This is a genomic window from Pseudomonas sp. PME37.24/025 (assembly GCF_055556615.1).
Genome location: NZ_JBVHNK010000011.1, coordinates 57672 through 284603, shown reverse-complemented (window position 1 = coordinate 284603; position 226932 = coordinate 57672). Strand labels below are relative to the sequence as shown.

The following is a 226932-nucleotide window of genomic DNA, read 5'->3' as shown; positions in this document are numbered from 1 at the left end:
TGATTTCCGGTCACTATGAAACCGGCGAACCACTGCCTCAGGACTTGCTGGAGAAAATGCTCGCGGCGAAGAACTTCCAGTCCGGCCTGATGATGGTCCGCCAACTGGAGTTCTCGCTGTTCGACTTCGAATTGCACGCCACCCACGGCGACGGTCGCAGTGTGCTGCAAGTGCTCGAAGGCGTGCGCGATGAGGTCTCGGTCATGCGTCCGCCGGCCTACAACCGTTTCCCCAACAGCTTCGCTCACATCTTTGCCGGCGGTTACGCGGCGGGTTACTACAGCTATAAGTGGGCTGAAGTATTGTCGGCCGATGCCTTCTCGAAATTCGAAGAAGACGGCGTACTCAATGCCGAGACCGGTCGCGCCTTCCGTGAAGCGATCCTGGCGCGGGGCGGCTCCCAGGAACCAATGGTGCTGTTCGTCGACTTCCGTGGCCGTGCGCCATCGATTGACGCACTCTTGCGCCACAGCGGCCTGAGTGAGGACGCGGCAGCATGAGTGAGGGACCTGTGATTACCAAAAAACGCTTTATCGCCGGGGCAGTCTGCCCGGCCTGCAGCGAGCCGGACAAGTTGATGATGTGGAACGAAGACGAAGTCCCGCACCGCGAGTGCGTGGCCTGCGGTTATTCGGATACGCTGAATGAACAAGGTCTGTCCGTGCCCAAGGAATTGGGCACGCGGGTCAATACTTCGGCACTCAAGGTGCCGGACGCCAAGGTCCAGGCCGTGCAGTTTTTTCCGAACCCGAAGTTGAAGAAGAAGCCAGACGAGCAACACTAAGTGCTGGAAACAACCTTCCACTGCGCCATGCAGTGGGAGGTATTACTTACTCGACATGGGCCGATTTGAACCAGTTCTTCATCGAGCAACTGGCAAATGGGCTCGTGCTGCAATCACCATTGGCCAGTGCCGTACGAAGTTTGTCGACATCGGCCTGCATCATGTAACGCACACCATCCTTGAAATGAGTGCTGTCACCAAAGCCGCCTTGGGTCATTTCATTCAAGGCATCTTCCTTGCTCCAGCCCTGCACGACCACTCGGTACATCGCAGCCATCAGGCCAGTGCGATCAGAACCATGCTTGCAGTGCATCAGTACCGGGCCTTTGGCTTCGGCGGTCTGAATCGTGCGAAGAGCCTTGATCACATCACTGTCATCCACGTGATTGGTGCGGTAAGGCAACTGTATCCGGGTGATTCCGGGTGTGGACAACCAGGTCGAGTCCGACTCGGGCAGGAAATTGATGACAGTGCCGACCTTGAGTTTCTCCAGCAACGGTACCGCTGTGCGGTCGGGCAATGCACTGCGATACAGCGTCGGGGACATTTTAAAAAGGTTGTATTTGGCCTCTACCGGTTGAGCCCACTCCGAGGGCCGAGGTAAAGCCGAGTCGTCAGCGTAGGCCAGCGTCAGGTTGAAAAATGCGGCCAGCGACAAAAAGAGCATCGCGGGTAAAAGGCGCAGTAGGGGCATGCTCAGGTTGACCGTAAAGTGTGGAGAAGTAACCGACATCCTGAACCTGGGGCAGTCAAAGGCCTGTGAGGCCACTGTCAAAGAATCGTGAATAAATAGCTGATTTCCGACACAGAGGGTCATCCAGGGTGTTGCAGTCAAAGTACCGACTTCGCTGATTGACGTTATATACAGAAAAACTCTGACTTTCAGTGATGCATTAGTTTCGAGACTAACTCCGACACGGGACTGAATCAGTAAAGGGAGATAAAGCAAACCTGCACGTACACTCATGCAGGCTTGACAACAACTATAAATTTCAGGGATTTACAATGCTGGAATAAGCCTTGGCCAAAGCCAGAAGTTTGGCCCTGTCATCATTATCAATATCGCCGTCGCCGTCCACATCGCTGTTGATGGTCTTGATCGTGAAGGACCGGCCAGCATCGCTGGAAACCGCTGTCACATAGACGGAGTCGACCAGTGCTGTGGTCTCCACCTTATTTACCGCATCCCACTCCAACTCTTTACGTGCAAGTTGCATCGATACCTGGGCTTCATGGGGGCTGGTGATATTGGGCGCCAGCAGTTGTAAAAAAATACCGCGCTGATTAAAAAGCGACATGATTAGATCCTTCTAATTATTGATCCACGACAACTTCGTGTGGAATGGATAGTAATGACATTTATTGTAAGCGCACCACTTTATATCTGTTACTCGCGATGACTGCTGCGGAGGCACAATTCATCTTGTTAGTTAATTTGGTTATCTAAGGTATGAAGCTGCCGAACGGCACTAGTCTGTCACCTGACCTTCGGATACTGTATGCACATACAGCCATTGGACTTTTGTCGATGAATACGCCTCTGCCACCCCGCGGCCGCGGTACCGCCACCAACCCGCACAACCGCTTCGCGCCTAACTGTTCAGTGGCCGAGGATGACGGCTGGTATCAGGAAGCGCCGATCACCCAAGGCACCGAGGTGCGCATTGAGACGGCGAAAACCATCATCACCCGCAATCACTCGCCAGACCTGCCATTCGATCGTTCGATCAATCCCTATCGCGGCTGTGAGCACGGCTGCATCTATTGCTACGCACGGCCCAGCCACGCCTATTGGGATATGTCACCGGGGCTGGATTTCGAAACCAAACTGATCGCCAAAACCAACGCCGCCGATGTGCTGGAAGAACAACTGTCCAAGCGCGGCTATCAATGCGCGCCGATCAATCTGGGTTCCAATACCGATCCCTATCAGCCCATCGAACGTGAACACAGAATCACCCGCAAGACTCTTGAAGTGCTGCTGCGTTACCGCCATCCGGTGACCATCATCACCAAGGGCTCGCTGATTCTTCGCGATCTGGACTTGTTGGCCGAACTCGCCGAACAAAGGCTGGTGGCGGTGATGATCAGCCTGACCACGCTGGATGATGAACTCAAACGCATTCTCGAACCTCGCGCCGCGGCACCCAAGGCACGACTGCGGGCCATCCGGGTGATGCATGAGGCCGGGATTCCGGTGGGCGTTTTGTGCTCCCCGATGATTCCAATGATCAACGACAGCGAACTCGAAAGCCTGCTGACCGAAGCTCATGCGGCCGGCGCGCAAAGCGCGGCCTACATGATGTTGCGCCTGCCGCTGGAAGTGGCGCCACTGTTCGAAGAGTGGCTGGCTGCCCACTATCCTCAGCGCGCAGCTCATGTGTTGAGCCTGATCCGCCAAAGCCGTGGTGGTGAGCTCTACGACAGCCGGTTCGGTGCCAGAATGCGCGGTGAAGGACCGTTTGCGGATCTGTTGGCGCAGCGCTTCGCCAAAACCATCAAGCGCCTGGGGCTCAATCGTCGGGAAGGTTTCAATCTGGATTGCGAAGCCTTTTGTCCGCCGGGTCGCCAAATGTCGTTGATTTAAGGGCAATTGGCCCTATGGTTGAGTAGAGAAAACGATACGCCGCGTTTAGGCTGGTCACGTCTTTGGTGACCTGGAACACTCGTTCTAGAGCGTTTTATTCAGTTTGAGTTAAGTTTCAACCGCTACCTTGTTCATCGAGTGACTGACGGGTCTGGCCTTTCGACCTGGACGTTTTTTAAACAGCCACTGGCTTCATACCGGACAAAACGGGAAAATTCCCTGACTCCGCCAAAGAGGATGAATCATGAGTGACAAGGATAAACAGCCGTTGGCTGCGTCGGCTTCAGCCCAACCCGAGGCGGAAACCGCCGATGCAGCGCTGCAGCATATCGTTGATGGCTTTTTGCACTTTCATCACGAGATCTTTCCACAGCAGGAAGAACTCTTCAAAAAACTCGCCACGGCCCAGCGGCCTCGAGCGATGTTCATCGCGTGTGCCGATTCACGCATCGTTCCCGAACTGATTACCCAAAGCGCCCCTGGCGACTTGTTCGTGACCCGCAATGTCGGCAACGTCGTGCCGCCCTATGGGCAAATGAACGGCGGTGTTTCCACCGCCATCGAATACGCGGTGCTGGCTCTCGGCGTACAGCACATCATTATCTGCGGGCACTCTGACTGTGGCGCCATGCGTGCAGTGCTCAACCCGCAGAGCCTGGAAAAGATGCCGACGGTAAAGGCCTGGCTGCGTCATGCGGAAGTGGCGAAAACCATGGTTCAAGACAACTGCCATTGCACTGACGAAAACGAGAGCATGCATATCCTCACCGAGGAGAATGTGATCGCTCAGCTGCAGCATTTGCGCACACACCCGTCGGTGGCCTCGCGCATGGCCAATGGTCAGCTGTTTATCCATGGTTGGGTCTACAACATCGAAACCAGCGAAATCAAAGCTTACGACGCGGATCAGGGGTGTTTCCTGCCGCTCGATGGCAGTCATCCGATTCCGGTGGCGACGCCTAAAGCGCGCTTCTAAATCCTCCGTGTGGTTTAGCCGAGGCTGCTGATCTGGCAGCCTGCTTTGCCATGCCTGAAGAAAACTTCGGGAGAGTCACCATGCGTGCTGCTCAACTAAAAGCTGTTCTGCCACGGGAGCTACTGGCTTCGGTGGTTGTGTTTCTGGTCGCCCTGCCCTTGTGCATGGGTATCGCCATCGCCTCGGGGCTGCCGCCGGCCAAAGGTCTGATCACCGGCATCATCGGTGGTCTGGTGGTCGGCTGGCTTGCCGGATCGCCGCTGCAAGTCAGCGGCCCGGCGGCGGGTCTGGCGGTATTGGTGTTCGAACTGGTGCGCCAGCATGGTATCGCCATGCTCGGGCCGATCCTGCTGCTGGCGGGTTTTCTGCAATTGGTGGCCGGGCGCCTGAAACTGGGTTGCTGGTTTCGGGTCACCGCGCCGGCGGTGGTGTACGGCATGCTCGCCGGGATTGGGGTGCTGATCGTGCTGTCACAGGTGCATGTGATGCTCGACGCGGTGCCCAAACCCTCGGGGCTGGATAATCTGGCGGCCTTCCCCGCTGCAGTGATTCAGGCTTTGCCTTCGTTTGGCTGGCAAGCGGGTTTGCTCGGGCTGTCGACCATTGCCGTGATGTGGCTGTGGGAAAAATTCCGTCCGCACTCCCTGCGTTTCGTTCCTGGAGCATTGCTTGGGGTCGGCCTGGCAACGGTCGCCAGCCTCGTGCTCGCATTGCAGGTCAAACGCGTAGAGGTCCCGGCCAACCTGGCGGAAGCCATCGATTGGCTGCGCCCGGCGGACCTGCTCAACCTGGCAGACCCGACCCTGCTGATCGCTGCCTTCGCCGTGGCCTTTATCGCCAGCGCCGAAACCCTGCTCTCGGCCGCCGCCGTGGATCGCATGCACAGCGGCCAGCGCTCGGACTTCGACCGCGAATTGTCGGCGCAAGGTGTGGGCAACATGTTGTGTGGCCTGCTCGGTGCGCTGCCGATGACCGGGGTAATTGTGCGCAGCTCGGCCAACGTCCAGGCCGGCGCTACTACTCGACTGTCGGCGGTGTTCCATGGTCTGTGGTTGCTGGCCTTCGTGCTGCTGCTGTCGAGCGTGCTGCAAAGCATTCCGGTGGCAAGTCTGGCGGGGGTTCTGGTTTATACCGGTTTCAAACTGGTAGACCTCAAGGCCTTTCGCGGTCTGGGCCGTTATGGCCGGATGCCGATGTTCACCTATGCGGCGACCGCACTGGCAATCATCTTCACCGACCTGCTGACCGGCGTGCTGATCGGCTTCGGCCTGACACTGGCCAAACTGGCCTGGAAGGCTTCGCGCCTGAAAATCAGCCTGATCGATCTTCCGGCGGACGGCGAGATGGAGTTGCGACTGGTGGGGGCGGCGACCTTCCTCAAGGTACCGGCGCTGACCCAAGTGCTGGGGAGCATTCCGGCAGGCGCAACGGTGCATGTGCCGCTCAATAATCTGAGTTACATCGATCACTCGTGTCTGGAGTTGCTGGAGGAGTGGGGCCGGGCCAATGCGGCCAAGGGGTCGAAGCTGTTAATTGAAGCGCGGGGATTGAAGCGCAGGCTTGAAGGACGGTTACGTACCACGACCGGAGTAGGCTCAGCCGCTTAAAAACAATGTGGGAGCAACTGTGGCGAGGGGGCTTGCCCCCGTTCGGCTGCGAAGCAGTCGCAAAGCTTTTGGGGCCGCTTCGCGACCCAACGGGGGCAAGCCCCCTCGCCACAGAAGCCCGCTCCCACAGGTGTTCAATTGCTACCGATGAATCAAGCCGCTGGCTGATCCAGCTCAAGGCCCACGCCCAATTGGCGCGACAGGCACGGCCACCGCTTCCACGCGGCGCCGGTGTCCGGGCTGTTGAGTTTCTCGCGGTAGGTTTCTACCGACTCCAGCGCGAAACTTTCATCGTTAAGCATCTCATCCACAGCGTGATGCACCGCCTCATCCAGTTGATTGGCAAATTCCTCGCCGATCAGTTGGTGGGCAATCAGGTTGGCCACAGTCATGTCCAAGGGGATCAATGGCTGGCCAAAATGCTTGATGTACAGGTCGTTGACCTCTTCGACCAACCGATGCGCCAGATACGCTTCATCCAGCAGGCCATCCAGGCCGACGTGACCGGCCATGATCGCCGGCGGCTGGAGGAAAAACTGCTCGGCGATTGTCAGCACCGGTTTGATCTGCGATTCGATGCCCGCTTCCCGTGCGACTTCATTGGCTGCGTCCAGCAGGTCCGGTACTTGCTCTATGTAAGCGGCCACAAAACGGGTCATCACGCCCTTGGCGTCGACATCCGGTAGCTGGATGGCGGAATGCAGGTGTGGCAGTTGAGTTTCCAGTTGACGAGTTAACAGGCCGGTCTCGGCCTCGTGTTGTTGGGCTTTTTGGATCTGCTCGCGCAATGCGGCGGTGTTCATGAAAACTCCAGGAAACAAAGGCAATGAAATAGGGAAGACATAACTTAGCTGGCTTGCGAAAAATGCTAAGACGCATTTGTCATAATTATTTCATCCTTGAGACATCGAAGTTATATCGATTTGCCACCACTCGTCTGCATCCTTCTCCATTCGTGACCCGGAACGCAAGTGCTACCTGTTTCGATTGATTTACGCCATCGCGTTGCGAGGTGGCAGTCGCTGTCTATACTCGGTTCTGAATGGAGTTAGCTGATGACGCCCGACTGCATATGCAGCAAGGCTCGGCGATTCAAGTTCGTAGTCTGAAAAAGCCGCTCCCTTGCCGCAGGTGAAAGCCGGCGGGATAAAAAGAACTATAAGGGGAACCCGCAATGATGCGACATCCACATGTCTGGATGGGCCTCCTGTTGTGGTCGATTTTCAGTCAGGCGCAAGCGGCCTGGACTGTGAATATGGCGCCTGGAGCGACTGAAATCAGTCACGCAGTATTCGATCTGCACATGACCATTTTCTGGATCTGTGTAGTGATCGGCATCATCGTCTTCGGCGCCATGTTCTGGTCGATGATCCTCCACCGCCGCTCTACCGGGCAGGTGGCCGCAAAATTTCATGAAAGCACTACCGTCGAAATTCTCTGGACCATCGTACCGCTGCTTATTCTGGTGGCCATGGCGGTCCCCGCAACTGCCACCCTGATCAAGATGTACGACAACACTGAGCCGGATATCGATATCCAGGTCACCGGCTATCAGTGGAAGTGGCATTACAAATACCTGGGTCAGGACGTCGAGTTTTTCAGCAACCTGACCACTCCCGCCGATCAGATCCACAACAAGGAAGCCAAGGGCGAGCATTACCTGTTGGAGGTCGACAAGCCGCTGGTGCTGCCGATCGGTGCCAAGGTGCGCTTTCTGGTGACCTCCGCCGACGTCATCCACTCCTGGTGGGTGCCGGCCTTCGCGGTCAAGCGCGATGCGATTCCGGGCTTCGTCAATGAATCCTGGACCCGTGTCGAAAAGCCCGGCATCTACCGTGGCCAGTGCGCCGAGTTGTGCGGCAAGGATCACGGCTTCATGCCGATCGTGGTCGAGGTCAAGGAAAAGGCCGATTACGAAACCTGGCTGGGCGAACGCAAGGCGGAAGCTGCGCAGCTCAAAGAGTTGACCAGCAAGGAATGGACCCTCGACGAGCTCAAGGAGCGCGGCGACAAGGTCTATCACACCACCTGCGTGGCCTGTCACCAGGCCGAAGGTCAGGGCCTGCCGCCGATGTTCCCGGCACTCAAGGGCTCGAAAATCGCCACCGGACCGATCAAGGATCACCTGAGCATTGTCTTCCACGGCAAGCCCGGCACCGCCATGGCGGCGTTCGGCAAGCAGCTCTCGGAAGTCGATATCGCAGCGGTCGTGACCTACGAACGTAACGCCTGGGGCAACAACAAAGGCGACATGGTCACCCCTAAAGAAGTGCTGGAGCTGAAACAGGCGGAAAGCAAATGAGCCGGTCTATTGCGTACGTAAGGAACCGCTCGGGGCATGACGCCCCGGCCCGCCCAGCCCATCCGTTTGCAGGAGACAGGACATGACAGTTGTAGTCGATGAGCATGTTCATACCGGCACCGCCCACGCCCACGGCCCCGCCAAAGGCCTGATGCGCTGGGTGCTGACCACCAACCACAAGGATATCGGCACGCTGTACCTGTGGTTTGCGTTCACCATGTTCCTGCTGGGCGGCTCGTTCGCCATGGTGATTCGTGCCGAGCTGTTCCAGCCGGGACTGCAAATCGTCCAGCCGGAATTCTTCAACCAGATGACCACCATGCACGGCCTGGTGATGGTGTTCGGTGCGGTGATGCCGGCCTTCGTCGGCCTCGCCAACTGGATGATCCCGTTGATGATCGGCGCGCCGGACATGGCCTTGCCGCGGATGAACAACTTCAGTTTCTGGCTGCTGCCAGCAGCGTTCCTGCTGCTGGTATCGACCCTGTTCACCCCCGGTGGCGGGCCGAATTTCGGCTGGACCTTCTACGCACCGCTGTCGACGACCTACGCGCCGGAAAGCGTGACGTTTTTCATCTTCGCCATCCACTTGATGGGGATCAGTTCGATCATGGGGGCGATCAACGTGATCGCGACCATCCTCAACCTGCGCGCCCCCGGCATGACGTTGATGAAAATGCCGCTGTTCGTCTGGACCTGGCTGATCACCGCGTTCCTGCTGATCGCGGTGATGCCGGTATTGGCCGGCTGCGTGACCATGATGCTGATGGACATCCACTTCGGCACCAGCTTCTTCAGTGCCGCCGGTGGCGGAGACCCAGTGTTGTTCCAGCATGTGTTCTGGTTCTTTGGCCACCCCGAGGTGTACATCATGATCCTGCCGGCCTTCGGTGCCGTCAGCTCGATCATCCCGGCGTTTTCGCGCAAGCCATTGTTCGGCTACACCTCGATGGTCTACGCCACGGCGAGTATTGCGTTCCTGTCGTTCATCGTCTGGGCGCACCACATGTTCGTGGTCGGCATTCCGCTGGTGGGCGAGTTGTTCTTCATGTACGCCACGTTGCTGATCGCGGTGCCCACCGGGGTCAAAGTGTTCAACTGGGCCAGCACCATGTGGCAAGGCTCGCTGACCTTCGAGACGCCGATGCTGTTCGCCGTGGCGTTCGTCATCCTGTTCTCCATTGGCGGGTTCTCCGGATTGATGCTGGCCATCGCCCCGGCGGACTTCCAATACCAGGACACCTACTTCGTGGTCGCACACTTCCATTACGTGCTGGTGCCGGGGGCGATCTTCGGGATCTTCGCCTCGGCCTACTACTGGATGCCGAAATGGACCGGCCACATGTACGACGAAACCCTCGGCAAGCTGCACTTCTGGCTCTCGTTCATCGGCATGAACATGGCGTTCTTCCCAATGCACTTCGTGGGTCTGGCGGGCATGCCGCGGCGGATTCCGGACTACAACCTGCAATTCGCCGACTTCAACATGGTGTCGTCGATCGGCGCTTTCATGTTTGGGGCCACGCAGATCTTCTTCCTGTTCATCGTGATCAAGACCATTCGTGGTGGCGAGCCGGCACCGGCCAAACCGTGGGATGGGGCAGAAGGCCTGGAGTGGAGCATTCCGTCGCCGGCGCCGTATCACACCTTCACCACGCCGCCGGAAGTGAAATGAGACGCGTCGGTCCTGTGGGAGCTGGCTTGCCTGCGATAGGGCCAGCGCGGTGTGTCAGATACACCGCTATCGCGGGCAAGCCCGCTCCCACAGGGACGTCGATGGAGGTTAGAAATCATGGCTGATTCGATTTCGACGAAGAAACTGGTCACCCGCCTGTTACTGGTGGTGGTGGCGATGTTTGTCTTCGGCTTTGCCCTGGTGCCGATCTACGACGTGATGTGCCAGGCGTTCGGCATCAATGGCAAAACCGCCGGGCAGTATGAAGGCGAGCAAACGGTCGACGTCTCGCGGCAGGTTCGCGTGCAGTTTCTGTCAACCAACGCCGCCGACATGGCTTGGGACTTCTATCCCAAGGGCGATGAATTGGTCGCACACCCGGGGGCGGTGAACGAGATGATTTTTATCGCCCACAACCCGACCGATCGCCCGATGAGCGCCCAAGCGGTGCCGAGCATCGCGCCCAGCGCAGCCGCAGCGTACTTCCACAAGACCGAATGTTTCTGCTTTACCCAGCAAGTGCTGCAGCCCGGTCAACGCATCGAGATGCCGGTACGGTTCATTGTTGACCGCGACATGCCCAAGGATGTGAAGCACCTGACGCTGTCCTACACGCTGTTCGATATCACCGCACGTCATCCGCCCGTGGCTGTTGCAGTAAGCACCGGCGGCTAGGCGTTAAAGCGTGCCCGATAAGGAGAACAATAAATGGCAACTCACGAACATTATTACGTTCCAGCCCAGAGCAAATGGCCGATCATCGCCACGGGCGGCATGCTGGTCACGGTGTTCGGCCTGGGCACCTGGTTCAACGACCTTAAGGCTGCGCGGCCGGAATCCCACGGCCCGCTGATCTTTTTCGTCGGCGGCCTGCTGCTGGCCTATATGCTGTTCGGCTGGTTCGGTACGGTGATCAAGGAAAGTCGCCAAGGGTTGTACAGTGCACAGATGGACCGCTCGTTCCGCTGGGGCATGAGCTGGTTCATTTTCTCGGAGGTGATGTTCTTCATCGCCTTTTTCGGTGCGCTGTTTTATGTGCGCAACGTCGCAGGTCCGGCACTGGGCGGTGAAGGCACCAAAGGCATCGCCCACATGCTGTGGCCAGCGTTTGAATTCACCTGGCCGCTACTGAACAATCCGGACTCGAAACTCTTTCCTCCACCCAAGGAAGTCATCAGCCCCTGGGGTTTGCCGCTGCTCAATACCGTGCTGCTGGTGAGTTCCAGCGTCACCGTGACCATCGCTCACCATGCCTTGAAGAAAGGCCATCGCGGCGCACTGAAAATCTGGCTGGCACTGACCGTGTTGCTCGGTTGCGGGTTCCTCACCTTTCAGGCCGAAGAATACATGCACGCCTACCACGAGTTGGGCCTGACCCTGGGCTCCGGCATCTACGGCGCGACCTTCTTCATGCTCACCGGTTTCCACGGCGCCCACGTGACCATCGGCACGATCATTCTGTTCGTCATGCTGATGCGGATCATGCGCGGGCACTTCGATGCCGACCATCAATTCGCCTTCGAGGCGGCGAGCTGGTACTGGCACTTCGTGGACGTGGTGTGGATCGGTCTGTTCGTTTTCGTCTACGTGCTCTGAGCCTTGGCTTTCATGACTACCAAGGCACGTGAGACACCAACTGGCCGCTGAAAAAACCCCAGGCGATCAAGCCGACAGTGGTGGCGGCCAGCGCAACACGAACACTCAAGGCGATGACCAGACGATTCGAGTGGCTGTCGTCCTTGACCAGAAAAAACAGGCCGCTGAACAGGCTGACAACCGTGGCAATCAGCATCAGGACGATGGCTGTTTTGAGCATGGTGACACTCCGGGGGACAGGCGATGCATCTGAGTATAGCTATCGCGACTACCGACTTTCTGGCGACGCCATGAAGCGCTTCCGGCCGGGCCTCATGCCGACCCTGGTGGTCGCGATGCTGCTGCCTTTGCTGGTGTCGCTCGGGTTCTGGCAGTTGGGCCGGGGCGCGGAGAAAAGCGCGCTGCTGCAAAGCTACGCCGAGCGCCGGACGGCCGAACCGATGGCCAGCACCGAACTGCAACACACCGAAGATCCGGCCTTCCGCCGGGTTCGCCTGCACGGCCAGTTCGATGCCGAACACAGCCTGCTGCTGGACAACCGTCAGCGCGATGGCAAGGTCGGGGTCGAACTACTACAACCGTTTCATGACCGGGCAACCGGGCTCTGGCTGCTGGTCAATCGCGGCTGGTTGCCGTGGCCGGATCGGCGCACACCGCCGTCATTCACCACACCGACTCAGGCATTGAGCCTCGACGCCTGGGTCTACGTCTCCCCCGGCGCAACATTCCAGTTGCACGCCGACCCAGACGCCACGACCTGGCCACAACTGGTCACCGCCATTGAACCGGCCAGGCTCTGGGCAGCGCTTGACCGTGACGGCTTTGCCTACGAATTACGCGCGCAAAGCGGTCCCGCGACCTACCAGGCCGATTGGCCGGTGGTGGCCATGGGACCGGAAAAACACTTGGCTTATGCCGTGCAGTGGTTCGCCCTGTCGATCGCCCTGCTCGGCCTTTACCTCTATCTCGGATGGCACAACGCAAAGGAGAACAATAATGGGAGCGGCCATGAATCCACTCGGCATGTCTGAGGCGAAAACGCCGGTAAATCGTCGGCGCGGGCGCTTGCAGTTGTTACTGATCCTGTTGGGCGTGGTGGGCCCGATGATCCTCGCCACCGGCATGTACAAATTGCAGTTCTGGGTGCCAGAGGGCCGCAGTTATCACGGTGAACTGATCGGCAACGGCCAGACCCGTGCCGACATCGGCGTACCGGCGCAAGAAGACCGCTGGCAGTTGCTGGTGACAGCACCCAAGGACTGTTCGGTGGACTGCCAGCAGCTGGTGTATCTGGCGCGCCAGATACAGATCGGCCTCGGTCGCGATGCTGCCCGCGCCAGCCATGCGCTGGCCATCGCGCAGCCGCTGAACAGCGATTACGAGACTAAACTTCAACGAGAGTACCCACAGCTGCAACGTTATTCACTGGACTCGCCGACCTACATCAAAGGCGCTCAGAGCAATGACACGCCGCACCTGTGGATCATCGACCCTCACGGCAATCTGGTGCTGCGCTACGACCCGACGGTGAAGGGCAAGGACCTGCTCAACGACCTGCGCCATTTGCTGAAACTGTCGAACATCGGATAAGGGCATCGTCATGGCCAAACCTGGATTTCGCCTCGCGCTGTTTGCCACCTTGCTGGCACTGATTGTGGTGTTGCTCGGCGCCTACACGCGCCTGACCCACGCGGGCCTTGGCTGTCCGGACTGGCCCGGCTGCTACGGCTTTATCAGCGTGCCGAACAGCGAAGCCCAACTGGCCCATGCCGAACTGCATTTTCCCGATACGCCGGTAGAAGCCCACAAAGGCTGGAACGAGATGCTTCACCGCTACTTCGCCGGCACATTGGGGCTGTTGATCACGGTGCTGGCGGGCCGCGCCTGGACCCATCGTCATCACCCGGGGCAGCCGGTGAAATTACCGTTATTCTTGCTGGCGGTGGTGTTCGCCCAAGCGGCATTCGGCATGTGGACGGTGACGCTCAAGCTCTGGCCGCAAGTGGTCACCGGGCATTTACTCGGTGGCTTTGCGACGTTGAGTCTGTTGTTTCTGCTGACCTTGCGCCTGTCCGGCGTGTTGCCGGCGCTGACCGTACCACGGCGTTTGCAGCACTGGGCGACCGCCGGGTTGCTGCTGGTGATCCTGCAAATTGCCCTGGGTGGCTGGGTCAGTTCCAATTACGCGGCGGTGGCCTGCATTGACTTTCCGACCTGCCACGGACAATGGCTGCCACCGACTGATTTCGCCAACGGCTTTCACCTGACCCAACACATCGGCCCCAATTACCTGGGCGGGCAACTGGACAGCGATGCCCGCACCGCGATTCACCTGACTCACCGTATCGGCGCGCTACTGGTCACCCTCGTTCTGCTCGGTCTGGCCTGGCAACTGAAGGTCGTCGGCATGACGCGTCTGGCCGCCATGGTGCTGATCGCCCTTGCAGCACAAATCACCCTGGGCATCAGCAACGTGGTGTTTCACTTGCCGCTGCCGGTGGCCGTCGCCCACAACGCCGGTGGTGCAGCCCTGCTACTGACGATGGTGCTGGTCAATTATCACGCGCGAACCAGTCTGGTTCGGGTCAAGCATCAGCCCCCAGTGCGCTGGCATCTCAGCCCGCGTAAACACTCGGCCGGCCCCATAACAATAAAAGGAGAAATGCCATGGCGACCCTGATCGGCGAACGTCACAGTCAGGCAATCTGGCGCGATTATCTGGAGCTGACCAAGCCGAAAGTGGTGGTGCTGATGCTGATCACCTCGCTGGTCGGCATGTTTCTCGCGACGCGCGCCGGGGTGCCATGGACGGTGCTGGTGTTCGGCAATCTGGGGATCGCCTTGTGTGCCGGCGGTGCGGCGGCGGTCAACCATGTGGTGGACCGGCGCATCGACGCGGTCATGGCCCGGACCCACAAGCGGCCCTTGGCCGAAGGTCGGGTATCTCCGAGCGCTGCGCTGACGTTCGCCCTGGTGCTGGCGCTGCTCGGCCAGGCTTTGCTGCTGGCCTTCACCAACCCGTTGACCGCGTGGCTGACCCTCGCGTCCTTGCTCGGTTATGCCGTGGTTTACACCGGTTTCCTGAAACGTGCGACGCCGCAGAACATCGTCATCGGCGGCCTCGCCGGTGCGGCCCCGCCGCTGCTCGGCTGGACCGCCGCCACCGGTCATGTCAGTGCCGAACCGTTGCTGCTGGTGCTGATCATCTTCGCCTGGACCCCGCCGCACTTCTGGGCACTGGCGATTCATCGCAAAGAGGAATACGCCAAGGCTGACATTCCGATGCTGCCGGTGACCCATGGCGAGCACTACACCAAAGTCCACATTCTGCTTTATACCTTTGCGCTACTGGCCGTCAGCCTGATGCCTTATGTGATCCACATGAGCGGCGTGCTCTACCTGATGTGTGCCCTCGCACTGGGCGCGAGGTTTCTGCAATGGGCCGTGGTGCTGTACCGTGGCACTCGGCCGCACGCGGCGATCAACACGTTCAAGTACTCTATTTACTACTTGTTCCTGCTGTTTATCGCGCTGCTCGTAGACCACTACTTACTGTTGAACCTATGACTCGAACCCAGAAAACCGTCTTCATTCTCGTCGCCCTGATCGCGCTGATCCTGGGCCTGACCATCAATAAAGTACTGACCGGAAAAAACCAGGGCGACCCGACGGCACTGATCGATGCGGGGATCATCCTGTTGCCCCAGAGCCGTAACCTGCCAGACGTGAAAATGACCGATCAGGACGGTAAGCCAGTGGCGGTCAACGAGCTGAAAGGCAAATGGAGTGTATTGTTCTTCGGCTACACCTTCTGCCCGGACATCTGCCCGACCACCCTCGCCCAGCTGCGGCAGATCAAGAGCGAACTGCCGGCGGATGCTGTGGACAAGTTGCAGGTCGTTTTGGTCAGCGTCGACCCGAACCGCGACACGCCCAAGCAACTCAAGCAATACCTGGGCTACTTCGATCCCCAGTTCATCGGGCTGACTGCGTCCTCGGTCGAAGACCTTCAGAAGCTGGCCAATGCGGTGAGCATTCCGTTTATTCCGGCTGACACCAGCAAGCCGAACTACACCGTCGACCACAGCGGCAACCTCGCGGTGATCGGCCCGGACGGGACTCAACGCGGGTTCATTCGTGCACCGTTGAACAACCAGAAACTGGTGACGCAGTTGCCGGTAATGCTCAAGCGCGAATAAGCAACACAATACCCTGTGGGAGCGGGCTTGCCCGCGATGACTTAGCATCACTCAACATCGATGTCGCCTGTTTCACCGCCATCGCGGGCAAGCCCGCTCCCACAGGTACGGTGTCTCATGTCTAGTCCTGAAACAGGTGTAAACCTTATTCAGGACGGGACAAGGCACAAAAAAAGGGGCGCAGTGATTGCGCCCCTTCTTCGTTACATCAGCTGATCAGAACGCTGGCAATACCGCGCCTTTGTACTTCTCGAGAATGAAGGCTTTCGCTTCCGGGCTGTGCAGCGCAGCAACCAGTTTCTTCATTGCTTCACTGTCCTTGTCCTCCGGACGGGCAACGAGGATGTTCACGTACGGCGAGTCGTTGCCTTCGATGACCAGCGCATCCTTGGACGGATCGAGCTTGGCTTCCAGCGCGTAGTTGGTGTTGATCAGCGCCAGGTCGACCTGGGTCAGCACGCGCGGGATGGTCGCGGCTTCCAGTTCACGGAATTTCAGGTCCTTGGTGTTCTCGGTGATGTCCTTCACGGTCGACAGGATGTTGTTCGAATCCTTCAACTTGATCAGGCCAGCCTTCGCCAGCAGCAACAGCGCACGACCACCGTTGGTGGCGTCGTTCGGGATCACCACGTTGGCGCCGCCCGGCAGCTCGGTCAGGGCTTTGTACTTGCTGGAGTAAGCGCCCAGCGGTTCCAGGTGCACACCGGCAACGCTGACGAGGTTGGTGCCCTTGGCTTTATTGAACTCATCCAGGTACGGCTGGTGCTGGAAGAAGTTGGCGTCCAGACGTTTCTCGGCCACCTGCACGTTCGGCTGGATGTAGTCGGTGAAGACTTTGACCTTCAGGTCCACGCCTTCTTTGGCCAGGGCCGGTTTAACAAACTCGAGGATTTCCGCATGAGGCACCGGAGTGGCCGCGACGGTCAGGGTGTCGGCAGCGTGTGCGGAAAAGGCTGCAACGGCAGCGAACGCGACGAGTAGTTTTTTCATTCAGCTAACTCCTTGTGGGTACCCGCTTGCGGCGCCCGTTTGGCGCCTGCCAGCGAATGGCCGGCTCATGACTTATTTACGTGAGAAGTGGACAACCAATTTGTCGCCAACGGTTTGCAGCACTTGAACCAGCATCAACAGCAACACCACCGTCACAACCATCACATCCGTCTGGAAACGCTGGTAACCGAAACGAATCGCCAGGTCGCCCAGGCCACCAGCGCCGACCACACCGGCCATTGCCGTGTAGGACACCAGTGTAATCGCTGTCACCGTAATCGCCGCGAAGATGCCCGGGCGGGCTTCCGGCAGCAAGGCATTGATGATGATCTGACGTGTCGTCGCGCCCATGGCCTGGGTCGCCTCGATGATGCCGCGATCCACTTCACGCAAAGCGGTTTCCACCAGTCGCGCGAAGAACGGCGTGGCACCCACCACCAGCGGAGGAATCGCACCGGCGACACCCAGCGAGGTGCCCGTGATCAACACGGTGAACGGAATCATCACGATCAGCAAAATGATGAACGGCAGCGAACGCAGAATGTTCACCACCAGCGACAGCATCGCGTAGACGCCTTTGGCTTCCAGCAACTGACGCGGGCTGCACAGGAACAACAGCACGCCCAGCGGCAATCCCAAAAGCACGGTGAACAACAGCGAACCGCCGAGCATCAGCAGGGTGTCGCCGGTGGCCAGCCAGATTTCGTACCAGTCGATATTGGAAAAGAAACTCATCAGAACTTCCATCAGCGCAGCACCTCCATGTGGACGTCAGCTGCAGTGAAGTGAGCAAATGCCGCTTCCATATCGCCACCGGTGACGGCCAGGGTCAATTGCCCGTAAGGGACGTCTTTGATGCGATCGATACGACCGGCCAGGATGCTGTAGTCCACGCCCGTTTCCCGGGCGACGGTACCCAGCAACGGCGCGTAGGTTGCTTCGCCCTGGAAGGTCAGACGCACGATACGCCCCGGTACGTGAGCGAAGTCATCGCGCTGTTCGCTTTCGTCGATCTGCTCGTCTTCCTGCACGAAGCGCTTGGTGGTCGGGTGCTTGGGGTGCAGGAACACCTCGGCCACCGAACCTTGCTCGACGATCTTGCCGGCATCCATCACCGCCACCTGATCGCAGACCCGACGGATCACATCCATTTCGTGGGTGATCAGGACGATGGTCAGTTTCAGTTCGCGGTTGATCTCGGCCAGCAGTTGCAGGACCGACGCTGTGGTTTGCGGGTCCAGGGCACTGGTGGCTTCATCGCACAGCAGGATTTTCGGTTTGGTTGCCAGGGCGCGGGCGATGCCGACACGCTGCTTCTGACCACCAGACAGTTGCGCCGGGTACTTTTTCGCATGGTCAGACAGGCCGACCCGCGCCAGCAACTCCGCCACACGCCGGTCGATTTCGCTACGGGACAGTTCACCGGCGAGGGTCAGCGGCAGCGCGACATTGTCGGCCACGGTTTTGGACGCCAGCAGGTTGAAGTGCTGGAAAATCATCCCGACCTGCTGACGGAAACGCCGCAGGCTATTGGCGTCCAGCGCGGTGACTTCTTCGCCATCGACGATGATCTTGCCGCCACTGGAGTTTTCCAGGCGATTGATCAGACGCAGCAGGGTACTTTTTCCCGCGCCCGAATGGCCGATCAGGCCAAAGACCTGACCATTCTCAATCGTCAGACTGGTCGGATGCAGGGCGGGAATATCCTTACCGGCGACGCGGTAAGTTTTGTGGACGTTTTGAAACTCGATCACGTAGCGAACCTTGTGGGCGCGTTAGAAAAGGATCAGCGGTTAGCCGGGCGCGCATTTTAGCCTGTCCGTATAGAGGTTCTTAGCATTTATTTCGCATTCAACCTGTCATTTGGCAATAACGCGATCAAAGGTCAGAAATAAGACACAGCGCAAAAGCCAAGGTGATTTCGGCTTAAGGATTTTTATCGAATGGAAGGACGCCTTCGCGGGCAAGCCTCGCTCCTACAGCAGTGAGGCTTGCCCGCGAAGCTTTTAAGGCTTGCGCGGACTCAGAACCATCTGCGCCGGAATGTTGCGCAGAATCTGCTTCTCCAGCTTCAGATCAAACTCCGAATCCAGTTTCTTCACCCGCTTGGTCAGCAACGTGGCCAACCAAGGATAGTCCTGAGTGCGTGGAGCCTGAATACTCACGTCGCACTGATAGTTCACCACATCGGCGGCGATGGCATCCAGTTGACGACGGAGCTTGCTCATATCGGTGAGGTTCAATGCCACCGTGGTGCTTTCAGCCGTGGGGTCGATGACTTTGGCCTGAGGTTTGGCTTCGGCAGCCTTGAGGGCCGCTTCGGCTTTATCCAGTTCAGCCTTGCGCGCATGGACAATGGCGCTGTTGACGCCACCGGTCAGCGCCGGGGCCTTGGGCATCAACACCCGGGCACGGCTGAGGGCAGTGGCTGCGGCATTCACATCGCCTTTTTGCAACACGATCTGGCTACGCAGCAAATAAGCTTCGGCCAATTGCCGCTGGTATTGCTCGAGGGATTGATCGTTGGGCGACTCGGCCTGCAAGGCCGCCAATTGTCCTTCGGCGGTGGCCAGTTCGCTGCTGGCCAGGCTTTGTTCCAGTTGTGCAATAGCCGTGGCCCGCGCATCGGGGGCCTCGGTGGCCGCCGGTGGCGTGCTTTGGCAAGCGCCCAGCAGCAGCGAAAATGCGACAAGGAGCAGATAACGGGAGGCGAACAGCTTCATTCCTGCGACTCTCTATTTGCGCAAAAAACGAGCAAGTCTACACCCCTCGACGGGGCAGGACAAAACTCAGCAGAAACAGCGCGGCGGCCGTCACCACAATCGACGGGCCGGCCGGGGTGTCCTTGAACCAGGACAACGCCAGCCCGCCACACACGGCGAGCATGCCCAGCAGGCTCGCGCCTAGTGCCATCTGCTCCGGCGAGCGGGCGTGACGCTGTGCCGCAGCCGCCGGAATAATCAGTAACGAAGTAATCAGCAGCACGCCGACGATTTTCATCGCCACCGCGATCACCACCGCGATCAGCAACATCAGGACCAGGCGCAAGGCTGCCACTGGCAAACCTTCTACCTTGGCCAGCTCTTCGTGCACTGTGATCGCCAGCAAAGGTCGCCACAACGTGACCAGCACGACCAGCACCGCCGCGCTACCGCCGAGGATCCAGGCCAGATCAGTCGGGCTGATCGCCAGCAAGTCGCCGAACAGATAGGCCATCAGGTCGATCCGCACTTCATGCATGAAGCTTAGTACCACCAAGCCAAGCGAGAGCGTACTTGGTGCGAGAATTCCCAAAAGCGTGTCGGACGCCAGTGGCTGCCGTTGTTGCAATGTCACCAGCAATACCGCCAGCAACAAGCAGCCTACCGTGACGGCAACAGTCGGGCTGACATCCAGCAGAAAACCCAGCGCCACGCCGAGCAGCGCAGCGTGGGACAGGGTGTCGCCGAAATAGGCCATGCGCCGCCAGACCACGAACGACCCCAACGGGCCCGCGACCAGCGCCAGGGCCAGACCTGCAAGCAGGGCAAAGAGCAGAAAATCAGCCATGCTTGCAGCTATCTCCATGAACGTGAGTAGAGGCCGACGGGGCCGCGCTGACCACCGAGCCATGCAGATCGTGGGCGTGGTCGTGGTGGTGGTGATAAATCGCCAGGCTTTGGGCGTTTTTTCCGAACAATTCGACGAATGCCGGATCGCCGCTGACTTGCTCGGGATGCCCGGAACAGCAGACGTGGCGGTTCAGGCACACCACCTGGTCGGTGGTGCTCATCACCAAATGCAGATCGTGAGAGACCATCAAAACGCCGCAACCATGCCGGTCGCGCAAGCGGGTAATCAGGCTGTAGAGCTCGGCTTGACCGGCCACATCGACGCCTTGCACCGGCTCATCAAGCACCAGCAATTCCGGTTCGCGCAGCAATGCTCGCGCCAGTAGCACTCGCTGCATTTCGCCACCGGAAACACTTTGCACCGGGCTGTCGATGACCTGTTCGGCACCGACTTCCTTGAGAGCGGCCAAGGCGCGAGCGCGGTCCACGCCCGGCACCAGACGCAAGAAGCGCAACACCGACAGCGGCAGGGTTGGGTCAACATGGAGTTTTTGCGGCATGTAACCGACGCGCAACTTCGGCTTGCGCCAGACGCTACCGCTGTCCGGTTTCAGCAGACCGAGCACTGCGCGCACCAGCGTGGTTTTGCCGGCACCGTTGGGGCCGATCAAAGTGACGATCTGCCCCGGCTCGACGCTCAGTTCGATGTTGTCCAGCACGTTTTGCCCGGCAAAGGTGACAGCCACCTGCTCAAGGCGAATCAGCGCGTTGCTCATCAAGCCCCCTGGCAACCCGAGCAGAGACCGATCACTTCAACGGTCTGTGCCTCGACGATAAATCCGACATCTTTGGCGCTATTGATGATCGCGTCGCTGATGGATTTCTGTTCGAGTTCGATGGCGGCGTGGCATTCGCGGCAGATCAGGAACTGGCCCTGGTGAGCGTGTTCCGGGTGATTGCAGCCGACGAAGGCGTTCAGCGAGGAGATGCGGTGTACCAGTCCGTTTTCCAGTAGGAAATCCAGCGCGCGGTACACGGTCGGAGGCGCGGCGCGGCGGCCGTCCTGCTCGCTGAGTACCGCCAGAATGTCGTAGGCACCCAACGGTTTGTGGCTTTGCCATACCAGTTCCAGCACTCGCCGGCGCAAAGCGGTCAGACGCAGCCCCTGACGTGCGCACAAGGCATCGGCCTCAGACAATGCGCTATGCACGCAATGAGAGTGGTCGTGGGGACGGCTGGCAATCGGTGTTTTAGGCATGAGCGGCGACGAGTTTTGTGAGAGACGTTATTATGTTACCCGTTCTCGCCTCTTCGAGTGGTCATCGTGTCCCGACTTTTTTCCATCTTTGTCGCATTTTTCGCAACTTTCCTGCTGATCGGCTCTGCTCAAGCCGAGGTCAAAGTCCTCACCAGCGTCAAGCCCCTGCAGCTGATCGCCGCAGCGGTGCAGGACGGCGTAGCGGTTCCGGAAGTCTTGCTGCCGCCCGGCGCCTCGCCCCATAACTACGCCTTGCGCCCTTCCGATGTACGGAAAGTGCAATCGGTGGATCTGCTGTACTGGATCGGCCCGGACATGGAAGGTTTCCTGCCTCGCGTACTGAAAGGTCGTACGTTGCCCAGCGTCGCGGTGCAGAGTTTGCCTGGCCTGAAACTTCGACACTTCGCCGAAGATAACCACTCCCACGCCGAAGAAGCCGACGAGCATGACCACGATCACCGCCCCGGCAGCCTGGATGCACACTTGTGGTTGTCACCGATCAACGCCCGAGTGATCGCCACCAAAATGGCCGCCGATCTGAGCGCCGCCGATCCGGCCAACGCGGCGCGCTACCAGAGCAACCTCAAGGCGTTCGATGAGCGTCTGGATGCTTTGGACCTGCGCCTGAAGGCTCGCCTGGCGGGCATTGCGGGCAAGCCTTATTTCGTGTTCCACGAAGCCTTCGATTACTTCGAAGACGCTTACGGCCTCAAGCACACCGGCGTGTTCAGTGTCGCTGCCGAAGTGCAACCCGGCGCCCAACACGTGGCAGCGATGCGCACGCGGTTGCAGGAAGTCGGCAAGACCTGTGTGTTCAGCGAACCACCGCTGCGCCCACGCCTGGCAGAAACCCTGGTGGCCGGGCTGCCAGTGAAGCTGGCGGAACTGGATGCGCTGGGCGGGTACACGCCAGCGACCGCTCAGGGGTATGAGCAGGTATTGGAAAAGCTGGGGAATGATTTGGCGGGGTGTTTGGAGTCGTTGTAGTTCCGAAAATTGTGTCGCCCCCAATCGCGGGCAAGCCACGCTCCCACAGAGTTTGTATCGTTCGCCAATATTATGAACGACACAAACCCTGTGGGAGCGAGGCTTGCCCGCGATGCTTTTAGAGGGCGAACGGCAACGGCGTACTGACCTTCTGCCGTTGCGTCAGCCGCAACTGAAACTCCATCGGATCGTGAATCAACACGTCCTGCCCGGCGAAAGACTCCGCGGCGATCAACCGCGACAACCAGAACCGTACGCAAGCCACGCGCAGCATGGTCGGCCATAGCTCGGCTTCGGCAGCGGTAAACGGTCGCAGCGCGGCATAAGCCCCCAGCAATGCCCGCGCCCGAGCGCCATCAAGCTGCCCTTGCTCGTCCGAACACCAATCGTTCAAGGCAATCGCCACGTCATAGAGCATCGGCCCCGAACAGGCGTTGTAGAAGTCGATCAACCCGGTCAGGTGCGTGCCTTCGAACATCGCGTTATCACGGAACAGGTCCGCGTGGATGTTCGCCCGTGGCAGCGCCAGAATTTTCGTCTTCTGCTGTGTGATTTCATCCAGCGCCCGTTGCAGCAAATCGCTTTGCTCAGCATTCAGATGCGAAAGCAACTGCGTGCCCTCCTCCAGCATCCAGTCCAGGCCGCGATCGGTTTTGCGTTTGATCATGTTGGCCTGGGTCGCCAGATGCAGATGAGCCAGCAGCTCGCCGACCTGAGCGCAATGCTGCGCGTTGGCGTCCTTGATGTGCTTGCCCGCCAGACGTGGCTGCAGCAGCGCAGGTTTGCCGGCCAGCTCGCGCAAGGCGACGCCGTCGGTGGTGCGCAAGGCATAAGGCACCGGCAGGTCGGCGTCGTGCAGCACGTCGAGCAGCTCGATGAAGAACGGCATCTCCTGCACCGGGCCGCGCTCGACCAGGGTCAGGACAAATTCGCCCTGCTCCAGGCTGATAAAGAAGTTGGTGTTTTCGCTACCGGCGGCAATCCCCTGGAAATCAAGCAGGCGGCCAAGCCCGTAAGGGGCGAGAAAGGTTTCCAGCTCGGGCCGAGCCAGGGGGGTGAACACAGACATGGTTAAAACTGCCAGTACGGGCGCCGCTGCTTGAGCCAGCGCCGATTGAAATTAAGAAACTACTTCCACTCGAATATTTTCCACGACGGAATCAGCATATCCGGCTGATCCGAGCGGATGAAGTTTGCATCTGTCCCGTCCGAGCGCACCAGAAAATACGGTTTACCGCCTTTCGGGGTCACCTTGATGGCATACAAAAAACCATTTTGCCGATATTCCTGAATGGTTTTATCTCCTTCCGTGCGGATCGTTACATCCGGGTCCGCCGAGGGCGCGTCGTCCGCAGCCATGACAGCCAATGGGGTGATTGCAAACAAACCAGCCAGCAACAAGCGATTTAGTGTGCGCATGATAACCTTGTCCCTTTGTCGTCAACGGTCCCGCTATTCTAGCGCCGGACCCGCCGAAAAGGTTGATCCTGCTCATGAGCCAAGCCCCCCTCGTCCTGGTGGACGGTTCTTCTTATCTGTACCGCGCTTTTCATGCGCTGCCACCGCTGACCACGTCCAAAGGCCTGCCGACCGGAGCGGTCAAGGGCGTATTGAACATGCTCAAAAGCCTGCGCAAGCAGTACCCGGACAGCCCGTTCGCCGTGGTATTCGACGCCAAGGGCGGGACGTTCCGCGATGCGATGTTCGCCGAATACAAGGCCAATCGTCCAAGCATGCCCGACGATATGCGGGTCCAGATCGAGCCGTTGCACGCCAGCGTCAAGGCCTTGGGCTTTCCATTGCTGTGCGTGGACAACGTTGAAGCGGACGATGTGATCGGCACCCTGGCCCGCAGCAGCGCGGCCGCCAACCGCCCGGTGGTGATCTCCACCGGTGACAAGGACATGGCGCAATTGGTCGACGGGCACATTACCTTGGTCAATACGATGACCGGTAGCGCGTTGGACGTAGAAGGCGTGAAGGAGAAATTCGGCGTCGCTCCCGAGCAGATCATCGATTATCTGGCACTGATGGGCGATTCGTCCGACAACATTCCGGGCGTTCCAGGTATCGGTCCCAAAACCGCTTCCGGCCTGCTGGTCGGCGTGAACGGTGGCCTGACCGAGCTCTATGCACAGCTCGACATCGTCCCGACCCTGCCGATTCGCGGCGCAAAAACCCTGCCTGCCAAGCTCGAAGAGCATAAGGAGATGGCATTCCTCTCCTATCAACTGGCAACCATCAAGATCGACGTACCGCTGGACATCGGTCTCGATGACCTGCAAATGGGCAAGCCGGATCACGACAAGCTCGCCGAGCTCTATACCCTGCTGGAATTCAAGAGCTGGTTCGAAGAGAACCAGCGCGACGCGAAGCGATCGGGCCAGGACATTGTCGAAGTCATCCCGGAACAACCGGGCGCCGCCGAAGCGAAGTACGAAACCATCCTCGACCAAAAGCACTTCGAGGCCTGGCTGGACAAGCTCGACAAGGCGCCGTTGATCGCCTTCGTCACCGAAACCAACGGCAGCGATGCCCAACATGCACAACTGGTGGGCCTGTCGTTTTCCGTCGCGGCCAACGAAGCGGCCTACATTCCGCTGACCCATTCCTACATGGGCGTGCCGGAACAGCTGGATCGCGACACCGTGCTGCTGGCGTTGAAGCCGCTGCTGGAAAACCCGAATAAGCTGAAAGTCGGCCAGCACGCCAAGTTCGAAACCAATATCCTCGCCAACTGCGCCATCGGTGGCGATCAGAGCAACGGGATTATTGTTCAGGGTATTGCCTACGACACCATGCTCGAGTCTTACGTCCTGGACTCGACGGCCACCCGCCATGACATGGACAGCCTGGCGCTCAAGTACCTGGGCCAAAGCAAGACCGACATTCAGGAGATCGCAGGCAAAGGCGTCAAACAGCTGACCTTCGACCAGATCTCTCTTGAGCTGGCCGGCCCCTATGCTGCCGAAGATGCCGATGTCACCTTCCAGTTGCACGTTGCTTTGCAGGAAAAACTGGCAGCAACGCCAAGCCTGGGCAAAGTGCTCAACGAGATTGAAATGCCGCTGATGCCGGTTCTGGCCCGAATCGAGCGCCAGGGTGCGCTCGTGGACGCCAACCTGCTGGGCATCCAGAGCGTCGAGCTGGGCGAGAAACTGGTCGCCCTTGAGCGTGAGGCGTTCGCCATTGCCGGTGAAGAATTCAACCTGGGTTCGCCGAAGCAACTGGGTGTGATCCTCTACGAAAAGCTCGGTTTGCCCGTACTCAGCAAAACCGCCAAGGGCCAAGCCTCGACGGCCGAAGCGGTATTGGCCGAGTTGGCGGAACAGGACTACCCGCTGCCCAAGGTGCTGATGCAGTACCGCTCGCTGAGCAAGCTCAAAAGCACCTACACCGACCGTTTGCCAGAGCAGATCAACGCTCGCACCGGGCGCATTCATACGTCTTACCAGCAAGCCGTTGCCGCCACCGGACGTTTATCGTCCATCGACCCGAACCTGCAGAACATTCCGATTCGCACTGCCGAAGGTCGTCGGATTCGTCAGGCGTTCGTCGCGCCGAAAGGCTACAAGCTGCTGGCCGCGGACTACTCGCAAATCGAACTGCGGATCATGGCGCATCTGGCCAAGGACGAAGGCTTGCTGCACGCCTTCCGCAACAACCTCGATGTACACCGGGCAACGGCCGCAGAGGTGTTTGGCGTCGAGCTGGACGCTGTCACTAACGATCAGCGTCGTAGCGCGAAAGCCATCAACTTCGGTTTGATCTACGGCATGAGCGCGTTTGGCCTGGCCAAGCAGATCGGCGTTGACCGTAAACAATCCCAAGCCTACATCGACCGCTATTTCGCCCGTTATCCCGGTGTACTGGAATACATGGAGCGCACGCGCGCCCAGGCCGCCGAGCAAGGTTTCGTCGAAACCATCTTCGGCCGTCGTCTGTACTTGCCGGAAATCAACGCGAAAAACCAGGCACTGCGCAAAGCTGCCGAGCGCACAGCGATCAACGCCCCGATGCAAGGCACCGCGGCGGACATCATCAAGAAAGCCATGGTAACGGTGGATAACTGGCTGACATCGTCAGGCCTGGACGCCAAAGTCATCTTGCAGGTACACGATGAATTGGTGCTTGAGGTGCGTGAGGACTTGATCGACCAGGTGCGTGAGGAGATTCGCGTGCACATGAGCAGCGCCGCACAACTGGATGTACCGCTTCTGGTCGAGGTAGGCGTAGGCAACAACTGGGATGAAGCGCACTGATCGGCTTGAAAGACGCCCGTGCTGCGGCCTTATACCGCAGCACAAAATAACGAAGGGCTATAGTGCGGAAAATGACATCGATTATTTCCAATGGTTTTTGAAAATAGTCTGAACTAAATCCGTGAACCGCCACTCAGAGATACTGAATGGCTGGTGAAGCCCTTCGATGCTCCTATGTTGTGTTAAGTGTTGGCAGATATCTGGACCCCGCCCTAGCGGTCCGGAGCTTGAACCCCGGAACTTCTCCCTCCCCATATGAAGTCCGGGGTTTTTTTTGCCTGCATATTTGTCTGGAGAGCTTTACTCGGCAGCCTCAGCGCCCTTGTCCGCCAACTCCATCCAGCCCGCCAGAACCGTGTAGGCGTCTTCCAGGCCCATTCGTTTCGGTGCCGAAAACAGCTGGATAGTGATCGTATCGCCCCAGCCCTTGCGGATTTCCGCCTGAACCTTGAGCAGCGCATTTTTCGCCGCGCCGTAGGTCAGCTTGTCTGCCTTGGTCAGCAAAATATGCATCGGCATGCCACTGGCGATGGCCCAATCGAGCATCAGCAGGTCGAAATCGGTCATTGGATGACGGATGTCCATCATCAGAATCAAACCTTTCAAACTCTCGCGACCACCCAGATAGGCTTCAAGGTGACGCTGCCAGTGCAGCTTCAACGGGATTGGCACTTTCGCGTAACCGTAACCCGGCAGGTCGACCAGACGGCGTTCATCGTCTAGCTTGAAGAAGTTCAACAGCTGCGTGCGACCCGGAGTTTTCGAGGTCCGCGCCAGGCTGGCGTGTGTCAGGGTGTTCAACGCGCTGGACTTACCGGCGTTGGAACGCCCGGCGAAGGCCACTTCAAAGCCTTCGTCGTCGGGGCATTGATCGACTTTGGCGGCGCTGAGCATAAAGGTGGACTGTTGGCACAGGCCGAGGATGGGGTTCTTGAGTTGCATGGGATTTCCGATGTGGGCGGCGCCGGGAATGGACGCGGCAAGCAGTGTCGTTTCCGTTTCAGTGACGCCAGTATATAATGCCGCAGATTTTGTGTGCGCTTTGTCCCAGCGTAGGATGAAGTTCACGAGAGCGATTGACCTTGATTGCGCACTAGAACGCAGCACGCTCTCAACCCTGAAAAGGTCGTTTTATGACGAAATGGCTGCTAGCTGCCGGTGTCTTGATGCCGCTTTACAGCGCTCAGGCTACACAGGATCCGGAAGCTGTGTACAACCGTGTTTGTGGTGCCTGTCATTCCGGCCAACTACCCATGGCGCCCCGCAAGGGCGATCAGGAAGCTTGGACGCCGAGGTTGGCGAAAGGTATGGAGACGCTGGTGCAACACGTGACCCAGGGTTTCAAGGCGATGCCGCCGCGTGGTTTGTGCATGGACTGCAGTGCCGAGGATTACCAGGCCATCATCCACTGGATGAGCGAGTGATCCCGGTCCATAACTCTTTAACCCTTAGCCGTAGTTGGATTAGCTGATGAACAAATTGATCGTGAGTCTGCTGTTGACCGTGGGGATCTCCGGCATTGCCCATGCTGCAGGTGATGCGACTGCTGGTCAGGCGAAAGCCGCAGTATGTGGCGCCTGTCATGGCCCGGATGGCAATAGCATGGCGCCAAACTTTCCGAAACTGGCAGGTCAGGGCGAGCGTTATCTGAACAAGCAGCTGCACGACATCAAGTCCGGCAAACGCACGGTACTGGAAATGACCGGCCTGCTGACCAACCTGAGCGACCAGGACCTGGCTGATATCGCAGCCTACTTCGCCAAGCAGAACGGCAGTGTTGGCGCCGCCGACCCTAAAATCGTGGCTCGCGGTGAAGCACTGTTCCGTGGTGGCGACCTGGCCAAAGGGCTGCCAGCATGTACCGGTTGCCACTCGCCCAACGGCGCAGGCAACGCAGCCGCCGGCTTCCCGCATCTGGGCGGCCAACATGCTCAGTACGTTGGCAAGCAACTGACCGACTTCAGAAAAGAAGAAGGTGGCCGCACTAACGACGGCGATACCAAACCGATGCAGAGTATCGCTAAAAAGCTGAGCGACGAAGATATCGCCGCCGTCTCCAGCTATATTCAAGGCTTGCACTAAGGCCTGCGATCGAGCGTTGCGAGTGGTGTACATCTCTTGCAACGTTAACACTCGATTAATCCGTCGATGCAAACATAAAAAGGGTAGCTTTGGCTGCCCTTTTTTGTGGCCGCTGCCGTTACACTACAAACCCAAGCCCGCCAGGATCTGTCTGAAAACAGGTCGCGCGAGGCGACCCAATTTGTCCAGGAGTAAAGCATGCGTAATCTGATCATCAGCGCCGCACTCGTCGCTGCCAGCCTGTTCGGCATGACCGCCCAAGCCGCCGAAAAACCTGAAGCGCCCTTTGTCGAGCTGAGCAACCCGGTCCCGGTGGCCGTGCCTGGCAAGATCGAAGTCGTGGAGCTGTTCTGGTACGGTTGCCCGCATTGCTATGCCTTCGAACCCGTCATTAACCCATGGGTTGAAAAGCTGCCTTCCGACGTGAACTTCGTGCGCATCCCGGCCATGTTTGGCGGCCCTTGGGACGCACACGGCCAGATGTTCCTGACGCTTGAAGCCATGGGTGTCGAGAGCAAGGTTCACGCCGCAGTTTTCGAAGCGATTCAGAAAGAACACAAGAAACTGACTGACAAAGAAGACATGGCGGACTTCCTGGCGACTCAAGGTGTAGACAAGGACAAGTTCCTGGCCACCTTCGACTCCTTCGCCATCAAGGGCAAAATCATCCAGGCCAAAGAGCTGGCGAAGAAATATGAAATCTCCGGCGTGCCTACCATGATCGTCAACGGCAAGTATCGCTTTGACATCGGCTCTGCCGGCGGTGCCGAACAAGCGCTGAAACTGGCCGACCAACTGGTAGCCAAAGAGCGAGCGGCAACCAAGGCCGTCGCCAACTAAGCGCGGCACCTGCCATGCGCCGCTGGGGAACTGAACGCATCGTTGGCCTGCATGATCCACGGGTCAACGAGCATCACCTGGAATCGACGGGGTTGCCCGTGGACAGCCGTCTGCGTTTGCTCAGTTTCAATATCCAGGTCGGTATCAGTACCGAGCGCTATCGGCACTATCTGACCCGTGGCTGGCAGCATCTGTTGCCGCATACCGGGCGTGCCGACAACCTGCAAAAAATCGGTAATCTGCTGGGCGACTTCGATCTGGTCGCCTTGCAGGAAGCCGATGGCGGAAGCCTGCGATCAGGCTACGTCAATCAGGTCGAACACCTGGCGCAGCTCGGCGCCTTCCCCTACTGGTATCAACAACTCAATCGCAATCTCGGTCATCTCGGCCAGCACAGCAATGGCGTGCTCAGCCGCCTGCGCCCGTGGGCGATTGAAGATCATCCGCTGCCGGGCCCCAAGGGTCGCGGGGCCATTCTGGTGCGCTTCGGCGAAGGTCCGGAAGCGCTCGTGGTGGTGATGATGCATCTGGCGCTGGGCGCTCGCGCCCGTAGCCTGCAACTGGCCTACATCCGCGAGTTGATCGGCGGTTATAAACACCAGGTGCTGATGGGCGACATGAACACCCATGCCAGTGACTTGCTGCAAAACTCCCCGTTGCGTGATTTAGGCCTGCTCGCGCCGCAACTGGAAGCGACCTTCCCCAGCTGGCGCCCACAGCGCTGCCTGGACCATATTCTGCTCAGCCCTACCCTGACCCTTGAAAAGGTCGAAGTGCTGGCACAACCCATTTCCGATCACCTGCCGGTCGCGGTAGAGATTCGTCTGCCGGGTTCGCTCACGGCCGATGCATTGCCCGCGTTGAGTCCTGCCTGAATGAGCGACGAAGCACAGCGCTGGAAAGAGAAATACCTCAAAAGCATCGAACAACAGGAAAAGCTGGAACGTCGATGGGACGCCCGGCTCGACCTGCTGCGTCGCGGGCTGGTGCGCAGCACCCTGGCCGCAGAAGGTACCGATCGCGCCGTTGACCAATGCATGAAGGAAATGCGCGAAGTCGTACGCACCGATGACATGGACGCCGGCCTGGCTGCCTTGCTGCCGCGCCTGGAAAAAGCCGTGCTCGACTCCGAGCAGCGCCGGGAAACCCGGGTCGATCAAGTCAGTGCCGCCCTGACGTCGCTGGTCTCTCAGCTGCAAGCGTTGCCGCTGCCCCGGGAAGTGAGCCGGCCGCTGAAACAATTCGCCAAACAACTGGACGGACGCGTAAGTCAGGCTCGCGAAATCCCGTTGCTGCTCAGCGAGCTGAGCGGCTTGCAGGGCAAAGCCTTGAACCTGCTGGAGAACCCTGCCGAACCTGATCGACCGGGTTTCTTACAGCGATTGTTCGGTAGGGAAACGGAAGAGACCGCGCAACAGCTCGCTGTCCCCGAATCGCAAATACCTGCCCCGCAACCTGTCGAACCGGTTGCAGCATCGGCCGAGCCCCCACAAGCGATGGCCAATCTCACGCCAGCCGTCGATAAGCCGCAAGTGGTGTTGCCAACCATAGAAGCCGCCCTGCCCGCCGCTGCGCGCCCTGAGCCAGCGCAAATTCAGGCGCCAACATCAATGGCACCTGCGGCTGAAGTCGTGGCGTTTGTCCCGCCCGTCCTTGAGCCAGAAGCTACGAGCAGCCAGATACCGGAGTTACAAACCCGACTGAATGTCGAGCAACCACAAGAGCCGGCTCCATCGATCGCCCTACCGGCTACTCAGGCTCCATCGGCAATCAATCCCGATGAACTGACCCCGATGGCCATCGACCCAGAGCCGTCCGAGCATGATATTTTGTATGCCCTGCCGGACTCGCCGGAGCCGTCCTACAGCTCCGTCGCCAAGCACATCGAAGACACGCTGCTGGGCCTTCTCGATGACTTGGCGCTGCCCGAGCGCCATCGTCCGCAAGCCGAGGCGATGCGCGATCGCCTTCAAAATGGCTTGAACTGGTACGAGTTGATACCGATCCTCGATGATCTGGCAACGTTAATGCTGGCGATCACCGACAGTGGCCAGCACGAATTCGAAGCGTATTTGCAGCAACTCAACGAACGCCTTGAGTCGTTTCAGAGCAACCTGCAAGCTGCGAGCGACGGCCACGCCGACAACCGCTCGGCCGCGCGGGAGATGGACACGCAGATTCGCGAGCAAGTCGATGGCTTACAAAGCAGCATGCAGGAAGCGGCAGACCTTGATGATCTCAAGCATGTGCTGGAAAACCATCTCGAAGGCCTGCTCGGCACCATGGACCAACACCAGAAGCAGCGCGACGAGCGTGAACAGGAAGTAGCAGCCCGCCTGCAAAGCCTGGCCGAAAGGGTTGCCCACATGGAGCAGGAAGCCCTGGGCTACCGCGAGCATCTCGAAGAGCAGCGCCAGAAGGCCTTGATCGATCCTTTGACCGGCCTGCCGAATCGAGCAGCCTGGAGCGAGCGCCTGGAGCATGAAATCGGTCAATGGCAACAACATGGCAATACCCTGTTGCTGGCAATGCTCGACCTCGACCATTTCAAACGCATCAATGACAACTATGGTCATCTGGCGGGTGACAAGGTGCTGAAAATCATCGCCAGCGTGCTACGCAAGCGTCTGCGCGGGACTGATTTTATTGCCAGGTTCGGCGGTGAAGAGTTTGTACTGTTGATGCCTGCCACGGTGCCGGCGGTGGGCGCGAAACTGCTGGAAACCTTGCGCGCATCGATCGAAGCCTGCCCGTTCCACTTCAAGGGCGAGCGAGTCACCATCACCATTTCCATGGGACTGACCGCCTTCAGATCGGGCGAACATAGCGATCTGGTACTTAAAAGAGCCGATCAGGCGCTATATCGGGCGAAAAATAATGGCCGGAATCGAGTAGAACTGGGCTGACTGCCAATTGTTCCATTTTGTTTAAAGGAGCGTTTTTGCCGTCAGCGCCGCAAGGCATTACGTTACACTGTTGCATTATTGTCTCGCGCGTATTGCCTCCCACCATGAAATGTCTTGCTCTTATTGTGTCGCTGCTTCTATTAGCCGGTTGTGCCAGCGGCCCCCGAATTGATACCAGCCACCCTTCGGCCAATCACGACAGTCGTATCCAGTTCGTGGTGATGCATTACACCTCCGCATCCCTGGAGACTTCGCTGCAATTGCTGACCCATGGCGAGGTCAGCAGCCACTACCTGATTAGCGACGACAAGCGCGCCACTATTTATAAGCTGATGGATGAAAATTTCCGGGCCTGGCACGCTGGCGAAAGCGAATGGCAAGGCCGGACCTGGCTGAACTCCAGTTCCATTGGTATCGAGATCGTTAATCAGGGCTTTGAGGACACCCCGAACGGGCGTCTTTGGTATCCCTACAGCGAAGCCCAGATTCAGTCGATGATCTTCCTGCTCAAGGACATCAGTAAGCGCCAAGGCATCAGCCCCCGCCATATCATTGGTCATAGCGACATCGCACCGATGCGCAAGCTCGACCCCGGCCCGCTGTTTCCCTGGAAGCGCCTGGCTGCCGAAGGCCTGGGGATCTGGCCGAACGAGCAGGCCGTGGCGCGGCAACAAGCGCAGTTCGCCGTGCAACTGCCAAGCATCAGTTGGTTTCAGGGACAGCTTGCCCGCATGGGCTATGCCACGCCGCAAACCGGCGAACTGGATGTAGAGACACGCAATGTACTGGCAGCCTTTCAGCTGCACTTTCGCCCTTCCCGTTTCGACGGTACACCGGACGCACAAACCGCGGCGATTCTTCAGGTGTTGAATCAGACAAAATAATGACGCCCGCCCGACGGTCAGCGCTTTTTCCAAATCAGCAGCTATAACTCATTGGTAATTCTTCGGATATTCCATGATGCCTGCTGCTCGGGAGAGACTGCATAGCTGGTTCTATCGCCCTTGGTTTTTGGCGATGCTGGCTACTGCCTTGAGCACAACGCTTCTAACAGTCGGCAGTTTGTTCGTGGCGATGAGTCAAGTCGAGCACAACGAAAGCCAGGAAATGAACGCCCAGGGAGAACGCTTTCTGGTCCGCCTGGAGCAGCTGTTCGGGCAGTTGCGCGAAAGCCTTGATGACCTGGAAGCCCAGCCGCTGCGAAGCTGCGATGACGAAATGATCGCCACCCTGCAGCAGGTCAGTTTCAATTACCGCTTCGTTTATGAAGCCGCTTACATGGACACTTCGCGAACCTGCTCCAACCGCCCCCGCCAAGAGGGGCTGTCGCTGATCCGACCGCCGGACATCAAGGGGCCCACCTACAGCTATTGGCTGAACACCACCACCGAACCCGATGAGAACCGCGCCGCGCTGATGCTTGGGCGTGGCAACTTCCGGGTTGCGACATCGCGCGGGCATTTGACCGACATGGTCGATCTGTCTCCGGGGAGCAGCCTATTGGTGGTGCTTGACCACGACACCCGGGCGATTCCGGTACTCGGTGTCGCGCAGCCCTGGCCCCCCGCGGAACCCTGGCCCCCGAAAAGCCCCGATGCGCTGCAAGTTACCCATACCCGCCTGATTTACCGAATGCCCACTAACACCCCCGAATACCAACTGGTACTGATCACCCCACGCACAGGAATGCATGTACCGGCGGTATGGTGGTGGCTACTGCCGGCCAGCCTGGCGCTGAGTGCCTGTGTAGGTATTCTGGTGTTTTTGCTGGTACGCCAGCGTCAGTCGCTGGATGCCGAACTGCAAGGCGCCATGCGGCGAGGCGAGCTGCAGGTGTTGTATCAACCGATCTTCGACCTCGACAGCCGCAACTGCGTCGGCGCCGAAGCCCTGCTGCGCTGGCGAAGACCGGACGGCACGCTGACCAGTCCCGACCTGTTCATTCCGATGGCGGAGAATACCGGCCAGATCCGCCAGATGACCGACTTCGTATTGCAGCGCCTGCTGGAACAGCTCGGCCAACTGTTGCGCTCCAATCCGCAGCTGTACATTTCGGTCAACCTGGCGGCCTGCGATGTCATGGTGCCGCGTATCGGTCAGGTGATAGCGCGTCTGCTGAGTGCGCACCGGGTAGCGGCCAGGCAGATTGCCTTTGAGGTGACCGAGCGCGGATTGGTGGATGTGGTAGTGGCTAGAGAAAACCTGCAAGCCCTGCGGGATGTCGGGCATCAGGTGCTGATCGACGACTTTGGCACCGGCTATTGCAGCCTCGCCTACCTGCAAACCCTACCGGTGGACTGCCTGAAAATCGACAAGGCGTTTATCGACGCACTGGGCCATGATGCCGCCAGCAGCGGCGTGGCACCGCACATCATTCGCATGGCTCAGGCCCTGCAACTCAAGGTGATTGCAGAAGGCATCGAACATGAAGCCCAAGCGGTGTTTCTGAGCAGCGAAGGGGTGAAGTTCGGCCAGGGTTGGTTGTTTGCCCACGCACTGAGCGCCGTGCAGTTCATCGAACTGATTACCCGTGGCCGCCGACTGACCACGCGACGTCTGGACGACGAAGCCTGAATGGCCCCGGCTTATATCGCGAGTGCCATGTAGAACTGTGTCCCCTGACCCGGCCGCGAATAGACACCCATCCGCCCGCCATGCAGTTGCACGATTTCCTTGCACAGCGCCAGACCAAGCCCGGCACCGCCCTTTTTGCGGCCGACCTGGACAAAAGGCTCGAAGATCCGTCCTTGCTGGCCGTAGGCAATGCCCTCGCCATTGTCCTCGACACTGATAATCATCCGCTCACCATGGCGCCGGGCCTGTAAACGTATCAGTCCGTCGTGAGAGGTATGGCGCAAGGCGTTGTCGATCAGGTTGTCGAGCACCCGTTCCAGTTGCGCCTGATCGGCTTGTAGCCGCGGTAATGGTCCCTGCACTTCCACCAGCAGCTCAATACCCTTCTCCTGCGCCGAGCCGGCAAAGCGTATCTGGGCCTGATCCAGCAAGTCTTCGATGGAGCACGGTGCCAGCGTGAGTTTTTGCAGGCCGTTTTGATAGCGAGAGAAATTCAGCAGGTCGTTGATCAACTGCATGAGGCGCTGCATTTCTTCGTTGACGGTGTCCAGCAGGTCGGCTTCGCGGGAGTCTGCGGCAAAATGCGTCCGCTCGCGGAACAGACCGAATGCCATGTGCATCCCGGTAACCGGTGTGCGCAACTCATGGGAGGCGCGCAAGACGAACTCGCTGCGTACCCTTTCGAAAGCACGCTGTTCGGTGACGTCGTGCAACACCATCACAGCGCCGAGAATATGACCTTCGGTATGACTGACCGGCGTCAGGCTATACGTCAGCAATCGCGACTCGCCATCGACCTCGATACTCAGGTCGTCCGGCGCCCGCTCCAGAGTGCCGCCGCGCAACACCAATTGCAGTTGTGCATCCAGTTCGGGACGCTCAAGCGCTGTGCCCAGCCCTTGGCCGAGACGCTCGGTGTCCCAGCCTAACTGGCGCTGGGCCACTGGGTTGAGGTGCTCGAGATGACCTTGACGATCAATAATCAGCAACCCGTCGTCGATGCTGTCGAGCACCGCTTGCAAACGTTGCTGGCCGGCGAGCAGCTCGTCGATATTGGTCGCCTGGTGCTCACGCAAGGCCTCGGCCATGATTCCGAACCGCCGGGTCAACTGGTTCATTTCCACCGCGGAAGAAATCGGCAGAGTCACTTCAAAATTGCCCTGGCCGATATTGTCAGCTGCCTGCACCAGAGCCTCGATCGGAGCCCCGAACCGCCGGGCGATCGCATGGGCGGTAATGAACCCGATAAACAACACCGCCACCCCGACCAATCCAAGCAGGCCGGCAATTAACAGTGCCCGCTCCCGGGCCTTGCGTTCGATCTCAGTGATGTTTTCCAGCGCGCGCTTCTGTTCAGAGATCAAACCGTTTCGCAAGGCATTGAATTTTTCCGTGAGATCCCCGTCATCACTGACTACCTGTACCGGAACGCGGGAAAGATCAAAGGCCTGCAGCAAGCTCTGATAATCAGCCTTGGCCTTTCTGAAACCATACGGGGCTCCTTCGCTGGACGACTCGCGAGCAATACCTTCGTCAAGCAATTCGAGGGAGTGCTGCCTGGAGGCCTCGAACGCCGCAGGGTCAGGGGTCTCGCCGAGCACGATGATCAGTTGATCACCCAGGCTCTGACGCAGCTTCAATCCCAGATCCAGCGTGACGAAGTTGTCACGAAGCAGGGCTTCCTGAGTCCCGGCCATCTGCATCACGCTGACCAGCCCGAGCAAGAGCCCAAGCAGCGCCACCGTAATCAGCGCGGAAATACTCAGAAACAGCCGGGTGCGCAACGTCATCGCCAGTTTCATCGGTTACGACTCACAGGTTGTACTGCTTGCGTTTGCGGTACAGGGTCGAAGCATCGATACCCAGGGTCTTGGCCGCCTGATCCAGCGTGTCGGCCGTGGCGAGGACCGCGCCAATGTGAGCTTTCTCCAACTCATCCAGGCTCAATGCAGCACCAATGCGCGGCGTGTGGTTGGCCGGGGCCTCGGCCATGCCCAAGTGGCTGAGTTCTACCCGCTCCTGCGGACAAATAATGCTCGCGCGCTCCACCACGTTACGCAGCTCGCGAATGTTGCCCGGCCAGCGGTAGCTGAGCAGCGCTTCGCGGGCCTCGTCGCTGAAACACCGGGCCGGACGCGAGTATTCCTTGACGAAGCGCGCCAGGAAGCGGTCTGCAAGGTTCAGAATGTCTTCCCTGCGCTCGCGAAGCGGCGGCAGGTGCAAGGTGATGACGTTCAGGCGATAGAGCAAGTCTTCACGAAAACGACCATCGCGAACCATGTCTTCCAGGTTGAGGTTAGTGGCTGCGAGGATTCGCACGTCGGCGCGGCGGGTTACCGGGTCGCCCACGCGTTCGTATTCCTTGTCCTGAATGAAACGCAGCAATTTTGGCTGCAAGGTCAGGGGGAAATCGCCGATCTCGTCGAGAAACAACGTCCCGCCGTCGGCCTGATTGACACGACCCAAGGTACTTTCGCTGGCACCGGTGAAGGCGCCCCGGCTGTGGCCGAAAAGCTCGCTGTCCATCAACTCGGCAGTCAGGGATGGGCAGTTGATGGTGACGCAGGATTTCTTCTGGCGTTTGCTCCAGCCGTGAATCGCCTGGGACAGTTCACCTTTACCGGTGCCGGATTCGCCGAGAATCAGGATATTGGCGTCGGTACTGGCGACCTGGCGTGCGGTTTCGAGCACCACTTTCATGGCCGGACTGTGCGAATCCAGGCCCTCTTTGGGTTTGCGCACTTCACCTTCGAGGGCTTCCAGGCGTGCCGAAAGTTGCCGTACTTCCAGCTGTTTGGCGGTGGCCAAACGCAATTGGTCGGGGCTGCAAGGCTTGACCAGGTAGTCGGCGGCACCGGCCTGAATCGCATCCACGGCAGTGTCCACGGCCGAGTGAGCAGTGACGATCACCACCCGCATCCAGGGTGCCTGGATGCGCATTTGGGCCAGCACATCGAGCCCATTGTCTTCACCCAGGCGCAAATCGAGGAAGCACAGATCGAAAACCTGGCGCTGCAACAAGGCTTCGGCCTGAGCAGCGCTGGTCGCGGTGGCCACGCTGTAGCCTTGGTCTTCGAGGCAATAGCGAAAGGTTCGAAGGATGGCGGATTCATCATCCACCAGCAGAATGCGGCCTTGATGCTCCGTGGCTGATTCCATGTTCCTGCGCTCCTTTAATTGTTGATTTTGGTTAGGCCCAGAAAAAATCGGGCAAGTTGCATGATTGATTGTGGTCGATTTCAGCCAAATCAGCGCAGCCATCTACTTATCAACAAGATAACTCATTGATTTATTTAATTTTTTATTAATAAACCGTCCTTCGGCGATTGCCTGCGTCCCTTTCTGACATCTGTGCCCTTCCCTCAATTCCAAAAATATTGAAAGTTTTCGCGAGTTCATCGTGCATTACGCACGACCTCAGAAGGGCCATCGTGCAGGATGCGTTCAAAACGATTTTCACAAATCATCCAACTTATTGATTTATAACGCATTAATACCAACAAAAAGGTGGCATGCAGGCTGCAGGAATCTGGGTAACCAGGGCATTTAATGAACCAGCGCCCCAAAGATCACTACCCCAGCGTGGGAGGAACTTCAGGATGAATCGCCAAGGTGCCGTCCAATTGCGTCTCTCGCCATTGCACCTCCAGCAAGGCTTGTTTGCCCTGCTAGCGCTATTGATCACCTTGATTGGCGGCCAACAGTACTTGCGTTGGGAACAGAGTCAGCAGCCAGAGACGCCGCACCTGTCGATTCCACACACTCCCCAAACCCACTTCAGCGCCGTCAGCAGCAGCCTGGCTGACAGCGACCCGATGCGAATGATGGATGTCGACCAGGCCCAGCCTGTGGATGAGACGCCTCAGGAACGTTGGGTGTTTTAAGCAAACGAACTTGGCGCGCTCGACGCGCCGGGAAAAGCACCACCAGCAGCACCTTTAAACAGAACGCGTAAGGAGAATCACCATGTTGAGCTGGGCAATCACATTCTTGATCATTGCCATCATCGCTGCAGTACTGGGCTTCGGTGGTATCGCGGGCACCGCCACGGGTATCGCCAAGATTCTCTTTGTCGTATTCCTGGTGATGTTCATTGCTTCCTTCTTCTTTGGCCGCCGCGGTCGAGGCTGAACATGAGCATTTCGTTAAAGACAGTGGCAGCCGCCCTGCTTCTGGGCGGCAGTGCCATGGCAATGGCGGCCAATGACGGCAGTTATTGATGGAGCAACTGAAGAAAGATCCGAATTGGTACTGAGTTTCGAAACACGAAAGAGGCCACCGCGCTTCTTTCCACTGCGCTACCCGAGGACGGTAGACGCATGACCAAGGGGTCGGGACGTTCTGGCTGTTTCAGGGTCGGAGTGACCTACGGGTACAGGGAGTACCTGCTCACGGGCCGGGTCAGGTAAAGCTGCGACGCAAGTTCGCCGGGGCCAAAACCGCTCGACGGACTTGCGGAGAGCTTCAACGTGCAAAACGTTGATCTAGAGCATTCAGCTCATCTGTTCTTGCTGCATATTCCCCGCCAAACCGTTTCGCGGTGTTTCTTCGTGACCGTATATCGAGAAAGCTCCGAGTTCCTCTGGAAGAGAATTCGCAGTCCAACGTAGGCTTTTTCCTAAATTTACGTCTGTTTAAAAAACATCCACCTGCGCTGAAATGGCCGGCTCACGGCACTTATGCCCGCCGAAATGTCGCCTTCGAACCGCTTGGGACGCGGACTTCAGTTAGAAAATCTCATGCCGATTCGGCATAGGGTAGGCGTTTACGGCATTAGACGGCGCTTCGCGGCATCGGAATAGTTGCGCCTTTTTTCACTGCCTGAGAGCTGTAAATGCTCGCTCGCGGGGACCTTATACGGGGGCGATGCCAGATTTGTTCGCCATTGAGCGTTTCAGTTCTTGCATCGGTCTGAGTCAAACGCAAGTAAGGGTAAAGATATGAAGAAGGCAAAGCTTAGCCTCGCCTGGCAGATCCTAATCGGTCTGGTTCTGGGGATAGCAATTGGTGCAGTGCTCAACCATTTCAGTGCCGAAAAAGCCTGGTGGATCACCAATATTCTGCAACCGGCAGGCGATATCTTTATCCGTCTGATCAAGATGATCGTGATCCCGATCGTGATTTCCTCGCTGATCGTCGGTATCGCTGGCGTAGGGGACGCGAAAAAACTCGGGCGTATTGGTCTGAAGACCATTCTTTACTTCGAGATCGTCACCACCATCGCCATTCTGGTCGGTCTGGTGCTGGCCAACGTGGTCCATCCGGGCAGCGGCATCGACATGAGCACCCTGGGTACGGTGGATATTTCCAAGTACCAGGCCACTGCCGCCGAGGTTCAGCATGAACACGCGTTCGTCCAGACCATCCTCAACCTGATCCCGTCGAACATCTTTGCGGCCATGGCGCGCGGCGAGATGTTGCCGATCATCTTCTTCTCCGTGTTGTTCGGTCTCGGTCTGTCGAGCCTGCAATCGGACCTGCGCGAGCCGCTGGTGAAGATGTTCCAGGGTGTATCGGAAAGCATGTTCAAAGTCACCCACATGATCATGAACTACGCCCCGATCGGCGTGTTCGCATTGATCGCGGTGACCGTGGCCAACTTCGGCTTCGCCTCCCTGCTGCCGCTGGCCAAACTGGTCGTTCTGGTTTACTTCGCCGTCGCCTTCTTCGCCTTCGTGGTGCTGGGCCTGATCGCTCGCCTGTTCGGCTTCTCGGTGATCAAGCTGATGCGCATCTTCAAGGATGAGCTGGTCCTGGCCTACTCCACCGCCAGTTCCGAAACCGTGCTGCCGCGCGTGATCGAGAAGATGGAAGCCTACGGCGCGCCGAAAGCCATTTGCAGCTTCGTGGTGCCGACCGGCTATTCGTTCAACCTCGACGGTTCGACCCTGTACCAGAGCATCGCGGCGATCTTCATTGCCCAGCTCTACGGCATCGACCTGTCCATCAGCCAGCAATTGCTGTTGGTACTGACGCTGATGGTCACCTCCAAAGGCATCGCCGGCGTACCGGGTGTGTCCTTCGTGGTACTGCTGGCTACTTTGGGCAGCGTCGGCATTCCGTTGGAAGGCTTGGCGTTCATCGCCGGTGTCGACCGCATCATGGACATGGCCCGTACCGCACTGAACGTAATCGGCAATGCCTTGGCCGTGCTGGTCATCTCGCGTTGGGAAGGCATGTACGACGACGCCAAGGGCCAGCGCTACTGGAACTCCCTGCCGCACTGGCGCAGCAAGGAAAAGCTGCCGGTTGGCGAAATTTCCAGCAACTGACGCAAAAACCTGTAGGAGCGGGCTTGTGTGGTGAGGGGGCTTGCCCCCGTTCGAGTGCGCAGCGCTCGCAGGTCTTGGGTCCGCTGCGCGGCCCAACGGGGGCAAGCCCCCTCGCCACAGCCCGCTCTCACATTGATCTTTTGCTAGCAGTACTAAACAAACCCCGGAGAAATCCGGGGTTTGTCGTTTCTGACTACCCCGCTATCATTCGCCGCATCTTCCGGGGGATTTGACTGATGCTTAATGGCCTGTGGCTTGGCTTCTTCATCGTGGCTGCCGTATCGGCGCTGGCGCAATGGCTGATCGGCGGCAACGCCGGGATCTTCGCGGCAATGGTGGAAAGCATTTTCGCCATGGCCAAATTGTCGGTCGAAGTCATGGTCCTGTTGTTTGGCACCCTCACTCTCTGGCTGGGTTTTCTGCGAATTGCCGAGAAAGCCGGGATCGTCGAATGGCTGGCCAAGGCGCTGGGTCCACTGTTCCTGCGCCTGATGCCGGAAGTGCCGGCCGGTCACCCGGCTATCGGCCTGATCACGCTGAACTTCGCCGCCAACGGCCTGGGGCTGGACAACGCCGCCACGCCGATCGGCCTCAAAGCCATGAAGGCGCTGCAAGAGCTCAACCCCAGCGACACCATCGCCAGCAACGCGCAGATCCTCTTCCTGGTACTCAATGCCTCATCCCTGACCCTGCTACCGGTGACCATCTTCATGTACCGCGCCCAGCAAGGCGCGCCCGATCCAACCCTGGTGTTCCTGCCGATCCTGCTCGCGACCAGTTGTTCGACCCTGGTCGGTCTGTTGTCGGTGGCGTTCATGCAGCGTCTGCGCCTGTGGGACCCGGTGGTGCTCGCTTACCTGATTCCCGGCGCCTTGGCCCTCGGTGGCTTCATGGCGTTGCTGGCGACGCTCTCAGCGACCGCTCTGGCGGGCTTGTCATCGATCCTCGGCAACGTGACGCTGTTCGGGCTGATCATGCTGTTTCTGGTGATCGGTGCGTTACGCAAAGTGAAGGTCTACGAAGCGTTCGTCGAAGGCGCCAAAGAAGGCTTCGACGTCGCCAAGAACCTGCTGCCGTATCTGGTGGCGATGCTCTGCGCCGTGGGCGTACTGCGGGCATCCGGGGCACTGGACTTCGGCCTGGACGGGATTCGTCATCTGGTGGAGTGGGCCGGTTGGGACACGCGCTTCGTCGATGCGCTGCCGACGGCCATGGTCAAACCCTTCTCCGGCAGCGCCGCACGGGCAATGCTGATCGAAACCATGAAGACCTCCGGGGTAGACAGCTTCCCGGCGCTGGTGGCGGCGACGATTCAAGGCAGTACCGAAACGACCTTCTATGTGCTGGCGGTGTACTTCGGCGCGGTGGGCATTCAGCGCGCACGGCACGCGGTGGGGTGTGCGTTGCTGGCCGAACTTGCCGGCGTTCTCGGCGCGATCGGGGTTTGTTACTGGTTCTTCGGCTAAACCAAAAACCCTGTGGGAGCGGGCTTGCCCGCGATGGCGTCAGCACAGTCGACATCAACGTTGAATGTCACACCGCTATCGCGGGCAAGCCCGCTCCCACAGGGGTTCAGCGGTGGCTTCAGGGTCTCAGCGGCGGCGCAACCTTCTGACCTTGCTCCACCGTCCAAGCCACCACCTGCGCCGTCAATTGGTCGCTGGCCTGGCCAAAACCGGTCACCACCGCCGGCACCTTCACATCGATCAACGGCTGACGCACTTCAAAGCGTCGACTGGCGAGGATTCGCTGGTCATACCCACGCACCAGCAACGCATCCAGGCGCACGACCACGCTCGCCGCCGTGCCTTGGTACTCGGTCTGGAACGCTTGCAGGTTGCCGCCCAGTTCCAGGTCCGCCTGGAAATTGCTGTCATCGGTGCTGAGCAACGGCACCCGACCGTCACGCTGGAAACCATCGAGCAGACGATTGCGCAACAGCACCGGTGCCGGGTCGCTCCAGCGCGAAGCCTTGTAGCTGCTGATCAGGTCACCCTGAGGGATTACGGCGATTTTCGAGTTGTTCAAGGCTTCGCTGGTCTGAGGCTTGGCCAGCCGCAATGACCAGCGCTGCGGCGTGCCGTGTTGGGCCGATGCGTCGCGCTGCGCCGACGGCAGTCGATAGACATCGGACGGCTCGGTCTTGGGGAAAATCGAACAGGAAGCAACCAACGCAAAACCGGCGAACAGGGCGAGATGAGCCAGCTTCATGGCGTGAACTCCTTGTTTTTGTCACTGCCCAGCAGGTAACCGCTGGGATTGGCCTCAAGCCGCTGGGAAATGGTTCGCAACGAACTCAAGGTATCGCGCAGCTCACGCACCGCCGGTGCCAGGCCATTGAGGCCCTGCATGCCGTTGTTGAGGGAATCTTGATTGGTGGAGAGCAACGTGTTGATGGTCGCGCTGCTTTGTTCCAGGGACTTCATGGCTTGCTCGGCACTGCCGAACATCTGCTTGCCCTGATCGTTGAGCAGGCCGTTGGCGTTGCGCATCAACGCGGTGGTCTGTTCCAGGGTGGCGCTGGCCTGCTTGCCAACCGAAGCCAGTTGCTGCATCGCTTGACGAATATCGCCGCGCTGGTCGGCGATGGTGCCGGTGGTTTGCTCCAGGTGCTCCAGGGTGCTGCTGATGCGCGCGACGTTCTCCGAGGAAAACAACTGATTGGCGTTGTGCATCAACACATTCACGCCCTCCATCAGATCGTTACTGTCATTCATCAACCTGGCAATGGGCGAGGGCGATGCAATGATTGTCGGCAAGTTGCCGTCCTTGCCCTTGAGCGTCGGACTTTGTGGTGTGCCGCCGCTGAGCTGGATGATCGAGGTCCCGGTGATCCCGGTCAGCGCCAGTTTGGCCTGGGTGTCTGCTTTGATTGGAGTGTCTGCGCCCAGGCGAATCCGCGCCAACACCCGGCGCGGATCGTTCGGGTCCAGGCGCAGCATCACCACGTCGCCGACCTTGATCCCGCTGTACTGCACCGCGCTGCCCTTGGACAAACCGCTGACCGCCTCGTTGAAGACGATTTCGTAATCCTTGAATTCGGTATCGACGCTGGACTTGGCCAGCCACAGACCGAAGAGCAGGGCGCCTGCCACCACTATGACGGTGAACAGGCCGATCAATACGTGATGGGCTCGGGTTTCCATGTCAGACCTCCTTGAGTTTGTTAGCGGCCGTCAGCGCCGCGCGGCCGCGAGGGCCATGGAAGTATTCGTGAATCCACGCATCATCGGTTTCCGACACCTTGTCGATGGCGTCCGCCACCAGCACTTTCTTCTGCGCCAGCACTGCCACCCGGTCGGTGATGGTGTAGAGCGTGTCGAGGTCGTGGGTCACCAGAAACACACTCAGTCCCAAGGCATCGCGCAGGGTCAGGATCAGTTGATCGAAGCTCGCAGCGCCAATCGGATCGAGGCCGGCGGTGGGTTCGTCGAGAAACAGGATGTCCGGGTCCAGGGCCAAGGCGCGGGCCAGGGCTGCGCGTTTGATCATGCCGCCGGACAATGACGCAGGGTATTTGTCGGCCGCCGATAACGGCAACCCGGCCAACGCCATTTTCACTGCCGCCAGGTGCTCGGCGTCGGCACGGCTCAGGCCGGCGTGTTCAATCAGGGGCAGGGCGACGTTCTCAGTCACAGTGAGCGAAGAAAACAAGGCACCTTTCTGGAACAACACTCCGAACCGCCGCTCGACCAGCGAGCGCTCGTGTTCCGACAGGCTCGGCAAGTTCTTGCCGAAGACCTTCACCAGCCCTTCGCTGGGCTGACGCAGGCCGACAATGCTGCGCAGTAGCACCGATTTGCCGCTGCCGGAACCGCCGACAACGGCAAGGATTTCGCCCTTGTACAAGTCCAGGTCGAGGTTTTCGTGCACGCTCTGGCGGCCGAAGCGATTGCACAGCCCACGGACTTCAATCACCGCCTCTGAAGGCGCTCGGGGTAACCGACTCACCAGTCCATCTCCATGAAAAACAACGCAGCCACGGCGTCGAGCACGATCACCACGAAAATCGACTGGACCACACTGGACGTGGTGTGTGCGCCGACGGACTCGGCGCTGCCGCTGACCTTGAAGCCCTCGAGGCAGCCGATAGCGGCAATCAGGAATGCAAAAATCGGCGCTTTGACGATCCCCACCACAAAGTGCTGAACGCCAATGTCCGATTGCAGCAGTGACAGGAACATCGCCGGTGAGATATCCAGCGACAGCGCGCAGACCACGCCACCGCCGACAATCCCTGACAACATCGCCAGAAAGGTCAACATCGGCAACGCCACTAGCAACGCCAGGACGCGGGGTACTACCAGCAATTCCATCGGATCGAGGCCGAGGGTGCGGATCGCGTCGATTTCTTCATTGGCCTTCATCGAACCGATCTGCGCGGTGAACGCACTGGCGGTGCGGCCGGCCATCAGGATCGCCGTGAGCAACACGCCGAACTCCCGCAGAAAAGAGAACGCCACCAGATCCACGGTGAAAATACTCGCGCCAAAACTCGCCAGCACCGTAGCCCCGAGAAACGCCACCACAGCCCCCACCAAAAACGTCAGCAAGGCGACGATGGGCGCGGCGTCGAGACCGGTTTGTTCGATGTGAGCGACCATCGGCGTGAGGCGCCAGCGCTTGGGCCGAAACAGCCCGCGAGCGATGGTTTCCAGGATCAGGCCGACGAAACCCAACAGTTGCAACGTGTCCTGCCAGACCGCGTCGACCGCGCGGCCGATGCGGGTCAGCAGTTGAATGCCGACGCTGATTTCCGGCTCTTTGATCGGCACGCAGAAATCGGTGAGTGAGCAGTACACCGTCTGCAACAAGGCGCGATCAGCGGAAGAAAGGGTGCAATCGGGGTGTTCGGCAGATTTGCCCAGACGCTCGGCCCCCAGCAGCTCCACCAGCAATGACGCACCCGCCGTATCGAGCGCGCCGAGGCCATTGAGATCGATGTGGGTGTCGTTGTCGTATTGGCCACGGAGCTTTTCGCTCAGGCGGCTGAGATCGGCATAATGGGCGAGCGTCCAGTCACCCGTGACCCGCAACAGGGCAGGTCTGTGCGAGGTGTCCAGTCGGGCACTGCCGGGCATTGTGCTGCTGGTCATAAGCTCCGTGCTTGTTCGGCTATTACGCAGACCTGACTAATAGCACGAACCGCGTTACTTTTCTTTGATCGGTGTGCTGTCCATGACCTTGAAGCGCAGTACGCCAATCAACTGACCGTCCTCAGTCAGCACCCGAACCTGCCATTTGCCTGCGGGGTTGCCGGGGAAGTTCTGCTTGTGGGTCCAGGCGCGGTAGCCTTCCTTGCGCCCCCCGTTGATATCCAGCGGGATACGATCGACTTCTTTACCGTTGAACATCCAGACGTGATAAATCCGCTCGGCCAGACCCCGAGGGGCGTTGATCGCGGTGTACGCGTACAGCCCATCTCCACGAATCTGCTCGGCGCTGACTTCTTCCAGGCTCTTGCCGGGGGTTCGATCCTGCACTTGGGTGCTGATCGCCACATCGGTCATCCACAGGGTCGCCGGCGGAACCCAGGAACGCAGCACCCAACCGGCGGCGCCGATGCCGACGGTGATGCTGAGGATCGCCAACGCATTGCGCACGGTGCGAATCGGGAAGATCGAGGCCAGGCTCGGGAATGACAACAACATGGCAATGCCCAGCGCCAGTTTGAAGCTCTGGGCGGTGGTCAGGTGCAGGATGACGGGCAGGGCGGTCAACAGGGCCGCGAACAGGGTCAGGGTGTGCAGCGCCAGGAACGCCCAGCGGCGCGGTGCCAGCCATTTGTAGTAGAGCGGGTCGATGATCGAAATCAGCGCCGCCATGCTCAGTAATCCAGTAAAGAACAACTGGCCGCTGTTCCAGGTGGTGGTGATTAAAAAGAACGGCAGGACGAAGAACAGGCTTTCCTGATGGATCATCTGCGTCGCGTAACGCAGCAAGGGCTGGGGTATTTCGCGCTTGAAGACCTTGGCGAACAACTTGGTGAGGCTGTTTTCCAGCATCAGCCAGACCCAGCTGACCAGCATGATGGTGGTGATCCAGGTCGCCAGACCTTGTTGGCGATCCACCAGCATGAAGCTGCCGACCCCGGAGATGAAACCACCAAGCGCAATGACCCCGGGATAGCGCTTCATCAATTCGAGGATGCGCTGTACGTACAGGGTCAGATTCGGCATTCGGCGATTCACAATAGTCGTGGGAAAAATCCTCGACAGGGTACCGCCCGAGAGGCCGTGTGGCGAGGCTTGCGGTCACTTTGATCGAACGCAAAACCCTGTGGCGAGGGAGCTTGCTCCCGCTCGGCTGCGCAGCAGTCGCAATATCGGTGAATGCGGTGTGCCTGATAAACAGGGGTGCCGTTTTTCAGGGCCGCTTCGCAGCCCAACGGGAGCAAGCTCCCTCGCCACAGGGAAGTTACTTCTTTCTGCGGTGAACGCGCCAACCCAATATTCCAAGCACCATCAACCCAAATCCCCCGACAATCGCCCACATCACCTGGTCGTAACTCACCAGCGGCTTCTCGATCCGCAGATACCCCGGCTGCAACAGCAACTCGCGCATTGCCTTGTTCGCCTCGGCCAGTGTCACGTCTTGCAGCGCCTTGGCCGGGTTGACGAAATGGCCGTCCTCGTAGTCGCCAAGGGCGCTCCAGTAATAGTCCGCCAAGGCGCTATTGCCTTGCACGGCCCAGGCCTGGCGAGCGATGGCGGTTTGCTTGAGACGGGCGAAGGTGGCGGCGTCGAGACCGTTCTTGAGCAGATCGGTTTTAAGCTCATCCAGCACCTGTTCCGCTGCCAGCACATCGTCGCGATCAAGGTCGGCGTTCAGGCTCATGAAGCCCACCCCGCCAAATACCTCGCGCTCGGCCGAGGGCCCGTAAGACAACCCATGGGCCAGGCGCAACTGGCGATAAAGCGCCCAGTCCAGATAGTCCTTGAGCAGGTCGAAGGTTTCGTCGTGCTGGTCTTCCAGCACCGGTTCCGGCACCAGCCAATGCAATTTGGCACCGCCGCCGACGAAACCGCTACTCAAAGTGCGCTCGTGGGTCGCGCTGGCCTGAATGTCTGGCAGAGGCCGGTGCTCAGTCGGCTCAACCGCCTCGAGTGCGCCATAGGCCCGCTCCAGATAGGCCGGCAGCAGGCGGTCGAGGTCGCCGACCACGATCAGGGTCATGTTGTTGGGCGCGTACCAGGCATTGCGCACCTTCTCCAGTTGCTCGCGGGTCAGGTGATCGACTTGCGCGCGCTCGGGGCATTTGAGGCCCAGTTCCACCGCCAACTGATTACTCGCGGTGTGCCCCAGATCCTGGCGATCCAGCCAGCGTTGCAGGTGCGAGTAATGGCCACCGTCTTCGCGCTCGACCACTTGCTTGGCGACGTTGATCGCATTGTCGTCGATCCGGGTCTGGGTCAGCAGCGCCAACAACAGGTCGAGGACCTTGCGCTGGTTTTTCGCCGGGGCTTCGATGACGAAGGTCGTGTCGGCATTGCTGGTGTAGGCATTCCACTCACCGCCCAAGGCCTGCATGCGTTCTTCCAGACCGCCTTCGCCGGTGGCGTCGATGCCGCTGAACAGCAAGTGTTCGAGCAAATGCGGCAGCTCCTTGTCGGCACAGCTGAAATCATCCAGGCCTACGCCAACCACCAACCGGATCGCCACATGCCCGCGCTCGGTACCCGGTTTAAGGACCAATTGCAGGCCGTTGGGCAACGTGTAACCCTCGACCTGAAAGCGATCCAGGGCAAATGAAGGCAGTGAGCCGAGCAACAGACAAGCGAACAACAGACAACGCATAACGAGTTTCCGTACGACCAGCGTAAGTTCAACAGACTTCAAGCAACTGTGGACGTTCAGGGTGAATGCGTGATGTCAGTCATATCGTCGACCGCCAGAGCGCCAGTGTCCGACGTGCCCAACACCGCATAAGCGCTGCTGCAGAACAGGGAGTTCAAGCGTCTCATGTCAGCAATCAGTTCCAGATGCAGCGAACTGGTCTCGATACTTTGCACGATCTTACGGTTTAAACGGCTGACATGAGCGTGGGCGAGGCGACGTTCTTGTGCGCGAAAGCGCCGTTTCTCACGCAGTAACTGGCGAGCACTTTCCGGGTCGGCACTAAGGAACACTGACAACCCCAAACGCAGGTTGGCAATCAGCTGACTGTGCAGCCCCGCCAATTCCTCCAGACCGACCTCGGAAAAAGACCGGCGTTGCGAGGTTTTCTGCTGCTGAACCTTGCGCAGCATGCGTTCGATCAGATCACTGGCCAGTTTCAGGTTGATCGCCAGCTCGATGGTTTCCGCCCAGCGCCGACTGTCCTGTTCGCTGAGGTCTTCGCGGGGCATTTGCGCCAGATAGAGTTTGATGGCGCTGTAGAGCGCTTCGACATCATCGGTCAGGCGACGCATTTCCTGAGTGACGGCGGTCTGTTTGCCGCGCAGCACGTCGAGCATGGCTTCGAGCATGCTGTCGACCAGATCGCCGATGCGCAGGGTTTCCCGAGCAGCATTGGCCAGTGCCAGACTCGGGGTAACCAGTGCAGTCGGGTCAAGATGCCGCGGTTTGGCCGTACCGTTGATGTCCGGCCGCTCTGGCAACAACCACGCGCAGAGCCTGGCCATTGGCCCGACGCTGGGCAACAGGATCAGGCAACGCGCGGTGTTGTAGAGCAGGTGGAAGCCGATGACCATTTCTTGAGGGCTGAAATTGAGGCTGTCGATCCAGTGCACCAATGGGTCGAGCACCGGAATGATCAGCAGCAGGCCAATCAGTTTGTACAACAGGCTGCCGAGCGCAACCTGACGGCCGGCTGCGTTCTGCATGCTAGTGCTGAGGAAAGCAAGAATACCGCTGCCGATATTGGCACCGATCACCAGGCCGATGGCCACTGGCAAACTGATCACGCTGGCACCGGCGAGGGTCGCGGTCAGCAGGACGGCAGCCAGGCTGGAATAGGAAACCATCGCGAACAGCGCGCCGACCAGAGCATCGAGCAGAATGTCGCCGGTCAGCGAGGCGAAGATGACCTTCACCCCTTGCGCCTGAGTAATCGGCGCGGCGGCCTCGACAATCAGTTGCAGCGCCAGAATGATCAGTCCCAGACCGATGCCGACCCGTCCCATTTGTCCGACCCGGGTCTGCTTGCGCGACAGAAAGAAAATCACCCCAAGGAAAATCAGCAACGGCGACAGCCACGACAAGTCGAGGGTCAGTACTCGCGCCATCAGTGCGGTACCGACATCGGCACCGAGCATGGTCGCCAGAGCCGGAGTCAGTGCCATCAGGCCCTGACCGACAAACGAGGTCACGAGCATGGCGGTGGCATTGCTGCTCTGGACCATGGCGGTCACCATGATCCCGGCGGCAAACGCCAACCAGCGCTTGGACATGTTATGGGCAATCACGTGGCGCAAGTTGGAACCATACACCCGCAGGATGCCGGTTCGGACGATGTGCGTGCCCCAGATCAACAGGGCCACGGCTGATAACAAATTGAGCAGGGTGAGCATGCAGGCCCCCTGTGGTGGTAGCGCCCCAGTGGGGCAAGTTAACGGTGCCGCGCGTTTTTCTACGTTCTTTACTTAAGCTGTAGTTGGCTAACGGTCTGGACGCCAGCATCGCATAGCTAAAGAAGCGATTGAAACAAAACTGTCATGAAGACAGTTTGTCTGCGGGCAGGAAGAAAGATGTCTGTTCATTAGGCAAAAAAATGTGGGAGCGAGCCTGCTCGCGATGAGGCCGTCACATTCAACATTGATGTTGACTGACTGACCGCTATCGCGAGCAGGCTCGCTCCCACAGGTTTTGCGCGTTAATCGATCGGAGCCAGGGTTACTGACCCGGAACATCCTTGCGCAGTTTCACCGGATCCTGCTGCTTCTTCTTTTTCATCATCGCGGTGCGCATCTTGATATTGATCGCTTCCACCGCCAACGAGAACGCCATCGCGAAGTAGACGTAGCCTTTTGGCAAGTGCACGTCGAGCGATTCGGCAATCAGCACGGTACCCACCAGCAACAGGAACGACAGCGCCAGCATCTTCAGCGACGGGTGCTTGTCGATGAACTCGCTGATGGTGCCAGAAGCCCACATCATCACTAGTACCGCAACGACAATCGCCGCGACCATGACCGGTACGTGGGACACCATGCCCACCGCGGTGATCACCGAGTCCAGTGAGAACACGATATCGATGATCGCGATCTGGATGATGGTGTACAGGAAATTGCCGCCCTTGCCCGAAGGCTCGTCGCCGCCTTCGTCCTGGCCTTCCAGCGCGTGGTACATCTCTTGCGAGCTCTTCCACAGCAGGAACAGACCACCGAAGAACAGGATCAGGTCACGCCCGGAAATACCCTGGCCGAACACTTCGAACAGGTCTGCGGTGAGACGCATGACCCAGGTGATCGACAGCAGCAACAGGATCCGCGTGACCATCGCCAGCGCGAGGCCGAAAATCCGGGTGCGCGCCTGCATGTGCTTGGGCATGCGGCTGACCAGGATCGAGATCATGATGATGTTGTCGATGCCCAGAACGATCTCCAGGGCAGTCAGGGTGAAGAAGGCAACCCAGATTTCAGGGTTGGTCAGCCATTCCATGTGTATTCCTTTGAGGATGTGTTAAACCACGAAGGGCCCGGGCTTCAACAACAAAGCCTGGACCCGTCATGGTGAGTCTTGGGCTTATAGCGTGCTGAACAGCGGAAAAATCCCCATCAGCAACGCAGCGACCAGTATGCACAGGCAAACCAGCACTGCCCACTTCAGGGTGAACCGCTGATGGTCACCGAATTCGATACCGGCCAGGGCCACCAACAGATAGGTCGATGGTACCAGCGGGCTCAGCAAGTGGACGGGCTGACCGACGATCGAGGCACGTGCCATTTCCACCGCGGTTATACCGTAATGACTGGCGGCTTCGGCAAGTACCGGTAACACGCCGTAATAAAAAGCATCGTTCGACATGAAGAACGTGAACGGCATGCTCACCAGCGCGGTGATCACGGCCAGGTACGGGCCGAGGAAATCCGGGATGACCGCCAGCAGGCTTTTCGACATGGCATCGACCATGCCGGTGCCCGACAGGATACCGGTGAAGATACCCGCGGCAAAGATCAACCCGACCACTGCCAGCACGCTACCGGCGTGGGCTGCCACGCGGTCCTTCTGCTGTTGCAGGCACGGGTAGTTGACGATCATCGCGATACTGAACGCCACCATGAACAGCACCGGCAGCGGCAACAGACCAGCGATCAGGGTGCCCATGAGCGTCAGAGTCAGCGCGCCATTGAACCAGATCAGCTTTGGACGACGGGCGTCCGGGAACTGCGAAACGCTGATTTCGCTGTGATCGACTTCATCACCGACCAGATGCAGCTCACCCAGACGCGCACGCTCGCGTTTACCGTAGAAGTAGGCAATTGCCAGAATCGCCACCACGCCTGCCAGCATCGCAGGAATCATCGGTACGAAAATCGCCGACGGGTCCACATGCAGCGCACTGGCCGCACGAGCGGTAGGGCCACCCCAAGGGGTCATGTTCATCACGCCACCGGCGAGGATGATCAGGCCGGCCATGATCCGCGGGCTCATGCCGATGCGGCTGTAGAGCGGCAGCATGGCGGCCACACAGATCATGTAAGTGGTGGCGCCATCACCGTCCATGGACACGATCAGCGCCAGTACGGCGGTACCGACCGAAACTTTCAGCGGGTCGCCCTTGACCAGTTTGAGGATCTTGCGCACGGCCGGGTCGAACAAACCTGAGTCGATCATCAGGGCGAAGTAGAGAATGGCGAACATCAGCATCACGCCGGTCGGCGCGAGTTTAGTGATGCCTTCGAGCATCATCGGGCCGATCTTCGGCGAGAAGCCGCCGAACAGGGCGAAGATGATCGGGATAATGATCAGAGCGATCAGCGCGGACAGGCGCTTGGTCATGATCAGGAACATGAACGTGATGACCATGGCGAAGCCAAGGAAAGTCAGCATAGGAATACTCCAGGCGTAGCGCGGCTAGGGAATGGCGAACCGGATGGGTCAGCGCAGAACGGGAAGCACGAGACGTACGGGCGGAGTTGCAGCGAAGAGGCGGATAGGAGAGGACATCAGGATCACCATTGTTGTTGTTAAATGGACCGGGCGAGCGATAAAACACTCGCATTGGCCAACCGGTCTGTTGCCGGCAGTGAGGGCGATCCTAATCGGGGAAGCTTTCAGCCAGCTTTCGCGAGTGAAAGCATTGACCGAATGTACGACCGGTCGTCGGCCCGGTTGAAAGGCCGTAAACACGGGGTCAGGAGCAAAAGACATGGGTGAACTTCATACCGGCGGCTGCCATTGCGGACAAATTCGCTATCAATTCAGCGGGCCATTGCACGACATCGCTCACTGCCATTGCTCGATTTGCCGGCGGGTCAGCGGCGGGATCGTGACCACCTGGATCACCGTGTCCGCCTCAGCATTTGAATGGATGGCGGGTACGCCGTCCCGGTACGAGTCTTCGTCCACTTGCGTGCGATATTTCTGCCGTAACTGCGGGGCGCAACTGGCGCTGGAGACGAAGCTCAGCCCCGAGAGCATCGATGTGACTATCGCTACCCTCGACCATCCCGAGCAGGCGCCGGCCGAGCGGCACATCTGGACCGACAGTCGTTTGCCGTGGCTGCATCTGGACGAGCACTTGCCCGGTGAGGCCCAAGAACAACTTTGATCAGAAAACAGACAGGTTCAGCGGCCGGATCGCGCCCATCCAGATCGCGTGCTCGGTGTGGTCGAGCAGATCGTCGCCTGTGTCCGGGTGCAGGAATATCACTAATCCCTTGCGGTTAAGCGCCAGCCACGGCAACACCTCGCCAATGTATTGCGGCTCGAAAGCCAATTGGCAGCTCCAGTCCGGGTGCGGGCCGACCGGGCGTTCGTGCACGCGGCCCATCTTCAGTGGAAACAATTGCGCTGCCTGTTCACACAAGGCCCGAGCCTGAGCAAGGGTGCTGGCGTTGAAATAGACATGAGCGTGGTAGCCCTTGATCCGTTGCATCTGAAACCCCTTTAAGCCTGGTCGAACCCACACCACTCCCCGCAGGTCTCACGTTATATAGGCAGTAAGTACGGAGCACAGCCATGAAAAATGCCGAAACCCCGGTGGTGAAGGTAGTGCTTTATGGTGCCATGAGTAGCTTGGGCAGTGCGCTGATGGCTGAAATGCTGCGGCGCCAACATGAAGTGATCGCGATTCTCGATGACCTGAACGCGCTCGCGCCGCGCCCGGGTTTACGCACCAAGGCTGGTGACCTGTTCGATGCCAAGCGGGTCAAGCAAAGCGTGGCCGGCTGTTCGGCGGTGATCTGCCTGCTCGATGCGCCAGGGTTGCCGATGAACAGTGAACACATCGAAAAATCCATCGTGCCCGGTCCTGTCGAAGAGGTGCTGGCGGTGGATGCACTGATCGACGGCATGCAGGCGGCGGGCATTGCCCGGCTGTTTGTGGTGGGCGATTTCGAGGTGCTGGACGACCCGGAAATCGAAGACCCGTTGCAACGCCACGCCGCCGAAGAAATCCGCGAAGCTCTGCAAAGCAGCTCTTTGCACTGGACGTTGGTGAATGCACCACGTGGCGTGCCTGGGCTGACCATCGAGCATTTCAGTCATGTCAGCAGTAGCCTGGAACCTGGCGTGGCCAAAGCGCTGGAACGGCTGAACAGGGTAGCGGTGGGGATTGCCGATGAGTTATGGCTGAATTTGCATGTTGGTCAGCATGTGAGTTTTGTTGCGACTTCGGAATCGTAAAAAGATCGCAGCCTTCGGCAGCTCCTACGCGCCTGTGGGCGCTGCCGAAGGCTGCGATCTTTTTGCATTCACACCGCAATCGAAGGTAATGGAAGACCATTGAGCGATTGCGCACTGCTGGCCTGTTCCGCCATCAACCAATCCACAAACAACTGAATCAACGCCCCGCGCCGTTTGCGCTGGGGCAGAACCACGTAATAGCCCAGCCTGGAAATCACCGTGTCGGCAATCGGGCGACACAACAGACCTTGCGCCAATAAATTATCCACAAGGTGCCGCCAACCGATCGCGACACCTTGGCCGCCAATCGCCGCCTGAATCAGCAAGGTGTAATTGTCGAAGCGCAGTTGCCCCGGCGCTGGGGCCGAGGTAATTCCCAGCTCGCGAAACACGCCGCTCCAGTCGAACCAGTTGCTGCTGTGTTCGCCTCGCAGGTGCAGCAGCGGAAACTCCAGCAATGCCTGAGCCGGCAAGGGCAGGGGACGGTCCTTCAACAGCAACGGGCTGCACACTGGAAACACCTCTTCGCTGAACAGCCAGTGGCTCTCGCCTTGCTTGAACCGGCCATCGCCGAACAGCACCGCCACATCGATATCGGTGCGCAGCATGTTGTGGCTGCGTTCGCTGGTGACCAGGCTGACGTCCACTTGAGGGTTGGCGGTATGGAAGCGATGCAGACGCGGCATCAACCAGTACGCAGCGAAGGCAAAGTCGGTGGCCACCTGCAACACTTCGTGCTGTTGTTGTGCGCTGATTGCGCTCAATCCTGCATCGATATTCTGCAAACCGAGCTGAACTTGCTCGAACAGAATAGTCCCGGCCTCAGTCAGCTCGATACCGCGATAAATACGATCGAACAACCGGGTAGCGAGCTGTTCTTCCAATCGTTTGATCTGCTGACTGATGGCCGGTTGCGTGGTGCCGAGCTCCACCGCGGCGGCGGTGAAACTGCGTTGCCGGGCCGCGGCTTCAAAGGCACGCAGCAGGTCCAGGGACAAATCACCGAGGGCGTCATACATAAGCTGTGCTTATCCTAGTCATTGCCTGGCATGGGCTTTACCACAAAGATTATGGACTCCATGCTCGATCACAGCACTCTCGCATAAATATCCACTATGGAATGCCGCGATCACATGAAGCGCAAAAATATTCTTTTCATCATGGCCGATCAAATGGCCGCGCCAATGTTGCCGTTCTACGGCCCTTCGCCGATCAAACTGCCGAATCTCAGCCGCCTCGCCGCCGAAGGCGTGGTGTTCGACGCCGCTTATTGCAATAGCCCTCTTTGCGCGCCGTCGCGTTTTACGCTGGTCAGCGGTCAGTTGCCGAGCAAGATCGGCGCCTACGACAACGCGGCCGATTTCCCCGCCGACGTTCCGACCTATGCCCATTACCTGCGGCGCCTTGGCTATCGCACCGCGCTGTCGGGCAAAATGCACTTCTGCGGCCCGGACCAGTTGCACGGCTATGAAGAACGCCTGACCAGCGACATCTACCCGGCCGATTACGGTTGGTCGGTGAACTGGGATGAGCCGGATGTGCGGCCAACCTGGTACCACAACATGTCGTCGGTGCTGCAAGCCGGGCCTTGCGTGCGTACCAATCAGCTGGATTTCGACGAAGAGGTGGTGTTCAAGGCTCAGCAATATTTGTTCGACCACATCCGCGAGGATGGCGATCAGCCGTTCTGCCTGACCGTATCGATGACTCACCCACACGATCCGTACACGATTCCTAAAGCTTTCTGGGATATGTACGACGATGCCGACATCCCTTTGCCCGAAACACCTGCACAGGATCAACTTGATCCTCACTCCCAGCGTTTGCTCAAAGTCTATGACCTGTGGGACAAGCCGCTGCCTGTGGATAAGATTCGCGACGCGCGTCGTGCCTACTTCGGTGCGTGCAGCTATATCGACAGCAACGTCGGCAAACTTCTGCAAACACTCGAGGAAACCGGGCTGATCGATGACACCATCATCGTATTCTCCGGTGACCATGGCGACATGCTCGGCGAGCGTGGCCTCTGGTACAAAATGCACTGGTACGAAATGGCTGCCCGTGTACCGCTGTTGATCAGTGCACCAGGGCAATTCGGGGCTGGCCGGGTCAGCGCGGCGGTGTCTACCGCCGATCTGCTACCGACCTTTGTGGAATTGGCCGGCGGCTCGCTGGAACCGGGTCTGCCGCTGGACGGTCGCTCGCTGGTTTCGCACCTGCAAGGGCAGGGCGGTCACGATGAAGTTTTCGGTGAGTACATGGCCGAAGGCACCATCAGCCCATTAATGATGATTCGCCGTGGCACCTACAAATTCATCTATAGCGAAGACGACCCTTGCCTACTCTTCGATGTACATAACGACCCGCGTGAACAAGAAGAACTCAGCCATTCGCCGCAACATCGTCACATTTTCGAGGATTTTCTCGCCGAAGCGCGGGCCAAATGGGATATCCCGGCGATCCACCAGCAGGTGCTCGCCAGTCAGCGACGCCGGCGTTTCGTCGCCGACGCCCTGACCATCGGCAAGCTGAAGAGCTGGGATCACCAGCCACTGGTAGACGCCAGCCAGCAGTACATGCGCAACCACATCGACCTCGACGATCTGGAACGTAAAGCACGTTATCCACAACCCTGCCAAAACCAATAATGTTAAGGGGAAGTCCATGCAAAGGTTATCCACAGTACTGACGGTCGGGCTTCTGGCTCTGGGCAGTGCCTCGGCCTATGCCGAGCAAAGCTGCGAGACGGTAAAAATGGCCGACCCTGGCTGGAGCGACATTGCTGCAACCAACGCCATCACCGGGTTTCTGCTGGACGGCATGGGCTACAAGGCCAAGGTCGACACGCTGGCAGTACCGATCACCTTTGGCGGTCTGAAGGATGGCCAGGTGGACGTGTTCCTGGGTAACTGGATGCCGGCGCAGCAGGGCTTCTACGACAAGTTCGTGGCCAATGGCGACGTGACTCAACTGGCGAAGAACCTCGACGGCACCGAGTTCACGCTGGCGGTCCCGGATTACGTTTGGGACGCGGGTGTGCATAACTTTAACGATCTGAACAAGTACGCCGACAAGTTTGACAAGAAGATCTATGGCATCGGCTCCGGCGCCCCGGCGAACATTTCGCTGCAAGAGATCATCAAGACGAACGACTTCGACCTGGGTCAGTGGAAGCTGATCGAATCCAGCGAGCAGGCGATGCTGGCCGAAGTGTCTCGTGCGGTGAAGAAACAGAAGTTCGTGACCTTCCTCGGCTGGACGCCACATCCGATGAACGTGCAGCTGAAAATGCATTACCTGAAGGGCGGCGAGAAATACTTCGGCGACACCGGCAGCGTTTATACACTGACCCGTAAAGGTTATGCACAGGCCTGTCCGAATGTCGGAAAACTGCTCACCAACCTGAGTTTTACCCAGGAAATGGAGAACAGCATCATGGCCGAGGTGGTGAACAAGAAGATCAGCAATGCCGAGGCGGCCAAGGCGTGGATCAAGGCCAACCCGGCGGTGCTGGATAAGTGGCTGGATGGTGTGAAGACTGTGGATGGGAAGGATGCGTTGCCGGCGGTCAAAGCCAAACTGTAAGGTTCTCTGTGGCGAGGGAGCTTGCTCCCGTTGGAGCGCGTAGCGCTCCCATTTCGGCAAACACGGTTTATCTGTCTCACCGAGTTGTCCGGATTTGCGGCTGCTGCGCAACCGAACGGGAGCAAGCTCCCTCGCCACATTGACCGTTTTACCCTGCTACCCTTGCGTAAAACCCCACCCGAGAGGACCCATGGCCTTCCCCAGCCGCCATTCACTCTTTCCCTTCCTGACCTGGTTGCCCCGGCAAACCCGCGCCAGCGTCGGTCGTGACCTGATCGTCGGCCTGAGCGGTGCGATTCTCGCGTTGCCCCAATCGATTGCCTACGCCCTGATCGCCGGTCTCCCACCGGAATACGGGTTGTACGCCGCGATTATCCCGGTGCTGATCGCCTGCCTCTGGGGTTCGTCGTGGCATTTGATCTGCGGTCCTACGGCGGCCATTTCCATCGTGCTGTACGCCAGCGTCAGTCCTCTGGCCGTCCCCGCGTCGCAAGACTACGTCACGCTGATCCTGCTTCTGACACTCCTTGCGGGCATTTTCCAGTGGCTGCTGGGTTTGCTGCGTTTCGGCGCCCTGGTGAATTTCGTCTCTCACTCGGTGGTGCTGGGCTTCACCCTTGGCGCAGCGGTGGTGATTGCCGTTGGGCAATTGCCGAATCTGCTGGGGCTGGATGTGCCCAACCAGGCCACGGCGCTGAACAGCCTGGTGCTGCTGTTCAGTCATCTCAGCGAGGTGGACAAACCCTCGCTGGTACTGGGCCTGGCCACGGTCGTGGTGGGCATCGTACTGAAACTGCTGTTGCCGCGCTGGCCGACACTGTTGATCGCTCTGGCCTTGAGCGGGTTGCTGGTGTGGCTGTGGCCTGCGATGTTCGGTCATGTGCAGTTGGTCAGCGCCTTTGTCGGGCGGCTGCCGCCCTTCAGCCCGTTGCCGCTGGATCTGGAGCTGGTGTTGCGCCTGCTGCCTAGCGCGGTGGCGGTCGGGATGCTCGGGCTGGTGACGAGCCTGTCGATTGCCCGCTCCTTGTCGGCGCGCTCGCAGCAGTTACTCGACGCCAATCAAGAAGTCCGCGCCCAGGGTTTTTCGAACATGGTCGGTGCGTTTTTTTCCGGCTCACTGTCCGCCGGTTCCTTCACCCGCTCGGCCCTGAGCTATGACGCCGGTGCCTGCTCACCGTTGGCGGGCGTTTTTTCAGCGATGTGGGTGGCGTTGTTCGCTATCTTCGGTGCGGTATTGATCGCGCACATTCCGATCCCGGCCATGGCCGGCAGCATTTTGTTGATCGCCTGGGGATTGGTCGACCATCGCGGCATTCGCGCCTTGTTGCGGGTCAGCCGTGCCGAGTTTTTGGTCATGGCGCTGACCTGTGTCGCGACGCTGTTGCTGGAGTTGCAAACGGCGATCTACGCCGGCGTGCTGGCCTCGCTGTTCTTCTACCTCAAACGCACCTCGCAACCACGGGTTCAGCATTGGCGTGAGGGCGACGAAGACATTCTGCGAGTCGGCGGTTCAATCTTTTTCGGCGCCAGCCATTACCTGCAAGTGCGTTTGCAACGGATGCACGGCGCGCGGGTGGTGATCGAGGCGCAGCAGATCAACTTCATCGACTATTCGGGCGTGGAAATGCTGCACCAGGAGGCGCGACGGCTGCTGCGCCAGGATCGCAGCCTGACCCTGCGGCGTGCACGGCCGCAGGTGGTAGAGGAATTGAGAAAGCTCGAAGGCGCGGAGAAATGCCCGATTCGCTTCGAAGATTGAAACACTGACGTTGAGGCAACGGCATAACCTGTGGCGAGGGAGCTTGCTCCCGCTGGGTTGCGAAGCAGCCCTAAAATCTGCGGGCGCTTCGCACCCGAGCGGGAGCAAGCCCCCTCGCCACAAAGAACTACAGCGCCAATTGCCGGCGGAGTTCGGCCAGCACCGGCGCTGTATCCGGGCGCACACCGCGCCACAGAAAGAAAGCTTCCGCCGCCTGCTCGGCCAGCATTCCCAAGCCATCCATCGCCACCGCCGCGCCGTGCTCGCTGGCCCAGCGGCAGAACGAGGTCGGGTCCTTGCCGTACATCATGTCGTAGCAAACGGTTTTGCCCGGCTCGATCAAACTGCTGGCAATCGGCGGTACATCGCCTGACAGACTGGCGGACGTAGCGTTGATGATCAGATCCACCGGTTCCAGCAACCAATCGAAACCACTGGCCGATACCGGCCCCAGATCCGCGAACAACTCCGCCAGCAATTCAGCTTTTTCCACCGTGCGGTTGGCGATGATCACCGATGCCGGTTGTTCCGCCAGCAATGGCTCCAGCGCGCCGCGCACCGCACCGCCGGCCCCGAGCAGGAGGATGCGTTTGCCCGCAAGGCTGAATCCGGCGTTGACCGTCAGGTCCCGCACCAGCCCGGCGCCATCGGTGTTGTCACCCAGCAAACTGCCATCGGCCAGCTTGCTCAGGGTATTCACCGCACCGGCCCGCTGCGCTCGCTTGGTCAAACTGTTCGCCAAACGATAGGCGTCTTCCTTGAACGGCACCGTCACATTCGCCCCACGCCCTTCGCGGAAAAATGCCTGGGCACAGCCTGAAAAATCATCGAGAGGCGCCAGCAAAGTGCTGTAGTCCAGTTTTTGCCCCGTCTGCTCGGCGAACAAACGGTGGATCAGCGGCGACTTGCTGTGGCCAATCGGGTTACCGAATACGACGTAACGATCCATCTACATTCCTCAACCGTAGGAGTGCCGAAGGCTGCGATCTTGACTGCAGCCCCGACGATGCAAAAACTCAAACCCTGGAATCAGGCCTTGGCCAACCAATCGCGGTCTTGCAGGAAGTACTCGGTCAGGCGCGCTTCTTCACTGCCCGGCTCGGCTTTCCAGTCGTAGGCCCAGCGCACTTGCGGTGGCAGCGACATCAGGATCGATTCGGTACGCCCGCCCGATTGCAGGCCGAACAACGTACCGCGGTCATAGACCAGGTTGAACTCGACGTAACGACCACGGCGAAACTCCTGGAATTCACGCTGTTTTGCCGTGAACGCATCATTCTTGCGGCGCTGCACGATTGGCAGGTACGCGTCGATAAACGCATCGCCGATGGCGCGCATGAAGGCGAAGCTGGTATCGAAGTCCCACTCGTTCAAGTCATCGAAAAACAGACCGCCGATGCCTCGCGGCTCGTGGCGATGCTTGATGTGGAAGTAACTGTCGCACCAGGCTTTGTAGCGCGGGTAGACGTCCGGGCCGAACGGCGCGCAGGCCTGTTCGGCGACGCGGTGCCAATGCACGCAGTCTTCTTCATTACCGTAATAAGGGGTCAGGTCAAAGCCGCCACCGAACCACCAGACCGGCTCTTCACCTTCTTTTTCAGCGATGAAAAAGCGCACATTGGCGTGGGACGTCGGTACATTCGGGTTGTGCGGGTGAATCACCAACGACACGCCCAAGGCTTCGAAGCCTCGACCGGCCAGTTCTGGCCGATGAGCGCTGGCGGAGGGTGGGAGACCGCTACCAAAGACGTGGGAAAAGTTAACGCCGCCCTTTTCGATGACCGCGCCGTTTTCGATCACCCGGGTGCGACCGCCACCGCCGGCAGGCCGGGTCCAGGCGTCTTCGACGAAATGCGCGCCGCCGTCTTCAGCTTCCAGGGCAGCGCAAATGCGGTCTTGCAGGTCGAGCAGGTAGGCTTTTACGGCCTCGGTGCGGGTCGTCATGTCATCACCTTGAATCGGGCAAAGCTACGCGGCGCTCCATCGGAGCGGGGGCCGGCGCAAATGGGCCCGTAGCATAACATCGCAGGCGAGCCTGCCGCAGTTGACGAAGATCAAGCTTGGGAGTTCGATAGGGCGCTTGGCGCTACAACTCTAGAAGCCAAGACCTAAGGAGAGAGCAGATGGCAAAACGTATCCAGTTCCGCGCCCATGGCGGCCCCGAAGTGCTCGAATACGTGGACTACCAACCCGCCGAGCCCGGCCCGCTGCAGGTACGCGTGACCAACAAGGCCATCGGCCTGAACTTCATCGACACTTATTACCGCAGTGGCCTGTATGCGCCGCCTGCCTTGCCATCGGGCCTGGGCGCAGAGGGCGCGGGCGTGGTCGAGGCGGTGGGCAGCGAAGTCACCCGCTTCAAGATCGGCGATCGCGTGGCGTACGGCAGTGGCCCATTGGGCGCTTATAGCGACGTTCATGTATTGCCGGAAGCCAATCTGGTACATCTGCCAGACGCCATCAGCTTCGAACAGGCCGCCGGCGTAATGCTCAAAGGCCTGACCGTGCAGTACTTGCTGCGTCAGACGTATGAACTCAAGGGTGGCGAAACCATTCTGTTCCACGCAGCAGCCGGCGGCGTCGGTTCCCTGGCCTGCCAATGGGCCAAGGCCTTGAATGTGAAACTGATTGGCACGGTCAGCTCACCAGAGAAAGCCGCACTGGCGAAAGCCAATGGCGCCTGGGCGACCATCGATTACAGCCATGAAAACGTCGCACAACGCGTGCTGGAATTGACTGACGGTAAAAAAGTACCGGTGGTGTACGACGGCGTAGGCAAAGATACCTGGCTGACGTCACTCGACAGCGTCGCGCCTCGGGGGCTGGTGGTGAGTTTCGGTAATGCATCAGGCGCAGTGGATGGAGTGAATCTGGGGATTCTCGCGGGGAAGGGTTCGCTGTACGTGACCCGACCGACCCTGGCGACCTACGCCAACAACGCTGAAAACCTGCAAAGCATGGCCGATGAGCTGTTCGAGATGATCATCAGCGGCAAGTTGAAGGTGGACATCAGTCAGCGCTATCCATTGGCTGACGCGGCGAAAGCACAGACCGAATTGTCGGCGCGGCGCACGACAGGGTCTACCGTTTTGTTGCCTTGAGGACGCCATCGCGGGCAAGCCCGCTCCCACAGGATTTCGGTCGTTCACATTATTCGTATACGACTCGGATCTGTGGGAGCGAGGCTTGCCCGCGAAGAACGATGACGCGGTCTAATCCGGGCGCACAACGTGGCCGGTGGCCAGATCGCGAATCACGCTCGGATTCTTCCGTCCACCCAGATTGCCACCCAGCACCCAATCAACCTGCCCACGGAAATACTGCTCCACGCGAATCCGCGTCCGCGCCGCCGGCCGCCCCTGAGGGTTGGCCGAGGTTGAAACCAACGGCCCGACCAACGCACACAAATCCCGCACCAGTGGGTGATCGCTCACCCGCAACGCCACTGTTTCATGCACACCGGTAATCCACTGGGGCAACAGATTCTGATGCGGCACCAGCCAGGTGTTGGGCCCCGGCCAGGTGCTGGCCATGCGGTCCATCCACAATTCAGGGAAGTCTTCGAAGAGGAAGTCGAACTGGCGAATATTGTCGGCCACCAGAATCAGGCCTTTATCCACAGACCGTCCCTTGATCAGCAATAGACGGTCTACCGCCTCTTCGTCCCACGGGTCGCAACCCAGGCCCCAGACAGCTTCGGTTGGATAGGCAATGACCGCCCCAGCGCGAATTTCTCGTGCGGCTTGTTGCACACGCCAACTGTTGACCATGAAAGACTCTCCGGAATAAGGCTCTGCGCAGTTTACCGATCTTCCATGCAAAACCTAGCGTCCCCGCGCAAGCCAGCGGCCGCTTTCACAGACCGCACGGCCGTCCATTTCCAGCTCCGTCAGCGCTGCCAACACTTTCGACAACGCCCAGCCGCTGGTGATCGACAAGGCTTCGCTGGTATGGGGCGCCGCGTGGAGCAATATGAGCAACGGATGAGTCTCTGCAGTCTGCGGCGTTTCTGTGGATAACGGCAGCCGTTGCCAGCCGCGCAAGGCTTCGAGGATGTGCTCGATGGTTTCCACCAGCACCGCACCGTCGCGGATCAGTTGATGACAACCCTTTGCGCCAGGGTGATGGATCGACCCTGGAATCGCATACACCTCACGCCCCTGTTCCGCCGCTAGCCTGGCGGTGATCAGTGAACCACTGGCAATGCTCGCCTCGACCACGAGCACGCCGAGGGACAAACCGCTGATGATTCGATTGCGCCGGGGGAAGTTGCTGGGGGAAGGGCCGGCGTCCAGCGGGAACTCCGAAAGTACTGCGCTTCCCGAAGCGATCATGGCGTCCGCCAACCGCCGATTGCGCTGTGGATAAAAATTTTCCAGCCCCGTGCCAAGTACACCGACCGTTTGTCCGCCAACGTCCAGAGCCGCCTGATGCGCCGCAGCATCGATGCCCAGGGCCAGACCACTGGTGATAACAAAACCAGCACCCGCCAGAGTGCGGGAAAACGCGGTGGCGGTGTCCATGCCCGGTCGCGAAGCACGACGGCTGCCGACCATCGCCAGCTGTGGTTTTTCCAGTATGCCCGGATCGCCCGCGACGAATAGCAGAGGTGGCGCATCACTGATTTGCGCCAGCAACGCGGGGTAGTCAGGTTGGTCCCACATCAGTAAATGCTGGCCCGGGCGCTCTAACCAGGCCAATGCGTGACTGGCGCCGTCACGGATTTCAATAGAGCGCCGGGCTTCCGCACAAGCGAATGGCAGGCCCAATGCACGCCAGGCGCTGGCCGGTGCGCTGATGGCTTTGGAAGCAGAGCCGAAGGTCTCAAGCAATTTCTTGAAACGCACAGGACCGAGTTCCGGCAAACGGTGCAGGCGTAAACGGGCTTCCAGTTCCGCAGGGGAAACGGACGTACAGGCAGACAGCGACATGGATCATCCTTGATCGTTATATAGTCCCGTCGAATCGGGAATAAGCTGTGGATAACTCTGTTGGTAACTTGTGGAGCGTGTTAAGGATTTCGCACTTTGTCCATCACCGCCAAGGAGCGCGATGCGTTAAGGACAAGCCCGTAACTGAGCTTGTCGTAAGTGCGGAAGACCATCAGCAAACCGGCCCGCTCGTCGGGAATTTTCAATGGCTGGCCGGTGATCCGGTCACGCACGGTTTCACCGGTTTTCATCACCACCAGCACATTGCCTTCGGCCAGGCCATCGCGCTGCCCCTTGTTCAGCGTGACGACATCCAGCGCGCCGATCTGGGTCACCCCACGCGGTACATCGATAATCAAGCCGTCGATATCGGTAGTTGGCGCACTGGGCATGAAGGTCGAATTGATCGAGCGCTCTTCGCCGCCGAACAACCGGTCGCCGAGTCGCACTTCCTGAGTGGTGCGTTGCAGGGCCAGGGTGGCGACGTCGCCTTCAGTGGCAATGATCTCGCCGCCACCGATGTCGTCGGCGTTGATCCCCAGAAACTCCTTGCTCTGCGGATCGGTGTAGACCTTGCCCTGACGGAAGATGCCGTACACCGGTTGTGCCGGGTCGAAATGGCCACGCGCGAATATTCGATCACCCGTACCGCTGAGCACCCGTTCGGCATCGCCAGCGACGATGTAGGGCGCCTTGTCGAAATCCTCTGCCTTGTCGACGATGCGGTTGCTCAGCAGAAAGCTGTTGATTGATTTCAGCGGAATGCTCGGAATGGCATCGGCCACCGGCGAGCTGCGAATTCGTGGCGAAAGCTTGATGGTGCCCCGTGAAGCGCCGCGATTGAGGGTCAGGCGTGGCTGACCGTTGACGTAGACCAGCGACAGCGTATCGCCGGGATAGATGAGATTGGGGTTTTCGATCTGTGGATTGGCCTGCCAAAGCTGCGGCCATTCCCACGGTTCACGCAGATATTTGGCGGAAATGTCCCAGAGTGTGTCCCCTGCCACCACAGTGTATTGCTGTGGAAAACCTTCCCTGAGTTGCACTTGCCCGTGCGCAAAACCGGCCGAGGCCAGAAGGAGCAAGGCGAGTAGTGATTTCCTCATGCGGTGAATCCCTTTATTATGTACGTTCGCGTGAAACGCCAGAGCCCTCGTGGCTCGCTCCCGGCTCATTATTGAAAAGCCGGAAGCTACGTTCACAACGGTAGCCTGCATCCTCGGACTCGCCAGGCCATCGACCCGACTTTACCTCACACGTGCAGCAATTGAGCTTATGGCCATTTTAGACATCCTCGAATTCCCCGACTCGCGCCTGCGCACTATCGCCAAACCAGTGGCTGTAGTGGACGACGAAGTGCGTCAGTTGGTCGATGACATGTTTGAAACAATGTATGAAGCGCCAGGCATCGGCCTCGCCGCGACCCAGGTCAACGTGCATAAACGCATCGTCGTGATGGACCTCTCCGAAGACCGCAGCGAACCACGGGTGTTCATCAACCCCGAGTTCGAAGTCCTGACCGACGAAGTGGACCAGTACCAGGAAGGCTGCCTCTCGGTGCCGGGTTTCTACGAAAACGTCGACCGCCCGCAAAAGGTCAAGATCAAGGCCCTGGACCGCGACGGTCAACCGTACGAACTGGTCGCCGAAGGCCTGCTCGCGGTATGCATCCAGCATGAATGCGACCACCTCAACGGCAAATTGTTCGTTGATTACCTGTCTACGCTCAAACGCGACCGGATCAAGAAGAAACTGGAAAAGCTCCATCGCCAGAACGCTTGATGCCCTTCTTTCAAAGGCTTGCCGCGGCAAGCCTTTTTCTTTTCAAGACGCTTTGTAATTGAGAGCTTTCATGACTGAGCCACTGCGCATTGTCTTTGCCGGTACCCCGGAATTCGCCGCCGAACACCTCAAGGCCCTGCTCGACAGTCCTTACGAGATCATTGCGGTCTACACCCAACCGGACCGTCCGGCGGGCCGTGGGCAGAAGCTGATGCCGAGCCCGGTCAAGCAGTTGGCGTTGGAAAACAACATCCAGGTGTTGCAACCGCCGACCCTGCGCAACGAAGACGCTCAGGCTGAACTCGCCGCATTGAAACCGGATTTGCTGGTGGTGGTCGCCTACGGCCTGATCCTGCCGCAAGTGGTGCTGGATATTCCGCGTCTGGGTTGCATCAACAGCCACGCTTCATTGCTGCCACGCTGGCGCGGTGCGGCACCGATCCAGCGCGCCGTTGAGGCGGGCGACAGCGAAAGTGGCGTGACCGTGATGCGCATGGAACTGGGCCTCGACACCGGGCCGATGTTGCTCAAGGTCACCACGCCGATCAGCGCCGAAGACACCGGCGGCAGCCTCCATGATCGCCTCGCAGAGATGGGCCCACCGGCCGTGGTTCAGGCGATTGCCGGCCTGGCTGCAGGTACTCTGGAAGGCGAAGTGCAGGACGACAGCCTCGCCACCTACGCACACAAATTGAACAAGGACGAAGCGCGCATCGACTGGAACCGCCCGGCGGTTGAACTGGAGCGTCTGGTTCGTGCCTTCAACCCATGGCCGATCACCCACAGCACGCTGAACGGCGAAGCGCTGAAAGTGCTAGCCGCAAGCCTCGCCGAAGGGCAGGGCGCGCCGGGTGAAATCCTCAGTGCCAGCAAGGACGGCTTGGTCGTCGCCTGCGGTGAACAGGCGCTGTGCCTGACCCGTCTGCAATTGCCCGGCGGCAAGGCGCTGAACTTCAGCGACTTGTTCAACAGCCGCCGTGAGAAATTCGCCGTCGGCACCGTTCTCGGTCAAGCGGCGGACGCTCAATGAATCCACGTCTGGCCGCCGCCAAGGCACTTGCTGCTGTTCTTAACGGAAAAGCCTCACTCAACAGTTCCCTGCCGACGCAAATGGACAAGGTCGAAGACCGCGATCGCGGCTTCACCCAGGACCTGGCGTTCGGCACGGCTCGTTGGCAGCCACGTTTGTCGGCGCTGGCGGCCAAGTTGCTGCAAAAGCCGTTCAAAGCAGCCGATGCCGATGTCGAGGCGCTGTTGCTGGTCGGCCTCTACCAACTGCTCTACACCCGGGTTCCAGCCCACGCTGCCATCGGCGAAACCGTCGGTTGCGCCGACAAACTGAAAAAGCCGTGGGCCAAAGCCCTGCTCAACGCCGTGCTGCGCCGCGCCCAACGGGAAAGCGAAGCGCTGCTGGCCGAGCTGGAGCACGACCCGGTGGTGCGCACCGCTCACCCGCGCTGGCTGCAAAAATCCCTCAAAGCCTTCTGGCCTGAGCAGTGGGAAGCTATCTGCGCGGCGAACAACGCTCACCCGCCGATGATTTTGCGGGTCAACCGTCGCCATCACACCCGCGATGCTTATCTTGGGTTGCTGAGTCACGCCGGCATCGCTGCCAAGCCCTGCGTTTACAGTCAGGACGGCATCATCCTCGACGCAGCAGCCGATGTGCGCAGCCTCCCGGGTTTCGCCGAAGGCTGGATCAGCGTGCAGGACGAAGCCGCGCAACTGGCCGCCGATCTGCTGGACTTGGCGCCAGGCCAACGGGTGCTGGACGCCTGCTGCGCACCGGGCGGCAAAACCTGCCACATCCTTGAGGCCGAGCCCAAACTGGCCGGCGTGGTGGCTGTGGATCTGGAAGCCAAGCGTCTGGTGCGGGTGCGGGAAAACCTTGCACGCCTGGGCTTGAGCGCCGAACTGATTGCCGCCGACGGCCGCGACACCGCGACCTGGTGGGACGGCAAGCCATTCCAGCGCATTCTGCTGGACGCGCCATGCTCGGCCACCGGGGTGATCCGTCGTCATCCGGACATCAAACTGACCCGCCAACCCGATGACATCGCCGCGCTGGCGGTGCTTCAGGGCGAGCTGCTTGATGCCATGTGGATAACGTTGGAAGTGGGCGGCATTCTGCTTTACGCCACTTGCTCCACGCTGCCGACCGAGAACACCGAAGTCATCGAAGCGTTCCTCGCACGCACGCCGGGTGCCCGTGAACTCGATATCGCCAGTCAGGCCGGCATCAAGCAGCCCCATGGTCGCCAATTGCTGGCCCAGGAAGGAGGCCACGACGGGTTCTACTACGCCAAGCTGATCAAGATTGCCGCCGCGCGCGGTTAACCGGTTTTAAGGGAGTGACTGGATGAAAATCATCATCCTCGGCGCAGGGCAGGTCGGCGGTTCGCTGGCGGAACACTTGGCCAGCGAGGCCAACGACATCACCGTGGTCGACACCGATGGCGAACGCCTGCGCGACCTCGGCGATCGCCTGGATATCCGCACCGTACAGGGTCGCGGTTCGCTGCCGACTGTACTGCGTCAGGCCGGTGCCGACGACGCCGACATGTTGGTTGCAGTGACCAACAGTGACGAAACCAACATGGTGGCCTGTCAGGTCGCTCACACCTTATTCCACACGCCGACCAAGATCGCCCGGGTCCGCGAAGCCGCGTACCTGACCCGCGCCGAACTGTTCGACAACGAATCGATTCCGGTCGACGTGCTGATCAGTCCGGAGCAAGTCGTTACCAATTACATCAAGCGCCTGATCCAGCATCCGGGGGCGTTGCAGGTAATCGACTTCGCCGAAGGCAAAGCACAGCTGGTGGCAGTGAAAGCCTATTACGGCGGTCCGCTGGTGGGTCAGCAACTGCGACAGCTGCGCGAACACATGCCGAATGTCGAAACCCGCGTTGCGGCGATTTTCCGTCGAGACCGGCCGATCCTGCCCCAGGGCAATACGGTGATCGAGGCCGACGATGAAGTGTTTTTCATCGCCGCCAAAGCGAATATTCGCGCGGTGATGAGCGAAATGCGCCGCCTCGATGAGAGCTACAAACGCATCGTCATCGCCGGCGGCGGGCAGATTGGCGAGCGTTTGGCCGAGGCCATCGAAAGCCGCTATCAGGTGAAGATCATCGAGATGAACCCGGCCCGCTGCCGCCACCTCTCGGACACCCTCGACAGCACCGTGGTGTTGCAGGGCAGTGCCTCCGACCGCGATTTGCTGATGGAAGAGAACATCGCCGACGCCGACATCTTCCTGGCGCTGACCAACGACGACGAAGCCAACATCATGTCGTCGCTGCTCGCCAAGCGTCTGGGCGCGAAGAAGGTGATGACCATCATCAACAACCCGGCCTACGTCGACTTGATCCAGGGCGGCGACATCGACATCGCCATCAGCCCGCAATTGGCGACCATCGGCACCTTGCTGGCCCACGTGCGGCGCGGCGATATCGTCAGCGTGCACTCATTGCGTCGAGGTGCGGCGGAAGCCATCGAGGCCATCGCCCACGGTGATGCGAAGTCGAGCAAGGTAATCGGCAAAGCCATCGAAAACATCGGCCTGCCGCCGGGGACCACCATCGGCGCGATCATCCGCGACGAAGAAGTGATCATCGCCCACGACAACACAGTGATCGAAGCCGGCGACCATGTGATTCTGTTCCTTGTGGATAAAAAGCATATTCGGGATGTGGAAAAGCTGTTCCATGTGGGGTTGAGCTTTTTCTGATCCGGCATTTGCAGTGGCTGGACGGGCCTCTTCGCGGGCAAGTCGGATCGCCGCACCGCCGCTCCCACAGTGTTTTGCAGTGAACACATATCTTGTGTACGACCGAGACTCCTGTGGGAGCGGGCTTGCCCGCGAAAGCAATCTCAAGAACAAACAGGCATCCCTGAATAACCTCAATAAGGAATCCACCATGATCGAATCCCTGGAAAAAATGCTCGCCAAGGGTGTGGATAACTCACTGCTGCGCTTCGGCCTGGGCAAGGGTTATCTGGATCTTGGTGAAAATGCCAAAGCCGCAGAGCATTTCCAGCGCTGCGTCGAGTTCGATCCGAAGTATTCGGCGGCCTGGAAGCTATTGGGCAAGGCCCATCTGGCGTTGGCGGATTACGCGGCGGCGCGTCAAGCCTGGGAGCAGGGCCTGGAAGCCGCACGCGCCCATGGCGACAAGCAGGCCGAGAAGGAGATGACGGTGTTTCTGAAAAAGCTTGAGCGTCAGATCTGACACAAAACCCTGTGGGAGCGGGCTTGCTCGCGAAAGCGGAGTGCCAGCGAAGATGAAGTCGACTGACACACCGTCTTCGCGAGCAGGCCCGCTCCTACAAGGGACCACGTGTGTCTCAATACCAGCGTTCTTCGCCCGGCGGACGCTTCTTGAAGCGTTTCATACTCCACATGTACTGGCTCGGATAAGCCCGCACATAGCGCTCGACCACCTGGCTCATGGCCGCGCAGGAGGTTTCGGTATCGGTGCTGTACATGGCCTCGGGGGCAGCTTCGAGGATCACTTTGTAACCTGAACCATCCGGCAGCCGCAGGGCATGCAGGAACACGCCAACCGCTTTGCCGCCGGCCAGCATGTTCGGGACGAATTTACTGGTCAGGGCCTGAGTGGCGAAGAACGGCACGAAGATCCCGGCGGATTCGGCCGGTTCCGGGTCAGCCGGAATGCCCACTGCACCACCTTTTCGCACTTCCTTGATCACGCTGAGGATGCCTTCCTTGGTGGAAGCGGCCACCCGGTTACCCAATTGCACCCGCTGCTTGCGCAGCAACTCATCCACCGCCTTGAGCTTGGGTGGACGATAGAAAATGATCGGTTTGCACTGGTTGCAATAGAAGTGGTTCAACACTTCCCAGTTACCCAGATGGCTGGTGATGCCGACCACGCCTTTGCCGGATGCCAACGCCTCTTTCAAAACGTCGAGACCTTCGACTTCGCGCACCAGATCAATGGAACGCTGAGCCGGCCAGATCCACGCGCAAGCGCTCTCGGTCAGGGATTTGCCAATGTCTTTCAGGCTCTGGCCCACCAGACGCTCGCGTTCGGCAGGGTCCATCTGCGGAAAGCACTTGGCGAGGTTGATCCGCACCACGTCGCGGGAACGGTTGGGGGTTTTCCACATCACCCAGCCAATGGCCGAGCCCACCGCCTGCACTGCCCGCCACGGCAGCAGGGCAAACAAACGCAGAGCGCCTACCAGCAAGGCGCCTTTCAACTTATCCACAGGTCACTCCTGATCTTGTGCTGTGCGCGAGGCGGCTATTCTAACCGCCGTTCGCCAAGGTGGCGTAGCGATCGCAATCGCGAGTGTGGTCCATGACCATGCCCGAAGCCTGCATCAACGCGTAACAAATGGTCGGGCCGACGAACGTGAATCCGGCTTTTTTCAGGCCTTTGCTCATCTCGACGGCGACCGGTGTCACGGCCGGTACTTCGCTGCGATCCTTGAAATGATTGATCACAGGCGTTCCGCCGACGAACGACCAGAGAAACGCCACCGGGTCCTCCAGCGCCAGCCAGGCCTGGGCATTGCGCCGGGCGGCATTGAGTTTGAGGCGATTGCGGATGATCCCCGGATCGAGCATCAATTCATCGATTTCCGCATCGCTCATCTGTGCCACGCGCTGTACGTCGAAGCCAAACAGCACCTCGCGATAACGCTCTCGTTTGCGCAACACAGTGATCCAGGAAAGCCCGGCCTGGAACCCTTCGAGCAAAAGCAACTCGAACAAACCCTGCGCATCGCGTAGCGGCGTGCCCCACTCCTGATCGTGATAAGCCATGTACAGCGGATCTTCGGTACACCAAAAGCAGCGTGGCATAAGGCTCCAGGGGGCGTGCGCAGGACCGAATCGGGTATACTCCCGCTCTTTAAATCGCAGCCCAAGAAACAGGTGAATTTCGTGAGCCAGCCTACGCCAGCCGTGCGTACCTTCCAAGACTTGATCCTCGCCCTCCAGCAATACTGGGCCGAGCAAGGTTGTGTGGTACTTCAGCCCTACGATATGGAAGTAGGCGCCGGCACTTTCCACACTGCCACGTTCCTGCGCGCCATTGGCCCGGAAACCTGGAACGCCGCTTATGTGCAGCCCAGTCGTCGCCCGACTGACGGCCGCTACGGCGAAAACCCGAACCGTCTGCAGCACTACTACCAGTTCCAGGTCGTGCTGAAGCCGAACCCGGATAACTTCCAGGAACTGTACCTGGGCTCTCTCAAGCACGTCGGCCTGGACCCATTGGTCCACGACATTCGCTTCGTTGAAGACAACTGGGAATCGCCAACACTGGGCGCCTGGGGTCTGGGCTGGGAAGTCTGGCTCAACGGCATGGAAGTGACGCAGTTCACTTACTTCCAGCAAGCGGGCGGCATCGAATGCTATCCGGTGACCGGCGAGATCACTTACGGTCTGGAGCGTCTGGCCATGTACCTGCAAGGCGTGGACTCAGTCTACGACCTGGTCTGGGCTGACGGTCCGTTCGGCAAGGTGACCTACGGCGACGTGTTCCACCAGAACGAAGTGGAGCAGTCGACCTACAACTTCGAACACGCCAACGTCGAGAAGCTGTTCGAGTTGTTCGACTTCTATGAAAGCGAAGCCAAGCGCCTGATCGAACTCGATCAGCCATTGCCGTTGCCGAGCTACGAAATGGTGTTGAAGGCTTCCCACACCTTCAACCTGCTGGATGCGCGCCGGGCGATCTCGGTGACCGCGCGTCAGCAATACATCCTGCGTGTACGCACCCTGGCGCGTTCCGTTGCGCAAGCCTACCTGCTGGCTCGCGCCAAGCTGGGCTTCCCGATGGCGACCCCGGACCTGCGTGATGAAGTACTGGCCAAGCTGGAGGCTGCACAATGAGTGCTCAAGATTTTCTGGTTGAATTGGGCACCGAAGAACTGCCACCCAAAGCCCTGAACACCCTGGCCGAAGCGTTTATGGCCGGGATCGACAAAGGCCTGCAAGCTGCTGGCCTGAACTACGAGACCAAAACCGTCTACGCCGCGCCACGTCGTCTGGCCGTGCTGATCACCGCGCTGGCGACCCAGCAGCCGGATCGCAGCATCAACCTCGACGGCCCGCCGCGTCAGGCCGCGTTCGATGCCGAAGGCAACCCGACTCAAGCAGCCTTGGGCTTCGCCAAGAAGTGCGGCGTCGACCTGAGCGAAATCGATCAGAGCGGTCCGAAACTGCGCTACAGCCAAAGCATCGCCGGCAAGCCGACCGCGAGCCTGATGCCAACCATCGTCGAAGATTCCCTGAACGACCTGCCTATCCCCAAGCGCATGCGCTGGGGTGCTCGCAAGGAAGAATTCGTTCGCCCGACTCAATGGTTGGTGATGCTGCTCGGTGACCACGTCATCGACTGCACCATGCTTGCCCAAAAGGCCGGCCGCGATTCCCGTGGTCACCGCTTCCACCATCCTGAAAGCGTGCGCATCACCTCGCCGGCCAACTACCTGAGCGATCTGCGTGCTGCCTATGTGCTGGCCGATGCCAACGAGCGTCGCGAGCTGATCAGCAAGCGCACCGAAGAACTGGCGACGCTGCAGGAAGGTACGGCGATCGTGCCACCGAGCCTGCTCGACGAAGTGACCGCACTGGTTGAATGGCCGGTGCCGCTGGTGTGCTCGTTCGAAGAACGTTTCCTCGACGTGCCGCAAGAAGCGCTGATCACCACCATGCAGGACAACCAGAAATATTTCTGCCTGCTGGATGCCGACGGCAAGTTGCTGCCTCGTTTCATTACCGTGGCCAACATCGAAAGCAAAGACCCGCAGCAGATCATCGCCGGTAACGAGAAAGTGGTTCGCCCACGCCTGACCGACGCCGAGTTCTTCTTCAAGCAAGACAAGAAGCAAAAACTCGAAGACTTCAATCTGCGTCTGCAGAACGTGGTGTTCCAGGAAAAACTCGGCAGCGTCTACGACAAGGCCGAACGTGTTTCCAGACTCGCCGCATTCATCGCTCAACGCATTGGCGGTAACGCCGCATGGGCTTCCCGTGCAGGCCTGCTGTCCAAGTGCGACCTGGCGACCGAGATGGTCGGTGAGTTCCCGGAGATGCAAGGTGTCGCCGGTTACTACTACGCCCTCAACGACGGCGAGCCGGAAGAAGTCGCACTGGCGCTGAACGAGCAGTACATGCCGCGCGGTGCCGGCGCTGAACTGCCGACCACCCTGACCGGTGCGGCCGTGGCCATCGCTGACAAGCTCGACACACTGGTGGGTATTTTCGGTATCGGCATGCTGCCAACCGGGAGCAAAGACCCGTATGCCCTGCGCCGTGCAGCGCTGGGTGTATTGCGCATCCTGATCGACAAGAAGCTCGACCTCGACCTGAACGACGCCGTGGCGTTTGCCGTGAATGCGTTCGGTACCAAGGTCAAGGCTGCCGGCCTGAATGACTCGGTGCTGGAATTCATCTTTGATCGTCTGCGTGCCCGTTATGAAGACGAAGGCGTTGATGTCGGGACTTACCTGTCGGTACGTGCCCTGAAACCGGGTTCGGCGCTGGACTTCGATCAGCGTGTACAAGCGGTAGAAGCGTTCCGCAAATTGCCGGAAGCCGCTGCCCTGGCCGCCGTGAACAAGCGTGTTTCGAACTTGCTGAGCAAGGTCGAAGGCTCTGTTCCTTCGGTCGTTGAAGCCAAGTACTTCGACAACGCCAACGAGTTCTCCCTGTACTCGGCGATCCAGCAAGCTGACCAGGCTGTGCAGCCAATGGCGGCGGCCCGTCAGTACAGCGAATCGCTGGCACGTCTGGCCGCTTTGCGCGAGCCAGTGGATGCGTTCTTCGAAGCGGTGATGGTCAACGCTGAAGACGCCAAGGTGCGAGCCAACCGTTATGCGCTGCTGGCGCGTCTGCGTGGGTTGTTCCTGGGCGTCGCCGACATTTCGCTGCTGGGCTAAGGGGTTGCTGTTGAAACTGCTGATTCTCGATCGGGACGGAGTGATCAATTACGACTCCGACGCGTACATCAAGTCGGTGGAGGAGTGGATTCCGCTCCCCGGTTCGATCGAAGCGATCGCGCAGTTGAGCAAGGCCGGCTGGACGGTGGCGGTCGCTACCAACCAGTCCGGCATCGCTCGCGGCTATTACGACATCGCCACCCTGGACGCCATGCACGCTCGTTTGCGCGAGCTGGTGGCGGAGCAGGGCGGTGACGTCGGGCTGATCGTCTATTGCCCGCACGGGCCAGATGATGGCTGCGATTGCCGCAAGCCAAAACCCGGGATGTTGAAAACCATCGCCGCGCATTACAACGTTTCGCTGACGAATCTATGGTTCGTCGGCGATACTCTCGGTGACCTGGAAGCCGCCAGAGCCGTCGACTGTCAGCCAGTTTTGGTAAAGACAGGGAAAGGCGAAAAGACTCAGAGCAAAACCCTGCCGGCGGGCACCTTGATTTTTGACGATCTGGCGGCGATTGCCGCGGAACTTATCCATCACTAAGGCTCTTCTGAACATCCTGGCCAAGGACTGATCGGGAGTGCGTTTGAATAGGCGGGCAATGCCCGCAACGGTAAATGTCGCCATGTCGATACTGCAGGCCATCAGAACTTTCCTCTTTTACCTGCTGCTGGGCACCAGCTCTTTGCTCTGGTGCACCCTGAGCTTTTTTATCGCGCCGTTTCTGCCGTTCAAGGCGCGTTATCGTTTTATCAACGTGTATTGGTGCCGCTGCGCCTTGTGGCTGAGCAAAGTCTTTCTGGGCATCCGTTACGAAGTGAAGGGTGCCCAGAATGTGCCTGACCAGCCCTGTGTGATTCAGTCGAACCACCAGAGCACTTGGGAGACATTCTTTCTCTCGGCCTATTTCTCGCCTCTGAGCCAGGTGCTCAAGCGCGAACTGCTCTACGTTCCGTTCTTCGGCTGGGCCATGGCGATGCTGCGACCGATCGCCATCGACCGTGGCAATCCCAAAGCTGCGCTCAAGCATGTGGCGAAGAAGGGCGATGAACTGCTCAAGGACAATGTCTGGGTACTGATCTTCCCTGAAGGGACTCGCGTTCCTTACGGCACCATCGGCAAGTTCTCCCGCGGTGGCACCGCGTTGGCCGTCAATGCGTCATTACCGGTACTGCCGATTGCGCACAATGCTGGCAAGTTCTGGCCAAAAACCGGTTGGGCGAAGCAGCAAGGCGTGATCACCGTCATCATTGGCGCGCCGATGTACGCCGAGGGTAGTGGGCCGCGAGCCATCGCCGACCTGAATGACAGAGTGCAGGCCTGGAACGAACAGATGCAGCGCGAGATGGGTTCGCTTCCAGCAGCCCCGACGGCACCCAATGCCACCGATCAAGTGACTGTCTGAGATTCTGTGGATAACCTGTGTACCGTTTTGTTGAAAAACGTCGTTTTTAGTTTTTAAGCTTATGATTTACATACATATTTCTTAAGTAAATAAAACGTCGGAAAAGGTGCATAAGTTTATTTCGGACGTAAAAAACCGGCTGATATAGCCGGTTTTTTTATGCCCGTTGAAAGCGTCTGGCTCACTCGCTCAATAGCGGTAACTGGACACTGAACGTTGTGCCTCGCCCCACCACGCTATGATAGGAAATCCTCCCGCCATGACGGTCTACCACGGCCTTGACCATGGACAAACCCAGCCCCAGGCCATCACTGCCGTGAGCCGAGGTAAAACGCCGATACTGACTGAATAACTCGGGAAGTTCATCGACAGTAATCCCTCGGCCCTGATCCGCGATCTCGCACAGCAACCAGCCCTCGGCACAACTCACCCGCACCGAGATCCGTGAACCCGCCGGACTGTACTTGATGGCGTTTTCCAGCAGGTTGAACAGTGCCCGTGTCAGCAGTGACTGATCGGCCAGCACCAGCGCTTCAGCGTCTTCGTCGAGGTCATGCTGCAATTGAATGTTCTTCAGATGAGCAATACTCGAAGCCTGGTCGAAGGTATCGAGTAACAACATCGCGAATATGCTCGGCTGAAACTGATAGGCCTCGGACTCGGCTTTTGCCAACTGCACAAAAGCCTCGGTCAGCTTCAGCGCCTTGCGCACTTGTAACTCGATCTGGCTGAACACTTGAGTGTCGCCGGACACCTGATGCCGCTGAACATCGAGCAAGGCCAGAATCGCCGAGTGGGGAGCCCTGAGGTCATGAGACAAAAAGCGCAGCAACACGGCTCGCTGTTCTTCGGCGTCCCGCTCGACGCTCAAGTCAGTGAGGCTCAGTAGCCAGCCAATCACTGAGTCACCTTCGGCCGGCAACAGCGGTGCCAGGTCCAGACGCAAGCTGCGTGCCTGGGTGTCACGAAACTCCAGCGGCTCCAGGGTCGACAACGCAGATGGCATTCCGTTGGACGGCACCGGGTAACCCAGGTCGCTCAGTTGCTCAAGCATGTCCTCGCCCACCAGGCCGCGACCAAATACTTCTCGAGCCTTGCGATTGGCCAGCAGAATGCGCCCGTTCGGATCGCTGATCAGCGTCGCCACCGGCAGGTATTCAAGTCCATCAGCAATAAAACGCCGGGTGTCGCGGGTCCGGCTCATGGCCTGCTCCAGCGCGACAATTTGCCCTTGCAGCACATCACCGGCTGGCGCTTGGGTACGACGACGTTCGGGAAAGACTTTTGGCTCGCTGTCCAGACGCGCCAGTTCCCAGCCGAAATAGGCGAGCACCGCATTCAGCCTTCGCCAATTCCAGATCAGATAACCCAGCAAAATACCCATCAGGCTCGCAGCCGGCGACCACCACCAACCTAAGCGCAACAGCACACTCGAAACCAGCAGAGCGACTGTCATTGCACCCAAGGTCAGCCATAAGGCACGACGCGGACGCACCAACAGCAAGCCCAGCAATTCACCGACAATCACTATCGTTAGCAATGCCGCCAAGCGCTTATCGACAACCACAATATTGCGCTTTTGTAGCAGTCCGTTGAGGATATTCGCCTGTATCTCGATGCCCGATGTGGTGCCGATGCTGGCCGATTGCGGTGTCACATAACGGTCGCCCAGGCCTGAAGCGGTTGAGCCTATCAGGATCAAGCGATCGCGCAGCAACTCGGGAGGAACTTCACCGCGTAATACGCTGACGTAGGGCACAGTAGGAAAGCCCGCGTCGGAGTGGATGAAAGGAATCCTTATTTCGTGGGCTCGCTGCCAGCCCTGCTCTGATGGCAGGGCCGGGATACCGGGCATTGGTGCATTTCCCTTATTGGCGAGGGTTTCTTCGTACAGCAGCCAGGCCAGTTGCGGGCGTGTTTTTTGCGCCGGTCCTTCGCTTAAATACACACTGCGCACGATCCCATCGGCGTCCGCTTCGGCATTGATGTGCCCCATGCCTTTGGCACAATGGTTCAGCGGATCCGCCGGTTCAATCTCCCCCAAGGGCTGACCGTAACGCGCTTCATCTTCGCGCAGCAGCGGCACGAAAACATTCCCGGCCCGGCAGGCCGCCTGGGCCAAAAGCTGATCATTCTCGGGTTGGCTATCAGGTTCGCTGAAAATTACGTCGAATAGAACGCCTTTAACGTTCGCGGCGCTGAGCCGATCCAGCAGTTGCGCGTGCGTGGCCCGCGACCACGGCCATTGGCCAAGCTGCTGCAAGCTGTAGTCGTCGATCGTTACGAGCAGTATTCGGGGGTCCACCGACAGCGGGCTTAGCCGGCGAAGATTGTCGTACAACAGCTTGCTGAAGATCAGGCCTTGGCTCATGGACAGCATCGCCGTCAACGGCAACAGGATCAGACAGACCCACAGCCACTCTCGGACCATACGCCGAAACAACCGCTGAGCCTGGGTCGGCTCGCGACCGTCCTTCCTTCGGTTCTTCATCGGTCGTCGACCGGGGAGCTATTGGACATGCGTTGTCTTGCCCTCTAACCCATCAAAGAGACAAACACCGCGTGGAAGCAATAAGGTCATGGGGTTCATGGATTGGCTTTTATGCTCTAATGAAAATCACGCCAGTAACGCACACAAGTATTTAACGCACGATACCTGACTGGCCGCTCTGGCAGATAGCCATCGGAGCAAAAGACATAAAGAGATGACACAACCTTGTGTTAGAACCGAGCAGGCACTCCGTGTACTTCCCCCTGAACTGAAAACCGTCGAAAACCGGCAATCGATGGTCCTGCCAGGTTGACGCTCCCTGCGTCGGGCACATCCCAATGCCCTTGTGCCGCTCAGCGACGACGAATTTACCGGCATAAGTAACCTGCGAGCCGATACACAATATTTGTTCAGAATTGCTCAAAGGCTAAAACATCATCAACGTCACCCCTGCTTGGGAACTTCGATTCAATCAATCGGCCTAAACTCCGCAATTTTCACTTTGCACTTACGAGATAAAGGAATCACTCGGCATGCGTGTCGCAATACTGGATGACGAACCCGCCGAACTCCGCCGGGTGGAACAGACACTGCGACAGATTCCCGCAACGGGAGAGCAGACGTGGACGTTGCACAGTTTCGAGCGGGGAGAGGACTTGCTGCGGCAACTCCGGCGGGAGACCTTCGACCTGCTGATCCTCGATTGGCAACTGCCCGATATCAGTGGCTTGGCGTTGTTACGCTGGACCCGTGAACATATGGACGCTCCACCGGCCGCGATCATACTCACTAGTCGCGATACTGAAAGCGATATCGTCCAGGCATTGAACGCCGGGGCCGACGATTACGTGAGCAAACCATTTCGTCCAAACGAGCTGATGGCCCGAGTCAGCGCGGTACTTCGTCGGCATGGACTGCAACGCGCGGCAGCCCCCGAAATACTGACTTTCAATGACCTTGAATTCGACGACGCCGAACTCACCGTCACCCGCGCGTCCACCCCCATCAGCCTGACCGAACGGGAATACCGTCTCGCCCGTTGCCTGTTCGCTAATCTGGGCCGACCTTTATCCCGTGAATATTTGTATGAGCGCTTTTGGACCCATGAAGAAATAGTCTCCTCCCGCCCGCTGGACACTCATATTTATCGCCTGCGCAACAAGTTGGGCCTGACGGCCGATCGCGGTTGGCAACTGCTGACGATTTACGGGTATGGGTATCGGCTCGAGAGCGTGGCCACCGCTAGCGCATGACGACGTTTCGACGATCAATAAAAAAGGCCAACGCTAAGCGTTGGCCTTTTTCGTTCTAGCGGTTTTGCCGGATGATTCGGCAGCCCTGGCAAATGCTGGCAAAGATGAATAGTTCTGGCACGACCGGTTCAGTCAGGGCGGAACGCGGCTTTGGGGGCTGCATGGATTGTGCCGGCGGACTTGCGATAGAGGCCGACTGCCAATCCCATAATGATGATCGCAATTGAGATCAAGTTCGGTATCGAGATGTGCTCGCCGATAATCAGCATCGAACTGCCGATGCCGAATACCGGAATCAACAACGACAGCGGTGCCACTGTGGATACGGGATAAAGCTTCAACAGCGAATTCCATCCCCAATAGGCAAAGTGGGTGGCCAGGTAAACCTGGAAAGCGATCGATAGCACAGCCGTGAAGTCGAGACTACTTTGCAGGTTCTCAAAGGGCGCGGCGCCCTGCATGAGCCAAGCGATGAAGAAGAGTGGGATGGGTGGAAACAGACTGGCCCAGACCATGAATGAAAAGATCTCTTTGACACCGGATTTCTTGATAATCACGTTGCCGACGCTCCAGGCGACCGCACTCAGCACAATCAGCAGTACTCCAAGTATTGCGTGCTCCCCTTGTTGGGTGGAAATGATGCCCCCTAGCCCGACCAATGCCAGCAGTGCTCCGATAAGCTGAGCACCGCGTAGCTTTTCTTTAAACAGTAACGCCCCCCAACCCATGGTGAAGAACACGCTGAGCTGAATGATCAGCGAAGCAATACCGGGGCTGACACCAACCTGAATGCCATAGTTGATCACACCCCACATCCCCAACCCGAAAATGAAGCCGTAAGTGGCAACATAGCTGAACTTGATGGCGGGGCGCTTGATGAAGAACACCAAAGGTATGGCGGCGAGAGCAAAGCGTATTCCGGTTAACACAAAGGGATCGATCGAGCGCAAACCCAGCTTGGTGATTGGAAAGTTCACTCCCCACACTAAGGTGACGAGTATCGCCAGAACCAAATGTTTTTTCTGCATGTCCCTAGCCTCACATTAAGCGGCGCACCGCGTAGGCGGTGTGTCGCATTCCAATCAGTTCAATGCGAACCGTTTCCGCATCAGGTAGTTTTGGAGATGCGATTCTATGGTCCAAAATTTTGGCCTGCTTGCTATAGCAGGTCTATTTTTGTCAAAATCGGGCCATGTCGATCAATCAAACACTGGATCCCTACGAGCATGGAAGCCCCGATGCGGTGGTGAGTCTGCGCAAGTATTCTTCGGGTACTGTTTTTGCGCGGCACACGCACAGTCGTGGTCAGTTTGCGTACGCCTCAACGGGCGCGTTGAAGATGTTCACCGATCAGGGGAATTGGGTCGTCCCGCCTCAAAGAGCGCTTTGGGTTCCCGCGTGCGTGTCGCATGAAATGCATATGCGCGGCGACGTGACCATGATCAATACTTACCTCAATGAAGCTGCCTCCTTCCGCGCCGGTTTGCCGGAGCATTGCCAGGTCTACAATGTTTCGCCGCTACTCAGGCACCTGTTGGAAGCGGCGTTGGCCATTGATCCAGAGCAACCGCCCAATATCCGAAGCCAATCCGTGCAGACGCTACTGGTGGATGAAATCGGCGCCATGTCGGAGCTTCCACTGAGCGCACCTTTACCTTCAGAGCCTCGACTGGCTCTTGCGTGCCATCGATTCCTTGATGCACCCACGCAGAATATTTCCATCAGTGAAATGGCCAGTTGGTCGAGCATGAGCCGTCGAACGTTCACGCGAAGTTTTCGGGAAGCGACCGGCATGAGTTTTGTGTTCTGGCGGCAACAAGTCTGTTTGCTGGAAGCAACATCCAGATTGAGCAATGGTTCATCTATCACCGACGTGGCGATTGATCTGGGTTACAGCAGCCCAAGCGCATTTACCTCGGTATTTCGGCGTAATCTGGGGGATTCACCGGGGCGTTATCTGGCCAAGTCCAAAGGCGCATCGATGTTCTGAGCAATTGATCGAGAAGGGAAATAATCGACGTATTAATAAATTGATATGCCGTCTCAATGGAGTGAGAGTCATGAGCGATACAATCAAAGCGCTGGAGCACGGCAATGTCAGTGCGCTTGAGCTGGTCCAAGCGGCGCTAGATAAGAACGAGGCGGCAGAAAGAACAGTCTCGGATGCTTTGCCCACAGCGTGCAGGACTGCGTGATCCCGGATCGGCTTATGCGAGGCGTATCCAGACCGAGCCACCCCTTGGTTGACCTAAGCCATAACACGCAATAAAAAAGGCCAACGCTAAGCGTTGGCCTTTTTCGTTTAGCGGTCCTGCCGGATCAGAAGTCCAGGTTGGACACCGCCAAGGCGTTGCTTTCGATGAAATCACGACGAGGTTCGACCGCATCACCCATCAGGGTGTTGAAGATCTGGTCTGCGCCAATGGCATCTTCGATGGTCACTTTGAGCATCCGGCGCTGGCTTGGGTCCATGGTGGTTTCCCACAGCTGATCCGGGTTCATTTCGCCCAGACCTTTGTAGCGCTGGATCGTGTGACGCTTGGTGCTTTCAGCCATCAGCCATTCAAGTGCTTCCTTGAATTCGGTGACCGGCTTCTTGCGCTCGCCGCGCTGGATGTACGCGCCGTCGTCCAGCAAGGTGCTCAATTGAGCGCCCAACGACACGACAGTCTTGTAATCGTTACTGCCGAAGAAATCGCGGTTGAAGGTGATGTAGTTCGACAGGCCGTGGGAGATCAGCTCGACCTCTGGCAGCCAGACGTTACGTTCACGGTCTTCACGCAGGCTGGCTTTGTAAACCAGGCCGGATTTTTCGACGGTGCGCAGGCGAACTTCGAACTGAGCCATCCAATCCTGCATCGCTGCGTGATCCGACAGTTGCTCCATGCTCACCGCTGGCAGGTAAATGAAGTGCTCGGTCAGTTCCTGCGGGTACAGGCGCGACAGACGCTTGAGGGTCTTCATCACCAGGCGGAAGTCATTCACCAGACGCTCGAGGGCTTCGCCGGAGATACCCGGGGCTTCCTCGTTCAGGTGCAGGCTCGCGTCTTCCAGGGCCGACTGCGTCATGTACTCTTCCATGGCGTCGTCGTCTTTGATGTATTGCTCTTGCTTGCCTTTCTTGACCTTGTACAGCGGCGGCTGAGCGATGTAGATGTAACCGCGCTCAATCAACTCCGGCAACTGACGGAAGAAGAAGGTCAGCAACAGGGTACGGATGTGCGAACCGTCGACGTCAGCATCGGTCATGATGATGATGTTGTGATAACGCAGCTTGTCGATGTTGTACTCGTCGCGGCCAATACCGCAGCCCAGCGCGGTGATCAAGGTGCCCACTTCTTGCGAAGAGATCATCTTATCGAAGCGAGCCTTCTCGACGTTCAGGATCTTGCCCTTGAGCGGCAGGATGGCCTGGGTGCGACGGTTGCGTCCCTGCTTGGCGGAGCCGCCAGCAGAGTCACCTTCCACAAGGTACAGTTCGGAGAGGGCAGGGTCTTTTTCCTGGCAGTCGGCCAGTTTGCCCGGCAGGCCGGCGATGTCCAGCGCGCCTTTACGACGGGTCATCTCACGGGCTTTACGCGCCGCTTCACGAGCACGCGCCGCGTCGATCATCTTGCCGACGACCAACTTGGCTTCGTTCGGGTTTTCCAGCAGGAAGTCGGAGAAGTACTTGCCCATTTCCTGTTCGACCGCGGTCTTCACTTCGGAAGACACCAGCTTGTCTTTGGTCTGGGAGCTGAACTTAGGATCCGGCACTTTTACCGAAATGATCGCCGTCAGGCCTTCGCGGGCATCGTCACCAGTGGTGGCAACTTTGTGCTTCTTCGCCAGACCTTCAGCTTCGATGTAGGTGTTCAGGTTACGCGTCAGCGCGGAACGGAAACCCACCAGGTGAGTACCGCCATCGCGCTGAGGAATGTTGTTGGTGAAGCACAACAGGTTCTCGTTGAAGCTGTCGTTCCACTGCAGGGCGATTTCAACGCCGATGCCGTCTTCACGCTGGATGTTGAAGTGAAACACCTGGTTGACCGCAGTCTTGTTAGTGTTCAGGTATTCAACGAACGCACGCAGACCACCTTCGTACTTGAACAGCTCTTCCTTACCGCTGCGCTCATCCTTGAGGACGATGCCGACACCGGAGTTGAGGAAGGACAGCTCGCGAATCCGCTTGGCCAGGATGTCCCAGCTGAAGTGGATGTTCTTGAAGGTCTCAGCCGATGGCTTGAAATGAATCTGGGTGCCAGTGGTTTCGCTCTCGCCAACGATTTTCATCGGCTCTTGCGGAACACCGTGAACATAAGTCTGTTCCCATATTTTTCCGCTGCGGCGAACGGTCAGGATCAGTTCTTTGGACAGCGCGTTCACAACCGAAACGCCTACACCGTGCAAACCGCCGGATACTTTGTAGGAGTTGTCGTCGAACTTACCGCCGGCGTGCAGCACGGTCATGATGACCTCGGCCGCCGAGACGCCTTCTTCTTTGTGCACGTCTACCGGGATACCACGACCGTTGTCGCGAACGGTGATGGATTCGTCCGGGTGGATGATAATGCTGATGTCGTCGCAATGGCCGGCCAAAGCTTCGTCGATCGAGTTATCGACCACCTCGAACACCATGTGGTGCAGACCACTGCCATCGTCAGTGTCACCAATGTACATACCGGGACGTTTGCGTACGGCATCCAGGCCTTTCAGCACTTTAATGCTCGTTGAGTCGTACGTATTTTCTTCGCTCAATGCCTTCACTCCCGATGGTCGTGGGTCTGGGTGATACGGCCCTGTTCCACGTGGAACAGAGCGACTGGCGTTTCCGTCTGCCAGCCTTCCCTCAATAATTCGTGATCTACACAGGTGATAAAGACCTGGCAGCGTAAGTCTTCCAGCAAGCGGCAAAGCGCGCGACGGTGGTGCTCGTCCAGTTCGGACGGCAGGTCATCCACCAGATAAATACACTGGCCGCGACGGGCCTGGCTAACCAAGTGCCCTTGGGCGATCCGCAATGCACAGACCACCAACTTCTGCTGGCCACGAGACAAGATGTCCGCGGCGTTATGTGCGCCCAATCTAAGACGCAAATCAGCGCGTTGTGGTCCGGCTTGGGTATGACCCATTTGCTGATCCCGCTGAAGGGACCCGGCGAGCACTGCACTCAACTCACGGTCTTTGTCCCAACCTCGGTAATAGCTGAGCGTTAAGCCCTCAAGCTCAACCAGTTCGCTCAAGGTCTGTTCAAAGACTGGTTTCAAGGCTTTGATGTAAGCGCGGCGGTATTCATCTATTTCAGCGCTGGCCTGGCACAGTTCCCTGTCCCAAACCGCTTGCGAAACGGCGTCAAGTGTACCATGTCGCAGCCAAGAGTTTCTCTGGCGCAAGGCCTTCTGCAAGCGCTGCCACGTGGACATGAATCGCGGTTCCACGTGGAACACACCCCAGTCGAGAAACTGTCGGCGAATCTTCGGCGCGCCTTCGAGCAGGCGAAAGCTGTCCGGGTTGATCAGCTGCAACGGCAGAATCTCTGCAAGTTGCGCAGCACTTCGGGCATTCTGCCCGTCGATGCGGATCTGGAACTCACCCTGCCGGTCGCGAGATATCCCCAGCGCGCTGTGTCCACCCTCGGCCAGTTCGACCTGGCCAAACACCGTACACGCCAATTGCTCGTATTGAATGACGGGTAACAGACGGCTGCTACGAAACGAACGGGCAAGCCCCAGCAGATGAATGGCTTCCAGAACACTGGTTTTGCCGCTGCCGTTGGCGCCGTAAAGAATGTTTATTCGGGGGGAGGGGGAGAAGGTCACCGGGTGCAAATTGCGCACCGCGGTGACCGAGACACGACTTAAGGACATCTAGGTTCTGCTGAACATGATTACAGACGCATCGGCATGACAACATAGGCCGAGTCGTCGTTGTCGGACTCTTGCACCAGCGCGCTGCTGTTGGAGTCGGACAGGATCAAGCGAACCTGCTCGGTGGTCATCACGCCCAGTACGTCGAGCAGGTAGCTCACGTTGAAGCCGATTTCCAGAGAGCCGCCGTTGTATTCAACGCCCACTTCTTCTTCCGCTTCTTCCTGCTCCGGGTTGTTCGCCTGAATCTTCAGCTGACCATTGGCCAGTTGCAGACGGATGCCACGGTACTTCTCGTTGGACAGAATCGCGGTACGGCTGAACGCTTCACGCAATGCCTGGCGATCGCCGAGTACCAGCTTGTCGCCGCCTTTAGGCAGAACACGCTCGTAGTCAGGGAATTTACCGTCGACCAGTTTCGAGGTGAAGGTGAACTCGCCGGTGGTGGCACGAATGTGGTGCTGCCCCAGCACGATGCTGACGTTGCCATCCGGTTCGGTCAGCAGACGCGCCAGTTCCAGAATACCTTTGCGTGGCACGATCACCTGATGACGATCCGGCTGACCGATATCGGCCTGCATCGAACACATGGCCAGACGGTGACCGTCGGTCGCCACGGCGCGAATGATCCCGGCCGAGACTTCCAGCAGCATGCCGTTGAGGTAGTAACGTACGTCCTGCTGCGCCATCGCGAAGCTGGTGCGTTCAATCAGACGACGCAGTTTGCTTTGCTCAAGGCTGCAGGTCAGCGAGCCAGGGCCTTCTTCCACCGTCGGGAAGTCATTGGCCGGCAGGGTCGACAGGGTGAAGCGGCTACGGCCGGCCTTCACCACGAGCTTCTGCTCGTCGACCTTGATGTCGATCAGCGCATCGTTCGGCAGGCTCTTGCAGATGTCCATCAGCTTGCGCGCAGGCACAGTGATGGAGCCCGGGTCCGCAGGCTCTTCGAGTTGCACACGACCGACCAGCTCGACTTCCAGGTCGGTACCGGTCAGCGACAATTGCTGGCCTTCGACAACCAGCAGCACGTTGGAGAGCACCGGCAAGGTCTGTCGGCGCTCGACGACGCCTGCGACCAGTTGCAGGGGTTTCAACAGGGCTTCGCGTTGAATGGTGAAATGCATGGTCTAGTCCCTTGCCTTAATAAGCTGCGCTGGTGTTCATCAAGTAGTCAGTGTACGCAGCAGGTTCTTATAGTCCTCGCGGATGTCCGCGTCGGATTCCTTAAGCTCGTTGATCTTGCGGCAGGCGTGCAAAACAGTCGTGTGGTCGCGGCCGCCAAACACATCGCCGATTTCCGGCAGGCTGTGGTTGGTCAGTTCCTTGGACAACGCCATGGCGACCTGACGCGGACGTGCTACCGAGCGTGAACGACGCTTGGACAGCAAGTCGGAGATCTTGATCTTGTAATACTCGGCGACGGTGCGCTGAATGTTATCCACAGACACCAGTTTGTCTTGCAGCGCCAACAAGTCTTTCAGGGATTCGCGAATCAGCTCGATGGTGATATCGCGGCCCATGAAGTGCGAGTGGGCGATCACGCGTTTGAGCGCGCCTTCCAGCTCACGGACGTTGGAGCGAATACGCTGGGCAATGAAGAACGCTGCGTCGTGTGGCAGATCGACTTTGGCCTGGTCGGCCTTTTTCATCAGGATCGCCACGCGGGTTTCCAGCTCCGGCGGCTCGACGGCAACCGTCAGGCCCCAGCCGAAACGTGACTTCAGGCGTTCTTCAAGGCCTTCGATTTCTTTCGGATAGCGGTCACTGGTAAGAATGACCTGCTGGCCACCTTCAAGCAGGGCGTTGAAGGTGTGGAAAAACTCTTCCTGGGAGCGTTCCTTGCGGGCGAAGAACTGAATGTCATCGATCAGCAACGCATCCACCGAGCGGTAGAAGCGCTTGAACTCGTTGATCGCATTCAGCTGCAAGGCCTTGACCATGTCCGCGACGAAACGCTCGGAATGCAGGTACACAACCTTGGCATTCGGATTCTTCTTTAATAGGTGGTTACCCACAGCGTGCATCAAGTGGGTTTTACCCAAGCCGACACCGCCATAAAGGAAGAGCGGGTTGTAGCCGTGCTTGGGGTTGTCCGCCACCTGCCAGGCCGCAGCCCGGGCCAGTTGGTTGGACTTGCCCTCGACGAAGTTCTCGAAGGTAAAGGTTCGGTTCAGGTAGCTGGTGTGCTTGAGCGCGCCTTCGACCTGCACCGTGCGCTGTTCGGCGCGAACCGGAGCCTGTTGCGAACTGGCGCCGGCCATTGGATCGAAGCTGTCGCGGGACGGCTCTTCACTGACCTCAGCTACTTTTTGGGTCGCACGCTTGGTCGAGGCAGCTACCGGGGCTGGCGCCGGAGCGCTGACAGGCGCTTGAGCGGCCTGAGCCTGGGAGGCCGCAGCGGCCAACGGGGCATTGGGTGCCGCACGTGGTGCCGAACTGCGTTTGCTGCCTATTAATAAGGACAGCGCCGGCGCCAGGCCATTGCCATGCTCATCCAGCAGTTCAAGGACGCGGCCCAGGTATTTTTCATTGACCCAGTCGAGAACAAAACGATTCGGCGCGTAGACACGCAGCTCGTCGCCTTCGGCTTCGACCTGTAGTGGACGGATCCAAGTGTTGAATTGTTGGGCAGGCAGCTCATCGCGCAAAAGCTCTACGCACTGCTGCCAAAGTTCCACTGACACGGATATCCCCTAAGTTGAAAGCCGGTGAGGCAAAAACAAGCGGTCATTGTAGCGACCAGACGTCCACTTATCCACATGCAGGTTGCGCACAGGGCATGATTTATCAATGCGTTAACCCTTGAAAAGAAGACCAACGGTATGTGCATAAGCTCTGTGGATAACCGCCCATGAGGGCACTGGACAAGTGGGGGCGAAACTCGGTGGATAAGCTGCCTGTGGATAACTAGCCTTTCCACACACAGCTTATCCGACAGCGCAGCACAGGCTGAACACCGTTTTCCACCGTAGTTGTCATTCTCTGTACATCACGGTTTAGAAGGGCTAAAGGCAGTTATCCACAGATGAACGTGGCCCTAGCTTTTATAAGCTTTACAGAAAAGCTTTAAATAATTCCCTTCTTTATTTCTATATCTAGAGAACGACCTTCGGCGAGCAAATCGTCTGGAGATCTATTTATAAGGAAACGCTGGTTGGAAATTGACCTAGAGGCTTGCTTTCTCTAGAATCCCCGGTCTCTTAAAACGGGGGCCATTCCGGCCCGTTGTGGACGAACCAGGTAACACGACAATGAAACGTACTTTCCAACCAAGCACTATCAAACGCGCTCGTACCCACGGTTTCCGTGCTCGCATGGCTACCAAGAACGGTCGTGCCGTTCTGTCGCGTCGTCGCGCCAAAGGTCGTGCGCGTCTGGCAGTTTGATAAGCCGGCACTGGAGGTGAGTCAGGACTTCAGTCGGGAAAAGCGTCTGCTTACTCCCCGGCATTTCAAGGCAGTCTTTGACTCCCCTACCGGCAAGGTTCCGGGGAAAAATCTCCTGCTCCTTGCGCGCAACAACGATCTTGATCACCCCCGTCTCGGGCTGGTTATCGGGAAAAAGAGCGTAAAGCTCTCCGTCGAGCGCAATCGCCTCAAACGTCTGATGCGCGAATCGTTTCGCCTGAACCAGGATTTACTGGTCGGTTGGGACATTGTTATCGTCGCGCGCAAAGGTTTGGGTGACGTAGAAAGCCCCGAATTGATTCAGCATTTCGACAAACTCTGGAAACGTCTGGCACGCAGCAAGCCGGTACCAGCAGTCAAAACCGAAACTGTAGGGGTAGACAGTCCCGATGCGTAAACTGGCACTCGTTCCGATCCAGTTTTATCGCTATGCCATCAGTCCCCTGATGGCCAGTCACTGTCGTTTCTACCCCAGTTGTTCCTGCTACGCGTATGAAGCCATAGAAAATCATGGCCTTCTGCGCGGTGGCTGGCTGACCTTTCGTCGTTTAGGTCGCTGTCATCCGTGGAATCCCGGTGGTTATGACCCGGTTCCATCTATCCCTACCTCCCGTTCTTCTTCGATGGCCGAGTAATCATGGATATCAAACGCACGATCCTGATCGTCGCCCTGGCAATCGTGTCCTACGTTATGGTCCTTAAATGGAACCAGGACTATGGCCAGGCTGCCCTGCCGACTCAGAATGTTGCTTCCAGTACTACCGCACCGGGCCTACCGGATACGGCGACTGGCAATAATGCTTCTGTCAGTGACGACATTCCACGCGCCGCAAGCGATACCAGTGCAACTGCACCTGCTGAAACACCAGTAGCTGCAAGCAAAGACCTCATCCAGATCAAAACGGATGTGCTCAACCTGGCCATCGATCCACAAGGTGGCGATGTTGCCCAGTTGACGTTGCCGCTGTATCCACGTCGCCAGGACCATCCGGAAATTCCATTCCAGCTGTTTGATAACGGCAACGAGCGGACTTATCTGGCTCAGAGTGGCCTGATCGGCACCAACGGTCCGGACGCAAGTCCTGCCGGTCGTCCGGTTTACTCCTCCGAGAAGAAGATTTATCAACTGGCTGACGGTCAAGACCAATTGGTCGCGGACCTGAAGTTCAGCAAGGACGGCGTCAACTACATCAAGCGTTTCACACTGAAACGTGGCCTGTATGACGTAACCGTTTCCTACCTGATCGACAACCAGAGCGCTCAGCCTTGGTCCGGTGCAATGTTCGCGCAATTGAAGCGTGATGCCAGCTCCGATCCTTCTTCCAGCACCGCCACCGGCACCGCGACTTACCTGGGCGCCGCCCTGTGGACAAGTAACGAGCCGTACAAGAAAGTGTCGATGAAGGACATGGACAAGGCTCAGCTGAAAGAAACCGTCACCGGTGGCTGGGTTGCCTGGTTGCAACACTACTTCGTGACCGCATGGATTCCGGCCAAGGGCGAAAACAACGTCGTCCAGACCCGTAAAGACAGCAAAGGCAACTACATCATCGGCTACACCGCCCCGGCAATGACTGTTGCGCCAGGTGCGAAAGCTGAAACGAGCGCTGTTCTGTACGCGGGTCCGAAAAGCCAGGCCGTGCTGAAAGAGTTGTCCCCAGGTCTGGAACTGACCGTCGACTACGGCATTCTGTGGTTCATTGCCCAGCCAATCTTCTGGCTGCTGCAACATATCCACGCGCTGGTCGGTAACTGGGGCTGGTCGATCATCTTCCTGACCATGCTGATCAAGGGGATTTTCTTCCCGCTGTCGGCTGCCAGCTACAAATCCATGGCGCGCATGCGTGCAGTGGCACCGAAACTGGCCGCGCTGAAAGAGCAACATGGCGACGACCGGCAGAAAATGTCGCAGTCCATGATGGAGCTGTACAAGAAAGAGAAAATCAATCCGCTGGGTGGCTGCTTGCCAATCCTCGTGCAGATGCCGGTTTTCCTTTCGCTGTACTGGGTTCTGCTGGAAAGCGTGGAAATGCGCCAGGCGCCATTCATGCTGTGGATTACTGACCTGTCGATCAAGGATCCGTTCTTCATTCTGCCGATCATCATGGGCGCAACCATGTTCATCCAGCAGCAGTTGAACCCGACTCCTCCGGATCCGATGCAGGCCAAGGTAATGAAGCTGATGCCAATCATCTTCACCTTCTTCTTCCTGTGGTTCCCGGCGGGTCTGGTGCTGTACTGGGTAGTGAACAACTGCCTGTCCATCGCCCAACAGTGGTACATCACACGTAAGATCGAAGCGGCTACCAAAGCAGCTGCCTGATTTACACTGTGGATAACCACTCAAAACGCCCCCTAGTGGGGCGTTTTGCTATCTGTCACTTTTGTCTGGATACCGGTTTATGAGCGTTCCTCGTGAAACCATCGCTGCCGTCGCCACCGCTCAAGGTCGCGGCGGTGTGGGCATCGTCCGTATTTCCGGGCCGCTGGCGAGTCTGGCGGCCAAAGCCATCAGCGGTCGCGAACTGAAACCGCGGTTTGCCCATTACGGCCCGTTCCTCAGTGCAAACGAAGAGGTGCTGGACGAAGGCATCGCGCTGTACTTCCCGGGACCGAATTCGTTCACCGGCGAAGATGTGCTTGAGCTGCAGGGCCACGGCGGGCCGATCGTTCTGGATATGCTGCTCAAGCGTTGCCTGGAACTGGGCTGTCGTCTGGCCCGGCCGGGTGAGTTCAGCGAGCGCGCCTTCCTCAACGACAAGCTCGATCTGGCTCAGGCCGAAGCCATTGCCGACTTGATCGAGGCAAGTTCTGCACAGGCGGCACGAAATGCCCTGCGTTCGTTGCAGGGCGCGTTTTCCCAGCGTGTGCATAACCTCACCGAGCAACTGATAGGCCTGCGCATTTACGTCGAAGCCGCCATCGACTTCCCCGAAGAAGAAATCGACTTCCTCGCCGATGGCCACGTGCTGAGCATGCTCGACAAAGTACGCGACGAATTATCCACAGTGCTGCGTGAAGCCGGGCAAGGGGCCTTGCTACGCGACGGTATGACCGTGGTGATCGCCGGCCGGCCGAATGCCGGCAAGTCCAGCCTTCTGAATGCCTTGGCCGGGCGTGAAGCTGCGATCGTGACTGAGATTGCCGGCACGACCCGGGACATTCTTCGCGAACATATCCACATCGATGGCATGCCGTTGCATGTGGTCGACACGGCTGGTTTGCGTGACACCGATGACCAGGTGGAAAAGATTGGTGTCGAAAGGGCATTGAAAGCTATCAGTGAAGCGGATCGAGTACTGCTGGTGGTCGACGCCACAGCTCCCGAGGCCCTTGATCCATTTGCCTTGTGGCCTGAATTCCTTGAGATCCGTCCGGATCCGGCAAAAGTTACCCTTATACGCAACAAGGCTGACCTGACGGGAGAAGCGATCGCCCTGGAGGTCAGTGATGATGGCCATGTCACAATCAGCCTCAGCGCCAAATCCGCCGGTATGGGGCTGGAACTGTTACGCGAGCATCTCAAGGAATGCATGGGTTACGAGCAGACCTCCGAAAGCAGCTTCAGTGCTCGCAGGCGTCACCTGGAGGCACTGCGTCACGCGAGTGCGTCCCTTGAGCATGGTCGTGCGCAGCTGACGTTAGCGGGTGCCGGTGAGCTCTTGGCCGAAGATTTGCGGCAGGCTCAGCACTCTTTGGGCGAAATCACCGGCGCATTCAGCTCCGATGATCTGCTGGGAAGGATCTTTTCCAGTTTCTGTATCGGTAAATAGTCCCTTCTGCTGTCCCCAGACAGGCCATTGAGGCCTGTCTGTTCTCTCCTTTTCTGAAATTTTTCCCCAGTGCCGAGCAGATTCTTCGCTTGAGCGGATTTCCCTTGCCCGGAATTTGCTCATTCGGCGGCTTTTCTGTGGATTAAGCCCTGTGAATAAGTGCCGCTAAGGGCAGTTGATAACAAGGCCTCAAAACTGAAGATAACCACCTCTGTGGATAACCACCCCTTTCATCCACAGGCTTAGACCGGTTATCCAAGGGCCTCCTTGGCACATGACCACAGGGTTTTGAATCTCTGTACATATTGAAAATAAAGGGCTGTACCAATCTATCCACAGAAAGGTGGGTCAGTAGAAATAAACATAAAAACAAAGATTTAATAAATTTCTCTCTTTTTAATTTCTATAACCCCGACTTCCCCACAGCTGGTTAAATTTTGTGCAAAGGGTTCTTTAGGAAGGGCGAAGTCCCTATACTTGCCGACCAGGTCCAAAAACCTGAGCTCAAACTATTTCCGGATTACCTGACTGAAGCAGGCACGAGGTGCGTGGTGGATTTCCCTTCCCGTTTTGAAGTGATCGTCATCGGCGGCGGTCATGCCGGTACCGAGGCAGCACTGGCGTCAGCACGTATGGGGGCAAAAACCCTATTGCTGACGCATAACGTGGAAACCCTCGGTGCGATGAGTTGCAACCCAGCCATTGGCGGGATCGGCAAAAGCCATTTGGTTAAAGAAATCGATGCCCTGGGCGGCGCGATGGCCATGGCTACCGATAAAGGCGGTATTCAGTTTCGCGTATTGAACAGCCGCAAAGGCCCAGCCGTGCGTGCAACCCGCGCTCAGGCAGATCGGGTTCTGTACAAGGCCGCTGTCCGCGAAGCTTTGGAAAACCAGCCGAACCTGTGGATATTTCAACAGGCTGCTGACGACCTGATCGTCGAGCAGGAACAAGTGCGCGGTGTTGTCACCCAAATGGGCCTGCGTTTCTTCGCAGATTCCGTGGTGTTGACCACTGGCACCTTCCTCGGTGGACTTATCCACATCGGCATGCAGAATTATTCCGGCGGTCGCGCCGGTGATCCGCCATCGATTGCTCTGGCTCATCGCCTGCGTGAACTGCCATTGCGGGTCGGTCGCCTGAAAACCGGTACACCGCCGCGTATCGACGGTCGCACTGTGGATTTCTCGGTGATGACCGAGCAGGCAGGGGATACGCCGATTCCGGTGATGTCGTTCATGGGCTCCAAAGAGCAGCATCCGAAACAGGTCAGCTGCTGGATTACCCACACCAACGCCCGTACCCACGAAATCATTGCTTCGAACCTTGATCGTTCGCCGATGTATTCCGGTGTGATCGAAGGTATCGGCCCGCGTTATTGCCCATCGATCGAAGACAAGATCCACCGCTTTGCCGACAAGGAAAGCCACCAGGTCTTCATCGAGCCGGAAGGTCTGACCACCCACGAGCTGTACCCGAACGGAATATCCACTTCCCTGCCGTTCGACGTGCAACTGCAGATCGTGCAATCGATCCGCGGCATGGAAAACGCGCACATCGTTCGCCCTGGCTACGCCATCGAGTACGACTACTTCGACCCGCGTGACCTGAAATACAGCCTGGAAACCAAAGTGATCGGCGGTCTGTTCTTCGCCGGGCAAATCAACGGCACCACCGGTTACGAAGAAGCCGGCGCCCAAGGTTTGCTGGCCGGAGCCAACGCCGCACTGCGCGCTCAGGGCAAAGACGCCTGGTGCCCGCGTCGCGATGAAGCGTACATCGGCGTTTTGGTCGACGACCTGATTACCCTGGGTACCCAGGAACCGTATCGGATGTTCACGTCCCGCGCCGAATACCGTTTGATCCTGCGCGAAGACAACGCCGACCTGCGCTTGACCGAAAAAGGTCGTGAATTGGGTCTGGTGGATGACGTGCGTTGGGCAGCGTTCTGCAAGAAGCGCGAAAGCATCGATCTGGAAGAACAACGCCTGAAAAGTACCTGGGTTCGCCCGGGCACCGAGCAGGGCGATGCTATTTCCGAGAAATTCGGTACGCCGCTGACCCACGAATACAATTTGCTCAACCTGCTGAGCCGTCCGGAAATCGACTACGCTGGTCTGATCGCCGTGACCGGTGGGGGCGCAGAAGATCCACAGGTCGCCGAACAGGTCGAAATCAAGACCAAGTACGCCGGTTACATCGATCGTCAACAGGATGAAATCGCGCGTCTGCGGGCCAGCGAAGACACCAAACTGCCTGTGGATATCGATTACACGAACATCTCCGGTCTCTCGAAAGAGATCCAGAGCAAGCTCGGCGCGACCCGTCCAGAGACCCTGGGCCAGGCGTCGCGTATTCCGGGCGTAACCCCGGCAGCGATTTCGCTGTTGATGATTCATTTGAAAAAACGCGGCGCGGGCCGTCAGTTGGAGCAAAGCGCTTGAGTTCGTTGGTCACCTCGCAACACGCCGAAGAGTTATCCACAGGTGCTCGCCAGCTCGGTGTCAACCTGACTGAAGCCCAGCATGCACAGCTGCTGGGTTATCTGGCCCTGTTGATAAAATGGAACAAGGCCTACAACCTCACGGCAGTGCGTGATCCGGATGAAATGGTTTCACGGCATTTGCTCGACAGCTTGAGCGTTATGTCCTTCATCGAAAACGGCCGTTGGCTGGATGTGGGCAGTGGCGGCGGCATGCCAGGGATTCCCCTGGCGATCCTGTTTCCCGAGTCGCAAGTGACCTGCCTGGACAGCAACGGCAAGAAAACCCGCTTCCTGACCCAGGTCAAACTCGAACTCAAACTGGATAACCTGCAAGTTATCCACAGTCGCGTCGAAGCCTTCCAGCCTGAACTGCCATTCAACGGGATCATTTCCCGTGCGTTCAGCAGCATGGAGAACTTCAGCAACTGGACTCGCCATTTGGGCGATACCCAAACACGTTGGCTGGCAATGAAGGGCGTTCATCCCGCTGATGAGCTGGTAGCATTGCCGGCAGACTTCCACCTCGATAGCGAACACGCCCTGGCCGTACCCGGTTGCCAAGGCCAACGCCATCTGCTGATACTGCGCCGCACGGCATGATTGGGAACACAAGCAAGAATGGCTAAGGTATTCGCGATAGCGAACCAAAAGGGTGGTGTGGGCAAGACCACCACCTGCATCAACCTCGCAGCTTCCCTGGTCGCCACCAAGCGTCGGGTGCTGTTGATCGATCTCGATCCACAGGGCAACGCCACCATGGGTAGCGGTGTGGATAAACACGGCCTGGAAAACTCGGTCTACGACCTGCTGATCGGTGAATGCGATCTGGCCCAGGCCATGCACTATTCCGAGCACGGCGGTTATCAATTGCTGCCGGCCAACCGCGACCTGACCGCGGCCGAAGTCGTTCTGCTGGAAATGCAGATGAAGGAAAGCCGTCTGCGCAGTGCGTTGGCGCCGATCCGTGAAAACTACGATTACATTTTGATCGACTGCCCGCCGTCGCTGTCGATGTTGACGCTCAACGCGCTGGTTGCCGCCGACGGGGTGATTATCCCCATGCAGTGCGAGTACTTCGCGCTCGAAGGGTTGAGCGACCTTGTGGATAACATCAAGCGCATTGCCGAACTGCTGAACCCGAATCTGAAAGTCGAAGGCCTGTTGCGGACCATGTACGACCCGCGCCTGAGCCTGATGAACGACGTATCGGCGCAGCTCAAGGAACACTTCGGCGATCAGCTCTACGACACCGTGATTCCGCGCAACATCCGCCTGGCCGAAGCGCCAAGCTATGGCATGCCGGCGCTGGCGTATGACAAATCATCGCGGGGCGCGATTGCCTATCTGGCATTGGCGGGCGAGATGGTTCGCCGTCAACGCAAAAACTCACGCATTGCCGCTGCTCAGGCAACTTAAGGAATCCCCATGGCCGTCAAGAAACGAGGTCTCGGACGTGGACTGGATGCACTGCTGAGTGGTCCGACTGTCAGCTCGCTGGAAGAGCAAGCGGTGCAAGCCGATCAGCGCGAGCTGCAGCACCTGCCCCTGGACCTGATCCAGCGTGGCAAGTACCAACCGCGTCGGGACATGGATCCTCAAGCGCTGGAGGAGCTGGCGCAGTCGATCAAGGCCCAGGGCGTGATGCAGCCGATCGTGGTTCGCCCGATCGGCAGCGGGCGCTTCGAAATCATCGCCGGCGAACGCCGCTGGCGCGCCAGCCAGCAGGCTGGCCAGGAAACCATCCCGGCGATGGTTCGCGATGTGCCGGATGAAACCGCCATCGCCATGGCGCTGATCGAGAACATCCAGCGCGAAGACCTCAATCCGATCGAAGAAGCGGTGGCTTTGCAGCGTTTGCAGCAGGAATTCCAGCTGACTCAGCAACAAGTGGCCGAGGCTGTGGGTAAGTCCCGCGTTACCGTCGCCAACCTGTTGCGTCTGATTGCGCTGCCGGAAGTCATCAAAACCATGCTGTCTCACGGCGACCTGGAAATGGGTCATGCCCGTGCCTTGCTTGGTTTGCCGGAAAATCAACAAGTTGAAGGGGCGCGACACGTTGTCGCACGGGGGCTGACTGTGCGCCAGACTGAAGCACTGGTTCGCCAGTGGTTGAGTGGCAAACCGGAGCCTGTGGAACCTGCAAAACAGGACCCGGATATCGCCCGACTTGAGCAGCGCCTGGCCGAGCGCCTAGGCTCTGCGGTGCAGATCCGCCACGGAAAGAAGGGTAAGGGGCAGCTGGTGATCGGCTACAACTCTCTTGATGAGCTTCAAGGTGTGCTTGCACACATCCGCTGAAACAATTCCTCATGTAGCGTGAAGTCGGAAATCACTACCTGACAGTTGAATAGGGGCAGAACCGCCCCTATACTCTGCGCGCATTTTGTCGGCACAAATTATGCCAAGTTATTGCGTTCTGGCAGCCGACCATTGGGGAGCAAAAGAGATGGAAAACCGCACGCCAGACCGCTTGCCGTTCCATCGCCTGGCAGTTTTTCCGGTGTTAATGGCTCAATTTGTCGTTTTGCTGATTGCTGCTTTGGCGCTCTGGCAATGGCATGGAGTCGTTGCCGGGTACTCAGGACTCTGCGGAGGCCTGATAGCCTTGCTTCCCAATATTTATTTCGCTCACAGGGCATTTCGGTTTTCCGGCGCCCGAGCAGCTCAAGCCATCGTCCGGTCTTTTTATGCCGGCGAGGCGGGCAAACTGATTTTGACGGCAGTGCTGTTTGCATTGACGTTTGCAGGTGTGAAGCCACTGGCGCCGTTAGCAGTATTCGGCGTCTTCGTGCTGACCCAACTGGTTAGCTGGTTCGCTCCCCTGCTAATGAGAACAAGACTTTCGAGACCTTAGGGCGTTTGAGGCAACCATGGCAGAGACAACCGCTTCGGGCTATATCCAGCACCACTTGCAGAACCTGACCTTCGGTCAGCACCCAACTGGCGGGTGGGGTTTTGCCCACACCGCAGCAGAAGCCAAAGAAATGGGCTTTTGGGCTTTTCACGTCGATACTCTCGGCTGGTCGGTCGCGTTGGGTCTGATTTTCGTTCTTCTTTTCCGCATGGCGGCAAAAAAGGCGACTTCCGGTCAACCTGGCGCCCTGCAGAACTTCGTCGAGGTTCTGATCGAGTTCGTCGACGGCAGCGTGAAAGATACTTTCCACGGCCGTAATCCATTGATCGCACCATTGGCCCTGACGATTTTTGTCTGGGTGTTCCTGATGAACGCCGTCGACCTGGTACCGGTTGACTGGATTCCGAAGCTGGCTGCCATCATTACCGGCGACCCGCACCTAGTCTTCCGTGCCGTTCCTACCACTGACCCGAATGCGACCCTGGGTATGTCCCTGTCGGTATTCGCGTTGATCATTTTCTACAGCATCAAGGTCAAGGGCATCAGCGGCTTCATTGGCGAACTGACCCTGCACCCGTTCGGCAGCAAGAACATCTTCGTTCAAGCCCTGCTGATCCCGGTGAACTTCCTGCTGGAGTTCGTGACGCTGGTGGCCAAGCCAATCTCTCTGGCACTGCGTCTGTTCGGCAACATGTACGCCGGCGAGCTGGTCTTCATTCTGATTGCTGTGATGTTCGGCAGCGGTCTGCTCTGGCTTAGCGGCCTGGGCGTAGTTCTGCAGTGGGCGTGGGCTGTGTTCCACATCCTGATCATCACCCTGCAGGCGTTTATCTTCATGATGCTGACCATCGTCTACCTGTCGATGGCGCACGAAGAGAACCATTAAGACCAGTCTCGACTAGTCTGATGTCCCTCTCGGTCAAACGAGAGGGTGCCCGAACAGGGCTATGAAACGATTTGTTTTACCGCTTTAAAATCTAAAAAACCTAAACCATACGACGTAAAAGTCGGGAGGAAAGATGGAAACTGTAGTTGGTCTAACCGCTATCGCTGTTGCACTGTTGATCGGCCTGGGCGCACTGGGTACCGCAATTGGTTTCGGCCTGTTGGGCGGCAAGTTCCTGGAAGGCGCAGCGCGTCAGCCAGAAATGGTTCCAATGCTGCAAGTCAAAATGTTCATCGTTGCCGGTCTGCTCGACGCCGTAACCATGATCGGTGTTGGTATCGCTCTGTTCTTCACCTTCGCGAACCCATTCGTTGGTCAACTCGCTGGCTAATCACTCGAACCTTCGAGTTGATTGGTGTGATGTGCAACGAACGAGCGAGGTGTTGGCGTGAACATTAATGCAACCCTGATTGGCCAGTCCGTTGCGTTCTTCATTTTTGTACTGTTTTGCATGAAGTTCGTGTGGCCTCCGGTCATCGCGGCTTTGCACGAACGTCAGAAGAAGATCGCGGATGGACTGGACGCTGCCAGCCGAGCAGCTCGCGACCTGGAGTTGGCCCATGAGAAAGTGGGTCAGCAACTGCGCGAAGCGAAAGCTCAGGCAGCTGAAATCATTGAGCAAGCCAAGAAACGCGGTAATCAGATCGTCGAAGAAGCCGTTGAAAAGGCCCGTATCGACGCTGACCGTGTGAAGGTTCAGGCTCAGGCCGAGATCGAGCAGGAACTGAACAGTGTCAAAGACGCGCTGCGTGCCCAACTGGGTGCACTGGCTGTCGGCGGCGCCGAGAAGATCCTGGGTGCCACAATCGATCAAAACGCGCACGCGGAGCTGGTAAACAAACTGGCTGCTGAAATTTAAGCGAGGGCGATCATGGCAGAATTGACCACGTTGGCCCGACCTTACGCTAAGGCAGCCTTCGAGCACGCCCAGGCCCACCAGCAACTGGCCTCTTGGTCAGCCATGCTCGGCCTGGCTGCAGCAGTGTCGCAAGACGACACCATGCAGCGCGTGCTCAAGGCCCCGCGACTGACGAGCGCAAACAAGGCCGCCACGTTTATTGACGTGTGCGGCGACAAGTTTGATGCCAAGGCACAGAACTTCATTAACGTCGTTGCCGAAAACGACCGTCTCCCGCTTTTGCCGGAGATATCCGCTCTGTTCGACCTGTACAAGGCTGAACAAGAGAAGTCGGTAGACGTTGAAGTGACCAGTGCTTTTGCATTGAACCAAGAACAGCAAGACAAACTCGCCAAGGTTCTCAGTGCACGACTCAACCGGGAAGTGCGCCTGCAAGTCGAGGAAGACAAATCCCTGATTGGGGGCATTGTCATCCGCGCCGGCGACCTGGTTATCGATGGCTCGGTTCGCGGCAAACTCGCGAACCTTGCCGAAGCATTGAAATCTTGAGTTTGAAGGGGCAGCAGAGCAATGCAGCAACTCAATCCTTCCGAAATAAGTGAAATTATCAAGGGCCGCATCGACAAGCTCGATGTGACCTCCCAAGCCCGTAACGAAGGCACTGTCGTCAGCGTATCTGACGGTATCGTGCGGATTCACGGTCTGGCCGACGTTATGTACGGCGAGATGATCGAGTTTCCGGGCGGCGTCTTCGGTATGGCTCTCAACCTCGAGCAAGACTCTGTAGGTGCCGTTGTATTGGGCGCTTACCAGTCTCTGGCTGAAGGCATGAGCGCCAAGTGCACTGGCCGCATCCTCGAAGTTCCGGTTGGTAAGGAACTGCTGGGTCGCGTAGTCGACGCACTGGGTAACCCTGTTGACGGCAAAGGTCCACTGGGCAACACCGAGACCGACGCGGTCGAGAAAGTTGCTCCAGGCGTGATCTGGCGTAAGTCGGTAGACCAGCCTGTACAGACTGGCTACAAGGCTGTCGATGCCATGATTCCTGTCGGCCGTGGCCAGCGTGAGCTGATCATCGGTGACCGTCAGATCGGTAAAACCGCTCTGGCGATCGACGCGATCATCAACCAGAAAAACAGCGGCATTTTCTGCGTCTACGTAGCGATCGGTCAGAAGCAATCGACCATCGCCAACGTGGTTCGCAAGCTGGAAGAAAACGGCGCTCTGGCCAACACGATCATCGTGGCTGCCAGTGCTTCGGAATCTCCTGCGCTGCAATTCCTGGCACCGTACTCCGGTTGCACCATGGGTGAATTCTTCCGCGACCGCGGTGAAGACGCGCTGATCGTTTATGACGATCTGTCCAAGCAAGCAGTGGCTTACCGCCAGATTTCCCTGCTGCTGCGCCGTCCACCAGGCCGTGAAGCTTACCCAGGCGACGTGTTCTATCTCCACTCCCGTCTGCTGGAGCGCGCATCCCGCGTTTCGGAAGAATACGTAGAGAAGTTCACCAACGGCGCAGTGACCGGCAAAACCGGTTCCCTGACCGCACTGCCGATCATCGAAACCCAGGCTGGCGACGTTTCCGCGTTCGTTCCGACCAACGTGATTTCCATCACCGACGGTCAGATCTTCCTGGAATCGGCCATGTTCAACTCCGGGATCCGTCCTGCTGTGAACGCCGGTGTTTCGGTATCCCGTGTGGGTGGTGCCGCTCAGACCAAGATCATCAAGAAGCTCTCCGGTGGTATCCGTACCGCTCTGGCTCAGTACCGTGAACTGGCGGCATTCGCCCAGTTCGCTTCTGACCTGGACGAAGCGACCCGTAAGCAACTTGAGCATGGTCAGCGCGTTACCGAGCTGATGAAGCAGAAGCAATACGCACCAATGTCGATCGCTGACATGGCGCTGTCGCTGTATGCCGCTGAGCGTGGGTTCCTGACTGACGTCGAAATCGCCAAGATCGGCAGCTTTGAACAAGCGCTGATTGCTTTCTTCAACCGCGATCACGCCGATTTGATGGCGAAGATCAACGTGAAGGGTGACTTCAATGACGAAATCGACGCTGGCATGAAAGCCGGTATCGAGAAGTTCAAGGCCACCCAAACCTGGTAAGCCGCAGCGGGAGCCGCAAGGCTCCCGCTTGCTAACCTGATAGGTGTTACATGGCAGGCGCAAAAGAGATTCGCAGTAAGATTGCGAGCATCAAAAGCACGCAAAAGATTACCAGCGCCATGGAAAAAGTGGCGGTCAGCAAAATGCGCAAGGCACAAATGCGCATGGCTGCTAGCCGTCCTTACGCGGAGCGCATCCGCCAGGTTATTGGCCATCTGGCCAACGCCAACCCGGAATATCGCCACCCATTCATGATCGACCGTGAAGTAAAGCGCGTCGGTTACGTTGTGGTGAGCAGTGACCGTGGTCTGTGTGGTGGCTTGAACACCAACCTGTTCAAGGCCCTGGTCAAGGACATGGCGGTAAACCGCGAAAACGGCGTCGAGATTGATCTGTGTGTAGTGGGTAGCAAGGGTGCGGCTTTCTTCCGCAACTTCGGCGGTAACGTCGTTGCAGCTATCAGCCACCTGGGTGAAGAGCCGTCGATCAATGACCTGATCGGCAGCGTCAAGGTGATGCTGGATGCCTACCTGGACGGCCGTATTGACCGCCTGTCCGTGGTATCCAACAAGTTCATCAACACCATGACGCAACAGCCTACCGTGGAGCAGTTGATTCCACTGGTGGCAACCCCGGATCAAGAACTCAAGCACCACTGGGATTATCTGTACGAACCGGACGCCAAAGAGCTGCTTGACGGCTTGATGGTCCGCTACGTGGAGTCGCAGGTCTACCAGGCGGTGGTCGAGAACAACGCGGCTGAACAAGCTGCGCGGATGATCGCGATGAAGAACGCTACCGACAACGCCGGTGATTTGATCAGCGATTTGCAGCTGGTCTATAACAAGGCGCGTCAGGCTGCGATCACCCAAGAGATCTCGGAAATCGTCGGCGGCGCTGCCGCGGTTTAACGGTTCAAATATTCAGAGGATCCAGCTATGAGTAGCGGACGTATCGTTCAAATCATCGGCGCCGTTATCGACGTGGAATTTCCACGCGACAGCGTACCGAGCATCTACAACGCGCTGACAGTTCAAAGCGCGGCCGGGACCACCCTGGAAGTTCAGCAGCAGCTGGGCGACGGCGTGGTTCGTACCATTGCGATGGGTTCCACCGAAGGCTTGAAGCGCGGTCTGGACGTCATCGACTCCGGCGCAGCCATCTCCGTACCCGTCGGTAAAGCGACTCTGGGCCGGATCATGGACGTTCTGGGTAACCCGATCGACGAAGCGGGCCCGATCGACACCGAAGAGCGCTGGGGCATTCACCGTCCTGCGCCATCCTTCGCTGAACAAGCAGGCGGCAACGACCTGCTGGAAACCGGCATCAAGGTTATCGACCTGGTTTGCCCGTTCGCCAAGGGCGGTAAAGTCGGTCTGTTCGGTGGTGCCGGTGTAGGCAAAACCGTAAACATGATGGAACTGATCCGTAACATCGCCATCGAGCACAGCGGTTATTCCGTGTTCGCCGGTGTGGGTGAGCGTACTCGTGAGGGTAACGACTTCTACCACGAGATGAAGGACTCCAACGTTCTGGACAAAGTGGCACTGGTTTACGGTCAGATGAACGAGCCGCCGGGTAACCGTCTGCGCGTAGCACTGACCGGCCTGACCATGGCCGAGAAGTTCCGTGACGAAGGTAACGACGTTCTGCTGTTCGTCGACAACATCTATCGTTACACCCTGGCCGGTACTGAAGTATCCGCACTGCTGGGCCGTATGCCTTCGGCAGTAGGTTACCAGCCGACCCTGGCTGAAGAGATGGGCGTTCTGCAAGAACGTATCACTTCGACCAAGGAAGGTTCGATCACTTCGATCCAGGCGGTATACGTACCGGCGGATGACTTGACTGACCCGTCGCCAGCGACCACCTTCGCCCACTTGGACGCCACCGTCGTTCTGTCCCGTGACATCGCTTCCCTGGGTATCTACCCGGCTGTCGATCCACTCGACTCGACTTCGCGCCAGTTGGACCCGAACGTAATCGGCCAGGACCACTACGACACCGCTCGCGGCGTACAGTATGTTCTGCAGCGTTACAAAGAACTGAAGGACATCATTGCGATCCTGGGTATGGACGAGCTGTCGGAAGCCGACAAGCAGTTGGTAAACCGTGCTCGTAAGATCCAGCGTTTCTTGTCGCAGCCGTTCTTCGTGGCTGAAGTCTTCACCGGTGCTTCGGGTAAATACGTTTCCCTGAAAGACACCATTGCTGGCTTCAAAGGCATCCTCAACGGTGACTACGACCACCTGCCAGAACAAGCGTTCTACATGGTCGGCGGCATCGAAGAAGCGATCGAGAAAGCCAAGAAACTGTAATCCCGGTGCCCGGCAACGGGCGCTAATTTAGGTTGAGGCAATCAGATGGCTATGACAGTCCATTGCGATATCGTCAGCGCGGAAGGGGAAATCTTTTCCGGTCTGGTCGAGATGGTGATTGCGCACGGTGCACTGGGTGATCTTGGTATCGCTCTGGGTCACGCGCCGTTGATCACTAATCTCAAGCCGGGCCCGATCCGCCTGGTCAAGCAGGGCGGGGAAGAGGAGGTGTATTACATCTCCGGTGGTTTCCTCGAGGTTCAGCCGAACATGGTCAAGGTTCTTGCCGACACCGTGCAACGTGCTGCCGACCTGGACGAAGCCGCAGCTTTGGAAGCCGTTAAGGCTGCCGAGAAGGCCTTGCATGAGCGAGGCGCGGAATTCGATTACGGTTCTGCTGCCGCACGTCTGGCCGAGGCTGCAGCTCAGCTGCGCACCGTCCAGCAGATCCGCAAGAAGTTCGGCCACTAATTGGCCATCGACTAATTGTGTGATTGATTAAAAAGGGTAGCCTCGGCTACCCTTTTTTCTTTTCTGACTTTCATCACCCGGTCGCAGTCGCTGACCTCCCAGGATTAGTAGCCTGTCATGTCTCTTGAAATCGTTATCCTCGCTGCCGGTCAAGGCACGCGCATGCGTTCGGCCTTGCCGAAAGTTCTGCACCCGGTTGCGGGTAATTCAATGCTTGGCCATGTTATCCACAGCGCCCGGCAACTTGATCCACAACGCATCCATGTGGTGATCGGTCATGGCGCCGAAGCCGTGCGCGAGCGTCTGGCGGCCGATGACCTGAATTTCGTCCTGCAGGATCAACAGCTGGGTACCGGACATGCGGTGGCCCAGGCAGTGCCGTTCATCGAGTCCGATACCGTGCTGATTCTGTACGGCGATGTACCCTTGATCGAAGTCGAAACCCTGCAACGGTTGCTCAAGCATGTCGTGCCGGGGCAGATGGGCCTGTTGACCGTCGAACTGGACGACGCGACTGGTTATGGCCGTATCGTGCGCGACACGGACGGTAACGTAGCAGCCATTGTTGAACACAAGGATGCCAACGAGGCTCAACGTGCTATCAACGAAGGCAATACTGGCATCCTTGCTGTTCCTGCCGATCGCTTGGCCGACTGGACGAGCCGTCTGTCGAACAACAATGTTCAAGGTGAGTACTACCTGACCGATGTCATCGAAATGGCGGTCAGCGATGGTCTGGTGGTGGCTACCGAGCAACCCCACGACCCTATGGAAGTGCAGGGCGCCAACGATCGCAAGCAACTGGCCGAGCTTGAGCGTCACTATCAGCTGCGCGCTGCCCGTCGCTTGATGGCTCAGGGCGTGACCTTGCGCGACCCGGCACGTTTCGATGTGCGTGGTGAGATCACTGTCGGTCGCGATGTACTGATCGACATCAACGTGATCCTCGAAGGCAAAGTGGTCATCGAGGATGACGTGGTGATCGGCCCGAATTGCGTGATCAAGGACAGCACCCTGCGCAAAGGCGTGGTGATCAAGGCCAACAGCCATATCGAAGGCGCGATGCTCGGTGAAGGCAGCGATGCCGGCCCGTTCGCTCGTTTGCGTCCCGGCACGGTGCTGGAAGCTCGCGCGCATGTGGGTAACTTCGTTGAACTGAAGAACGCTCACCTGGGCGAAGGCGCCAAGGCCGGTCACTTGACGTATCTGGGCGACGCCGAAATCGGTGCGCGTACCAACATAGGCGCAGGCACCATCACCTGTAACTATGACGGCGCCAACAAGTGGAAAACCGTGTTGGGTGAAGATGTGTTCATCGGTTCCAACAACTCGTTGGTGGCGCCTGTGGATATCTCGGCGGGTGCGACGACGGCGGCCGGTTCGACCATTACCCAGAATGTGGATAAGGCTCAGTTGGCCGTGGGTCGCGCTCGGCAGAAGAATATCGATGGCTGGAAGCGGCCGGAGAAGATCAAGAAGAGCTGAGTTATCCACAGTAAGATCAAAAGATCGCAACCTTCGGCAGCTCCTACAGGGAATTCGTGTTCATCCTGTAGGAGCTGCCGAAGGCTGTGATCTTTTTTATGGGTTATCCACACATCTTTTTTTCTGACGCCGACTTGACGAAGTTTCGCTAATAGGTTTTGATTGCTTACGTTATCTTTCGAATCGAAACTTACCAAGTCATGTCAAAGCGCAACACACCCCAACGCCGCCACAACATCCTCGCCTTGCTCAATGAGCAGGGCGAAGTCAGTGTGGATGAATTGGCCAAGCGCTTCGAAACCTCGGAAGTTACGATTCGCAAGGACTTGGCGGCGCTTGAAAGCAACGGTCTATTGCTGCGTCGTTATGGCGGAGCGGTCACCATGCCTCAGGAGTTGGTTGCCGACCTCGGCCAACCCGTTTCCAAATACAAGCAGGCCATTGCCCGCGCCGCTGTCACGCGGATCCGCGAGCATGCGCGAATCATCATCGACAGCGGCAGCACCACCGCCGCGATGATCCCCGAACTCGGCCAACAACCGGGCCTGGTGGTGATGACCAATTCCCTGCATGTCGCTAACGCTTTGAGCGAACTCGAGCATGAGCCAGTGCTGTTGATGACCGGGGGGACCTGGGACCCGCATTCCGAGTCCTTCCAGGGTCAGGTGGCCGAGCAAGTACTACGCTCATATGACTTTGATCAGCTATTTATCGGTGCCGATGGCATCGATCTGGTGCGCGGGACCACGACCTTCAATGAGTTGCTGGGCCTGAGCCGTGTCATGGCCGAGGTTGCCCGTGAAGTGATCGTGATGGTCGAGGCCGACAAGATCGGCCGCAAAATTCCCAATCTGGAGCTGCCATGGAGCAGTGTCCATACCCTCATTACCGATGATCGCCTGCCACTGGAGGCACGCGATCAGATTCAGGCCCGCGGCATTAATTTGATCTGCGCCGCCGTCAGTCAGGAGAAATAGCATGTGTGGAATTGTCGGTGCAGTCGCAGAACGTAACATTACCGCCATCCTGCTCGAAGGCCTCAAGCGCCTGGAATACCGTGGCTATGACAGCGCCGGTGTGGCGGTGTACACCAACGATGGAAAACTCTTGCGTACGCGTCGTCCGGGCAAGGTCAGCGAACTGGAACAGGCGCTGATCGAAGAGCCTCTGGTCGGCCGCCTGGGCATTGCCCATACCCGTTGGGCGACCCACGGCGCGCCGTGTGAACGCAATGCTCACCCGCATTTTTCCGGCGATCTGGCGGTGGTGCACAACGGCATCATCGAGAACCATGAAGCCCTGCGCGAGCAACTCAAGGCTCTGGGCCACGTGTTCACGTCGGACACCGACACTGAAGTCATCGCGCATTTGCTGCACGAGAAACTCAAGCTGCAACCCGACCTGACGGCGGCCCTGAAAGCGACCGTGAAAGAATTGCACGGCGCTTACGGTCTGGCGGTGATCAGTGCTCAGCAACCGGATCGTCTGGTGGCGGCTCGCAGTGGCAGCCCACTGGTGATCGGTCTGGGTATGGGGGAGAACTTCCTGGCGTCGGACCAATTGGCGCTACGTCAGGTGACCGACCGTTTCATGTACCTGGAAGAAGGCGATATCGCCGAAATTCGCCGCGACAGCGTGCAGATCTGGGACATCAATGGCGCGCTCGTCCAGCGTGAAAGCGTTCAGTACCGCGACGGTGCCGAAGCGGCTGACAAGGGCGAATTCCGCCATTACATGCTCAAGGAAATTCATGAGCAACCGGCCGTAGTGCAGCGCACCCTTGAAGGTCGCCTGAGTCAGCACCAGGTGCTGGTCGAGGCGTTCGGCCCGGGCGCTGCCGAGCTGTTCGCCAAGGTGCGCAATGTACAGATCGTCGCCTGCGGCACCAGCTATCACGCCGGCATGGTTGCTCGTTACTGGCTCGAAGAACTGGCGGGCATCCCGTGTCAGGTCGAAGTCGCCAGCGAATTCCGCTATCGCAAGGTAGTGGTGCAGCCGGACACCCTGTTCGTGAGCATCTCCCAGTCAGGTGAAACCGCCGACACTTTGGCCGCGCTACGCAATGCCAAGGAGCTCGGTTTCCTCGCCAGCCTGGCAATCTGCAACGTCGGCATCAGCTCGCTGGTGCGTGAGTCGGACCTGACGTTGCTGACCCAGGCCGGTCGCGAAATCGGCGTGGCCTCAACCAAAGCCTTCACCACTCAACTGGTTGGCCTGCTATTGCTGACCCTGTCCCTGGGGCAGGTTCGCGGTACGTTGGCCGAAGGTGTCGAAGCCACACTGGTCGAAGAACTGCGTCGCCTGCCGACTCGTTTGGGCGAAGCCCTGGCCATGGACAGCACCGTGGAAAAAATCGCCGAGCTGTTCGCCGAGAAGAACCACACGCTGTTCCTCGGTCGCGGCGCGCAATTCCCGGTGGCGATGGAAGGGGCTCTCAAGCTCAAGGAAATCTCCTATATCCACGCGGAAGCCTATCCGGCGGGCGAACTGAAACATGGCCCGTTGGCGCTTGTGGATAACGACATGCCCGTGGTCACCGTGGCGCCGAACAACGAGTTGCTGGAGAAGCTGAAGTCCAACCTTCAGGAAGTCCGCGCCCGTGGCGGTGAGCTGATCGTCTTCGCCGACGAGCAGGCCGGCATGACCAATGGCGAAGGCACTCATGTCGTCCAGATGCCGCACATCCACGACATCTTGTCGCCGATCCTCTACACCATTCCGTTGCAGCTGCTTTCCTACTACGTGGCTGTGTTGAAAGGTACTGACGTTGATCAGCCGCGTAACTTGGCGAAGTCGGTGACTGTGGAATAAGTTATCCACAAGCAATGAATTGAAAAGACCGCAGTTTTGGCTGCGGTTTTTTTTTTGAGAAAAGTCAGCTATTTCAAGTCCACCAATACCGCACCAGATGAAAGAAGATCGGCGCCGCAAAACACACCGAATCCAGGCGATCCAGCATCCCGCCGTGGCCTTCGATCATGTGCCCCCAATCCTTCACGCCGCGATCACGCTTGATTGCCGACATCACGATGCCGCCGGCAAACCCCAGCAGGTTGATCAGCAGTGCAATCAGGAACGACTGCCACGGGTTGAACGGTGTGGTCCACCACAAGGCCGCGCCAATCAGCGAGGACAGTAAAACGCCGCCGACAAAGCCTTCGACGGTTTTCGACGGTGACAGATTGGGCGCGATTTTGTGTTTGCCGAACAACTTGCCGCATACGTACTGCAGCACGTCCGACAGCTGCACCACGATCACCAGATACGCGATCAGCAGCAGGTTGCGGCCTTCATAACCGACGATGTCCAGGGTCAGCAGGGCGGGCACGAACGACACGCAGAACACCGCGATCATCAAGCCCCATTGCACCTTCGACGCGCGCTCGAGGAAGTGCGTGCTGTCGCCGCCGAGAGACGCAAGGATCGGCAGCAGCAAAAACACGTACACCGGAATAAAGATCGAGAACAGTCCGTACCAATCGTAATAGATCAGTAGATATTGCAGAGGCAATGCCAGGTAAAACGCTGCCACCAGCGCCGGGTAGTCGCTGCGTCGGGTGGGCATGAGGGTGAGGAATTCGCGTAGCGCATAGAACGATACCGCGTAAAACAACAGGATCACCGCGCCGGTGCCCAGCCAGAAAGCGACGCCGATCACCATCACCATCACCCACCAGGCATTGATGCGGGCGTTGAGGTTTTCGATGACTGCATTGTGCGTACCGCGGGTGCGCAGTTTGAGGATCAGGCCAATCAGTGAGGCCAGTACCAGGATCATGCCGATCCCGCCGAACAGCATCAGGGTTTGTCTATCCATGTCAGAAGTGCTCCGGGGCGAGGGCCAGCAGTGCGTCTCGGCTGCGTGAAAGGAACTGCTCCTTACTCTCGTCTTCAGTCAGTTGCAGGGGCGCGCCGAAACTGGTGGTACACAGCAGCGGCAGTGGCAGCACTCGGCCCTTGGGCATGACCCGGTTGAGGTTGGCGATCCACACCGGAATCACCTGGGCCTGTGGGTAACGTTTTGCCAAGTGGTACAGGCCGCTTTTGAACGGCAGCAAACCCTCTTCCAGATTGCGCGTGCCTTCGGGAAAGATGATCAACGAATCACCTTTCTCCAAAGCGTCGAGCATGGGCTGCAACGGGTTATCCACAGGGTCCTTGCGCTCGCGGTCGATCAGCACGCCGTTGAACACCCGGCTGATGATGTAACGGCGTAAGGCGCTCTTGTTCCAGTAATCGCTGCCGGCCACCGGTCGCGTAAGTTTGCGCAGGGCGGAAGGGAGCGAGGCCCAGAGCAGCACGAAGTCGCCGTGGCTGCTGTGGTTGGCAAAATAAATGCGCTGCACGGGTTCCGGCGCGCAACCCATCCACAGGCTGCGGGCGCCAGTAACGGTTCGGGCCATGGAGGTGATGAGGGTGGCGACCACAGGTTCGAACATTAACGATTTCCTTATCCAGCGAAGGGTAGCCAAGGGCTGGCCAGAATGACAGCCAAGGGTGGCAGCACTTGGGTGGCCAGCAGGACAGCCTGCTTGCGCAGCAGTTTAAGCCCCCCGCGCTGACGTTCGGTCCAGGGCCGGCCGGCACGGTTGGCCGGTTGCAGGCCGAGGTTTTGCAGGGCCTGATCGAGGGCTTGAGTGCGGTCTGACAAAGCGTCAGTGTCGCGGGCCAGCAGGGTAAACAGGTCAGCGTCGAAGGCCACCCGCAGCGCCCAGTATTTTTGCCATAGCCCGAGGATGATCAGCCAGGCGCTGAGGATCAAGAACGGCGCAGTCGGGGTGATCAGCAGCAGTTGCAGCAGGCCGAACAACACACCCAGCAAGGTCAGCCCTGTGGATAACTGATCGAGGGTGCGGCCCCGGCGCAGCAGGCTGGCGACCACGTGGAGTTCCATATCAACTGGCATAGGCGCTCTCCAGGGCTTGGCGATGGGCCGGATGCAGCACCACTTGCGGGCGGGCGGCCTGGATCATCGCCACGGCGGCATCGACAGTGGCCGCTCGACCGCTGTGCAGCAACCAGGCCGCGATAGCGGTGGCGCTGCGCGAATAGCCCAAAGCGCAGCAAACCAGCAGTGGACCTTGCTGGCGCAGGTGCTCAATGGCCTGAGCGGCGGCGAGGCATTGCTCAGCGCTGGGCGCGGTCAGGTCGAGTACCGGAACGCTTTGATAGGCACGGCCTCTCGGGTTGAGCGGCAGCTCAGCGCATAGATCAACCACAGCCTTGAACGGCGCCAACTGATCAGCGTCGGGAAGCCTGCCGAGCCAAACGTTATCCACAACCTCATTGGGCTGCGGATGCTTGCGGGTCCAAATCCGTGAATTGATCCACGCCGCTGCCACGTAAGGCGCAAACAACCAACGGGCGGCCGGGCTAAGGCGGCCGTCGGCGCGTTTCTGAAACCCGGCGGCGTCCAGCAGCATGTAGTTGAGCGCCACCAACAGCAACGCCACGGCGGGCCAGATCAGCCACAGCCATCCGCCGCCCAGGCCAAAGGCTGGAATGGCGAATATCGCCGCACCGATGCCATAACGCAGGGCCAGGCGCCAGCGTTTCGGATCCTTGGCCAACCGCAGGCTACTCAAGGGGCTGGGCCGATCCAGTGGCCACAACCACACGCACAGCCAGCCGGCGAGGGCGCCTGTGGGTAAGTCGATAAAGTGATGTTGATAAGTGGTCAGCACCGAAATTCCGATCAATGCGAACCAGCCGTGCACCAGCCAGCGCAATGGCCCTCGAGAATGCCGTTGGTACATGACCCATAAAATCACCAGCAGGGCGATGTGCAGCGACGGCGCCTGATTGAACGGCTTGTCGAACCCGGCCAGCACTGCGAACAGCCAGCCGAACACTCCATCCAGTTCAGGCCGTTCGAAGGTGAAGCGCAGCGGCCATAACAGGAAACAACTGACGGAGATCACTTGAGCACTCAGCAGGCGCAAGGCGTGGCGCTTGAGTTCGTGGCGACTATCGGGCAGCAGCAGCGAAAAACCGTACAACAGATCAATCGTCCAGTAGGGGACGATGGTCCAGGCCCAGAAGGGCATGGCGGTTTCCCAATCGAAAACGAAGGTGTCGACATCGCTGCGCTGGGCCGTGACCCACGTGGCAAAGCCGTAGCTGGCGAAAAACAGCGGCGCCAGCACCAGCAACCAGAGCACCGCGGGTTTCAGCAAACCCGGCTCTCTCGGGGCAGCCCCCATCATTGCACCCGTTGCGCGAGGGACACGGTGAAGATCCCCCATTCATCCACTCGCTGGGTGATTTTTCGAAAACCCGCTGCTTCCACCAGTTGATCCATTTCCGCCTGGCTGCGCCGACGCATCACCCAAGCCTGGCCTTGACGGTGACTGGTGAGGGCGCGGGCGATCAGCTCCAGCTGCGGGTGCCAGGGCTGACCGGTATAGACCAGATAGCCACCGGGCTCCACGGCCTCGGCCAGGCCCGCCAGAGAGCCGCCGACCAGTGCATTGTCGGCAAACAGTTCATACAAACCGGACACCACCGCCAGTGTCGGCTTTGGGTCCAGTGCCGCCAGGTCGGCGCGGTCGAACGCGTCGCCTTTCACGAACTGCGCGATGTCTCCAAGGCCTTTATCGCGAATCAGCGCACCACCGTCACGTACATTGATGTCGCTGTAATCGCGCAACAATATCGATTCCGGTAACGGGGTGACGCCTTGCAAGGCTTCGAGAATGTAGCGGCCGTGACCGGCGGCGATGTCGACGATGCGCACCGGTCGGCCTTCTTCGCGCAGTTTGGCCATGGTCAGGCGCAGCAACTCTTCGACGTTGAGTTTGCGCTGGCGAATGCCGCGCCAGCCGATGGAATTCAGGTAGTTCTGATCAATCATCCGCCCGGGTCCGCCCTTGCCGGTGGGCTGGTTGCGGTAAACGTAGTCCAGGGTGCTGCCGGAGTCGAAACCGGTGTCGAAGCCCAGCTTCACCCCGTCAGACAGCCGGCTGCCCAGGCGCATGCTGGCGCGGGTCATGCGCCAGTACAGGTCACGCAACGAGTTGTGCGGCAGCGGGGCGGCGAGTGATTCGGACTCAGCGCAGGTCAGGCCGATCTTGTCGGCATCAAGCAACGAGGCCCGGTCCAGCGGGTACTCAAAGTTTTGCAGGATAAAGCGTTTGGCACTGGCTACGGCCACGGCGCGATCACGTTCCCCAAGCGTGTCGTGGAAGAAGCCCGGGAGAATGTGTTTTTCCTTTTTCAGGCTGCCCAGGCGTTCGAAAAACTGTTCCTGGGGTTTGCGGTGGACCACAAAATCCGAGCCGGAAATCAGCAACTGAGTCGGCACTTGAATCGCCTGCGCATCGGCCACCACACGGTCGGCGGCTTCATACAAGCCGAGCAGCACATTCACCGAAATCGCCTTGGTGATCAGCGGATCGCTGTCGTAGGAGGCGACGCGTTCCGGGTCGTGGCTGAGGAACTTGGCCTTGACGTAGCTGTTGACGAAAAAGTTGCCGCGAAACTTGCGCATCAGCGCCAGGCCCGGACGGGCGAAAGGTACGTAGAGCTTGACCTTGAATGCGGGCGACGCGAGCACCAGCGAGCGGATGCGCGGTGCATAGTCGTGGACCCACGTCGAGGCAATCACCGCGCCGACGCTCTGGGCGATCACGGCCATGTTCTCTTCGTCGATCTGGTGGGTCGCGTTCAGGTGATCGCAAAAGGTCTGCACGTCACGCACGCTGGTGGCGAAGCTTGGGCTGTCGCCGCGAGCGCCCGGCGACTGACCATGGCCGCGCGCGTCCCAGGCAAAGAAGTCGAACGCTGGCAGGTCCAGTTCATCCACCAGGTGGGCGATGCGCCCCGAGTGTTCATGGCCGCGATGAAACAGCAGCACTGCCTTGCGCGGTTCGCCAGGATTACCCGCTGTGGCCGGCCAATGGCGGTAGAACAGCTCGACGCCGTCGTGGGTAGTGAAGGTCTGATTCTGAGTTTCACGCATTGCACTTTCCTTATGCTTGGGGGGCCTTACGCTGAGGCTTATGCCGAGGGAGCGTTTTCCTGCACTTCTTTCAGGCCCAGACGGACCCGGTTGACCAAGGTGTAAGCCAGCAGGACGGCGACCACCGCAAACACAACGTTAATCCACAACGCGTTGATCCAGCCGATGGCAATGCCGGTGGCCAACACGCCCAGTACAAACGCGCGATCGCTCTTGCCCATCGGACCGTCATAACGCCGCGACGCGCCGACCATCGGCCCGAGGACGCCACTGTACTCGCTGAACAATGCCAGCAGCGTGACCAACAGCACAATCAACACACTCACGTCGGGAATCAGGGCAAAAGGCAGGATCAGCGCGCTGTCGGCAACGATATCGCACAGTTCATTCAGGTAGGCGCCGAGGCGTGACTGCTGGCCGAATTCCCGGGCCAGCATGCCGTCGATAGCGTTCAGCGCCATCCGCAGGATCATCCACACGGGAATCAGCAGAAATACCCATAGGTGATTGGCGAAACAGGCAATCCCGACGCCCGTCACGACCGAAATGATGCCGGCCAGCACGGTGATTTGATTGGCGGTGGTGCCATTATCGAACAATCGCTGAACCAGCGGTCGCAACAGATTCTGGAAGGCGGGTTTAAGTTGGTAGATGGAGGGCATCTGGATACGGTCTCAGCAATTGAAAGCGTGAACGTTCAGGGTTATACGTCACAATAATCAGAATGCCAGTAAAACTGCACGGCTCATCCTCTTCCAGCGATATCCAGGTCCAATCGGGAACTGTCGGCCTCGCATTTTTCAGTGCTCAGGAGTTAATCCATGGACCGCTTCCAGGAAATGCAGGTCTTCGCCGCAGTCGCTCAGGAGCAAGGCTTCTCGGCGGCGGCGCGGCGTTTGGGGATGTCGGCGGCCAGTGTCACCCGCGCGGTGGCGGCGCTGGAAAAACGCATCGGCACCCAATTGCTGACGCGTACCACCCGCAGTGTGCATTTGAGCGAGGCGGGTCAACGCTATCTGGAAGATTGTCGGAGAATTCTCACCGAGGTGCAGGAAGCCGAGGATTCGGCAGCCGGGAGCCATGCCCAACCCCGTGGGCAACTGACGATCACGGCGCCGGTGTTGTTCGGTGATTTGTTCGTTACGCCGGTCATGGTCGGTTACTTGTCTCAATTCCCTGAAGTCAGCATCAACGCTCTATTGGTCGACCGGGTGGTGAGCATGGTCGAGGAGGGCATCGATGTGGCTGTGCGCATAGGTGAGTTGCCTGACAGCAATCAACATGCAATTCGCGTGGGCGAAGTGCGGCGGGTTATCTGCGCGTCCCCTGGATTCCTGACCGAGCATGGTCGGCCTCGCCATCCTGCAGATTTGAGCGTCGCCCCGATCATCGCCACCTCGTCCATTGGGCAGCACAGAAGTTGGCCGTTCCTTGACGGGGGAGAGCCGATCAGCGTTCGTCCGGAACCGCGTCTGGTGGTCACCGCCAATCAGGCGGCTATTACTGCTGCCGCCATGGGACTGGGACTGACCCGGGTCCTGTCGTATCAAGTGGCGAGCAAGGTCGCTGCCGGTGAGCTGGAAATCGTTCTGGCCGACTTCGAACTGCCGCCATTGCCCATTCATGTGGTCTACCAGGGTGGGCGCAAGGCCCCGGTGCGGGTCCGTAGTTTTGTGGACTTCGCGGTGGACGTACTGCGCGAACACCCGGCCTTGCATGGTTAGTTATTGCACTGGCTGAAATAATGGATTGCGTTTGCTGGTTATTCTGTTGTTTTGGTTGCGGATGGAAGATAGCCCCCTATCGGCGCTGATCTTTCCTGAATGGCGCCACCACCCAGCGGAGTCGACCATGCAAGCCATCAAACTCTACAATTTCCCACGTTCTGGCCATGCTCACCGTGTGGAACTGATGCTGTCGCTGTTGCAACTGCCGACCGAGCTGATCTTCGTCGATTTGGCCAAGGGCGCCCACAAGCAACCGGACTTCCTGGCGCTCAACCCGTTTGGTCAGGTGCCGGTGATTGATGATCAAGGCGTGGTGCTGGCCGATTCCAACGCGATCCTGGTCTACCTTGCGCTGAAATATGGCAACGGCCACTGGCTGCCAACCGATCCGGTCGGTGCGGCCAAGGTTCAGCGCTGGTTGTCGGTCGCCGCCGGGCCGATTGCCGCTGGCCCCGCCCGAGCAAGGCTGATCACTGTGTTTGGTGCGCCTTACAACGCTGAAGAGGTGATCGCTAATTCTCACGCGTTGCTCAAGGTGATCGATCAGGAACTGGCCACTACTGCTTATTTGGCCGGTAGTGAGCCAACCATTGCCGATGTTGCGGCCTACAGCTACATCGCCCATGCACCGGAAGGCAATGTGTCGCTGGACGACTACGCCAACATCCGGGCCTGGTTGGCACGCATCGAAGCTTTGCCAGGGTTTGTCGGCATGCCGCGCACTGTTGCCGGTTTGCAACAAACTGCCTGATGCTCACGGCCCGACTTAGTTGGGCCGTTCTTGTTGCGCGTTGAGCGCAGAGGAGAAGCCGTTATGGAACGTTCACCGTGGCACGCAGGCGAGAAACAGTTGCAGGCTCACGTGGGTGTTGCCGAGCGAATGGACGTATTAGGTCGTAAGGTGATTCGCAGCGAGATGCCGGATCAGCACCGCATGTTCTATCAGCAACTGCCGTTCATGCTGTACGGCGCGGTGGATGCTGACGGCAACCCTTGGGCCAGCATTCTTGAAGGGGCGCCGGGTTTTGCTCACGCCCCAGAGCCAGCGCTGTTGCAGTTCCACAGCCTGCCTGGCAACGACGACCCTGCACAGCTGCAAGACGGGACGGCGATCGGGCTGCTCGGTATCGAACTGCACACCCGACGTCGCAACCGTCTCAATGGTCGAGTCGGCGCTGTAACGGCGAGCGGCTTCGAGGTGAAGGTGGAGCAATCCTTCGGCAATTGCCCGCAATACATACAATTGCGGCAATTTCGCTCGGTGCCCTTGGCGGATCCGTCGACTCGCATCGCGCAGCACTTTAAAGAGCTGGATGACGCGGCCCAAGCCATGATCGCCGGCGCCGATACCTTCTTTGTCGCCAGCTATGTGGACGTCGATGGCCAACGCTCGGTGGATGTTTCTCATCGAGGTGGCCAGGCTGGTTTCGTCCAGGTAGAGGGCAATCGTCTGACCATCCCGGACTTCGCCGGCAATCTGTTCTTCAATACCTTGGGCAACCTGCTGACCAATCCTCGAGCCGGTTTGCTGTTCATCGATTTCGATTCCGGCGACCTGCTGCACCTCAGCGGTCGCACACAAGTCATCCTCGAAGGCCCTCAGGTCGAAGCCTTTCAAGGGGCCGAGCGGCTGTGGACATTCGAGGTGGAGCGGGTGGTGCGTCGGCCCGCGGCGCTAGCCTTGCGCTGGCGCTTTGACGGCGCGTCACCCACCAGTTTGCTGACCGGCACCTGGGCGCAGGCGAACGCACGCCTGCAAGCCCAGGCCCTGGGGGATCGCTGGCGGCCACTGCGAGTGACGCGCATCGAACAGGAGAGCCACAACATCCGTTCGATCTATCTGGAGCCTGCCGATGGCTTCGGGTTGCCGCTGTTTCAGGCGGGGCAACATTTGCCATTGCGGTTCAACCTTGCAGGCGATGTGCATATCCGCACGTACAGCCTGTCGAGCGCGCCGTCCGATGACTTTTTTCGCATCAGCGTGAAGCGTGAAGGTCTTGTGTCCTCGCACCTGCATGAGCAGATCCGTATCGGCGATGTGCTGGAAGCCCGTGCGCCTCAGGGACATTTCACTGTGGCACCCAATGAGCGTCGGCCACTGGTGCTCTTGGCCGCTGGCGTCGGCATCACGCCGTTGCTGTCGATGGTGCGTGAGGTGGTTTATCAAGGCCTACGCACGCGGCGCATCCGTCCTACGTGGTTTTTTCAGAGTTCGCGAACCTTGGCTGATCAGCCGTTTCGTCCTGAGCTGGATCGCTTGCTCGACGGCCTCGGTGACGTGGTGCGCGTGCTGCGTTTGCTCAGCCAGCCGGAATCCGACGCCCGCGAGGGTGAAGATTACGACCTGACAGGGCGCATAGACGCCGACTTGCTCAAGACGATTCTCGAGGTGGAAGACTACGACCAAGTGGATTTCGTCCTCTGCGGCCCGGGAAGTTTTACCCAGGGGCTGTACGACAATCTGCGGGATCTGGACATCCGCGACTCAAGGATTCATGCCGAAACCTTTGGCCCGTCGACGCTGCGTCGCAAGCCGGACCCGGATGCCGTGGTCATCGAGCAACCACCGGCCGCCACCGTTTCGGTGCCAGTGGTGTTCCAGCGCTCGGCCAAAGAGGCGCGTTGGCAGCCGGACGGCGGCAGTTTGCTGGAGTTGGCGGAAAGCCGTGGCCTGCGTCCGGAATTCAGCTGCCGTGGCGGTTCGTGCGGGACCTGCAAAACCCGCCTGATCAGCGGAGAGGTGAATTATCCACAGCCCCCTGCGGAGGTTCCTGACGCTGGAGATGTGCTGATTTGTTGTGCGGTGCCGGCGCAGGGTTCAGGGCCTTTGGTGCTCGACCTTTAGAAAAAGATCGCAGCCTTAGGCAGCTCCTACAGGGTGTAAACAAACCCCACGTAGGAGCTGCCGAAGGCTGCGATCTTTTGATCTTCAGGCAGTCCTACAGACGATGATTTTGGGGGAATGTTTCCGACAAGTTTTGACGGTTGTCGATCGGAAATGGGGTGGATAGGCTTTGGGGGTCGCTGGCAATTCAGCGATCGGGTCTGGAAAACCCGAAGTATAGGATCACAGCAGATGACATAATGCGGCGCTTTTTCAGCTCTGCAGTTATGGCGGCTGTGCGTGGGAGACCTTCGGGTCTGCCGGGGTTGATCCTTTACCGGTTTTTCCAGTCCGCGTACAGCTGCCACCCCTTTCGTCTGGAAAACGAAAAATGGCAGCTCCATCTCTTTTAAGGATCTTTGCCATGTTTAAGCCGACACCAAATCCGCCCGAAGCGGACAGCACTTCCCCTTACGAATCCCCCAATTCAAAAAAATTCAACGAAGCCGCTGACCGCGCACTCAATCACTACCTCAACCCCTCCGCCCTCAAATCCCCCGTGGCCCGCAAACCGAGCACGATGTATATGATTGCGCCGGATATCAAAGACGAAGACCTGTTGGCCCACACCTGTGAATCGTTGGCCCAGGCCAGTGTGATGGCGAGTGATTTTGCGGGATATCTGGAAGGGCCGCACCGGCACACAGCGATGGCGATTCAACAGATCGTCATGCTGGCAGAACTGGCGGTGAACCGGATGCTGGATAACGTGGGCGTACCAAAACCTGCGCCACACAGCTGATTCAATGGGAGGGTGGCTTTTGTGGCGAGGGAGCTTGCTCCCGTTGAGTGCGCAGCACTCACAAATTCGGCAATAGTTGCCAGAATCTTGGGGCCGCTACGCAGCCCAGCGCGAGCAAGCTCGCTCGCCACAAAAGTCCCCCGCAGAGTTAGGCGTAGGACAGGGATTTTTCTTCCAGCAGTTCTTCGTATAACTGCGTCCACTTGCGACCCATTTCTTCCGCCGTGAACAACTGCCAATAACGGGCTTCTGCCTTCACGCCCATTTCGGCTGCAAGCGTCGGGTTCTCCCACAGCGTGCGCATGGCTTCACGGAACGCTTGTGGATGACTTGGCGGCACCACCAACCCGGTTTCGTTGTGGATGTTGATGTAGCTGGTGCCGGTGCCGATTTCGCTGGAGATCATCGGTTTGCCATACATCGCGCCTTCGAGCAGCGAGATGCCGAACGCTTCGGAGCGCAGGTGCGACGGAAATACGATCGCGTAACTCAGTTGCAGCAGCGCGACTTTGTCTTCGTCCCCCAGACGCCCAAGAAAGTGAATATTGCGCAAACCCAACGCCGCGGCTTGGGCGTGCAGTTCGGCTTCCAGCGGCCCGGCGCCGACGATCACCACCGGGTAATCCACGTCTTTCAAGGCGTCGAGCAGGATGTGCAGGCCTTTGTAATAGCGCATCACGCCCACAAACAGGAAAAACTTATCCCCAAGCGTTTGCCGCCAATGGTCCATGCGTTCCTTATCGGCCTGTGGATAACCGGCCTTGTTCAGGCCATAGGGAATGACTCGAGTCTTGTCCTGAAACTGCTGCAACACATCACTGGTGTGCAGATAGTTGGGGGAGGCGGCGACGATCCGGTCGGCGCTGGCGAGGAAGCGGTTCATCAGTGGCCGGTAAAGTTTGAGCAGGTGCTTCTGGCGAATGATGTCCGAGTGGTAGGTCACTACGCTGGGCTTGTTCATGCCGCTGAAGAAATGCACCAGGTCCATGAATGGCCACGGGAAGTGGTAATTGACCACGTCCGCCTCAGCCGCCATTTCGCGAAATTGCTTGAAGACGCTGTAAGAAAAGCCTGTGGAAGCGAACTGAATGTCGAGTTTGGCCCGATGGACTTCGTGCTGCCCGAGCTGCACCACCGGCGGTGTCGGATCGGCACTGAGGGTCAGCACCTGGCCTTGAATGCCATGTTGGGCGCCGCTTTCGCACAACTGGAAGATCACTTGTTCGATCCCGCCGACCGAGTCAGGCAGGTACGTCTTGAAAAAATGAAGAACTCGCATTCAACCTCCCATAGCCTGGCGGTAGGCGCGGGCCGTAACCTTCGCGCAACGCTCCCAGGAAAAAAGCCTTGCCTGCTGCAATCCGGCATCCGAGCATGCCTGCCACTGTTTTTGATCGTCGATCAGACGGCGCATGGCATCGCGCAGGCCGTCTGGATCGTCAGGTTCAATATAGTTGCCCGCAACACCTGCGACTTCGGGCATGGCCGAACGTCGGGTCAGGATCACCGGCGTGCCGCTGGCCATGGCCTCCAGCACCGGCAGGCCGAAGCCTTCATAGAGCGACGGGAAAATCAGCGCCCGGGCGCCGGCCAACAGCTGCGCGACCTCCTCGTCGGGCAGATAGCCGAGCAAACACACATGACCATTGGCCAATGCCTGGCGCAGCTCATCGCTGAATTGCTCGCGCTGCCAGCCGGCCATGCCGACGATCAATAACGGAAAACGCTGGCGCAGCGCTTCCGGCAGTTGGGCGTGTGCGCGCAGGGCCAGAGTCAGGTTCTTGCGTGGTTCCAGGGTACCGACGCAGAGAAAATAATCCCGCATCTCGACCCCGTGAGCCTTGAGTACCGCATCGATGGCCTCGGGTTCGCGGGGGTGGAAGCGTGCAGCCACGCCCAGCGGTGCGACCACAAAACGCTCGGCCGGCAGTGCGAACCAGGCCTGAGCCTCGTCGGCAATGTACTGCGAGTCGGTGAGAATCAGCTGCGCCTGTTGCACGCCATCGGCCAGTCGCCGCTCGATTTCTCGCAGGCGCGCCGGCGGTTGCGTCTCGGGATAGTGCAAGTGCGTCAGGTCATGCAGGGTGATGACCGTCGGGCCGTCGAACGACAATGGCCACAGACTGGGTTCGTGATAAAGGTCGATCGCCTTGGCGCGGCCTTGATCAAAGCGTTTCTGCGTCAGCCAGCGTCGAGCCTGATACGCCCCTGGTATCTGCCGCAACAATGGCGTCAGTCGCGAGTAGCCGGGCATAGCTGCATCGGGTAGCGAAGAACTCCAGCCCCAGCCATGGAACAACGACAATTCAACATCCGGCTCACCGGCCAGGGCATTCACCAGTTCGGCAACGTAATGGCCGATGCCGGTGCGCGGGGCCTGGAGGATTCGTGCATTAAGGGCAATTCGCATGTTGCCTCTCTACCACGGGTGTTTCCACAAGGTTGCGCAGGGTCCGTTCGGCCAGTTGCGCACTGGCTTCACGCCAGCCGATCCAGTGCCAGTCCACCACGTTGCGGGCGGCCGGGAATTGCCCGCTGCTCTCGAATCGAGCAACCAGATCGGCCAGGCTTTGGGGTTCGGCCAGGTTGAAGTACGCCATGAACTCGCCGCCTATTTCACGGAAAACCGGGATGTCACTGCCCATGGCCGGCAAGCCACGCTGCATGGCTTCCACCAGTGGCAGGCCGAAGCCTTCGACGTAGGACGGAAACACCAGCGCACTGGCGTGGGAATAGGCGTGTTCGAGGCTGGTGTCGCTCAGGTCGTTAAACATGAACAATCGCGAATTCAGCTGCGGGTGATTACGCACCCGGGCGAGCAGGGCATCGCACTTCCAGCCAATGTGCCCGGCGATGCACAGACGGGCGGTGGAACCTGCGGCCCAGGCGAGTTCGAAGGCGTCCAGCAAGTAGTCATGGTTCTTGCGCGGCTCGATGGTGCTGACCATCAGGAACACCGATTCCGGGGTATCGAACAGCCGTGTCAAACGCGTTTCGACGGCGGCGGTTTCTTCGCGCAGGTCCAGCTCGGAGCCCAGGTGGAAATAGTCGAACCACAAGGTGTCGGCTTTGGCAGGACCGACGCGACGATGCAATTCCTCGCGCACCTGATCGCGCACCGTGGCGGAAATCGCCACGTAGCCGTCGGCGGTTTTGGCGATCCAGTCGAACCACTCGTTGAAGATCTGCACCAGTCGCGTGTCGTAGAACTGCGGGTGGGTCAGGGGAATCAGGTCGTAGATCACCGAGACAATGCCCACGCCTTCGCGTTTGAGCTGTTCGGCCAACGGGAAGAAATCGGCGTGCCAGGACGAATCCAGCAACACTAGTTGATCGCCCGGTTGATGCTGCAGCGGCGAGCAACGTTTGGGCAGGTGATATTGGTTGATCCGGTCAATCACACGCAACGGTACGCTGAACCCCGCCAGTGCCGTAAGGCGGTAGGCCACATACAGCGCACGCCGGGTCCATCGCGATGTGCAGCGCTTGTCGAGGCGCTGGTGCAGTTGCCAGAAACGATGGGCCAAACGCTCCAGACGCCCACCGAATTCCATCAGCCCATTGAAAAAAGGGCTGCCCGAAGGGCTCAGCTTCAGAACCCGGTAGAGCTTGCCCTTGAGCATCACCACCGGAATGCACTCAACACCCTCGACGCGTTCAGGCAACTGATTGATGACGTTGCGCACCACCCGCTGAATGCCCGAATTGACCTTGGGGTGCTGGAACACGTACGTGCATTCCACCAGAAGACGCGTCATGGCGTGTTCTCCGAGACAATCGATTCGGCCGCGCGCGTGATGGTTGTTTTCGCCCCCAGCCACGAGCAGCCGACGAAGTCTTCGTGTCGGTTGTTGATCACGTGGAACACCAAGCCGTAGTCGCGCCACTCGAAATTGCGGTCCAGGTGCGAGTCCAGCCGCGACAGGCTCAGAGCCACGGAATAGTTGCCCTTGCCCAGGCCCATGACGAAGGCAAAGCGGTAGGTCAGCCGCTCGCCGGCCTGCAGATCGGTGAGGGCGAGGTCCTGACGATGGGTATTGATGCCGTACATGGCCTGGCCCAGGCGATCCTTGATCATGAAACCCAGTACCAGGCGTTCGATGTCCTGGCGCACTTCGACTTGCACCTCAAGCACCACCGGCTGGCCGACTTCGGCCGCATCGATGGCGCGTTCGCGCTCATCGAGCATGCGCACGCTGAGGATCCCGGCTTCACCGGTGCCGGAAACGGTTTGCACCTGGCCGTCCGCGAGCATTTCCTGACGCACCGTCTGGCCTTCGCGCTCGGCGAGCAGGGCGTTGTAGTAGTCCATGACGGCTTCGGGCTTGCCATGCATGGCCATGCGGCCGTTTTCCAGGAGGATCGCCGAGTCGCAGATAGACTGAATCGCCGAGCGGTCGTGGGACACGATCAGCAATGTGGTGCCGGCCTTGCGGAAGCTGCGGATGCGATCGAAGCTCTTGTGCTGGAAGTAGGCGTCGCCCACCGACAGCGCTTCGTCGACAATCAGGATGTCCGGGCGGCGGGCGGTGGCCACGCTGAACGCCAAGCGCATCTGCATGCCGCTGGAGTAGGTGCGCACCGGGTGGTCGATGGCTTCGCCGATTTCCGCGAAATGTTCGATCTGTGGCATCAGGGCTTCGATTTCTTCGACCTGCATGCCTAGTAATTGCCCGGCCATGACCGCGTTTTGGCGGCCGGTGAATTCCGGGTGAAAACCCATGCCCAGTTCCAGCAGGGCGGCGACGCGGCCTTCGAGCTGAATCTGCCCACAGGTGGGTTGGGTAGTGCCGGTGATCATCTTCAGCAAGGTGCTTTTGCCCGCACCGTTGACCCCGACGATGCCCACCGCTTCACCGGGAGCGATCTCGAATGCCACGTCTTGCAGCACCCAGTGCTGGCGATGACGGATTGGCGAAAACGGGATCAGCCACTCGGCCAGTCGGCTCCAGCGCGTGGCGTATTGCTTGTAAGCCTTGCCCAGGCCGGTCACGCGTATGTGTCCCATCAGAGTTCATCCACCATTTCGCCGACCCGCTGACGAAACAGTCGCAGCCCGATCACGCAGAACAACAGACCGATCACGAAGATCGGCAGCAGCGAACTCCAGACCGGCCATTGGCCGTAGAGGAACAGGTTCTGGTAACTGCCAATCAGGTTCGTCAGCGGGTTGAGTTGCAACAGCCGCTGGACCCACTCGGGCAAGATGCTCATCGGGTACACGATCGGCGTAAGCCAGAACCAGAATTGCAGGCAGATGCCGAAGAATTGCCCGACATCGCGAAAGAACACGTTCAGCACACCGAGGATCATTCCCAGCCCGGCGCAGAACATTACCTGCAACGCCAGCAGCGGCAGCAACGCCAGCAGGGCCATGCCCGGCAGGCGTCCGGTCATTAGCAGAAAGCCCAGGAACAGCCCGATGATAATCGCGAAGTTGATGCCGGCATTGAACAGCACGATCACCGGCAGGCAGATTCTCGGGAAGCTGATTTTCTTCAACAGGTTGGCGTTTTCCAGAAACATGTTCTGGCTGCGCAGGGTAATTTCCGAGAACAGCCCCCAGGTCAGCAACCCGGCGCAGAGGTAGATGCTGTAGGCCATGCCGTCATCCACACCCGGCAAGCGTGCGCGCATGATGTGGGAAAAAATCACCGTGTAGACGACGATCATCGACAGTGGGTTGAGCACGGTCCACAGGGCACCGAACAGCGAATTGCGATAACGCGCTTGAAACTCTCGCTTGACGCTACCGAGGATGAAACCTCGATAGCCCCACAGCGAGCGATACAGGGAAAGCAGCATTCAAACCGTCCTGCCGTATTGGTCTTCGAAGCGAACGATATCGTCCTCCCCCAGGTATTCACCGCTTTGCACTTCGATGATCACCAGGTCGATCACGCCGGGGTTTTCCAGGCGGTGCCTGTGCCCGGCGGCAATGAACGTCGACTCGTTCTTGGCCACCAGGTGCGAACCGGAACCGTTGTTGGTGACCTTGGCCATGCCTTCGACCACCACCCAGTGTTCGTTGCGGTGGTGGTGCATCTGCAACGACAACTTGGCGCCGGGCTTGACCACGATACGTTTGATCTTGAAACGCGGACCTTCCTCAAGCACGGTGTAAGTGCCCCAAGGTCGGCTGACCGTGCGATGCAGGCGATAGGCTTCGTGTTTATCGTCCTTGAGCTGCCGGGCTACCCGGCGCACATCCTGGGCGCGGTCGGCGTGGGCCACCAGCACCGCGTCGGCGGTGTCGATGATGATCAGGTTATCCACACCCACTGCCGCGACCAACCGGTCTTCGCTCTGGATGAAGTTGTTGTGGCTATCGATGAAGATTGCATCGCCGCTGGCGCGATTGTTCTGTGCATCGGCCGGCACCAGCGCCGCCACGGCGCCCCAGGAACCGATGTCGCTCCAGTCGAAAGAGGCTGGCACCACGACCACTTTGTCGGAGCGCTCCATCAAGGCGTAGTCGATGGAGATGTCGGTGATTTCGGCGAAGTGCGTTGGCGACAGTTCCTGTTGCAGGCAACCGCCGGTTTCCACCGGCGCACTGGCCGCCATGCAGGCCCGAGCCTGTTCAAGCAGTGCGGGGGCGTGAAGGTGCAACTCGGCCAGCAGTGTGGCGATCGAGAAGCAGAACATCCCCGAATTCCACAGGAAATTGCCGCTCTCCAGATAATGCGTGGCGGTTTGCAAATCGGGTTTTTCAACGAAGCGCTGCACCTTCGCGGCGCCTTTGTCGTCCAGCGGTGCACCGGTTTCGATGTAGCCGAAGCCGGTTTCCGGGGCTGTCGGCACGACACCGAAGGTCACCAGATGACCGGCCTTGGCCAGCGTGATGGCGTGCTCGACCGCGGTTTTCAACGCGTCTTCGTTGAGGATCAGATGGTCGGCGGGCATCACCACCATGATCGCTTCGTCGCCGTGCAGGGCTTGTAGCGAAAGGGCGGCCGCCGCGATGGCCGGGGCTGTATTGCGGCCCATCGGCTCGAGCAGAAAATGCCCGCGATGACGCTCCAGGCGCGCATCCTGATAGTGATCCTTGCTCTGGAAGTAATAGTCGCGGTTGGTCACCGTGACGATATCGCCCCAGCCATCGAGCAAACCGGCCGCACGCCGATAAGTTTTACTCAGCAGCGACTGACCGTCGGGCAGGGTCATGAACGGCTTGGGATGGCCTTCGCGGGACACCGGCCACAAACGGGTCCCGGCACCGCCGGAGAGAATCACCGGAATCAGCATGGCCTACTCCTTGGCAACGCGTTTCATGTCCGCGTCCATCATCATGCGGATCAAGGTGTCCAGATCGGTTTTTGGTTTCCAGCCCAGTACACGCTGAGCCTTGGCCGGGTTGCCAAGCAGCACCTCAACCTCGGCCGGGCGGAAAAACGCCGGGTCGATCTTCACGTAATCGCGGTAGTTGAGGCCGATGTGATCGAAAGCGATGTGGCACATTTCGCGCACGGTGGTGGTCACGCCGGTGGCGACCACGTAATCGTCGGGTTTGTCCTGTTGCAGCATCAGCCACATGGCTTCGACATAGTCGCCAGCGAACCCCCAGTCACGTTTCGCGTCGATATTGCCCAGGCGCAGCTCCTGCTGTTTGCCCAGTTTGATGCGAGCGGCGGCGTCGGTGACTTTACGGGTCACGAACTCGATGCCGCGCAGCGGTGATTCGTGGTTGAACAGAATCCCGCTGCTGGCGTGCAGGTTGAAGCTTTCGCGGTAGTTCACGGTGATCCAGTGGCCGTAGAGCTTGGCCACGCCGTACGGGCTGCGCGGGTAAAACGGCGTGTTTTCGTCCTGCTGTTCGGCTTGAATCAAGCCGAACATTTCGCTGGTGGACGCTTGATAGAAGCGGGTGTGCGGACTGAACTGGCGGATCGCTTCGAGCAGATGGGTCACGCCCAGGCCGTCGACGATGCCGGTGGTCACCGGTTGATCCCAGGAGGCGGCGACAAAGCTTTGCGCCGCCAGGTTATAGACCTCGTCCGGCGCCGACTTGATCACCGCGCGCTGCACCGAGCAGGCATCGGCCATGTCGCCATCCAGATAGACGATATCGCCCTCGATCCCCGTCTCGCGCAGTCGCCAACGTGAGTCGCTGCTGCGCCGCGCCACCAGGCCGTGAACCTTGTAACCCTTGTCGAGCAACAGTTTGGCCAGATACGCGCCGTCCTGGCCGGTAATTCCTGTGATCAGTGCACTTTTTGTCATTCTTGTCGTACTCGCTTCTCCCAGTCGGACAGGATCGCCCGCAGGGATTGTTGTGTTGTGATTTCAGGCGTCCATCCTGTGGTCTGGGCAAGCTTGGCGTGGCTGCCACAAACGCGACGCTGATCCGCGCGGCGAAGACGCGCCGGATCCTGAATCAATTGCATATCGATCTGGGCGAGGTCCCCCAGTTGTTCGATCAAACTGCGAATGCTTTGCTCGCGCCCCGAGCAAATGTTGTAGACCTGCCCCGGCGCGCCTTTTTCCAGCAACGCCAGGTAGGCCGACACCACATCGCCCACATCAAGGAAGTCGCGGGTGACATCGATGTCACCGACTTCCAGTTGTGGTGCTTGCAGGCCTTGCTTGATCCGGCTGATCTGCCGCGCAGCGCTGGCGATGACGAAGCTGTCTTTCTGCCCGGTGCCGATATGGTTGAACGGGCGCGCGACCAGCACAGGCCAGCTTTCGCTCAGGCCCCATTGCAGGCTCAGGAACTCCGCCGACAGTTTGCTCACGGCATAAGGATTGCGCGGGCAGGGTGGCTGGAGTTCGGTGATGGGCAGATCGGTCTCGTTGACCTGGCCATAGACGTCACCGGAGCTGACGTACAGGAAGGTACCGTTGAAGCCGCGGGTCTTGAGGGCTTGAAGCAGGTTGAGGGTGCCCAGCAGGTTGATATTCAGCGTGCGTGCCGGATCACGAAAGGCTTCGGGGACGAAAGTCTGGCCGGCCAGGTGAATGATCGCGTCGGGCATCTCTGGCCACAGGCCTTCAAGGCTTTCTGGCTGTGCGAGATCGTACCGGGACGGGGCAGGCAGCAGCTCCCATTCCGAGGCATCAGCCTTCAGACGAGATTGGATGTGTTGTCCTACGAATCCACTCAGACCCGTTACGAACAGACGCTTTTTCAAGCAATGGCCCCTTGATCATAAAACCTCGTCCATTCCCCACAGGCTTGGCGGAGATGTCTGACAGACCGGGTGGATGACTGGGTCGAAAGACAGGCGAAGTCGTTGTTGTAGTTGTTTGGTAGCCAATCTGTGCCAATTGCGCAGCAATTTCAACAGGTCCCACCGTGACTGGTCAGTTCTCGTTTTTGCAGGCCTATTTATTCTCGCCGAGCGGTTCACGAACCCTTGATGGATGTGTTTAGAATGCCCCTCGTCACGATCGCCCAGGGTTCGGCAGGGTTGTTCTGAAACTCCGCGAAACTGACCACTAAAACAAGAATGTAGACGGTCACGAAGACTATAGACGAGGGCGGTACGCCGACTCGATCCGTGGCTTCGCCGTCATAGAGTGAGGTCGCCGGGATGGTGGCCTCATCGTGGGATGCCATGAATTTTATTCTTTACTCGGACGTCAACGACAGCTCCATCAGCCAGAGCCTCGGTCGTCCCGAATACAGTTACTACTTCGTGCTCAAGGCTTATCGCCCGGTGCTCGAAAGCCTTGGGCGGGTGCATGTGGTGTCCTCCACGGCCGAGGTCGACCCCCTCTACAGGCAGCTGCTTGCCGCTGGCGAAGACAGCCTGTTTCTGTCCTTCACGCCACCGCAGAAAACCCCGAACGACCTTGAATGCCCGACGATCTGCGTGGTGGCCTGGGAGTTCGATTCGATTCCCGATGAGCAGTGGGACAACGATCCCCGGCATGACTGGACCCGCATGCTGGCGCGCCAGGGCCGGGTGATCACGCTCTCCAGTCATACCGCCCGGGCGATTCGTCGGGCCATGGGCGAAGACTTTCCGGTGTTGGTCTTGCCGACTCCTTTGTGGGAAAACTTCGCGGCCATCCGTAGCCGCCATACCAGTGTGCCGGTCAATGCCGGTTCGACCCTCGACATCAAGGGCTGCATCCTCGATACCCATACGCTCGGACTGTCTGCCGACTCGCTGATTCCGCCACCGTTGACCCCCGAGCAGCAAGCCGAACTCGATGCCTTGCGACCGCCGCCGCTGACCCTGAAACGCCGCTTCGTCATCGCCAGGCACTACTTGCGTCTGTGGGCGCTGGACCTGGGCAAGGCGCAACCGGTGCCGGTCCATCGCACTTATTTTCTGAGCCAGTGGTACTGGGAGGGGATTCGCGATCGGTTGTCCGATCCGGCTCACTCCTGGCTCGCAAAATACCTCCCGGCCATTGCCGGGCCGCAGTCGGTGCCGGTCCATGTACCGGCACCGGTGGACCTGCCAGACACTACGCAACAGGCGCAAACCCGAGTCGACGGCGTTGTCTACGTCACCGTGTTCAACCCCAAGGACGGGCGCAAGAACTGGCATCAGCTGATCAGCGCATTCTGCTGGGCGTTCCGGGAAACCGAGGACGCCACACTGGTGCTGAAGATTACCCAAAGCGATCTGTCGTCCTACTACACCGAACTGATGACCTTGCTGGCGCAGCTGTCACCGTTCGCCTGTCGGGTGGTGGTGATGCACGGTTACCTGGACGATCCGCAATATGCCCGGCTCTATGAGGCGGCGAGTTATTACGTCAACGCCTCGCGCTGCGAGGGTTTGTGCCTGCCGCTGATGGAGTTCATGGCCAGCGGCAAACCGGTGATCGCCCCGGACCACACGGCCATGGAGGATTACATCGATGAGCATGTGGCGTTTGTGGTCAAGTCCAGCGAAGAGCTGACCATCTGGCCCCAGGACACCCGCATCATCTACCGAACCCTGCGCTATCGACCGGACTGGGGGTCGTTGAAAGCGGCCTACGAAAACAGCTACCGGATCGCCAAGGAGCAGCCGCCGGAGTATCAGCGCATGTCTCACGCCGCGGTCGAGCGCATGCACGATTACTGTGCCTTCGCTCCGGTGCAACAGCGCCTGGCGGATTTTTTCGGGCTGGCGCCACACGGTGTGCCGGCAGTGGCCGTGACGGATAACGCCTCATGCTGATCATCATTCATTCGGAAACCAACCAGCACACCATTGCCCAGAACCTGGGCCGTTCGGAATACAGCTACTACTTCGTGCTCAAGGAGTATCGGCCGGTGCTGGAGCGATTGGGGCGGGTAGTGGAAGTCAGCGACCCGCAGACCGAAGTCGACGCGCTGTACCTCGACTGCCTGTCCCATGGCGAGGACTGCGTGTTCCTGTCGTTCTCGCCGCCCCATCGCACGCCGGTGCATTTCGCCTGTCCGACCCTGGCGGTGTTCGCGTGGGAATTCAGCACCATCCCCAACGAGCCGTTCGCCGGTGAACCGCGTAATGACTGGCGCACGGTGTTGCGCGCATGCGGTGCGGCGATCACCCATTCCAGCTACACCGTCAATGCCGTGCGCGAAGCCATGGGCGCCGACTATCCGATCATCGCGGTGCCAGCACCGGTGTGGGATCGTTTTGCCGCACGCGGTGCGCAGTTGCAGCGCCAGCCTTTGGCCAATCAAGTGCGATTGAAGATCAAAGGCTTGCTGGCGGACAGTCGCCAACTCGATCTGCGAGCCTTTGGTCCTGCGCATTTGCGTGCCGGCAAGGGCATCGACTTTCAGGCGCCCGCTCGTGAACAGGAGCTGGTGCTCGACGGTGTGATCTATACCTCGGTGTTCAACCCAGGCGACGGGCGCAAGAATTGGGAAGACATGCTCAGTGCCTTCTGCGTGACTTTCCGCGAGGTGGAAGACGCCACGCTGGTGCTCAAATTGACGCACCACGATGCCGAAGAAGCGCTGACCGATATCCTTCATCACTTGTACAAAAACCAGCCCTACCGCTGCCGCATCGTGCTGATTTACGGCTACCTCGCGGATGCGGACTACGAGCGTCTGGTGCAGGCCACCAGTTACGTGGTGAACACGTCCTACGGCGAGGGCCAGTGCCTGCCGCTGATGGAGTTCATGTCCTGCGGCAAGCCGGCAGTGGCACCGCGCACCACGGCAATGATCGATTACCTGGACGCTGACAACGCTTTCCTCATCGACTCCACGGATGAGCTGACAGCCTGGCCCCACGACCCGCGCAAGGCGTTTCGCACCCTGCGTTACATCACCAACTGGGCCTCGTTGTGCACGGCCTACCGGGCCAGCTATGACGTGGCCAGGGACGACCCGCAACGCTATGCAAGGATGTCCGCCCACTCGGTGACCAGCCTGCAAAACTTCTGCAGTCAGACGACCGCTGAACAGCGTCTGATAGCATTTCTTGCCCGGCTGTTCGAAACCCGCAACGCATCCGCCGTGGAAACCCCTGAGGCATGATTCGCTCATTGATGAGGTGGCTGCGTCCGCTGGCGAAATCCGAAACGATGCCTGTGCCGGCTCCGGTGGCGCAAGGCAGCGTGTCGCCGCGCGATGTCGGCTTGCACGACGCCATGCTCGATGGCTGGTTTTCGGGCGACAGCGGCGAACTGCTCAAGGGCTTTGCGATCACTGCGGAAGACACTTTGCTGGATGTCGGCTGCGGTGAGGGCGTGGCGACGTTGTTTGCGGTGCGTCAGGGCGCGTCGGTAATTTTCACCGACAGTGAACACGACAAGGTCCGTGATCTGGCCCGGCAAGTGGAAGCGCAGACGGACAAGCCCAACCTGGGGCTGGTCAGCAATAGCCTGCCGTTGCCGCTCGCCGATGGCTGCGCGAGCAAAATCGTGTGCATGGAAGTGCTCGAGCACATCGATCAGCCCGAGCCGTTCATGGCCGAGCTGGTGCGCATGGGCCGTCCCGGTGCGCAGTATCTGCTCAGCGTGCCGGCGCCGGTGGGCGAGCATTTGCAGCAGGGCATCGCCCCGGCCAGCTATTTCCAGTCGCCCAATCACGTGCAGATTTTTACCCCGGAACGCTTCGCCGCGCTGGTGGAGGACGCCGGTCTGGTGATCGAACATCGCCAGGCCACCGGGTTTTTCTGGGTGATGGGCATGATCTTCTTCTGGGCCAGCGAGCGCGCGGCCGGGCGCGACCTGGGCGGCGCGGTGCGTGACCGGATTCAGGCGCCGTACCCACCGCTAATGGAGAGCTGGGCAAAAACCTGGCAAGACCTGCTGGCGCAACCCAATGGCCTGGCGATCAAGCAGATGCTCGATCAGTTCATGCCCAAGAGCCAGGTGATCATTGCGCGCAAACCGATGACAACCGGCTCAAAGGCCGGGACCGCGCCATGAGTAATCGGCGGATTCTCGACATCGAGTTGTTGCGCGGGGTCGCCGTGCTCGGCGTGCTGGTGCATCACCTGCAAACCATGCCGTTTCCAGGTGGGCTGCCGGGCTTTGAGTCGGGCACGGCCCACGGGCAATTCTGGTGGGGCGTGGACCTGTTTTTCGTCATCTCCGGATTTGTCATCGCCCGAGGCTTGATTCCGCTGCTGCGTGGTTGCCAGACACCGCAGGCCTTCTGGCAGGAAACCCGGGATTTCTGGGTTCGCCGGGCCTTTCGTCTGTTGCCATCCGCCTGGTTGTGGCTGCTGCTGATGTTATCGGGCGCGCTGTTTTTCAATCATTCAGGTGCCTTTGGCACGGTGCAGGCCAATCTGCAGGCGACGCTGGCGGGCTTTCTGCAATTTGCCAATTTCCGCTTTGCCGAAAGCTTCATGCGCTTCGAATACGGCGCCAGTTTCGTGTACTGGAGCTTATCCCTTGAAGAGCAGTTCTACCTGCTGTTGCCGTTGCTGATCCTTGTCTGCCGCAAGCGGTTGGTGTGGGTATTGTTGGCCTTGGTTGCCGTGCAATTGTTCACTTGGCGCTCCGCCTTGTTGATGAGCATCAGGACCGATGCCTTGGCGTTGGGCGTATTGCTGGCGATGTGGAGCTCAAGGCCGAGCTATCTGACCTGGGAGCCACGGTTGTTGCGCCGCCCCTGGTCAGGCCCGTTGATGCTGATCTGTCTGGGCGCTGCAGTGAGCGTGCTGGCGAGCACACCGTTCAACCTGGTGAGCTATCGGGTCGCAGCGATTGCCTTGTTGTGCGCGGTGCTGGTCTGGATCGCCTCCTACAATCGCGATTACCTGCTGCCCAAGGGCAAGCTCAAACAAATACTGGTCTGGTTGGGCGCCCGTTCCTATGGCATTTACCTGATCCACATTCCGGCGTTTTTTGCCGTGCGCGAAGGCTGGTTTCGTTTTGCGCCCGCCGGTTCGCAGGACGTGGCGATGCAGCCGGCACTGGCGTTGTTTTGCGCCATGAGCCTGATTGTGCTGCTGAGCGAACTCAACTACCGATTCATCGAGCTGCCCATGCGCAACCGGGGTGCCCATCTGGTGCAACGCTTGCGTATGTCCCGATCAGCCCTTCCATCCTCTGGAGCCACCTCATGCTGAGCCTTTTGAAGAAACTCACGACAGGCACGCCTGCTGCCGCGACGCCAGTACCCTCGGCCCCGGACAAGGTCGACCCGTACATGCTCGGCCTGCACGACGCGATGCTCAGCGGCTGGTTCAACCAGCAAACCGGCGAGCTGTTCACCGGTTTCCCGGTCCGCCCCGAGGACACGCTGCTGGACGTGGGCTGCGGTGACGGTGGCAACGTGCATTTCTGCGGCATGCGCGGGGCGAAGATCATCATCGCCGACATCGACGCCGCCAAGGTCGAAGCGACTCGTCAGCGCCTGAGTGACACACCGGCGCGGGGCGTCGAGTGCCACGTCACCGACTGTAATCCGCTGCCGATTGCCGACGCGACCGCAACCCGGGTGGTGTCCACCGAAGTCATCGAACACGTGGACGATCCGGCGCAGTTCCTTGCCGAACTGGTGCGGGTCGGCAAGCCTGGGGCGCTGTATTTGCTCAGCGTTCCGCACCCGAGTTCCGAAGACCTGCAAAAAGACATCGCCGCGCCGGAGTATTTCCAGAAGCCCAACCACATTCGCATCATCAGCGAAGAACAGTTCAAGGCGATGGTCAGCGACGCCGGTCTGGAAGTCATCAGCCACAGCCAGTACGGGTTCTATTGGTCGATGTGGATGCTGTTGTTCTGGGAAGCCAAGGTCGATTTCAGCAACGCCGACCACCCATTGCTCAACCATTGGGCCGACACCTGGCAAGCCGTGCTGTCCTCGCCACGAGGCGCACAGATCAAACAGGCGCTGGACGCAGTGGTGGCGAAAAGTCAGGTGATCATTGCCCGCAAGCCGATGGCTGAGTAGGCTGCCGGGAATTCGTAATAGATCAATTGTGGCGAGGTAGCTTGCTCCCGCTGGGCTGCGAAGCAGCCCCTCATTTCATCAGACACACCACATTGGCTGCATTTGCGACTGCTGCGCAGCCGAGCGGGAGCAAGCTCCCTCGCCACAGAGGATGAGGGTTCATTGTGTTTTTCATTCGTCTGTCGGCCTTGCTCGCCGCATTGCTGTTGCTCAACGGTTGCGAGCGACCGGACGCGCCGCCGCTCGATCAGCAACTCTATGTCTGGCAACGCCAATGGACGTCAGCCCATGACGCCGCGCTACGCGACAGCCGCGCCGATTTCTCGACCTTACGCGTACTGGCCTTGCAGGCGTTTCCGCAGGCCGGTTGGAGCCGGGTGCGAATCGATCCGGTGCTGCTCAAGCGTGATGGCCGACCGCTGATTGCAGTGATTCGTCTGGATGGACAGCTCAAGGGGCTGGATCAGGACGAGGTCACGGCGCAAATCCGGCAGGTGCTCAGCGATTGGCAAGGGCAGGGGCTGATTCTCTCCGGCGTGGAAGTCGACCACGATGCGGGCAACGCCCGGCTACTGGCCTACCGCGAATTTCTCACGCATTTACGCGCTGCTCTCCCGGCTTCCTTACCACTGAGCATCACCGCGTTGCCGGCCTGGCTCGACAGCCCTGAGTTACCGGCGTTGCTGGCGACGGTCGACAGCAGCGTTTTGCAGGTGCATGCGGTGAGCGATCCACGGCGTGGGCTGTTCGACCCGGATCAGGCTCGGCAGTGGGCCAAGGCCTGGAGCCGTATCACCTCGAAACCGTTTTATCTGGCGCTACCGGCTTATGGCGTGGCGTTGTTGCCAGGGGCCAGTGGCGCGCCGGTGGTGGAAAGTGAAGTGTCTATCGACCGAGGTGGCGATCGTCGGGAGTTACTGGCGGATCCGCTGCAACTGAGCAGATTCGGCGCCGAGTTGCGCGCTGATCCCCCGGCTCATCTGGCTGGGCTGATCTGGTTTCGCCTGCCGCTGGCCAATGATCGCAGGGCCTGGAGCCTGACGACGCTAATCGCGGTGGCGCGTGGCGATACGCTCGACAGCCGCGTGGGGCTGAAGCTCTCGGCGCAGGACGGCCTCTACGACATCAGCATCAGCAACCAAGGCAATCTCGACAGCGCCTGGCCCGAACGCCTGACATTGGCGGTGCAAGGCTGCGATGGCGCCGATGCATTGGCCGGTTATGCGTTGCAACAGCGCCCGGATCTGCTTACCTTCACCCGCCTGCGCGAGGGTCGAATCCCCGCCGGAGGGCAGCGCGCCATCGGTTGGGCACGCTGCGCAACTATTGATCAAGGAGGTTCGAATGTTCACCCGTAACTGGCCCCGCCATGTGCTTTGCCTGAGCCTCAGCCTGCCGTTGGGTTCGGCGTTGGCCTGCGGGCCGGACTTCCCCATGCGCTTGCTGGACAACCGTGGCCAGTCGCTGGCGGAACTGCCTGAAGGCAACTTCAACGTCGAGATCAACCGTCTCGGGCATGCCATCGCGGGACTGAAAAATGTCACGGCTGCCACCAACATTCCGGGGGACGGTTATGGCGATGCGCCGGATTACACGGGTCAGCGGAACACCGCCGAACAGGCTGGTTTGACGCCTGAGCAGCAAGCACTGGTGAAGCAGCTGCGCAATTTGACCGATGCCCGTCAGGTTGAAGAGCAAGGCGCGAGCCTGCCGGCCGAGCACATGTTGTATCTGGCGGGCGCTGTTGCGTTCAACGCGGGTGACCACGGCTTGGCCGCCGAATACTTTCAGAAAGTGCTGGCGCTGCCGGCGGATCAACGCGCGTTGCGCAGTACCTGGGCGGCTTACTCGTCGGGGCGGGCATTGTTTGCCATGAGTTCAGAGGCGGACGCGGGTCCCGACCTGTTGGCTCAATCTCGAAAGGCCTTCGAGCAGACTCGTCAATTGAGTATCGACGGCTTCAGCGACCCGTTGGAGTTGGGGGTCGCCAGCCTCGGCGAAGAAGCGCGAGTGGCCCGCACCGCTGGCGATTGGGATAGCGCCATCACACTTTATGCGACGCAGAACCTCCACGGTTCGGCGGTGGGCTACAGCTCATTGAAGTTGTTGATGGCCGATCTGATGACAATGCCCGACGATCAACTGGCCGTGTTGCTCAAGGGCAAAGCGGTTCAGCAACTGGTGACGGCGTCGTTGATCAGTCGATTGGGCTGGTCATTCGGTGATCAACCGCCGAACGAACAGAAACTGATCAAACTGCTGCAAAACAGCACCCGCGGCAGCCTGGATAACGCCGATCGCCTGGCGGCGATGAATTATCAACAGGGCGATTACGCCAGTGCCAAAGCCTTCCTTGAACAGGCCGGTGACGGCGGTCTCGCATGGTGGCTGCGGGCGAAACTGGCGTTGCGTGATGGCGACAAAAATGCTGCCGCCGCAGCTTATGCCAAGGCAGCCCAGGCCTTCCCGCAGAACGAGTCCTGGGGGGAACGACGGACCCCGGACTGGGATTACGAAACGGTGCAGCCCAAGTGCCGGGTCGACGGCGAAAGCGCGATTCTGGCCCTGCAGCGTGGCGATTATCTGCAAGCCTTTGATCAGCTCTATCGCAGCCAAAGCATTTACTGGTACGACGCAGCCACCGTTGCCGAGCGGGTGCTGACCCTCGATGAACTCAAGCAGTACGTCGACACTCAGGTGCCCGCACCGCCGCCGCTCAGCCAGCAGGATCGCGACAATTATGTGCCGTTGCCGGTAGCCGCGAACCTGCGCAATTTGCTCGGGCGGCGTCTGTTGCGTGAAGGGCGTTATGACGAAGCACCAGGGTATTTCGATAATGCTGTCTTGCAGGCCAAGGCCAAGTGGTACGGTGAGTTGCGCAACGACGCCGAATCAAAATGGTGGCCGACCAAGCGGGCATTCGCTTACTACTACGCCGCGACAGTGGCCCGCTACGATGGGATGGAGTTGTTGGGCTACGAAATGTCCCCGGATTACGCGACCTTCGGCGGCAATTACAGTCTGGAGGCTCCCGATCTCAAGGTCGGCCCGCTGATAGCCGAGGGTGAGGTGCAGCGTCGGCAAGCCACGGTGGCGCAACCGGATGAACGTTTCCATTACCGTTATATCGCCACAGCCCTGGCGAGTAAGGCCGCTGATCATCTCCCCCACACCAGTCAGGCGTTTGCTTCAGTGCTGTGCAAAGCTTCAACGTGGGGTACCAGCCTGCAAGAGCAAAGTGCGTTCTACCGTCGTTATGTAGAGGAGGGACCGTATGTGATCTGGGCCGGTGATTTCGGTCATCAATGCCAGGATCCAGACTTCCAGAGCGCCGATAAGCGTTATGTGACTCAGGTCACCGACGCTGCGCGATCCGTTCTACGACCCTACAAAAAACCATTGCAGATTGGCGGTGTGGTAGCGATCACGGCGGCGGCTTTGCTGCTGATCAGTCGCCGCCGTCGTAGAGCGCGATAACCCTCAAGCCTCAAGCCTGCTGCACAAAGGTCAGCCGCACCGCGAAGCCGATCAGCAGGCTACCGAACAACCACTGCTGCACCCGCTGGGCCGATGGACTGCGTTGCAGCCAGCGGCCCAGTGCGGCGCCGACCAGCGCGTAGGCGCTGTCGAACAACAACCCGACACCGACCAGCATCACGCCCAGCGTTGCAAATTGCGCGAGCACTGGCCCGGCGTGCGGCTCAATGAACTGCGGCAACAGCACCGAGCAGAACAGCAGCGCCTTGGGGTTGAGCAGGTTGGTCAGCAAACCGCGCTGGATCGCCTCGCGCCAATGCGGTTTTTCGGTGGTTGCGTCTGTACCGTTCAAGCTCGGCAGCATCGTGGTGCGCAGGCACTGAATGCCGATCCACAGCAGGTACGCGGCCCCGACCAGGCGCACCACGTCGAAGGTCCAGGGCGCCGTCTTGAACAGCGCCGCCAAACCCAACGCCGCCAACGCCACATGACAACCACGCGCCACACCGAGCCCCAATGCCGTGGCCAGCGCCGCGCCTTTGCCCTGACGCGCGCCGGTCTGCAACAGCAGAATCATGTCCGGGCCGGGCAACAGGTACACCACCGCCAGCGCCATGAAAAACAGCCAGAGACCTGCCATGTTGCACCCCATTCGTTGTCGATTTGGTGGGGTCAGTCTATGGCTGAAGAGCAGGGCAGGTGGTTGCGTAGTCAGCTTCTAAAGCTTCCATATTTGGCATAATCTGCCATTTTGTGATGATCGAACCATCGGGATCTGCCAAACCATGAAACTAGACGCCTACGACCGCAAGATTCTCGCCGCGCTGCAACGGGACGGTCGCCTGAGCAACGTGCAATTGGCTGACGAAATCGGTTTGTCCGCCTCGCCCTGTTTGCGTCGGGTACGGATGCTGGAAGAGGCGGGAGTGATTCGCGGCTATCAGGCCAATCTGGATCGAGATGAAGTGGGCCTTGGGCTGACGGTGTTTGTCGGGGTCAAAGTCGAACGACACAACGACGAACAGGCCGAAGCATTTCGCCTGGCCGTGACGGCACTGCCTGAGGTGATTTCGGCGTTCCTGGTGTCAGGGGAATCAGATTTTCTGCTGCAAGTGGTGGTGCCGGATTTGCGCGCCTATGACCGTTTTCTCACCGGGCGTCTGCTGAAATTGCCGGGTGTGAGCGACATCCGCAGCAATTTTGCAATTCACACGGTGAAGACGCCGGGGGCATTGCCGTTGGAGCATTTGCCCAGCTGAAAAGATCGCAGCCTGCGTAGGAGCTGCCGCAGGCTGCGATCTTTTGATCTTTTGATCTTTTGATCTTTTGATCTTTTGATCTTTTGATCTTTTGATCTTTTGATCTTTTGATCTTCCTACATCTGCGTCGCCATCCCCTCCACATCCATTGCCGCCTGGCGCAAGGCCTCGGAGCGGGTCGGATGTGGATGACAGGTCAGGGCGATGTCTTCGGCCGAGGCGCTGAACTCCATGGCCACGCAATATTCGCCAATCATTTCACTGACGCTTGGGCCCACAAGGTGCACGCCGAGGACTTCGTCAGTGCGCTCATCGGCCAATACTTTGGCGAAGCCTTCGGTTTCATGGTTAATTTTCGCCCGGCTGTTGGCGGTGAAGGGAAATTTGCCGACCTTGTAAGCGCGACCTTCGGCCTTCAGCTGTTCTTCGGTCTTGCCGACGCTGGCCAGCTCCGGTTTGGTGTAGATCACGCTGGGGATCAGGTCGTAATTGACCTCGCCGGCCTTGCCGACGATCTGTTCGATGCAGGCCATGGCTTCGTCTTCGGCCTTGTGGGCGAGCATCGGCCCCGACGTGACATCACCGATCACCCAGACGCCAGCGGCCTCGGTGCGGTGGCCCTTATTGGCGAGCATCCCGCGTTTGTCCGTGGCGAGACCGACGTTTTCCAGTCCCAGGCCTTGGGTATAAGGGCGCCGCCCAATGGCCACCAACACGTAATCGGCTTCAAGCAGCTCGGCAGTGCCACCCGCGGCCGGTTCGACGCTGAGCTGAACACCGCTTGCCGACGTCGTGGCGCTGGTGACTTTCGAACCCAACTTGAAGCTGATGCCTTGCTTGCTCAATGAGCGCTGAAGGGTCTTGCCCGCTTCGCCATCCACACCGGGGCAGATCCGATCGAGAAATTCGACCACCGTCACCTGAGCGCCCAAGCGCCGCCATACCGAGCCCAACTCCAGGCCGATCACCCCGGCACCGATCACCACCAGGTGCTTCGGCACTTCGCCCAGCGACAGCGCGCCCGTGGAGTCGAGGATGCGTTTGTTATCGATGTCCACGCCGGGCAGGGGAGTGGGTTCGGAACCGGTGGCGATAACGATGTCCTTGGCGCTCAGCTCGGTCTTGCCACCCTGGCTGTCGGTCACCGTGACGTTGCCCGGCCCGTCGATGTGGCCCCAGCCCTTGATCCAGTCGACTTTGTTTTTGCGAAACAGAAATTCTATGCCTTTGGTCAGCCCGGTAACGCTTTCATCCTTCTGTTTCATCATTTGAGCAAGGTTGAGGACAGGTTTGACCTCAATCCCCAGGTTGGCGAATTCCGCCCCCATGGCCGCGTCGTAGAGTTCGGAGGCATGCAGCAGGGCTTTGGACGGCATGCAGCCGACATTCAGGCACGTCCCGCCCAGAGTGGCGCGGCCTTCCACGCACGCCACTTTCAAGCCCAACTGCCCGGCGCGGATCGCTGCGTTATAACCGCCGGGGCCGGCGCCCAGAATCACGACGTCATAGGTGCTCATGGTGCAACTCCTGGATTGAGAGGGACGGGATCGATAAAAAGTAGTCTTCAGTAAAAATTACGAACGTAATATGTGCGTTTCTCAGCATTTCGGTCAAGGCTTCAGCTTGGCGACAGGTTTAGCGCTTTTAGATAGAACGATTCAGGACGAAAATTTCACCATTTTCGTTATATCGTAACGAATTGTGATGTGGGCAATGGCTGGGGTGGTATGCAAGTCGATCTCGATGGCGATGGAGCACAGATAGCAGGGCTGCCGCGCTTTCAGCAGGCGGTCATTCAAGGACGCCGATTGCGGCAATTCGCGATCGGTTTGGGTGCCTTGGCCGGCGCAGGGTTGGTGCTGGCGTTTTTTGTTGGTCTGTTTGCGCCGCAGTCGCTCTGGCCGGCGTTGCTGGTCAATCAGAGCGCCGGTTTGCTGGTGCTGGTTGCCGGCCTGCAATCGGCTTGGTGGGTAACGCAGTGGCGCGCACGGGCGATGAATCCGGCCGTGTTGGTGCCGGTGGCTGTCGCTGAGGAAGTCGTTGCCGCTGAAGGCTGGTACGAGCGGTTGCTGGACCGGATCAGTCAGCGTTGGTTGCGCGTGCTGGGGCAGATCGGTGCACCGACGCTTTGGCTTGGCGGCTGGGCGTTGTTGACGTTGTACAGCATTGAGCAAGTCTGGAATCTGGCCTTGCCGCCCGCTGCACTGGGGTTGTCGGCCAGTGTCGGCGCCGCGCTGTCGTTGCTGCTGGCTTTCGGTTTGCTGGTGCTGGAGCGGCAACTGGCGCAGGAAAACGTCGCCCAGTGGCCTGAAGCAGGGCCGCTGGCGCAGCTGACGCGGGTGGCGATTATTTGCCTGGTGCTCAGCGCCCTGTGTTTGTTGTTCGGCAGCGAAACATCGGTCTGGCCGGTGCGTCTGGCGGTGCTGATCGGCTTGCTGCCGGGGTTGGTCGCCGTCGAGTTGCTGCTGCGCGCCGTGTTGTCGCTGTTCAGTCCCCGTCGTGAGCAGCTGGAACCGGCCTTGCTGGCGCGAAGCTTCGTCGCCGACATGCTGCGTTGGCCGCCGCAACCTTTGCTCGCATTGCAGCACGAATTGCACAACCGCTTCGGCATCGACCTGCGACAAATCTGGGCCTTTACCTACATGCGCCGGGCGTTTTTGCCGGTGCTGGCGGTGGTGACAATCGTCGGTTGGTCGCTCACCGGCATTCACGAAATTCCACTGCAAGGGCGCGGTATCTATGAACGTTTCGGCAAACCGGTGGAAGTTTTCGGCCCTGGTTTGCACGCCGGTTTACCGTGGCCGCTGGGCCGCGTGCTGAGCGTCGAAAACGGTGTGGTCCACGAGTTGGCCACCAGCGTTGGCGAAACGTCGGCACCGGTCGAGGCCGAACCGGCCGAAGGCCCGGCACCGGCGATTGCCAATCGCTTGTGGGACGCCAGCCATGTGAATGACAAATCCCAGGTCATCGCCAGCAGCCGCGCCGACAAACAGAGCTTCCAGATCGTCAACATGGATGTGCGCTTCGTCTATCGCATCGGCCTGAGCGATCAGGCGGCGCTGGCAGCAACGTACAACAGCGCCGATGTGCCAACGCTGATCCGCAGCACCGCCAGCCGGATTCTGGTCCACGATTTCGCCTCGCGAACCCTCGACGGTTTGCTCGGCGAGGACAGGGTAGGGCTCGCCGAAGAAATCGGTCGCGCCGTGCAGGCTGACCTGCAAAAACTCGACAGCGGCGTGGAAATTCTCGCCACGGTGGTCGAGGCCATTCATCCGCCAGCGGGAGCGGCTAACGCTTATCACGGCGTGCAAGCGGCGCAGATTGGCGCCCAGGCATTGATCTCCCGCGAGCGCGGTGCCGCGGCGGAGGCGACCAACCAGGCGCAATTGCAAGCCAGCATCGCTCACGATCAAGCCACGGCCAGTGCTCATGAAATCAATTCGACCGCGCAGGCCGCCGACCTGAAATTTGCCGCCGAGCGAAAGGCTTATTCCAGCGCCGGCCAGGCCTTCGTGCTGGAGCAATACTTCAGTCAACTGACCCAAGGTTTGGCCAACGCCAAGCTGCTGGTTCTCGATCATCGTCTGGGCGGCAGCGGTAATGCGCCGACCATCGACCTACGCACATTCACGCTGCCGGCTGACCCTGCGCCGCCGCGTAATACTGTTCAACCTGGAGCTGTCCATTGAGCCAGTCGACCCCTACTCACAATCGCGATCACGATGATCACGCCGGCCACGATCACGGCCATGGCGGACATCACCACGGTCATCACCATCATCACCACGGTGATCCACAAGAAGCTGGCCCTTTCCCGTGGCGCCGAATGGGTTGGGCGGCGCTGCTGGTGGCGTTTGCCATTGCAGCGGCGAGCCTGGTGCAAGTGCGTTCAGGAGAGGCCACGGTCATCACTCGCTTCGGCAATCCATCGCGGGTGTTGCTGGAGCCAGGACTTGGCTGGCGCTGGCCGGCACCGTTCGAGGCGGCGATCCCGGTGGATCTGCGGCTGCGCACTACCTCCAGCGGTTTGCAGGATGTGGGCACGCGCGATGGTCTGCGCATCATCGTGCAAGCCTATGTGGCTTGGCAGGTGCAGGGTGATCCAGACAACGTGCAACGCTTTATGCGCGCCGTACAGAACCAGCCGGACGAAGCGGCGCGGCAGATCCGCACCTTTGTCGGCTCGGCGCTGGAAACCACCGCCAGCAGTTTTGACCTGGCCAACCTGGTGAACACCGATGCCAACCAGGTGCGCATCGCCGATTTTGAAGCGCAGCTGCGTCAGCAGATCGATCAGCAGTTGCTCACCACCTATGGCGTGCGAGTGTTGCAAGTGGGCATCGAGCGTTTGACCCTGCCGTCGGTGACGCTCACCGCGACTGTCGATCGTATGCGCGCCGAGCGTGAAACAATCGCGACTGAACGCACGGCCATCGGCAAGCGTGAAGCTGCGCAAATTCGCTCTGCGGCCGAGCGTGATGCGCGAATCGTGCAAGCCGATGCGACAGTGAAAGCCGCAGACATCGAAGCCCAATCCCGCGTCGAAGCCGCGCAGATTTACGGCCGTGCCTACGCCGGCTCGCCGCAGCTCTACAACTTGCTGCGTTCTCTCGACACCTTGGGCACCATCGTCACGCCGGGCACCAAACTGATTTTGCGCACCGATGCTGCACCGTTCCGGGTGTTGGTTGACGGGCCGCCGACACTCGATAACAAATCCGGATCGCAGCCATGAGTTTAGTTCCACGTGGAACACATGAGTTGAGCAGTCCCTGGATTCAGGCCGGGCGCTTGGCTTTTTTGGCGCTATACGCCGTGACCGTGTTGGCTGCGTTGGCGTGGGCATTCTCCAATGTGCGGCAAATCGACCCGCAGAATCGTGCCGTGGTGCTGCACTTCGGCGCACTGGATCGCATTCAAAATGCCGGTTTGCTGCTGGCGTGGCCCCGCCCGTTTGAGCAGGTAATCCTGTTGCCAGCAGCGGATCGGGTGATCGAGCGCCGTGTAGAAAATCTGCTGCGCACCGATGCTGCATTGCAGGCGGATCGAGTGGCGAGTTTCGCCACGCCGATCAGCGATGCGCTCGCCGGCTCAGGTTATTTGTTGACCGGTGATGCAGGTGTCGTGCAACTGGATGTGCGGGTGTTCTACAAAGTCGCCGAGCCGTATGCCTTCGTTCTCCAAGGTGAACATGTGCTGCCGGCACTGGATCGGCTGGTGACCCGCAGCGCCGTGGCGCTCACCGCCGCGCGAGATCTGGACACCATTCTGGTGGCTCGACCGGAACTGATCGGTGCCGACAATCAGGCCGCTGAGCGCCGCGAACGTCTACGCGGCGATCTGGTGCGGGGCATCAATCAACGCTTGGCGGAACTGACGGCGACCGGGCAGGGGTTGGGCATCGAAGTGGCGCGGGTCGATGTGCAATCGAGTCTGCCCGGCCCGGCGGTGAACGCGTTTAACGCGGTATTAACCGCCAGCCAACAGGCCGACAAAGCTGTTGCCAACGCGCGTACTGAAGCCGAGAAGCTGACTCAGTCCGCCAACGAACAAGCCGACCGCACGCTGCAAGTGGCTCACGCCCAAGCCAGCGAACGCCTGGCAAAAGCCTCTGCCGACACCGCCACGGTACTGAGTTTGGCCAAGGCGCAACAGCAGGGCACGGACCCGCAAATGCTGCTGCGTATTTACCGTGAGCGGATGCCGAAGATTCTCGGACAGGCCGGTTCGGTAACCACGGTCGACCCGAAAGACGATTCCCGCCTGATCATTCAGGGAGCTGCGCAATGACTGCCCAAACCGCCGCCGCGCCGAGCATGTTGTCCTCGGCTGAACAACGTAGCGCCGCGCGTCAGTTGACTCTGGCCATGCTTGCGCTTGGGTTGCTTGCGCTAGGCCTGATCTGGCGCTGGTTGTCGCCGGAGCAGACCGGTGTCAGCCAATTGCTGCTGGGTTTCGCGTCCTTGCTGGTGGCTGTGCCGGTCATGCGCTCGGCGTGGTACAGCCTGCGTTATCCGAGCCTGCACGGGATCACCGATCAGTTGATTGCCCTGGCCATGCTCGGCGCCTGGGCCACAGGCGATCTGCTCACGGCGGCGTTGCTGCCGATCATCATGATCTTCGGTCACGTGCTGGAAGAGCGTAGCGTGATCGGCTCCCAGGAAGCGATTCATGCCCTCGGCAAACTGACTCGCAGCCATGCACGCAAGATTCAGGCTGACGGTTCCGTCGTTGAAGTCGACAACGGAACACTCAAGGCCGGTGACCTCGTGGAGGTGCGTGCCGGTGATCGGGTGCCGGCGGATGGCCGAGTGCTGTCCGGTCAGGCAAGCCTCGACACTGCGTCAATCACCGGTGAGTCGGTGCCAATAGAAGCCGGTGTGGGCATGTCGGTGTTCGGCGGGGCGATCAATCTTGATGGCCTGCTGCGCATTGAAGTGACCCGCACCGGTAACGAATCGACTCTGGGTAAAGTCATCGCGCTGATGCAAAGCGCCGAACGTTCCAAGCCGCCGATCACCCGTTTGCTCGAACGCTACGCTGGCAGCTACATGGTGTTGGTGTTGCTGCTGGCCGCCGTGACCTGGTTCGTGACCAATGATGCCCAAGCGATGCTCGCAGTGTTGGTAGCGGCTTGCCCTTGCGCGCTGGTGTTGTCGGCACCGGCCACGGCCATCGCCGGGGTGGCGGTGGCGGCTCGACACGGGATTCTGATTCGCAGCTCGGCGTTCCTCGAAGAATTGGCTGACCTGACGTCGTTGGTGGTCGACAAGACCGGAACCCTGACGTTCGGCACCTTGCGCCTGCAATCCATCGACAGTCCACTGCAGGATCGCAGTCACGTACTGAAGCTCGCCGCCAGCCTCGGTTCCGCCAGCAGCCACCCAGTCAGCCGCGCCTTGGCCGGATTGGTTACTCAGGAACACTTTCTGCTGCTCTCTGACATTCACGAGCGTCAGGGGCTGGGTGTAGTGGCGATGACCGAGCAGGGCGAGGCGGCCCTCGGTCGTCCGGAGCTGTTCGCGCAATTGGGCATCGCCACATCAGCGGTTCCCGAACACGACGGCCCGATTGCCGGGCTGGCACTCAACGGTGAATTTCTCGCCTGGCTGTTGCTCGCCGATAGCGTCAAACCCGAGGCACGGTTTGCCCTGAACGAGTTGCGTGAACTGGGCTTGGGTCGTCAGTTGTTGCTCACCGGGGATCGGCAAAGCGTCGCGCACACGCTGGCCCAGGATGTAGGTATCAGCGATGTCGAAGCCCAGGCTTTGCCCGAGGACAAACTCAATCGTGTGCTGAAGGAAATCGGCAGCGGGTTCCGGCCGATGGTGGTGGGAGACGGCATCAACGATTCCCTGGCGCTCAAGGCTGGAGTCGTCGGCGTGGCCATGGGCGCGGGCGGTGCGGACATCGCGCTGGCCTCGGCCGATATCGTACTGATTGGCAGCGATCTGCGCCGGCTTGGGACCTGCGTGCGCTTGAGTCGCCAATGTCGGCAGACCTTGCAGGTCAACGTGATTATCGGGTTGGGCTGGACCCTCGCCATCGTCGCGTTCGCCGCATTCGGCTGGCTCGGCGTGGCAGGCGCGATGATTGCCGCCCTGTTGCATAACTTGAGCACGTTATTAGTGCTCGGTAATGCCGGGCGTTTGCTACGCTTTCAGGAACCCCTACTCAAGCTTAAGGATGAGGTGTGAGCGTCTACAACTGTTCAGAACTGTGTGCCGGACTTGTAGTCATCTAGGGTAAGGCGGTCATTTTCAACGATCGCCCGTGGGATGGTTTCAGTGTTGCAGGCAACACCGGGAATAGAAAAAGGCTATTAATTCGATAGCCTGCTATTTTTCAAGGATGGTCTACCCTCAGATTTGACGTCTGAAACAAGGGGGACTTTTCATGCTCGCGCAACTTCCACCGGCCTTACAGAATCTGCAATTACCGCTTCGCTTGCGACTCTGGGACGGCCATGAGTTCAATCTGGGGCCGACGCCCAGCGTCACCATTGTGGTCAAGGACCCCCACATGGTTACCCAGTTCACCCATCCCAGCCTCGATGCGTTGGGGGCGGCATTTGTCGAAGGCAAGCTAGAGCTGGAAGGCTCCATCAGCGATGTGATTCGTGTCTGCGATGAATGGAGTCAGGCGCTGATCAACGAAGACGACGATGCGCAACCGATGCGCACGGTTCATGACAAAGAAACCGACGCCAAAGCCATCTCCTACCACTACGACCTCTCCAACGCGTTTTACCAGCTGTGGCTCGACAGCGACATGGCGTATTCCTGCGCCTATTTCGAGACCGGCAGTGAAACCCTCGAGCAAGCCCAACAGGCCAAGTTTCGCCACCTGTGCCGCAAGCTGCGGTTGCAACCAGGCGAGTATCTGCTGGATGTCGGTTGCGGCTGGGGCGGGTTGGCGCGGTATGCGGCTCGTGAGTTCGGCGCGAAGGTGTTCGGGATCACGCTCAGTAAAGAGCAATTGGAACTGGCCCGCGAACGGGTGAAAGCCGAAGGTCTGGAGGATCAGATCGAACTGCAACTGCTCGACTACCGCGATTTGCCCCAGGACGGGCGCTTCGACAAGGTGGTCAGCGTCGGCATGTTCGAACACGTTGGCCATGCCAATCTTGCCGAGTACTGCAAAACCTTGTTCGGCGCGGTGAAAGAGGGCGGCCTGGTGATGAACCACGGGATCACTGCCAAACACATCGACGGTCGTCCGGTCGGGCGCGGTGCCGGTGAGTTCATCGAGAAGTACGTGTTCCCCAACGGCGAGCTGCCGCACCTGTCGATGATCTCGGCCGAGATCAGCGACGCGGGGCTGGAGATCGTCGACGTCGAGAGTCTGCGCCTGCATTACGCACGTACCCTGGACCACTGGAGCGAACGCCTGGAGGACAATCTGGAAGCCGCCGGCAAACTGGTGCCAGAACAGGCTTTACGGATCTGGCGGTTGTACCTGGCAGGGTGCGCCTATGCCTTCGCCAGAGGCTGGATCAACCTGCATCAAATCCTCGCGGTGAAAGCCCATCCCGATGGCAGCCATGAACTGCCATGGACCCGCGATGACATTTACAACCCTTAAAGAATCGGTGAAATAAGCCGGGCGATCCGCATGCCGACCTGTTGCAGGCGGCGGGTCTCCCGGCCTTCTTCTTTGGCGATCTCGTGAGCCTGGGCGAAGTCATCGTTGAGCATCTGTTCCACTTCGGCGGCAAATACGCTGTCGACTGTCAGTAACATCACTTCGAAATTCAGCCTGAACGAACGGTTGTCCATGTTGGCGCTGCCAATGGCGCTGATTTCGCTGTCGATCAGCACTACTTTCTGATGCATGAACCCCGGCTGGTAACGGAACACGCGCACGCCTGCACGTACCGCTTCGAAGGCGTAGAGGCTGGAAGCGGCGTAGACGACCCGGTGATCCGGTCGCGACGGTAACAAAATCCGTACATCCACACCGCGCAGCACCGCCAGTCGCAACGCGGCGAATACCGCTTCGTCGGGGATGAAGTAAGGGCTGGTGATCCACACCCGTTCCGTCGCCGCATGGATGGCTTCGACGAAGAACAGCGAGCAGGTTTCGTAGGAATCCGCCGGGCCGCTGGCCAGCAACTGACAGAGCACGCCGTCGTCCGGATAGACCTCCGGCAGAATCAGTGGCGGTAGAGAGCGGGCCGCCCAGAACCAGTCTTCGGCGAAGGACTCCTGCATACAGGCCACCACTGGCCCGCGCACTTGCACATGGGTGTCACGCCATGGCGCCAGGGGCGGTTTCTCGCCCATGTATTCGTCACCGACGTTGAGCCCGCCGACAAAACCGACAATCCCGTCGACCACTACGATCTTGCGGTGGTTGCGGAAATTGACCTGAAAGCGGTTGAGCCAGCCGCTGCGGGTGGCGAAGGCTTTGACCTCGATACCGGCATCGCGCAACGGTTGCACATAACCATGGGGCAGGGAGTGGCTGCCGATGCGGTCGTAGAGCAAGTAAATCGCCACGCCTTCGGCAGCTTTCTTGGTCAGCAAGGTATGCAGGCGTTGGCCGAGGCGGTCATCGTGAATAATGAAAAACTGGATCAACACCGCTTGCCGGGCGTTGCTGATGGCGTCGAAAATCGCATCGAAGGTGGCTTGGCCATCGATCAATAGGTGTACTTCGTTATTCGCCAGACACGGCATGCGTCCCAGTTTCGGCATGGCCCTCAAGGACGCGTAGGCGCTGGAGGCGCGAGCAGCCAGTGCCTCTTCTACCCAGGGACGCCAGTTCAACTCGGAGATTGCCTTGCGCATTTCCTCGTTGGCTTGCCGCCGGGCCTTGATATAGCCATCGAAGGTGCTGCGGCCGAAGACCAGATAAGGGATAAGCGTGAGGTAGGGAATGAACAGCAGTGACAGAGCCCAGGCGATCGAGCCTTGAGCGGTCCGAACGGTCAATACGGCATGGATGGCGGCAATCGAGCCCAGCGTGTGCAGCATTGCGATCAGATAACCGAAAACATGCGGTCCAAAATAATCCATGGGGCAGCCTTGCTCCTGAAGATTCAATGCTTAACAGACCATGTTCCGGGCAGAATGTCGCTATTTAATTGGCCCATGAACCGAAGCCCGTGGCCGACGTCTAACGGCCACTAATGATCAGGAGTTACTCGATGAACGTTCGTCTGCTGGGTTTGGCCATTGCGTTTGGTTTGACACTTCCTGTGGCTGCTCAGGCGCAGATGTTGCAACCGGGTTTGTGGGAAATGACTTCAAGCAACATGAAGGTCGATGACCAAAACCTGCCCGATCTTCAACTGATTCTCGGCCAGATACAGAGTCAGATGACCCCTGAACAGCGCGCTCAGCTGGAGAAGCAGGGCATCACCATGGGCGGCAAAGGTATTCGGGCTTGCCTGACTCCTGAGCAGGTGAAGACCGACAACATTCCACTGACGGACCCACAATCGGGCTGCAAGCAGCAAATCACCGAACGTACCGGCAACCAGTGGAAATTCCGTTTCAGCTGTCCGAAAGCGCAAGGTGCGGGTGTTGCCACATTCCTCAGCGATCGTGAGTTCACTACCAAGGTCAACGGCACTTTCAACGCCACCGGCATTCAGCAAAAGGGTAGCCTCGATACTCGCGCTGTGTGGCTGGGACAGGATTGCGGCACAGTGAAGCCAAGGGCCTAAAAGCATCGCGAGCAGGCTCGCTCCCACAAGGTCATACGAGATCCCTGTGGGAGCGGGCTTGCCCGCGAAGGCGTCCGCTCAGGCACCTCCAGTCTTGGGCGGATTCAACAATTCACACACCGCCTCAATCCCTTTCTCCCCGAAGTCCTCTCCGCTGCCGCTGCGCATACTGACAAACCCGCCATCTTTTTCCTTCTCGCCTACTACTAACAAATACGCCCGGTGAATTGTTTCCCGGCGGATGTTTTCGATAACGCGCGTTAGCGCATAAACCGTAGGGGTAAACCCTGGCAGCTGTCATTTAGACGTTTGTCGTGCCAGGCAATTTGCCCGGACACGACCGTAGTGCTGACGCTGTGGCGAAAACGATGGTGGGTGAAGGGTGTCCAGCCGCATTGAGAGAGGATCGGTTGTCTGGAAACGACAACGCCATCGGGCTCGGGTTTGATTAACACCAGGTCGGCCCAGTAGCCTTCGCGCAGGTAGCCGCGGTCGGGGATGGCAAACAGCTCGGCGACCCGGTGACTGGTTTTGGCAACAAGGGTGGTGATCGGCAATATCTCATCGGACACCAGCTCCAGCAGCGCGGGCAGGGCGTATTGCACCAACGGCAAACCGGACGGCGCCTGGCGGTAGGGCCGCTGCTTTTCGGCCCAGGTGTGAGGCGCGTGATCGCTGCCAATCACATCCAGTCGATTGCTCAGCAATGCTTGGCGCAGGGCATCGCGGTCGGCCTGAGTCTTGATCGCCGGGTTGCACTTGATCAGGTTTCCAAGGCTCGGGTAGTCGCGATCATCGAACAACAAGTGATGCAGGCAGACTTCAGCGGTGATGCGTTTCTGTGTCAGCGGCTGGTCTTCGAACAGCGCCAGTTCACGGGCAGTGCTCAAGTGTAAAACGTGAAGTCGGGTGCCATGTTGCCTGGCCAGATCAACTGCCATTGAGGAGGAGCGAAAGCACGCTTCGGCGTTGCGGATCAGCGGGTGAGCCGCGGGCGGAAGATGCTCGCCGAACAGTTCTCGCAGGTTCGCTGCATTGGCTTCGATGCTGGGCGTGTGTTCGCAGTGGGCCAACAATATGGTCGGCACATCGGCGAAGAGTCGCTCGAGTATCCGTGGATCGTCCACCAGCATGTTGCCGGTGGAGGCGCCCATGAACACTTTGACCCCGGCCACTTCGCAAGGGTTGAGCGCGGCAACCGTGTCGAGATTGTCGTTGCTCACGCCGAAATGAAAACCGTAATTGGCCACTGAATCGGTCGCCGCTCGACGCTTCTTGTCGGCCAGCGCGGCGAGGGTCAGGGTGGCCGGGGAGGTGTTGGGCATGTCCATGAAACTGGTGATACCGCCAGCCACTGCCGCTCTGGATTCGGTATGGAAACTGCCTTTGTCCGGCGCTCCGGGATCGCGGAAATGTACTTGGTCGTCGATCATGCCCGGCAGCAGCCATTGACCGTTGGCGTCGATTTCCACGGCAGCCGTTTCACCTTCGATGCTGCTGGCGATCTTGACGATGCGACCGTGGCTCACCAGCAGATCGCCGTCGAATTCACGACCTTCATTGACCAGCCGGGCATTACGAATCAGCACGCTGCTCATGGTCAGAACTCGTTTTGCAGGGCTTTGTAGCCCCGCACCAGATCGACGTTGGTGCGCGCCACGTCCTCGGAAAACTCCGAGGCGCTGACGCTCACCGGTGGGAACTGCGACAGGTCAGTGTTGGGGCCGATGCGCGTGGTGGAGGGCACGTAGAAGTCTTCAGGCAAGTCACGACCGTCGACCACCGAGTTGTGCCGCACCACGCAACCGTCGCCCACCGCGCAGTTGAACAGCACGCTGTTGAACCCAATGAACACGCGGTTACCGACGGTGCAGGGGCCATGCACGATGGAGCGGTGGGCAATGGAGCTGAACTCGCCAATGTTTACCGCGGCCCCCGACTTGGAGTGGATCACCACGCCGTCCTGGATGTTCGAATTGGCGCCGATGGTGATCGCTTCCATCTCGCCCGAATCATCCACTTCATCGGCGCGAATCACCGCGTACGGACCGACGAACACGTTCTCGCCGATCACCACTTTGCCGCAGATGATCGCGGTTTTATCCACGTACGCGGACTCCGCAATCAACGGCAGATCACCTGAAGGATTCTTGCGGATCATGGCTTGCTCAACGCCTCATACAAGGTGTTGAGGTTGTATTCGAACAACCCGGCGAACGTGCTGGCGGGGCCGCTCGCCGCGAGGGCATCGGAGTACAGCGTGCCGCCGATATGCGCGCCGCTTTCATCGGCGATTTGCTTGAGCAGGCGTGCGTCCTTGATGTTTTCCATGAACACTGCTTTGACCTTGGCCTGACGGATCTGCGTGATCAGCGCAGCGACTTCGGCGGCCGACGGTTCACGTTCGGTGGACAGACCTTGTGGCGCCATGAAGTCGATGCCGTAAGCCTGACCGAGATAGCCGAAGGCGTCATGGGAGGTCACGATTTTGCGGTTACCCGGCGGCAGCGAACCGAGCTTGGCTTTGGCCTCGGCGAGCAAGGCGTAGATCTTTTTCAGGTAGGCCTGGCTGTTGTGTTCGTAGTCGGCTTTGTTCGCAGGGTCGGCGGCGATCAGCGCTTTGGTGATGTTGCTGATGTACAGCTCGGTGTTCGCCAGATTGTGCCAGGCGTGTGGGTCGGGAATGGTTTCGCCGTCTTCATCCAGCGAGCGTGGAATGACACCGTGGCTGGCACTGATGACCGCAGCTTTGGTCTCGGTGCTGGTCACCAGACGGTCCAGCCATGGCTCGAAACCTAGCCCATTCTTGATGATCAGTCTGGCCTTGAGCAATGCCTTGGCATCGTCCGGAGTCGGCTCGTAGGTATGGGCATCGGCGTCCGGCCCGACCATGTTGGTGATCTGGATATGGTCGCCGCCGACCTGATGGGTCATGTCGGCGAGGATGCTGAAGCTGGTGACTACCTGGAGTTTTTCCGCGGCAGACAGCGACATCGACAGCATCAAACTGAACAGCACTAGTAAAGCACGCATCGGGCAACACCTCATTGGGATGTGAGCAAAGGAGGGCGGCGCAGCAAACCATGCACCGGACCGAACACCACGGACAGCAAATACAAAGCGCCAGCCACCAGCACGATCGCCGGGCCACTGGGCAGTGAGCAGTAAAACGACAGCAACAATCCGAGCCAGACCGAGAGGCAGCCGAGCAGTGCGGCGATGACCATCAGTACCGGCAAGCGACGACTCCAGAAGCGAGAAGCGGCGGCTGGCAACATCATCAAACCGACCACCATCAGGGCGCCGATGGCCTGGAAACCGATCACCAGGTTCAGCACCACCAGGGTCAGAAATACCCCATGAGCCAGTGGCCCGAGGCGGCTGACGGTTTGCAGAAAGAGTGGATCGAGGGTGTCCAGTAACAGGGGTTTGTAGATGAGGGCCATGGCGACCAGGCTGAAGCCTGAGACCCAAATCATGCCGGTCAAAGTAGGCCCGTCGACCGCGAGCGCCGAGCCAAACAACAGGTGCAACAGGTCCAGTCGCTTGCCGGCGATGCCGAGGATCAGCACGCCGCTGGCCAGCGATATCGGGTAGATCGCGGCCAGGCTCGCGTCTTCTCGCAGGCCTGTGCGGCGGGTGATCCAGGCGGCCAGCCCGGCCATGCTCAGGCCAGCGCCGAGGCCACCGATGGTCAACGCGGGCAGACTCAACCCGGCGAACCAGAAGCCCAATGCGGCGCCCGGCAAGATGCCATGAGCCACCGCGTCGCCGATCAGGCTCATGCGCCGCAGGATCAGAAATACCCCAAGCGGAGCGGTGCTGCATGCCAGAACAAGACCACCGAGCAACGCCCGGCGCATGAATACGAATTCGTGGAACGGTTGCCAAAGCTGCGCGGCAGCGATCATCAAGCCACCTGCGTATGGGGTTGTTGGCGAATCAGCTCGGTACTGGGACCGAGGACGCAGCCACTGCTTTTGATCAACACGGCCTGTGGAATATGTTGGCGCACGGCGGCCAGGTCATGACACACCACCACAAGGGTTCGACCTTCGGCATGCCAAGCGTGGATGTGTTTCCAGAGCAGCGCCTGGCCGAGTTCGTCGAGCGCGGCGTGAGGTTCATCAAGCAGCAGCAAGGGGGCTTCGGCGAGACTCAACCGTGCGAGCAGGGCTCGCTGCAATTCACCCCCGGAGAGGGCCATCAATGGTCGATGTTCCAGGCCGGTCAGGCACCAGTCTTCCAGCGCAGACTTGAGTCGCTGGCTGCGAATTTCCGGAGTTTGCTTGCTGCCCCAGAAACCTGCGGCCACCAACTCTTGCAGGCTGATGGGGAATTGCCGGTCCAGATGTTGTTGCTGAGGCAGGAACGAAAGGCCGCCTTTGCGTGGAACATCAATGATGACTTTTCCGGTCAGTGGCTTTTGCAGACCGGCGATGACTTTTAGCAGGCTGCTTTTACCCGATCCGTTGGCACCGATGACGGCGGTCAGACTTCCTTTGGGTAATTGGAAATCCACCGACGGAGTGAGCGGTTGACCGGGAGCGCCCCAGCGCAAGGCTTGGCATTGGATCATGCGGCCTCCCAGTTCCAGCGACTTTCGGCGACAGCATCGTGGGCGTGAAGACTTTCTGCGTGAACGACTCGCACATGAAAGGCGTTGATGCCCGGTGAGCGTTTCAGGGCCAGGTTCAAGCGTCGAGCGGCGTCTTCGCAGAACATCAGGTTCTGGCCGTTGGCGAGGGCGAAAGCTTGTTCGTCGGCGCGTTTCACGGCAGTTTGCACGGCGGTGCCGAGGGCTGCTTCCGCATCGTTGATCGCGGCGATCAGCGGTAGGTCATCCAGATAGCCGTCCAGACGCAGCTGCAATTGCGCATTGCTGCGTTGGCTATGCGGCGTGGCGACGATGCCTTTCGTGGAACCGAGCCAAGCCAGAACGTCGGCGTGTTGCAATGATCGATTGGCGAAGTCATCAACGAATTGCTGCTGAATCAGCTGCCGCGAAAGTGCCGCTGAGCATGGACAGGTTGAGGAATAAGGAACGTCGATTTTTAGTTCCACGTGGAACATCGCGTTTTTCAAGCTGGCTTCGATGCTCACCGGATAAGTTTTCCAACCGGCTAGCGGACTGATGAGCGCGGGTCTTTTGAGCAATAGTTCGGTGTGAATTTTTAGGTAAGCGTTGTGGGAAAGTCCTTCATGGGTTTCGAGAAAATTCTGCAAGACTCGCCACAACAACGCCGGTGAAAGGTTTTCCTGCTCAAGCATTTCCAACGCCAGATATAGCCGCGACATATGGATGCCGCGCGCCTCTCCATCGTCGAGGCTAACGCCAGCGTCGGCCTTTGCGCTCAGCCGCTGGCCATCGAATAAAACAGGAAGAGCAATGCCGCACATGCCCACCCAATCGAGTGGCAGGGCTTGGCGTGAGGCCTGCGCGGCGATATCCGGCAGAGTCAGCGCATTCATGAGCAGGTCCATCGTGGGAGTTGATTTGGCATGTTATATTATAACAATCAAATCGACGATGCCTTTTTCGTGAGCGGGCTTTCACCATGCACAGACGTCACTTGCTCAACCTGATTCTGGCCAGCGCGGCCTTCGCTTTACCCTTTGGTGCGTCGGCCACGCAAATTCGCAATGCACGACTGTGGCGCTCTGACGACAAGCTGAGATTGGTGTTCGATCTGAGCGGGCCGGTGCAATACAAGACGTTTTCCTTGAGCGCTCCGGAACGGCTGATCATCGATCTGAGTGGCGCCAATCTCAGTGACGACTTCAGTCAGTTGGCACTCAGCAACACGGTGATTCGTTCAATCCGCTCCGGACATTTCGGCCAGGGCGATACGCGGATCGTCCTCGACCTCAGCGGCCCGGTGCAGCTCAACAGTTTCCTGCTGCCGCCCCAAGACGGGCAGGGGCACCGATTGGTGCTCGATCTGAAGACCGCTGCGCCGCTACAGATCGCGGCGGCACCCTCGGAAAAACCTGAACCCGTCACCGATAAGGCTCACCCCAAGCGCGACATCATCGTGGTGGTCGACCCTGGTCACGGCGGCAAAGACCCGGGCGCGGTCGGTGCCAAAGGTGAGCGGGAAAAAGACGTGGTGCTGTCGATCGCCCAGCTGCTGGCCAAACGGCTGAAGCGCGAGAAGGGCTTCGACGTGAAGCTGGTGCGCAACGACGACTTCTTCGTTCCGCTGCGCAAGCGCGTGGAGATCGCCCGCAAGCACAAGGCCGACATGTTCATCTCGGTCCATGCGGACGCGGCGCCGCGTCTCACCGCTTCAGGTGCGTCGGTGTACTGCCTGTCCGAAGGCGGCGCGACTTCAGCCACGGCGCGCTTCATGGCGCAACGGGAGAACGGTGCAGACCTGCTGGGCGCCACCAGCCTGCTCAATCTCAATCTCAAGGACAAGGACCCGATGCTCGCCGGGGTAATTCTCGACATGTCGATGAACGCCACCATCGCCGCCAGTTTGCAGTTGGGCAGTACGGTGCTCGGCAGCCTCGCGGGCATCACCACGCTGCATCAGAAGCGCGTGGAACAAGCGGGATTCGCTGTATTGAAGTCGCCGGATGTGCCGTCGATATTGGTGGAAACCGGCTTCATCTCGAACGTCCGCGACAGCCAGCGACTGGTGACCGCCCGTCATCAGCAGGCCGTGGCAGATGGTTTGTTCGAAGGGTTGCAGCGCTATTTTCAGAAGAACCCACCGATGAACAGCTACATCGCCTGGCAGCAGGAACAGAAAAAGGCACAGGCCTAGCAGCCGGTCATCCGGCTGCACGTGAACTTGCCGCTGGTGCCGCCGGAGCTGGAAAACCGATTGATGGTTGTCCAGCCAACCCGGCGGTTGTAGCCGACCCAGGCTTCGCCATCGGACGCGATGCCCGTGAAGAACGTCAGTTGCCCGTAGCGACTATTGGTTTGCGCCCATTGGCGTTTGCCGGCCACTTCGAAGCCACGCAGATAGATCGTGCTACCGACGGTGTTGACGCTGTAGGCATTGCCGTCGGCATCCACGCAGGCCAGCAGATTGGCGCTGCGAGTGCAGTTGGCCAGGCTCGGGACTTGTCCCCAGGTATCGGCCGCGATCAGCAGCGAAAGGCTCAATAGCGAGAATTTCAGGGCGTTTCCCATGGCATTTCTCAAGGGGGCGGACGGGCTAAAGCATCGTGCCCTTTGTCGCAGCGAGCAAGAGGGGAGTGGCTTATTTGTATTGTTATACTATAACATTAAAATACACCCGCTCTGATGATCCACCGCCATGACTGAACAAGAACTCCTCGCTCAATCCGCCGCCGATTACATGAACGACGCCCAGCAAGGCTTCTTTCGCGACCTGCTACTGGCTCAGCGCAGCGAGCTGCAGGAGCGCATTGCCGGCGAGTTCGACGCGTTGCGCGAGCAGGAACCCCACAGCGATCCTGCCGATATCAGCAGCGCCGAAGAACAGCGCCAGTGGCAATTGCGCCTGTTGGAGCGGGAAAAGAAGCTGCTGGACAAGATCGACGAAGTCCTCGAACACCTGGCTCGCGGCGAGTACGGCTGGTGTCGCGAAACCGGTGAGCCGATCGGCCTCAAGCGCCTGCTGCTGCGACCCACCGCCACTCTGTGCATTGAAGCCAAAGAACGTGAAGAGCTGCGCGAACGCCATCAACGGGCGATTTGACCGGCCACATCCTGATGAGGAATACCTGATGCCCAATCGTCTCCCCGTGACCGTCCTGTCGGGCTTTCTCGGCGCCGGAAAAAGTACACTTCTTAATTACGTATTACGTAATCGCGATAAATTGCGGGTCGCAGTGATCGTCAACGACATGAGTGAGATCAATATCGATGGCAGCGAAGTTCAGCGCGATGTCAGCCTGAACCGTGCCGAAGAAAAACTCGTGGAAATGAGTAACGGCTGCATCTGCTGCACCTTGCGCGAAGACCTGCTCGAAGAAGTCAGCAAACTCGCCAAGGACGGTCGTTTCGATTACCTGTTGATCGAGTCCACGGGGATTTCCGAGCCGCTACCTGTAGCGGAAACCTTCACGTTTCGCGATGAAGAAGGGCAGAGCCTGGCGGACATCGCGCGGCTCGATACCATGGTCACCGTGGTCGACGGCATGAACTTCCTGCTCGACTATCAGGCCGCCGAAAGCCTCGCTTCCCGTGGCGAAACCCTGGGAGAGGAAGACGAACGCTCAATCACCGACCTGTTGATCGAGCAGATAGAATTCGCCGACGTGATCCTGATCAGCAAGATCGATTTGATCAGCAGTAGCGAGCGCCAAGAGTTGATCGCGATCCTCGAACGGCTCAACTCCCAAGCGGAAATCATTCCGATGGTCATGGGCGAAGTACCGCTCAAGAAAATCCTTAACACCGGGCGCTTCGACTTCGAAAAGGCCGCTCAGGCACCGGGATGGTTACAGGAGCTGCGCGGTGAGCACGTGCCGGAAACCGAGGAATACGGTATCGCCTCCACGGCATATCGGGCGCGGCGACCGTTTCATCCACAACGCTTCTTCAGTTTTATCGACCGTCCGTGGGTGAACGGCAAATTGCTGCGTTCCAAAGGCTTTTTCTGGTTGGCCAGCAAACACAGGGACGCTGGCAGCTGGTCCCAGGCCGGCGGCTTGATGCGTCACGGTTTTGCCGGACGCTGGTGGCGTTTCGTGCCGAAAAACCAGTGGCCGCAAGACGAAGAAAGCACCGCCGGGATCATGGAGAACTGGACGGCAGCCACCGGTGATTGCCGCCAGGAACTGGTGTTTATCGGCCAGAACATCGATTTCGCGCAACTCGCCGTCGAACTCGATAACTGCCTGCTGACGGATGCTGAAATGGCCTTGGGTGTCGAGGGCTGGCAGCTATTGCCCGATCCGTTTGGTCCTTGGCACGAAGAGGCGGCTGCTTGATGTTGGCGCCCAGTCTGAAGCGGCGACCGGTCATTCGTCAGGTTCAAGGTGATGCGCCAAAAGCGCTGACCGGCATTCTGGACGACGGCGTGAACCTCGCTCTCTGGCAACGCCAACTCCCGGCGCATATTGCTGATTTCGGTCGCTTGTTGTTGTCCCTGAACGAACCGCTGGCCGAGTCGTTGTCCCTGGAAATGCCTAGCGATGACGCCGAACCTAACCTCCACGGTTTAGCCTCAGGCTTCAGCGATCTGGAAGGCTACGAAGGCTTTATCGCCGATGTTTCCTGGCTGGTCAGCGCCTTCGCCTGCCTGTTGGGCGCCCAGCGTATCGGCCTGCGCCTGCGGGTTCTGGACACAGCCATGTGCCCGCGTTTCCACGTCGATCATGTGCCGGTGCGGTTGATCACCACCTACGCAGGTATCGGCAGCCAATGGCTGCAAGAAGGGGCGATGGATCGTCGGCAATTAGGCAAACCTGAAGCCGAACCGCAGGACGATTCGCTGATCCGGCAGATCGCCAGCGGCGAAGTGGCGCTGCTTAAAGGGGAGAAGTGGCACGGCAACGAAGGCTTCGGTTTGATCCACCGTTCGCCGCAGCCGGCGCCGGGCGAGCGTCGTTTGATTCTGACCCTGGACTGGCTGAGTTAGTGGCTCAAGGTTTGAGCCAGGTTCCCTGGCTCTGGGCTTCGCAAAACGGCTTCAAATACGCCGCATCGGTGGCCACGCCGTAATAGTGAATATCCTGCCGGTAAGGCATATTGGCGACTTGAGCGTTGCTGCACACCCCGAACGCGCCGGCAGGGCATTGGTCGACGTATTGCACCTCGACTTTCTGCCCGGGCAGATTTGGCTGGCAGAATCCGTCGGCGAACAGTTTTTCCGGGATGTTGCGGTTTTGCTGGCAAACTTTCACGTCGAGCCGCTCAGCCGTGCTGTGTACCACGCAGGCTTGGGCCAGCGCTTCGCCCGATGTGAGCGCCAGAAGCAACGACCATCCCATCAACCGCATTCTTTACCTCCTCAGAAAACTCGACCATGTTGCAGAACATTCCCACCCACGTCGTTGCCGGCCCGTTAGGTGCTGGCAAGACCAGCCTGATCAAGCACCTGTTGGCGCAACGGCCCGCGGGTGAGCGCTGGGCGGTGTTGATCAACGAGTTCGGCCAGATCGGTCTGGATGCCGCGCTGTTGACCCAGGACGCCGATGGTATCGCACTGGGGGAAGTGGCCGGGGGCTGTTTGTGTTGCGTCAATGGGGCACCGTTTCAGATCGGCCTCGGGCGGTTGCTGCGCAAGGCCCGACCGGATCGCCTGTTCATCGAACCCTCCGGGCTGGGGCATCCGGCGCAGTTGCTCAGGCAATTGAGTGAGGCGCCATGGCAAGGTGTCCTGGCGGTGCAGCCGTGTGTGTTGGTGCTGGATGCCCAGGCGCTCGCGGCCGGAAAACCGCTGCCTGAGGCGCAACAGCTAGCCTTGCACAGTGCCGGGTTGCTGTTGCTGAACAAGGCAGAAGGGGTCGACGACAGCGATCGCCAGCGAATCGCCGCACAGTTGCCGATGAGTCCTTTGTACTGGACGCAGCAAGCGGTCTTGCCGTTGAGCGAGTTACCGGGGCTCGGGGCTCAGGCTGTCGGGGGTGTGGATAACTTTGTCATGCCCAAGGGATTGGCGCAGATGCCAGCCATCTGGACTGACCCCACGCTGCCGATTTGCTTGAGTCAGGCGCAGGAGGGCGGCTGGAGTGTTGGATGGCGGTGGCATCCGAGTCAGATATTCGATGCCGTATTGATCGGGAAATGGCTTGAGCGCCTTGAATGGCGGCGGGCGAAGCTGGTTATCCACAGTGCCGAGGGTTGGGTGTCGGCGAATGCGCTGGATAACTCGATGCTGGATTGGCAGATCAGCGAATGGCGTCGGGATTCGCGTATCGAGCTGATTTTCAGTGAGGCGCAGGCTGTCCCGGAACTGCAGGAAGGTTTGGCGGGGTGCCGCACTTAGGCACATTAGCGAGTTTTTGTGCAGTTTTTGAAGGCCTCATCGCGGGCAAGCCCGCTCCCACAGGTACAGTGTGAACCTTGTGGGAGCGGGCTTGCCCGCGATTGGTTTTAATAGACTGACTCCGACTCATGGACGCCACTTCGTGTGTTCTTGCCGCCACTGACTCAGTTCAATCACCTCAGCTCTGGGCTTCGTGATGTCGACCACCGGCGGTGTGTCATCGAACGGCATCGGGTAGGGCGCGAGCTCGATCTGTGCGCTGTGGGCGCCGAATTGGGTGATGGTGCCGGTGTGGCGGGTTTCGCCGGTCACGGTGAATTCGAAGTTATACACACGGGCCAGGCGCCGACGGCCGTTGGCGTCTTTAATGAAGGCGATCTTCTTCAAGGCTACGTTGCCGTCCAGCAGCTCGATCCGCAGCTTGGCGCAATGCTGCATGACCCGCTCCAGCGCGCGTTCGCGCAAGCCGTGGTTGTGCCACAACCACGCGCCACCAGTGGCGAGCAGCATCAGCACGAAGATATTTCCGAGGGTCAGCATCAACAGGGTGCTCCAACAAGATAGTGCCAGCTTAACTGTGTCTCCGGTCTGTCGTACAGGCTGCGTTTAGTCGCATACTGCGCGGCTCGAATTTCAATCGTTTGACGGAAAACTCACCGCATGAAACGTACGCCCCATGTGCTCGCCATCCAGTCCCACGTGGTGTTCGGCCACGCAGGCAACAGCGCCGCGGCTTTCCCGATGCAGCGGGTCGGGGTGAACGTCTGGCCGCTCAATACCGTGCAGTTCTCCAACCACACGCAATATGGCCAGTGGGCCGGGGAAGTGTTGCCTCCGCATCAGATTCCGGAATTGGTGGAAGGCATCGCGGCGATCGGTGAGCTAGGCAATTGCGACGCGGTGTTGTCCGGCTACCTTGGTAGCGCGGCCCAGGGCCGGGCGATTCTCGCGGGCGTGGAACGAATCAAATCGGTCAATCCCAAAGCGCTATACCTCTGCGACCCTGTGATGGGCCATCCGGAGAAGGGTTGCAGCGTACCGGCGGAGGTTAGCGATTTTCTGTTGGAAGAGGCGGCAGCGGTGGCCGACTTCATGTGCCCGAACCAGTTGGAGCTCAACAGCTTCTCGGGGCGTAAGGCGCAGTCATTGTTCGATTGCCTGGCCATGGCGCGGGCACTGCTGACGCGCGGTCCGAAGGCGGTGCTGGTCAAGCATCTCGACTATCCCGGCAAACCGGCGGATGGCTTCGAGATGTTGCTGGTGACCGCTGAAGGCAGCTGGCACCTGCGTCGGCCGCTGCTGGCGTTTCCGCGTCAGCCGGTCGGCGTTGGCGATCTGACTGCCGGGCTGTTCCTGGCGCGTGTGCTGCTGGGTGACAACCTGGTGAGCGCCTTCGAATTCACTGCGGCGGCGGTGCATGAAGTGCTGCTGGAAACCCAGGCTTGCGCCAGCTATGAGCTGGAACTGGTGCGGGCGCAGGACCGGATTGCCCATCCTCGGGTGCGGTTTGAGGCGACAGCGATCAGCCTCTGAGCTTCGCGTCGACCCCATTCGCGAGCAAGCCCGCTCCCACACTGGTTCTCTGTCGTACACGAAAACTGTGTGCGCTGAAAATCTATTGTGGGAGCGGGCTTGCTCGCGAAGACGATCTAATGAACACCGTCAAACTGACTGAACACCTCAGGCGTCGCCCTTGATGTCCTGATAACGCTTTTCCAGTTCCTGACGAATCTGCCGACGCTGCTGCGCCTGCATGTACCGACGCTTGTCTTCACTGTTCTGCGGTTGCAGCGGCGGGACTGCGGCCGGTTTGCGCTGGTCATCCACTGCGACCATGGTGAAGAAGCAGCTGTTGGTGTGGCGCACCGAGCGCTCGCGAATATTCTCGGTCACGACCTTGATGCCCACCTCCATCGAGGTGTTGCCGGTGTAGTTGACCGAGGCCAGAAAGGTCACCAGTTCGCCGACGTGAATCGGCTCGCGGAAAATCACCTGATCCACCGACAGGGTCACCACATAGCGGCCGGCATACCGGCTGGCGCAGGCGTAGGCCACTTCATCGAGGTATTTGAGCAGGGTGCCGCCGTGGACATTGCCAGAGAAGTTGGCCATGTCGGGGGTCATCAATACCGTCATCGACAGCTGGGCGTTTCCGGGTTCCATAACGTACTCACGGGTTCAAGGCAGGATTCGGGATTGCACCTCTGTGGGTGCTTGGTTTTTCAAACCAACAGTTATCGGGACGCCGTGCGGGGGGCCGCCGTCACGCCCGAATCGATCTGTTTCCATATATTGCACCGTCTTCCCGCCGGAAGTCGCGGTGTTACCCTTCAAAAGCCCACCCCAAGGAGCCATATGCCATGCATGCCATCAGCTTCATTCAGGATCTGGCAGTGATCATGCTGATCGCGGGTGTGGTGACCGTGCTGTTTCATCGTCTCAAACAACCGGTGGTACTCGGCTACATCGTCGCCGGTTTCATCATCGGCCCGCACACGCCGCCGTTCAGCCTGATCCACGACGAAGCAACCATCAAAACCCTCGCCGAACTCGGGGTGATTTTCCTGATGTTCTGCCTGGGCCTGGAGTTCAGCCTGCGCAAGCTGTTCAAGGTTGGCGCCACGGCGTTCATCGCGGCCTTCCTGGAAATCGTCCTGATGATCTGGATCGGCTATGAAATCGGCCGCTGGTTCGACTGGAATACCATGGATTCGCTGTTCCTCGGCGCGATCCTGGCGATTTCCTCGACCACCATCATCGTCAAGGCGCTCAACGACCTGAAGATGAAGAACGAGCGTTTTGCGCAGCTGATCTTCGGCGTATTGATCGTCGAAGACATCCTCGGCATCGGCATCATCGCGCTGCTGTCGAGCATCGCGGTCAGCGGCACCGTCAGTTCCGGCGAAGTGTTTTCCACGGTAGGCAAGCTTTCACTGTTCATGATTGTCGCACTGGTCATAGGCATTCTGCTGGTGCCCCGACTGCTGGCCTATGTGGCGAAATTCGACAGCAACGAGATGCTGCTGATCACCGTACTGGGCCTGTGTTTCGGCTTCTGCCTGTTGGTGGTCAAACTTGAATACAGCATGGTCCTCGGCGCGTTCCTGATTGGCGCGATCATGGCCGAATCGCGGCAATTGCTGAAGATCGAGCAGTTGATCGAGCCGGTTCGCGACTTGTTCAGTGCCATTTTCTTCGTCGCCATCGGCCTGATGCTTGACCCGATGATCCTGCTGCAATATGCGTGGCCAATCGCGGTGATCACCGTGGCCGTGGTGTTGGGCAAGATGCTGTCCTGCGGTCTCGGCGCCTTTATCGCCGGCAATGACGGGCGCACCTCACTGCGCGTGGGGATGGGGCTTTCACAGATTGGCGAATTCTCTTTCATCATCGCGGCGTTGGGCATGACGCTGCAGGTCACCAGCAACTTTCTCTACCCGGTGGCGGTGGCCGTCTCGGTGATCACCACGCTGTTGACGCCGTATCTGATTCGCGCGGCCGATCCTCTGTCGATCAAGCTTGCTGCAGTGATGCCGCAGCGTCTGAGCCGTGTGCTGGGGATGTATGGTGAATGGCTGCGCAGCATTCAGCCTCAGGGCGAGGGCGCACTGTTGGCGTCGATGATCCGGCGGATTCTATTGCAGGTAGGGGTCAATCTGGCGTTGGTGATTGCGATCTTTCTCTCGGGCGCGTTCTTCGCCGAACGCATGTCCGTTTACCTGCAAGACTGGATCAGCGATCCGAGCTGGCAGAAAGCGTTGATCTGGGGCGGGGCGTTGCTGTTGTCGCTGCCGTTTCTGATCGCCGCTTATCGCAAGCTCAAGGCGCTGTCGATGTTGCTGGCAGAGATGGGCGTGAAGCCGGAAATGGCCGGCCGCCACACACAGCGAGTGCGTCGGGTGATCGCCGAAGTGATCCCGATACTCTCGCTGTTAGTGATTTTCCTGCTGCTGGCAGCCTTGTCGGCCAGTATTCTGCCGACCAACAAGTTGCTGCTGCTGATTGTCATCGTCGCAGCCGCCGTAGTGGCGCTGCTCTGGCGCTGGTTCATCCGCGTGCATACGCGGATGCAGGTGGCCTTGCTGGAAACGCTGGACAATCACAAGGACTCGTCCGGGCATTGACCACTCGACGCATCAGGGTGGATCAGCTTTCCAGCCAGACGTCCCGCGCCCAGTGCCATACCGATTCCCAGGTTTCTTCGGCAATCAGCTCTTCTTCGGCCAGCCATAGCACCACGGTGCCGTCTTCTTCGACCAGGTAGTAATTGTCACCGTCCTGGCAGATCGGAATCATGCTGCGATCGACGCCCGCGTCCCAAGCGTTGGCGGCAACGTCTGGCAGGTAGGTGTGGGACTGCGGATCGGTGACGGTCACCGGCTCCAGACTGCCGTAGACCACGTCGCTGACGGTCAGCAAAAATTCTCTGAAGACGAACGGGATGTCGATGAACAGTTGTTCTTCGATCTCTACAATCTGATCTTCGTCAGGCAACTCCAAGGGGACCGGTACCGGTTCGTTGGCTTCACGCAGTTGTTCGATGATTTCTTCCACGTCCGGGATCCTCTTGCTTGATGGCGCGGTTTAGTTGGGGCGGTTTATACAGTAGCTCGCTATAGATGCAACCGCGAAATAGAAAACCCCAGCCGAGGCTGGGGTTTTATTACAACAGGTGAAGCGCGGGAAGTGATCAGCCGTTCTGGCGGATACCGGCCACCAGCCAAGGCTGGTTTTCGCCCTGTGGACGTTCCATGTTCCAGCTTTCGCTGAACACTTCGCCCTGGTCGAAACGCGAGGATTTCGACACGCCGCTGAAGGTCAGGGTGGCGATGGTCTTGTCCGCACGGTCATCAACGCCGTCCAGTTGTACCTGGAGGTTATCGATGTAGGTCGACTGGAAGCCGTCGCCCAGGTCGGCACGTTCGCGCTTGAGGAACTCCAGCAATTGCGGGGTCACGAACTCGGCGATCTTGTCCATTTCGTTGGCGTCCCAATGCTGCTGCAGGGACTGGAAGTGGTTGCGGGCCGCTTCAATGAAGTTGTTTTCATTGAACCAGACCGGAGCGTTGATCACCGGGCGAGCGGCAGCAGGTGCCGCCGAGCCGCCGAAGATCGAACCCATGGCTGTTGGTTTCTGTTCGAACACTTCACGCTGCATCGGCGCGCCGGCTGGAGCCATGTGCTCCTGCTGCTTGCGACGACGGGCGGCGATGAAGCGGAAGACCAGGAAGGCAATGACCGCCATGATCAGGATGTCGAAGATCTGCATGCCCTGGAAGCCGCCGCCCATGAACATGGAGGCTAGCAGGCCACCGGCCGCGATACCGGCCAGAGGGCCGAGCCAGCGCGAAGCACCGCCGGCTTTGGCGGCAGTGCCAGCGGCACCGGCCGCGCCCGCAGTGGCAGCAGCGCCGCCTGCAGCAGAAGAAGGAGCCATTTGGCTGGTCTGGTGAGTCGGCGCAGCGCCGGAGCTCTTGCCGCCACCAAAGCGCTTGGCGTTGGCGTCCAGGCTCATCGTCAGGCCGATGCACAACGCCATGGCGATGCTAAGAAAACGTTTCATAAAGGGAATTCCCATTTGTGGATGGCACGCGCGCCATGTTGCACAGCTGAAGTGTTACTGGCTAGCGGCAGAGTGTTTCGGGCTTTTGCCTGACAGGTTGTGTTCAGCTTCAGTCAGCGCAATAGGGCCTGTTGGTTTTGGCCTGTAGGACGAGTGGATGAGTTCTGTAGGAGTCAGGGTATCAACCTGTGGGAGCGGGCTTGCTCGCGAAGGCAGCACCTCGGTGTATCAGAGGCACCGCGTCATCGTTCTTCGCGAGCAAGCCCGCTCCCACAAAAAGCTCTCGGTTGCCTTTAAACCGCTTCCAGCTTGGCGTAACCCAGCATCAGCCACTTGCTGCCTTCGCTGAAGTTCACTTGCACCCGTGCCTGAGCGCCAGCGCCTTCGAAATTCAGGATCACACCATCGCCGAACACCGAATGCCGCACAGTCTGGCCGAGGCTGAAACCGGTGTCCGGGATCTCGCTGCCGCCGAACAGGCTGCTGGAGCTCTGCTGCTGGCCACCGCCGAACGGACGGCTGACGCTGTTGGACAGCCGCACTTCCTGGATCAGGCCTTTCGGCACTTCACGTACGAAACGCGACACCTTGTTGTAGGTCTCGCTGCCGTACAGGCGTCGGGTTTCAGCATAAGTCAGCACCAGATTCTGCATCGCCCGGGTGATACCGACATAGGCCAGACGACGTTCCTCTTCAAGACGGCCGGGTTCTTCCAGGCTCATCTTGTGGGGAAACAGGCCTTCTTCCATGCCCACCAGGAACACGTAAGGGAATTCCAGGCCCTTGGCGCTGTGCAGGGTCATCAACTGAATGCTGTCTTCGTGCTCGTCGGCCTGGGTGTCTCCGGCCTCCAGCGAGGCATGACCGAGGAACGCCGCCAATGGCGACTGCTCTTCATCCTCTTCCGGATTTTCGAAGTTGCGCGCGGCGCTAACCAATTCCTCAAGGTTTTCTACCCGGGCCTGGCCTTTCTCGCCTTTTTCCGCCTGGTGGTAGGCAATCAGCCCCGACTGCTCGATGACGGTTTGGGTCATCAGGTGCAGCGGCATTTCCAGGCACTTGGCGGCGAGATTCTCGATCAGCTCGATAAACGCGCCAAGGGCACCGGCAGCACGACCGGTCAGGCCCTTGTTCGCCACCAGCTGACGCATGGCTTCCCACATTGATACATCGCTGTGGCGCGCATGATCACGAATCGCTTCGACGGTTTTTTCGCCGATACCACGGGCCGGAACGTTGATCACCCGCTCCAGCGCCGCATCGTTGCCACGGCCTTCCAGCAAACGCAGGTACGCCATGGCGTTCTTGATTTCTGCCCGTTCGAAAAAGCGCTGACCGCCATAAATGCGGTACGGAATGCGTTCGCGCAGCAAGGCTTCTTCCAAAACGCGCGATTGGGCGTTGGAGCGGTACAAAATCGCGATATCGCTACGAGCCAAGCCGGTTTTTAGCGCGCTTTCAATGGTTTCAACCACGTAGCGTGCTTCATCGTGTTCGTTGAACGCAGCGTACAAATTGATCGCTTCGCCTTCGCCACCATCGGTCCACAACTCTTTGCCCATGCGCCCGGTATTGTTGGCGATCAGGGCGTTGGCGGCTTTGAGGATCCCGGCTGTGGAGCGGTAGTTTTGCTCCAGACGAATGATTTGGGCATCCGGGAAGTCGTCGGAATACTGATAAATGTTCTCGATTTTCGCGCCACGCCAGCCATAGATCGACTGATCGTCGTCGCCGACCACCATCAGGCTGTCGCCACCTTTGGCCAGCAGACGCAACCAGGCGTACTGCACGGCGTTGGTGTCCTGGAACTCGTCCACCAGAATGTGCCGGAAGCGCTTCTGATAGTGGGCGAGCAGGCCCGGGTTATCGCGCCACAGATCGAGGGCGCGCAGCAGCAGTTCAGAGAAGTCGATGACGCCGGCGCGCAGGCACGCGGCCTCGTAGGCTTCATAAATGCTGCGCATGGTCGCCAGGAACAGATCGCCGCTGGCTTGAATATGTTGCGGACGCAGACCTTCGTCTTTCTGCCCGTTGATGAACCATTGGGCCTGTCGGACCGGCCAGCGTTGTTCGTCCAGGCCCAGCTCGCGGATCACCCGCTTGACCAGCCGTTGCTGGTCGTCGCTGTCGAGAATCTGGAAGGTCTGGCTCAAGCCGGCTTCCTGCCAATGCGCCCGCAGCAAGCGGTGCGCCAGGCCGTGGAAGGTGCCGACCCACATGCCGGCCGGGTTGATACCCATCAGCTGCTCGATGCGATGACGCATCTCGGCAGCGGCCTTGTTGGTGAAGGTCACCGACAGAATGGAGTGGGGCGAGGCGTTTTCGACCTGGATCAACCAGGCGATACGGTGCACCAGCACTCGGGTTTTGCCGGAGCCAGCACCGGCCAGGACCAACTGACGACCCACGGAGGCAGCTACGGCCTGACGTTGGGCATCGTTGAGGGAGTTCAGCAGAAGGGAGAGATCATCGCGCATCGGGGCATTCTAGGGTGCGCCGCCACACCGGGCAAACCGAGCTTTGCATTAGCCGATGAAAGAAGCACCGATGACGACCGGTCGGTCACCGGCTGCAAGCATTGGCGGAGCTCGTCTGGCGGCTTTTTTACCGAGGCGGGCGGCTCGAACTTTCGTCTATTTTATGACCTTGGGCTGTTTGGTCCGGGCATTTGCTTGTGTATGCTCCGTCCACAATTCGGGCTCGCATGCTCACTATAAGAACAAGAACATTGCCTATGACCCTCAGCTCCGACCTGTCGGGCCCCTCTGTGGAGCCCCGGGTTATCCGCAAACAGTACGCCATGGAAATGGCGGTCGAACGCACGCGCCTGCTGTACCAAGGCTCGCTGTTGCCTACGCTGTTCATGCTGATCAACGGTCTGGTGTGCGCCGGTTTGCTCTGGAGCCCGCAGCGTTACTTCGTGGTCAGCGTCTGGTTGATCTGGCTATTGTCGTTGGTGGCGTTGCGGGTGATTCAGGTCGCGGCCTTCGATTCGGCGATTCCCAACCGTCAGGCCCATCCGGTCTGGCGTCGCATGTTCATGCTCGGCTCAGCCATGACTGGCCTGACCCTGGCCGGTGCCGGCATCGCGTTGGTGCCCGCTGACAATTTCATGCAGCAAGCCTGGGTGTTCGGCCTGATCGGCGCGGCGGCGCTCTCGGCCAGCGTCGCTTATGCCGTCAGCCTGCCGGCTTTTCTGTCCTTTACCTTGCCCTGTCTGTTGCCGGCCATCGGCTATCTGTTCTGGGGCGGGGATGAGCAGGAACAGGGCTGGGGCTGGTTTGGCCTGATTTTGCTGGGTTCGTTGAGCGTGGTCGCCTGGCAGGTCAATCGGCTGATTAACCAAGGGCTGCTGCGACGCTTTCAAAATCAGGCCCTGATCGAGCATTTGCAGCAGGCGCAAAGTCGTAGCGATCAGCTCAACCACGAGCTGGGCAAGGAAATCGACCAGCGTCGCCGCGCCGAAGACGAATTACGTGAAACTCAGGTCGACCTCGAAAACCGGGTCGCACAACGCAGTCTGGAGCTGGACGCCGCCAACCAGGCCTTGAGCAAAAGCGAAGCGCGGCTGGCGCTGGCGTTGAAGGCGAGCGAACTCGGGTTGTGGGACTGGAACCTGCAGACCGACGAAGTTCATCACACCCAACTCCAGGAACTGTTTGGCCTGGAGCCGGAATTCGTGACGGCGATGCTCCGCCACCTCAAGCCGAGGCTGCACCCCGACGACTTGCCATCGCTGAAGAGGGCGCTGGTCGAGCATTTGAAGGGGCGTAGCGAGGATTATCAGATCGAGTATCGGGTGCGACATGGCGATGGCCATTGGGTCTGGATCGAGGACCGTGGTCGAGCGGTTGAGCGCAGTGAAAACGGCCGGGTGATCCGCATGGTCGGCACCCGCCGCGACATCAGCGCCAGCAAGGGCCTGGAGCAACAGCGGCAACTGGCGGCGACGGTGTTTGAGGCTGCCAGCGAAGGCATTGTTATTCTGGACCCGAATTACGCGCTGATTGCCGTCAATCAGGCCTTCAGTCGGGTTACCGGCTATGACATCGATGACATGCTCGGACGCAACGTGGTCGAGTTGCCCTGCAGCCGCGATGCCCGCCGGCATTACGCGGCGATTCGTCAGGCGCTGGAGCAGGACGGTAGCTGGCAGGGCGAGCTGGTCGAAGCCCGCAAGAATGGCGAGCTGTATCCGCAATGGCTGCAACTGAATGCCGTGCGCGATACGCGGGGAAATGTGAGTCATATCGTCGGCTTCTTCGCCGATCTGTCCGCTCGGCGTGAATCCGAAGAACGTATGCGCTACCTCGCTCATTACGATGAACTCACGGGGCTGGCCAACCGTTCGTTGTTCCGCGAGCGGCTGCACGAGGCTCATCAACGTGGGCGCCAGGGCGGTCGTCGCAGTCTGGCGTTATTGCACATCAATCTGGACCGTTTCAAGCTGCTCAACGATAGCCTCGGCCACGAAATTGCCGATGAGTTGTTACAAAAAATGGCCCGACGGTTGGTCAATGCACTGCCGGAAGCGGACACTATCGCTCGGCTGTCCGGCGATGAATTTGCAGTGCTGTTCGATACCTACGGCAACCTGTCGAGCCTGGCGCGGGTGGCGACCCGACTGTCGACCAAACTGCGTTTGCCGCTCACCGTCGAGGGGCATGAATTGGTGATGAGCGCGTCCATGGGCATCAGCCTGTTGCCGGACACCGCGCGGGAGATTTCCGCGCTGGTCAGCCAGTCGAACATGGCCATGCAGCATGCCAAACACTTGGGCGGCAACAACTTCCAGTTCTATACAGACAGCCTGCAAGCCAGCACGCTCGAGCGTTTGCAGCTCGAGAACCAGTTGCGCAAAGCCATCGAAGAAAAGCAGTTGAACGTGTTTTATCAACCGAAACTCTGCCTCACCACCGGTCGGCTGAATGCCGCCGAGGCGTTGGTACGCTGGAGTCACCCGACCCTGGGCCAGGTACCGCCGGGTAACTTCATCGGTCTGGCCGAGGAAACCGGGTTGATCGGCGCTATCGGCGAGTTCGTTTTGCGTCAGGCTTGTTGGCAAGCGTGTGAGTGGCAGCGTCAGGGACTGGAGCCGATTCGCGTTTCGGTCAACCTGTCGGTGCATCAACTGCGTCAGGGAAAACTGGTTAGCCTGGTACGCCAGGTGCTGGAGGAAACCGGCCTGGCGCCACATTACCTGGAACTGGAGCTCACCGAGAGCCAGCTGTTGGATAGCGTCGAGCACATCATTGCGACCTTCCAGCAGTTGCGTGATCTTGGGGTGAAGCTGGCCATCGACGACTTTGGCACTGGCTATTCGTCCTTGAGCTATCTCAAGCGCATCCCCGTGGACTACGTGAAGATCGATCAGGCGTTTATTCGTGGTCTGGGGGAGAGCAGTGAGGATGCGGCGATCACCCGGGCGATCATCGCCATGGCGCATGGTTTGTCGCTGAAAGTGGTGGCTGAAGGTGTTGAGCGGCCGGAACAGCTGGAATTTCTGAAAGCCGAGCGTTGCGATGAAGTGCAGGGGTATTGGGTCAGCCGTCCGGTCGAGGCCACCGACCTGGCCGAGCTTTTACGTCGCGACGCCAACCCTTTGTAGCTGCAGGCTTCGCCAGCTGCTCCATGGGCCGAGAGGGCTACATGGAGCGCATGTCGCATGAAATGGGGACATTGAGTTACGCATTGAGCAGGCAAAATGCCGATTCATGTAGTATAACTACAAGCGTGCTACATCCCCGGCACCTGCCAATAACAAAGAGTCCGCCCCTTTGAATCTGCTGCAACACATCGCCCAGTCACGCCACCTGTTACGCAAGTCGGAGCTCAAGGTCGCCGACCACGTGCTGCTTGACCCTGCGGCGGTGATGCACAGTTCCATGGCCGACCTGGCCCACAGCGTGGGCATCAGCGAGCCGACCATCGTGCGGTTTTGCCGTGCCATCGGTTGCTCCGGGTTTCAGGATTTGAAGCTGAAACTGGCGCAGAGCCTGGCGGCTGGCGCGAGTTTCGGGCAGTTCGCGATCCATGAAGACGATTCGGTCGCCGACTACAGTCTGAAAATCTTCGACACCACCCTGCACACCCTGATGGAGGTTCGCGAGAAACTCGATCCGGTGGAGTTGCAGAGGGCGGTGTCGCTCATGTCTCAGGCCCAGCGTGTCGAGTTTTATGGATTCGGTGCTTCGGGCGCAGTGGCGGCGGATGCCCAGCACAAATTTTTCCGTTTACTGCTGACTGCAGCGGCGTATTCCGACCCGCACATGCAGGCGATGTCGGCGGTTACCTTGAAGCCGAGCGACGTGGCGATCTGTATTTCCCAGTCGGGGCGTTCCAAGGACCTGTTGATCACTGCCAATCTGGTGCGAGAGAGCGGCGCTTCGTTGATCACGTTGTGCCCGAGCCAGACGCCGTTGGCCGAGCTGTCGACTGTCAACCTGGCGATCGATGTGCACGAAGATACTGAAATCTACACGCCGCTGACGTCGCGCATTGCGCACCTGGTGGTGATCGATGTGCTGGCGATGGGCGTGGCCATGGCCCGCGGTCCGAGCCTGGTCAATCACCTCAAGAGCGTCAAACGCAGTCTTCGCAGCTTGCGGCTGTCGCCCAAGTCAGTAAAAGCCCTCGACGATTGAGCCCGATCTGACATTGCCGGAAGGTCGTTCCGACCTTTTCGCGGGCAAGCCCGCACCCACAAGGATTGGCTGTGTTGCACAGAATGAGTGAACACCACCGGTCCCTGTGGGAGCGGGCTTGCCCGCGAAGGCGTCCTCAAAAACATCCGTGTCACTGCCAATGTTCACACTGCTGTAACCCTTCTGCCGCCAAACCGTCATCCCTCGCACCTATCTTGTAACTCCCGTACTCGCCTTGGGAGACTCGAAATGGCTCAGTCCTACGAAGAACGCAACAGCGCCGTCAAAACCCGTCGTCAGCAAGAAGATCAGCGCCGCATGGAATTTCGCCGCGCCATCGAAGACCGCTGCGAACGCCGTCAGCTTCTGGCGGAAATTGGCGAATTTCCTGACGACCTCGAACTCAATTACTGGCAGGCAGCTCCCGTAACTTCCCGTCGAAACGCTCAACCAGGGCGCTGATCTGCATCCGCTCGCTGCGGATAAACGCAAGGAATGCGTGCGCCACCGGTGACAGCCGTTTGGCTTTTGCCTGCACCAGGCACCAACTGCGATACAGCGGCAGCTCTTCGACGGGCAACTCAATCAATCCGCCTGTTGCCAATTCAAGGTTCAGGGCATGGCGCGTCAACAGCGCCAGGCCCAGACCCGCGAGCACGCATTCACGCTGGGCTTCGGCCGATGAGACTTCTTGGGTCTGGTTGAAGTGCACGCGCTTTTCTTTGAAATACTCTTCGCAGGCTAATCGCGTACCGGAGCCGGATTCGCGCAATAGCAGTGTGTAGGGCTCCAGATCCTGCAAGCGCAGTGGGCCCATGTGGCACAGCGGATGATCCGGTGGTGCTACGGCGACAATTGGGTTGTTGAGAAATGGCAAGAACTCCAGCCCCATGTCCTGCGGCACCATGGACATGATCACCAGATCGTCGCGGTTGTCGGAGAGGCGCCGGATCACCTGCCCACGGTTGACCACCGTCAGTTGCAGATTCACTTCCGGGTGCTGGCGCTTGAAGGCGGCAAACAGGTGCGGCACGAAATACTTGGCGCTGGATTCCACCGCCAGTTTCAGCTGACCCTGCAACGAGCCTTGCATGTCCGACAGCTGCATATCGAGGTTTTCCAGGCGCCCGAAAATGTCCCGGCTGGCGCGCTGCAGTGCTTCGGCCGCCTCGGTCATGTAGAGTTTTTTGCCGACGTAATCGAACAAAGGTTGGCCGATCAGCTCTTCGAGTTGACGAATCTGTAGGCTCACGGCAGGTTGTGTGAGAGACATTTCGTCGGCCGCGCGGCTGTAGGACCTTAAGTCGCACACCTCATTGAAGATCTGCAATTGACGCAACGTCATACGCATCAATGACTTACGCATTTTCTAGAGACCCTGAGCGGAGGCTGATGCTTCAACTATAAGTCTTTGCTTATGTGTAACCCAATTATTATTCATTTTTGTTAATCCCTTGCGCGGGCTAGTGTGGAGCTGCGACTGAATTGAAACATTTGGTCACGCGTCGACCTGGTTTGACAGGTCGTGGGTACCACCGGCTCAAGGGAACCTCCAAGTGATAAAAAAGATCCTGATCGCCAACCGTGGTGAGATTGCCGTACGAATCGTGCGTGCCTGCGCCGAAATGGGCATTCGCTCGGTCGCGATCTATTCCGACGCCGATCGCCATGCCTTGCATGTGAAGCGTGCGGACGAGGCCCACAGCATCGGTGCCGAGCCACTGGCCGGCTACCTGAATGCGCGCAAGCTGGTGAATCTGGCGGTAGAAACCGGTTGCGATGCGCTGCATCCCGGCTACGGCTTCCTCTCGGAAAACGCTGAACTGGCAGATATATGCGCCGAGCGCGGCATCAAGTTCATCGGTCCATCGGCTGAAGTGATTCGCCGCATGGGCGACAAGACTGAAGCCCGTCGCAGCATGATCAAGGCTGGCGTACCCGTCACCCCGGGGACCGAAGGCAACGTCGCGGATATCGCGGAAGCCTTGATCGAAGGCGACCGCATCGGTTATCCGGTGATGCTCAAGGCGACTTCCGGTGGCGGTGGCCGTGGTATCCGTCGCTGCGACAGCCGAGAAGAACTTGAACAAGCATTCCCGCGGGTCATTTCCGAAGCCACCAAGGCCTTCGGTTCGGCGGAAGTGTTCCTGGAAAAATGCATCGTCAATCCGAAACACATCGAAGCGCAGATTCTCGGCGACAGTTTTGGCAACGTGGTGCACCTGTTCGAGCGTGATTGCTCGATCCAGCGTCGCAACCAGAAGCTGATCGAGATCGCTCCGAGCCCGCAACTGACCCCGGAACAGCGCGCCTACATCGGCGACCTGTCGGTGCGTGCGGCCAAGGCTGTGGGCTACGAGAACGCCGGCACCGTGGAGTTCCTGCTCGCCGAGGGCGAGGTGTACTTCATGGAAATGAACACCCGGGTGCAGGTGGAACACACCATCACCGAAGAAATTACTGGCATCGACATTGTTCGCGAGCAGATTCGCATCGCCTCCGGCCTGCCGCTTTCGGTGAAACAGGAAGACATCCAGCACCGCGGTTTCGCGCTGCAATTCCGGATCAACGCCGAAGACCCGAAAAACAACTTCCTGCCGAGCTTCGGCAAGATCACCCGTTACTACGCGCCCGGCGGTCCCGGCGTGCGCACCGACACAGCGATCTATACCGGCTACACCATTCCACCGTTCTACGACTCGATGTGCCTGAAACTGGTGGTCTGGGCGCTGACCTGGGAAGAGGCGATGGACCGTGGCTTGCGAGCTCTGGACGACATGCGTCTGCAAGGGGTCAAGACCACCGCCGCGTACTACCAGGAAATCCTGCGTAACCCGGAATTCCGTAGCGGCCAGTTCAACACCAGCTTCGTTGAAAGCCACCCTGAACTGACCAACTACTCGATCAAGCGCAAACCCGAAGAGCTGGCCCTGGCCATCGCCGCCGCCATCGCCGCCCACGCAGGCCTGTGAGGAATATTCCAATGTCCAAGAAAATCCACGTTACCGACACAATCCTGCGCGACGCCCACCAATCGCTGCTCGCCACCCGCATGCGCACCGAAGACATGCTGCCGATCTGCGACAAGCTCGACAAAGTCGGCTACTGGTCGCTGGAATGCTGGGGCGGCGCGACCTTCGACGCCTGCGTACGCTTCCTGAAAGAAGACCCGTGGGAGCGTCTGCGCCAACTGCGCGCGGCATTGCCTAACACCCGTCTGCAAATGCTCCTGCGGGGCCAGAACCTGCTGGGCTACCGCCACTACAGCGACGACGTGGTCAAAGCCTTCGTTGCCAAGGCTGCGGTCAACGGTATCGACGTGTTCCGCATCTTCGACGCGATGAACGACGTGCGTAACCTGCGAGTTGCCATCGAAGCCGTGAAAGCCGCCGGCAAACACGCTCAAGGCACCATCGCTTACACCACCAGCCCGGTGCACACCATCGAGGCTTTCGTGGCGCAAGCCAAGCAAATGGAAGCCATGGGTTGCGACTCCGTGGCGATCAAGGACATGGCCGGCCTGCTGACCCCGTACGCCACAGGCGAACTGGTCAAGGCATTGAAATCCGAGCAATCGCTGCCCGTGTTCATTCACTCGCACGACACCGCCGGCATGGCCACCATGTGCCAACTCAAGGCCATCGAGAACGGTGCCGATCACATTGACACCGCGATCTCCAGTTTCGCTTCCGGCACTAGCCACCCAGGCACTGAATCGATGGTCGCTGCCCTTAAAGGCAGCGAATACGACACCGGCCTGAACCTGGAGCTGTTGCAGGAAATCGGCTTGTACTTCTACGCCGTGCGCAAGAAGTACCACCAGTTTGAAAGCGAATTCACCGCGGTCGACACGCGCGTTCAAGTCAACCAGGTACCGGGCGGGATGATTTCCAACCTGGCCAACCAGTTGAAAGAGCAGGGCGCCCTGAACCGCATGAGCGAAGTGTTGGCGGAAATCCCGCGCGTTCGCGAAGACCTCGGCTTCCCGCCTCTGGTGACGCCGACCTCGCAGATTGTTGGCACCCAAGCGTTCTTCAACGTGCTGGCCGGCGAGCGCTACAAGACCATCACCAACGAAGTGAAGCTCTACCTGCAAGGCGGCTACGGCAAAGCGCCGGGCACCGTGAACGAAAAACTGCGTCGTCAGGCGATCGGCAGCGAAGAAGTGATCGACGTGCGTCCGGCTGACCTGCTCAAGCCGGAAATGACCAAGCTGCGTGCCGAAATTGGCGCCGTGGCCAAGTCTGAAGAAGACGTGCTGACTTACGCCATGTTCCCGGACATCGGCCGCAAGTTCCTCGAAGAACGCGCAGCCGGCACCCTCACACCAGAGGTGCTGTTGCCAATTCCGGAAGCGGGCGGCGTGGCGTCGGCCGGCGGTGAAGGCGTGCCGACCGAGTTCGTCATCGATGTCCACGGCGAAACCTACCGCGTCGACATCACCGGTGTCGGCGTCAAGGCTGAAGGCAAGCGTCACTTCTACCTGTCTATCGACGGCATGCCGGAAGAAGTGGTGTTCGAACCGCTCAACGAATTCGTCAGCGGTGGCAGCAGCAAGCGCAAGCAAGCCACTGCACCGGGCCACGTCAGCACCACCATGCCGGGCAACATCGTCGACGTGCTGGTCAAGGAAGGCGACACCGTGAAAGCCGGCCAAGCCGTGCTGATCACCGAAGCGATGAAGATGGAAACCGAAGTCCAAGCGGCCATCGCCGGTAAAGTCACCGCCATCCACGTGGCCAAGGGCGACCGGGTGAACCCGGGCGAGATTCTGATCGAGATCGAAGGCTGAGTTAACAGCCTCGATATACCGTTTTAAACCTCGGGGGGGCATGTGCTCCCCTTTTTTTTCGCCCGGAGTTTGTGGCTGTTAGAAACTCATTCGCCACTGACCCGTGACGCCGTGGTTTCGGCTGTCGGTGCCGATCTCGCCAGTGAGGCCGACGCCCAGGGTGTGTTTTGCTGACAATCCAAGGTCCAGCCCTGCATCGAGTATCAAGCTGTCACGGTCAAGTGGCGCGCCGGAAACGGTGAAGTTTTTTCCGCCCGTAACCAATCGTTGACGGGTATAGCTGTAGACGTCCCCGTAAGTGTGTTTCCAGCCGGCACTGAACCGCGGCGTCAGTTGCATGCCGTTATCCAGAGTGTTGAGCTTCGCCAGCCGCAGGCCGAATGTGCTGTTCAAATTGTTCTGCGTTTGACCGTGTACCTTCAGTGCCGCTGCGCCACCTTTTTCCGTGTAAGTGTCGCGCTGATAGCGTTGGTATCCCAGGCTGGCAAACGGTTCGATGCTGACGTTCGCCCGCCCCAGGTTGTAACCCAATTCCGCAAAGGCCTGCTGGGTGTTGGCATCGTAACGGCCTTCAGGGCGGTCGCTGAAACCTTTGAAGGCAACCCGGCGTTTAGTGCTGCCGTCGTGACTGCTATAGGTCGCGCCGAGGCGCAGGGACATTGGTCCGTTTTGACGTAGGGCATAAGCTCCCAAATGCCAGCTGTCCAGATCGCCGTCGAGTCCACGGCTATCCAGACGCGTTTCGGATTTGCCGCCCATCACTCCGATGCGCCATTCCTCATCAACTCCCCAATCTGCGCCCAAAACCAGACCTTGGGTGGAGTGTTGCAGGGGGTCATGGTCGCGATCCAGCGTCCCGCCATGACCCAGCACTTGCAGCCAGACTCGGCCATTGTCTTCACTGCCGGCGGCCAGGCGTGGTGCATTGCGCTTGGTGGAATTGGCGTAGCTACTGGCGCTGTCCAGCTGACGCATGGCCGAGAGCATGGTCGCGCTGATTGGACTGTCACTGTTCAGGGTCGCTTTCGCAAGGTTAGCGTTGTTGCCGCCGGCCAGCTGTTCGATGGCAACAGATGCCGTCTGTTTGTCAGCGCTGAGCAGGGCTGCGACAGCAGCGTTTGTGGGGCGGGATGCCTTTGGCACTGTGGCGACGGAATTGGTAGCAGGGGGTGGAGTTGAAGCTGTGAGGGGCTTGTCGGTGGTAGGTGGCGTTGCGGCAGTCGAAGGTTTTTCAGCGGTAGTTGTCGGTGTGGAGACCGGAACGGATGTGTCGACATTTGCAGGTGGATTCGGAGCTTCAGCGACGGTGGGTGCTTGAGGTATGTCCTTCGGCTCTTCAATGCTTTGGGCGGCTTCCCTCCCGTTATCCGTGGTTGCGACACTCTCCATCTTCACATCGTTACGGACGAAGATCAGGTCGACAGTCTTTTCTTCGTATTTGAGCTTGGGCGTTAAGAAGGCAAGGTTGTTGAGGACTTTCCCAAACACCCCTTCGACTTTATTGGCAATAAGGATGTTGTTTTCGCTGATTAGCGGGTATTCACCCGGTGCTGCAACGATGTTCAGTGTGGAGCCGCCAAGGCTGGCGGTGCCATCGACTATTATCGTTTCACTTTTGCGGTCGGCATTGACCTCGTAGGTTAGCTCGGCAGTTTTTGAGAGATCCAAGTTACCTTTAACTGTCGGTGCGCCGTGCAAACTGTCGACAGAAAGCTTTCCGTTTACCTTCAGGGAACCCGTTAAACCGTTGCCCGCGAAAGCACCTTTTTCATTGATGACGACGTCTCCGTCGATAGTTCCTGGGTTGTTCAGGGTGCCTCCTGATTGCACGGTCGCTCCGCCGCCAATCTTTCCGTTGTTGACAAGCGTTCCTTGGGTCAACGCCCCACCCTGGATATGTCCATTATTTATTAGCGTTGCTTTTGGACGTATCAAGACACCGGTATTGAAATCACCGGAACCATTGATGGTCCAAGTGCTTCGTTTGAGCTCCAGGCCTTCAAAACGACGACTCTCGCCTAACGTGCCACCGCTGGCGGTATCGAGTTGCAGGAAGTTGATACCGCCACCACCGTCGATAAATCCGGAAAGGACTCCGCGGCCAGACACAATGACCAGGTCATCTCCATCGCCGAATGTCCGATCAGTACCATCCGCTGCTTTGTTGATGGGAATCTTGTTGGTGGTGGGGGCATTTATAAATGCGTCCAGCGCCGCTATGAGCTGCTCCGGCGTTGCATCCGAAGGAATGGTGTCATCGATGGATACTTGCTGGGCAAGCGAAAATTCAGCGCACCCCAGCGCAAGCGCAATGGCCAGCGCCAGGTGTTTTGGTCGGTATTTATGTTGAACGGACATCGAATTCGGCCTCTGTTGATAGGAGGCCAAACTCTAAGAGGCAGGCTATAGGTGCCGATGTCAGCTGCTTCCCGCAGGCTTGCGGGGGTTGTCAGAAGGTTGTGTAGAAAATTGCCAGCCTCCTGAGGAAGGCTGTTTTTACCTGTTCGAGCTGACGCTTTTTCTTACAACAAATCGAGACATGGTCGGCTATCGCAACTCGGAAACTCATCTGCCACTGACTGGTCAACCCAGCCTCCGTCTGTTGCTGCCGATACCAATATTGGTTCGAATCTGCATTATTTTGCGTGTTTTCTACATAAGGTTGAGTTCATGTGCATTTTATTGCGCATGGATACGATGCCCGGTGACTATAAATGCACTATATTGCAGTTCTAGTGCCCGCTACCTTCTGACAGATGCATTTAAATGCAGGTGATGACGATATGTACGACCTGACTTTACAGATCTTTACCTCCGGGAATTGGCACGACGCCATGGTCTTCAACTTCGACAGCCCTGAAAAAGGGTTCGAAAGTCGATGCAACTTTGGCTACGAAACCTCCTATCTCGTCGAAAACATTGAGGGTATTGGAACACCCTTTGCCAAAGCCGTAAGTGCTAGGTTTCCTTTGGACTGGGAGGGTAAGCGATCCAACGCGCCAGCATTTCTGCACGACATCGCACCTGCCGGTGCCGCCAAGAAATTTCTGCTGACACACATAGGTCGTGACAAGCCTGCTGACGTCAGTGCCGACCTTTATTTACTGGCCAGAAGCACTCCGGCACCGATTGGCAATATGCGCATAAAGGAATCCGCCGAGGCAGTAGATCAGCGCGGGCCTATAGGGTTTAAACGCCAGGACGTCATTAGTCGTGATAACCGGTTTCTCGAATATGCCTATGAGCAGGGCGCTGCAATTGGTGGAGCAACGGGGGCAGGTGGCGAGGCGCCAAAACTTTTGTTAGCTCAGGGTAAGGGCACAGATCTATACCCCGATGCAGTATTGGACGATGCAGACGTTACCCAGCACTGGTTCGTGAAGTTCTCTCGCAATAAAGGAACCCGGAACGATCAGGACATTCTCAGAAGCGAGTACCACTACTACAAGGCACTACAAAAACTAGGCATCGAAACGGTGGCAGAACAGGGCTTGGCCTTGGAGGAGGCGACCAAACCTAGCTTGTGGATGCAGCGTTTTGATCGGCAAGTGACCCCTCAGGGTGTCGAGCGTTTTGCCGTGGAGTCGATCTACTCTCTGGCGCAAATCACCACGCCCGGTAGCCCGATGGACCACATGGAAGTTATCCGGCTGCTTGCGGGGCTATGGCGTGATGCAGGGCAGGCGGACCAAATCCCGAATCTCGTTGCTGACTATCTGCGTCGGGATCTGCTCAATAAAATCCTAGGCAACTCAGATAACCACGGGCGCAATACCGCAATCATCCGCGATACGGCCTCGTTTCGCCTGGCACCGATCTATGACTTGGCGCCAATGGTGATGGACGACGAAGGCGTCACAAGAACCACCAAGTGGCCGAAAGAGTTGGAGAGGGCTGGGGATGTAAATTGGCGTGGTGTGTGCCAGGCATTGGCCGACATCGCTGATCCGAATGATCCGCTGGCAGCGCTAATTGATTTGCCGGGTTCTTTTGAACGCCTGCGTGAGGATGCCAAATACTTGTTGGCACTCCCGGACATTCTGACTGACAGCGGATTGCCCGACGCCACAATGAATCACCCGCGAATTGCATTGAAAAATCTGGAGCAGCGTTTGAAAGAGTGGGACCTGAAATGAGCATGACAGTTGCCGAGCGCACATTGCTCATAGAAAGCATTCAAGAGGCGCTGGCCCAAGGCACTCTTGAGATTGGTGAGGCAGTCCGTCGCTTGCGGGTGGAAGTCACAGGCCTGCACCAGACCCAGTTTGCAAAGATGTGCAAAGTCTCGGTGCGCACGCTGGTGCATATCGAACATGGGGAGGGGAATCAGACGCTGAAATCGTTGAATTCGGTGTTCCGACCGTTTGGATTGAAGATGGGCGTGGTGCGGGTTCGACGTGATCTCAGCTGAATCGACACTGTTTGTAGGCGATGTCGACGGCGCTTGCTCAAGTCGGGCCACCAAATAACCCGAAACTTGAGCTTGCTCGGTGACATTCAAGACGGTATCTACACTATTCGAAGGCTGCGACTTTTCGCTAACTACGGCTCAAATACGCCTTCCCATAATGCCGCTCCATCCGCGCCTGAATCAGCTCCAGCCCGATCGACATCAACCAATAAATAATCGCCGCGGTCGTGAGCATTTCGATATAGCGATAACTCGAACGCCCATACGATTGCGCCAAAAACATCACTTCCCAAACCCCCATCACCGAAATCAGTGACGAGTCTTTGAGCATGGAGATGAACTGGTTGGTGGTGGGCGGGATGATGGTGCGCATGGCCTGGGGCAGGGTGACGCGCCAGAAGATCACGGTTTCGCGCATGCCCAGGGCCAATGATGCTTCGCGTTGGCCATGGGGGACGCCGAGGATGCCGGCGCGGAAGATTTCGCTCAGGTAAGCGCCGTAGTTCAGCGACAGCGCGATGATGCCCGCGGCGATGGCGCCCGGCACGATGCCCAATTGCGGTAAGCCGAGGTAGATCAGCAGGATCTGGATCAGCAGCGGTGTGCCGCGAAAGAACGAGGCATAGAAGCTTGCGATACCGAACGCCACCGCGCTTTTCGACAGCCGCGCCAACGCCGTGATGAAGCCCAGCAGCGATGACGTCACGATTGAGCACAGGCACAAGAACAACGTCAGCGCTGCGCCTTGCAGAAAGCCGTTGGGCGCCAGGTGCAGGCCGATCAGGTTCGGCAGTTTGTCGAGGATGATCGAGAACTTCAGGTCGAAGCTCAGGAAGAAACTCGCGAACAAGCCAAACATCGCCGCCCAGGTCAGGTACAGCCGCGTGCGGAATCCGAAAATCCGTTGCAGCAATGACTCAGCCACCGGTTGCGGTGGCTGAGGTGGTTTGGGGAAAGAAGTCATTTGCTGATGTCGGCGCCGATCCATTTTTGCGACAGTTTGCTCAGGGTTCCGTCTTGTTTCAACTGAGCGAAAACTTCACGCACTTTGCTGTTCCACTGCACGTCACCTTTTTCGATGGCCACCGAGTTCGGCTCCGCGTACAGCGGATCACCGGCGAGCTTGAAGCGTTTGTCCTCGTTCAGGCGTGGTTGCGCGGTCACCAGGTTGGTGAGAATTGCGTCCAGACGCACGCCAGCGCCCAGGCCCAAATCCTGGAAGGCCACGTTGTCGGTGTCATACGGGGCGATCTGCACGTTCTCGAACGGGTACTGCAGTTGGGTGTCTTCGGCGCCTTCGATCACCAGGTTTTTGTTCAGGTAGCTTTCATAACTGGAGGCGCTGGTGAGGCCGACTTTTTTGCCGCTCAGGTCCTTGGCGCTGTGAATGCTGTCGTTCTTGGCGTTGACCACAATCACGGCAGGGGACGCGTAGTATTCAACCGGGAAGTCGAAGACTTCGGCGCGGGCCTTGCTCGGAGTCATGGAGCAGATGCAGATGTCGTAGCGCCCGCTCCAGCGACCGGCGGCGATCACGTCCCAGGACGGTGTTTCGAGACGCAGCTTGACGCCCAGTTTGTCTGCCACGGCTTTGGCCACATCGACGTCGAAACCGTCGAGCTGGTTTTGGTCGTTGAGGAATGAGAAGGGTGGATAGCTTTCCATCAGCACGCCCACCAGTTCTTTCTTTTGCTCGATGCGATCCAGGGTGGCGCCTGCAAAGGCTTGGGTAGAGGCAGTCAGAATCGTCAGGCCCAGGGCCAGCAGTGGTTGAAATTTCACAGTTGATCCCTGAAAAAAAGAGGTTGTTATTAACCGGGTGGTGCGTATTAAATAGTTATAAGAACGACTCTGATAGTGAGTTATTTTCATAAGCTTATGAGTGAAAAGCATATGGGCGCAGACAGCACGGTAATTCTGGATGGCGGCATGGGGCGGGAGCTGCAACGCCGAGGGGCGCCGTTCAGGCAGCCCGAGTGGTCGGCGCTGGCCTTGAGCGAGGCGCCGCAAGCCGTAGAGGCGGTGCACGCGGCTTATATTGAAAGCGGCGCCAACGTGATCACCAGCAACAGTTACGCAGTGGTGCCGTTCCATATTGGCGAAGAGCGTTTTGCCGCTGAGGGGCAGGCGCTTGCGGCGTTGGCCGGTGAACTGGCCCGTCGTGCGGTCGATGCGGCGGGCAAACCGGTGCGTGTGGCCGGTTCATTGCCACCCTTGTTCGGCTCCTATCGTCCGGACCTGTTCGACGCTGCTCGCGTAACTGAATTGCTGGCGCCGCTGGTCAATGGACTGGCGCCTCATGTCGACCTGTGGCTGGCCGAAACCCAGAGTTCGACTGCCGAAGCAAAGGCGATCCATGCCGGTCTGCCGAAGGACGGCAAGCCGTTCTGGCTGTCGTTTACCTTGAAGGATGAAGACACCGACGAAGTGCCGCGTCTGCGTTCGGGTGAGCCCGTGGCTGAGGCCGCTGCGGTGGCGGCTGAGTTGGGTGTCGAGACCTTGCTGTTCAACTGCAGCCAGCCAGAAGTGATCGGCGCTGCGATTGATGCTGCGCGGGAAACCTTTGAACGTCTGGGTGTGAAGATTCACATCGGCGCCTACGCCAATGCCTTCCCGCCGCAGCCGAAAGAGGCCACGGCCAATGACGGTCTGGACCCGTTGCGCGACGATCTCGACCCACCGGGTTATTTACAGTGGGCGGCAGATTGGCAGAAGCGCGGGGCCAGCCATTTGGGCGGTTGCTGCGGGATCGGGCCGGAGCATATTGCGGTGTTGGCGCAGAAGTTAGCCTGATGCCATTCGCGGGCAAGCCTCGCTCCTACAGGTTTTCGGTTGACCATAAAATGGTGATCGACGCAAAACCCTTGTAGGAGCGAGGCCTGCTCGCGATGGCGTCCGTCCAGACGCCGAAGATTACTGGCGACACTCCACCAACGTTTTCAACTGCCCCGATTCCGTCTGGTTTTCATCGGACAGCCACCGCTCGAACCCTGCGCCAATCGCCGGCCATTCTGAATCCAGAATCGAATACCACGCCGTGTCACGGTTCTGACCCTTGACCACCATGTGCTGACGAAACACCCCTTCAAAACTGAACCCCAATCGCTCGGCCGCGTACTTGGAGCGGGCATTGCCGTTATTGCATTTCCATTCCAGACGCCGGTAACCCAACGCAAAGGATTCCTTGGCCAGCAGGTAAACCGCCTCGGTACTTTTCGGTGAACGCTGCATCGGTGCGCCGAAGGTCACATGGCCGATCTCGATGCGACCCTGAGAAGGCACAATCGACATCAGGCTGAGGATTCCCTGCACGTCGCCGCTGGCGCGGTCGATCACCGTGAAAAAATACGGGTCGCTGTTGGCCGCGTGGTTGCTCAGCCAAACGTCGAAAGCGCTGCGCTCCGGGAAAGGACCGTAAGGTAAATAGTCCCAGAGTTTCGGATCCGAGCCCGGACCTTCCAGGGCTTCCCACAAACCGTCGGCGTGACGGACCGGGTCAAGTTTTTCCAGGCGGATGAAACGCCCTTCAATCAGTTGGACCGAAGGCGGCGGAACACCTTTCCAGTCCGCGAGTGAAGTCGACATGCTGCTCTCCTTGAGTCTTAAAGGGCTTTGCAAAACTGGATGAAACCGGGGCGCTCGGCGATGCGCTTATAGAGCTGAATCGCGGTGGCGTTGGTTTCGTGGGTTAACCAATGGACTTCGCAGCATCCGTCGGCCTTGGCCGTGGTGTAGACGAATTCGATCAGTTGCCGACCGACACCGGTGCCACGGGTTTCGGGCGTCACCAGCAAGTCTTGCAGGTAGCAGGAGTTTTCGATGCTCCAGTTCGAGCGGTGGTAGATGAAATGCACCATGCCCACCGCTTTGCCATCGGCCCAGGCCAGCGCACCATGGGTCGGTTCGCTCGGATCGAGCAGGCGCTGCCAGGTGCTCTGGGTGACTGCATCGGGCAATTCGGTGTTGTAGAAGCGCAAGTAGGCTTGCCACAACGGCAGCCAGGCAGCGTGATCGTCGGCGGTGACCTGGCGGATGTCGATCTGACTCATGTGGATTCCTTAACGCATCAAGTGGGCGAGGGCCTGGTCGTGCACATCAGGGCTGGCGGCCAGCCCCTCGCGCACACCGGCGATGTCTGCAGCATTGCGGTTCTGGCTGAGCTTGCGTTTGCCCTCCAGACGCTGGATCGGCAAGGCAAAACCGACGATGGCCTTGAGCATGCCATCAATGTAGTCGGTGGGGGCATCGGCGACTTTCCATGGGTTAGCGCGGCCCGATTCATGACGATCAGTCAGGGCGCTGACCAGATTTCGCAGGCGGTCAGCGTCGCTGAACACTTCGGCGGTGCCGTAAGCGTGCACGGCGACGTAGTTCCAGGTCGGCACGACTTTGCCATGCTCGGCTTTGCTCGGATAAAACCCCGGGCTGACGTAAGCATCCGCACCGGCAAAAATCACCAGCGCCTGCGCGCCGTTCTGCAATTCCCGCCATTGCGGATTGGCCCGGGCGAAGTGGCCGTAGAGGGTGCCATTTGGGCCTTGATCAACATTGAGCAGCAAAGGTAAATGACTGGCTTGCAGGCCTTGCTCACCGTGGGTGACCAAGACCGCGAGACGAGTCCCGAGAATCTGCTGATGCAGTTCATTCAAATCATCGATGGTGAAAGAGCCGGGCGTGTACATGGAAATTTTCCTTGGCGAATGCCTGCATCCTAGGCAGGCTATTGGTCTGTTGTAAGAGCCATTAATGACCAATTTCATAGGTCCATTATTATGTCGAACACGCCGCTTCCTTCTTCATTCAACCCCGCGGGTATCGAACTTGATCGCCGTCAGGGCCTGAGTCGTCAGCTCTATCAAGCGCTGCGGGTGCGAGTGCTCGACGGACGACTGGCCAGCGGCACACGACTGCCGGCCAGTCGCGATCTGGCGGCGGCGTTATCGATTTCCCGTAACAGCGTGGTCCGTGCCTACGATCAGCTCTACGCTGAGGGCTTCATCGAGGGGCGTGTGGGTGACGGAACGTATGTCGCGCAATTGCCTCAAGCCGCAATGCCGGTAAAAAAACTATCCACAAAAGTATCCACAGGGTTTTCAACAGGGTTACCCACAGCCTTATCCACAAATTGGCTGGATTTACCTGTGGTTTCATCCAGTAAAGTTATCCACAGCGGTGCTTTGGGAAGGGTTGAAAAGAACCATTTGGCCTTGCCTCCCAGTGGTCCGCCTCGCGCATTCAGGGTTGGTGTTCCGGCTTTCGATCTGTTTCCTTTCGAGGTCTGGGCCAAGCTGAACGCGGCTTTCTGGCGTAAGCCGGATTTACAGCAACTGTGTTATGGCGATCCGGCGGGTGATGAACGCTTGCGCGGATTGATTGCGGCCTACTTGCGCAGCTCAAGGGGTATGCAGTGCTCGGCTGAGCAAATAGTGATCACCAGTGGCGCGCAACAGGGGATTAGCCTTTGTGCACAGTTGCTGGTGGAGCCTGGCGATGGAGTGGGCATTGAAAATCCGGGGTATCGAGCGGCGGGTCATGCCTTCGCTGTAGCCGGCGCGCGATTGCACGGGATAGCGGTGGACAGTGAGGGTATCGATTGTGCCGAATTGGCCGGGATTGAGAATTGCCGTCTCGCTTATGTCACGCCATCCCATCAGTACCCGACCGGTGTCGTCATGAGTCTCGCGCGACGTCTTGAGTTGCTGGCTTGGGCCGAACGCACGCAAGGCTGGATCATTGAAGATGATTACGACGGTGAGTACCGTTACAGCGGCGCGCCTCTAGCACCTTTGGCTGCACTGGATCGTCACGCCCGGGTGCTTTATGTCGGGACTTTCGGCAAGGTTGCGTTCCCGGCGTTGCGGCTGGGGTATCTGGTATTACCGATGGGGCTGGTCGAGGCATTTTCCCGGCGGCGTGCAGTGGACGTGCGGCATTCGGAAGTCAGCACGCAAGCGGTCATGGCCGAGTTCATGGCGACAGGACATTTTCAACGGCACATACGGCGTATGCGGCGTGCGGCGTTAATCAGACGCAACGCATTGCTTGCTGGCTGGCCTCGAGATATTCCTGGTGTTGGTGTTCCACCGAATGTCGCCGCAGGGCTGCACTTGACGATAGCGGTCAACTCTCAGGCTCGGGAACAGGAGTTGATCGAGCAGGCCGCCAGTGTCGATGTTGAAATCAGTGCGCTAAGCAACTATTGGTTGCCGGATTCTCACCCGCCGATGGATTTGCGTGCGGGGCTGGTGCTGGGCTTTGCGGCGGTGCCCGAGGCGACAATCAATGCAGCGCTCGGGCGTTTGGTCAAAGTCTGGCGTTCATAGCGTGACAATAACGTTCCACGCTTGCCCTTCAGCGTTCCCGCACAGGCTCAAGATCCAGAAACAGTTTGCGCAGGACCGGATCGTCTATTTTTCGCAGTACGCCATCGATCGGTTCGAAGGTACTCAACGCCATTTGCTGGTCGGGTGTAAGTGTCTTGAGATAGTCGTCTGAGACTTTCAGATGGGCTGTTCCGGGTCTGTCGGCCGGGCTATTGACGGTAGGGTAATGGAAGTGCGCGACCCAAATGGGCTGATGGGTATTGGCCTTGTCGAAAATCCGATACTCCTGAAAGTAATCTCCCAGTTGTTTGGTGCGGATTCGCCCTTGTTCATTGCGGCTGATATCGATCTGCTTATTCTCGTGCATCCATTTGAAGCTGCTTTGTGTGGGCTTGCGTTGTTTATAAAGGTTCGCTCGAACACTGACCCCTGCTTTACGCATTCTGTTGGCTGCCTGAATCAGTTCTGTGCTCAGTGTGGCGACAGGTGGTGGAGTTCCCGTGGCAGCTTTGATTCTGGTCATGGCTTGTTCAACGCTTGCAGCGTTTTGTTCAAGTTTCAGGGCTTGCTGATCGAATAGATCCTGCATGTCGGCGGGTATACGCCTGGGTCGAAAAGCGTCTTTACGGGTACGGTCAATAAACTGTTCACTCTCCTGGCTCAGCTCAAGACCGATGCCGATGATCTCCATGTCTTTCAAGGCGTGTAGCGGCTGTTTGGGGATCACAGGGATGAATGGCTTGAGCGGATCTTCCGTGGCTTTTGCTGCTTCATCGTCGCCCGGCTTGCGCGGCCGGCTCTTGCTGACTTTGACCGGCTGACGCGAAGGGGCTGGACGGTTTCGTCTGGACGGATTCTGCTGTGGCTCAAGCGCTTGTTCCGGCAGCAAAGACTGGAGCTGACTTTGTGCCAATTGTGCAAACTCTTCGATAAGACTTCGCAGATGGTCGATTTGATTTCGCTTAAGCAACTCAGGGTAGGTATCCGGTAACTCCTGGAGGCGTTGCTCTGCATCGGCAAATACTTCGACAAGGGAGTGGAGTTCTTCGATACGAACCTTTAAGTCGATACTGGCGTCTGCACCTTTTACCAGATCGGCAACTTGATGAGCGGCCCTGCCGGCACTCACGATAATGTTGCCGATGGCATTACGCGCTTCGGGCATCTCCGGGCTCGCCTGCTCTTGCACGCAAAGTTCCTGTGCCATGCCGATCTCATTGGCTTTCAGTTCCAGTGCCGTGAAAGAAGGTAGCAGTTTGCGAATATGCATGGCCTCGGTAATACCAGGTCTTCCTGCGGCTTTCATCCCTTCAAGTACGGTGTGCGAAATCGACAGTTTGTTGACCATTTCGTGACTCAAGTCTGTCGCCTGCTGAATGGTGTCGACATAGGTTTGCTGCGAAACGACCGCTTGGTCTGCGGCCTGAGCCAGTTTTTGGGTGGCCTCGATATATCGATTTTTCTTTGTGACGAACCAGAGCGACAGATACCTCTCCAATTCGGTGCTCAGGCGCAGCAAGTCATAGGTGTAACCTGTCGTACCGCCGAGGTTGCGCCACTCTTGCAATTGAGCGAGTGCTTGCTGGTACGTATCAATCATTGCTTCAAGTTTTTGCGAGTACAGCTCCGATATCCGATCGAAGTCGGCACCCTTGGCTTCGAGTACGTCCGTTTGCACTTTTGCCATCTCGATTTTGTCCAACGCTTCCTGGGTTCTGAATGACTGCAAGGCTGTTTCCAGTTCATGTTTACGCCGTTCTTTTGCGGCTTTGAGGGCTTTAAGACGACCTTTCGGTGACCCTCCTCGTAAACGCAATCTCAGGTCCAATACCCACTGGCCTGTTCCAGTGCGGGCCAGTAGCGGGCCATCCCGGTAGGGTTCATCGGGGGCCACAATGGTGACCTGGTCGTCGCCGTCCACCAGGACGTTGAACCAGCGCTCACCCACTTGTGCATAATTCCTGTCGTTAAGCTGGTAGAGATGGGGAGCTGCTTCGTTCACGATGGTCAGGTTGGCGTCGGCGAGGTCGGGCGGCGTGACCTTCAGCGTGTCCAGATAGGAGCCCAATGCGGAAGGGCTGCGCCGTGGGACCGACCCGGCCACCTCGAGCGAAGTGCAATGGTCCATTGGCAGTTCTCCTGAAAGCGGCACAGGGTTGAACGTGACAGTCGCGTAAACAGTCTCGGGCTGAATCTCCTTTTCTATCGATAACTTCTCGATTCGTGGTTTATCGGAGAGTGTTCTGCGTCGCATCACTGCGTGATGGCTGAGGATTATCCCGATGGTCAGCAGAACGTCCGCCGCCGATGTCCATTCAATGAAACGATCACCTCGATCACGGGCATCAAGTGCCTGTTGTATTGCATTGATGGATTGCCAGACCCAGATAGCAGTGCCTACAGCGCCGCTGAACACGTTCGCGGTGACCTCGAACAGAGCCCAACTGCTTTCTTTCAGCAAGCTCCAGCGTCGTTCGGCATTTGACTGCGCTTGCCGATCGGCCAGATCGATCAACGCCTTGGCATTGCTATTGAACAGCGTCGACAGGATGTCGCCGGTTATTTCGATATTTTCAAAAACCACACGCCCGAAGCTGTCCAGTCGTTGCAACGGGTTGATGACCTGTTCGGCGACTAGCCACGGAGAAGGCAGGCCGACCGGGAATACGTATTGAGCATATTCAAAGCTCAATGTTTTATCAGGCAGCCAGGCGAGCACCGAGTCTCTGAGTTCGCCGGGTTGGTGCAGCGCATACAACAGATTTTGTCGGGAAGGAAACTGAAGCAAGGGTTGATCCAGCAACGGACGATACAGTAGGCAGGGGCCGCTTTCGGCCTCTCGAGGGCTGATGATGAACATGTTCGTGACGCTGTCGCTGACGCCGATCAGGCGATGCTGTGGCGTCATCGATAACGGATATATCGCAATGGACTGCACGGTGTCGGTGTCAGGATTAAACAGTTCGCAAATGTACCGATAGCCCTGCTCATCGATTCCCGCTTCTTTTTTGACCTTGCCTTCAAGCGCCAACAGCGGCAGCAGTAATTGCAGCTGATCGCGATAGAAATCTTTCTGGCGTCGGGATTCGACAGGGTCGTCTATCAACTTGCGTTTGATCAGTTCGGGATAGGCCTTGCCGATGTTGACCTGGGTCGACATGTCCGTGAGGAACTCGGATGTTAGCCAGTCTGGAACTTGCTCTCCCTGTTTGAAAAAAACGGTGGCCCTATAGGGCGCTTCATTCTCCAGGGCAAATTCGGCAAGCGTTTCTGTGCGTTGATCCAGAGGGTTGGGCAGTATGAGGTTATCGACGGTGAAGCTATTGGTAACTTTGATCCGCAGTTCATTCAGTGAAAGGTTCGTGGCACCCACTGCACGTGAATCCTTGATGATCGCTTCACACATCCGGCGCTGGGCATAATCGGTAATGGCAGGAATCTCGCCTTTGGCCGCCTTGCTTTCGGGGCGGCGATATAACTTGCCCAATGCCGTGATGTAACGTCCGTAATCTTGTATATCGTCAACCGATGCCTCGCGCAGCCAGTCGGGAATCGCTGTTTCCAATTGCTGGTATCTTGCATGCTCGGTTTTATCGAGCCCGGATTCGGTCTCGTCGATGGCCGTTGGATCAAGGAACCTTAGCGTATCTATGGCATCGAGCTGCGATGACACCAACGCCCAGGCCATGTGATCGAAGATGTTGCCGTCGGGCTCGTATAGTCGCCATTTCGGAGTGCGCCCTGCCAGTTGTGCTTCCAGGCGAGCGGGAAGCAAATCACCCAATTGCGCCATCGAGCTGAACGACTCGTAACCGCCCTCGATTGTGTACAGCACTAACAATTCACGCTGGCGATACGTTGCCTTGAGCACCAAGGCACCTCCGATCAAGAGATGGCTGGCAACTTCATTCTCCAGGGCATCGACATCGATCAAACACGCCTGGATTGCTGACAAGTCGCTGTTTGCATTCTTGCGCGTGGCTTTGTCGGGATCGATGAACACTTCGCGCGCCATGGCGCACTCATCAGCGTCCCAGCCTTTGACTTTCTGCACATTCAGGGCTTTGCGCAACGAGTTGGAAAGCTCCTGCCAACGCGCGATGCTGTGTCCTTTGCTATTCCAGAAATCCAGTTGCCGGGCTTGAAGCTCGACAAACAGCAAAGGCGCCAGATCATTGAGCATTTCGGCAATTTCCTCGATGCTCACCGCAAGATGAACAGGGTTTAGGGCCTTTGGCTCAAGCGAGAGAAAGTGTTCTCCTTCGATGTAATTGGCCCTTGTGCCATAAAGACCTTGGTGAACCAGTGCGTGCGTGAGTGATTCGAATGTTGTAGGGCCGGCCTCGACCTGATCATTCACCACAAGCCATTGCGGTGTGGCGACGATGGCGGTGTCGGGATCGATATCCAGCTTTGGATAAAGCGTTTTCAATGACTGGCGTAGTTTGTGTGAAGCCACTTCATTGAGCGTTGGGCCGTGACTGGTCTGGCTGACGAGTTCACTTTTTTCCAATAGTAGCGTTGTATCGTTGGGCAGATTGTTTTCGGTCATGGTCGCTTCTTCGCTGCTGTGTTTCAGGACGAACAAGGTCCTGGCTGGCAACGAAAATAGGGCGCGTCAGGTACGACCGTGCGGTAATTAATTATCGGCAGGCCAAAAAAAGACCCGCACACAGACGGGTCTCGAATGGAATCGGGTGAAGGTTTCAAGTGCCGGATTTTATTTTGGTCCAGGCCCGGGTCCGCGCCCGCTCGGCGTCGCGAGGTAACGGTTGCAGGGTGTAGAGCGTGCTCATCGCCGTTTCGGTCGGGTACAGGTTCGGGTTGTTGCGGATCGCCGGGTCGACCATTTCCGTGGCGTCCTTGTTCGGGTTCGGGTAACCGACGAAGTCGCTGACTGGTGCGATGACCTGAGGTTGCAGCAAGTAGTTGATGAAGGTGTAAGCGTCTTCCGGGTTTTTCGCGCCTTTGGGGATCGCGAGCATGTCGAACCAGATCGGCGCGCCTTCTTTGGGCAGGCGCATGTCGACGATCACGCCATTTTTGGCTTCCTTGGCGCGGTTGGCGGCCTGGGAGAAGCTGCCGGAGTAACCGACCGCCACGCAGATGTCACCGTTGGCAATGTCGGCCATGTACTTGGACGAATGGAAGTAGGTGATGTACGGACGAATCTTCATCAGCAGCGCTTCAGCCTTGGCGTAGTCCGCCGGCTTCTTGCTGTTGGGGTCCAGACCGAGGTGTTGCAGGGCTAGCGGCAGAATCTCCGACGGCGAGTCGAGCAGGGCCACGCCGCACTGCTTGAGCTTGCTGATGTTCTCTTCCTTGAAGATCAGGTCCCAGCTGTCCACCGGTGCGTTGTCGCCCAGCGCCGCCTTGACCTTGTCCGGGTTGAAGCCGATCAGGATGGTCCCGTACATGTAAGGCACGGCGAATTTGTTACCGGGGTCGTTGGCTTCGATCAGCTTCATCAGCTTCGGATCGAGGTGGTTCCAGTTCGGCAGTTTGCTGCGGTCCAGTGGCTGGAACACCCCGGCTTCGATCTGCTTGGCGAGGAATACATTGGATGGCACCACCACGTCGTAACCGGAGTTGCCGGTCAGCAGCTTGGCTTCCAGCGCTTCATTGGTGTCGAAGATGTCGTAGACCAGTTTGGTCTGGGTGTTTTGGGCTTTGAAGTCTTCCAGCGCTTTGGGGGTGATGTAGTCGAACCAGTTGTACACCCGCAAGGTGCGTTCTTCTGCGTGAACAGCACCATTGAGTAACGTGGCGCATAGCACTGTGGGAAAGAGCGCTGGCGCGATAAAACGCTTGAGTCGGTTCATTTGTTCGAATTCCTCTGGGCACTTTCAAAACCTTCGAGAACGTTCACGGCATTGATGCCGATTTCTTCTACCGCGTAACCACCTTCCATCACGAACAGCGTCGGTTTGCCGAGACCCGCGATACGCGCGCCCATCGCCAGGTAATCGGGGCTGTCGAGTTTGAATTGGGAGATCGGGTCGTCCTTGAATGTATCCACACCCAGAGACACGACGATGATGTCGGCGCCGTACTTTTCGATCTCTTTGCAGGCCTGCTCCAGCGCCGCGCTCCAACTGTCCCAGCCTGAGCCGGCGGGCAAAGGGTAGTTGAAGTTGAACCCTTCGCCCGGGCCCTCACCGTGTTCGTCTTCGTAGCCGAGGAAGAACGGAAACTCGGCTTCCGGATGGCCATGGATCGAGGTGAACAGCACGTCGCTGCGCTCGTAGAAAATCGATTGGGTGCCGTTGCCGTGGTGGTAATCGACATCGAGGATCGCGACCTTTTTGTGGCCTTGATCGAGGAAAGCCTGAGCGGCGATGGCGGCGTTGTTGAGGTAGCAATAACCGCCCATCAAATCGCTGGCGGCATGGTGTCCCGGTGGACGGCACAAGGCGAAGGCACTGCGCGCTCCACGCTGGATCACCGCTTGAGCCGTGAGGGCAACTTGCGCCGCGCTGTACGCCGCTTGCCAGGTGCCGGCGGTAATCGGTGCGCCGCCGTCGAAGCTGTAATAGCCGAGCTGGCCGTGCAGGCTGGTGGGCATGATCCGGCGCAAGGTGCGGGCCGGCCAGGTATAGGGCAGCAAGTCGCCGTCTGTTTTGAATTCGGTCCAGCGCGCCCAGGCCCCTTTGAAGAAGTCGAGGTAGTCGCGGCTATGGATGCGCTCGATCGGCCCGAGGCCGAAATCTTGCGGCGCTTCGACCGGGCCGAGACGGCGGTACTGTACGCGTGCCAGCACATGGTCGGCCCGCGAGGGCATTTCGAAGCACGGCATCAATTGCCCGTCCATCAATTCACAACGGCCGTGATGCAGGTGGTGATCGTCCGAGTAGATCGTCAGCATTCTTGTTCTCCGCAGGCTGATTCGGTTGCATACAGTCTTGCGGCGGGCAGCGTTTGGGAGAACGGCAGGAAAGGCCAAAAGGGGATCGATATGGCCAAAAAAATTGACCGAAATTCGCCCCTTAATGGCACGCCGGCGCCCTCGAATGATGCATCCGACCCTGTAGGAGCGAGCGGTGCGGCGATCCGACTTGCCCGCGAAGCTTTTGGCGTACTTGAAGACGCCATCGCGAGCAGGCTCGCTCCCACAGTAGTTTTGCGCCGCACACAAATACGGGGTTCTCTGAAGATCCAATGTGGGAGCGAGCCTGCTCGCGATGACGGCATTCAGGACGCCGCAATCCTCAAGGTCTGAACTGACTCGGTGCCACGCCACTCCAGCGCACAAACGCATGGCGGAAGCTCGCGGTCTCGCTGAACCCCAACGCCTCGGCAATTCGATAAATCGGCAATTGATCTTCGCAGAGCATTCGCTTGGCCTGCTCGAAGCGCAACTCATCGAGCAGTTCCTGATAGCTGCAACCCAGGTCCTTCAGATGTCGACGCAGCGTGCGCGCCGAGCAGTTCAGCTGTTCGGCCAACCCATCCAGGCCCGGCGCCGCGCTCAGTTGCTCCGCGAGTAGTTGGCGGATACGCCCGAGCCAGGCCTGACGCCCGGTGAATTCGGTGTTTTGCTTGCGGCAACGCTCGGCCATGGCTTGCTGCGTAATGGCGTCGGCCAGAGGCAGGGGTTGTTCGAGCCAGTGTTTATCGAAGGCAAAGGCATTGGACACAGCATCGAACTGCAAGGGGCAGTCGAAACGCTCGGCGTAGCGCGCCTGATAGTCCGGCGCCGGGTGTTCGAAGCGGGCGCCGAGCAGCGGCAGAGGGTGGCCGAGCAGGTCTTCGCAGGTGACTTTCATCGAGACCAGGCAAAACTCGACATTGAACGGTGCCAGCGCCGGATTTTCCCGATAGTCGCCGGCGGTGAGCCAGATGCGTTCGCCATCTTCTTCCAGGCTCAACTCGAACAGTGTTCCCAATAGCGCCGGATAGTGCAGCGCCAGTCGCAAGGCGTCACCTAAAGTGGCGCTGGTGAGTAAGGCGTACCCGAGCATGCCATAGGACGAGACATGCATCCGCCGGCCCAACTCCAGGCCGATATCGTGGCGTAACGCGACGGCGTTGGCGCAAACCCGCATCTCTTGGTTGGTGGTAATACGCGTATCCGCCCGGCTCAGATCCGCCGCGCTGATGCCGCTGCCGGCCAGCAATGCATCGCTCGACAGGCCTTCGGCCTTGAAGGTGTTGAGCACCAGAGAGACGGCGTTGAGGGTGGTGAGGTGGGAGTGGAGCATGGGTAGTTCCAGCCGTTAAGTAGCTGGAGGCGAGCAAGTTATATGCCCAACAACGATCCTGTAGGAGCGGGCTTTTGTGGTGAGGGGGCTTGCCCCCGTTCGGCTGCGAAGCAGCCGTAAATGGGTGACGCGCATTAACTGAAAAACGCGCCTACTGGCTTCGGGAGTGCTTCGCACTCCAACGGGGGCAAGCCCCCTCACCACAAAAGCCCTCTCCCACAAGGTTTGTGTCAGCTCAGTTCGCCGCAAAGATCGAGTTCAACCAGCCACCGAACTTCAGTGGTCTCAAGCCCTGCACCCAGCAACCCATGCAACTTGCCAAACGCTGCCTCGCGAGTCATGCCGCCACCGGACAACACACCGGCGTCACGCAAGCGGCTGCCTGCCTCGTACACGTCGAGCTGCACGCCACCTTCATGACATTGCGTCACCGCGACCACCACCACACCTTGATCTCGCGCCCGTTCCAGGCTGGCGAGAAACTCGGGGTTGTCGCTTGGCCCGGTACCACTGCCATAACATTCCAGCACCAGACCCTGAATACCGCTGTTGAGCAGGCCATCCAGTTGATCGGCACCGATGCCTGGGAACAGCGGCAGCACCGCGACCTTCGCCAGCTGTTTAGGCTGGTTGTAGTTCAGCGGCTCAGGTATCGAGGACGCTTTCACGCCGCCACCCTGACGCTCCAGCCGCTTGAACGGATGACGACCGAAGCTGCGAACCTTGGCGCAACGGGTCGGGTCGAGCAGTTCGCCGTGGAAGTACAGATGAACGCCCGGTGCGAGGCCCTGGCCAAGAGCAACCAACGCACCGCTGAGGTTCTCCCAGGCATCGCTGTCGGTCACGCCGGCCGGCAGCATCGAACCGGTGAAGCACACGCGGGCATGCAGACCGAGCAATTGAAAGCTCATGGCCGCGGCGCTGTAGGCCAGGGTGTCGGTGCCGTGCAGGATCAACACGCTGTCGCAGCCCTGGACATCAACGGCATCGACCACCGCTTCACGCAGTTGCTGCCAGTAGGCGGGCGTCATGTTGGCGCTGTCGATCAGCGGCGACATCTCGCGAAAGCGCCACTGCGGTACCACCAGTTCGGGTTGGCTGTGCAGATACTCACGCATCCGCGCTTCGAAACCGGACGCCGGGGCCAGGCCGTGAGCACTGGCTTGCATGCCGATGGTGCCACCGGTGTACAGCACCATGACGTGCTGGGCGGCAGGAAAAGTCGAAGGGTTCATGGAGGTTCTCCGAAAACGATGTGGGAGCGACGGTGCGACGATTCGACCTGCTCGCGATGGACCGGGGTCGCGCTCGATCGATGTGGTCTCAAGTTCGAACCAAAACGGCAGCATCAAAAAAGCTGCCACAACATACGACCGAGCATGACGCCGGTCGCAAGCTGTGTCACGCCGGGCGCAGGGGATGCGCCCGGTTTTTTACCGATCAGCGTTGCGCTGCGGTCACGCCTTCCGACTGAGGCTGTGCCTGAGGGGCTGCGGCTGGCGGATTGGCTGGCCAGGCTTTCAGGTCCAGGTCCAGATCCGGGAACTTGCTCGAATCGAACACTGGAGTCTTGATGCCGGCAGCGCGCTGGTCATCGTAGTCACGCAGGATGCGCATGCCGACCTTGAACAGCAGGAACAGCGCGATCAGGTTCACGAACGCCAGCAGGGTCATGGTGATGTCGGCGAACGCGAACACCGTGCTGAGGTTTTCGATGGCACCCCAGAAGATCAGTACCAGTACCAGCGCGCGATAGGCGATCAGTGCCTTGCGGTTTTCGCCGATCATGAAGCGCAGGTTGTTCTCGCCCAGATAGTAGTTGTAGAGAATCGAGGTGAATACGAACAGCGCCAGAGCCACGGAGATGAACATCCGACCCCACTCACCGACTACGGCAGCCAGGGAGTTCTGGGTCAGGGCAATGCCGTCGCCTTCGAAGCCCGGGGTGTAGAAGCCCGACAGCAGGATCAGCAATGCGGTGCAGGTGCAGATCACGAAGGTGTCGAGGAACACGCTGAACGCCTGAACCACACCTTGCGAAACCGGATGCTCGACCGAGGCCACAGCGGCGACGTTCGGCGCACTGCCCAGGCCTGCTTCGTTGGCGAACACGCCGCGCTTCACGCCCATGACGATGGCGCTGCCGATCAGGCCGCCGAACGCCTGGTCCAGACCGAAGGCGCTCTTGACGATGGTCATCAACATGCCCGGAACGTGGTCGAACTGCAGCACGATCACGTAGATGGTCACGCCGATGTACACCAGGGTTTTCACCGGTACCAACAGGTCAGCGACCTTGGCAATCCGCTTGATACCGCCGATGAACACCAGACCCAGCAATACCGCCAGGCCAAGGCCGGTGTATGTAGTGTCGAGGCCGAAGGCATTGTTCAGCGAGTGGGTTACGGCGTGGGCTTGCAGGCCGTTGAAGGCAAAGCCAAAGGTGATCAGCAGCAGGAACGCCATGATCATCCCCAGCCAGCGTTTCTGCAGGCCGTGCTGAATGTAAAAGGACGGGCCGCCACGGAACTGACCTTCGGAGTCGCAGCGCTTATAGAGCTGGCCGAGGGAGCATTCGAAGAAGCTGCTGGACATGCCGACCAGCGCGGTCACCCACATCCAGAACACCGCACCGGGGCCACCAAGGGTCACGGCAATACCGACACCGGCGATGTTGCCCGCACCGACGCGGCCGGCGAGGCTGAGCATCAGGGCCTGGAATGAGCTGAGCTGGCCAGCACTGCTTTTCAGGCTGTCGCGGAAGACCGCGAACATGTGAAAGAAATGGCGGAACTGAACGAAACGCGAGCGGATCGTGAAGTAGCTACCGAGCCCGACAATGAGCACGATCAGTACTTTCCCTGAGAGGAAGTCGTTGATGACTTCGAGCATGGATTTTTCCTCGCTGTTTTTTGTGGGTGCAGATGCTGGATGGTCCGACATATTGCGTTACACCCGCTTGCGCGTGGCTCAGCAGGTGGATCGACGTTCGTTCCGGTTCCATATCGCGGGATTGTTATTAGTTCGGGTTTCGCATGGGTTTGGGCCTCGTTAACGACGAGCACTCACGCGAAGAGGGCCGGCACTATACATAAGGAGAGTGCCGTCCGTCTGCACGATTGTGGTGCAAGCGACGAAACGAGAGCGCTGCAAAATCAAAAAATTGCAGCCTTCGGCAGCTTCTACAGAGGGTCTCAAACCCTGTGGAAGCTGACGAAGGCTGCGATCTTGGGGGCACTTAAAACATTCTTCATGTTTGGAAAATCCGCGAAAGGGTAAAAAAAAGGGCTTGAGGGAAGAAATCCCCAAGCCCTCAAAAGGTGAGAGGTGTCTAGTCCCTCGACCTGGTGAGCGTGGCTCTTCACTAGAAGAGCCGGCGTTTGGTTAAGCCTTCAGAGGCACCAGACGCGGAGCAATCATGTTTTCCGGACGCAGGATGTCGGCGAGCATTTCTTCGTCGAGCAAGCCTTCTTCACGCACCAGTTCCAGCACGCCGCGGCCGCTTTCAAGAGCGATACGGGCAATGCGGGTGGCGTTTTCATAGCCGATGTACGGGTTCAGCGCGGTGACCAGGCCGATCGAGTGTTCGACCAGTTCACGGCAGCGCTCTTCGTTGGCGGTGATGCCGACGATGCAGTGCTCGCGCAGCATGTCCATGGCGCGCTGCAGCAGGCGGATCGAGTCGAAGATCTTGAAGGCGATCAGCGGTTCCATCACGTTCAGTTGCAGCTGGCCGCCTTCGGCAGCGATGGTCAGGGCCAAGTCGTTGCCGATGATCTGGAACGCCACCTGGTTCACGGCCTCCGGGATAACCGGGTTGACCTTGCCTGGCATGATCGAGCTGCCTGGCTGACGTGCTGGCAGGTTGATTTCGTTGATGCCGGTGCGTGGACCGCTGGACAGCAGGCGCAGGTCGTTGCAGATTTTCGACAGCTTGACTGCGGTGCGCTTGAGCATGCCGGAGAACAACACGAAGGCGCCCATGTCGGAGGTGGCCTCGATCAGGTCGGCAGCCGGCACCAGCGGTTGACCGCTGATCGTTGCCAGACGCTGAACGGCCAGGGCTTGATAACGCGGGTCAGCGTTGATGCCGGTACCGATCGCGGTGCCGCCCAGGTTCACTTCAGTCAGCAGCTCAGGTGCCAGGGTCTTCAGGCGCGCCAGGTCTTCGCTCAGGGTGGTGGCGAAGGCGCGGAATTCCTGGCCCAGGGTCATCGGCACGGCGTCTTGCAGTTGGGTACGACCCATCTTCAGAACGTGGCTGAATTCTTCACCTTTGGCGGCGAACGACTGGATCAGGCTGTCGAGGCTGGCCAGCAGCGCGTCGTGACCCAGCAGCAGACCCAGACGGATCGCGGTCGGGTAGGCGTCGTTGGTCGACTGCGCCATGTTCACGTCGTTGTTCGGATGCAGGTACTGATATTCGCCCTTGCTGTGGCCCATGGCCTCCAGCGCGATGTTGGCGATGACTTCGTTGGCATTCATGTTGGTTGAAGTGCCAGCGCCGCCTTGAATCATGTCCACCACGAATTCTTCGTGGAAATCACCGCGGATCAATCGGGCACAGGCTTCGCTGATGGCAGCGTGCTTGGCGTCGCTCAGGTGACCCAGCTCGCGGTTGGCGTCAGCGGCGGCCTGTTTGACCATCGCCAGACCGACAACCAGTTTTGGGTAATGCGAAATCGGAACGCCGGAGAGGCGGAAGTTGTTCACCGCTCGCAGGGTCTGGATACCGTAATACGCTTGAGCAGGTACTTCGAGTACGCCAAGCAGGTCTTTTTCTGTGCGGAAAGATGCAGCGGAGGACATGATAGAAATCATCTCGATAGGGACCCGGTCTGTGCCGGAACACTGCAAATCCTAGGCTGGTGAACTATTTTGGGCCAATGCTGTTAAACACTAGCCTATGCACATTCGGCATAATGCCCGTGTGACGCCGCGTGTATGGCGAGCGTGTGACCTAAATTGGTGCGTGTCCGGGAGGGTGTGATGAATCTGGAAAGTAAATGGCTCGAAGACTTCAGTGCTCTGGCCGCCACCCGTAGCTTCTCCCAAGCGGCTGAACGACGTTTCGTGACCCAGCCTGCATTCAGCCGGCGGATCCGCAGCCTCGAAGCCGCGCTGGGGCTGACACTGGTCAATCGCTCCCGCACACCCGTCGAGTTGACAGCGGCGGGTCAGCTGTTTCTCGTTACTGCGCGTACTGTGGTCGAGCAATTGGGTGAAGTGTTGCGCCATCTTCATCACCTGGAAGGCGGGCAGGGCGAGGTGATACAAATCGCTGCCGCTCACTCTCTGGCACTGGGTTTTTTCCCGCGCTGGATCGCACAATTGCGCAACGAAGGATTGAATATAGCCACGCGGCTGGTGGCCACCAACGTCGGCGATGCGGTGCATGCGCTGCGTGAAGGCGGATGTGATGTGATGCTGGCGTTCTATGACCCGGACTCGGCGATGCAAATGGACCCGGAGATTTTCCCGTCACTGCATCTGGGCGACACTGAAATGCTCCCGGTCTGCGCGGCCGATGCCGACGGCAAGCCGTTGTTCGACCTGGAAGGCGAAACCAGCGTGCCTTTGCTGGCCTATAGCGCCGGGGCATTTCTCGGGCGTTCTGTGAATTTGCTTTTACGTCAGCGAGCGCTGCGATTCACCACCATTTATGAAACCGCCATGGCCGACAGCCTGAAAAGCATGGCTCTGGAAGGCCTGGGCATCGCCTGGGTGCCGCAACTGAGCGTGCGCGCCGAGTTGGCGCGCGGTGAATTGGTAGTCTGCGGCGGCCCGCAATGGCATGTGCCGTTGGAGATCCGATTGTATCGCTGCGCGTTGGTGCGCAAGGCCAATGTGCGGTTGCTCTGGCGCAAACTTGAGGGTGGGGCGGCGGCTGGAGCATGAAGGGCGCCGCAGGTGCGGGCGCCCACACCTGCGACAGGGTCAGTACCGACTGTCGACATAGGCCTTTATGCGCTTTCTGTTTTCTTCACTGAACACAAAGCAATTCGACCTGAGTGGCAGCGCTGTGAACATAAAGGTCTCACACCACCAACCGTTATAATGCACTTCGCCTTCTTCGTGGACAGCATTGAATGTATGACCCAATTCATGCCCAATGATCTGCTTGTAATCAAGCGAAGCAATGGCGGCATATCCAGGTGAGGCGGCATAACCTCCTGTTCCTCCGAAGATTGGGCCGCCGCTGATAAAGTCATTGGTGATCAGGAGAACCCGGTCATTGCGGGAAGAGCTAAACTCATTGCTGTCATGTCGTTCTTTTTTATAATCCCATGCCAGTTTGCGCCAATCATCAAACATTTTTTTGTGGTCGTTGGACTTGTAGTTGAAGTTCGTATAGGGCGGCCGATCTTGATCGGGGATCACATGGATTTTTCGGCCGGTGATTTTTTCGAATTCAATAGTGAAAGGACGGATATGTTCAACAAGTGCGGAGGTTCGCTTCGAGGTCGGTACGTCATCGTGGAAGATGGCGTAGAGACGAATAGGGTTTACGGGGTCATCTTTAAGCCCATCTGGATTATTTAGTGCGTGAGCGCTGATGTTGATTGCCAATGTGATGGCAAGTATAAATATTTTTAATAAGAGGTGCATGGTTAGTTCTCGCGAATAGACATCATCGATAATAGTTTTGAACATGTATGTTCTTTTATCGTGCGGTGCTTATTGATAATTTAGTTAGCTGGTGCTGCGTAGATATGTATTATGTATATACAGGTTCTGTTTTTTTAGCTGTTCTGTTTTTGTTGCATGTTTTTTCTGGAATATTCAAATTGCGGTTTTTATTAGTTGGTTTTTATCAGCTCGTTGCTGTTGCCTGCCAGCTGAGAAGCAACCGAAAGCGCCTGACTTTTGAGTCAGTAAAATCACCGTTTTGCGGCGTATGACAGATGGTCGTCACAGGGGCTGTTTATCTGCTTCATTGAGGTATACTGCGCGGCCTTCGGCCGGTTCGCCCGGCCTTAAATTCGTACAATCAAGCCACGCCGGATTTCCCGCGTGGCTTGTTGTTTTTTGACGCGCCTGCGGGCGCCCAGAGAGAAGAGGCACGACGATGAGCGCACTGGTTGGCGTGATCATGGGCTCCAAGTCCGATTGGTCCACCCTTAGCCACACCGCCGATATGCTGGAAAAGCTCGGCATCCCTTACGAGGTGAAAGTGGTCTCTGCCCACCGCACCCCGGACCTGCTGTTCCAGTATGCCGAAGAGGCCGAGGCCCGTGGCATCGAGGTGATCATCGCCGGTGCCGGTGGCGCGGCCCATCTACCAGGCATGTGTGCGGCCAAGACCCACCTGCCAGTGCTGGGCGTGCCGGTGCAGTCGTCGATGCTCTCGGGCGTCGATTCACTGCTGTCTATTGTGCAGATGCCTGCAGGCATTCCGGTCGCCACCCTGGCCATCGGCAAGGCCGGCGCGATCAACGCAGCGCTGCTCTCGGCGAGCATCCTGGGCGCCAAGCATCCGCAATTTCATACCGTGTTGAAGAAATTCCGCGCTGAGCAGACAGACAGCGTCCTGGACAATCCAGACCCACGCATCGCCTGAGGTTGTTGACGATGAAAATCGGTGTAATCGGTGGCGGCCAGTTGGGTCGCATGTTGGCGCTGGCGGGCACTCCGCTGGGCATGAGTTTCGCTTTCCTCGATCCGGCGCCGGATGCTTGCGCAGCCGCGTTGGGCGAACACCTTCGGGCCGATTACGGCGATCAGGACCACCTGCGTCAGTTGGCCGATGAAGTCGATCTGGTGACCTTCGAGTTCGAAAGCGTCCCGGCCGAAACCGTGGCCTTCCTGTCGCAATTCGTCCCGGTGTACCCGAGCGCCGAAGCACTGCGCATCGCTCGCGATCGCTGGTTCGAAAAGAGCATGTTCAAGGACCTGGGGATTCCAACCCCGGCCTTCGCTGACATTCAATCGCAAGCCGACCTGGACGCCGCCGTGGCTTCGATCGGTCTGCCTGCCGTGCTGAAAACCCGCACCCTGGGTTACGACGGCAAGGGCCAGAAAGTCCTGCGCAAGCCTGAAGACGTGGTCGGCACTTTCGCCGAGCTGGGCAGCGTCGCCTGCCTGCTGGAAGGCTTCGTGCCATTCACTGGCGAAGTCTCGCTGATTGCTGTGCGTGCTCGCGATGGCGAAACCAAGTTCTATCCACTGGTTCACAACACCCACGACAGCGGCATTCTCAAGCTGTCCGTGGCCAGCACCGATCACCCGCTGCAAGCGTTGGCTGAAGATTACTCCAGCCGCGTACTCAAGCAGCTGGAGTACGTGGGCGTGATGGCGTTCGAGTTCTTCGAAGTCGACGGCGGCCTCAAGGCCAATGAAATCGCCCCGCGCGTGCACAACTCCGGGCACTGGACCACCGAAGGCGCCGAGTGCAGCCAGTTCGAAAACCACCTGCGGGCCGTCGCCGGTTTGCCGCTGGGTTCGACTGCCAAGGTCGGCGAGAGCGCGATGCTCAACTTCATCGGTGTCGTGCCGCCAGTAGAAAAAGTGATCGCGATCGACGACTGCCATTTGCATCACTACGGCAAGGCTTTCAAGGTCGGCCGCAAGGTCGGTCACGCCAATCTGCGCTGTGCAGACCGTGAGACGTTGGCTGCGCAGATCCTCAAGGTCGAAGCGCTCATCGCCGAATAGTTTCATGTGGCAGCGGCGGAACCTTCAGGGGCCGCCGTTCTCTGATGGCAGGATGCCAAAGTCTGTCTAGGCTTTGGGCATATCCAAATCATTCAGAGGGAAATGCCATGGGAATTATCGGAACCATCTTTATCGGCTTGATCGTCGGCCTGCTGGCTCGGTTTTTGAAACCGGGCGATGACAGCATGGGCTGGATCATGACCATCCTGCTCGGTATCGGCGGTTCGCTGGCGGCTACTTATGGCGGCCAGGCCCTGGGCATTTACCACGCCGGCGAAGGCGCAGGTTTCATCGGTGCGCTGGTGGGCGCGGTGGTATTGCTGGTGATTTACGGCCTGATCAAAAAGAACTGATTGAAGCGACAAAGCCCTCTCTGCGTCCTCGCTGGAGAGGGCTAGAATGCTCGGCGTTGCCATCGTCACATTGTCCTATCCTTTGCCGAGCACTTTCATGCGCCGTCTTCTGTTGACTCTTCTCTTCCTGGGCAGTGGTTTGGCCCATGCCGGCGAACTGCCGGAAACCGACTGGCTCGAACTGATGCCCAAGTCGGACCAGAAAGCCCTCGAGGCCATGCCCGAAATCGATCACAACTCCCCGGAAGCCAACGGCACCTTTACCCAAAAGGGTGGCATGAAGCAGAGCAAGGGCTTGCCGGCGGTGATGTACTCGACCAAAACCGTGTCGTCGATGAACGACAAACACATCCGCATCGGTGGTTATCCGGTACCGCTGGAATCCGACGCCAAGGGCCGCAGCACGTTGTTCTTTCTCGTGCCGTACCCGGGCGCTTGCATCCACGTGCCGCCACCTCCACCTAACCAGTTGGTGCTGGTGCGTTATCCAAAAGGCTTGAAGCTGAATGACATCTACACGCCGCTGTGGGTGACGGGCACGTTGAAGATCGAGACGGTCAACAACGATCTGGCGGACGCGGCTTATGCGCTGGATGCGGCGCAGGTGCGGGTGGTTAAAGAGTCGGATTTGTAATCGCGTATACCGCAAAAAAAGATCGCAGCCTTCGGCAGCTCCTACGCCGATCTATGTAGGAGCTGCCGAAGGCTGCGATCTTTTGATCTTAAAGCGGTTTGCTGGCGATGCTCACGCCCAGGGTATGACTCGCCCCCGGTGCCAGCGTCACCACATCGCCCATCACATTCGCCGTTTCAATGCATAGCATGCGCTGCCAGCCATCGTCGGCCATGTCGCTGAACGCTGCGGCGCGGTCGATCCAGGGGTTCCAGATCACCGCAGAGCGCGAACCGCTGCTGGTCAGTTTGATGCGTCGTTCCCAGTGCGGGTCAACGATGCTCAGCTTCGGCGGTGTATTGAGATAGATGCGGTCGGTCTCGCCGGTAAAACGCAGGTCACCGGTCTGGGTGACGGTTTTCCAGTCGTCCAGGGTTTCGATATAGCTCAAGCCATCCAGCCCTTCAACGTGCACATTGCGCACATCGCTGACCGCGAAATAGCTGTGCAATGCCTGGCTGATCGTGACGTGTTCGGCGCCCTTGTTTTCGCTCGTCAGGCTGATATGCAACTGCTCATCCAGACGAATGCTCAGTTTCAAGTCCACCTGATGCGGCCATCCTGGCAGACCGTCTTCGGGGTAGGGCAGGACGAATTCCACCTTCAGGCTTTCGCCCTCGGTTTCGATGCCACCCAGTTCCCAGTCCATCGCCCGCACCAGGCCATGGGCGGTCGGCGGTTCCTGGCTGACGCGCATGGCCTGGACACTCTGCGGGTTGCGCGACAGATTGCCGAACCATGGCCAGCACACCGGCACACCGGCGCGGATGCTTTTGCCGGCCTTGAACACCGCCTCGTCATTGAGCCAGATCAGCGGCTGTTCGCCAGCCAATTGATAACTGAGGATGTGCGCGCCTTGCTGGGCCACCAGCAATTCGGCCTGACCGTGGCGGATGCGCCAGCAGTTCAGTTCATCCAGTTTCACGGCTTCAACGTTGGGCGTGCTCATGGGGCAACTCTCGATCAGGAACAATGACTGCAATGGACCGCAAAACGGTCGCCGTGTTTAACGCACCGTTTTTACGAGCTCTGGTTTAACGAGCTCGAGGCGGAACCGAGCGAGTGCGGCCGCTGCCGTCGATGGCGACGAACACGAAGACTGCTTCGGTCACTTTACGCCATTCGCTGGACAGTGGATCGTCGCTCCAGACTTCGACCATCATCTGAATCGAGCTGCGGCCGATTTCCAGGGCCTGGGTATAAAAGGACAGTTGAGCACCCACCGCCACCGGCACCAGGAACGCCATGCGATCGATCGCCACGGTGGCTACGCGACCACCGGCAACCTTGCTGGCCATAGCGGTACCGGCCAAATCCATCTGCGCCACCAGCCAGCCGCCGAAAATATCGCCAAAGCCATTGGTTTCGCGCGGAAGCGCGGTGATTTGCAGGGCCAGGTCGCCTTGCGGGATTGGATCTTCTTGTTCGAGCTCTATCATGCCGGGGGTGCCTCTGACCCGTGACTCTTCATTTGTACTTCAGGTTGAATAGCCGTCTTACGGCTCCGCGCGCAAAGTGCCTGCGCTCGGTCATGCTGCGTTAAAAACAGGCTCGGACGCTCATTTACAGCAGTAAAGTCGGGTGCGACCCCAGCCGGTCCTCGCCTGTTTTTGCCTTGCCTGACCTTCGCTCGGCGACTTTGCGCACTGGAGCCTTGGAAAAACGATTCAGCCCCGAACATACTACGTTCGTCACGTTTTTCGTAAGGCGCCTAAAGGGAAACTCTGCGAAATCGGCTGACAGGTGCCAACGACGGTTTCGCACAGCAACCCCTTACAAGCCGTTGCAATGTTACGAGTATATCGATCGGTAGACTCCGAGACGACCGTCCGGTTCTCATTTTGACCGTCAAATACGCGCCTCTATGTGCTTTTTCGAACAATTTGCTATCGTGCCGAACCTGCCCAAGCCTCTGCCAGCGTTGTTGAGGTTGCAGATCCGACTATAAGAGAAGCCCTTGCCATGACCACAGCGCCCTCGAGCATCGCGCAGCCCACCCAACCCGCACGTCCGCTGACCCGCAACGACTATAAGACGTTATCGCTGTCTGCCCTGGGCGGCGCGCTGGAGTTTTACGACTTCATCATCTTTGTGTTCTTTGCCACGGTGGTCGGCAAACTGTTCTTCCCCGCTGACATGCCCGAGTGGCTGCGGCTGATGCAGACGTTCGGCATCTTCGCCGCCGGCTACCTGGCGCGGCCGCTGGGCGGCATCGTCATGGCGCACTTCGGTGATCTGCTGGGACGCAAGAAGATGTTCACCTTGAGCATTTTCATGATGGCAGTGCCGACCCTGATCATGGGCTTGCTGCCGACTTATGCGCAGATAGGGATGTGGGCGCCGATCCTGTTGCTGCTGATGCGGGTGATCCAGGGTGCGGCGATTGGCGGTGAAGTGCCAGGAGCCTGGGTATTCGTTTCCGAACACGTGCCGCAGCGGCACATCGGTTATGCCTGCGGCACGCTGACCAGCGGTCTGACTGCCGGTATCCTTTTGGGCTCGCTGGTCGCCACTGCGATCAACAGTGTTTACACGCCGGTGGAAGTGTCGGATTACGCTTGGCGAATCCCGTTCCTGCTGGGCGGCGTGTTCGGTCTGTTCTCGGTCTATCTGCGCCGCTGGCTCCACGAAACACCGGTGTTCGCCGAGCTGCAATTGCGCAAGGCCCTGGCCGAGGAAGTGCCGTTGCGTGCCGTGTTACGTGACCATCGCGGTGCGATTCTGATTTCCATGCTGCTGACCTGGCTGCTGTCCGCCGGCATCATCGTGATCATTCTCATGACGCCGACCGTGCTGCAGACCGTCTACCACTTCGCGCCGACTACCGCATTGCAGGCCAACAGCCTGGCCATCGTGTTCCTGAGCCTGGGCTGTGTGGCCTCTGGTGCTCTGGCTGACCGCTTCGGCGCTGGCCGGGTGTTCGTGTTCGGTAGCGCCGCGCTGCTGATCAGTTCGTGGACGTTCTATCACAGCCTGTTCAACCATCCCGAGTGGCTGTTCCCGATGTATGCCCTGACCGGTCTGCTGGTCGGGACCATCGGTGCGGTGCCGTATGTGATGGTCAAAGCTTTCCCGGCAGTGGTGCGGTTCAGCGGGTTGTCGTTTTCCTACAACCTGGCTTACGCGATTTTCGGTGGCCTGACGCCGATGGTGGTGACGTTGCTGCTGAAGGAAAGCCCGATGGGGCCTGCCTATTATGTGGCGATCATTTGTGGTGTCGGGATTCTGGTGGGTGCGTACCTCTGGAAGAAGGGACGTTAAGGCGACGTCTTTCAGCGAGTGCATTGGCCCCATCGCGGGCAAGCCCGCTCCCACAGGAGTCTGCGGAGAACACAGAACCTGTGGGAGCGGGCTTGCCCGCGATGAAGTCGACGCGAACCATTTTGTAAAACCCAAATGCTGGCCTTTCATCCAATTGTCATATTTCAGCCATAGAGTGTTCACACGGCCTGCTGATACTTGGCCCCGACTTAACACACCTATCTGCTAGGAGTAAGGCATGAAACTGAAGCGTTTGATGGCGGCAATGACTTTTGTCGCTGCTGGCGTTGCGACTGCCAACGCGTTCGCCGCTGTTGACCCGTCGATCCCGAGCTACACCAAGACCACTGGTGTGTCGGGCAACCTGTCCAGCGTCGGCTCCGATACCCTGGCCAACCTCATGACCCTGTGGGCTGAGAACTACAAAAAAGAATACCCGAACGTAAACATCCAGATTCAGGCCGCTGGCTCCGCCACTGCGCCACCTGCGCTGACTGAAGGCACCTCTAACCTGGGCCCGATGAGCCGCAAGATGAAGGACACCGAACTGGCTGCCTTCGAGCAGAAGTACGGCTACAAGCCAACCGCTATCCCGGTTGCCGTAGACGCCCTGGCTGTCTTCGTACACAAAGACAACCCGATCCAGCACCTGACCATGGAACAAGTCGACGCGATCTTCTCCTCGACGCGTCTGTGCGGCGCCAAAGCTGACGTGAAAACCTGGGGCGACCTGGGTGTGACCGGCGACCTGGCCAACAAGCCAGTGCAACTGTTCGGTCGTAACTCGGTATCCGGCACTTATGGCTACTTCAAAGAAGAAGCCCTGTGCAAAGGCGACTACAAGCCAAACGTGAACGAACAACCAGGCTCGGCTTCGGTCGTGCAGTCGATCAGCTCCTCGCTGAACGGTGTTGGTTACTCGGGCATCGGCTACAAGACCGCCAGCGTGAAAACCGTGGCCCTGGCCAAGAAAGGCACCACTGAGTTCATCGAAGACACCGAAGAGAACGCCCTGAATGGCAAGTATCCTCTGTCGCGTTTCCTCTACGTATACGTCAACAAGGCCCCGAACAAGCCTCTGGCCCCGCTGGAAGCCGAGTTCGTGAAACTGATTCTGTCCAAACAGGGTCAGGAAGTGGTTGTGAAAGACGGCTACATCCCGCTGCCAGCCAAGGTTGCTGCAAAAGCACTGGCTGACCTGGGTCTGCAAGAAGGCAACAACGTAGTAAAAAAGTAAAACCCTAGGTCCGGGCTAAACCCGGACCTGTGTAGGAGCTGCCTCGGTTCCCTCGACAGCTCCTACACCCCCCCAAATTTCCGATCCACTGCCAGTTCCCACCGGCGGCGGATTTGTTGCGTCACTGCATTGTCATCTTTCTGTCATACAGGATCGCTAGGGTGTGCGAATGAATGATCTGGCCAACTCCACCATGACTACAAATCCCCCCAAGCGAATTGACTTCAATACGCCTGAGCTGCAACGCAAGCGCCGCATTCGTGCGCTGAAAGATCGCCTGACCCGCTGGTACGTCCTCGTCGGCGGCCTCGCCGTTCTTGGCGCAATCACCCTGATCTTTTTCTTCCTCGGTTACGTCGTCGCGCCGCTGTTCCAGGGGGCCGACCTGACCGCCAAAGACGCCATCACGCCCGCCTGGATGCAAGACGCCGGCAAGCCGCTGATGATCTCCCTCGAAGAGCAGAACCAGGTCGCCATGCGGGTTTCCGACAAGGGCCAGGCCTTGTTCTTTGATATCGACACTGGCGCTGAACTGCGCCGCGTCGACCTGCCGATTCCGGCCGGCACCAGCGTGACCTCCATTGGTGAAGATCAGCCCGGCCATCCATTGGTGGCGGTGGGCCTGTCCAACGGCCAGGCGCTGGTGTTCCGTCACACGTATAAAGTCAGCTACCCGGAAGGCAAGAAAACCATCTCGCCGGCCATCGAGTACCCGTATGGCGAAACGCCGGTCGCGCTGAACGAGGCGGGCGGTGCTCTGGAGCACGTCAGCCTCAACGCTACCGATTCGACACTGATGCTGGCCGGCTCCACCGGTGCGCAGCTGCATGTCATGTCGCTGACCAGCGAAGAAAACATGATGACCGGCGAAGTCACCAACGAGCAGAAGCGCATCGAACTGCCGCAAATGACCGAGCCGGTGAAGAACATTTTCGTCGACCCGCGTCAGCAGTGGCTATACGTGGTCAACGGTCGCGCTCAGGCCGATGTTTTCAGCCTGCGCGACAAGAGCCTCAACGGGCGCTACAAGTTGCTTGAAGACGGTAATGCCGAAGTGACCGCCAGCACCCAATTGCTGGGCGGCATCTCGCTGATCATCGGCAACTCCAAGGGTGGCCTCGCCCAGTGGTTCATGGCCCGCGACCCGGATGGCGAGCTGCGTCTGAAGCAGATTCGTACCTTCCAGATGGGCACTGCGCCGATCGTTGAAATCACCGCCGAAGAACGTCGCAAAGGCTTCGTTGCCCTCGACGCGTCTGGCAAGCTCGGCGTGTTCCATAGCACCGCTCACCGCACTTTGTTGGTAGACCAGGTGGTCGACGGCCAAGGCCTGTTCGGTCTGTCGCCACGGGCCAACCGCGTGATTGTGGAGCAGGGTGGCAAGCTGCAACCGTTGCTGCTCGACAACCCGCACCCGGAAGTTTCATGGAGCGCGTTGTGGAGCAAGGTCTGGTACGAGAACTACGACGAGCCTAAATACGTCTGGCAATCGACCGCGGCCAACACCGACTTCGAACCCAAGCTGAGCCTCTCGCCGCTGACCTTCGGTACCCTGAAAGCTGCGTTCTACGCGATGCTGCTGGCCGCGCCACTGGCCGTCGCCGCTGCGATCTACACCGCGTACTTCATGGCTCCGGGCATGCGTCGCAAGGTCAAGCCGGTGATCGAGCTGATGGAAGCGATGCCGACGGTGATCCTCGGCTTCTTCGCCGGCCTGTTCCTCGCACCTTATGTGGAAGGGCATTTGCCCGGCATCTTCAGCCTGCTGATGCTCCTGCCGATCGGCATTCTGGTGGCGGGTTTCACCTTCAGCCGCTTGCCTGAATCGATCCGCCTGAAAGTGCCGGAAGGCTGGGAAAGCGCGATCCTGATCCCGGTGATTCTGTTTGTGGGCTGGTTGTCGCTGTACATGAGTCCGTACATGGAAACCTGGTTCTTCGGCGGCGACATGCGCATGTGGATCTCCCACGACTTAGGGATTACCTACGACCAGCGCAACGCTCTGGTAGTCGGTCTGGCCATGGGCTTCGCGGTGATTCCGAACATCTATTCCATCGCCGAAGACGCCGTGTTCAGCGTGCCTCGCGGCCTGACCCTGGGCTCCCTGGCCCTCGGCGCCACGCCGTGGCAGACCATGACCCGCGTGGTGATCCTCACCGCCAGCCCGGGCATTTTCTCCGCGCTGATGATCGGCATGGGCCGTGCGGTCGGTGAAACCATGATCGTGCTGATGGCCACCGGTAACACCCCGGTCATGGAAATGAACCTGTTCGAAGGCCTGCGCACCCTGGCGGCCAACGTCGCGGTGGAAATGCCCGAATCGGAAGTCGGCGGCAGCCACTACCGCGTGCTGTTCCTCTCGGCGCTGGTGCTGCTGTTGTTCACCTTCATCATGAACACCCTCGCGGAACTGATTCGTCAGCGTCTGCGCAAGAAATACTCGTCGCTTTAACAAAGGTAGAAGTCTGTGAAACAGAACTCCCTGAATGGATGGTTCAAGAGCGGCGCCCCCGGCGTCTGGATCAGCGGCGGCGCGGTGTCCATTGCGGTCATCATGACCATTGGCCTGCTGGCGGTGATTGCCGTGCGCGGTCTGGGTCACTTCTGGCCGGCGGACCTGATCCACGCCAGTTACGACGTGCCGGGACAAGCCAATCACCTCGTCATCGGCGAAGTGGTGCAGAAGGAAGAAGTGCCACGCGAGCGCCTGAAAAGCGCTGGCCTGCCGGTGCCCGATCAGGGCCCGGAGTTCATGACCCGCGAGCTGATCAAGGTCGGCAACCGTGATCTGAACGGCACCGACTTCACGTGGATTGTCGGCGAATGGCTGACCAACCAGAAAACCCCACCTGAGCTGATGACCATTGAGCGTCGCGAGTGGGGCAACTTTTACGGTTATCTGGTCAACGTCAAACAGGATGGCAAGGTTATCGCTGAAGGCGAGGCCGCATGGCCTGAGTTGCAGGCGCGTGTCGATCGCGTCAACCAGCTCGCCGCACAGCTCAAGAGCCTGGAAAAAACCGACATCGGCGCGATCAACGCAGGGCTCGAACGAGTGCGTCTGCACGGTCGCAAACTGGAACTGGCCGGCCATCTCGACGCTGCCGCTCAAGCGGACCTGGAGTCCGAGCGCGCCGAGTTGAATGCCCGTTATCAGGAAATCGAAGCGCGCCTGAATGATCTGCACGCGCAGTTCAACCGCGACAGCCTGACTGCTCGCGACGCGAACGGCAAAGAAGTCGAAATCGGCATCGGTAAAGTGGTTCACGCCTACCAGCCGAACGCCATGGGCACCTTCACCAAGATCGGCTTCTACTTCAGCAAGGTCTGGGAATTCCTCAGTGATGACCCGCGTGAAGCGAACACCGAAGGCGGGATCTTTCCGGCGATTTTCGGCACCGTGATGATGACTCTGATCATGGCGATGATCGTAACGCCGTTCGGTGTATTGGCGGCGGTGTACCTGCGTGAATACGCACGTCAGGGGCCGATGACTCGCCTGATTCGCATCGCGGTGAACAACCTGGCGGGTGTTCCGGCCATCGTTTACGGCGTGTTTGGTCTGGGCTTCTTCGTCTACGTGCTCGGCGGTTCGGTCGACCGGTTGTTCTTCCCTGAAGCACTGCCGGCGCCGACCTTTGGCACACCGGGCCTGCTTTGGGCCTCGCTGACCCTGGCGCTGCTGGCGGTGCCGGTGGTGATCGTGGCCACCGAAGAAGGCCTGGCGCGGATTCCTCGTACAGTGCGTGAAGGCTCGTTGGCTCTCGGCGCGACCAAGGCCGAAACCTTGTGGAAGATTGTGCTGCCAATGGCCAGCCCGGCAATGATGACCGGCATGATCCTCGCCGTGGCCCGTGCCGCCGGTGAAGTGGCGCCGCTGATGCTGGTGGGGGTGGTGAAACTGGCGCCGTCGCTGCCGCTGGATGGCAACTACCCGTACTTGCACCTGGACCAGAAGATCATGCACTTGGGTTTCCACATTTATGACGTCGGTTTCCAGAGCCCGAACGTCGAAGCCGCGCGGCCGCTGGTGTACGCCACCGCATTGCTGCTGGTGCTGGTGATTGCCACGCTCAACTTGTCGGCCGTTTATATCCGTAACCATCTGCGCGAAAAATACAAAGCACTGGATAGCTAAGTTAATTGGTCGCCGCTGTCCCTGTGGGAGCTGGCTTACCTGCGATACAGACGACACGGTCTATCAGTAACACCGTAGTGATGCCATCGCAGGCAAGCCAGCTCCCACAGGGACCGGCGTCAGACAGAGATTTTGAGTAAGCCGCTGGCCCGAACACCAAGCCAGCGGTTCAACGAACCGAATTTGTTAGCACAGGGAGCCTCCCATGCAGCACGAAGCACACACTCACGGCATCAACATGTCGGCCTTGGGCCGCGACAAACAGAGCCTGAGCCTCGAGCAGGAAACCGTGGCCATCGAAGTGCCGGGCCTGAGCCTGTTCTACGGCGACAAACAAGCGCTGTTCGACGTCAGCATGAACATCCCGAAACAGCGTGTGACCGCCTTCATCGGCCCGTCCGGCTGCGGCAAGTCCACGCTGCTGCGCACCTTCAACCGCATGAACGACCTGGTGGACGGCTGCCGCGTCGACGGCGCGATCAACCTCTACGGTCACAACATCTACCGCAAGGGCGAGGACGTGGCCGAGCTGCGTCGTCGCGTCGGGATGGTGTTCCAGAAGCCCAACCCGTTCCCGAAAACCATTTACGAAAACGTGGTTTACGGTTTGCGCATCCAGGGCATCAACAAGAAACGCATTCTTGACGAAGCCGTCGAGTGGGCGTTGAAAGGCGCGGCGTTGTGGGATGAGGTCAAAGACCGTCTGCACGAGTCGGCACTCGGCCTGTCCGGTGGTCAGCAACAACGTCTGGTGATTGCCCGCACCATCGCCGTGGAGCCGGAAGTGCTGCTGCTCGACGAACCGTGCTCGGCACTCGACCCGATCTCCACGCTGAAAGTCGAAGAGCTGATCTACGAACTGAAATCCAAGTTCACCATTGTTATCGTGACCCACAACATGCAGCAGGCCGCGCGGGTTTCCGACTACACGGCGTTCATGTACATGGGCAAACTGGTGGAATTCGGCGACACCGATACTCTGTTCACCAATCCGGCGAAGAAGCAGACCGAAGACTACATCACTGGTCGTTACGGCTAGGAAGCTGTTATTGCTCACTGAACTGACGCTGCGGCCCACCGCACCTTACCGGACGCTCCAAGGACGCCAACATGATTAGTAAAGAAGGCCTTACCCATCACATCTCCCAGCAGTTCAACGCTGAGCTCGAGGAAGTGCGCAGCCACCTCCTGGCCATGGGCGGGCTGGTCGAGAAGCAGGTCAACGATGCGGTCACCGCGCTGATCGAGGCCGACTCCGGCCTGGCCCAGCAAGTGCGCGAGATCGACGACCAGATCAACCAGATGGAACGCAACATCGACGAAGAATGCCTGCGCATTCTGGCCCGTCGTCAGCCGGCGGCGTCGGACTTGCGGTTGATCATCAGCATCTCCAAATCGGTGATCGATCTGGAGCGCATTGGCGACGAAGCCACCAAGATCGCCCGTCGTGCCATCCAGTTATGCGAAGAAGGCGAAGCGCCGCGCGGTTACGTCGAGGTTCGCCACATCGGCGACCAGGTGCGCAACATGGTTCGCGATGCCCTGGACGCATTTGCCCGCTTCGACGCCGATCTGGCGTTGTCGGTGGCGCAATACGACAAGATCATCGACCGCGAATACAAGACCGCACTGCGTGAACTCGCCACCTACATGATGGAAGACCCACGCTCTATCTCGCGGGTCTTGAGCATTATCTGGGTGCTGCGCTCGCTGGAGCGGATCGGCGACCACGCGCGCAACATCTCGGAACTGGTGATTTACCTGGTGCGTGGCACTGACGTGCGTCACCTGGGCCTCAAGCGCATGAAAGAAGAAGTTGAAGGCACAAGTGCCGAAACCGCTAATGTTCCGGGCAAAGCTGACGATAAGTAAGATTGCCCAAGAAAAGCGCCCGGCCCTTTGGCCGGGCGTTTTTGTTTGCGTGGCTTTCGAATTGAAAAGCCGAATTGAAAAACCGAATAGAAAAGCAGCACCCGCGAACGAAAAGTCCCGGCGTGACTGAAGAGTTTTGGCAAAGTGCCATCAGCCAGCGTTATGCTTGCCGGGATTTTTAAAGGGGTGTTGGATGAGCAAGATCAGTGTGTTGGTAGTGGACGATGCGTCGTTCATTCGTGACTTGGTGAAGAAGTGCCTGCGCAACTACTTCCCGGGGATCCGGACCGAAGATGCAGTCAACGGCAAAAAGGCCCAGGCCATGCTGGCCAAAGAAGCGTTCGACCTGGTTCTGTGCGACTGGGAAATGCCGGAAATGTCCGGTCTGGAGCTGCTGACCTGGTGCCGCGAGCAGGAAAACCTCAAGACCATGCCGTTCGTGATGGTCACCAGCCGTGGCGACAAAGAGAACGTCGTCCAGGCGATTCAGGCCGGGGTTTCCGGCTACGTCAGCAAGCCGTTCACCAACGAGCAACTGCTGACCAAGGTCAAGCAGGCGCTGAACAAGGTCGGCAAGCTCGACACCTTGATGAACAGCGCGCCGACCAAAATGAACTCGGCGTTCGGCAATGATTCCCTCAGCGCGTTGACCGGCGGCAAGGCTGCCGTGGCTACCCCATCGGCAGCCATCGTCAATCCGTTCGCCAAACCTGCCGCCGCCACGCCAGCCCCGGCTGCCGCGCCGTCCCGCGGCCTACTCAATAGCCCGCCAGTCAAGGCACCTGCCGCCTCCGCCGCATCGGCTGGCGGTCGTGGCCAAGGCCAACTGCGCCTGCCCAGCGGCACTCAGCAATGCGTGATCAAGGCCTTGAGCATCAAGGAAGCGCTGCTGGTGGTGAAACGCACCGACACCCTGCCGCAAGTCCTCGACAGCGCCGTGCTCGACCTGGAGCAGGGCGACAATGCTGAAATCGCCCGCCTCAACGGCTACCTGCACGCCATCGTCGCCCACGAGCCGAAGCCCGACAGCGAGTGGCTGCAACTGACCTTCCGCTTTGTTGACCAGGATGCGCAGAAGCTCGACTACATCTCCCGCCTGATCGCCCGTGGCACCGCGCAGAAGCATTTCGTACCGGGCGCGTAGCCCGGCGTCGCCTGATCCAAAGTCATCGCGAGCAGGCTCGCTCCCACATTTGAAATGCGTTCCAATGTGGGAGCGAGCCTGCTCGCGATGGGGCCATCGAATACACCGCACATCTCCTGAACCGCCCATCTTGAAACATCTGTCGACTACGCTGGTCCATTTCAGCTGCTAGGCTCCTTTCCAGGCCTTACTCGACAGAATCTTGCCCATGCTCGCGCGCCTGCTGTTTTTCTGTGGTCTGTTCATGGCCTCCACCTCGGCTGTGGCCATGACGATTTACCGGTCCACCGACGCCAGTGGCGTGGTCTCTTACAGCGACCGCCCCACCAAAGGCGCGACGGTGTTCGTTTTTCGGGACCGAATGGTCGAGCGTCTTGAGCGGCAGGTGTACCTCGATATCAAGAAACAGAGGGGCATGGACAGTGTATTCGTGCGCAACGACCTGTATGCGCCGGTCGAGATCGAGCTGAGTTTTGCCGGGCTGAATAACGTCAGCGGTGCGCCAAGCCGACCGATCCGTCGGGTTTTGCCGGCGCGCAGTAACATTCGTCTGGCGCTGCTCAAGGCGACGAAGGCCGGAAGACCGCTGGCGTATACCCCAAGGTTCGAATATTCCCTGGGCGACCCCGCAGGGGCCGCCATGGCCTATCGATATCCGTTGCCCTGGCGTGGCGGGCCGTTTCGGCTGAGTCAGGGCGCCAATGGCCAATACAGCCACTACGGGCCGAAGAACCGTTATGCGATGGACATCGCGATGCCTGAAGGCACGCCGATAATCGCGGCGCGCGGCGGGATGGTAGTGAAAACCGAGAATGGCCAGACCGGGCGCGGCAACGATCCGTCGGGCAATTTCGTGCGGGTATTGCACGATGACGGGACCATGGGCGTGTACCTGCACCTCAAGAAAGGTTCGGTCAGCGTACGGGAAGGTCAGCGAGTGGTGGTGGGCAGTGCGCTGGCGCTGTCAGGCAATACCGGCAACAGCAGCGGCCCGCACCTGCACTTCGTGGTGCAGCGCAATACCGGGTTGGGGCTGGTGTCGATTCCATACCAGTTCAATCAGCCGGTAGGCGCGTTGCCCAACTTTGCGTTGGGCAAGCAGTGAAGACGATGGAGATTTAATGTGGCGAGGGAGCTTGCTCCCGTTGGGCTGCGAAGCGGCCCTCGCCCCGGCAATCCACACTGCATTCACCGGTTAGCGACTGCTGCGCAGCCGAGCGGGAGCAAGCTCCCTCGCCACAAACAGCCCTTCACTCTGCGAATGCGATGCTCAATCCAGCATCAACACCTTGGCCAAAATAATCTTCGGCCCTTTCATCTTCTTGATGATGATCCGCAAGCCTTCGACTTCCAGCACTTCTTCCTCTTCCGGCACCCGTTTCAGGGTTTCGTAGACCAGCCCGGCGAGGGTTTCGGCTTCGATGTGGTCCAGATCGATGCCCAATAGGCGTTCAACCTTGAACAGCGGCGTATCGCCGCGCACCAGCAACTTGCCCGGTTGATACGCGAGGATCCCGCGTTCGGCCTTGCGGTGTTCGTCCTGAATGTCGCCGACCAGCACTTCCAGCACGTCTTCCATGGTCAGGTAGCCGATGATGTTGCCGTCGGCTTCCTCGACCACAGCGAAATGCGAACCGCCCTTGCGGAACTGCTCCAGCAACTGCGACAGCGGCATATGGCGAGATACGCGCTCCAGCGGGCGGGTCAGTTCGGCGAGGTTGAACGACTCGGGAATGTGATCCAGTGCGGCCAATTCAAGCAGCAAATCCTTGATGTGCAACAGGCCGACGAACTCCTGGCGCTCGCTGTCGTACACCGGGTAGCGGCTGAACTTGTGGCGACGGAACATCGCCAGAATTTCCTTGAGCGGCGCGTTGAATTCCAGCGTCACCAGGTCTTCCCGGGAGTTGGCCCAGTCGACGACTTCCAGCTCGCCCATTTCCACTGCCGAGGCCAAAACGCGCATGCCTTGGTCGCTCGGGTCCTGGCCGCGGCTGGAGTGCAAGATCAGTTTCAGTTCTTCACGGCTGTAATGGTGCTCGTGATGCGGGCCGGGTTCACCCTGGCCGGCGATCCGCAGGATCTGGTTGGCGCTGGCGTTGAGCAGGTAAATGGCCGGGTACATGGCCCAGTAGAACACGTACAGCGGCACGGCCGTCCACAGCGACAGCAACTCGGGTTTGCGGATGGCCCAGGATTTGGGGGCCAACTCACCGACCACGATGTGCAGGTACGAAATGATAAAGAACGCCGTGAAGAACGACACGCCTTTGACCACTTCGGCGGACTCTACGCCAACGGCGCTCAGCACCGGTTCGAGAATGTGTGCGAATGCCGGCTCGCCGACCCAGCCCAGGCCCAGGGAGGCGAGGGTGATACCCAATTGGCAAGCCGAGAGGTAAGCATCGAGCTGGCTGTGCACGGTGCGCAGGATATGCCCGCGCCAGCCGTGTTGTTCAGCGATGGCTTCGACCCGGGTCGAGCGCAATTTGACCATGGCAAATTCCGCCGCAACAAAAAAGCCGTTGAGCACAACCAGGATCAGAGCAAAAAGAATCATGCCGAAATCGGCGAAGAGTGTCGCGAGGGTCAAGCCAGGGGAAGGGTCCATGATGGAGTTTTGCGGGTTCCGTGTATTCGAAAGGAAAGAAAAAAGTGCGCCTGAAGGGCAGGCACAAGTCAGCCAATGTAGCGGCTGACCGGACAATTGCCTAGTGGCGAGTGCTGACTGGTATCAGTCGGTGGCGCTGATGATGCGGGATTTGGTGACCTGGGCTGGCGAAAAATGGCAGGTAAACGTGCTGCCGTGGCCCGGCACACTGCTGATTTCCATACGTGCCCGGTGGCGCAGCAACACATGTTTGACGATGGCCAGCCCCAGCCCGGTGCCGCCGGTGTTGGAGTTGCGGCTGGAATCGACGCGGTAGAAGCGTTCAGTCAGGCGCGGCAAGTGTTTGCTGTCGATGCCGATCCCCGAATCCTGCACGCTCAGGTGTGCGCCTTGATCGTCACCCCACCAGCGAATGCGGATATTGCCTTCGGCCGGGGTGTATTTCACGGCATTGAACACCAGGTTGGAGAACGCGCTACGCAATTCGGCTTCGCTACCCTTGAGCAGAATCGTCGGATCGGCTTCCAGGCTGATGTGCTGATTGCGTTGACCGGACAGTTGCTGAGCGTCGCCCTTGATCGATTGCAGCAGATTGTCAATGGACACCGGTTGATTGTCCGACGGGTAATCGGTGGCTTCCAGTTTGGCCAGCAGCAGCAAGTCGTTAAGCAAGGTCTGCATGCGCCCGCCTTGCTGCTGCATCTGCTGCAGGGCACGGGTCCAGCGCGGGTTCACTTCCTCGACGTTGTCGAGCAGGGTCTCCAGGTAGCCGCAGATCACCGTCAGCGGCGTGCGCAGTTCGTGGGACACATTGGCGATGAAGTCTTTGCGCATCTGTTCCAGCTGATGGATGCGCGTCACGTCGCGCACCAGCATCAGGTGTTCGTTGTTGCCGTAGCGAGTGATGTACAGCTGAATGCGCAGGCGATCATTAATCGGTGAGGGGATTTCCAGCGGCTCGGCGTAGCTGTCCTGCTCGAAGTATTCCTTGAAGCGCGGATGGCGGACGAGGTTGGTTACCGGTTGGCCGCTGTCTTGCGGGGTCTTGAGGCCGAGCAGGGTTTCGGCGGCGCGGTTCCACCATTCGAGGTTGCCGTCGCTGTCGAGCATGATCACTGCGTCTTTCAGCGCAGCGGTGGATTCCTGGACCCGGTCGATCACCGCTTGCAGGCGCCCGCGCACCCGTTGGTCGCGGCGTTGCAAGTGGTAGATGCTGTCGAACACTTCACCCCACAGACCGTAGCCGTCGGGCGGTGCTTCATCGGGTTGGTGCTGGCGCAGCCATTCATGCAAACGCAGCAGCTGCTTGAGGGTCCACGCCAGGTAAAGGCCCAGGCCCACGGCGAGGCTCCAGCCGTAGTAGCCGGAAATCAGGCCGATCACCAGGCAGGCGGTGACCAGCAGCAGCATGTGGCGAATCAGGGTGCCATGCCAGTTTTGGTTCACGGAAAAATGCGTCCTTGTCAGCGAGTCTGGCAGTCTGCTCAGGCCTTGGTGGAAAACCGGTAGCCAGTGCCGCGCACGGTTTGTACCAGATTTTCGTAGGCATCGCCGAGGGCTTTGCGCAGGCGACGGATGTGCACATCGACGGTGCGCTCTTCGACATAGACATTGCCGCCCCAGACCTGATCCAGCAACTGGCCACGGGTGTAGGCACGTTCCTGGTGGGTCATGAAAAATTGCAGCAAACGGTATTCGGTCGGGCCCATCTCGGCAGGTTTGCCGTCGATGGTCACGCGGTGGCTGATCGGGTCCAGCAGCAGGCCGCCGACTTCGATCGGCGCTTCGCCATCGGTCGGGCCGGCGCGGCGCAGCACGGCTTTCAGGCGCGCCACCAGCTCGCGGGGGGAAAACGGTTTGGTGATGTAGTCGTCAGCGCCGACTTCCAGGCCCTGGATCTTGTTGTCCTCTTCGCCCTTGGCGGTGAGCATGATAATCGGGATATCCCCGGTCAGCTCATCGCGCTTGAGGCGTCGGGCCAGTTCGATGCCGGAGGTGCCGGGCAGCATCCAGTCGAGCAAAATCAGGTCCGGTTTGCGGTCGACGATAATGGCATGGGCCTGCTGCGAGTTCTCCGCCTCCAGGCAGTCATAGCCGGCCATTTCCAACGCAACGGCGATCATTTCGCGAATGGGCGCTTCGTCGTCGACGATCAGAATGCTCCTGCCAACCATGCGTTAATCCTCTTGTCATTTAACTGTCTTGCGCCGCATTAGATAACGGAATTATTGCAGTCGTGTGACAGTATTTTAGCCGCCCTGCGATTGTCGCGATCCTGAACTAAGCTCTAAGTCCGAATCCTGACAACCACAAGAGGAAGGTTTCCATGAATCACATTGCTCAATCCTGGAAGGCCCTGCTGGTCACGGCTGCGCTAACGCTGCCGTCCCTGGCCTTCGCCGCCGAGCCGGCGATGATGAAAGACGGGATGATGGTCGATCATAAGGGTATGACCGTTTACACGTTCGACAAGGACACTGGCGGTAAGTCGATGTGTAATGCCGATTGCGCCAAGATGTGGCCACCGATGATGGCTCCGGCGGGTGCCAAGGCCGAAGGTGAATGGACGATCATCAAGCGTGATGACGGCATGATGCAGTGGGCTTATGACGGCAAGCCAATGTACACCTACAAAATGGACATGAAGCCTGGCGATAAGAACGGCGAAGGTTACAAAGATATGTGGCACATGCCGAAGCACTGACCCGTGTAATCCGCTCCTCGGACCTGGTCACGGGGAGCGGATCTGCCCTCATTGCCTTCAGCGCAACGCGTAATCCAGCACAATCCCGACAAAAATCGCCAACCCCGCCCAATGGTTATGCAAAAACGCCTGGAAGCAGCGCATCCGGTCCTTGCTGCGGGTGTACCAGAACTCCCACGCAAAACAGCCCGCCGCCGCCAGCAGCCCGAGGTGGAACCAGCCACCGAGCTGGAATTTCGAGCCCGCCAGCAGCAGGCAACCCAACGCCAATCCCTGCAGGGTCAGAATGATCGCCCTGTCGGCATCGCCAAACAGAATTGCAGTGGATTTCACGCCGATCTTCAAGTCGTCATCGCGGTCGGTCATGGCGTAATAGGTGTCGTAGCCCACGGTCCACAACAGGTTGGCGATCCACAGCAACCAGGCCACCGCCGGCAGTTCACCGGTTTCGGCGGTGAACGCCATCGGCATGCCCCAAGAGAACGCCGCGCCCAGCACCACTTGCGGGTAATAGGTGTAGCGTTTCATGAACGGGTAAGTGAAGGCCAAGGCCAAACCGCCCAGCGACAGCCAGACCGTCGCTGCGTTGGTGCACAACACCAGCAGGAAACTCACGCCCATCAGCATCGCGAAGAACACCAGCGCTTCTTTCGAACTGATCTTGCCGCTCACCAGTGGTCGCTGTTCGGTGCGTTTCACGTGGCCATCGACCTTGCGGTCCGCCCAATCGTTGATCACACACCCGCCGGCACGGGTCAGTACCACGCCGAGCACGAAAATCACGATATTGGCCAATGAAGGCGAACCTTCACCGGCAATCCAGAGCGCCCACAACGTTGGCCATAGAAGCAAATAAATGCCGATCGGCTTGTCCATGCGGGTCAGCTGAATGAAATCCCAGGCCCGAGGATTCAAGCGGTTCAGGGACTTGAGCAGGCTCTGGTACATCAGCAATTCTCCGGATGGGCGCGGGTGGCGTTCCACAAG

208 protein-coding genes and 1 pseudogene (2 of these 209 running past the window's edge) are annotated in these 226932 nt (G+C 58.9%); 115 read left to right on the top strand and 94 right to left on the bottom strand.

Annotation, left to right across the window (positions count from 1 at the left end):
- Together prlC and ACZ3HH_RS21230 are read left to right on the top strand one after the other, a co-directional pair.
- Positions 1 to 500 carry the final stretch of an oligopeptidase A gene (gene prlC / locus ACZ3HH_RS21235; protein WP_465807388.1) on the top strand. Its footprint begins 1552 nt before the window's first position, so 500 of the gene's 2052 nt are visible here — the last part of the coding sequence; its start codon lies beyond the left edge, outside the window; its stop codon occupies positions 498 to 500.
- Positions 497 to 784 carry a YheV family putative zinc ribbon protein gene (locus ACZ3HH_RS21230; protein WP_008152496.1) on the top strand — a complete coding sequence of 96 codons (288 nt, stop codon included), beginning with the start codon at positions 497 to 499 and terminating at the stop codon, positions 782 to 784. The genes prlC and ACZ3HH_RS21230 overlap by 4 nt, the downstream gene beginning before the upstream one ends.
- A 46-nt stretch (positions 785 to 830) precedes the next feature.
- Here ACZ3HH_RS21230 and ACZ3HH_RS21225 read toward each other — a convergent pair whose 3' ends face one another.
- Positions 831 to 1478, bottom strand: a complete 648-nt coding sequence (locus ACZ3HH_RS21225; protein ID WP_465807385.1) for a dual specificity protein phosphatase family protein — start codon at positions 1476 to 1478, stop codon at positions 831 to 833.
- A 298-nt stretch (positions 1479 to 1776) separates the two neighbouring features.
- A complete protein-coding gene (locus tag ACZ3HH_RS21220; RefSeq protein ID WP_465807383.1) occupies positions 1777 to 2082 on the bottom strand; it encodes a hypothetical protein in 306 nt (101 codons plus the stop codon).
- Positions 2083 to 2312: 230 nt separating this feature from the next.
- On the opposite strand from ACZ3HH_RS21220, the gene ACZ3HH_RS21215 reads away from it, so the two are divergent.
- From ACZ3HH_RS21215 to ACZ3HH_RS21205, 3 genes are all read left to right on the top strand, one after another.
- Positions 2313 to 3371 carry a PA0069 family radical SAM protein gene (locus ACZ3HH_RS21215; RefSeq protein WP_465807381.1) on the top strand — a complete coding sequence of 353 codons (1059 nt, stop codon included), beginning with the start codon at positions 2313 to 2315 and terminating at the stop codon, positions 3369 to 3371.
- A 244-nt stretch (positions 3372 to 3615) separates the two neighbouring features.
- Positions 3616 to 4347, top strand: a complete 732-nt coding sequence (locus ACZ3HH_RS21210) for a carbonic anhydrase (RefSeq protein ID WP_123356889.1) — start codon at positions 3616 to 3618, stop codon at positions 4345 to 4347.
- An 80-nt stretch (positions 4348 to 4427) separates the two neighbouring features.
- Positions 4428 to 5954, top strand: a complete 1527-nt coding sequence (locus ACZ3HH_RS21205; RefSeq protein WP_465807379.1) for a SulP family inorganic anion transporter — start codon at positions 4428 to 4430, stop codon at positions 5952 to 5954.
- Positions 5955 to 6106: 152 nt separating this feature from the next.
- On the opposite strand, the gene ACZ3HH_RS21200 is transcribed toward ACZ3HH_RS21205, so the two are convergent.
- Positions 6107 to 6757, bottom strand: coding sequence for a hypothetical protein (locus ACZ3HH_RS21200; RefSeq protein WP_465807377.1), 651 nt, complete (start codon positions 6755 to 6757; stop codon positions 6107 to 6109).
- Positions 6758 to 7128: 371 nt separating this feature from the next.
- On the opposite strand from ACZ3HH_RS21200, the gene coxB reads away from it, so the two are divergent.
- The 4 genes from coxB to ACZ3HH_RS21180 all read left to right on the top strand — a co-directional run bounded on the left by coxB (position 7129) and on the right by ACZ3HH_RS21180 (position 11527).
- Complete coding sequence (gene coxB / locus ACZ3HH_RS21195; RefSeq protein WP_367373491.1) at positions 7129 to 8256, top strand: cytochrome c oxidase subunit II; 1128 nt, start codon at positions 7129 to 7131, stop codon at positions 8254 to 8256.
- Between the two features lie 82 nt (positions 8257 to 8338).
- Positions 8339 to 9931 (top strand): cytochrome c oxidase subunit I, encoded by a 1593-nt coding sequence (gene ctaD, locus ACZ3HH_RS21190; protein ID WP_367373492.1) that lies wholly within the window; start codon positions 8339 to 8341, stop codon positions 9929 to 9931.
- A 117-nt stretch (positions 9932 to 10048) separates the two neighbouring features.
- On the top strand, positions 10049 to 10606 hold the full coding sequence (locus ACZ3HH_RS21185; RefSeq protein ID WP_465807374.1) for a cytochrome c oxidase assembly protein: 558 nt from the start codon (positions 10049 to 10051) through the stop codon (positions 10604 to 10606).
- Positions 10607 to 10639: 33 nt separating this feature from the next.
- On the top strand, positions 10640 to 11527 hold the full coding sequence (locus ACZ3HH_RS21180) for a cytochrome c oxidase subunit 3 (RefSeq protein WP_465807372.1): 888 nt from the start codon (positions 10640 to 10642) through the stop codon (positions 11525 to 11527).
- A 16-nt stretch (positions 11528 to 11543) separates the two neighbouring features.
- On the opposite strand, the gene ACZ3HH_RS21175 is transcribed toward ACZ3HH_RS21180, so the two are convergent.
- Positions 11544 to 11747: a twin transmembrane helix small protein gene (locus ACZ3HH_RS21175; protein ID WP_465807370.1), complete on the bottom strand. Its 204-nt coding sequence runs from the start codon at positions 11745 to 11747 to the stop codon at positions 11544 to 11546.
- Positions 11748 to 11817: 70 nt separating this feature from the next.
- Here ACZ3HH_RS21175 and ACZ3HH_RS21170 point away from each other — a divergent pair, with 70 nt between their 5' ends.
- From ACZ3HH_RS21170 to ACZ3HH_RS21150, 5 genes are read left to right on the top strand one after another with little or no spacing between them, the layout of a single operon-like run.
- Positions 11818 to 12558 (top strand): SURF1 family protein, encoded by a 741-nt coding sequence (locus ACZ3HH_RS21170; protein WP_465807368.1) that lies wholly within the window; start codon positions 11818 to 11820, stop codon positions 12556 to 12558.
- Complete coding sequence (locus ACZ3HH_RS21165) at positions 12524 to 13117, top strand: hypothetical protein (RefSeq protein ID WP_465807366.1); 594 nt, start codon at positions 12524 to 12526, stop codon at positions 13115 to 13117. The genes ACZ3HH_RS21170 and ACZ3HH_RS21165 overlap by 35 nt, the downstream gene beginning before the upstream one ends.
- A 10-nt stretch (positions 13118 to 13127) precedes the next feature.
- Positions 13128 to 14207, top strand: a complete 1080-nt coding sequence (locus tag ACZ3HH_RS21160; protein WP_465807364.1) for a COX15/CtaA family protein — start codon at positions 13128 to 13130, stop codon at positions 14205 to 14207.
- On the top strand, positions 14195 to 15094 hold the full coding sequence (gene cyoE, locus ACZ3HH_RS21155) for a heme o synthase (protein WP_460144060.1): 900 nt from the start codon (positions 14195 to 14197) through the stop codon (positions 15092 to 15094). The genes ACZ3HH_RS21160 and cyoE overlap by 13 nt, the downstream gene beginning before the upstream one ends.
- Positions 15091 to 15726: an SCO family protein gene (locus ACZ3HH_RS21150; protein WP_465807361.1), complete on the top strand. Its 636-nt coding sequence runs from the start codon at positions 15091 to 15093 to the stop codon at positions 15724 to 15726. The genes cyoE and ACZ3HH_RS21150 overlap by 4 nt, the downstream gene beginning before the upstream one ends.
- 216 nt (positions 15727 to 15942) lie before the next feature.
- Here ACZ3HH_RS21150 and ACZ3HH_RS21145 read toward each other — a convergent pair whose 3' ends face one another.
- The 7 genes from ACZ3HH_RS21145 to zur all read right to left on the bottom strand — a co-directional run bounded on the left by ACZ3HH_RS21145 (position 15943) and on the right by zur (position 21525).
- Complete coding sequence (locus tag ACZ3HH_RS21145; protein WP_465807359.1) at positions 15943 to 16716, bottom strand: MetQ/NlpA family ABC transporter substrate-binding protein; 774 nt, start codon at positions 16714 to 16716, stop codon at positions 15943 to 15945.
- Positions 16717 to 16788: 72 nt separating this feature from the next.
- Positions 16789 to 17463: a methionine ABC transporter permease gene (locus ACZ3HH_RS21140; protein WP_123500528.1), complete on the bottom strand. Its 675-nt coding sequence runs from the start codon at positions 17461 to 17463 to the stop codon at positions 16789 to 16791.
- On the bottom strand, positions 17463 to 18470 hold the full coding sequence (locus ACZ3HH_RS21135) for a methionine ABC transporter ATP-binding protein (protein WP_052963570.1): 1008 nt from the start codon (positions 18468 to 18470) through the stop codon (positions 17463 to 17465). Before ACZ3HH_RS21135 ends, ACZ3HH_RS21140 begins: the two co-directional genes overlap by 1 nt.
- A 252-nt stretch (positions 18471 to 18722) precedes the next feature.
- Positions 18723 to 19439, bottom strand: coding sequence for a PA5502 family lipoprotein (locus ACZ3HH_RS21130; protein WP_007902852.1), 717 nt, complete (start codon positions 19437 to 19439; stop codon positions 18723 to 18725).
- 37 nt (positions 19440 to 19476) lie between these two features.
- The gene (gene znuB / locus ACZ3HH_RS21125; protein WP_465807356.1) at positions 19477 to 20265 is read right to left on the bottom strand and encodes a zinc ABC transporter permease subunit ZnuB; all 789 of its coding nucleotides are present in this window, start codon (positions 20263 to 20265) and stop codon (positions 19477 to 19479) included.
- Positions 20258 to 21043, bottom strand: coding sequence for a zinc ABC transporter ATP-binding protein ZnuC (gene znuC, locus ACZ3HH_RS21120; RefSeq protein ID WP_052963566.1), 786 nt, complete (start codon positions 21041 to 21043; stop codon positions 20258 to 20260). Before znuC ends, znuB begins: the two co-directional genes overlap by 8 nt.
- Positions 21043 to 21525, bottom strand: coding sequence for a zinc uptake transcriptional repressor Zur (gene zur / locus ACZ3HH_RS21115; protein WP_007902861.1), 483 nt, complete (start codon positions 21523 to 21525; stop codon positions 21043 to 21045). The genes znuC and zur overlap by 1 nt, the downstream gene beginning before the upstream one ends.
- A gap of 66 nt (positions 21526 to 21591) precedes the next feature.
- On the opposite strand from zur, the gene ACZ3HH_RS21110 reads away from it, so the two are divergent.
- On the top strand, positions 21592 to 22512 hold the full coding sequence (locus tag ACZ3HH_RS21110) for a zinc ABC transporter substrate-binding protein (RefSeq protein WP_465807353.1): 921 nt from the start codon (positions 21592 to 21594) through the stop codon (positions 22510 to 22512).
- 118 nt (positions 22513 to 22630) lie between these two features.
- Here the strand turns inward: ACZ3HH_RS21110 and ACZ3HH_RS21105 are convergent, their stop codons facing one another.
- Together ACZ3HH_RS21105 and ACZ3HH_RS21100 are read right to left on the bottom strand one after the other, a co-directional pair.
- Positions 22631 to 23581: a homoserine kinase gene (locus tag ACZ3HH_RS21105; protein ID WP_465807351.1), complete on the bottom strand. Its 951-nt coding sequence runs from the start codon at positions 23579 to 23581 to the stop codon at positions 22631 to 22633.
- Positions 23582 to 23640: 59 nt separating this feature from the next.
- Positions 23641 to 23931 (bottom strand): DUF2782 domain-containing protein, encoded by a 291-nt coding sequence (locus tag ACZ3HH_RS21100; protein WP_465807349.1) that lies wholly within the window; start codon positions 23929 to 23931, stop codon positions 23641 to 23643.
- Between the two features lie 74 nt (positions 23932 to 24005).
- Between ACZ3HH_RS21100 and polA the strand changes: the two genes are divergently transcribed.
- The gene (polA, locus tag ACZ3HH_RS21095; RefSeq protein ID WP_465807347.1) at positions 24006 to 26774 is read left to right on the top strand and encodes a DNA polymerase I; all 2769 of its coding nucleotides are present in this window, start codon (positions 24006 to 24008) and stop codon (positions 26772 to 26774) included.
- A 300-nt stretch (positions 26775 to 27074) separates the two neighbouring features.
- On the opposite strand, the gene yihA is transcribed toward polA, so the two are convergent.
- Entirely contained in the window at positions 27075 to 27716 is a 642-nt protein-coding gene (gene yihA / locus ACZ3HH_RS21090; RefSeq protein WP_465807346.1) for a ribosome biogenesis GTP-binding protein YihA/YsxC, read from the bottom strand.
- Positions 27717 to 27907: 191 nt separating this feature from the next.
- Here yihA and ACZ3HH_RS21085 point away from each other — a divergent pair, with 191 nt between their 5' ends.
- The 7 genes from ACZ3HH_RS21085 to ACZ3HH_RS21055 all read left to right on the top strand — a co-directional run bounded on the left by ACZ3HH_RS21085 (position 27908) and on the right by ACZ3HH_RS21055 (position 35176).
- A complete protein-coding gene (locus ACZ3HH_RS21085; protein WP_034149449.1) occupies positions 27908 to 28198 on the top strand; it encodes a c-type cytochrome in 291 nt (96 codons plus the stop codon).
- A 46-nt stretch (positions 28199 to 28244) separates the two neighbouring features.
- Positions 28245 to 28856, top strand: a complete 612-nt coding sequence (locus ACZ3HH_RS21080; RefSeq protein ID WP_465807343.1) for a c-type cytochrome — start codon at positions 28245 to 28247, stop codon at positions 28854 to 28856.
- 198 nt (positions 28857 to 29054) lie between these two features.
- Positions 29055 to 29696, top strand: a complete 642-nt coding sequence (locus ACZ3HH_RS21075; RefSeq protein ID WP_465807341.1) for a thiol:disulfide interchange protein DsbA/DsbL — start codon at positions 29055 to 29057, stop codon at positions 29694 to 29696.
- A 14-nt stretch (positions 29697 to 29710) separates the two neighbouring features.
- Positions 29711 to 30571 carry an endonuclease/exonuclease/phosphatase family protein gene (locus ACZ3HH_RS21070; RefSeq protein ID WP_123356945.1) on the top strand — a complete coding sequence of 287 codons (861 nt, stop codon included), beginning with the start codon at positions 29711 to 29713 and terminating at the stop codon, positions 30569 to 30571.
- Positions 30572 to 32602: a GGDEF domain-containing protein gene (locus ACZ3HH_RS21065; protein ID WP_465807338.1), complete on the top strand. Its 2031-nt coding sequence runs from the start codon at positions 30572 to 30574 to the stop codon at positions 32600 to 32602.
- A gap of 104 nt (positions 32603 to 32706) precedes the next feature.
- A complete protein-coding gene (locus ACZ3HH_RS21060; RefSeq protein WP_465807336.1) occupies positions 32707 to 33486 on the top strand; it encodes an N-acetylmuramoyl-L-alanine amidase in 780 nt (259 codons plus the stop codon).
- A 73-nt stretch (positions 33487 to 33559) separates the two neighbouring features.
- On the top strand, positions 33560 to 35176 hold the full coding sequence (locus ACZ3HH_RS21055; RefSeq protein WP_465807334.1) for an EAL domain-containing protein: 1617 nt from the start codon (positions 33560 to 33562) through the stop codon (positions 35174 to 35176).
- An 11-nt stretch (positions 35177 to 35187) separates the two neighbouring features.
- On the opposite strand, the gene ACZ3HH_RS21050 is transcribed toward ACZ3HH_RS21055, so the two are convergent.
- Both ACZ3HH_RS21050 and algB read right to left on the bottom strand, forming a co-directional pair.
- A complete protein-coding gene (locus tag ACZ3HH_RS21050) occupies positions 35188 to 36978 on the bottom strand; it encodes an ATP-binding protein (protein ID WP_465807332.1) in 1791 nt (596 codons plus the stop codon).
- Positions 36979 to 36988: 10 nt separating this feature from the next.
- Entirely contained in the window at positions 36989 to 38335 is a 1347-nt protein-coding gene (gene algB, locus ACZ3HH_RS21045; protein ID WP_465807330.1) for a sigma-54-dependent response regulator transcription factor AlgB, read from the bottom strand.
- Positions 38336 to 38775: 440 nt separating this feature from the next.
- Here algB and ACZ3HH_RS21040 point away from each other — a divergent pair, with 440 nt between their 5' ends.
- The 4 genes from ACZ3HH_RS21040 (at position 38776) to ACZ3HH_RS21025 (ending at position 42914) form a co-directional block, all read left to right on the top strand.
- Positions 38776 to 39060, top strand: coding sequence for a hypothetical protein (locus ACZ3HH_RS21040; RefSeq protein WP_465807328.1), 285 nt, complete (start codon positions 38776 to 38778; stop codon positions 39058 to 39060).
- Between the two features lie 82 nt (positions 39061 to 39142).
- On the top strand, positions 39143 to 39307 hold the full coding sequence (locus ACZ3HH_RS21035; protein WP_003177151.1) for a DUF1328 domain-containing protein: 165 nt from the start codon (positions 39143 to 39145) through the stop codon (positions 39305 to 39307).
- Positions 39308 to 40116: 809 nt separating this feature from the next.
- On the top strand, positions 40117 to 41448 hold the full coding sequence (gltP, locus tag ACZ3HH_RS21030) for a glutamate/aspartate:proton symporter GltP (protein WP_465807323.1): 1332 nt from the start codon (positions 40117 to 40119) through the stop codon (positions 41446 to 41448).
- 236 nt (positions 41449 to 41684) lie between these two features.
- Entirely contained in the window at positions 41685 to 42914 is a 1230-nt protein-coding gene (locus ACZ3HH_RS21025; protein ID WP_465807321.1) for a nucleoside recognition domain-containing protein, read from the top strand.
- A gap of 118 nt (positions 42915 to 43032) precedes the next feature.
- Here the strand turns inward: ACZ3HH_RS21025 and ACZ3HH_RS21020 are convergent, their stop codons facing one another.
- From ACZ3HH_RS21020 to ACZ3HH_RS20980, 9 genes are all read right to left on the bottom strand, one after another.
- Positions 43033 to 43659, bottom strand: a complete 627-nt coding sequence (locus tag ACZ3HH_RS21020) for an ABC-type transport auxiliary lipoprotein family protein (RefSeq protein ID WP_465807319.1) — start codon at positions 43657 to 43659, stop codon at positions 43033 to 43035.
- Positions 43656 to 44594, bottom strand: coding sequence for an MlaD family protein (locus ACZ3HH_RS21015; protein WP_465807317.1), 939 nt, complete (start codon positions 44592 to 44594; stop codon positions 43656 to 43658). Before ACZ3HH_RS21015 ends, ACZ3HH_RS21020 begins: the two co-directional genes overlap by 4 nt.
- 1 nt (position 44595) lies before the next feature.
- Complete coding sequence (locus ACZ3HH_RS21010) at positions 44596 to 45399, bottom strand: ABC transporter ATP-binding protein (protein WP_465807315.1); 804 nt, start codon at positions 45397 to 45399, stop codon at positions 44596 to 44598.
- A complete protein-coding gene (locus tag ACZ3HH_RS21005) occupies positions 45396 to 46544 on the bottom strand; it encodes an ABC transporter permease (protein ID WP_465807313.1) in 1149 nt (382 codons plus the stop codon). Before ACZ3HH_RS21005 ends, ACZ3HH_RS21010 begins: the two co-directional genes overlap by 4 nt.
- Positions 46545 to 46598: 54 nt before the next feature.
- Positions 46599 to 47627: a DUF5924 family protein gene (locus ACZ3HH_RS21000; RefSeq protein ID WP_465807311.1), complete on the bottom strand. Its 1029-nt coding sequence runs from the start codon at positions 47625 to 47627 to the stop codon at positions 46599 to 46601.
- 238 nt (positions 47628 to 47865) lie between these two features.
- Positions 47866 to 49245, bottom strand: coding sequence for a M16 family metallopeptidase (locus ACZ3HH_RS20995; RefSeq protein WP_465807310.1), 1380 nt, complete (start codon positions 49243 to 49245; stop codon positions 47866 to 47868).
- A gap of 56 nt (positions 49246 to 49301) precedes the next feature.
- Positions 49302 to 50960 (bottom strand): Na/Pi cotransporter family protein, encoded by a 1659-nt coding sequence (locus ACZ3HH_RS20990; RefSeq protein WP_465807308.1) that lies wholly within the window; start codon positions 50958 to 50960, stop codon positions 49302 to 49304.
- A gap of 322 nt (positions 50961 to 51282) precedes the next feature.
- A complete protein-coding gene (locus tag ACZ3HH_RS20985) occupies positions 51283 to 52050 on the bottom strand; it encodes a TerC family protein (RefSeq protein ID WP_460144038.1) in 768 nt (255 codons plus the stop codon).
- An 84-nt stretch (positions 52051 to 52134) separates the two neighbouring features.
- Positions 52135 to 53442 (bottom strand): CitMHS family transporter, encoded by a 1308-nt coding sequence (locus ACZ3HH_RS20980; protein ID WP_367373527.1) that lies wholly within the window; start codon positions 53440 to 53442, stop codon positions 52135 to 52137.
- Positions 53443 to 53761: 319 nt separating this feature from the next.
- Between ACZ3HH_RS20980 and ACZ3HH_RS20975 the strand changes: the two genes are divergently transcribed.
- Entirely contained in the window at positions 53762 to 54163 is a 402-nt protein-coding gene (locus ACZ3HH_RS20975; RefSeq protein ID WP_465807305.1) for a GFA family protein, read from the top strand.
- Here ACZ3HH_RS20975 and ACZ3HH_RS20970 read toward each other — a convergent pair whose 3' ends face one another.
- On the bottom strand, positions 54164 to 54490 hold the full coding sequence (locus tag ACZ3HH_RS20970; protein ID WP_465807303.1) for a DOPA 4,5-dioxygenase family protein: 327 nt from the start codon (positions 54488 to 54490) through the stop codon (positions 54164 to 54166). It abuts the gene before it with no gap.
- An 83-nt stretch (positions 54491 to 54573) separates the two neighbouring features.
- On the opposite strand from ACZ3HH_RS20970, the gene ACZ3HH_RS20965 reads away from it, so the two are divergent.
- Complete coding sequence (locus tag ACZ3HH_RS20965) at positions 54574 to 55239, top strand: NAD(P)-dependent oxidoreductase (RefSeq protein WP_465807301.1); 666 nt, start codon at positions 54574 to 54576, stop codon at positions 55237 to 55239.
- A gap of 68 nt (positions 55240 to 55307) precedes the next feature.
- On the opposite strand, the gene ACZ3HH_RS20960 is transcribed toward ACZ3HH_RS20965, so the two are convergent.
- Positions 55308 to 56258 carry a choline sulfate utilization transcriptional regulator gene (locus tag ACZ3HH_RS20960; RefSeq protein ID WP_052963537.1) on the bottom strand — a complete coding sequence of 317 codons (951 nt, stop codon included), beginning with the start codon at positions 56256 to 56258 and terminating at the stop codon, positions 55308 to 55310.
- A 114-nt stretch (positions 56259 to 56372) separates the two neighbouring features.
- On the opposite strand from ACZ3HH_RS20960, the gene betC reads away from it, so the two are divergent.
- The 3 genes from betC (at position 56373) to ACZ3HH_RS20945 (ending at position 60583) form a co-directional block, all read left to right on the top strand.
- Positions 56373 to 57887 (top strand): choline-sulfatase, encoded by a 1515-nt coding sequence (gene betC / locus ACZ3HH_RS20955; RefSeq protein ID WP_465807298.1) that lies wholly within the window; start codon positions 56373 to 56375, stop codon positions 57885 to 57887.
- Positions 57888 to 57903: 16 nt separating this feature from the next.
- A complete protein-coding gene (choX, locus tag ACZ3HH_RS20950) occupies positions 57904 to 58824 on the top strand; it encodes a choline ABC transporter substrate-binding protein (protein ID WP_465807296.1) in 921 nt (306 codons plus the stop codon).
- A gap of 190 nt (positions 58825 to 59014) precedes the next feature.
- Positions 59015 to 60583 carry a SulP family inorganic anion transporter gene (locus ACZ3HH_RS20945; protein ID WP_465807294.1) on the top strand — a complete coding sequence of 523 codons (1569 nt, stop codon included), beginning with the start codon at positions 59015 to 59017 and terminating at the stop codon, positions 60581 to 60583.
- A gap of 127 nt (positions 60584 to 60710) precedes the next feature.
- Here ACZ3HH_RS20945 and aroE read toward each other — a convergent pair whose 3' ends face one another.
- The gene (gene aroE / locus ACZ3HH_RS20940; protein WP_465807292.1) at positions 60711 to 61532 is read right to left on the bottom strand and encodes a shikimate dehydrogenase; all 822 of its coding nucleotides are present in this window, start codon (positions 61530 to 61532) and stop codon (positions 60711 to 60713) included.
- Between the two features lie 80 nt (positions 61533 to 61612).
- Positions 61613 to 62527, bottom strand: a complete 915-nt coding sequence (gene hemF, locus ACZ3HH_RS20935) for an oxygen-dependent coproporphyrinogen oxidase (RefSeq protein ID WP_465807290.1) — start codon at positions 62525 to 62527, stop codon at positions 61613 to 61615.
- 179 nt (positions 62528 to 62706) lie between these two features.
- On the opposite strand from hemF, the gene ACZ3HH_RS20930 reads away from it, so the two are divergent.
- The gene (locus ACZ3HH_RS20930) at positions 62707 to 63684 is read left to right on the top strand and encodes an NADPH:quinone reductase (RefSeq protein WP_465807288.1); all 978 of its coding nucleotides are present in this window, start codon (positions 62707 to 62709) and stop codon (positions 63682 to 63684) included.
- A 111-nt stretch (positions 63685 to 63795) separates the two neighbouring features.
- Here the strand turns inward: ACZ3HH_RS20930 and tsaC are convergent, their stop codons facing one another.
- The 3 genes from tsaC to ACZ3HH_RS20915 form a co-directional block, all read right to left on the bottom strand.
- Positions 63796 to 64353, bottom strand: coding sequence for an L-threonylcarbamoyladenylate synthase type 1 TsaC (gene tsaC / locus ACZ3HH_RS20925; RefSeq protein ID WP_223489481.1), 558 nt, complete (start codon positions 64351 to 64353; stop codon positions 63796 to 63798).
- A gap of 54 nt (positions 64354 to 64407) precedes the next feature.
- Entirely contained in the window at positions 64408 to 65514 is a 1107-nt protein-coding gene (gene dprA, locus ACZ3HH_RS20920; protein ID WP_465807286.1) for a DNA-processing protein DprA, read from the bottom strand.
- Positions 65515 to 65594: 80 nt separating this feature from the next.
- Complete coding sequence (locus tag ACZ3HH_RS20915) at positions 65595 to 66620, bottom strand: LysM peptidoglycan-binding domain-containing protein (protein ID WP_237885787.1); 1026 nt, start codon at positions 66618 to 66620, stop codon at positions 65595 to 65597.
- Between the two features lie 169 nt (positions 66621 to 66789).
- Between ACZ3HH_RS20915 and def the strand changes: the two genes are divergently transcribed.
- The 5 genes from def to ACZ3HH_RS20890 all read left to right on the top strand — a co-directional run bounded on the left by def (position 66790) and on the right by ACZ3HH_RS20890 (position 71531).
- Positions 66790 to 67296: a peptide deformylase gene (gene def / locus ACZ3HH_RS20910; RefSeq protein WP_465807284.1), complete on the top strand. Its 507-nt coding sequence runs from the start codon at positions 66790 to 66792 to the stop codon at positions 67294 to 67296.
- A gap of 70 nt (positions 67297 to 67366) precedes the next feature.
- The gene (gene fmt / locus ACZ3HH_RS20905) at positions 67367 to 68326 is read left to right on the top strand and encodes a methionyl-tRNA formyltransferase (RefSeq protein ID WP_465807282.1); all 960 of its coding nucleotides are present in this window, start codon (positions 67367 to 67369) and stop codon (positions 68324 to 68326) included.
- Positions 68323 to 69633 carry a 16S rRNA (cytosine(967)-C(5))-methyltransferase RsmB gene (gene rsmB / locus ACZ3HH_RS20900; protein ID WP_465807280.1) on the top strand — a complete coding sequence of 437 codons (1311 nt, stop codon included), beginning with the start codon at positions 68323 to 68325 and terminating at the stop codon, positions 69631 to 69633. Before fmt ends, rsmB begins: the two co-directional genes overlap by 4 nt.
- Positions 69634 to 69655: 22 nt before the next feature.
- Positions 69656 to 71029: a Trk system potassium transporter TrkA gene (gene trkA / locus ACZ3HH_RS20895; RefSeq protein ID WP_465807278.1), complete on the top strand. Its 1374-nt coding sequence runs from the start codon at positions 69656 to 69658 to the stop codon at positions 71027 to 71029.
- A 190-nt stretch (positions 71030 to 71219) separates the two neighbouring features.
- Complete coding sequence (locus ACZ3HH_RS20890) at positions 71220 to 71531, top strand: tetratricopeptide repeat protein (RefSeq protein WP_305424399.1); 312 nt, start codon at positions 71220 to 71222, stop codon at positions 71529 to 71531.
- A gap of 115 nt (positions 71532 to 71646) precedes the next feature.
- On the opposite strand, the gene ACZ3HH_RS20885 is transcribed toward ACZ3HH_RS20890, so the two are convergent.
- Positions 71647 to 72534, bottom strand: a complete 888-nt coding sequence (locus ACZ3HH_RS20885) for a lysophospholipid acyltransferase (protein ID WP_465807275.1) — start codon at positions 72532 to 72534, stop codon at positions 71647 to 71649.
- A gap of 40 nt (positions 72535 to 72574) precedes the next feature.
- On the bottom strand, positions 72575 to 73132 hold the full coding sequence (gene tag / locus ACZ3HH_RS20880) for a DNA-3-methyladenine glycosylase I (protein ID WP_007902964.1): 558 nt from the start codon (positions 73130 to 73132) through the stop codon (positions 72575 to 72577).
- A gap of 81 nt (positions 73133 to 73213) precedes the next feature.
- On the opposite strand from tag, the gene glyQ reads away from it, so the two are divergent.
- The 4 genes from glyQ to ACZ3HH_RS20860 all read left to right on the top strand — a co-directional run bounded on the left by glyQ (position 73214) and on the right by ACZ3HH_RS20860 (position 77624).
- Entirely contained in the window at positions 73214 to 74167 is a 954-nt protein-coding gene (gene glyQ / locus ACZ3HH_RS20875; protein ID WP_003213601.1) for a glycine--tRNA ligase subunit alpha, read from the top strand.
- A complete protein-coding gene (gene glyS, locus ACZ3HH_RS20870) occupies positions 74164 to 76218 on the top strand; it encodes a glycine--tRNA ligase subunit beta (RefSeq protein WP_465807272.1) in 2055 nt (684 codons plus the stop codon). The genes glyQ and glyS overlap by 4 nt, the downstream gene beginning before the upstream one ends.
- Positions 76219 to 76222: 4 nt before the next feature.
- Positions 76223 to 76762 (top strand): D-glycero-beta-D-manno-heptose 1,7-bisphosphate 7-phosphatase, encoded by a 540-nt coding sequence (gene gmhB, locus ACZ3HH_RS20865; protein ID WP_465807270.1) that lies wholly within the window; start codon positions 76223 to 76225, stop codon positions 76760 to 76762.
- 82 nt (positions 76763 to 76844) lie between these two features.
- Positions 76845 to 77624 carry a lysophospholipid acyltransferase family protein gene (locus ACZ3HH_RS20860; protein ID WP_465807268.1) on the top strand — a complete coding sequence of 260 codons (780 nt, stop codon included), beginning with the start codon at positions 76845 to 76847 and terminating at the stop codon, positions 77622 to 77624.
- A 181-nt stretch (positions 77625 to 77805) separates the two neighbouring features.
- On the opposite strand, the gene ACZ3HH_RS20855 is transcribed toward ACZ3HH_RS20860, so the two are convergent.
- Positions 77806 to 80115 carry a CHASE2 domain-containing protein gene (locus tag ACZ3HH_RS20855; protein WP_465807266.1) on the bottom strand — a complete coding sequence of 770 codons (2310 nt, stop codon included), beginning with the start codon at positions 80113 to 80115 and terminating at the stop codon, positions 77806 to 77808.
- A gap of 533 nt (positions 80116 to 80648) precedes the next feature.
- Between ACZ3HH_RS20855 and ACZ3HH_RS20850 the strand changes: the two genes are divergently transcribed.
- Positions 80649 to 81368 carry a response regulator transcription factor gene (locus ACZ3HH_RS20850; RefSeq protein WP_465807264.1) on the top strand — a complete coding sequence of 240 codons (720 nt, stop codon included), beginning with the start codon at positions 80649 to 80651 and terminating at the stop codon, positions 81366 to 81368.
- Positions 81369 to 81496: 128 nt separating this feature from the next.
- Here ACZ3HH_RS20850 and ACZ3HH_RS20845 read toward each other — a convergent pair whose 3' ends face one another.
- Complete coding sequence (locus ACZ3HH_RS20845; protein ID WP_465807262.1) at positions 81497 to 82396, bottom strand: EamA family transporter; 900 nt, start codon at positions 82394 to 82396, stop codon at positions 81497 to 81499.
- Positions 82397 to 82560: 164 nt separating this feature from the next.
- Between ACZ3HH_RS20845 and ACZ3HH_RS20840 the strand changes: the two genes are divergently transcribed.
- Positions 82561 to 83358, top strand: a complete 798-nt coding sequence (locus ACZ3HH_RS20840) for an AraC family transcriptional regulator (RefSeq protein WP_465807260.1) — start codon at positions 82561 to 82563, stop codon at positions 83356 to 83358.
- A gap of 70 nt (positions 83359 to 83428) precedes the next feature.
- A complete protein-coding gene (locus ACZ3HH_RS20835) occupies positions 83429 to 83563 on the top strand; it encodes a hypothetical protein (RefSeq protein WP_465807258.1) in 135 nt (44 codons plus the stop codon).
- Positions 83564 to 83687: 124 nt separating this feature from the next.
- Here the strand turns inward: ACZ3HH_RS20835 and gyrB are convergent, their stop codons facing one another.
- The 4 genes from gyrB to dnaA are packed head-to-tail and all read right to left on the bottom strand — an operon-like array spanning position 83688 to position 89898.
- On the bottom strand, positions 83688 to 86105 hold the full coding sequence (gyrB, locus tag ACZ3HH_RS20830; protein ID WP_007902994.1) for a DNA topoisomerase (ATP-hydrolyzing) subunit B: 2418 nt from the start codon (positions 86103 to 86105) through the stop codon (positions 83688 to 83690).
- Positions 86106 to 86110: 5 nt separating this feature from the next.
- Positions 86111 to 87214, bottom strand: a complete 1104-nt coding sequence (gene recF, locus ACZ3HH_RS20825) for a DNA replication/repair protein RecF (RefSeq protein WP_008007898.1) — start codon at positions 87212 to 87214, stop codon at positions 86111 to 86113.
- Between the two features lie 20 nt (positions 87215 to 87234).
- Positions 87235 to 88338 carry a DNA polymerase III subunit beta gene (gene dnaN / locus ACZ3HH_RS20820; RefSeq protein WP_007903001.1) on the bottom strand — a complete coding sequence of 368 codons (1104 nt, stop codon included), beginning with the start codon at positions 88336 to 88338 and terminating at the stop codon, positions 87235 to 87237.
- Between the two features lie 39 nt (positions 88339 to 88377).
- Positions 88378 to 89898 (bottom strand): chromosomal replication initiator protein DnaA, encoded by a 1521-nt coding sequence (dnaA, locus tag ACZ3HH_RS20815; RefSeq protein ID WP_052966010.1) that lies wholly within the window; start codon positions 89896 to 89898, stop codon positions 88378 to 88380.
- A 567-nt stretch (positions 89899 to 90465) separates the two neighbouring features.
- Between dnaA and rpmH the strand changes: the two genes are divergently transcribed.
- The 21 genes from rpmH (at position 90466) to glmS (ending at position 110738) form a co-directional block, all read left to right on the top strand.
- Positions 90466 to 90600 (top strand): 50S ribosomal protein L34, encoded by a 135-nt coding sequence (gene rpmH / locus ACZ3HH_RS20810; protein WP_003213577.1) that lies wholly within the window; start codon positions 90466 to 90468, stop codon positions 90598 to 90600.
- Between the two features lie 16 nt (positions 90601 to 90616).
- The gene (gene rnpA, locus ACZ3HH_RS20805) at positions 90617 to 91018 is read left to right on the top strand and encodes a ribonuclease P protein component (RefSeq protein WP_038983561.1); all 402 of its coding nucleotides are present in this window, start codon (positions 90617 to 90619) and stop codon (positions 91016 to 91018) included.
- Positions 91011 to 91256, top strand: coding sequence for a membrane protein insertion efficiency factor YidD (yidD, locus tag ACZ3HH_RS20800; protein ID WP_052966011.1), 246 nt, complete (start codon positions 91011 to 91013; stop codon positions 91254 to 91256). The genes rnpA and yidD overlap by 8 nt, the downstream gene beginning before the upstream one ends.
- A 2-nt stretch (positions 91257 to 91258) precedes the next feature.
- A complete protein-coding gene (gene yidC / locus ACZ3HH_RS20795; RefSeq protein ID WP_465807252.1) occupies positions 91259 to 92944 on the top strand; it encodes a membrane protein insertase YidC in 1686 nt (561 codons plus the stop codon).
- 79 nt (positions 92945 to 93023) lie between these two features.
- Complete coding sequence (gene mnmE / locus ACZ3HH_RS20790; protein ID WP_465807250.1) at positions 93024 to 94394, top strand: tRNA uridine-5-carboxymethylaminomethyl(34) synthesis GTPase MnmE; 1371 nt, start codon at positions 93024 to 93026, stop codon at positions 94392 to 94394.
- 551 nt (positions 94395 to 94945) lie between these two features.
- The gene (gene mnmG, locus ACZ3HH_RS20785; RefSeq protein ID WP_008007892.1) at positions 94946 to 96838 is read left to right on the top strand and encodes a tRNA uridine-5-carboxymethylaminomethyl(34) synthesis enzyme MnmG; all 1893 of its coding nucleotides are present in this window, start codon (positions 94946 to 94948) and stop codon (positions 96836 to 96838) included.
- Entirely contained in the window at positions 96835 to 97479 is a 645-nt protein-coding gene (gene rsmG / locus ACZ3HH_RS20780; protein WP_465807248.1) for a 16S rRNA (guanine(527)-N(7))-methyltransferase RsmG, read from the top strand. Before mnmG ends, rsmG begins: the two co-directional genes overlap by 4 nt.
- An 18-nt stretch (positions 97480 to 97497) precedes the next feature.
- Positions 97498 to 98295 carry a ParA family protein gene (locus tag ACZ3HH_RS20775; protein ID WP_008007890.1) on the top strand — a complete coding sequence of 266 codons (798 nt, stop codon included), beginning with the start codon at positions 97498 to 97500 and terminating at the stop codon, positions 98293 to 98295.
- Positions 98296 to 98304: 9 nt separating this feature from the next.
- Entirely contained in the window at positions 98305 to 99177 is an 873-nt protein-coding gene (locus ACZ3HH_RS20770) for a ParB/RepB/Spo0J family partition protein (RefSeq protein WP_465807246.1), read from the top strand.
- 148 nt (positions 99178 to 99325) lie between these two features.
- Positions 99326 to 99733, top strand: coding sequence for a F0F1 ATP synthase subunit I (locus ACZ3HH_RS20765; RefSeq protein WP_007903021.1), 408 nt, complete (start codon positions 99326 to 99328; stop codon positions 99731 to 99733).
- A gap of 16 nt (positions 99734 to 99749) precedes the next feature.
- The gene (atpB, locus tag ACZ3HH_RS20760) at positions 99750 to 100619 is read left to right on the top strand and encodes a F0F1 ATP synthase subunit A (RefSeq protein ID WP_123357030.1); all 870 of its coding nucleotides are present in this window, start codon (positions 99750 to 99752) and stop codon (positions 100617 to 100619) included.
- A gap of 133 nt (positions 100620 to 100752) precedes the next feature.
- Positions 100753 to 101010, top strand: a complete 258-nt coding sequence (atpE, locus tag ACZ3HH_RS20755; protein WP_002555987.1) for a F0F1 ATP synthase subunit C — start codon at positions 100753 to 100755, stop codon at positions 101008 to 101010.
- 57 nt (positions 101011 to 101067) lie between these two features.
- A complete protein-coding gene (locus ACZ3HH_RS20750) occupies positions 101068 to 101538 on the top strand; it encodes a F0F1 ATP synthase subunit B (protein ID WP_258618469.1) in 471 nt (156 codons plus the stop codon).
- 12 nt (positions 101539 to 101550) lie between these two features.
- Positions 101551 to 102087, top strand: a complete 537-nt coding sequence (locus ACZ3HH_RS20745; protein ID WP_007903030.1) for a F0F1 ATP synthase subunit delta — start codon at positions 101551 to 101553, stop codon at positions 102085 to 102087.
- A 21-nt stretch (positions 102088 to 102108) separates the two neighbouring features.
- Positions 102109 to 103653 (top strand): F0F1 ATP synthase subunit alpha, encoded by a 1545-nt coding sequence (gene atpA, locus ACZ3HH_RS20740; protein WP_030132553.1) that lies wholly within the window; start codon positions 102109 to 102111, stop codon positions 103651 to 103653.
- Positions 103654 to 103703: 50 nt separating this feature from the next.
- Positions 103704 to 104564: a F0F1 ATP synthase subunit gamma gene (atpG, locus tag ACZ3HH_RS20735; protein WP_007934344.1), complete on the top strand. Its 861-nt coding sequence runs from the start codon at positions 103704 to 103706 to the stop codon at positions 104562 to 104564.
- A 27-nt stretch (positions 104565 to 104591) separates the two neighbouring features.
- Positions 104592 to 105971, top strand: coding sequence for a F0F1 ATP synthase subunit beta (gene atpD, locus ACZ3HH_RS20730; protein WP_038980433.1), 1380 nt, complete (start codon positions 104592 to 104594; stop codon positions 105969 to 105971).
- A gap of 45 nt (positions 105972 to 106016) precedes the next feature.
- Positions 106017 to 106442, top strand: a complete 426-nt coding sequence (locus ACZ3HH_RS20725; protein WP_007985046.1) for a F0F1 ATP synthase subunit epsilon — start codon at positions 106017 to 106019, stop codon at positions 106440 to 106442.
- A 117-nt stretch (positions 106443 to 106559) separates the two neighbouring features.
- On the top strand, positions 106560 to 107927 hold the full coding sequence (gene glmU, locus ACZ3HH_RS20720) for a bifunctional UDP-N-acetylglucosamine diphosphorylase/glucosamine-1-phosphate N-acetyltransferase GlmU (RefSeq protein WP_465807222.1): 1368 nt from the start codon (positions 106560 to 106562) through the stop codon (positions 107925 to 107927).
- 200 nt (positions 107928 to 108127) lie between these two features.
- The gene (locus tag ACZ3HH_RS20715) at positions 108128 to 108904 is read left to right on the top strand and encodes a DeoR/GlpR family DNA-binding transcription regulator (protein ID WP_123357036.1); all 777 of its coding nucleotides are present in this window, start codon (positions 108128 to 108130) and stop codon (positions 108902 to 108904) included.
- Position 108905: 1 nt separating this feature from the next.
- Positions 108906 to 110738 carry a glutamine--fructose-6-phosphate transaminase (isomerizing) gene (gene glmS, locus ACZ3HH_RS20710; protein ID WP_465807220.1) on the top strand — a complete coding sequence of 611 codons (1833 nt, stop codon included), beginning with the start codon at positions 108906 to 108908 and terminating at the stop codon, positions 110736 to 110738.
- 73 nt (positions 110739 to 110811) lie between these two features.
- Here the strand turns inward: glmS and ACZ3HH_RS20705 are convergent, their stop codons facing one another.
- The 6 genes from ACZ3HH_RS20705 to ACZ3HH_RS20680 are packed head-to-tail and all read right to left on the bottom strand — an operon-like array spanning position 110812 to position 116549.
- Complete coding sequence (locus ACZ3HH_RS20705) at positions 110812 to 111744, bottom strand: phosphatidate cytidylyltransferase (protein ID WP_465807218.1); 933 nt, start codon at positions 111742 to 111744, stop codon at positions 110812 to 110814.
- Between the two features lies 1 nt (position 111745).
- On the bottom strand, positions 111746 to 112366 hold the full coding sequence (locus ACZ3HH_RS20700; RefSeq protein ID WP_465807216.1) for a lysophospholipid acyltransferase family protein: 621 nt from the start codon (positions 112364 to 112366) through the stop codon (positions 111746 to 111748).
- Positions 112367 to 112377: 11 nt separating this feature from the next.
- Complete coding sequence (locus ACZ3HH_RS20695; protein ID WP_465807214.1) at positions 112378 to 112833, bottom strand: hypothetical protein; 456 nt, start codon at positions 112831 to 112833, stop codon at positions 112378 to 112380.
- The gene (locus ACZ3HH_RS20690) at positions 112823 to 114133 is read right to left on the bottom strand and encodes a phosphatase PAP2/dual specificity phosphatase family protein (protein WP_465807212.1); all 1311 of its coding nucleotides are present in this window, start codon (positions 114131 to 114133) and stop codon (positions 112823 to 112825) included. Before ACZ3HH_RS20690 ends, ACZ3HH_RS20695 begins: the two co-directional genes overlap by 11 nt.
- Complete coding sequence (locus ACZ3HH_RS20685; protein ID WP_465807210.1) at positions 114130 to 115887, bottom strand: bifunctional alpha/beta hydrolase/class I SAM-dependent methyltransferase; 1758 nt, start codon at positions 115885 to 115887, stop codon at positions 114130 to 114132. Before ACZ3HH_RS20685 ends, ACZ3HH_RS20690 begins: the two co-directional genes overlap by 4 nt.
- Before the next feature lie 38 nt (positions 115888 to 115925).
- Entirely contained in the window at positions 115926 to 116549 is a 624-nt protein-coding gene (locus ACZ3HH_RS20680; RefSeq protein ID WP_465807208.1) for a CDP-alcohol phosphatidyltransferase family protein, read from the bottom strand.
- 159 nt (positions 116550 to 116708) lie between these two features.
- Between ACZ3HH_RS20680 and ACZ3HH_RS20675 the strand changes: the two genes are divergently transcribed.
- The 4 genes from ACZ3HH_RS20675 to ACZ3HH_RS20660 all read left to right on the top strand — a co-directional run bounded on the left by ACZ3HH_RS20675 (position 116709) and on the right by ACZ3HH_RS20660 (position 121240).
- A complete protein-coding gene (locus tag ACZ3HH_RS20675) occupies positions 116709 to 117611 on the top strand; it encodes a LysR family transcriptional regulator (protein ID WP_465807207.1) in 903 nt (300 codons plus the stop codon).
- 127 nt (positions 117612 to 117738) lie between these two features.
- Positions 117739 to 118365 carry a glutathione S-transferase family protein gene (locus tag ACZ3HH_RS20670; RefSeq protein WP_465807205.1) on the top strand — a complete coding sequence of 209 codons (627 nt, stop codon included), beginning with the start codon at positions 117739 to 117741 and terminating at the stop codon, positions 118363 to 118365.
- Positions 118366 to 118428: 63 nt separating this feature from the next.
- On the top strand, positions 118429 to 120459 hold the full coding sequence (locus ACZ3HH_RS20665) for a 2Fe-2S iron-sulfur cluster-binding protein (RefSeq protein WP_465807203.1): 2031 nt from the start codon (positions 118429 to 118431) through the stop codon (positions 120457 to 120459).
- A gap of 403 nt (positions 120460 to 120862) precedes the next feature.
- Positions 120863 to 121240: a DUF6124 family protein gene (locus ACZ3HH_RS20660; RefSeq protein WP_465807430.1), complete on the top strand. Its 378-nt coding sequence runs from the start codon at positions 120863 to 120865 to the stop codon at positions 121238 to 121240.
- 148 nt (positions 121241 to 121388) lie between these two features.
- On the opposite strand, the gene ACZ3HH_RS20655 is transcribed toward ACZ3HH_RS20660, so the two are convergent.
- The 9 genes from ACZ3HH_RS20655 to ACZ3HH_RS20615 all read right to left on the bottom strand — a co-directional run bounded on the left by ACZ3HH_RS20655 (position 121389) and on the right by ACZ3HH_RS20615 (position 130802).
- Positions 121389 to 122519, bottom strand: a complete 1131-nt coding sequence (locus ACZ3HH_RS20655; RefSeq protein WP_465807201.1) for a glycosyltransferase family 4 protein — start codon at positions 122517 to 122519, stop codon at positions 121389 to 121391.
- Positions 122520 to 123650 (bottom strand): glycosyltransferase family 4 protein, encoded by a 1131-nt coding sequence (locus ACZ3HH_RS20650; protein ID WP_465807199.1) that lies wholly within the window; start codon positions 123648 to 123650, stop codon positions 122520 to 122522.
- Positions 123634 to 124998 (bottom strand): glycosyltransferase family 4 protein, encoded by a 1365-nt coding sequence (locus ACZ3HH_RS20645; RefSeq protein WP_465807197.1) that lies wholly within the window; start codon positions 124996 to 124998, stop codon positions 123634 to 123636. The genes ACZ3HH_RS20650 and ACZ3HH_RS20645 overlap by 17 nt, the downstream gene beginning before the upstream one ends.
- A complete protein-coding gene (locus tag ACZ3HH_RS20640) occupies positions 124995 to 126248 on the bottom strand; it encodes an ABC transporter ATP-binding protein (protein WP_465807195.1) in 1254 nt (417 codons plus the stop codon). Before ACZ3HH_RS20640 ends, ACZ3HH_RS20645 begins: the two co-directional genes overlap by 4 nt.
- The gene (locus ACZ3HH_RS20635; RefSeq protein WP_465807193.1) at positions 126248 to 127045 is read right to left on the bottom strand and encodes an ABC transporter permease; all 798 of its coding nucleotides are present in this window, start codon (positions 127043 to 127045) and stop codon (positions 126248 to 126250) included. Before ACZ3HH_RS20635 ends, ACZ3HH_RS20640 begins: the two co-directional genes overlap by 1 nt.
- Positions 127046 to 128488 (bottom strand): mannose-1-phosphate guanylyltransferase/mannose-6-phosphate isomerase, encoded by a 1443-nt coding sequence (locus ACZ3HH_RS20630; protein WP_465807191.1) that lies wholly within the window; start codon positions 128486 to 128488, stop codon positions 127046 to 127048. It abuts the gene before it with no gap.
- A gap of 3 nt (positions 128489 to 128491) precedes the next feature.
- Positions 128492 to 129463, bottom strand: a complete 972-nt coding sequence (gmd, locus tag ACZ3HH_RS20625; RefSeq protein WP_465807189.1) for a GDP-mannose 4,6-dehydratase — start codon at positions 129461 to 129463, stop codon at positions 128492 to 128494.
- A complete protein-coding gene (locus tag ACZ3HH_RS20620; RefSeq protein ID WP_465807187.1) occupies positions 129460 to 130374 on the bottom strand; it encodes a GDP-mannose 4,6-dehydratase in 915 nt (304 codons plus the stop codon). Before ACZ3HH_RS20620 ends, gmd begins: the two co-directional genes overlap by 4 nt.
- 215 nt (positions 130375 to 130589) lie before the next feature.
- Complete coding sequence (locus tag ACZ3HH_RS20615; protein WP_465807185.1) at positions 130590 to 130802, bottom strand: hypothetical protein; 213 nt, start codon at positions 130800 to 130802, stop codon at positions 130590 to 130592.
- On the opposite strand from ACZ3HH_RS20615, the gene ACZ3HH_RS20610 reads away from it, so the two are divergent.
- The 7 genes from ACZ3HH_RS20610 (at position 130801) to ACZ3HH_RS20580 (ending at position 140012) form a co-directional block, all read left to right on the top strand.
- Positions 130801 to 132366: a glycosyltransferase gene (locus ACZ3HH_RS20610; RefSeq protein ID WP_465807183.1), complete on the top strand. Its 1566-nt coding sequence runs from the start codon at positions 130801 to 130803 to the stop codon at positions 132364 to 132366. The two genes, ACZ3HH_RS20615 and ACZ3HH_RS20610, sit on opposite strands and share 2 nt — an antisense overlap.
- Entirely contained in the window at positions 132360 to 133664 is a 1305-nt protein-coding gene (locus tag ACZ3HH_RS20605) for a glycosyltransferase (RefSeq protein WP_465807181.1), read from the top strand. The genes ACZ3HH_RS20610 and ACZ3HH_RS20605 overlap by 7 nt, the downstream gene beginning before the upstream one ends.
- Complete coding sequence (locus ACZ3HH_RS20600; protein WP_465807179.1) at positions 133661 to 134560, top strand: class I SAM-dependent methyltransferase; 900 nt, start codon at positions 133661 to 133663, stop codon at positions 134558 to 134560. The genes ACZ3HH_RS20605 and ACZ3HH_RS20600 overlap by 4 nt, the downstream gene beginning before the upstream one ends.
- Positions 134557 to 135711 (top strand): acyltransferase family protein, encoded by a 1155-nt coding sequence (locus ACZ3HH_RS20595; protein WP_465807177.1) that lies wholly within the window; start codon positions 134557 to 134559, stop codon positions 135709 to 135711. Before ACZ3HH_RS20600 ends, ACZ3HH_RS20595 begins: the two co-directional genes overlap by 4 nt.
- On the top strand, positions 135705 to 136535 hold the full coding sequence (locus ACZ3HH_RS20590) for a class I SAM-dependent methyltransferase (protein ID WP_465807175.1): 831 nt from the start codon (positions 135705 to 135707) through the stop codon (positions 136533 to 136535). The genes ACZ3HH_RS20595 and ACZ3HH_RS20590 overlap by 7 nt, the downstream gene beginning before the upstream one ends.
- Before the next feature lie 161 nt (positions 136536 to 136696).
- Entirely contained in the window at positions 136697 to 137893 is a 1197-nt protein-coding gene (locus tag ACZ3HH_RS20585) for a DUF3142 domain-containing protein (RefSeq protein ID WP_465807429.1), read from the top strand.
- Positions 137880 to 140012: a hypothetical protein gene (locus ACZ3HH_RS20580; RefSeq protein ID WP_465807173.1), complete on the top strand. Its 2133-nt coding sequence runs from the start codon at positions 137880 to 137882 to the stop codon at positions 140010 to 140012. Before ACZ3HH_RS20585 ends, ACZ3HH_RS20580 begins: the two co-directional genes overlap by 14 nt.
- A gap of 10 nt (positions 140013 to 140022) precedes the next feature.
- Here ACZ3HH_RS20580 and ACZ3HH_RS20575 read toward each other — a convergent pair whose 3' ends face one another.
- Positions 140023 to 140652: a LysE family translocator gene (locus ACZ3HH_RS20575; RefSeq protein WP_465807171.1), complete on the bottom strand. Its 630-nt coding sequence runs from the start codon at positions 140650 to 140652 to the stop codon at positions 140023 to 140025.
- 145 nt (positions 140653 to 140797) lie between these two features.
- Here ACZ3HH_RS20575 and ACZ3HH_RS20570 point away from each other — a divergent pair, with 145 nt between their 5' ends.
- The gene (locus tag ACZ3HH_RS20570; RefSeq protein ID WP_052966045.1) at positions 140798 to 141271 is read left to right on the top strand and encodes an Lrp/AsnC family transcriptional regulator; all 474 of its coding nucleotides are present in this window, start codon (positions 140798 to 140800) and stop codon (positions 141269 to 141271) included.
- A gap of 116 nt (positions 141272 to 141387) precedes the next feature.
- On the opposite strand, the gene lpdA is transcribed toward ACZ3HH_RS20570, so the two are convergent.
- The gene (lpdA, locus tag ACZ3HH_RS20565) at positions 141388 to 142788 is read right to left on the bottom strand and encodes a dihydrolipoyl dehydrogenase (RefSeq protein WP_465807168.1); all 1401 of its coding nucleotides are present in this window, start codon (positions 142786 to 142788) and stop codon (positions 141388 to 141390) included.
- A gap of 210 nt (positions 142789 to 142998) precedes the next feature.
- Here lpdA and hflK (ACZ3HH_RS20560) point away from each other — a divergent pair, with 210 nt between their 5' ends.
- The 5 genes from hflK (ACZ3HH_RS20560) (at position 142999) to cfaB (ending at position 150358) form a co-directional block, all read left to right on the top strand.
- The gene (hflK, locus tag ACZ3HH_RS20560) at positions 142999 to 144963 is read left to right on the top strand and encodes a protease modulator HflK (RefSeq protein ID WP_465807166.1); all 1965 of its coding nucleotides are present in this window, start codon (positions 142999 to 143001) and stop codon (positions 144961 to 144963) included.
- A complete protein-coding gene (gene hflC / locus ACZ3HH_RS20555) occupies positions 144960 to 146009 on the top strand; it encodes a protease modulator HflC (RefSeq protein ID WP_367373580.1) in 1050 nt (349 codons plus the stop codon). Before hflK (ACZ3HH_RS20560) ends, hflC begins: the two co-directional genes overlap by 4 nt.
- Positions 146006 to 147064 carry a protease modulator HflK gene (hflK, locus tag ACZ3HH_RS20550; protein WP_465807164.1) on the top strand — a complete coding sequence of 353 codons (1059 nt, stop codon included), beginning with the start codon at positions 146006 to 146008 and terminating at the stop codon, positions 147062 to 147064. Before hflC ends, hflK (ACZ3HH_RS20550) begins: the two co-directional genes overlap by 4 nt.
- Entirely contained in the window at positions 147061 to 148971 is a 1911-nt protein-coding gene (locus tag ACZ3HH_RS20545) for a cation-translocating P-type ATPase (protein ID WP_465807161.1), read from the top strand. The genes hflK (ACZ3HH_RS20550) and ACZ3HH_RS20545 overlap by 4 nt, the downstream gene beginning before the upstream one ends.
- 199 nt (positions 148972 to 149170) lie before the next feature.
- Complete coding sequence (cfaB, locus tag ACZ3HH_RS20540; RefSeq protein ID WP_465807159.1) at positions 149171 to 150358, top strand: C17 cyclopropane fatty acid synthase CfaB; 1188 nt, start codon at positions 149171 to 149173, stop codon at positions 150356 to 150358.
- On the opposite strand, the gene cls is transcribed toward cfaB, so the two are convergent.
- Positions 150355 to 151794 (bottom strand): cardiolipin synthase, encoded by a 1440-nt coding sequence (gene cls, locus ACZ3HH_RS20535; protein ID WP_465807157.1) that lies wholly within the window; start codon positions 151792 to 151794, stop codon positions 150355 to 150357. The genes cfaB and cls overlap by 4 nt on opposite strands.
- Before the next feature lie 131 nt (positions 151795 to 151925).
- On the opposite strand from cls, the gene ACZ3HH_RS20530 reads away from it, so the two are divergent.
- Entirely contained in the window at positions 151926 to 152447 is a 522-nt protein-coding gene (locus ACZ3HH_RS20530; protein ID WP_008007839.1) for a DUF3617 domain-containing protein, read from the top strand.
- Positions 152448 to 152525: 78 nt separating this feature from the next.
- Here ACZ3HH_RS20530 and ACZ3HH_RS20525 read toward each other — a convergent pair.
- The 7 genes and pseudogenes from ACZ3HH_RS20525 to folE2 form a co-directional block, all read right to left on the bottom strand.
- A pseudogene (locus tag ACZ3HH_RS20525) lies at positions 152526 to 152666 on the bottom strand (His/Gly/Thr/Pro-type tRNA ligase C-terminal domain-containing protein); the annotation flags it as partial.
- 41 nt (positions 152667 to 152707) lie between these two features.
- Positions 152708 to 154045, bottom strand: a complete 1338-nt coding sequence (locus ACZ3HH_RS20520; RefSeq protein WP_465807154.1) for a dihydroorotase — start codon at positions 154043 to 154045, stop codon at positions 152708 to 152710.
- Between the two features lie 2 nt (positions 154046 to 154047).
- Positions 154048 to 154608 carry a gamma carbonic anhydrase family protein gene (locus ACZ3HH_RS20515; RefSeq protein WP_454188291.1) on the bottom strand — a complete coding sequence of 187 codons (561 nt, stop codon included), beginning with the start codon at positions 154606 to 154608 and terminating at the stop codon, positions 154048 to 154050.
- A complete protein-coding gene (locus tag ACZ3HH_RS20510) occupies positions 154605 to 155480 on the bottom strand; it encodes a metal ABC transporter substrate-binding protein (protein WP_465807151.1) in 876 nt (291 codons plus the stop codon). The genes ACZ3HH_RS20515 and ACZ3HH_RS20510 overlap by 4 nt, the downstream gene beginning before the upstream one ends.
- 11 nt (positions 155481 to 155491) lie before the next feature.
- A complete protein-coding gene (locus ACZ3HH_RS20505) occupies positions 155492 to 156358 on the bottom strand; it encodes a metal ABC transporter permease (protein ID WP_465807149.1) in 867 nt (288 codons plus the stop codon).
- Positions 156358 to 157026 (bottom strand): metal ABC transporter ATP-binding protein, encoded by a 669-nt coding sequence (locus ACZ3HH_RS20500; protein WP_465807147.1) that lies wholly within the window; start codon positions 157024 to 157026, stop codon positions 156358 to 156360. The genes ACZ3HH_RS20505 and ACZ3HH_RS20500 overlap by 1 nt, the downstream gene beginning before the upstream one ends.
- Positions 157023 to 157919: a GTP cyclohydrolase FolE2 gene (gene folE2 / locus ACZ3HH_RS20495; protein WP_465807145.1), complete on the bottom strand. Its 897-nt coding sequence runs from the start codon at positions 157917 to 157919 to the stop codon at positions 157023 to 157025. The genes ACZ3HH_RS20500 and folE2 overlap by 4 nt, the downstream gene beginning before the upstream one ends.
- Before the next feature lie 86 nt (positions 157920 to 158005).
- Here folE2 and ACZ3HH_RS20490 point away from each other — a divergent pair, with 86 nt between their 5' ends.
- Positions 158006 to 159220 (top strand): N-acetylmuramoyl-L-alanine amidase, encoded by a 1215-nt coding sequence (locus ACZ3HH_RS20490; protein WP_465807143.1) that lies wholly within the window; start codon positions 158006 to 158008, stop codon positions 159218 to 159220.
- Here the strand turns inward: ACZ3HH_RS20490 and ACZ3HH_RS20485 are convergent.
- Positions 159217 to 159594 carry a glutamine synthetase gene (locus ACZ3HH_RS20485; RefSeq protein WP_465807141.1) on the bottom strand — a complete coding sequence of 126 codons (378 nt, stop codon included), beginning with the start codon at positions 159592 to 159594 and terminating at the stop codon, positions 159217 to 159219. The genes ACZ3HH_RS20490 and ACZ3HH_RS20485 overlap by 4 nt on opposite strands.
- A gap of 127 nt (positions 159595 to 159721) precedes the next feature.
- On the opposite strand from ACZ3HH_RS20485, the gene dksA reads away from it, so the two are divergent.
- The 3 genes from dksA to ACZ3HH_RS20470 are packed head-to-tail and all read left to right on the top strand — an operon-like array spanning position 159722 to position 162013.
- The gene (gene dksA, locus ACZ3HH_RS20480) at positions 159722 to 160126 is read left to right on the top strand and encodes an RNA polymerase-binding protein DksA (protein WP_465807139.1); all 405 of its coding nucleotides are present in this window, start codon (positions 159722 to 159724) and stop codon (positions 160124 to 160126) included.
- Between the two features lie 28 nt (positions 160127 to 160154).
- Positions 160155 to 161363, top strand: a complete 1209-nt coding sequence (gene zigA / locus ACZ3HH_RS20475; RefSeq protein WP_465807137.1) for a zinc metallochaperone GTPase ZigA — start codon at positions 160155 to 160157, stop codon at positions 161361 to 161363.
- A complete protein-coding gene (locus ACZ3HH_RS20470; RefSeq protein WP_465807135.1) occupies positions 161363 to 162013 on the top strand; it encodes a DUF1826 domain-containing protein in 651 nt (216 codons plus the stop codon). The genes zigA and ACZ3HH_RS20470 overlap by 1 nt, the downstream gene beginning before the upstream one ends.
- A 4-nt stretch (positions 162014 to 162017) precedes the next feature.
- Here the strand turns inward: ACZ3HH_RS20470 and ACZ3HH_RS20465 are convergent, their stop codons facing one another.
- Positions 162018 to 162374, bottom strand: a complete 357-nt coding sequence (locus ACZ3HH_RS20465; RefSeq protein WP_465807133.1) for an NADH:ubiquinone oxidoreductase — start codon at positions 162372 to 162374, stop codon at positions 162018 to 162020.
- A gap of 26 nt (positions 162375 to 162400) precedes the next feature.
- On the opposite strand from ACZ3HH_RS20465, the gene ACZ3HH_RS20460 reads away from it, so the two are divergent.
- The gene (locus ACZ3HH_RS20460; RefSeq protein WP_465807131.1) at positions 162401 to 163363 is read left to right on the top strand and encodes a CobW family GTP-binding protein; all 963 of its coding nucleotides are present in this window, start codon (positions 162401 to 162403) and stop codon (positions 163361 to 163363) included.
- Positions 163364 to 163489: 126 nt separating this feature from the next.
- On the opposite strand, the gene ACZ3HH_RS20455 is transcribed toward ACZ3HH_RS20460, so the two are convergent.
- Complete coding sequence (locus tag ACZ3HH_RS20455) at positions 163490 to 163903, bottom strand: DUF3301 domain-containing protein (RefSeq protein WP_123720134.1); 414 nt, start codon at positions 163901 to 163903, stop codon at positions 163490 to 163492.
- A 120-nt stretch (positions 163904 to 164023) separates the two neighbouring features.
- Here ACZ3HH_RS20455 and pdxY point away from each other — a divergent pair, with 120 nt between their 5' ends.
- Positions 164024 to 164896, top strand: a complete 873-nt coding sequence (gene pdxY, locus ACZ3HH_RS20450; RefSeq protein ID WP_465807128.1) for a pyridoxal kinase PdxY — start codon at positions 164024 to 164026, stop codon at positions 164894 to 164896.
- Positions 164897 to 165043: 147 nt separating this feature from the next.
- On the opposite strand, the gene ACZ3HH_RS20445 is transcribed toward pdxY, so the two are convergent.
- The gene (locus tag ACZ3HH_RS20445) at positions 165044 to 165526 is read right to left on the bottom strand and encodes an acyl-CoA thioesterase (RefSeq protein WP_007896533.1); all 483 of its coding nucleotides are present in this window, start codon (positions 165524 to 165526) and stop codon (positions 165044 to 165046) included.
- A 197-nt stretch (positions 165527 to 165723) separates the two neighbouring features.
- On the opposite strand from ACZ3HH_RS20445, the gene ACZ3HH_RS20440 reads away from it, so the two are divergent.
- Positions 165724 to 167487, top strand: coding sequence for a cation:proton antiporter (locus ACZ3HH_RS20440; protein WP_465807126.1), 1764 nt, complete (start codon positions 165724 to 165726; stop codon positions 167485 to 167487).
- Between the two features lie 22 nt (positions 167488 to 167509).
- Here ACZ3HH_RS20440 and ACZ3HH_RS20435 read toward each other — a convergent pair whose 3' ends face one another.
- The 3 genes from ACZ3HH_RS20435 to uvrD all read right to left on the bottom strand — a co-directional run bounded on the left by ACZ3HH_RS20435 (position 167510) and on the right by uvrD (position 171403).
- Positions 167510 to 167917 carry an SMI1/KNR4 family protein gene (locus ACZ3HH_RS20435; protein ID WP_008007803.1) on the bottom strand — a complete coding sequence of 136 codons (408 nt, stop codon included), beginning with the start codon at positions 167915 to 167917 and terminating at the stop codon, positions 167510 to 167512.
- Positions 167918 to 168053: 136 nt separating this feature from the next.
- Complete coding sequence (locus tag ACZ3HH_RS20430; protein ID WP_465807123.1) at positions 168054 to 168926, bottom strand: Tim44 domain-containing protein; 873 nt, start codon at positions 168924 to 168926, stop codon at positions 168054 to 168056.
- A 293-nt stretch (positions 168927 to 169219) separates the two neighbouring features.
- Positions 169220 to 171403 (bottom strand): DNA helicase II, encoded by a 2184-nt coding sequence (gene uvrD / locus ACZ3HH_RS20425; RefSeq protein ID WP_465807121.1) that lies wholly within the window; start codon positions 171401 to 171403, stop codon positions 169220 to 169222.
- Positions 171404 to 171660: 257 nt separating this feature from the next.
- On the opposite strand from uvrD, the gene ACZ3HH_RS20420 reads away from it, so the two are divergent.
- The 3 genes from ACZ3HH_RS20420 to ACZ3HH_RS20410 all read left to right on the top strand — a co-directional run bounded on the left by ACZ3HH_RS20420 (position 171661) and on the right by ACZ3HH_RS20410 (position 176032).
- A complete protein-coding gene (locus ACZ3HH_RS20420; protein WP_465807119.1) occupies positions 171661 to 174534 on the top strand; it encodes an EAL domain-containing protein in 2874 nt (957 codons plus the stop codon).
- A 169-nt stretch (positions 174535 to 174703) separates the two neighbouring features.
- Positions 174704 to 175570 (top strand): transcriptional regulator HexR, encoded by an 867-nt coding sequence (gene hexR / locus ACZ3HH_RS20415; protein ID WP_007896526.1) that lies wholly within the window; start codon positions 174704 to 174706, stop codon positions 175568 to 175570.
- Between the two features lie 249 nt (positions 175571 to 175819).
- Positions 175820 to 176032, top strand: coding sequence for a PA3496 family putative envelope integrity protein (locus tag ACZ3HH_RS20410; RefSeq protein WP_465807116.1), 213 nt, complete (start codon positions 175820 to 175822; stop codon positions 176030 to 176032).
- Here ACZ3HH_RS20410 and ACZ3HH_RS20405 read toward each other — a convergent pair.
- The gene (locus ACZ3HH_RS20405) at positions 175974 to 176936 is read right to left on the bottom strand and encodes a LysR family transcriptional regulator (protein ID WP_095052338.1); all 963 of its coding nucleotides are present in this window, start codon (positions 176934 to 176936) and stop codon (positions 175974 to 175976) included. The genes ACZ3HH_RS20410 and ACZ3HH_RS20405 overlap by 59 nt on opposite strands.
- A gap of 190 nt (positions 176937 to 177126) precedes the next feature.
- On the opposite strand from ACZ3HH_RS20405, the gene ACZ3HH_RS20400 reads away from it, so the two are divergent.
- Together ACZ3HH_RS20400 and oadA are read left to right on the top strand one after the other, a co-directional pair.
- On the top strand, positions 177127 to 178542 hold the full coding sequence (locus ACZ3HH_RS20400) for an acetyl-CoA carboxylase biotin carboxylase subunit (RefSeq protein ID WP_008156643.1): 1416 nt from the start codon (positions 177127 to 177129) through the stop codon (positions 178540 to 178542).
- Between the two features lie 11 nt (positions 178543 to 178553).
- A complete protein-coding gene (gene oadA / locus ACZ3HH_RS20395; RefSeq protein WP_465807113.1) occupies positions 178554 to 180362 on the top strand; it encodes a sodium-extruding oxaloacetate decarboxylase subunit alpha in 1809 nt (602 codons plus the stop codon).
- Between the two features lie 78 nt (positions 180363 to 180440).
- On the opposite strand, the gene ACZ3HH_RS20390 is transcribed toward oadA, so the two are convergent.
- The gene (locus ACZ3HH_RS20390) at positions 180441 to 182720 is read right to left on the bottom strand and encodes an autotransporter outer membrane beta-barrel domain-containing protein (RefSeq protein ID WP_465807111.1); all 2280 of its coding nucleotides are present in this window, start codon (positions 182718 to 182720) and stop codon (positions 180441 to 180443) included.
- 425 nt (positions 182721 to 183145) lie between these two features.
- Between ACZ3HH_RS20390 and ACZ3HH_RS20385 the strand changes: the two genes are divergently transcribed.
- Positions 183146 to 184498, top strand: a complete 1353-nt coding sequence (locus ACZ3HH_RS20385; RefSeq protein ID WP_465807109.1) for a HipA domain-containing protein — start codon at positions 183146 to 183148, stop codon at positions 184496 to 184498.
- Positions 184495 to 184773 (top strand): helix-turn-helix domain-containing protein, encoded by a 279-nt coding sequence (locus ACZ3HH_RS20380; RefSeq protein WP_465807107.1) that lies wholly within the window; start codon positions 184495 to 184497, stop codon positions 184771 to 184773. Before ACZ3HH_RS20385 ends, ACZ3HH_RS20380 begins: the two co-directional genes overlap by 4 nt.
- A 127-nt stretch (positions 184774 to 184900) precedes the next feature.
- Here the strand turns inward: ACZ3HH_RS20380 and ACZ3HH_RS20375 are convergent, their stop codons facing one another.
- Complete coding sequence (locus tag ACZ3HH_RS20375; RefSeq protein WP_367373605.1) at positions 184901 to 185737, bottom strand: amino acid ABC transporter permease; 837 nt, start codon at positions 185735 to 185737, stop codon at positions 184901 to 184903.
- Positions 185734 to 186555 (bottom strand): ABC transporter substrate-binding protein, encoded by an 822-nt coding sequence (locus ACZ3HH_RS20370; RefSeq protein WP_465807104.1) that lies wholly within the window; start codon positions 186553 to 186555, stop codon positions 185734 to 185736. The genes ACZ3HH_RS20375 and ACZ3HH_RS20370 overlap by 4 nt, the downstream gene beginning before the upstream one ends.
- A gap of 111 nt (positions 186556 to 186666) precedes the next feature.
- Between ACZ3HH_RS20370 and ACZ3HH_RS20365 the strand changes: the two genes are divergently transcribed.
- Positions 186667 to 187566, top strand: a complete 900-nt coding sequence (locus ACZ3HH_RS20365) for a homocysteine S-methyltransferase family protein (RefSeq protein ID WP_465807102.1) — start codon at positions 186667 to 186669, stop codon at positions 187564 to 187566.
- Between the two features lie 120 nt (positions 187567 to 187686).
- Here the strand turns inward: ACZ3HH_RS20365 and ACZ3HH_RS20360 are convergent, their stop codons facing one another.
- The 3 genes from ACZ3HH_RS20360 to ACZ3HH_RS20350 are packed head-to-tail and all read right to left on the bottom strand — an operon-like array spanning position 187687 to position 189455.
- Positions 187687 to 188358: a GNAT family N-acetyltransferase gene (locus ACZ3HH_RS20360; RefSeq protein ID WP_465807100.1), complete on the bottom strand. Its 672-nt coding sequence runs from the start codon at positions 188356 to 188358 to the stop codon at positions 187687 to 187689.
- A 17-nt stretch (positions 188359 to 188375) separates the two neighbouring features.
- Complete coding sequence (locus tag ACZ3HH_RS20355; RefSeq protein WP_465807098.1) at positions 188376 to 188822, bottom strand: GNAT family N-acetyltransferase; 447 nt, start codon at positions 188820 to 188822, stop codon at positions 188376 to 188378.
- A 9-nt stretch (positions 188823 to 188831) separates the two neighbouring features.
- Positions 188832 to 189455: an FMN-binding negative transcriptional regulator gene (locus ACZ3HH_RS20350; protein ID WP_465807096.1), complete on the bottom strand. Its 624-nt coding sequence runs from the start codon at positions 189453 to 189455 to the stop codon at positions 188832 to 188834.
- A gap of 90 nt (positions 189456 to 189545) precedes the next feature.
- Between ACZ3HH_RS20350 and pdxR the strand changes: the two genes are divergently transcribed.
- Entirely contained in the window at positions 189546 to 191096 is a 1551-nt protein-coding gene (gene pdxR / locus ACZ3HH_RS20345) for a MocR-like pyridoxine biosynthesis transcription factor PdxR (protein WP_465807094.1), read from the top strand.
- A 28-nt stretch (positions 191097 to 191124) separates the two neighbouring features.
- Here the strand turns inward: pdxR and ACZ3HH_RS20340 are convergent, their stop codons facing one another.
- From ACZ3HH_RS20340 to ACZ3HH_RS20330, 3 genes are all read right to left on the bottom strand, one after another.
- Complete coding sequence (locus tag ACZ3HH_RS20340; protein WP_465807092.1) at positions 191125 to 195648, bottom strand: dermonecrotic toxin domain-containing protein; 4524 nt, start codon at positions 195646 to 195648, stop codon at positions 191125 to 191127.
- Between the two features lie 154 nt (positions 195649 to 195802).
- A complete protein-coding gene (locus ACZ3HH_RS20335; protein WP_465807089.1) occupies positions 195803 to 196918 on the bottom strand; it encodes a polyamine ABC transporter substrate-binding protein in 1116 nt (371 codons plus the stop codon).
- Positions 196915 to 197961: a histone deacetylase family protein gene (locus ACZ3HH_RS20330; protein WP_465807087.1), complete on the bottom strand. Its 1047-nt coding sequence runs from the start codon at positions 197959 to 197961 to the stop codon at positions 196915 to 196917. The genes ACZ3HH_RS20335 and ACZ3HH_RS20330 overlap by 4 nt, the downstream gene beginning before the upstream one ends.
- 90 nt (positions 197962 to 198051) lie before the next feature.
- On the opposite strand from ACZ3HH_RS20330, the gene ACZ3HH_RS20325 reads away from it, so the two are divergent.
- Positions 198052 to 198315, top strand: a complete 264-nt coding sequence (locus ACZ3HH_RS20325; RefSeq protein WP_465807085.1) for a hypothetical protein — start codon at positions 198052 to 198054, stop codon at positions 198313 to 198315.
- Here ACZ3HH_RS20325 and ACZ3HH_RS20320 read toward each other — a convergent pair.
- The 4 genes from ACZ3HH_RS20320 to aspA form a co-directional block, all read right to left on the bottom strand.
- The gene (locus tag ACZ3HH_RS20320; protein WP_465807083.1) at positions 198305 to 199297 is read right to left on the bottom strand and encodes an AraC family transcriptional regulator; all 993 of its coding nucleotides are present in this window, start codon (positions 199295 to 199297) and stop codon (positions 198305 to 198307) included. The two genes, ACZ3HH_RS20325 and ACZ3HH_RS20320, sit on opposite strands and share 11 nt — an antisense overlap.
- 230 nt (positions 199298 to 199527) lie before the next feature.
- The gene (locus ACZ3HH_RS20315) at positions 199528 to 200532 is read right to left on the bottom strand and encodes an asparaginase (RefSeq protein ID WP_465807081.1); all 1005 of its coding nucleotides are present in this window, start codon (positions 200530 to 200532) and stop codon (positions 199528 to 199530) included.
- A 205-nt stretch (positions 200533 to 200737) separates the two neighbouring features.
- On the bottom strand, positions 200738 to 202189 hold the full coding sequence (locus tag ACZ3HH_RS20310) for an alanine/glycine:cation symporter family protein (RefSeq protein WP_465807079.1): 1452 nt from the start codon (positions 202187 to 202189) through the stop codon (positions 200738 to 200740).
- A 492-nt stretch (positions 202190 to 202681) separates the two neighbouring features.
- Positions 202682 to 204106: an aspartate ammonia-lyase gene (gene aspA, locus ACZ3HH_RS20305; RefSeq protein WP_367373617.1), complete on the bottom strand. Its 1425-nt coding sequence runs from the start codon at positions 204104 to 204106 to the stop codon at positions 202682 to 202684.
- Positions 204107 to 204286: 180 nt separating this feature from the next.
- On the opposite strand from aspA, the gene ACZ3HH_RS20300 reads away from it, so the two are divergent.
- Positions 204287 to 205195 carry a LysR substrate-binding domain-containing protein gene (locus tag ACZ3HH_RS20300; protein ID WP_465807077.1) on the top strand — a complete coding sequence of 303 codons (909 nt, stop codon included), beginning with the start codon at positions 204287 to 204289 and terminating at the stop codon, positions 205193 to 205195.
- Between the two features lie 39 nt (positions 205196 to 205234).
- On the opposite strand, the gene ACZ3HH_RS20295 is transcribed toward ACZ3HH_RS20300, so the two are convergent.
- Positions 205235 to 205951 (bottom strand): hypothetical protein, encoded by a 717-nt coding sequence (locus tag ACZ3HH_RS20295; protein WP_465807075.1) that lies wholly within the window; start codon positions 205949 to 205951, stop codon positions 205235 to 205237.
- A gap of 415 nt (positions 205952 to 206366) precedes the next feature.
- Here ACZ3HH_RS20295 and purE point away from each other — a divergent pair, with 415 nt between their 5' ends.
- The 4 genes from purE to ACZ3HH_RS20275 all read left to right on the top strand — a co-directional run bounded on the left by purE (position 206367) and on the right by ACZ3HH_RS20275 (position 208939).
- Positions 206367 to 206858: a 5-(carboxyamino)imidazole ribonucleotide mutase gene (gene purE / locus ACZ3HH_RS20290; RefSeq protein ID WP_003196369.1), complete on the top strand. Its 492-nt coding sequence runs from the start codon at positions 206367 to 206369 to the stop codon at positions 206856 to 206858.
- Positions 206859 to 206869: 11 nt separating this feature from the next.
- Positions 206870 to 207952, top strand: a complete 1083-nt coding sequence (locus tag ACZ3HH_RS20285; RefSeq protein ID WP_465807072.1) for a 5-(carboxyamino)imidazole ribonucleotide synthase — start codon at positions 206870 to 206872, stop codon at positions 207950 to 207952.
- A 107-nt stretch (positions 207953 to 208059) separates the two neighbouring features.
- Entirely contained in the window at positions 208060 to 208305 is a 246-nt protein-coding gene (locus ACZ3HH_RS20280) for a GlsB/YeaQ/YmgE family stress response membrane protein (protein ID WP_027926291.1), read from the top strand.
- A 97-nt stretch (positions 208306 to 208402) separates the two neighbouring features.
- The gene (locus ACZ3HH_RS20275; protein WP_465807070.1) at positions 208403 to 208939 is read left to right on the top strand and encodes a DUF3299 domain-containing protein; all 537 of its coding nucleotides are present in this window, start codon (positions 208403 to 208405) and stop codon (positions 208937 to 208939) included.
- An 88-nt stretch (positions 208940 to 209027) separates the two neighbouring features.
- Here ACZ3HH_RS20275 and ACZ3HH_RS20270 read toward each other — a convergent pair whose 3' ends face one another.
- Both ACZ3HH_RS20270 and ACZ3HH_RS20265 read right to left on the bottom strand, forming a co-directional pair.
- Positions 209028 to 209927: a D-hexose-6-phosphate mutarotase gene (locus ACZ3HH_RS20270; RefSeq protein ID WP_465807068.1), complete on the bottom strand. Its 900-nt coding sequence runs from the start codon at positions 209925 to 209927 to the stop codon at positions 209028 to 209030.
- A gap of 85 nt (positions 209928 to 210012) precedes the next feature.
- Positions 210013 to 210417: an acyl-CoA thioesterase gene (locus tag ACZ3HH_RS20265; protein ID WP_007896491.1), complete on the bottom strand. Its 405-nt coding sequence runs from the start codon at positions 210415 to 210417 to the stop codon at positions 210013 to 210015.
- A gap of 523 nt (positions 210418 to 210940) precedes the next feature.
- On the opposite strand from ACZ3HH_RS20265, the gene ACZ3HH_RS20260 reads away from it, so the two are divergent.
- The 8 genes from ACZ3HH_RS20260 to ACZ3HH_RS20225 all read left to right on the top strand — a co-directional run bounded on the left by ACZ3HH_RS20260 (position 210941) and on the right by ACZ3HH_RS20225 (position 221735).
- A complete protein-coding gene (locus tag ACZ3HH_RS20260; protein WP_465807065.1) occupies positions 210941 to 212239 on the top strand; it encodes an MFS transporter in 1299 nt (432 codons plus the stop codon).
- Between the two features lie 238 nt (positions 212240 to 212477).
- Positions 212478 to 213476, top strand: coding sequence for a phosphate ABC transporter substrate-binding protein PstS (locus tag ACZ3HH_RS20255; protein ID WP_465807063.1), 999 nt, complete (start codon positions 212478 to 212480; stop codon positions 213474 to 213476).
- Positions 213477 to 213894: 418 nt separating this feature from the next.
- Positions 213895 to 215928: an ABC transporter permease subunit gene (locus ACZ3HH_RS20250; protein ID WP_465807427.1), complete on the top strand. Its 2034-nt coding sequence runs from the start codon at positions 213895 to 213897 to the stop codon at positions 215926 to 215928.
- Between the two features lie 15 nt (positions 215929 to 215943).
- Positions 215944 to 217614 (top strand): phosphate ABC transporter permease PstA, encoded by a 1671-nt coding sequence (gene pstA, locus ACZ3HH_RS20245; protein WP_460143925.1) that lies wholly within the window; start codon positions 215944 to 215946, stop codon positions 217612 to 217614.
- A gap of 205 nt (positions 217615 to 217819) precedes the next feature.
- Positions 217820 to 218653: a phosphate ABC transporter ATP-binding protein PstB gene (gene pstB / locus ACZ3HH_RS20240; protein WP_367373625.1), complete on the top strand. Its 834-nt coding sequence runs from the start codon at positions 217820 to 217822 to the stop codon at positions 218651 to 218653.
- A gap of 71 nt (positions 218654 to 218724) precedes the next feature.
- A complete protein-coding gene (phoU, locus tag ACZ3HH_RS20235; RefSeq protein WP_008073516.1) occupies positions 218725 to 219486 on the top strand; it encodes a phosphate signaling complex protein PhoU in 762 nt (253 codons plus the stop codon).
- 193 nt (positions 219487 to 219679) lie between these two features.
- A complete protein-coding gene (locus tag ACZ3HH_RS20230; protein ID WP_465807059.1) occupies positions 219680 to 220630 on the top strand; it encodes a response regulator in 951 nt (316 codons plus the stop codon).
- A gap of 208 nt (positions 220631 to 220838) precedes the next feature.
- Positions 220839 to 221735 (top strand): peptidoglycan DD-metalloendopeptidase family protein, encoded by an 897-nt coding sequence (locus tag ACZ3HH_RS20225; protein WP_465807057.1) that lies wholly within the window; start codon positions 220839 to 220841, stop codon positions 221733 to 221735.
- A 165-nt stretch (positions 221736 to 221900) separates the two neighbouring features.
- On the opposite strand, the gene ACZ3HH_RS20220 is transcribed toward ACZ3HH_RS20225, so the two are convergent.
- From ACZ3HH_RS20220 to phoB, 3 genes are all read right to left on the bottom strand, one after another.
- A complete protein-coding gene (locus ACZ3HH_RS20220) occupies positions 221901 to 223241 on the bottom strand; it encodes a hemolysin family protein (protein ID WP_465807055.1) in 1341 nt (446 codons plus the stop codon).
- Positions 223242 to 223364: 123 nt separating this feature from the next.
- On the bottom strand, positions 223365 to 224651 hold the full coding sequence (gene phoR / locus ACZ3HH_RS20215; RefSeq protein ID WP_465807425.1) for a phosphate regulon sensor histidine kinase PhoR: 1287 nt from the start codon (positions 224649 to 224651) through the stop codon (positions 223365 to 223367).
- A 74-nt stretch (positions 224652 to 224725) separates the two neighbouring features.
- The gene (gene phoB / locus ACZ3HH_RS20210) at positions 224726 to 225415 is read right to left on the bottom strand and encodes a phosphate regulon transcriptional regulator PhoB (protein ID WP_007896474.1); all 690 of its coding nucleotides are present in this window, start codon (positions 225413 to 225415) and stop codon (positions 224726 to 224728) included.
- A gap of 152 nt (positions 225416 to 225567) precedes the next feature.
- Here phoB and ACZ3HH_RS20205 point away from each other — a divergent pair, with 152 nt between their 5' ends.
- Complete coding sequence (locus ACZ3HH_RS20205; RefSeq protein WP_465807052.1) at positions 225568 to 225945, top strand: COG4315 family predicted lipoprotein; 378 nt, start codon at positions 225568 to 225570, stop codon at positions 225943 to 225945.
- Between the two features lie 57 nt (positions 225946 to 226002).
- Here the strand turns inward: ACZ3HH_RS20205 and ubiA are convergent, their stop codons facing one another.
- Both ubiA and ACZ3HH_RS20195 read right to left on the bottom strand, forming a co-directional pair.
- Positions 226003 to 226893 (bottom strand): 4-hydroxybenzoate octaprenyltransferase, encoded by an 891-nt coding sequence (gene ubiA, locus ACZ3HH_RS20200; protein WP_465807050.1) that lies wholly within the window; start codon positions 226891 to 226893, stop codon positions 226003 to 226005.
- Positions 226893 to 226932: the end of a chorismate--pyruvate lyase family protein gene (locus ACZ3HH_RS20195; RefSeq protein ID WP_465807048.1), read on the bottom strand. Its footprint extends 524 nt past the window's final position; only the last 40 of its 564 coding nucleotides appear in the window; its start codon lies off the right edge, out of view — the gene reads right to left on this strand; the stop codon is at positions 226893 to 226895. Before ACZ3HH_RS20195 ends, ubiA begins: the two co-directional genes overlap by 1 nt.

What these genes read in the sequence shown, in the direction of transcription:
- ACZ3HH_RS21230 (WP_008152496.1), top strand. Translation starts at nt 497, where the DNA reads ATGAGTGAGGGACCTGTGATTACCAAAAAACGCTTTATCGCCGGGGCA.
- ACZ3HH_RS21225 (WP_465807385.1), bottom strand. Translation starts at nt 1,478, where the DNA reads ATGCCCCTACTGCGCCTTTTACCCGCGATGCTCTTTTTGTCGCTGGCC.
- ACZ3HH_RS21220 (WP_465807383.1), bottom strand. Translation starts at nt 2,082, where the DNA reads ATGTCGCTTTTTAATCAGCGCGGTATTTTTTTACAACTGCTGGCGCCC.
- ACZ3HH_RS21215 (WP_465807381.1), top strand. Translation starts at nt 2,313, where the DNA reads ATGAATACGCCTCTGCCACCCCGCGGCCGCGGTACCGCCACCAACCCG.
- ACZ3HH_RS21210 (WP_123356889.1), top strand. Translation starts at nt 3,616, where the DNA reads ATGAGTGACAAGGATAAACAGCCGTTGGCTGCGTCGGCTTCAGCCCAA.
- ACZ3HH_RS21205 (WP_465807379.1), top strand. Translation starts at nt 4,428, where the DNA reads ATGCGTGCTGCTCAACTAAAAGCTGTTCTGCCACGGGAGCTACTGGCT.
- ACZ3HH_RS21200 (WP_465807377.1), bottom strand. Translation starts at nt 6,757, where the DNA reads ATGAACACCGCCGCATTGCGCGAGCAGATCCAAAAAGCCCAACAACAC.
- coxB (WP_367373491.1), top strand. Translation starts at nt 7,129, where the DNA reads ATGATGCGACATCCACATGTCTGGATGGGCCTCCTGTTGTGGTCGATT.
- ctaD (WP_367373492.1), top strand. Translation starts at nt 8,339, where the DNA reads ATGACAGTTGTAGTCGATGAGCATGTTCATACCGGCACCGCCCACGCC.
- ACZ3HH_RS21185 (WP_465807374.1), top strand. Translation starts at nt 10,049, where the DNA reads ATGGCTGATTCGATTTCGACGAAGAAACTGGTCACCCGCCTGTTACTG.
- ACZ3HH_RS21180 (WP_465807372.1), top strand. Translation starts at nt 10,640, where the DNA reads ATGGCAACTCACGAACATTATTACGTTCCAGCCCAGAGCAAATGGCCG.
- ACZ3HH_RS21175 (WP_465807370.1), bottom strand. Translation starts at nt 11,747, where the DNA reads ATGCTCAAAACAGCCATCGTCCTGATGCTGATTGCCACGGTTGTCAGC.
- ACZ3HH_RS21170 (WP_465807368.1), top strand. Translation starts at nt 11,818, where the DNA reads ATGAAGCGCTTCCGGCCGGGCCTCATGCCGACCCTGGTGGTCGCGATG.
- ACZ3HH_RS21165 (WP_465807366.1), top strand. Translation starts at nt 12,524, where the DNA reads ATGGGAGCGGCCATGAATCCACTCGGCATGTCTGAGGCGAAAACGCCG.
- ACZ3HH_RS21160 (WP_465807364.1), top strand. Translation starts at nt 13,128, where the DNA reads ATGGCCAAACCTGGATTTCGCCTCGCGCTGTTTGCCACCTTGCTGGCA.
- cyoE (WP_460144060.1), top strand. Translation starts at nt 14,195, where the DNA reads ATGGCGACCCTGATCGGCGAACGTCACAGTCAGGCAATCTGGCGCGAT.
- ACZ3HH_RS21150 (WP_465807361.1), top strand. Translation starts at nt 15,091, where the DNA reads ATGACTCGAACCCAGAAAACCGTCTTCATTCTCGTCGCCCTGATCGCG.
- ACZ3HH_RS21145 (WP_465807359.1), bottom strand. Translation starts at nt 16,716, where the DNA reads ATGAAAAAACTACTCGTCGCGTTCGCTGCCGTTGCAGCCTTTTCCGCA.
- ACZ3HH_RS21140 (WP_123500528.1), bottom strand. Translation starts at nt 17,463, where the DNA reads ATGGAAGTTCTGATGAGTTTCTTTTCCAATATCGACTGGTACGAAATC.
- ACZ3HH_RS21130 (WP_007902852.1), bottom strand. Translation starts at nt 19,439, where the DNA reads ATGAAGCTGTTCGCCTCCCGTTATCTGCTCCTTGTCGCATTTTCGCTG.
- znuB (WP_465807356.1), bottom strand. Translation starts at nt 20,265, where the DNA reads ATGGCTGATTTTCTGCTCTTTGCCCTGCTTGCAGGTCTGGCCCTGGCG.
- znuC (WP_052963566.1), bottom strand. Translation starts at nt 21,043, where the DNA reads ATGAGCAACGCGCTGATTCGCCTTGAGCAGGTGGCTGTCACCTTTGCC.
- zur (WP_007902861.1), bottom strand. Translation starts at nt 21,525, where the DNA reads ATGCCTAAAACACCGATTGCCAGCCGTCCCCACGACCACTCTCATTGC.
- ACZ3HH_RS21105 (WP_465807351.1), bottom strand. Translation starts at nt 23,581, where the DNA reads ATGTCTGTGTTCACCCCCCTGGCTCGGCCCGAGCTGGAAACCTTTCTC.
- ACZ3HH_RS21100 (WP_465807349.1), bottom strand. Translation starts at nt 23,931, where the DNA reads ATGCGCACACTAAATCGCTTGTTGCTGGCTGGTTTGTTTGCAATCACC.
- polA (WP_465807347.1), top strand. Translation starts at nt 24,006, where the DNA reads ATGAGCCAAGCCCCCCTCGTCCTGGTGGACGGTTCTTCTTATCTGTAC.
- yihA (WP_465807346.1), bottom strand. Translation starts at nt 27,716, where the DNA reads ATGCAACTCAAGAACCCCATCCTCGGCCTGTGCCAACAGTCCACCTTT.
- ACZ3HH_RS21085 (WP_034149449.1), top strand. Translation starts at nt 27,908, where the DNA reads ATGACGAAATGGCTGCTAGCTGCCGGTGTCTTGATGCCGCTTTACAGC.
- ACZ3HH_RS21080 (WP_465807343.1), top strand. Translation starts at nt 28,245, where the DNA reads ATGAACAAATTGATCGTGAGTCTGCTGTTGACCGTGGGGATCTCCGGC.
- ACZ3HH_RS21075 (WP_465807341.1), top strand. Translation starts at nt 29,055, where the DNA reads ATGCGTAATCTGATCATCAGCGCCGCACTCGTCGCTGCCAGCCTGTTC.
- ACZ3HH_RS21070 (WP_123356945.1), top strand. Translation starts at nt 29,711, where the DNA reads ATGCGCCGCTGGGGAACTGAACGCATCGTTGGCCTGCATGATCCACGG.
- ACZ3HH_RS21065 (WP_465807338.1), top strand. Translation starts at nt 30,572, where the DNA reads ATGAGCGACGAAGCACAGCGCTGGAAAGAGAAATACCTCAAAAGCATC.
- ACZ3HH_RS21060 (WP_465807336.1), top strand. Translation starts at nt 32,707, where the DNA reads ATGAAATGTCTTGCTCTTATTGTGTCGCTGCTTCTATTAGCCGGTTGT.
- ACZ3HH_RS21055 (WP_465807334.1), top strand. Translation starts at nt 33,560, where the DNA reads ATGATGCCTGCTGCTCGGGAGAGACTGCATAGCTGGTTCTATCGCCCT.
- ACZ3HH_RS21050 (WP_465807332.1), bottom strand. Translation starts at nt 36,978, where the DNA reads ATGAAACTGGCGATGACGTTGCGCACCCGGCTGTTTCTGAGTATTTCC.
- algB (WP_465807330.1), bottom strand. Translation starts at nt 38,335, where the DNA reads ATGGAATCAGCCACGGAGCATCAAGGCCGCATTCTGCTGGTGGATGAT.
- ACZ3HH_RS21040 (WP_465807328.1), top strand. Translation starts at nt 38,776, where the DNA reads ATGAATCGCCAAGGTGCCGTCCAATTGCGTCTCTCGCCATTGCACCTC.
- ACZ3HH_RS21035 (WP_003177151.1), top strand. Translation starts at nt 39,143, where the DNA reads ATGTTGAGCTGGGCAATCACATTCTTGATCATTGCCATCATCGCTGCA.
- gltP (WP_465807323.1), top strand. Translation starts at nt 40,117, where the DNA reads ATGAAGAAGGCAAAGCTTAGCCTCGCCTGGCAGATCCTAATCGGTCTG.
- ACZ3HH_RS21025 (WP_465807321.1), top strand. Translation starts at nt 41,685, where the DNA reads ATGCTTAATGGCCTGTGGCTTGGCTTCTTCATCGTGGCTGCCGTATCG.
- ACZ3HH_RS21020 (WP_465807319.1), bottom strand. Translation starts at nt 43,659, where the DNA reads ATGAAGCTGGCTCATCTCGCCCTGTTCGCCGGTTTTGCGTTGGTTGCT.
- ACZ3HH_RS21015 (WP_465807317.1), bottom strand. Translation starts at nt 44,594, where the DNA reads ATGGAAACCCGAGCCCATCACGTATTGATCGGCCTGTTCACCGTCATA.
- ACZ3HH_RS21005 (WP_465807313.1), bottom strand. Translation starts at nt 46,544, where the DNA reads ATGACCAGCAGCACAATGCCCGGCAGTGCCCGACTGGACACCTCGCAC.
- ACZ3HH_RS21000 (WP_465807311.1), bottom strand. Translation starts at nt 47,627, where the DNA reads ATGCCGAATCTGACCCTGTACGTACAGCGCATCCTCGAATTGATGAAG.
- ACZ3HH_RS20995 (WP_465807310.1), bottom strand. Translation starts at nt 49,245, where the DNA reads ATGCGTTGTCTGTTGTTCGCTTGTCTGTTGCTCGGCTCACTGCCTTCA.
- ACZ3HH_RS20990 (WP_465807308.1), bottom strand. Translation starts at nt 50,960, where the DNA reads ATGCTCACCCTGCTCAATTTGTTATCAGCCGTGGCCCTGTTGATCTGG.
- ACZ3HH_RS20985 (WP_460144038.1), bottom strand. Translation starts at nt 52,050, where the DNA reads ATGGAATGGCTGACCAACCCTGAAATCTGGGTTGCCTTCTTCACCCTG.
- ACZ3HH_RS20980 (WP_367373527.1), bottom strand. Translation starts at nt 53,442, where the DNA reads ATGCTGACTTTCCTTGGCTTCGCCATGGTCATCACGTTCATGTTCCTG.
- ACZ3HH_RS20975 (WP_465807305.1), top strand. Translation starts at nt 53,762, where the DNA reads ATGGGTGAACTTCATACCGGCGGCTGCCATTGCGGACAAATTCGCTAT.
- ACZ3HH_RS20970 (WP_465807303.1), bottom strand. Translation starts at nt 54,490, where the DNA reads ATGCAACGGATCAAGGGCTACCACGCTCATGTCTATTTCAACGCCAGC.
- ACZ3HH_RS20965 (WP_465807301.1), top strand. Translation starts at nt 54,574, where the DNA reads ATGAAAAATGCCGAAACCCCGGTGGTGAAGGTAGTGCTTTATGGTGCC.
- ACZ3HH_RS20960 (WP_052963537.1), bottom strand. Translation starts at nt 56,258, where the DNA reads ATGTATGACGCCCTCGGTGATTTGTCCCTGGACCTGCTGCGTGCCTTT.
- betC (WP_465807298.1), top strand. Translation starts at nt 56,373, where the DNA reads ATGAAGCGCAAAAATATTCTTTTCATCATGGCCGATCAAATGGCCGCG.
- choX (WP_465807296.1), top strand. Translation starts at nt 57,904, where the DNA reads ATGCAAAGGTTATCCACAGTACTGACGGTCGGGCTTCTGGCTCTGGGC.
- ACZ3HH_RS20945 (WP_465807294.1), top strand. Translation starts at nt 59,015, where the DNA reads ATGGCCTTCCCCAGCCGCCATTCACTCTTTCCCTTCCTGACCTGGTTG.
- aroE (WP_465807292.1), bottom strand. Translation starts at nt 61,532, where the DNA reads ATGGATCGTTACGTCGTATTCGGTAACCCGATTGGCCACAGCAAGTCG.
- hemF (WP_465807290.1), bottom strand. Translation starts at nt 62,527, where the DNA reads ATGACGACCCGCACCGAGGCCGTAAAAGCCTACCTGCTCGACCTGCAA.
- ACZ3HH_RS20930 (WP_465807288.1), top strand. Translation starts at nt 62,707, where the DNA reads ATGGCAAAACGTATCCAGTTCCGCGCCCATGGCGGCCCCGAAGTGCTC.
- tsaC (WP_223489481.1), bottom strand. Translation starts at nt 64,353, where the DNA reads ATGGTCAACAGTTGGCGTGTGCAACAAGCCGCACGAGAAATTCGCGCT.
- dprA (WP_465807286.1), bottom strand. Translation starts at nt 65,514, where the DNA reads ATGTCGCTGTCTGCCTGTACGTCCGTTTCCCCTGCGGAACTGGAAGCC.
- ACZ3HH_RS20915 (WP_237885787.1), bottom strand. Translation starts at nt 66,620, where the DNA reads ATGAGGAAATCACTACTCGCCTTGCTCCTTCTGGCCTCGGCCGGTTTT.
- def (WP_465807284.1), top strand. Translation starts at nt 66,790, where the DNA reads ATGGCCATTTTAGACATCCTCGAATTCCCCGACTCGCGCCTGCGCACT.
- fmt (WP_465807282.1), top strand. Translation starts at nt 67,367, where the DNA reads ATGACTGAGCCACTGCGCATTGTCTTTGCCGGTACCCCGGAATTCGCC.
- rsmB (WP_465807280.1), top strand. Translation starts at nt 68,323, where the DNA reads ATGAATCCACGTCTGGCCGCCGCCAAGGCACTTGCTGCTGTTCTTAAC.
- trkA (WP_465807278.1), top strand. Translation starts at nt 69,656, where the DNA reads ATGAAAATCATCATCCTCGGCGCAGGGCAGGTCGGCGGTTCGCTGGCG.
- ACZ3HH_RS20890 (WP_305424399.1), top strand. Translation starts at nt 71,220, where the DNA reads ATGATCGAATCCCTGGAAAAAATGCTCGCCAAGGGTGTGGATAACTCA.
- tag (WP_007902964.1), bottom strand. Translation starts at nt 73,132, where the DNA reads ATGCCACGCTGCTTTTGGTGTACCGAAGATCCGCTGTACATGGCTTAT.
- glyS (WP_465807272.1), top strand. Translation starts at nt 74,164, where the DNA reads ATGAGTGCTCAAGATTTTCTGGTTGAATTGGGCACCGAAGAACTGCCA.
- ACZ3HH_RS20860 (WP_465807268.1), top strand. Translation starts at nt 76,845, where the DNA reads ATGTCGATACTGCAGGCCATCAGAACTTTCCTCTTTTACCTGCTGCTG.
- ACZ3HH_RS20855 (WP_465807266.1), bottom strand. Translation starts at nt 80,115, where the DNA reads ATGAAGAACCGAAGGAAGGACGGTCGCGAGCCGACCCAGGCTCAGCGG.
- ACZ3HH_RS20850 (WP_465807264.1), top strand. Translation starts at nt 80,649, where the DNA reads ATGCGTGTCGCAATACTGGATGACGAACCCGCCGAACTCCGCCGGGTG.
- ACZ3HH_RS20845 (WP_465807262.1), bottom strand. Translation starts at nt 82,396, where the DNA reads ATGCAGAAAAAACATTTGGTTCTGGCGATACTCGTCACCTTAGTGTGG.
- ACZ3HH_RS20840 (WP_465807260.1), top strand. Translation starts at nt 82,561, where the DNA reads ATGTCGATCAATCAAACACTGGATCCCTACGAGCATGGAAGCCCCGAT.
- ACZ3HH_RS20835 (WP_465807258.1), top strand. Translation starts at nt 83,429, where the DNA reads ATGAGCGATACAATCAAAGCGCTGGAGCACGGCAATGTCAGTGCGCTT.
- recF (WP_008007898.1), bottom strand. Translation starts at nt 87,214, where the DNA reads ATGTCCTTAAGTCGTGTCTCGGTCACCGCGGTGCGCAATTTGCACCCG.
- dnaN (WP_007903001.1), bottom strand. Translation starts at nt 88,338, where the DNA reads ATGCATTTCACCATTCAACGCGAAGCCCTGTTGAAACCCCTGCAACTG.
- rpmH (WP_003213577.1), top strand. Translation starts at nt 90,466, where the DNA reads ATGAAACGTACTTTCCAACCAAGCACTATCAAACGCGCTCGTACCCAC.
- yidD (WP_052966011.1), top strand. Translation starts at nt 91,011, where the DNA reads ATGCGTAAACTGGCACTCGTTCCGATCCAGTTTTATCGCTATGCCATC.
- yidC (WP_465807252.1), top strand. Translation starts at nt 91,259, where the DNA reads ATGGATATCAAACGCACGATCCTGATCGTCGCCCTGGCAATCGTGTCC.
- mnmE (WP_465807250.1), top strand. Translation starts at nt 93,024, where the DNA reads ATGAGCGTTCCTCGTGAAACCATCGCTGCCGTCGCCACCGCTCAAGGT.
- ACZ3HH_RS20775 (WP_008007890.1), top strand. Translation starts at nt 97,498, where the DNA reads ATGGCTAAGGTATTCGCGATAGCGAACCAAAAGGGTGGTGTGGGCAAG.
- ACZ3HH_RS20770 (WP_465807246.1), top strand. Translation starts at nt 98,305, where the DNA reads ATGGCCGTCAAGAAACGAGGTCTCGGACGTGGACTGGATGCACTGCTG.
- ACZ3HH_RS20765 (WP_007903021.1), top strand. Translation starts at nt 99,326, where the DNA reads ATGGAAAACCGCACGCCAGACCGCTTGCCGTTCCATCGCCTGGCAGTT.
- atpB (WP_123357030.1), top strand. Translation starts at nt 99,750, where the DNA reads ATGGCAGAGACAACCGCTTCGGGCTATATCCAGCACCACTTGCAGAAC.
- atpE (WP_002555987.1), top strand. Translation starts at nt 100,753, where the DNA reads ATGGAAACTGTAGTTGGTCTAACCGCTATCGCTGTTGCACTGTTGATC.
- ACZ3HH_RS20745 (WP_007903030.1), top strand. Translation starts at nt 101,551, where the DNA reads ATGGCAGAATTGACCACGTTGGCCCGACCTTACGCTAAGGCAGCCTTC.
- atpA (WP_030132553.1), top strand. Translation starts at nt 102,109, where the DNA reads ATGCAGCAACTCAATCCTTCCGAAATAAGTGAAATTATCAAGGGCCGC.
- atpG (WP_007934344.1), top strand. Translation starts at nt 103,704, where the DNA reads ATGGCAGGCGCAAAAGAGATTCGCAGTAAGATTGCGAGCATCAAAAGC.
- atpD (WP_038980433.1), top strand. Translation starts at nt 104,592, where the DNA reads ATGAGTAGCGGACGTATCGTTCAAATCATCGGCGCCGTTATCGACGTG.
- ACZ3HH_RS20725 (WP_007985046.1), top strand. Translation starts at nt 106,017, where the DNA reads ATGGCTATGACAGTCCATTGCGATATCGTCAGCGCGGAAGGGGAAATC.
- glmU (WP_465807222.1), top strand. Translation starts at nt 106,560, where the DNA reads ATGTCTCTTGAAATCGTTATCCTCGCTGCCGGTCAAGGCACGCGCATG.
- ACZ3HH_RS20715 (WP_123357036.1), top strand. Translation starts at nt 108,128, where the DNA reads ATGTCAAAGCGCAACACACCCCAACGCCGCCACAACATCCTCGCCTTG.
- glmS (WP_465807220.1), top strand. Translation starts at nt 108,906, where the DNA reads ATGTGTGGAATTGTCGGTGCAGTCGCAGAACGTAACATTACCGCCATC.
- ACZ3HH_RS20705 (WP_465807218.1), bottom strand. Translation starts at nt 111,744, where the DNA reads ATGGATAGACAAACCCTGATGCTGTTCGGCGGGATCGGCATGATCCTG.
- ACZ3HH_RS20700 (WP_465807216.1), bottom strand. Translation starts at nt 112,366, where the DNA reads ATGTTCGAACCTGTGGTCGCCACCCTCATCACCTCCATGGCCCGAACC.
- ACZ3HH_RS20695 (WP_465807214.1), bottom strand. Translation starts at nt 112,833, where the DNA reads ATGCCAGTTGATATGGAACTCCACGTGGTCGCCAGCCTGCTGCGCCGG.
- ACZ3HH_RS20690 (WP_465807212.1), bottom strand. Translation starts at nt 114,133, where the DNA reads ATGATGGGGGCTGCCCCGAGAGAGCCGGGTTTGCTGAAACCCGCGGTG.
- ACZ3HH_RS20685 (WP_465807210.1), bottom strand. Translation starts at nt 115,887, where the DNA reads ATGCGTGAAACTCAGAATCAGACCTTCACTACCCACGACGGCGTCGAG.
- ACZ3HH_RS20680 (WP_465807208.1), bottom strand. Translation starts at nt 116,549, where the DNA reads ATGCCCTCCATCTACCAACTTAAACCCGCCTTCCAGAATCTGTTGCGA.
- ACZ3HH_RS20675 (WP_465807207.1), top strand. Translation starts at nt 116,709, where the DNA reads ATGGACCGCTTCCAGGAAATGCAGGTCTTCGCCGCAGTCGCTCAGGAG.
- ACZ3HH_RS20670 (WP_465807205.1), top strand. Translation starts at nt 117,739, where the DNA reads ATGCAAGCCATCAAACTCTACAATTTCCCACGTTCTGGCCATGCTCAC.
- ACZ3HH_RS20665 (WP_465807203.1), top strand. Translation starts at nt 118,429, where the DNA reads ATGGAACGTTCACCGTGGCACGCAGGCGAGAAACAGTTGCAGGCTCAC.
- ACZ3HH_RS20660 (WP_465807430.1), top strand. Translation starts at nt 120,863, where the DNA reads ATGTTTAAGCCGACACCAAATCCGCCCGAAGCGGACAGCACTTCCCCT.
- ACZ3HH_RS20655 (WP_465807201.1), bottom strand. Translation starts at nt 122,519, where the DNA reads ATGCGAGTTCTTCATTTTTTCAAGACGTACCTGCCTGACTCGGTCGGC.
- ACZ3HH_RS20650 (WP_465807199.1), bottom strand. Translation starts at nt 123,650, where the DNA reads ATGCGAATTGCCCTTAATGCACGAATCCTCCAGGCCCCGCGCACCGGC.
- ACZ3HH_RS20645 (WP_465807197.1), bottom strand. Translation starts at nt 124,998, where the DNA reads ATGACGCGTCTTCTGGTGGAATGCACGTACGTGTTCCAGCACCCCAAG.
- ACZ3HH_RS20640 (WP_465807195.1), bottom strand. Translation starts at nt 126,248, where the DNA reads ATGGGACACATACGCGTGACCGGCCTGGGCAAGGCTTACAAGCAATAC.
- ACZ3HH_RS20635 (WP_465807193.1), bottom strand. Translation starts at nt 127,045, where the DNA reads ATGCTGCTTTCCCTGTATCGCTCGCTGTGGGGCTATCGAGGTTTCATC.
- ACZ3HH_RS20630 (WP_465807191.1), bottom strand. Translation starts at nt 128,488, where the DNA reads ATGCTGATTCCGGTGATTCTCTCCGGCGGTGCCGGGACCCGTTTGTGG.
- gmd (WP_465807189.1), bottom strand. Translation starts at nt 129,463, where the DNA reads ATGACAAAAAGTGCACTGATCACAGGAATTACCGGCCAGGACGGCGCG.
- ACZ3HH_RS20610 (WP_465807183.1), top strand. Translation starts at nt 130,801, where the DNA reads ATGAATTTTATTCTTTACTCGGACGTCAACGACAGCTCCATCAGCCAG.
- ACZ3HH_RS20615 (WP_465807185.1), bottom strand. Translation starts at nt 130,802, where the DNA reads ATGGCATCCCACGATGAGGCCACCATCCCGGCGACCTCACTCTATGAC.
- ACZ3HH_RS20605 (WP_465807181.1), top strand. Translation starts at nt 132,360, where the DNA reads ATGCTGATCATCATTCATTCGGAAACCAACCAGCACACCATTGCCCAG.
- ACZ3HH_RS20600 (WP_465807179.1), top strand. Translation starts at nt 133,661, where the DNA reads ATGATTCGCTCATTGATGAGGTGGCTGCGTCCGCTGGCGAAATCCGAA.
- ACZ3HH_RS20595 (WP_465807177.1), top strand. Translation starts at nt 134,557, where the DNA reads ATGAGTAATCGGCGGATTCTCGACATCGAGTTGTTGCGCGGGGTCGCC.
- ACZ3HH_RS20590 (WP_465807175.1), top strand. Translation starts at nt 135,705, where the DNA reads ATGCTGAGCCTTTTGAAGAAACTCACGACAGGCACGCCTGCTGCCGCG.
- ACZ3HH_RS20580 (WP_465807173.1), top strand. Translation starts at nt 137,880, where the DNA reads ATGTTCACCCGTAACTGGCCCCGCCATGTGCTTTGCCTGAGCCTCAGC.
- ACZ3HH_RS20575 (WP_465807171.1), bottom strand. Translation starts at nt 140,652, where the DNA reads ATGGCAGGTCTCTGGCTGTTTTTCATGGCGCTGGCGGTGGTGTACCTG.
- ACZ3HH_RS20570 (WP_052966045.1), top strand. Translation starts at nt 140,798, where the DNA reads ATGAAACTAGACGCCTACGACCGCAAGATTCTCGCCGCGCTGCAACGG.
- lpdA (WP_465807168.1), bottom strand. Translation starts at nt 142,788, where the DNA reads ATGAGCACCTATGACGTCGTGATTCTGGGCGCCGGCCCCGGCGGTTAT.
- hflK (WP_465807166.1), top strand. Translation starts at nt 142,999, where the DNA reads ATGCAAGTCGATCTCGATGGCGATGGAGCACAGATAGCAGGGCTGCCG.
- hflK (WP_465807164.1), top strand. Translation starts at nt 146,006, where the DNA reads ATGAGTTTAGTTCCACGTGGAACACATGAGTTGAGCAGTCCCTGGATT.
- ACZ3HH_RS20545 (WP_465807161.1), top strand. Translation starts at nt 147,061, where the DNA reads ATGACTGCCCAAACCGCCGCCGCGCCGAGCATGTTGTCCTCGGCTGAA.
- cfaB (WP_465807159.1), top strand. Translation starts at nt 149,171, where the DNA reads ATGCTCGCGCAACTTCCACCGGCCTTACAGAATCTGCAATTACCGCTT.
- cls (WP_465807157.1), bottom strand. Translation starts at nt 151,794, where the DNA reads ATGGATTATTTTGGACCGCATGTTTTCGGTTATCTGATCGCAATGCTG.
- ACZ3HH_RS20530 (WP_008007839.1), top strand. Translation starts at nt 151,926, where the DNA reads ATGAACGTTCGTCTGCTGGGTTTGGCCATTGCGTTTGGTTTGACACTT.
- ACZ3HH_RS20520 (WP_465807154.1), bottom strand. Translation starts at nt 154,045, where the DNA reads ATGAGCAGCGTGCTGATTCGTAATGCCCGGCTGGTCAATGAAGGTCGT.
- ACZ3HH_RS20515 (WP_454188291.1), bottom strand. Translation starts at nt 154,608, where the DNA reads ATGATCCGCAAGAATCCTTCAGGTGATCTGCCGTTGATTGCGGAGTCC.
- ACZ3HH_RS20510 (WP_465807151.1), bottom strand. Translation starts at nt 155,480, where the DNA reads ATGCGTGCTTTACTAGTGCTGTTCAGTTTGATGCTGTCGATGTCGCTG.
- ACZ3HH_RS20505 (WP_465807149.1), bottom strand. Translation starts at nt 156,358, where the DNA reads ATGATCGCTGCCGCGCAGCTTTGGCAACCGTTCCACGAATTCGTATTC.
- ACZ3HH_RS20500 (WP_465807147.1), bottom strand. Translation starts at nt 157,026, where the DNA reads ATGATCCAATGCCAAGCCTTGCGCTGGGGCGCTCCCGGTCAACCGCTC.
- folE2 (WP_465807145.1), bottom strand. Translation starts at nt 157,919, where the DNA reads ATGAATGCGCTGACTCTGCCGGATATCGCCGCGCAGGCCTCACGCCAA.
- ACZ3HH_RS20490 (WP_465807143.1), top strand. Translation starts at nt 158,006, where the DNA reads ATGCACAGACGTCACTTGCTCAACCTGATTCTGGCCAGCGCGGCCTTC.
- ACZ3HH_RS20485 (WP_465807141.1), bottom strand. Translation starts at nt 159,594, where the DNA reads ATGGGAAACGCCCTGAAATTCTCGCTATTGAGCCTTTCGCTGCTGATC.
- dksA (WP_465807139.1), top strand. Translation starts at nt 159,722, where the DNA reads ATGACTGAACAAGAACTCCTCGCTCAATCCGCCGCCGATTACATGAAC.
- zigA (WP_465807137.1), top strand. Translation starts at nt 160,155, where the DNA reads ATGCCCAATCGTCTCCCCGTGACCGTCCTGTCGGGCTTTCTCGGCGCC.
- ACZ3HH_RS20470 (WP_465807135.1), top strand. Translation starts at nt 161,363, where the DNA reads ATGTTGGCGCCCAGTCTGAAGCGGCGACCGGTCATTCGTCAGGTTCAA.
- ACZ3HH_RS20465 (WP_465807133.1), bottom strand. Translation starts at nt 162,374, where the DNA reads ATGCGGTTGATGGGATGGTCGTTGCTTCTGGCGCTCACATCGGGCGAA.
- ACZ3HH_RS20460 (WP_465807131.1), top strand. Translation starts at nt 162,401, where the DNA reads ATGTTGCAGAACATTCCCACCCACGTCGTTGCCGGCCCGTTAGGTGCT.
- ACZ3HH_RS20455 (WP_123720134.1), bottom strand. Translation starts at nt 163,903, where the DNA reads ATGCTGACCCTCGGAAATATCTTCGTGCTGATGCTGCTCGCCACTGGT.
- pdxY (WP_465807128.1), top strand. Translation starts at nt 164,024, where the DNA reads ATGAAACGTACGCCCCATGTGCTCGCCATCCAGTCCCACGTGGTGTTC.
- ACZ3HH_RS20445 (WP_007896533.1), bottom strand. Translation starts at nt 165,526, where the DNA reads ATGGAACCCGGAAACGCCCAGCTGTCGATGACGGTATTGATGACCCCC.
- ACZ3HH_RS20440 (WP_465807126.1), top strand. Translation starts at nt 165,724, where the DNA reads ATGCATGCCATCAGCTTCATTCAGGATCTGGCAGTGATCATGCTGATC.
- ACZ3HH_RS20430 (WP_465807123.1), bottom strand. Translation starts at nt 168,926, where the DNA reads ATGAAACGTTTTCTTAGCATCGCCATGGCGTTGTGCATCGGCCTGACG.
- uvrD (WP_465807121.1), bottom strand. Translation starts at nt 171,403, where the DNA reads ATGCGCGATGATCTCTCCCTTCTGCTGAACTCCCTCAACGATGCCCAA.
- ACZ3HH_RS20420 (WP_465807119.1), top strand. Translation starts at nt 171,661, where the DNA reads ATGACCCTCAGCTCCGACCTGTCGGGCCCCTCTGTGGAGCCCCGGGTT.
- ACZ3HH_RS20410 (WP_465807116.1), top strand. Translation starts at nt 175,820, where the DNA reads ATGGCTCAGTCCTACGAAGAACGCAACAGCGCCGTCAAAACCCGTCGT.
- ACZ3HH_RS20405 (WP_095052338.1), bottom strand. Translation starts at nt 176,936, where the DNA reads ATGCGTAAGTCATTGATGCGTATGACGTTGCGTCAATTGCAGATCTTC.
- oadA (WP_465807113.1), top strand. Translation starts at nt 178,554, where the DNA reads ATGTCCAAGAAAATCCACGTTACCGACACAATCCTGCGCGACGCCCAC.
- ACZ3HH_RS20390 (WP_465807111.1), bottom strand. Translation starts at nt 182,720, where the DNA reads ATGTCCGTTCAACATAAATACCGACCAAAACACCTGGCGCTGGCCATT.
- ACZ3HH_RS20385 (WP_465807109.1), top strand. Translation starts at nt 183,146, where the DNA reads ATGTACGACCTGACTTTACAGATCTTTACCTCCGGGAATTGGCACGAC.
- ACZ3HH_RS20380 (WP_465807107.1), top strand. Translation starts at nt 184,495, where the DNA reads ATGAGCATGACAGTTGCCGAGCGCACATTGCTCATAGAAAGCATTCAA.
- ACZ3HH_RS20375 (WP_367373605.1), bottom strand. Translation starts at nt 185,737, where the DNA reads ATGACTTCTTTCCCCAAACCACCTCAGCCACCGCAACCGGTGGCTGAG.
- ACZ3HH_RS20365 (WP_465807102.1), top strand. Translation starts at nt 186,667, where the DNA reads ATGGGCGCAGACAGCACGGTAATTCTGGATGGCGGCATGGGGCGGGAG.
- ACZ3HH_RS20360 (WP_465807100.1), bottom strand. Translation starts at nt 188,358, where the DNA reads ATGTCGACTTCACTCGCGGACTGGAAAGGTGTTCCGCCGCCTTCGGTC.
- ACZ3HH_RS20355 (WP_465807098.1), bottom strand. Translation starts at nt 188,822, where the DNA reads ATGAGTCAGATCGACATCCGCCAGGTCACCGCCGACGATCACGCTGCC.
- ACZ3HH_RS20350 (WP_465807096.1), bottom strand. Translation starts at nt 189,455, where the DNA reads ATGTACACGCCCGGCTCTTTCACCATCGATGATTTGAATGAACTGCAT.
- pdxR (WP_465807094.1), top strand. Translation starts at nt 189,546, where the DNA reads ATGTCGAACACGCCGCTTCCTTCTTCATTCAACCCCGCGGGTATCGAA.
- ACZ3HH_RS20340 (WP_465807092.1), bottom strand. Translation starts at nt 195,648, where the DNA reads ATGACCGAAAACAATCTGCCCAACGATACAACGCTACTATTGGAAAAA.
- ACZ3HH_RS20335 (WP_465807089.1), bottom strand. Translation starts at nt 196,918, where the DNA reads ATGAACCGACTCAAGCGTTTTATCGCGCCAGCGCTCTTTCCCACAGTG.
- ACZ3HH_RS20330 (WP_465807087.1), bottom strand. Translation starts at nt 197,961, where the DNA reads ATGCTGACGATCTACTCGGACGATCACCACCTGCATCACGGCCGTTGT.
- ACZ3HH_RS20325 (WP_465807085.1), top strand. Translation starts at nt 198,052, where the DNA reads ATGGCCAAAAAAATTGACCGAAATTCGCCCCTTAATGGCACGCCGGCG.
- ACZ3HH_RS20320 (WP_465807083.1), bottom strand. Translation starts at nt 199,297, where the DNA reads ATGCTCCACTCCCACCTCACCACCCTCAACGCCGTCTCTCTGGTGCTC.
- ACZ3HH_RS20315 (WP_465807081.1), bottom strand. Translation starts at nt 200,532, where the DNA reads ATGAACCCTTCGACTTTTCCTGCCGCCCAGCACGTCATGGTGCTGTAC.
- ACZ3HH_RS20310 (WP_465807079.1), bottom strand. Translation starts at nt 202,189, where the DNA reads ATGCTCGAAGTCATCAACGACTTCCTCTCAGGGAAAGTACTGATCGTG.
- aspA (WP_367373617.1), bottom strand. Translation starts at nt 204,106, where the DNA reads ATGTCCTCCGCTGCATCTTTCCGCACAGAAAAAGACCTGCTTGGCGTA.
- ACZ3HH_RS20300 (WP_465807077.1), top strand. Translation starts at nt 204,287, where the DNA reads ATGAATCTGGAAAGTAAATGGCTCGAAGACTTCAGTGCTCTGGCCGCC.
- ACZ3HH_RS20295 (WP_465807075.1), bottom strand. Translation starts at nt 205,951, where the DNA reads ATGTTCAAAACTATTATCGATGATGTCTATTCGCGAGAACTAACCATG.
- purE (WP_003196369.1), top strand. Translation starts at nt 206,367, where the DNA reads ATGAGCGCACTGGTTGGCGTGATCATGGGCTCCAAGTCCGATTGGTCC.
- ACZ3HH_RS20285 (WP_465807072.1), top strand. Translation starts at nt 206,870, where the DNA reads ATGAAAATCGGTGTAATCGGTGGCGGCCAGTTGGGTCGCATGTTGGCG.
- ACZ3HH_RS20280 (WP_027926291.1), top strand. Translation starts at nt 208,060, where the DNA reads ATGGGAATTATCGGAACCATCTTTATCGGCTTGATCGTCGGCCTGCTG.
- ACZ3HH_RS20275 (WP_465807070.1), top strand. Translation starts at nt 208,403, where the DNA reads ATGCGCCGTCTTCTGTTGACTCTTCTCTTCCTGGGCAGTGGTTTGGCC.
- ACZ3HH_RS20270 (WP_465807068.1), bottom strand. Translation starts at nt 209,927, where the DNA reads ATGAGCACGCCCAACGTTGAAGCCGTGAAACTGGATGAACTGAACTGC.
- ACZ3HH_RS20265 (WP_007896491.1), bottom strand. Translation starts at nt 210,417, where the DNA reads ATGATAGAGCTCGAACAAGAAGATCCAATCCCGCAAGGCGACCTGGCC.
- ACZ3HH_RS20260 (WP_465807065.1), top strand. Translation starts at nt 210,941, where the DNA reads ATGACCACAGCGCCCTCGAGCATCGCGCAGCCCACCCAACCCGCACGT.
- ACZ3HH_RS20255 (WP_465807063.1), top strand. Translation starts at nt 212,478, where the DNA reads ATGAAACTGAAGCGTTTGATGGCGGCAATGACTTTTGTCGCTGCTGGC.
- ACZ3HH_RS20250 (WP_465807427.1), top strand. Translation starts at nt 213,895, where the DNA reads ATGCAAGACGCCGGCAAGCCGCTGATGATCTCCCTCGAAGAGCAGAAC.
- pstB (WP_367373625.1), top strand. Translation starts at nt 217,820, where the DNA reads ATGCAGCACGAAGCACACACTCACGGCATCAACATGTCGGCCTTGGGC.
- phoU (WP_008073516.1), top strand. Translation starts at nt 218,725, where the DNA reads ATGATTAGTAAAGAAGGCCTTACCCATCACATCTCCCAGCAGTTCAAC.
- ACZ3HH_RS20230 (WP_465807059.1), top strand. Translation starts at nt 219,680, where the DNA reads ATGAGCAAGATCAGTGTGTTGGTAGTGGACGATGCGTCGTTCATTCGT.
- ACZ3HH_RS20225 (WP_465807057.1), top strand. Translation starts at nt 220,839, where the DNA reads ATGCTCGCGCGCCTGCTGTTTTTCTGTGGTCTGTTCATGGCCTCCACC.
- ACZ3HH_RS20220 (WP_465807055.1), bottom strand. Translation starts at nt 223,241, where the DNA reads ATGGACCCTTCCCCTGGCTTGACCCTCGCGACACTCTTCGCCGATTTC.
- phoR (WP_465807425.1), bottom strand. Translation starts at nt 224,651, where the DNA reads ATGCTGCTGCTGGTCACCGCCTGCCTGGTGATCGGCCTGATTTCCGGC.
- phoB (WP_007896474.1), bottom strand. Translation starts at nt 225,415, where the DNA reads ATGGTTGGCAGGAGCATTCTGATCGTCGACGACGAAGCGCCCATTCGC.
- ACZ3HH_RS20205 (WP_465807052.1), top strand. Translation starts at nt 225,568, where the DNA reads ATGAATCACATTGCTCAATCCTGGAAGGCCCTGCTGGTCACGGCTGCG.
- ubiA (WP_465807050.1), bottom strand. Translation starts at nt 226,893, where the DNA reads ATGTACCAGAGCCTGCTCAAGTCCCTGAACCGCTTGAATCCTCGGGCC.